We start from the raw sequence: 230,686 nt of genomic DNA on the forward strand, positions 1-230,686 counted from the left end.
AGATAATAAAGTTACTTATTTTCATATTAGTTTTTCCTCCATTCAAAACAAAAAGAATGTGCATTTAGGGAAAATTATTAGCTTCGCAGATGTAACGGAAAGAGTGTATATGCAAGAAATGCTCAAACAATTAGCAAGTATGGATGGTTTAACCCAAGTACTCAATCGCACATTCTTTATGAAAAAAGCGGAAATGATAATAGATGACCTTGCTACTACAGGTGGAAGTGTATCCGTTATTATGTTTGATATTGATCATTTTAAAATGGTCAATGATACATTTGGTCATGAGGCAGGGGATATTGTATTAGCTCATGTGACGAGCATAGCAAAAGAAACTATACGAGCGACTGATGTAATAGGACGATACGGCGGTGAGGAATTTATCTTATGTATGCCCAATACCTCTATACATGAGGCGTATGAAGTAGCTAACCTGCTAAAACAGAAAATATCCACAAACCATACGGCTATTAATGGGAAAGAAATTTATGTAACTTCTAGCTTTGGTCTTTCAAATGCGTTCATCGATGCGGAAGATAATAACTCATTATTGCAAGTGCTAATCAGACAAGCCGATCAAGCATTGTATGAAGCAAAAGAAAACGGCAGAAACTGTGTTCACATGTACAAACAAAAAGAATATTGTCTACCATTCAGTCAATGAAAATGCTTGATAGCGGAGTAAACCTCCACTATCAAGCATTTTTGTGTATACATCGAGCTTATATTACAGAATTGTTACTGGTGCCAGGCACCGGTAACATAATTGTAACAAATAGTTAGAATATTTTTTTTCGATCCCTTTCCTCTTTTAATATTTCTACGGATTCTCTAAAACGGAGTGAGTGGATGTTTTCTCTTTCTCTTAAAAACCTTAATGCATCTGTAACGCCAGGGTCGTCTGAAATATCTATTAACCATTGATAGGTTGCACGAGCTTTTTCTTCTGCTGCAATGTCTTCATAAAGATCCGCTATGGGATCTCCTTTGGATTGAATGTAGGTCGATGTAAACGGGACGCCTCCTGCATTTTCATAAAAAAGTGAATGTCCATGATTGACAAAATGTGCGCCGAGGCCGGCTTCTACTAATTGGTCAGGAGAGGCATCTTTTGTTAATTTGTAAATCATCGTGGCAAGCATTTCTAGATGAGAAAACTCTTCTGTCGAAATATCGGTTAAAACCCCAATGACTTTGTCTGGAACCGTATAACGTTGGTTCATATAGCGAAGAGCAGCAGCAAGTTCACCATCTGCACCACCATATTGTTCCATGAGGTACTTTGCAAGCATTGGATTACAAGTGGTGACTTCTACAGGATATAACAGTTTTTTTTCATAAACCCACATTGCTTTTCCCCTTTCTCATCTTTGCCATGGCCAAGGTGTGTTGCTCCAGCGCCATCCTACATCCAGTGCCTGTGTGGAAGGAACAGATAAAAGAGAAAGAGGACCAAATCTTGCTTCGTATTCCCTTCGAACCCTGGATGCTTCCTTTATAGCCTCTCGCCATTGTTTCAGCGCTTCAATGTCGTTAGGGTGAGTGTCTGTATACAAAGTTAGTTCTACTACTACAAAATCCGCTTGTTGCACCTTTTTTAACATATTCCATTCTTCTTCATTTGCATTCATGAAATTCCCTCCTCACGAGAAAATCCATCCACAAACTGTGGCCAAAGAGAACCTTGTCTTAAGGCTTCTTCTGGAGAATTTTGTGGAAGTCCAGGTTGTTGGAAATTCGTAAAGAGTTGAGGCGGTAAAACAAAAGTTTTCACTAAAATAGGTGGGCAAGGGTCTCGTGGTGAGACATAGGGTCTATAGGTTCCCCGAAATTGCGATTGATCCAACCTAAATCACTCCTTCAGGCTATCCTATGAAAGCTTTGATCATAATAACACTGAGGACAACTCATTTTCAGGAATTATGTCGAAAATTAATAAAAGCCTTCTTCGGGATAACGAAAGAAGACTCTGTAGATTATATTCCAAGGAAAAATAACACAAAAGGTATGGTAACAATACTAATAATTGTCGTAATAAAGGTTGTGAAGGATACGAGATCCGGTTCCGTGCCAAATTGAAGTGCAAGAAGGGTCGTGTTCGCTGCGGTCGGCATGGCTGCTTGTATGATAAATACAGTTTTGATCATATCATTTAAAGGCATAAAATAAACGACTAACGCTGCGATGACAGGAGAAGCAACCATTCGTATAATAGTTGCTACGGACACATAGCGATAAGCAACTTTCTTTCTTGAAATGACAGCTAGCTGCATACCAAGAACAAGCATAACCGTTGGGATAGACGCATCCGCAACTAGACCAACTCCATCCATGATCGCTTTAGGAATAGAAGCTCCAACTAACTGCAAAATGATTCCTAGGCTTGCCGCATAAATGAGTGGCATCCGTATGACCCTTTGCAAAGATTGACGCCAAGATGCCTTCTCCTCTCCACCTAACGAAGCAAAAAAGATCCCAAACGTATTTATGAACAATCCGTGTAAAACCATAATAATTACAGCATAATCAAAGCCGACAGCACCCAACGCAAAAAGAACAACTGGCGCACCATAGTTTCCGCTATTTGGAAAAGCCGCCCCAAGCATTAAAGCAGCAAATTGTGGACGAGTAGATTTCATCAAACGAGCAGTTATCCACACAATCAGGAAGAGTCCAAATATAAGCAAGACACAAGCTAACACCATATAAAAATAATCAATTGTTAGCGCATGTGTATAAAAGGTACGAAAAGCCAAAAAAGGAGACATTAGATATAGGGCAGCAGTCGAAATAGACTTAATATCAAACCCTATTAATCTCTGTCCCATAAAACCAATAAAAAAGATAATAAACACAGGTAAAATAATCAACAATAACTCCAAAAAAATCACCTCATCTAATATTACAATTATGTTACGGGTGCCTGGCACCTGTAACATAGCACTCGTAACAAAACACTTTTATGTATTAAATAACTATAACATTAATTGGTTATTCTTTTTAAATAATTTGAAAAATATGGTTGAATTTGTTGAACAGTGACACTATTTTTTTTATTTAGCATATACTTTTATAGTGTAAGAAGGGGGAATTCAACTGGCATTGTCATTTCAAGAATCTGCAATGTATGAACTGCATTTTTGGTTACAAGTTTTGGGGGATCATGGAAGATTTATTCATGATTCATTGGCTCCGAGTGAGAAAGAGAAAATTGAGATTGCAAGTTCCTTTATAAAAAGGTTTGATAAATTACTAGAAGCTTCCAAAAACTCATTAGATAATCAAGGAATTGTGGAGTTGGCGAAAAAAGCAAAAACGGCAAGTGAAAAAATACGGGCGTTTAAGTTATGGCTAATAAAAGACCACTTAGTTGGTGAAATAAAAATTTCCTTACCCCCATCGTTCATCAATCATATGGTAAATGAAGTAGAAGAGGCTATACGGGTATTTTCCTATTTAGAGAAAGGTCAAAACATACCAGCAGTCCATCCGCTACACCATGATTTGTTATGGCTAATCGATGCTGCTGGGCATGCTGGTGCGATAGATGCAGATTTAGATAGAGTCGAAAAGCAATTGAAAGAAAAAGGGCAACAATTTGTGAAAGAGTGGGAAGACTTTTATTTAAAAGCTGTAGAATTAGCAGGATACTTACGGGCGAATGTGGATAAATTCCCTGCATTAGACAAATTCCATGATGATATTGGTTTGGAAATGACGATTTTTAAAGGTTTCTTAAAGGAACTAGAAGAAATGAGAATAAAAAAAGAAGCGTTAGGAACCTTTACACCACTTATGGCAGATCATATGTTAAGGGAAGAAACATATTATTTAAAAAAGATTGAACTAGTTACTTAAAGAGTAAAACCTCTCAATTCGGAGAGGTTTTTTGTTGTTAATAGAAGGCCAATCAAGTGATGGACATACTTACATCTGTAAAAAACAATCCATATAGGAATAATAAAAATTGTGAGCTAATGAATTGACACTTTATATAGCTATGATTTATAGTCATTTTGAATTCAAAATATATCAGAGTGAGACATATTAATTCAAATTAAGGATGTTGATAAAGCAATGGGTTTTTTAGACAAAATATTTGGCAAAGCCAAACAGGGGGAAGAGACGATGACAGTAGAAAAGTTAAAAATTGGTATAGTAATCGGTAGTGTTCGTCAAGGTCGTAATGCAGAAGCGGTAGCTAACTGGATGTATAATTTTGCAGCAAAGCGCAATGATGCAGAGTACGAATTAGTAGATCTTGCAAACTATAAATTACCTTTCTTAGGAGAAGAACTTCCTGCCGAAAGACAAGAGGAAGCAAACAATGCTATTAAATCTTGGTCAGATAAAATGGCTTCATACGATGGTTATATTTTTGTAACACCAGAATATAACCATGCAATCGGCGGAGCTTTAAAAAATGCCTTAGATTACTTAAATCCAGAATTGAACAATAAAGCAGCTGGGTTCGTTGGTTATGGTAGTTTAGGTGGTACTCGCGCACATGAAAATATGCGTTTAATCTTAGGTGAACTTCAAGTAGCAGATGTTCGCACAGCGGTAACTTTTTCATTAATGTCTGATTTTGAAAACATGAGCGTTTTCAAACCAGCTGATTATCATGCTGGAAATGCTAACACAATGCTTGACCAAGTGCTTGCATGGAGCGGCGCTTTAAAAACAATTCGCTAATTAACTTAAAAAAGTCAAGATGAATGCTTTATTCATCTTGGCTTTTTTATCATTCATTTGACGCAATTTAAAATAAAAGTTATAATATCTTTAATTTGAGATAACTAAATTCAAATGAAAGTAGGGAGGGGTCCCAGTGGCAGAAAATCTATCTATAAAATCCTTCGTTGTATTGATGAAAGCTTCCAAAATAGTGCAAGAACAGACGAAGAAGGATATTAATAATTATAATATGCACATGTCTGAGTTTATGGTGTTGGAAGCGTTATACAGCAAAGGAAAACAAACAGTGCGCCAAATTTCAGATGCAGTTCTTATTAACTCTGGTTCTATTACTTACGTGATGGATAAATTAGAAACAAAAGGTTTGCTAGAAAGAATCGACTGCAAAGAAGATCGCCGGGTTGTGTATATTCAAATAACTGCAGAAGGAAAAAAATTAATGGATGAAATTTTTCCAAAGCATCAATTAGTAATTGAAGATATCTTCTCCTGCATTACAGATCAAGAAAAAGAAGTATTCATCGACTTATTAAAAAAAGTAGGAAAGAAGGAGTAAGCATTGACGGAGTTTATAAAATTAATAGAAGCACGTCGCTCGGCAAGTAACTTTTTAAAAGACAACCCAATTCCACCAAAAGATTTAAACGAAATATTCGAATTGGTGAAACTAGCTCCATCTGCATTCAATCTTCAACATTCTAAATATATAGTAGTAACGAACCCAGAAGTAAAGGAACAAATACGTACCGCTGCAAATGGACAATATAAAGTACATTCCGCTTCCGCAGTAATTATTGTACTTGGAGACAAATTAGCATATAAAAACACGGCGGCAATTAATGAAGGCTTGCTCATGCTCGGAATCATCAATAAACAAGAATATGATTTGATGGTAGAAGATACTGTTTCACTGTATGAAACAAGAGGGGATAGCTTCCAACGGGACGAAGCAATTCGAAACGCATCGCTTTCCGCAATGATGTTCATGCTTGCGGCAAAAGAAAAAGGTTGGGACACTTGTCCAATGATTGGCTTCGATCCAGACAAAGTGAAGGAAATTCTAAATATTAGTGACCAATATGAGCCAGCTCTAATGATTACGATAGGTAAAGAAAAGATAGAAAGTAGAAAACCAAGAGGCTACCGTAAACCAGTTAGTGAATTCGTATCTTTTATTTAGTTGGAAAATGAATGCGAGTAATCATTGGTGGAAAGGAAGCGAATGATGCATTGAATACATTAAATAAGATGGAATCCAATCCTACCTTAGAGGAATATTTATTAATCTGGGAAAATACAAATGATGCTATTTTTATTTTGCGAAAAGATGGAGCCATTGTACAAGCAAACCCTGCTTTTACCAAAATATTAGGTTGGTCTTTAGGTGATATACAAAACTTGTCTAATCCTCCTTTTTTTGAAGATGATTTTACTTCAGAAGACCATGAGAAACAGCTCAACCTGTTAAGAGATGGGGAAAGCATTCCCTATTTTGAAACGAAAAGAAAGCATAAGAATGGGGAAGTAAAAGATATTCTAGCATCCTACCGAGCGATAAATAAAAAGGATATTCTGGCTGTTGCTATGTATAAAGATATTACGGATGAAAAGAAAACGCAGCGCATGCTCCGATTAGCTGAAAATTGCTATCGAACATTAGTCGAATATTCGCCGGATGCCATTATCGTTCAAAGCAGGGGCGAAATAACCTTTGTTAACCCTGAAGCGCTTCATATAATAGGCGCTAAAAAAGACATGGATATAATCGGAACATCCTTATTGGATTACATAGATATAGAGGATAGCGAAAGTGAATTGATTCGATTATTTCGACAAGAAGAAATGGTTAAAATAGAACCGACGATTCAACGTTTAAATCGGATGGATGGGACAAACATTTGGGTTGAAATTATTGCGATTCCAGTAAAGTTTGAAGAAGAAATGGTCATCCAAGCGATAATTCGCGATGTCACTGTAAGAAAGTATTATGAAGACCAATTAACATATATGGCAACACATGATCCAATGACGGGTGTAGTGAATAGAAGTACATTCATGGAAGAGTTGGATAAAAGAATAGAAGAAGCGAAAGTGACAAACGAAATGCTCGCCTTACTATTTATTGATTTGGATAAGTTCAAAGAGGTGAATGATACTCTAGGTCACGGAATTGGGGATTCTCTACTTATCCAGTTTGCTAAACGGATGAAAGAAAATATTCGACTGGAAGATATGATTGGAAGAATCGGTGGGGATGAGTTTCTCATTTTATTAAAAGGTATTGATAAGAACAAGATTAATACAATTGTGAAGAGGATGCATACCAATTTTAGCGAGCCATATGTCATCGATGGGAAGGAAATTATCACCACATCCAGTATTGGCGTTGCAATGTATCCCGAAGATGCTATTAGTTCGGAAAAGTTAATGGGTTTTGCGGATGAAGCACTTTACAAAGCAAAAGAAAAACGTAATCATTTTCAATATTTTAACCAAAAGCCTCAGTAGCCCGAGTACATTTGTAATCAGGCTACTGAGGCTTTGTCGATTCTAATCAATTTGTTTCTATTTTTCTGCATGTCGCCATTCAATTTCTTCACCTGTTTTCGGAGAAGTTAGAAAAACATCGCCTTTAACTAAAGGCATTTCGTGTCCATTGGTATCTATATATGTTCCCGATTCTGGCACTACTTCTCCAGTTTTATGGACATGACCTTCCGCATGTTTCCAAAAAGTAGCTATTTCCGTTTGTGGACAAGAAGGGAATTTATCACCTTCATATAATTTTTTTGTAATGCCTTCTTCGCATGTATAATCTCCGGTTTCTTGAACAACGTCATCTGTTTGGTGTCTATACATATTTTCCAAATCGTATTCCTCCTTCACATATTAACGTACAGTAATTGTTTACCCCTCTGCCATTATTACAAACATGGAACTTAATCTATGATGGAAGGATTAAACGTAGAAAAATAGGGTAATAGAATAAAGTAGACAGAATTATTAGTTATAAATGTGTAGGTAGGAGGTGAAATAATGAATAAAAAATGGCTCGTATTTATTTTAGGGATAAGTTCTTTTATTATGTTGCCTACTTATACTCATGGAGAAGAGCAAACGAACGAAAAAAGAGGACTTCTTAGTGGAACAGTTACAGAACTAATTGAAAAGACAGAAAACATATCGGAAGAAGTCAATTCCACAGTGGACCATGCTTTACCAGTAAAACAAATCGAAGAAATAACTAAGGTCGCTGAACCCGTAGTTGAAATATTGGAGAAAGTCGAAGGGAAAACCACTCCTATAGTAGAAAAAGCGCTTATAGAAGTGCCACCCATCACGGAATCTATCGTTTCAGAAGTAGGCAGTATAGTAGAGGAAACAATAGAAGTAGTTCCAGAAGTGCCTACTGTTACGCCTGTTTTGACAGAGGTAAACGGTAGTGTAAAAAAGGTAACAAGTAAAGTGCAAGAGACAGTTGAAGAAGGTTCAAGTACAGTACAAGCGGTAATCGGCAAAAAAGAAACACCAATAGTCGAAGAAAAAAGGCCAGCCGCTGTAGAGCCACAAAAGCAAGCGGAAGATAAAGTGTCTCTTGTGGAAGAAAGTAACCTAGTGCAAGAGTCTACTAGTCTGATAGATCCACCTGAAGAAACAGTCTCAGTACCGGCTCCCGTTATAAAAGAACCTCCACAACAAAGTCAGCCTACTGTGGACGAAGAAATAACAATTATAAAAGAAGAGTCGTTTGAAGATTTACAAGCAAATCAGGAAAAAAAGATTATAGAAAAAGCGCATAAAAAAGAAATAAAAAAATCAACGAACAAAAGCTCGAGCATGTTACCTCCTATTCCCGATAGTGAACAGAAAAAGGTTGTGGTAACAACGGTTTCGACAACATCAACAAGCGCTCCAAGTTCTGCTTCTAATTTAGGGCCGGTTCAAAGTGGGGATACTTTATTTGCATTATTACCTTCACAGGAGCTGATGAAGGAATTGATGCGTAAAAAATGGTATCACAAAAACCATTATGCAATTATCCAATGGATTCATACGCCTTTAAGGAAGCCACCCGAAATGTCTCCTTTTTATACGTGATGTAAATCAAAATAAAAAGGAGAGAAACATAATGAAAACTATTAGCTTAAACTTTACTTGTACCGTCTTCGGTTTTTTGATGTTGTTATTACTAACACCTTTATTGGCGGAAGCAGCAGAAAACGATTCCAACTTGCCATCACAAATTGAGGTAAACGTATTGAATGATAACTCAGAGAAAGCTCCTATTTTGGACGTAGAAATAAATGATTTGCTTGGAATTGATAATATTGATGTAGAAATTCCAAACGCAAATGGTCTTCAAAATAGTAACGAAGAGGAAAAACTCGTAAATGTCTCCGTTGTAGATGAGGAAATTGGTAATTTGGAAGTCGATGTACTTTCTCAAACCGAATCGACTGCGTCAAGTGAACAAGCGGTAGTAGATATTACAGCGGAAGATTTAATTGTTGCCGATGATGTAAATGTTGAAGTATTAAAACAAGAAGAATCTTCAACTGAAACTTCTTATTCAAACAAAAGCGCAGTGGCAGATATAACAGCAGAAGATTTGGTGGTAACAAATGATGCAAATATTGAAGTACTAGGACAAGAAGAATTTTTAACGGAAACTGCCTCTTCAAAAGAAAGTGCAGTGGTAGATATTGCGTCACAAGATTTAGTAATTGCCGATGATGTAAATGTTGAAGTACTAAAACAAGAAGAATCTTCAACGGAAACATTCTCTTCAAACAAAAGTGCAGTGGCTGATTTAACAGCAGAAGATTTGGTGGTAACAGATGATGCAAATATTGAAGTACTAGGACAAGAAGAATCTTTAACTGAAACTGCCTATTCAAGTGAAGTGGCAGTTGTAGATGCAGAACTTGCTCCGAATATTATTGCTGACCAAATAGACCTTGAAGTGCTTGCAGATAAAGAATATGTAACGAAAGACAGTACAACCGAAGAAACGATGAACTTGGAAGAAGGCGTACATTTGAAAATTACAAATGTACCAGTTGTAGAAGCAATTCATGTAGGAGTTTTAGAAAGCCAAACATCAGCTTCTAATGAAGGTTTTGCAGAAACTTCAAGTCTTCTTAATGTAAAAACAGAGGATGAAAATCCTAACTTCTTATTGAATGATTTAGAACTAAATGTCTTGCCAATAAGTGATTCTAACGAAGGAGAATCAGAGCAAAGCAGCTCATCCGTTGCATCCCTTGAAACAGTAGATGGTTTATTAGGAGATTTATCAGCAGATGTGTTGTTATCGAGATGGACTAGTGATGAAAATACGAATATGTTTGATAGCGGATTAGTGGAATTGGTGAGCGATCAATTCCCAATTACGGATCAAATGCATATAGGAATATTAGATTATCACGAAATGAATGGGATAAATGAACAATATAGCAACGATGGTGTTTTACAGGTAGATATATTATCTGATCAATTAGATGAACTAACTGTCGATGTGCTAACAAACGATTATTATTCAAATAGCGAAGGTTCTTTTGAAAGCAATAATGGTATCTCTTTTGGAGTTAACAATGATTTATTGCAAAACACGAATGTACAAATTCTAGCAAGAGAAGAATTTGTAGCTGCTTTACCTATTAACAGTCCGAATAATTCAGGTGAATCGGAAGGTGGTTCTCCAGAAAATGGAGAAGAGAACACTCCTGTGGAAAATGAAGTCCCTGCTTTAGTAGATGAAGGGGCGGAGGAAGTGTATGCAGATGCTAGTGGAAACGACAATATGAACGAAGATACAAATTCCAATACAGATCCAAATGCAAGTATGAACACAAATGAAGAAGAAACTGCAGATGACAGTACAACTGAAACTGCAGCGAATAATGAGGAAGAGCAGGATGATGCAAGTTTGTTTGGTAATTTGAATGATATATCTTTCAATGGAAGTGAAATGCAAGATGGTTCTATGCTTCCAAGAACAGGTGGTTTTTTTGACGGTATGTTGCTGATGTTATTAGCCTTGAGTCTTCTTGCTAGTGGATTAACAATACGTAAATTTGCATAGAAGAGGAGGCATACGAGGATGAAAAAACGCATTGGAAATTTATTGATTTTGATAGCAATTTCCTTGTTAATCATTACTGGATATGGAATGTTCGAGAACAAACAGCATCAAGAACAATTAATAGAATCCTTTGCTGGTATAAAAACAGAGGCAGCAACTAATAAACCGATAGAAGTACCCCATGGATCAACCCAATTAATAGAGGGAACAAGAGGCGTAGAGGGCATATTAAATATCAATGCCATTGATTTGAAAGCACCTGTTGTAAGAGGAGCGGCACCAGAAAAATTGAATAAGGCACTGGGAAAAATTGATGGACTTGATGAATTCGGAACCCTAAACGGAACTTCTGCAATTGCTGGTCACCAATCCCATGTGTTTGGACAGTTTTTTAATCGCTTGGACGAGCTTCAAATTGGTGATCAATTTGAATTAGAAACAACAACGGACACTCTTCAATATGAGGTATTTGATATACAGGTCGTAAAACCTGAAAATGTGGATGTGTTAAAAAGGCAGAAAGGTATAACACTTCTATCCTTGGTAACATGTTATCCTGAAAGATCCAACAAGTTAAGGTTAGTCGTGCAAGCAAAGCAAATTTACGATTGATCTACTAAACAACTAAACGCAAGAAGAAAAGTAGACAACTTTTCTTCTTGCGTTTTTAATCGTTAAATTATTTCCAAGCATCTTCCGCAATACGTACAACATGGCGGATTTTTTCCCATTGTTCTTCTTCCGTTAGAATATTTCCTTCTTCTGTAGAAGAGAACCCACATTGTGGACTTAAGCAAAATTGCTCAAGTGGGGCATACTTAGTAGCTTCTTCAATTCTAGCTTTTACTTCATCTGCATTTTCTAATGCACCATGCTTAGAAGTGATCAATCCTAGGACAACATATAAATCTGGGCGGCTAATATGACGAAGTGGTTCAAAGTCACCCGAGCGTTCATCGTCAAACTCTAGAAATAAACCATCTACATCTAACCCGTTAAAAATGGTTTCCGACACAAGTTCATAACTTCCGCTAGTAATATAAGTAGAACGGAAATTCCCGCGACAAATATGCATTGTAATAAGCATATCATCCGGTCTTTTCGCAATCGATTCATTAATCGCACGTGCGGAAATTTTTAGCGCTTCCTCTACGCTATATCCTCTTTCTTTCAGTCCAGCAATGCCTTCATCTGAGAAAGAAGTAGCCCATGAAGTATCATCAATTTGTAAATAGCGACAGCCTTCATCGTACAGAGCTTGGATGAAACCTTGATAAGCAACGATTAAATCATCAAATAATTCCGCATCGCTACTATAAACCCCATCTTCAATTTTGGCTCTGTAATACAGCATATTAGGGCTCGGAATAGTAAACTTAGCAACAGCGTCACCAGCCACACTTTGCAAAAACTTAAAGTGATCGATCATATAGTGCGTACTGAATCCTATTTTTCCAGTTACTCTAATGCCATGTGCTTGGGTTTTTACGCCTTTAAATGATAGACCTTCTTCTGGTTCATAAAACTCGACTCCGTCTAGACCACCAAGAAAGTCAAAATGCCACCATTTACGACGGAATTCACCATCAGTTACTGATTGTAGACCTGCTTCTTTTTGTTTAGCAACAAGTTTCGTAATTTCTTCATCTTCAATTTGTTTTAATTGATTTGCAGTGATTTCATTATTTTCAAATTGCGCACGTGCTTCTTTTAAACGTGCTGGTCGTAAAAAGCTTCCTACGTGGTCTGCGCGAAAAGGTGCTTTTTGAATTAATTGTTTTGTCATGTTAAATTCCTACTTTCTGTTTTATGTTAGATGCGATTGTGAGTGCTTGGTCGAAGTCTGCGATTAAATCATCTATATGCTCCAGACCAACAGAGAACCTTAGAAGGCCATCTGTAATTCCTCTTTTTTCTCGTTCCTCTTTCGGTATTGCCGCATGAGACATAGTAGCAGGGTAGGAAAGAATCGATTCTACACCACCCAGACTTACTGCAAAAACGGGGATTTGTAAACTTTCTACAAAAGCTTTCGCAGTATCTCTGTTCGGAAGTTGGAATGATAATACTGCCCCCGGGCTTTTCGATTGTCTAGCATGAACCTCATATCCCGGATGGGTAGATAAGCCGGGGTACAACACTTCTTCTACTAAAGGGTGACTAGTTAAATAGGACGCAAGTTTTTGAGCGGATTCTGTTGATTGCGCTAAGCGTGCTCCCATTGTCTTAATGCCTTGAATTAATGAAAAAGAATCTTGTGCACCTAAAATTGCACCGAAAGAGTTTTGGATAAATCCTAGTTTATTTCCAAGATCTTCATCTTTCGTGACAGCTAGCCCAGCAATTATATCGCTATGACCAGATAAAAACTTCGTAGCACTATGTAACACGATATCTACACCTAGATCAAGCGGGCGTTGATAAAGGGGAGTCATAAAAGTATTGTCTAGAAAGGTCAAACAATCATTTGCTTTTGCAAGTGCAACAATTGCCTCGATATCTGTAATACCTAATCGTGGATTTGCAGGTGTTTCTATATAAATTACTTTCGTATTTGGACGGATTGCTTTTTCTACGGCTTCCGCATTTTTAAAATCAGCAAATGTATGCTCAATACCGAATCTCGGTAAAACTTCGGTGATGAAACGGTATGTTCCTCCATATACTTCTTCCGTGACAACGATATGATCCGCAGAAGAAAGGAGCATTAAAGCAGAGGAAATTGCCGCAATGCCGGAAGCAAAAGCGAAACCTCTTGTGCCACCTTCTAATTCTGCGATCGTTTTTTCAAGGGCATCCCTTGTCGGGTTGCCTGATCTACTATAGTCATATGGTCCAAAGCTATCAAAACTTTCTTGATGGTACGTGGAAGATAAATAGATTGGTACATTTACTACACCTGTTTTTTGTTCGAAATTCCCACGAGTGGAAGCAGTGATTAAACTTGTTTCTAAACTTTCTTTCACGTTACTCATGAATGAATCACCTCTCTTTCTAATTTTGCAAATACTTGTTTCAAATCTGCGATTAAATCTTCTGCTTCTTCCACACCAACTGAGAAGCGTAGCAAACTGTTATCCACACCTCTTGAAATACGCTCTTCTTCTGGGATTTCAGCGTGTGTTTGTGTGGCAGGGTATGTAATAAAGCTTTCGACGCCGCCTAAACTTTCTGCGAAAACGATTAATTGAAGGTTTTCTAAAAATGGTCCAACCCATTCGCTTTTTTGTAAGCGGAAAGAAAGCATGCCACCGAGCCCAGGGTACAGAACATCTTTTATAGCAGTTTCATTTCGCAAAAAATCCACGATTTTCTTTGCATTTGCATCATGCTGCTTCATACGTAAGTGAAGTGTTTTTAATCCGCGTATTAATAACCATGAATCGAAAGGGGAGAGAACTGCTCCTATTGCGTTATGATTTACAAGTAATTTTTCGCTAAGTGATTTCCCTTTCGTTACAACGAGCCCAGCCAGTACGTCATTATGCCCACCAATATATTTCGTTGCGCTGTGCATCACAATATCTGCGCCTAGCTCAATCGGGCGTCGTAAATAAGGAGTTAAGAACGTATTATCCACAATGAGTAGTAATTGATGTTTTTTGGCCAAGATACTGTACTGGGCAATATCTATATCCTGCATAAGTGGATTTGTAGGTGTTTCAATGAATATTGCTTTTGTATTCTTTGTTATTAATGCTTCTACTTCAGCGACGGCGTCAAATTTAGCGTAAGACGTGCAAATATTGTAAGAGTCGGCATATTGATCAAACAGGCGATATGTTCCTCCATAAAGGTCATCGGGCGCAATGATTTCATCCCCTGATCGAAAGAGCGATAAGATTAACTGGATTGCTGCCATACCCGAGCCACAGGCAAAGCCGGCATCTCCGCCTTCTAGTTTGGCAATTCCTTCTTCCAAAATTGCGCGCGTTGGATTTTTTGTACGTGTGTAGTCGTACCCAGTAGATTGCCCAAGCCCCGCATGTTTGTAAGCTGTTGATAAATGAATAGGTGTATTAACTGCACCTGTCCTTGGATCACTATGATTTCCTAATTGAACTAGTTCGGTTTCTAAAGACCTTTTTGTCATAAATAATCATCCTTTTCAAATAAAGTAAAATAAAAAGAGGATTCTCTAATAAGAAGAGAATCCTCAATAATATTGAAGTTAGTCTTCTTATCTTCTAGACGGAGTACGTCTATTGGAGTTAGCACCATACCTAAACTTGGCTGGTTGCTGAGACATCTTAGGGCCAATCCCTCCGTCTCTCTGGATAAGAAATAAAATATGAAATTTTCTAAATCTTGAATTTCCATAAGTTTAACATGGTGAGTATATAAATACAAGGTGATTTTTAACGTCCCTGTGCAGCGAACAATTCAGAATTGTTTGCTGCACAGGGACAAATTACATTTTCGGGATGGCAACCCAATGACCTTCTGATACTTCTACCAGTTCGGAGTTTTGCAATTGATACTTGTCTTTGTTGGTATCCTCTTCCAGAAGACTGCGTTTTTTCTTCGCTTCAACTTTCGGATCGGGTATTGGGATAGCTGACAATAATGACTTTGTATATGGATGCTGTGGGTTTGCGTATAATTCTTCACTCTCTGCAAGCTCTACTATTTTTCCGGCATACATCACTGCCACTCTATCACTTATATGCTTCACCATGGATAAATCATGCGCAATAAACAGATAGGTAAGTCCTAAACGATGTTGAAGATCTTCTAATAGCTCAACTATTTGCGACTGGATAGAAACATCTAGTGCGGAAAGGGGCTCATCACAAACGATAAAATCAGGTTCTACCGCAAGTGCACGGGCAATTCCGATTCTTTGTCGTTGACCACCAGAAAACTCATGTGGATAACGCATCGCATGACTTGGTTCTAATCCTACCATCACCAGTAATTCTTCTACTCTTTGTTTGCGTTCTTCCTTAGTTTTGCTTAAACGATGTATGTCTAATGCCTGCCCAATAATATCCAACACTTTAAAACGTGGATTAAGGGATGAATATGGGTCTTGGAAAATCATTTGCATATGGCGACGCATCGTTTTCAATTCATCTTTGTTAAGTCGGTTAATAGCCATCCCTTGATATAGTATGTCTCCATCGGTCGGTTCATGAAGACGTAATATAGCACGTCCTGTAGTCGACTTGCCAGAACCCGATTCACCTACTAAACCTAATGTTTCTCCAGGTTTTATAAAAAAGCTAATATTATCTACAGCCTTCAGTACATTGCCTTTTCCAACTTGGAAATGTTGTTTCAGTGATTTTACATCCAGTAATGGTTTTCCTTCTTCGATGTCGTGTGAACGTAAAGAAGGACGTTTTGGTTTTTTCTTTTCGTCTAAGCGAGGGAGAGCATTTAGCAATCTTTTCGTGTATGTATGTTTAGGACTTTCAAAAATTTCTTCCGTCGTTCCTGTTTCTACAATTTTTCCATCTTTCATGACAGCTACACGGTCACACATACCAGCGACAACACCTAGATCATGTGTAATAAGAATGATAGAAGTACCAAATCTTTTTTGCATATCTTTCATGAGATTTAATATTTGAGCTTGAATCGTTACATCAAGAGCGGTTGTCGGCTCATCAGCTATTAGAAGGGCAGGGCGACAAGCTAAAGCGATTGCAATCATAGCACGTTGGCGCATACCTCCCGAGAATTCATGCGGATACTGGTTGAAACGTTCTTCGCTGTTTTTTATACCAACGAGCTTCAATAGCTCGATTGTTTGTTTTTTCGCTTCTTTTTTGGAAAGTTTTTGGTGTTTTATTAAACTTTCAGCTATTTGTTTACCAATTCGAATAGTAGGATTAAGAGACGTCATTGGGTCTTGGAAAATCATACTAATATCACGTCCGCGAATATTCTCCATTTCTTTCTCCGTTTTGTGTACTAAACTTTCCCCTAGAAATTCAATATCTCCATTTTTCATATAGGAGGGAGGGGATGGTAAGAGACGCATGATCGATCTTGCAGTAACGCTTTTTCCACTTCCAGATTCTCCAACAATACCAAGCGTTTCCCCTTTTTTAACTTCAAAACTGACACCTTGTACTGCTTCAAATTCTTTGTCGCTCGTTAGAAATGAGACACTTAAATCATTTACCTTTAAAACCGTCTCCAACTAAAACACCTGCCTAATTATTTTATGTTATATATGGAAATGCCATTGACTTAATAAAAGTTCGAATCTATACTATACAATACCACTAGGATTAATACAATAAGGGGAAGGGGGAATATTTCCGTGGAAACAAAAAGCCAACCATCTTATAAATTAGGCTTTTCTGAAGTGCTTATCTATACATATGGAAAGATGATACAGCGAAATACTTTTAAATATTTATTGTTCATCCTAGGTTTTCCTGTGCATCTTATTACTCTTCTTTTCTATCGATCTAAACAGAAAAAAGATACATATTATGCAATCCTAGAAGAAGTAAAAGCATCTTTCATCGCATCAGGAATAGAACATGAATGGAGAAATGAATATAAGGAACAGTATATTCGGAAGCAGGCCTTCTTTAACAAACAAGTGAAAGAACAGGAAATGAATCAAGAAATAAATAAGCTTGTGGATGAACGGTTTACGAAGGAACTACTAGAAAAAACAAATGAAATAAGTGAACAAAAAGGGATTAGGCAACTGACATATCATACATATTTTCAAAGTTTGCTGGAAAAACCATTATTTTTGTTATTAACTTTCATCCCTGGAATCCTAATGTATTTATTCCTTGTGATCTATAGTAATGCGTATGTGCAATTTATTTTTGAACGATTAATTATGAGTGTCTTTGTTATAGCGGGCGTTTCTATTTTAGTGTTTACGATTTTGTATTTATCGCCATTTGATTCGGCTGCGAACTTGCTCGGTGAGGCTGCAACAAAAGAGCAAATTGCCGCATTCAATCAAATGCACGGATTGGATCTACCGTATTTGTCTCAACTTTGGAATGCGCTTAAAGGAATCGCTACGTTCAATTTGGGAGCTTCCTTTACAGGTAATGAAGATGTTGCAACAAGTATTGCGAATAAATTTCCAATAACATTGATCATTGCAGTGCTTTCCTTGTTAATGGCGGTAGTTATAGCAATCCCCGTTGGCATTATTTCGGCAACAAGACAGAATTCCTTTTTAGATTATTCGTTCATGTTTATCGCATTAATAGGATTATCGATCCCTAACTTTTGGCAAGGACTTATTTTTATTTTGAATTTCTCGATTAAGCTGCAATGGCTCCCAGCTACTTATAGTCCACAAAACTGGTTATCTATTATCATGCCAATTATTGTACTTGGTACTGGTCTTACTGCATCGGTCGCTAGAATGACGAGGTCCTCCATGTTAGAAATTATTAATGAAGACTATATTATTACGGCAAAAGCAAAAGGACTTAATGAGCGACAAGTACTTTGGAAGCATGCTGTAGGGAATGCAATGATCCCGATTATAACCGTTATCGGTTTGCTTTTCGGAGGAATGCTTGGAGGAGCGGCGGTAACTGAGAAGGTATTCAATATAAGCGGGATCGGAAGTTATATTGTTGATAAGCAATTTATCCCCGATATTCCGGCTATTATGGGCGGGGTTATATATATTGCTATAACGATATCTTTAGTAAATGTGCTCATCGACATTTTGTATGCGTTTTTTGATCCACGTATTCGATCCAAGATGAAGCAACTGTAAGGAAGAAGTAGGTGTAAAAATGATTTCTACAAAAAAGCATGCATTAAAGATGTCGAGGGAATACACGCAAGCAAACTTTGCATGGATTCTTTCTTCCATCGTAACAATTATTCTATTATGGAATAGTTTTAGTTTTAAAGAAGGAAATGTAAAAATAAATGTATTTTATGTCTTCCTTATTTATGCTGTTTTTACTAGCTTTCAACTGTTTCTTACTTGGAAAATGAAACGTGATTTAATGAAGTATGGTGAAATACAATCGACAACAAGAAGACTCGGGTTTATACAGCTTATTAGTATAGCAACTGCCAATATTTTCACGGCAGCTTTTGCCTTTAATCTAATAAAAAAGAAAAAAACACCTGAGTACGTGTTTGCAGTGTACATGGTATTGACCCAATTATTTATAGTTGCAATTTCGTCTTTCAATTTATTTAAACCATATGTAACAGACAGTTTTATACCAGCAATGGGGACGTTATTGCTAATACTGGTTTTCCAAATAATTATGTTAGTGCTCGTAGCGAAATATGTGCAAGCAACAGCAGCTCCTTCGTGGATGATAATACCAGCAATAATATTAATCATTACTTCACTGACAGGGAATCTATTTAACTTGTTGTTAGGTATAAGTTTAATCGTGAAAGTTCGAAGCCATGATCTTTCAAGAATTATAAAGTGGAATACGATGTGGGATAAAATTACAAGAAATTCCACAGCTATTCTAGGAATGTTTTTCATCATTCTTTTATTTTCCCTATCGGTTTGCAGTGTGTATACATTTGACTGTGATATGGCTGTTGAAAATAATTATGGTGCATTACTTCAAAAGCCAAGCTTGGAATATCCATTTGGAACAGATGATTTTGGTAGAGACTTATTTTCTCGAATTATTTTTGGGGCTAGAATTTCGCTTCTAGTGGGATTTGCATCGACTTTAATACCAGTAGTAATTGGAGGTTTTCTCGGAGCGTTAGCAGGATATTACAGTAAGCGAGCAGATAATGTTATTATGCGATTGCTCGATATTTTGTACGCAATACCAGGCATCCTACTTGCGATTGCCATTATTGCTGCGTTCGGTGCAAATACGATGAATTTAATACTTGCGCTAAGTGTAGGGGCTATTCCAACTTATGCTAGAACTATGCGTGCCAACGTTTTAATGGTATCTAATTATGAATTTGTTGAATCAGCTCGTGCACTTGGTTCATCGGATTGGTCGATTATTTTTAAACAAATTGTTCCGAATTCACTTGCGCCAATGATTGTAAAAGCGACGCTAACTATTGGTGGAGCAGTTATTGCAACAAGTAGCTTAAGTTTCTTAGGACTTGGGGTAGAACCACATATTCCAGAGTGGGGAAACATTTTGAAAATAGGTAGTACGTATCTAGAGTCTCACTCTTATCTTGCGATCATACCTGGTCTTGCTATTATGGGCCTAGTATTGTCATTCAACTTTTTAGGAGATGGGCTTCGAGATGCTTTAGATCCAAGAATGGATTAATTATAAATAATTAGTTGGGGGTAATGAAGAATGAAAAAAAGTTTACTAGCTATCCTGATTGCGGTTGTTTTAGTGTTAGCAGGATGCGTAAATACGAAGTCTGATGTTTCGGACAAAGCAAATGATAAAAATGATTCAAAAACAGCTCAAAGTGATGTAGTGATCGAGTTATTAGGCATGAGCACTGGCGAGGCTGATATGAACATCGTTCGAGATCAACTGATTAAAAATGGTTTTCAAGTGAAGCTTAATATTCAACCGGATTATGGTAGCTTTACAGCGCAAAAAGATGCGGGAAATTATGATTTAGCATTATCTAGCTGGACGACAGTTACAGGAAATCCTGACTACGCAGTACGTGCACTATTCAAAACAGATGGCGCAAATAGTATTATGTCGGATGAGCAAGTGGACAAATTAATTGACCAAGCAAGTACAGAAACGTCTGATCAGTTTACAGAGACATACAAACAATTGGAACAACGTCTTGTTCTTGATAAAGCTTATATTGCACCACTTTATAACTCTTTTAAAGCACAAGGTGTTAATAAAGAAGTATTAAATGTTGATACGGTAAGATTGGCAAAATCACGTGCAGTCGCATGGGAACCGATCGATTTTGTAGATACTTCTAAAAGAGATACTGAATCATTAATTATGCAACAAGCAATCGGAACATTAACATCTTTAGATCCGATTAAAGGAAATGATGGTTCGATTAACACATTAAATACGAATATGTATGTAAGACTTGTTAACTTAACGGATGATGATGTAGTCGTATCAGATGGATCATTATCACTTAACCATGCAATTGCAGATGGAAACAAAGATTATTATTTCCTTCTTCGAGATGACATTAACTTTGCTGCAATTACGGACGGAAAAGCAGTAGATTCAGGTGAGCGCGTTGGTGCGGATGATGTTGTGTTCTCATTAAACCGTGCAAAAGATAAAGATTCTGTACCTGATCACCGAACATACAGCTTACATGAAAGTATGCAAGAAATAGCAGTAGTAACAGACCTTTCAGAACTGGAAGTGAAGCAATCTGGTAGCGATGTAACAGTAAAAGAAGCACTGGAAAATGGTTTGGATGCAAAAATTACAGAATTAGTAGAAGATAAAACAACAGCTGATAATGCAGCAGGTAAATACCAAGTAGTGAAGATTACAACAGTAAATCCATTCCCACAAGTGTTGAATTACTTAGCTCACCAATCTGCAGGTATTGTTTCTAAAAAACAAGTAGAGAGCATTAATACGTATGATGTTGCAACATTTGATGTAAATAAAGATATTCCATACGGTGACCAAAACACAGTAACAGAAGGCGAGAAATATAACAATACATTATACGCAAGTGGCCCTTACATTTTGTCCCATAAAAATGACTATGAAGCGGTTTTCCTGAAAAATCCAGCATACATGCCGGGTACAGAAAATGAAGCAAAAATTGCTAATGTAACAGTACGCTTTATTCAAGACGCTGACAGTGCTCTTTCAGCACTTCGTAATGGGGAAATCCATATTTTCAATGGTGTGCCTGAAACAAAATATGATCTAGTAGAAAATGATAGCAAATTATTTTTACAAAAAAGTGATAGTAATGCTGTAACATATTTGCTATTCAATACAAAAAATCGAGAAGTTTCGAATAGCGAAGACTTAAGAAAAGCGGTACTATACTCGATTAACCAAGATGAAATCCTAAACTATTATCAAGGTAACAAGAAAAAAGCAGTTTCTACTGTTAGTCCACTTGTAAACACTGGAAATGAATTAGTTTCGGATTCGGCAAAAGTACAAGAATTCTTGGATGCTTATCAAGCAAACAAATAAAATTACAAAAAAGCTCGAAGAAGTGCGCATACACTTCACGAGCTTTTTTTCTATACTTCACTATTGGTTTCCATTATCACATCCAATTTTACCTTTTTAAATGAAGAACTAATTAATAAAATAAAACTTCCAAGTGCTATCCAAGTTAGCATTTGAACAGAATGACTCCAGCCAAATCCTGTTCCAAAGAAGAATAATTCACGAAGACCTTCAATCATTTGACGCATTGGTAGCCATGAATAAATCCAATTACGATAAAACGGTGATAAGAACTCTGGAGGCATCGCAAGAAGCGGTGCACCGAAAAAGAGCATGATGATGAAAATTGGCAAACCCTTAATACCTAACCACATGAGAACCGCTGAAATCATTAAAAAGAATGCAAAGTAAGTAAGAGATAAAAATAATCCCGTATCACTAAGTTTTGGAACTTCTAATCCGAGCATTGAATTCGCCAGAAAAGTTAACCCAAATCCTGCAATAAGAGCAAGAATTGCACCTACTAACGTTTGGATAGAAACTCCAATTAATTTGTCTTTACGAGTTCTAAATACAGTTTTTCTTAGTGACATGAATACAATAGCTGCGCCAGCAATACTACCCATCCAAAGTGGTTGGAACATTGTAACAGGTGCATTTCCATTTGCACTTTTCGTTCCTATCTCGTTGACATTAATAACCTTTTTTATAATTGGAGAGACAAGTAGAGCAGCTTGTTCCGTCGTAATTGTATTACCTTGCACTTCAAATCCTTCCAATATTTGAGTACGGACGTTTGTGTTGATACCATCGACCATTCCATTTAGTATTTGACTTGCCATATTGGCAGCAGTGGGGTTCATACCCTGGTTTACTAAAATTTGAATTTCTGGTGAGGTAGGTTGTGCTGTTTGGAGAGAAGCTTGATTTTTACTAAAGTCTTCCGGTATGACTAAAGCAGCATAATACTTCTTTTCATCCAATCCTTTTTGTACTTCGGATAAGCTATTCACTTCAATCCATTTGATTGGGGAATCTTGACCAGGTATGGCTTGTGAGCGGATGTTTTCGGAAAATGTGTTACCCATATTCAGTTCTGTATTATTCGGTAGCTTAGCTCCTAAGTCTTCATTGACTATTGCAATGGGCATATCCTTTGGAGCCGGACTAATAGATGGAATAAGCGTTAGCGAAAAAATGAATATAATACCAATTACGGCTATTGGTGAAATGAATGTTAACTTATTTTTAAGCAAATTCATTGTAAAAACCCCTTTCGATAATGAACAATGTGTTGATTAATGTTCTCCATGTATATTACGATGGAGTTATTAAAATAACAATAATCAATAATAGTGATTCCGTCCGTTACTTAACAAAACGGAATAATTTGTTCAATAAATAAGGAGGAAGTAGTGAATGGATGAAAAAAAGATTGATCGTCGAATTACTAGAACAAAGCGGATGATTAGAGATGCATTCACCCAATTGATGGAGGAAAAAGGATTTGAGGCAATTACCGTAAGTGATTTAACGGAAAAGGCTGATATCAATAGAGGTACATTTTATCTGCATTACAAAGATAAGTATGATTTACTGGAACAAAGTGAGGAAGAAGTGTTTGAAGAACTGGATAAAATTACGGAAGAGGCATGGAAAGCTATAAATCTAAAGGATAGAAACAATCTTGAAGGGGGAATGCCGCTTCCTTTTGTCATAAAACTATTTGAATACTTCGAAGAAAATGCTACTTTCATGAATGTTATTTTAGGACCAAATGGAGATCCATCTTTTCAGGTACGGCTAAAGGAAGTCATCAAAAAGAAAATGCTAGATAAGTTTTTTCTAATTACAGAGGAAGAAAAGAGGATGGTTCCTTTGGATTACTTAACCGCATATATAAGCTCTGCACATCTGGGAGTCATTCAGCATTGGTTGAAGGTCGGAATGGATAAATCCCCACATGAAATGGCAACTATGTTATCTCAAACGACTTTTTGGGGTCCAGCCAAAGTAGCTGGATTAACCTTTGATTAAATACGGAGTGAAACATATGCTTTTCACTAAAAAAGGCATGTGCGGAAATGCCTCCGTACATGCCACAATTTATATATCAATTCGTCTATTGCAACATCGGAAGAAAGAATGCAATTGCTCCAAGTACAATGGCAGACCAAGCTAGGAATTTTTGAGGGAATGTTAGACCGAGTAAGCCTAACACTACTGCAGCACCACCAAACCATAATGGATAATAGAAGAACCCCACGACTGCGAGCACGATTCCTATCCAGCCAATCCAACTACCTAAAGAAGCTTTCATCACAATCACCTCCTTTTTACTATTGGAAAGAACAATACAAGAACAAAAATCGACAGGATTGTTCTTTTTACTAGTATATGAGGGGAGGGCATATAAATAATAAACAATTTGGACGATAATTGTAGAATAATAGAGTTTTCTTTCTGCTAAGGAAAAAAGGGTATTTGATAACAACAAAAAAGGTACAAGCAGTTCAACTTGTACCTTCCTTTTTACTTAGGAAGCTATATAAAATTTAGAAATATGGATGCTTTTTTTCTTAACGCTATCCCATGCCAAGTTCCTAATTACTATAGGCGTTATAGCATTTGTTCTTTTATTATTTCCCACCTAAAAGGTTGAATAGTCCACCGGCGATACTTCCTTCTTCTCTTGAGCCACCGCCTGGAGTTTGAGGAGCAGCAGCGAATACACGGCTAGCTAGACGACTAAATGGTAGTGATTGAATCCAAACAGTACCTGGTCCGCGCAGAGTTGCGAAGAACAAACCTTCCCCACCGAATAATGCAGTTTTGACTCCTTTTACCATTTCGATATTATAGTCTACATCCGATGTCATCGCGACTAAACATCCTGTATCTACACGTAGTGTTTCGCCGACTTGTAAGCTTTTTCGGTGAATAGTACCACCAGCGTGAACGAATGCTAAACCGTCACCTTCAAGCTTTTGCATGATGAATCCTTCCCCACCGAAGAATCCAGCCCCTAGCTTGCGTTGAAATTCGATACCAACGGAAACTCCTTTCGCTGCAGCTAAAAAGGCATCTTTTTGACAAATAATTTTGCCGCGGTACTTGCTTAAATCCATCGGAATGATTTTTCCAGGATAAGGAGAAGCAAAATAAACATGTTTTTTTCCACTACCAACATTCGTAAACGTAGTCATAAATAAACTTTCACCTGTCAGCATTCGTTTTCCTGCACCCATTAGCTTTCCCATAATCCCGCTACTACTAGAAGAACTTGAACCATCTCCAAAAATAGTTTCCATCGAAATGCCATCTTCCATCATCATTAAGCTACCAGCTTCAGCAACTACAGTTTCTTGTGGATCTAATTCGATTTCTACAAATTGCATATCATCCCCATATAATTTGTAGTCAATTTCGTGATTGTTCATGCTTTATTTCCTCCTTTTTCTTAACTATTTAACTATACGAAAAAATGGGGCAAAGGTTTCAAAAGAGACATTCAGATTTTTCGGAAATTAATAAAGGGATTTAATGAGGATTATAGAATGTAATAAATAGAAGCATTTTAATGACCAGCATAGCAATTTTGCACGGCATGTAGTTGGATGATTAAGCATAAGTATGGTAAGAAGGAGTTAACCATCATGGTGGAGTTAGCAAACAAATAGACACAGAATACTGGAGGGTACTTACATGAAAGTTGCTGTATTAGGTGCAGGTTTAATGGGGAAAGAAGCAGCACGTGATTTAGTGAAAAGTCCTAATGTGGAACAAGTATTATTATGTGATTTAGATGTGGGACAAGCTAATATGTTCCGAGAAAGACTGCAAAACTCTAAGATTGAAGTTTGTAGACTGGATGCAAATGATGAGGATAGTATACGTCAAATTATGAGTAAGGCAGATGTTATTATCAATGCACTTTTTTATACATTTAATGAAAAAATCGCAACACTTGCTGTTGAAATGGGCGTGCATTCCATTGATTTAGGAGGGCATATCGGCGGAGCGACAGATGCAGTACTTTCACTTCATAAAAAAGCACAAGAAAAAGGGATTACCCTCATTCCTGATCTAGGGGTAGCACCAGGGATGATTAATATTCTTACAGGTTATGGAGCAAGTAAATTGGAAGAAGTAGAAGGAATTCATCTGTATGTAGGCGGAATCCCGCTAGAGCCGGAAGGAATTTTCGGATATAACATTGTCTTTTCGCTTGAGGGAGTATTTGATCATTATACGGATCCTTCGCATGTCATTCGAAATGGAAAGCTACAAGAAGTGAAATCGCTTTCAGAAGTTGAACCAATTTTCTTCAAAAATTACGGGGAGTTAGAAGCGTTTCATACTGCCGGTGGAACATCGACATTGAGCAAATCTTTCCCAAATGTTGATACATTGGAGTATAAAACGATTCGATATAAAGGACATGCAGAGAAATTCAAACTGCTAGTAGACCTAGGATTGACGAATAAAGACATGGTCGTCAACGTGAAAGGAAATATGATAAAAGTTCGCGACGTTTTAAAAGAAGTATTAACGCCGCAATTAATATTAGGAGATAAAGAGGACGCCGTTTTACTAAGAGTTATAGTGACGGGTATTAAAAATGGGGAGAATGTAACGTACAACTATGAATTGGCAACAAAAAAAGACCGAATATCCGGCACTACCGCAATGGCAAGAGCGACAGCCAATACAATTTCGGTTGTTGCACAAATGATTGGCAATAATGTCATAACGAAAAGAGGGGTTTATCCGCCAGAACTAATCGTACCTGGTGACTTATATATAAGAGAGATGGCTGCTCGCGATGTAAATATTGTCGAAACAGCAGTAAGAGGGGAACGGGTATGAATTTTGAATGCTCTGGAGAAGAACAGTTACTTCGTAAAACAATAAAGAGATGTGTAGATTAAGAAATCATTCATGAGATTTTGCAAATATAACAGCGGATGATGTATTGTAAATACCTGGTGCATTTGACTATTTAGGTGAGTATCCGGTGGAGAAATGATCATGCAATTAAAAAGCATCTGTCTCTATTCACTACGACGCTTTATCTTTACATTGCGGACCCAACATAGAACTATAAGCCAGCTTCTTTTAATTAAAAGGAATAAAGTGAATAAACAATAGTGGGGAAATTTTATAGTTTTCTAAGCGATAAAAAGGTTTTCTTGATGCGCTCAAGAAAACCTTTTTCCATACATGAATTGAAGTACTTTGAAGGGGATATTCGTATATTTTTATTTAAAAAAAGAAAAGTCCAATACTAATAACAATTCCACTTAATATAAGGACAAACAAACAGAAGCCCATAATGTCTTTTGCACGAAGGCCGGCAATTGCTAATGCTGGAAGTGCCCAAAATGGTTGAATCATGTTAGTCCAAGCATCACCCCACGCAATAGCCATAGCTGTTTTAGCATAGCTTAAATCTAAAGCGGAAGCTGCATCTAGCATAATTGGAGCTTGGACAGCCCATTGTCCGCCACCTGATGGGATAAAGAAGTTTACTATACCAGCAGCATAGAACGTGAATAAATAGAAAGTATGCTCATTGGAAATGTTTATGAATGCTTCGGATACCACTCCTGCTAGACCAGAAGCAACCATCATCCCCATAATGCCTGCGTAAAACGGGAATTGAATAACAATATCACCAACTGTTTTTGCTGCATTTTTAACGGCAACGAGGAAATTTTTGGGTGTTCCGTGACAAATAATACCAAGTGTAATGAATATTAGATTGACGATATTTAAGTTTAAGTCAAAACCTTTTGTGATGAAATGTTGGACAAGATACACTACTCCAAGTAAACCGATTAAAAAAGTTAAAACATAGCTACCTTCTAATCGTGAAGCTGGTGTTTTCTTTTCTTTTTCTTCTTGTTCAACCTCCGTACCTTCTTCTAGTAAGGAAGGATCAATGGAGAAAGTATCTTCTTTTCTAGGCATCATCCATCTATTTAATAGAGGGACCGAAATGAATAGTGCGATAACTATAACTAAGTTATATGTAGAAAATAATGTTTCGGTAGTTGGGATGACACCCATTTTTTCCGCGAAAGGATGCCCTTCTGTTGCAATGGAAAGTGGAACAGAACCCGCTAAACCTCCATGCCACACGATAAATCCAGAATAAGCACTTGCAATAAGTAATCGGTAATCGACATTTTTCACTTTACGTGCAATTTCTTTTGCAAACAAAGCACCAATGACTAAACCGAAGCCCCAGTTGATCCAACATCCGATTAAGGAAACGACAGTTACAAGAATAATAGCAGAACCAGGTGATTTTGCAGTACTAGCCATTGCGCTAAGTAGTTTTTTGAATATAGGACTACTAGCTAAAACATGTCCTGCTAAAAGAACGACAACCATTTGCATAGTGAAAGAAAGTAAACCCCAAAAACCGTCGCCCCAGTAAGTTACCATTTCAATTGGTGTTGAATCCGTTAATGTTACGCCAAGTAAAAATACTAATAATGTTAATATCGCCACAAAAATGTATGGATCAGGTAAGTACCTTTCCATTAATGCGTTCGAAAATCGTGTTAGTGTCTTCACATAAATCCCCTTTGTTTATTCATACATCCCCTTCCATTCAATGATAGCAGAATAATAGAAAACAAACTATTGTATTCATAATAATTTTGCTAATCAAATAATTTTGGTATTAGTGAAACTAAAAGCAAAAAATTCAGTCTAATGGATTAACAAGGAATTTCAGAAAGGAAGATTAATATGAAAAAGTGGCTTTTATCCACTATTGCTTTCGCTTTTATAATTGGCATCACAGGTGCATTTTATTTCTCTAAAATAGAGATAAGTGCACAGAACAATGTATCAACCAATCAGCCATTTAAAGAAAACAGTGAAATTCAAACCGTTCAATCCAAAGAACAATTAAAAGCTTATTTTGAAAAAGTAAAAGAACTACAATTAAACCAGCAAAATGGAGCAGCAGTAACTGAAGAATCTGCTAATACGATGGAAGCGAAAGATTCCTCCGGTGGTCAAGGTGGAGACTATTCTACTACAAATAACCAAGTAGAAGGTGTAGATGAAGCAGATACTGTAAAAACAAACGGTACGCATGTATTTTCGATTAGTGAAAATAATGTAGTAATTGTTAATGTAGCAAACCCAAAGGATATGAAAGAAGAAAAGAAAATCTCCTTTGCACAAGATTTTTATCCAACCCAACTACTATTATCTAATGACACTTTAATGGTTATCGGACAGAAAAATGTCTTTCGCACACTGGAAATGGAAAGTGCAAAAATGATGGATAGTATGTATTTACCTATGGATTCAATGACAACTGTTTATTTCTATGACATTTCCAATCCAGCATCACCGAAACAAACAAGGGAAATTGCAACAGAAGGATATATGAATGGGGCACGCCTAACAAATGATACTCTGTATTATGTAACTACTGTTTATCCAAAGTTCTGGATGATGGAAGAAGATGCAGATGCTGAGTTACGTCCATTTACGTATGATTCTAAATCGGATAAGGAAGCAAAACCGATGAGCTATGATAATATTGCAATCCTTCCTAGTTCTACGGGAGGTAACTATAGTATTATTTCGGCAATTGATGTATCTAATCCGGTAAAAAATGTACTAAAAACGAAAGGGTATCTTGGTGGTAGTGAACAATTATACATGTCAAAAGATAACCTATATTTAACCTCGACTATTTATGAAACGAACAATTCCAATGCGAAAAAAATGATTTGGAACCCAGGTGAGATGGATACAGAAGTTTTTAAATTTGCATTAAATGATGCATCCGTGCAATTCGTTGCGTCGAGTCGCTTAACTGGAACGATATTAAATCAGTTCTCGATGGATGAGCATAACGGTTATTTCCGAACAGTAACGACAAAAGGCAATAATTGGGATGAAAATAAAGTATCTGAAAATAATCTATTTATACTCGACGAACAGATGAAAACAGTCGGCCAAGTAACAGGTTTGGCAAAAGAGGAGCGAATCTATTCAGCAAGATTTATGGGAGATAAAGCATATATGGTGACGTTTAAAGAAACGGATCCATTATTCGTTATTGATGTAGCGGAACCAACCGCACCAAAAGTGTTAGGAGAACTAAAAATTCCGGGATTCAGTAACTATTTGCATCCATTAGATGAAAATCATTTAATTGGTTTTGGTTATGAAACAATCGTTGATACGCAATTTGGTAGTAAGCAACCCCTTATAATGACAGGCGGAATGAAAATTTCTCTTTTCGATGTAAGTGATTTTACGAAACCAAAAGAATTGGATACAGAAATAATTGGAGATCAAGGAACATATTCTCCGATTCAATATGATCACCATGCGCTGTTTGAGCACAAAGAAAAAGGATTATATGGATTCCCTATTTCCATTTATGGGAAAGGAAAAGAGTATGCAGAATTTAAACAAGCAGGAGCATTAGTGTATGAAATTACACCGAAAAATGGGATTGTTTTAAAAGGAAACTTATTAAACCCAGAAAATCCTGAGAAGGAATACGAAGATTGGGAGAGCAGTATTCAACGAATGATTTACGTGGAGGACTCTTTATATACAATTGCGATGAAAGAAATCAAAAGCTACAATTTAAACTCCTTTAAACAATTAAGTAAAATGTCATATTAAAATTTTTGTCCCTGTGCATCAAACAATTCTGAATTGTTTGATGCACAGGGACGTTTTATTTTTTCAACTCTGATACAGTTACAAATGAATAGCCTTCTTCTTGCAAGTAGGCAAGTACAGCGTCTAGACCTTCCGCTGTAGACATATGAATGTCATGCATTAAAATAGTAGAACCTTCCTTTACATGTTTTTTTACATGCTCAAGTAGGTGATTGGCATCACGGTATTTCCAATCGAGCGTATCCACATCCCATAAAACGACTGGTAGGGAAGTTTGAGCACGAACCGTATTATTGACAGCTCCGTATGGTGGGCGGAATACAGTTGGTTTACTGCCAGATGCTTGTTCAATGGCGTCACTGGTGTTATTAATCTCTAAAGCAATTTTTTCAGCAGAAGCTTTTGTTAAATCTATATGATTCCATGTATGGTTCCCTAGCTCATGTCCTGCTTCTTTCATTTCCTTTACAATTTCAGGATAGAAAGAGACGCGACTTCCAAGCATAAAAAACGTAGCTTTTGCATTATACTTCTTTAGTGTATCGAGAATTAGTTTAGTTGAATCTGGATTCGGACCATCATCAAATGTAAGGGCAACTACTTTTTCGGATGGAGTTACTACTGTGTCTTCCTGTTGTTTTCCCCCAGAAGGTTGTTCTTCTTTTTCCGATGATGCTTTAGGCGGCTGGATGGCTACCTCTGGAAGTTTGAAACTGTCTGCGATAATATCGTTTATATCTTCGAGCGGTATAGAAACAATTGGTGATCCCGCCGCACCAGCTGTAATTTCATAGTCGTCATAATAAAATTCAATCGAATCTTTCTTTAAAGAAAAATTGGAATAATTATCCCAAGTAGGCATTGTTTTTTCTGTGAATTCTTTTTGTAGTAAGTAGGTATTCAATTGTTCATCTGCTAAGATGGATTCTCTCACTTTTGTAGCAAGTTTTACAAGAGCTTTTTCATTGTTAGCGAGTAAATCATTTATGGTAAGCATATGTCCAGACTGATTATGTAAACGGAAAATTTTCGTTTCGGATAATCCGTTTGCTCCACCTGAATTCATGTAAGAATGAATGACAAATGAATAATATCCTGTTGTATGTTGAAAAACTTCAAACGATATATTCAGTTCTCCACTGCTATGTATATTCGATTCAGATAAAGAATCTGCTTCTTTTAAATATAATGTTTTTAAATTATTTGTATACGTCTTTACAAGGTTATTGAATTCTGGAACATTACTTTGTGGAAATTGAATTGCATACGGTGTTTTTTCATCATTAGACGTTTCCGTAATAATACGAATTCCTGGATATACCGAATCACTTTCGTTAATTTGTTCTTTCGGTTCAGTTGGAAAGTTGGCCGATACTACTTCTTTTTCTTTTTTTGCAGGATTGGGAAGCGTTAGAAGAAAAATCGTTAAACTACTCAATGCAAGAATAGTTATGATAAACGTAATATCAATCCAACGTCCTCTTTTTTTGGAACGTGGATGGGTGGACATGGTGATGATTCTCCTTTTCTAGTACTTATCTATTATATTAGATTAGACGGATGAATAGGGGATAAAGTTTTAGTTTTTATTGTTTTTATTTTCAACGTTCGATAAGATTATCGTAGTTGAATTTCACTATATAAAGGAAGGTGTTCAGATTGTCGCAAAACGCCGAATTAGCAGTAGAATGTTGTTTACTTGCAGGTCGTTTAATGATGGAGAGTGGGGCGGAGACGTATCGAGCAGAAGATACAATGGATCGAATGGCGCTTTCGCAGCAACTAACGCAATCCCAAAGTTTTGTCACTCCAACTGGCATCATCTTCGCAGGCAGTAATAGCCTTCCAACTAAACTAGTTAGGATCAGTAATAGATCGACCGATTTAGAACGAATAGCGCTTGTAAATAACGTTTCGAGAAAACTCGTCAATAAGGAGATAACTCTTCAAGAAGCGCATTCAGAGCTGGTTAGTATTGAAAAAGAACATAAAACACTCCCATTGTGGATACAAATAGTAGCTGCATCAATTGCATCTGCCGCATTTCTTTTGTTATATGGTGGTACATTTAAAGATGTTCCCACTGCTTTGTTAGCTGGTGGTGTAGGTTTTTCTGTTTCTACGTTGTTAGAGATGAAAACGAGAGTGAAATTTTTTGCTGAGTTTTTAGCGGCATTATTTATTTGTTTGATCGCTATATTTTCGGTTTCATGGGGATTAGGAAATGAAGTGGACGCAATCATTATTGGTTCTGTCATGCCACTTGTTCCGGGATTACTTATAACGAATGCCGTACGTGATTTAATGGCGGGTCATTTTGTTTCCGGTGTATCAAAAGGAGCAGAAGCGTTTTTGACGGCTTTTGCCATAGGTGCAGGGGTAGCATTAGGTTTGTCATTTTAAGGAGGGTTGCCTATGTCGTATTTCATGCAAGGGATTTTAAGTTTTGCAGCAGCAACAGGGTTTGGAATTATTTTTAATGCGCCAAAAAAATCACTTTTCTATTGTGGGATTGTTGGCATGACGGGCTGGCTTGTATATTCTTATGTCGACGATTTAAGTAATGATCCTGCAAAATCCTCATTCGCTGGTGCATTTACAGTTGCTTTTGTTGCCCATTTAATGGCTAAAAAGTTTAAGATGCCGATGATTATTTTTAGTGTAGCGGGCATTATCCCGTTAGTTCCAGGCGGATCTGCCTATAATGCAATGCGAAATGTAATAGAGAAGGATTATACCGTGGCAATGGAATATGCATCAGTTGCACTCATTATTTCTGGCTCCATTGCGATGGGTTTAGTTTTTGCAGAGATTATTACGCAATTATCGGTGAAAATAATAGGAAGACTAAAAGTAAAACCGTGAGAAAAAATTCTCACGGTTTTTTTTATCCTTATGGAAAGTATAAAGGTATGTCAGTATTTGGAGATAGTGCGTCGTAAAACTCTATTAGGTGGCCGCTAGGATTTTCGCTGCAGTCGTACGCTTTCCGCCGGGTAAGCGATGAGCCATCCCCGCCGCTTTTAGGCGTACGTTGGGATGTCTCATTTTGCTCACTTATCCGGCAGGAGTCGACGGCTGCAGCGAAAATCAAAGGAAATTGCTTAATTACTCAGTATCAACTCGCCAAAAACAAATTTCATTACAATTTTTGGACTGTGTGAATCCAATAAAAGGCTTAAAGCAACCAACCGGTCAGCGAAAGCAATTACTTCTACTTGGAAAGCAATCAAACCAGTACGAGAGCAACCAAATTGCCGGTGAAAGCAATCAATTCCCAAAATAACAAGTTTACTTGGATTGAGACACCAATAATTGTGACGCAAAGTATCAGTTGGGTTGGTTCTGTCCCGTTCACAGCATATTTACTTTCGCTCATCCATTGAGTGGGGCGGAAATCATAGCGGTCACTAGTTAGTCAATACACTACGACGCTTTATCCCTATACTCTACACTTCCACAGAGCCTAAAAAACAAGATAAATATAAAGTGCATTTCTTTATCGTAGCAGTGCTTCGACTTCATCTGCTGGGATTGGGCGACTGATATAGTATCCTTGAGCGGAATCGCATCCCATTTGTTTTAACAGGCCATATTGTTCACCTGTTTCTACACCTTCTGCAACAACATGCACATCCAAAGATTGCCCAAAATGGATAAGACCTTGGACAAGCTTTTGTAATTTTTCTTGCTGCATAAGGGAACTAACAAATGACTTATCAATTTTTAGCTTACTAATCGGTAGAAGTTGTAAGTACCTTAGTGACGCATAGCCAGTTCCAAAATCATCTAATACAAAAACAACACCATCTTGATGCAATGTTTGCATTTGTTGAATAATAGACTTTTCTGCTTCTGCTTCGAGTGCAAATTTTTCCGTAAACTCGATTTGTAAAAGCTCTGGTGGGCATTTGTATTTATTTAAAACATTGCGAACGGTTTTTACCATATTTTTATCACGGAACTCTCGAATGGATGAGTTGTAGCTTACTTTAATTGGTACTCCTTTTTGTTGCCACATAGCTGCTTGCTCACAAACCTTATCTAACATAAACGCACCAATTTCATTGATTAATCCAGTTTCTTCAGCTATTGGTATTAATTCTTCAGGAGAAACGATTCCTAGTACCTCATCTTCCCAACGTACAAGCGCTTCAACTGCTGTAATTTGATTGGTTAGTACATCTCTTTGTGGTAAATATAGAACATGAAGATTTTGGTGATTTAATGCTTCCAATAATCGTTTTTCTATTTGCGCACGACGAGCTAGCTTATGATGGTCAGATGAGGATAGGCTCGCAATCATGCCTCCACCTTCTAATTTCACTTGTTGGATTTTCAGATCATTTGCTTTTAATAGGTGCAAATAGGATTGTTGATCTTCTGGGTATCTTGTAATTGCTCCGCTGACTGTAATAGGAACAACTTTATTGTCTAGATAAATAGGATTTTGTTTTAAATAATGAACGAATCCTTGAATATACCATTCTCCTAAAGTTGTAAGGACAGTAAATTCATTTCTTCCAGCTCTTGCAATGATTGACTCTTCAAAATAGATTTTCAATCTTTTCGTCAATTCACTTAATAACTGAGATTCCGTTTGATCGTTGAATATTTCTTTTAATGTATAAAATTGATCAACACTAAGGGAAACAAAGGAAAAGTATTTGCTATCTTGAATATATTCATCCACCATTTCTTCTAAACGATATCTACTCAATAGACCAGTTTCTGTATCTACATACGCTATTTGTTCTAGGCGTGTTTGTATTAGTTTTTTTTCTGTAATTTCTTCTTCCAATAACAAATGGTATAGCGTATGATTTTCTGTATTAGTAATTGGGATTGCGATCAACTCTACCCAATAGCTTTCTCCATCTTTTGTCATTTTCTCGACGGTATCTTGGAAAACTTGCCCTTTTTGCAATGTGTTCATAATTTTATCGGCAATGGAAACATGTTGAGGGGTGTTAGGGAAAAGCTGCCAAAACGTTTTTCCGACAATTCGTTTCGGTGTCCAATTACTTCTTTTTAAGAACATGTCATTGGCGTGAAGGATTAATCCTTCTTTGTCTAAATAAGCAACCATAAATGACTTAGATAACCCTTTTTTTAATAATTGTAACTCTGAAAAAGAAGATTCTTCTGTATCTTGTATTGCGTTTGATTCGATTTGGAAAAAAACATAGTGGTCGTCATTCAGAAAAATTGATTTGACTACTATAGATGTTTTCGTGGAGTTTCTATCTTTTGAATAAAGGATAACAGGACTAAAGCGAATTGGATCATCTTGTTGTAGAATTGTTTCCCAATTAGCAGTTAAATGCCCATATGTATGTTCATTAAAGAGCGGGGCTTTAGGTCCTTGTAAATCTTCTAAATGGTATCCGAATTGTTTTTCGGCTTCCCTGCTCCACCAAATAATATGACCGTCCTTATTTGTCATAAAAGTCGGGAAAGGCAAATGATTAAAAACAGTGTTATTTAGATCAAATAAATCATCTTTTAGGTACATATGAACGGCTCCTTTGAATAATATACATTCATTATATAGAAAATACATAAAATAGTCTTTAAAATAGAACAATATATTCATTGAAAAATATTTACAAGGGATAAAGTACCAATTAGTTATGAGGAAAGAAAAGAGGGATAGGGAAAATGGCACGATGGAAAGGTATTGTGTACATTATATTAGGGGCTATGTTATGGGGCGCATCGGGGCCAATGATGGAGTGGGTATTAAAAGAAAGCAACTTATCCGTTCCTTTCTTTCTCACAGTTCGATTAATCGTAGCCGGTGTGTGCATACTAGCATTTTTAAGAATTAGTGGAAAGCCCATTTATACGATATGGAAAGAGCAAAGTTGGTTAAAGCAATTAATTGTGTTTAGTATTTTTGGGATGCTTTCTGTACAGTACACATTTGTTGCGGCAATTGAGGCTAGTAATGCGTCTATTGCAACATTACTGCAGTTTTTAGGGCCGATTTATATAGTGATATTTCTTTCGTGGAAAAGTAAGTTATTTCCTCCTAGATATCAGATTATCGGTATTATTGGAACGCTTGTTGGATTGTTTTTTTTATTGACAAATGCCAAATTCGATCAATTATTAATAAGTAAGGAAGCCCTTTTTTGGGGGTTAGCGCTCGGAGTTGCATTTTCGATTTATACGGTATATCCTGCAAGGCTTATGAAAGAGTGGGGAGTACTCATCGTCGTAGGATGGGGTATGTTGATAGGGGGCATAGTACTAGCCTTCGTCTCTCAAATTTGGCGTTCAAATGAGTGGATAGTCCTTGTAAGCTATCCATATAACATAATGACTTTTATCATTATTCTTATTGCAACAATTGCTTTTATACTTTTCTTAACAAGTATGAAGTACATATCACCTGTAGAAACAAGTATTCTATCAAGTATGGAACCACTCACAGCTATGGTTATTTCGGTTATTTGGTTAGGACAAGTTTTCGGAGCCTGGCAATATGTAGGAGTTGTCGTAATGCTTGTATTCGTTACATGGCTTTCGATTGCTGGTGAAATTAAATGGAAGCGAAAAGGAAAGATGGCTAATTGAGGCCATCTTTTTCTAATGCTATAGGAAATCATAAAACTTATGACAAATAACTTTCATCTAATAAGATAATTAGGTGATTTTTTGGGGAAAGTATGACGCAAGAAGCTCTATTATTTTTAGCTTATATGCATAATTTCATATATTTGCAGTGTTTGGAGGAGAGATTGTCCAGATTTGCGAAGAGATTGTCCAACTATCTGGATAGATCGTCCATCTTCGTGGAGAGATTTCACAACTTTTGCGCAAGCGTTCGGAATGGCTCAGAGTTCACTACGACGCATTTTCTCTATTTTGTGCCTTATGCCATTCATTTTTTCGTATGTGCTGACAGAGACCGGCAGGGTGGGGGTCTTGGTCATACTGTCGTTGCCAAATGTTTTTTATTTTGCAACGAGATTTACGCAAGAAGCACTACGCGGCGTGAACTTAGAATGTATTATTCTTGTACAGGAACTTGCGCTTTTCTCTATATGTTGTGTTTGTGTTATGGCATAATAGACTCTATATAGAAATAATTCGAGTAGCGAAGAATCTAGGGGTGTTGTATTTGTGAAGACGATTTTTTCTTATTTATCGCCATATAAGTGGCTTGTAGTGATTGCGTTATTACTTATGTTAGTGGAGCTTTCTGTTGAGCTAGTGCAACCTTTATTAATAGCAACGATTATCGATGATGGAATACTAGCAGGGGATCAGCAGACAATTATTTTCTGGGGACTTATTATGCTTGGGATTTCGGTGATTGCTTTTTTAGCGGGAGTCATAAATACATTCATCGCATCCCATGTCGTGCAAAGCTATGGATTTGATATTCGTCAGGCCTTATTTAAAAAGGTACAGTCCTTTACGATGGCAACTTTTTTAAGATTTCCTTCTTCTAGTTTAATAACGCGCTTAACGAATGATGTGACAATTACGCAAAACTTAATATTTATGGGCTTGCGTATAATGCTTCGAGCTCCATTATTAGTCATTGGAAGCATTATTATGTCCTTTTTTGTACATGCTTATCTAGCTATGTTCTTAGTAATGGGAGCACCGATTTTAATCATTTTCCTTTTTTTAATGAGCCGAAAAGGGCTGAAGCTTTTTGGAAAAGTACAAAGAAGTGTCGACCATGTGACACGTAAAGTACAGGAAAATTTGCAAGCGGTCCGTCTTATTAAAGCGTATTTACGTGGTAGTTTTGAATCGACTCGCTTTGCATCTGTTGCCAATACTTTAAAAATAGATAATGTGAAAGCATTCCGTATTATGGAGCTCATTTTACCTGTTCTTTTATTTATCATGAATGTGAGTTTAATGGCAGTGCTTTGGTTTGGTGCTAAAGAAATTCAAACAGGCGATACGAAGATGGGGGATCTTGTTGCTATCGTCAACTATGCAATGCGTATGACGGGGGCATTTTCGATGTTTTCTTTCATTATTATATTTTTCTCTAGAGCCAAAGCTTCCGCTGAACGAATGGAAGAGGTTTTAGTAGTGGAAGAAGGAATTGAAGAAATAAGTATAGACGCTGCGAATGCTGTCCCTAAAAAGGGAGAAATCGAGTTTCAGCATGTTACTTTTTATTATCCAACGACTGATATACCTGTTCTAAAAGATGTATCTTTTACTTTAGAACCGGGAACAAAGCTTGCGATAATGGGGTCAACAGGTTCCGGCAAATCGACGCTATTAAACTTAATACCTCGCTTTTTTGATGCGACGGAAGGTGAAATTCGGATTGATGGGGTGGAAGTAAAAGAATGGCCACTAAAAGAGCTAAGGCAAACAATTGGACTTGTACCACAACAATCCATTCTTTTTACAGGAAGTATTGAAGAAAACTTAGGATGGGGAGATGCAACTGCTTCTGGGGAAACGTTAAGAGAAGCGGCATTACAAGCGCAGATTCATCATTCTATTGAACATTTCCCAGATCAATATGATACGAGGGTTGGTCAAAAGGGAGTCAATTTATCCGGCGGTCAAAAACAACGATTATCCATTGCGCGTGCATTAGTACGAAAACCAGAAATTTTATTGTTGGATGATAGTACAAGTGCATTAGATGTGTCGACAGAAAATGCTTTATGGGAAGCTTTAGAACAAGAAAATGCAACAATGATTGTCGTTACGCAAAAAATTAGAACCGCAAAAGGGGCGGATCAAATTCTTTTGCTAGAAGAAGGGAAAGTTTCGGCATTTGGCACGCATGAACAGCTGATGGAAAGTTCCTCTTTATATAGGGAAATTGCAGAATCACAGCAGGAAGGCGGCGGACACGATGAACTTCATTCGTAAACCTTTTGGATATGAACCAATTGTAACTAAGGAAGATTTGAAGAAAGACTATAAGAAAAAGGTAGAAAAGCCATCTGATTGGAAAGGTGTTCTTCATCGGATATGGAAGTTTGTAGATGAGCAACGTTTTTTATTGATTATAGTACTTTTGTTAGTCGTAGCTAGTTCTGCCTTGGCTTTGTTTGGACCGTATTTAATCGGGATTATTATAGATGAATATATTGCTAAAAGTGTTTTTGAAGGCCTTGCCAATATGATTGGATTATTAATCATCGTATATGTATTTTTATCTGTCACGATGTATTTACAAAGTTACTGGATGATTGGTATTGCGCAGCAAACCATTTACAGGCTTAGAACAGGATTATTTGACCATTTACAAAAACTACCTGTATCGTTTTTTGATAAACGACAACATGGGGAAATAATGAGCAGGATGACCAATGATATAGAAAACGTCAGTCAAACGTTGAACTCTTCTTTTATCCAAGTATTTTCTAGTGTGTTAACTTTAGTGGGAACAACGGTTGTCATGCTTCTGTTAAGTCCATTGATGACCTTGATCACTCTAATTATTGTTCCGCTTATGTATTTTGCGATGCGTTGGATCACGAGACGCACATCAAAATTATTTAAAGAGCAGCAAAAAGCACTTGGAGAACTCAATGGCATGATTGAAGAAACTGTTTCTGGTCAACGAATCGTCAAAGCATTTTCCCAAGAAACTCGCATGCTAGAGGAATTTGCAGAGAAAAGCGAACGTTTAAAAAGAACCGGGTTTTGGGCACTTACTTATTCTGGATTTATCCCCAAAGTGATGAACTTGTTAAACAATATGAGTTTTACACTTGTAGCGGCAGCAGGGGGAATCCTTGCATTTTATGGGCATATATCGATTGGTGAAATCGTTATTTTCACCGAATATGCTCGACAGTTTACGCGACCTTTAAACGATTTAGCGAATCAGTTCAATACGGTGTTATCTGCGATTGCGGGTGCCGAGCGTGTGTTTGCAATTATCGACGAACCGCAAGAAATAGATGCAGCAACTGAATATCAAGATTATAAACTAAAAGGAAATGTCACTTTTGAGGACGTGACATTTTGGTACGATAAAAATGATGATCGCCCTACGATTGAGCATGTCTCTTTCCATGTAGAAGCGGGAAAGACGGCTGCTTTAGTAGGAGCTACTGGCGCAGGGAAAACGACTATCATGCAACTTCTTGCTCGTTTTTATGAAGTAACTGGTGGCAGCATTTTAATCGATGGTGTCAAGGTGGAAGACCTACCAAGACATACTTTAAGAAGCCAAACGGCATTTGTTTTGCAAGATCCTTTTCTTTTTGAAATGACTGTACGAGAAAATATACGATACGGGAAATTAAATGCCACAGATGAAGAGGTTGTAATAGCAGCTAGAGAAGCAAATGCACATGAATTTATTATGAAGTTGCCAAATGGATATGATACTATTTTAACGGCAGACGGCGGAGAGATTAGTCAAGGGCAAAAGCAATTATTATCCATTGCAAGAGCACTTGTTGCCGACCCTGCAATTTTACTATTAGACGAAGCTACATCGAGCATCGATACAGTAACGGAGTTGAAAATACAAGAAGCTCTGGAGCGATTGATGGAAGGTAGAACAAGCTTTGTTATTGCGCACCGTTTGAATACAGTACGTAAGGCAGATCTTATTTTTGTAATGGAGAATGGGAAACTAGTAGAGTCGGGACCGCAAGAACAGTTGCTCCAAAGACGGGGACGGTATTATAATATGCTAGCAGATACGAAGATTTAAGGAGGATTTATGAATATTTCTATAATGACAGTATCTAGTCCATTAGATAGCGATACAATGAATGAAATAAATGAGTTATTACAGGAACAGGCAGTAAACTACACATCCTTATTAAGTATTGATGAGTTCACAGATACTCATATAACAGGTTTTTGTGTACTTGCCTATGACGATGATTCAGATAAATTAGTTGGCGTGTTATCGGCTATCGACCGACTAGCTACTGGAGAATTCGAGTGGAGCACGGTTGTTTCACACGCTCTTTGCAGACAAGGAATAGGAACAAGACTTGTAGGGGAGTTAGACAGAAACCTGGTGCTTCGCGGAGCAATATCCGATCTAGCTTTAGTACCTGAGAAATCAGAATATGGACGACAATGGTTGAAGAAATTTGGCTATGAATATGATTTTTCCGAGAGGACAATGGTTGCTAAGGCAGAGGCAGCCTCGATTAATAGTGAAGTGGAAATCATTTCATACAGTTCAGAGGAATCCGAGTTAATAGACGTGCTCATGAGTGCTTTTGGGGACACAGTAGAAGAAGTGATGAATTTTATTGCATTTAATATGCAATCACCAAACCGTCGACTAATGGTCGCTACATTAGAAAGAAGTGTTGTAGGTACCGTTACGATTGTGGATGATTCAGATAAGCTATGGGTGACAGGGCTTGGTGTACATGAACATGCTCGTGGAAAAGGAATTGCAACTTCGATGTTAAACTGGGCGAAAAATGAAGCCCAACTTCTTGGGAAAGAAAGTATTTACTTAGACGTCGAAACAGATAATGATACAGCATTATCAATATACGAAAAAGCAGGATTTGAAACGATTCATCATACACATTTCTTTCAAAAAAGATGACCCGAATTGGGTCATCTTTTTTTGGAAACATAATCTTTAGCGATACTTACACCTAGATTCTAAAAGCTAACTTAACTAGCACTTACAAACGGAGGAAGTGCATCTTCTAATAAAGCCCAATCTGTTTTCATTTCTTCATTTGTTAACAAGCAAGCATCTAAAGCCGCTTCGATTTCTTCCCTTTCCATATCCATACCGATAAAAACAATTTCGGTTTGACGATCGCCGTATTCCTCATCCCATCTACTTGAAATGGTGTAATCTTCCTGAAAAATCTGTTGCTGCTGAATTTTAGGTAGTGTTGCAATCCAATATCCAGCTCCTTGAAATTGAATAGAGGAACCGGCTTGAGATAGTAAGCCAGCCATTTTGTTTCTCGATGCTAACCAAAAGAAGCCTTTTGAGCGAACGATTTCTTGTGGGAAGTCACTTAACCATTGCTCCCATCTTTTTGGATGGAATGGTCGTTTTCTTTTATAAACAAAAGAACTAATCCCATATTCCTCTGTTTCCGGGACATGTTCTTCATTCAATTCTTTTATCCAACCCGCACCGCTAGAAGCTTTTTCAAAATCAAATAAATGACGATCGAGTAGAATAGAAGTATCTATTACGCCGTTTTCAATTAGATGAATCTCCGCGTCTGGATTCATTTTTCGCAAGAACGATTGAAAGGCTGCCGCATATTCAGCTGATACTAAATCTATTTTGGATACTAATAAAATATCTGCAAACTCGATTTGATCGATTAATAAGTCCGAAACATCCCGTTGATCGTATTCATCATCGGTTTGTTTTCGCTCTAGTAATGTTTCGCCACTTTCATAATCAGTCCAAAAACGAAATGCATCCACTACCGTTATCATGGCATCCAACTTGCAGAATTGAGATAAGTCGATTCCCACTTCTTCATCGATATATGTAAATGTTTGAGCAACAGGTATTGGTTCAGAAATACCTGTCGATTCGATCACGATATAATCGATATCTCCTTGCTTTGCCAACTTTTCCACTTCAATCAACAAATCTTCTCTTAGTGTGCAGCATATGCATCCATTTGTAAGTTCGACGAGTTTTTCTTCCGTTCTAGAAAATCCGCCATCTTGGATAAGTTGGGAGTCGATATTAATTTCACTCATATCATTGACGATGACCGCAATTTTCTTTCCTTCTTTATTGGCAAGTAAATGATTGAGTACTGTAGTTTTTCCTGCTCCTAGATATCCACTTAATACTGTAACTGGAATTTGTGTTTGTATAGTCATTATATTCTCCTCTATAAATCGTAATAATTACGATTTAAATAATAAACGATGAAAAAGAAGAATGCAAGTAGAAAAGAGACAACTTTTTACAATCTCCTAACATAATTTCAATATGGACTACATAAACTTACGATAGGATGAATGGTGAAGAGAACGTTCAATCGAAAAGGAGAGATACTTATTGGGTTTGAATGAACGCAATGTGACAATGAAAGTTTCGAATAAACGGTTGAATACTTTACAATTTAGCTCTATTAGAAAGAAAGTACATACAAGTTTACAATGGTTCATCATGAAAAAAGCTAGACCTCCGCGACTTAAATATATTCAGCTTCCACCAAGGAAGTAAATAAATCAACGTCATCTCTCATCTGGAGATGGCGTTTTCCTTTTAGAAAAAAGTATAATGAGTGAAAAAGGGAGGAATAGGGTTTATGAAGATTTATGCACATAGAGGCTGCTCAGGAACATATCCGGAAAATACCATTGTTGCTTTTAAAGCAGCAGCACAATTGCCAATACATGGTGTGGAATTCGATGTACATCTAACAAAAGACGGGGAGTTAGTGGTTATTCATGATGAATCGATCAATCGTACCTCAAATGGGCAAGGTTTCGTAAAAGATCTAACACTTAAAGAATTAAAGGCATATGACTACGGAAAATGGTTTTCTCCCAATTTTAAAGGGGAAACGATTCCTACTTTAAGAGAGGCATTATATGTGTATAAAGACACTCATCACCATATAAATATTGAATTAAAATCAGATATTTTCCCTTATGAAGGGATGGAGCAGAAAGTATTAGAAATGTTGAAGGTATATCGACTGGAAGATAGGGTCGTTATTTCTTCTTTCAATCATGAAATGATTCAACATGTAAAAAAACTAGCGCCACATATTGAAACGGCTATTTTGTTTATGGAAGTAATGATTGCCCCGCATGAATACGCGAAAATGGTGAGCGCAGATGCACTTCATGCCTTTTTCCCAACTGCATTAAGGAAAATGGGAAAAGAAATTATTGAAAGTGGAAGTCAACTGCGGGTTTTTACAGTAAATGAAAAGCCTTATGCAGATATGCTTCAAGTTGCCGGAGTACATGCCATTTTTACGGATTTTCCGGAAAAAATGTATAACCATTTGAACAAGTAAAGTAAAAGGACTGCCTATAAACGATCATAAGGCAGTCCCATCTTCACTTATTTCTTTAACAATAAATACATAAAATAAGGACCGCCGATTAACGCAACCATTACCCCAGCTGGAAGTCCGCTTGGTTCCACAATATTTCGGCCAATTGTATCAGCAAATAGTAACAGCCAGCCACCGATTAAAATTGCAACAGGAATAAATAACTGATGTCTAGGACCGACTAGTGCTTTTGCGATATGAGGTGCCATCAACCCGATAAATGCAATCCCTCCTGTAACGGAAACCGCAGAAGCAGCAAGGGCAACTGCAGCAAGTAACAGTACGATTCGCTCTTTCTCGATGGATACCCCAACCCCAATCGCCACTGGTTGATTTAAACCGAGTATATTCAACTTATTCGCTTTATATAAAGTGAAAGGGACCAGAACGATTAACCATGGTAGTAAGGCTAAGATGAATGGCCAATCAGCTCCCCAAATATTGCCGGCTAACCATTTCGCGATAAAATCAACTTTTTCGCGGTCTGCCGATGAAATAATAACGATCATTAATCCAGACAAAGCCATTGAAAATCCTATACCTACAAGTACTAATCGTACAGGTTGTAAACCTACTTTTCGATTGTATGACATTATGTAAATAAAAAACGCTGTCAGTAAAGCCCCGATAAATGCTACAAAAGGAAGCATATATACAAAAGAACCAGGTTGAATAGGTGAAAATAAGAAGAATAAAGAAATTGCCACTCCTGCTCCAGCATTTATACCGATGATACCTGGGTCCGCTAAATCATTACGTGTAATTCCTTGTAAAATAGCACCAGACAATGCTAGTGCCATACCAGCAAGTATCGTAATAATAATTCGGGGTAAACGAATTGAAAATAAAACAAATTCTTCTTTGAATGTACCATGTCCAAATAGGGTAGGTAACAAGCGATCAAATGATAAAGAAGAGTACCCGATACTAGCACTAATAATAGCGGTAGTCAAAATTAAAAATGATAAAATGACAACTAATATTCGTTGTTTTTTGATGACCTCTTTTGGAATCATTGGAATGCGCCTCCTCCTTTACGGACAACAAGAAGAAAGAAAGGTAGTCCCATTATCGCGATAATTGCTGCAACTGGCGTTTCATAAGGAATGTTAATCGTTCTGCCAAGCGTATCGGCAACTAGCATAAGAATAGCTCCAACAATGACAGACATAGGAATAATAGAACGATAATCAGTTCCAACGATCGCTCGAACGATATGTGGAACCATTAAGCCGACAAATGCCATATTCCCTACTAGAGCCACAGACGCCCCTGCGAGTAATATGATGACGATAAATAGAATAGTTTTTATGAGAACAGTTTTTTGACCTAATCCCACTGCAACTTCTTCATTTAAACTTAAAATAGTTAGTTGTCGGGAAAGTAACAGAGCAATTAGAATTCCAATAAAAACAAAAGGTATTATAATATATAACTGGCTCCAATTCGTTCCGATAAGCCCTCCTGCTGTCCACATATTTACGCTTTTCGATATCTTGAAAAAAATACCGACTCCATCTGCGATAGCATATAAAAAAGCAGAAACGGCAGCCCCAGCAAGTACGATTCGAAGCGGAGAGAATCCTCCTTTTTTCATCGCTCCGATACTAAATACCATAATGGCACCTATTGCAGCTCCGATAAAGCAGGCAACTGTGATTCCAAAATAGTTTACCATCGGGAAAAATGCGAGTGTAACTGCGAGTGCGGCATTCGCTCCTGAGGTAAGTCCTAATAGTCCAGGATCAGCAAGAGGATTTCTCGTAATACCTTGCATAATAGCACCCGAAACAGCAAGTGCCGCACCTACAACGACAGCTCCTACTTCTCTAGGAAAACGAATTTCACGAAGTACATTTATTTGATCATTTTTCAGATTAGAAAATAAAGCATTCCACACATCTTGAATAGAGGTTTCAGCTGCGCCAAAAATCATTGCAACGATAAACATAACAAAAAGTATAGACAACCCGATTATGAATTTTATACTAAAACGAATAGAAGATTTCATCGTTCGTTTCCTTTCTATCTATCAATAAGAAAGGGAGGAATCCTCGACTCGAATTCCTCCTCGACTATTATTTACTATTTAAAAAGTGGTCTTGGAAGAATTCAAGTTGATATTCTAATGTAATTGGATCATTAAAATAAAACTCTTCCATTGGTGCTTCAAACACTCGATTATTTTTTACAGCAGGTATATTTTTATAAGTATCTGTATCTTGGAATGAGTTGTCTGTAGCAGTTGATTTGCTTAAAATCACATAATCTCCTGCAAATTCAGGAAGTACTTCTAAAGACAATGCATAGTAACCTGGTGCTAAAGCAGCTTCCTCTACTTTTTTAGGCATTTTTAAGCCCATTTCTTGATAAAGAATCTCTGTTCCTCGACCCCAGTTATTGCCGTATACATATAATTGTTTATCAAAGTTTTCAATTACCGACACAGTAGCATCTTCACCGATAGCAGCTTTGATTTCTTCTCCAGTAGACTTCGCGCGTTCTTTAAAATCATTAACCCAATCTTGTGCTTCTTTTTCTTTATTTAGTAGTTTTCCAATCTCTATTTCCTGTGTTAAATAATCTACATTTCCGTAAGTAAACGTTACAGTTGGTGCAATCTCTTTTAATTTATCTAAATTTTGTACAGTAGAGTACCCGATAATTAAATCTGGATCTAACTCAATAATTTTCTCTAAGTTTTCCTCAGATACTTCTTCCACATCTTTGAAATACTTATCATATCGTGGATTTTGTTTAGACCAAGGATCCACGCCAACTACATTTACGTCAAGCGCAGCAACGTGACCAGCATAAGCAAGCACCACTACACGTTGTGGATCAGCGGGAACTTCAATTGGACCTTCTTCAGAATTGTACGTAATAGTTGTTGGTTCGTCTTTTTCGTCATTCGTTTTTTTAGCACTGGACTCGTTATTACAAGCTCCTAAAATTAGAACAAGTAAAAGTAAACTTGGAAATAAAAATTTCTTCATGACGTTATTCTCCCTTAAGTAAGTTGTATGTAATACACATTGGTTTATTTGTCCTTGGATCTAATCCAATTTCCGCATCTATTTGGAACACATCTCTAAGTACTTCTTGTGTGATGACTTGCTCACAACTGCCAGCTTTCACAATTTGACCTGCCTTTAAGGCGATAATGTTGTCTGCAAAGCGTGCTGCCTGATTGAGATCATGTAATACCATGACGATTGTGCGTTTTTCTTCTTTGTTTAGTTTTTGTAGCAGTTCTAGCACTTCCAATTGATGTGCCATATCTAAATAAGTAGTCGGTTCATCTAAGAAAATAATTTCGGTTTCTTGAGCGAGTGCCATTGCAATCCAAACACGTTGGCGTTGTCCGCCGGATAAAGAATCCACAGGGAAATATTTGAAGTCAGACGTTCCAGTTACTTCGAGCGCCCACTCAATTACTTCGTAGTCTTTCGTTGTAAGTCGACCGAAACCAGATTGATAAGGAAATCTACCATAGGAAACAAGTTCTCCAACTGTAAGACCCGCGGCACTTTCAGGGGTTTGCGGTAAAATAGCCATTTTTTTGGCGAGTTGTTTCGTATTTTCTTTTGTCACACTTTTTCCATCTAACACAATCGAACCAGATTGATGAGAGATAATCCGCGTAATAGCTTTTAAAAGGGTAGATTTTCCACAGCCATTTGGCCCAATAATTGTTGTAATTTGTTGATCTGGAATTTGTACAGACAGCTCTTTTACAATTAAACGCTCACCGTAGCCAATAGATAGATCATCTGTGTATAAACGGACCATACCGAAACCTCCAAACTTAATGTTGCAAAAAATGGTGATAACGATTATCATTATCACAATAGCAACTATATTTAAAATAAGGCATAATGTCAACAATAAATTTTAGGAGACTAAAAAATGAATGATATATTTGATGTAACGATTATTGGCGGTGGACCAGCTGGACTATATTCTGCGTTTTATAGTGGGTTACGGGAATTGAAAACAAAAATAATTGAGTTCCAGCCACATTTAGGCGGAAAAATTCATGTGTATCCGGAGAAAATGATTTGGGATGTAGGGGGGCAACCTCCAATTTCAGGGGAGCGATTGATCGAGCAATTAGTACAACAAGGTCTTACGTTTGATCCAGAAGTTGTATTAAATGAGAAAGTGGAGTCCATCACAAGAGACGAACAACAAATTTTTTGTTTAAAAACGGCTTCTGGTCAAATGCATTATTCAAAAACGATTATTTTAGCTGTTGGTGGAGGAATCCTTAATCCTTTGAAGCTAGATATCGAAGGGGCAGAGCGATTCGAAGTAAGCAATTTAAATTACACGGTAAAGTCTATTCAACGATTTAAAGATAAAACCATTGTTATTTCCGGCGGTGGAAATTCAGCAGTGGACTGGGCAAATGAATTAGAACCTATTGCGAAGAAAGTATATGTGACATATCGAAAAGAAGCTTTAAACGGACATGAAGCACAAGTAAGCCAATTATTATCAAGTTCGGCGACAGTCTTTTTCAATACTTCTATTTCCAAGCTTATCGCTTCGCAAAGTCATGATGCAATTGAAAAGGTAGCGTTAACAAATCATGAAACTGGCGAACTGACTTTTTTAGAAATTGATGAAGTGATTATTAATCATGGATATGAAAGAGAAGCGGAACTTCTCAAAAATAGTGATGTGAATATTGCGATGGTAGAGGACTTCTATGTGGACGGCACAAGTATGAGCGAATCATCTGTGGAAGGTATCTATGCAGCTGGTGATATATTGGCACATCCGGGAAAATTACATCTAATAGCAGGAACTTTCCATGATGCAGCAAATGCAGTAAACAAAGCGAAACAATACCTACAACCAGATGCATATAAAATGGCGATGGTTTCTTCGCATAATGAAGTGTTTAAAGAAAAAAATAAAGAGCTGATCAAACAGCTAGTTTGATGAGAAGAAGGGGTTTCCAACTAAGGCTCCCATTTTTCCAACTAAAAAGAAAAAGTTGCCTACCCCTAGAAAAAACTAGGTAGGCAACTTTTCTTATTACCATTTCGCTTTTTGCTCTTCTATACAACCCAACATTTCGCGAATATGTAATGTTGGACCGTTTTCTAATTGGATTTTGCCATTATAGTAACCAATCATCTGTTGAATTTCAGAAGAAGCAAGTTTTATATCTGTTTTTGCAGTTCTATGGAAAAAAGGGGTAAATGTTAAATCTACTTCATTAGAAAATTTGGTTTTTACTTTCCAAGGTAACATGAAATTATTTGTATCATACGTAAACATTAAGTCTTCATGTATTTTCGTTAATTTACCGTCTAGTATAATCGCATTTTCAGTCATGCCTGTACCATCCGTCCATTTTCCACCAAGATTTAGCCCGATTCGGCGAGGACCTATACGTTGGGACGCAAATCCCCAATTCCGTTTCACTGATCGAGGCAGAACCCCTCTACTATAATCTAGTACGGCAAAGTTATCCTCCGCTTGAAAAATGTAACGAGCGTCTCCCATTTTTACAAATCCCGTAACAGGCATTATATGATGCTTAGCTGTAAATTGAAATTGCGTCCGATTCCAAGGAATCACCACGTTCAAAGATTCATCTTCTAAAGGATGGGATATATGTAAATCAGCATGCAAAAAATCTCCATCAAAATCAGGTATGGTAATCGTCATATGTGTTTCATTTTGTATATATAATAGCTGGATAGACATTTCTTTTGAATGGAGTTGCAGGCTTTCTAAAACGTTTGAAGGCATTTTTATTTTATTGCCAAAAGGGATTGTAACCGTTTTTTCGACAAACCGCTGTGTTTCATAATTTAAAAAATATACAGAGCAAACTGCTGCATAGTCTAAATGGCTAATGGTTGCAGAAAAGAGTATATCATCTCCAAAGATACACCAATAATTCCACTTTTTCTTCCGCATATAATGACCTTTTAAATTGCTCTCAATGATTGGCTTTTTGGCATATCCAATTGCCTTTGGATTCAAATTACCTTTGTCATCACATAGTAAAGTCGACTTGGTAATTTCTTTTTCTGCATGCTGTATCACTAGCCATCTTCCTTTCTGAAAAGTAGGGTGCCATAAAAAAATATTAAATTCATTGACTCAATACTAGCATATAATTCCGTTGAAATCATATAAACAAATAGAGGGAGGTCGAAAATTGGCAACTTATAACCGCGATGCCGCGGTAGCTTATGCCCAAAAGTGGTGGAATAGCTACAACCCCAAGTTTCCCGTCTTTGATGTGGATTGTACCAATTTTATTTCCCAATGCCTGTTTGCCGGTGGTGCCCCTATGAGAGGACAATTTAATAGAGAAAGAGGATGGTGGATAGGGAATAACACATGGAGCCTTAGTTGGAGTACACCTCATTCATTGCGATGGTATTTGGCAGGTTCTACAGTAGGTTTGCAGGCTACTCAAGTGGATTCTCCTAATAAGCTGATCCCGGGAGATCTAATCTTTTATGATTTTGAAGGGGATGGGAGATACGACCATTCGACGATTGTAACAAGTGTTCAAGATGGAATTCCTTATGTAAATGCGCATACGAATAATAGCCGTAACAGGCATTGGAACTATTCGGATTCCTATGCACATACACCCAACACGAAATACATCTTTTTTCATGTGAAAGATCAGTTTTAATAGAAAAAGGGAAACTAAATGATCGTACATTTAGTTTCCCTTTTTTTAAGCGTAATATAGGGAAAGTGTGTCATAAGAAAGCTCTATTAGTTTTAGCTGATATGCATGATTTCATATATTTGCAGTGTTTGGAGAAGAGATTGTCCAACTATTTAGCGGGATCGTCCAACTTTACATAGAGATTGTCCAATCTTACAATGATTGTCCAGTTTTCGATGGAGATTGACCAACTATCTGGATAGATTGTCCATTTTCGTGGACAGATTTCTCAACTTTCGCGTAAGCGTTGGGAATGGCTCAGAGTTCACTACGACGCATTATCTCTACAAAGTATACGATCAATATTACCAATAGAAGTTTTTTTATGGCACGTACCAAAGCACTGCTAGAGTGTCTTCGCCAGCATGAACTGCTAAAACAGTGCTGATTTCTCCAACTTCGATTTCGATTTCGGGTGCTTGTAGTAAAATTGCCTCTCTTAAACTCTCAGCTTTGTTTAGTGCATTAGCATGCATGATATACACTAATTTCGCACCTTCTTGTGCAACTGATTCTACTACTTTATCGATCAAGTATTGCATCGCTTTTTTCTCGGAGCGAACTTTATCCAGTTCCTGTAATGCACCTTTGTTATTGATCTGAATAATTGGTTTTATTTTCAATAAACTGCCTAAGTAAAACTGTGCACTACTCAATCTTCCACCTTTATATAACTGTGTTAAGTTTCCAATTAAAATATAGTTTCTAAATTTAGTAGCTTCTATTCGTAACAGAGAAGCGATATCTTTGAAGGGTAGACCTTGCGCTTGCATCTGGAGACCTTTTTCCACGAGACCTGTTATACCAGCAGACAATGAAAGCGAATCGACACATTCCATTTGTACTTCTGCAATCTCGGCACCACTTAAAGACGAAGAAATCGTTCCACTTAAACTATTTGAAACGTGGATTGCAACGATGGATTCATATTCTTTACTTAGTTTCGTATAAATTTCCGCAAATTCACCAGCAGATGGTTGAGACGTTTTTACTGGTTCTGTTCCATTTTGGATACGTTCATATAGCTGTGCGGAAGTTAAGTCTACACCATCTATAAATTGCTGTTGCCCAAAATGGATATTAAGCGGAATTTCATACACATCTGGATGATTTTTTAAAAGGGAATTTACATAAGCAGTACTATCTACTACCCAAGCAATTTTTTTCAAAGTCATGTTGGACATCCTATCTCATACATTATTTATTTTTTAGTAATTATAGCATATTTATTCGTTAACTACGCATGTGAACATTGGAAATTACTATTAAATAAATAATAATTACTTTATTGGTTTCCACCAGCGTGCTTTCCAAGATTCTAAAGCATCGAATCGATGACGATATAATATGAGTAAAATTGCAATAGAAAGTGGCCATACATGCGTGAATGTAGGGATGATCCAGCATAAAATGGCGTATATGCTAAAAGCAATGACCATACTTAAAGTGGCACTTCTTAATAGTCCAATAAAAAGAGCAAAACAAGCAGCCATTATTCCGAATAGTGATGGATTAAAAACAAGTGCGACTCCTATAAAAGTTGCAATTCCTTTTCCACCTTTAAATTGGAGCCAAAAAGGAAACATATGACCAACGATTCCCAAAAGCCCACCAATTGCAATAATCTCTAAAGAAAAATTATAATGAAAACCAATATACAGGATAAGTGTACCTTTAAGCGCATCTCCTAAAAAAGTCAATAGAAATGCTGATTTTCCAAGGACAGCACCGGCATTTCTAGCTCCTAAGTTCCCGCTACGCATTTTAGTTAAATCAGTTTTCTTCCATTTTCCAATCCACCAAGCAGTAAGAAAAGTACCGATAAAATAACTTGCTAACCAATAGAGAAACACATAATCACCTCGAATTATTTGAATGAAAAATAGTACCCTTTTAATATAACGTTTAACTTGGTATGATGTTAGTAATAATGGATGCTAAAGAAAAGGGAGTTTTTCATACAATGATGCAACAATCATTAACTATTCGTGATGCAATTATTCAAAGAAGATCCATCAAGGCATTTAATGGACAACCTGTCGAAAGAGATATTTTACTTTCTATTATGGAAGATTCTATTTGGGCGCCAAATCATCAAAATAGACAGCCGTGGCGATTTGTCGTTGCTTGCGGAAAAGAGCTTTTAGATCTATATGATGTACTAAAAGAATTTGCTATTCCAAAGTGGAAAGAGCTGACAGATGAAGAATTAGAAAAACAAATGAAAAAGTTTACAAACCCGGGGGGCTATGTTTTTGTCATTGTCCCGGAAGATGCACGTCAAAAAGAACGTTTAGAAGATTATGCTGCTGCAAGTATGCTTATTCAAAATATCCAATTGCTTGCTTGGGACCGTGGTATTGGTTCTTGCTGGAAAACACCAGGCTATTTGGATAATCCTAAATTCCGTGAAGCGCTTGGGGTTAAACAAGGGGAACGCATCATTAGTATGTTACAAGTAGGCTATTTTGACGAAATGCCAAAACCGAAAGAACGCAAACATGTAGATGAGTTAATTACGATATTTGGTAAATAAAAGAAGAGCTATCTCCTTATGAATGGGGGATAGCTCTATTTTTTGTGCTTATTATTTTTTAAGTTGCTCTTTTGATAGCTCTGCTAGTTCATAGTAATAATCACCAATTACTCGTAGACCTTGGTCAAAGTTTTCTAGATGGAAATGCTCATTTGGTGCATGGAAGTTTTCAGATGATAATCCGAAGCCCATTAATACAACTGGCAAGCCAAGAATTTCATCAAATGCTGCTACGATTGGGATAGAACCGCCACCACGTGTGTATGCTGTTGGTACATTGTATACTTTTTCATAGCTACGACCAGCTGCTTGAATTGCTGGGTGATCGAAAGGTGTGATAAAAGGTTTTCCTTTATCAAATTCCGTGACAGTAACTGTGACACCTGTAGGCTTATTTTTTTCGATATGCGCTTTTAATTTCGCTACTATTTCCTCCGGATCTTGGTCTGGAACTAAGCGGCAAGTAATTTTTGCACCGGCTTCACTCGGTAATACTGTTTTAATACCTTCTCCAGAGAAACCTCCAAATACCCCATTCACTTCAAGTGTTGGGCGAGCCCAAACACGCTCCAGATGAGAGAAACCTTTTTCACCGAATAGCTCGTCTACTCCAACTTCTTTTTTCAAATCTTCTTCATCAAAACCAAGTGCTTTATATGCTTCTCGTTCTTCATCAAGTAGAGGACGTACATTTTCATAAAATCCTTCTACTTGAATCGTACCTTCTGCATCACGGAAAGAATCTAAAACTGATACAAGAGCGTGAATAGAGTTTTGAACTCCGCCTCCGTATAGACCTGAGTGTAGGTCACCTTTAGCTCCTTTTACGTCAATTTGCACGCCACAAAGGCCGCGTAGTCCGTAACATACAGCAGGTTGACCTGGTCCTTGCATGCCAGTATCAGAAATGACGATGACGTCTGCAGCGAGCTTCGCTTTATTTTCTTCTATATAGGCTTCTAAGTTAGGACTACCAACTTCTTCTTCGCCTTCGATCAAAAACTTAACGTTCACAGGAAGTGACCCTTCTGTTTGAAGAAGTGCTTCTACTGCTTTCACATGCATGAACACTTGCCCTTTATCGTCACTTGCCCCGCGTGCAAATAATTTATTATCACGCACTTCTGGTTCAAAAGGCTCTGACTCCCAAAGGTTTAATGGATCAACAGGTTGTACATCATAATGACCATACACAAGAATAGTTGGTTTACCTTCTGCATGTAACCAATCCGCATATACGACAGGATGTCCATTAGTTTTATCAATGATTACATTTTCTAATCCAGCTTTTTGGCAGGACTCAGCCAGCCACTGGGCACCTTTTTGCATATCTTCTTTGTGTTCAGATAAAGAAGAGATACTTGGTATGCGCAAGAATTGTTTTAGCTCTTCTAAATGTGACTCTCGTTTTTCAGTAAAGTAATTATTTAAAGTAGTTAAATGGCTCATTTGAATCCCTCTTTTCATAAAGTTTCGTGAATAGAAATAGTATAGCATAAGAACTGTGACAACTAAAATCGCAGTGTGCTATAGTAATAAAAAGAAATATCGAACGATGTGATCATTTTAGGAGGATACAAACTTGTACATAGAATTTGTACTACTAGCATTTGCACTACTTGTTTCATTCTTTTTATCAGGAAGTGAAACAGCTTTAACAACAGTAAATAGGATGAAGGTCCGACTGCGGGCAGAGCAAGGGGACCGAGCGGCGGAAAAACTGCTTGTTCTTTTATTAAAGTCGGACCGAATGATTGTAACGATCTTAATCGGCAACACAATTGCCAATGTAGCAATGACTGTTTTAGTAATTCTCATCGCTGAAAATTACGCATGGAATATTGTTTGGTCCGTTATCGTGCTTACCGTAATCATTATTTTATTTGCGGAAGTACTTCCAAAAACAATCGCTGCAACTTTTTCGGAAAGAATCGTATATATCGTAGCTCCGCTGATTCGATTGTTAATCGGACTATTGAGACCTATAACTTTTTTAGTTTCTGAATTCATCAATATGTTGATCCGAATCGGTTCTAAAGGTGCTGTAAAGGAAACAATTATCACCAAAGAAGAACTTTTGAATATGGTAGATATAGCTTCGACAGATGGTACTTTTGAAGAAGAAGAATCCGAACGCATAAGAGGAATACTTGACTTTCCAAATAAAGACGTATCGGATGTATTATTTACGCATCGAACAGAAATGGTTGCTTTACCTATAGAATATACGTATGAAGAAGTGCGCGATACAATTCTGGAACACTCCTATACTAGATATCCTGTGTACGATGAAAACATAGACACAATTGTGGGTATGTTCTATTCGAAAAAGCTAATTGAATGGTCCATGGATCCATCACTTCCATTCGACACGCTTATCGATTTAGAACCACTGTTTGTTGTCCAAACATTAAGTGTAGAGAAAGTATTTGAATTGATGCTTACACATAAAAAACATATGGCAATTGTGTTGGATGAATATGGCGGTACACTTGGTATCGTCACCCATGAAGATTTGATAGAAGAAATGATTGGGCAAGAAATAGAAGATGAAACAGACCATGATGAAGAAATATTAATTCATGAAATGACTGAAAATCGACTGATCTGTGCAGGTCGTGTAGAAATAGAAGAAGTAAATCTATTGTTTAATCTATCTATTGTGAATGAAAATGAAACAATCGGAGGATTCGTACTAGACCAGCTAGGGCATGTTCCCGAAGAAGGGGAGCAATTTACATACGAAAACTTATTCATTGAAATTAATGAAATGGACCGTAGCCGAATTGTAACGTTAACAATTACGAAGAGAGAAGAACTAGAAGTAGATGAGGCGCAAGAGGAGTAGTATTTCCTTTTGCGCTTTTCTTTCTATTGTCTAGCTCCAGCGCCTTGCCCCTCGGGGTCAAATGGGAAAAAGCTGTGGTGGCTGGGGAGCTGCCTCCTCGCTTTTTCCCATTTGCCTGTCGGGGCAGACATAGGCGCTTGCGCTTTTCTTTCTTACACGATTGTAATTATATTGAAAGAGAATACGATGGAGGGTAAGGTTCGAGTTTGGCATTATAGAGATATAAGAAAAGCCGAGCGGAGGAATAAAGAATGCAAGTACAAATTGAAAATATTTACGAAGAATATAACCGATACATATATTACTTATGCCTGAAACTAACGAAAAATCAAATAGATGCAGAAGATTTAATGCAAGAAGTATGGATGAAAGTCGTGCGATATGAATCATATATGAAAGAAGTGGATCATGTAAAAGCATGGTTAACGACTATATGTATGAATACATTCCGTGACAGATACCGTAAACAAGTAAGACGTAGCAAGTACGTTGCAAATCAACCGGAGCAACTAGATATCTCTTTATTGGACTTAATAGCTGCAGACGTATTATCTGTAGAAGAGCAGTTGGAGAAAGAAGATGTCGGCGAAATTATTCGTTCGAAGGTTGCGGAATTAGATGGTATTTACCAAAAAACAGTCATGTATTTTTACGTACATCAGTTTTCATTGATCGAAATCGCAGAAGTGATGAAAGTTTCGATTGGTACTGTAAAATCGAGATTATTTAGAGCCAAGCAACGTTTAAAAGAGCTTATTATGAATGATGAAATTGCGAAAGACTCTTTAGTTTTAGCATAATGTGCAAGAGCTTCTCCCTGTCCGAAAGTGCTAGGGGGAAGCTCTTTTGTTTTTGGAGAAAGGGGAGGGAGCGAGCAATGAATATCGCCATCCGAGCAATCATCTCAGTTAACCGCGCATATATTAGTGCTAACCGAGCAATAGAGTAGGGATCGAGCAATGAGGATTGCCATCCGAGCAATCATCCCAGTTAACCGCGCATATACCCGCGCTAACCGAGCAATAGAGTAGGGATCGAGCAATGAGGATTGCCATCCGAGCAATCATCCCAGTTAACCGCGCATATACCCGCGCTAACCGAGCAATAAAGTAGGGAGCGAGCAATGAGCATCGCCATCCGAGCAATAAGTAGTGTCATTCGATCAATCATCTCGGTTACCCGCGCATATGCCGCTGTCACCCAAGCAATCTCCTCCAAAACTCACATAGTGCTAAGGACTACCTGTCCAGCATCATACTCAACTAAAAACCCCAAGCGAAATGCTTGGGGTTAACAAAAATCTATTCCTCTATAACCTCTTTACCAGTAGAAAACCACTCTTCGACATTCCATACTTTCGTTACTAAACCTTCGTAAAACTCAGGTTCATGACTAACGAGGACGATTGTGCCTTTAAATTCTTTCATCGCACGTTTCAATTCTTCTTTGGCGTGGATGTCTAAATGGTTTGTCGGCTCATCGAATATTAACCAGTTGCTTTCTTCCATCATGAGCTTACATAAACGAACTTTCGCTTGTTCGCCACCGCTTAAAGATGAAAGTGGGCGAGAGATGTGCTCACTTTTCAAGCCAGTACGAGCTAAGGCAGCACGAACTTGGTTTTGTTCCATACTAGGATAAGTTTCCCAGATGGATTCAATTGGTGTAATATTACCAGCTTTAACTTCTTGTTCAAAATAAGAAGGGTATAAGAAATCCCCGCGGATGACTTTTCCGCCTAGTGCAGGAATCTTACCTAAAATTGTTTTTAGTAAGGTCGATTTCCCGATTCCATTCATGCCGACAAGGGCAATTTTTTCTCCGCGCTCAATTGTAAATGTTAGTGGTGGGAGCAGGGGATTGTCATAACCAATTTGTAAATGCTCCGCTTCCACAACATAACGACCCGAACTACGAGATTCTTTAAAACCGAATTCTGGTTTAGCTGCAGTCTCTGGACGATCGATTCGTTCGATGCGATCCAATTGTTTTTGGCGAGATTTTGCACGACCGGTTGTAGAGTATCGTGCTTTATTTTTGGCGATAAAATCTTCTTGTTTTTTAATGAATTCTTGCTGCTTTTCATAAGCGTCGATATGCTGTCTTTTATTCAACTCGGCAAGCTCTAAAAACTTTTCATAAGACGCTGTGTAGCGCGTAAGCTTAGAGAATTCTAAGTGGAAAATAACATCTACAATGCCATTCATAAATTCTGTGTCATGCGAGATCAATAAAAATGCATATGGATAGTTCTTCAAATAATTGGATAACCAATTCACATGCTCTTCGTCTAAATAGTTAGTAGGCTCGTCCAATAAAAGAACTTTTGGTTTTTCTAATAATAGCTTAGCCAAAAGGACTTTTGTACGCTGACCGCCAGAAAGTGCTTCAACAGGTCGATCTAAACCAATTGCATCTAGTCCAAGCCCGCGTGCAACTTCTTCTACTTTCATATCCAACGAATAAAAATCGCCTGCATCTAACACATCTTGTATTTCCGCCATTTTTTCGAGTAATACTTCTAATTCTTCTGGCGTTGCATCCGCCATTTTAGCAATAATTTCATTTAATTCTTCCTCTTTCTTATAAAGAGGTAAGAATGCATCACGTAATGTATCGAACATTGAACGTCCTTGTTGTAGACGAGTATGCTGATCTAAATAACCGTAATGAGTACCGGGTAACCATTCCACACGGCCTTCATCGTAAATGATTTCCCCTGTTAAAATGTTCATCAATGTCGACTTTCCAACACCGTTTGCCCCAACAAGTCCAACGTGTTCACCTTCCACTAAGCGAAACGAAACTTCTTTAAAAAGCGTACGATCTCCGAATGCATGTCCCAAATTTTCTACATTTAATAAGCTCATGTATTATTTCCTCCAAAAAGAAAGCTCAACGGACTACAGTGCCGCGAGCTGTTTGTTTAGTTCTGCAAGGTCTTCTTCCATTTTGGCTAATCTACGTTCGGCGTTTTCTACTTGAGTGGGGTGGCCATTGGATTCTAGTTTTTCCATGTCACCTTGTAATCGGATGTAATCCATTTTTAACTCAGCAATTTCCGCTTGTAGTTGATCTTTTGTCATGAATAATCACCTTCAGCTTTTTGCCCTATTGTAGCATAAAAATGCGTTTAACGTGCGATTTCTTCTTCGGCTTTTTTATTTGCAATCGTTTGTTCGATTAGTTCTGCTACTTCTACTAAGTTAGCAGTAAAGTCAAAGTTTTTTTGCTTGTGAATATAAGCTTTTCTGCGATTATCATGTAAAATAATTTCCATCACCGCATTTTGCAAGTACGATTGTTTTATTTTGCGACCTAGTCCTAAATTTGCGAAGCCATGTCCTTCTTGTGGAAAGGCATAATTGACTTCTTCTTCATGTGCACAAAGAATAATACATGGAATTTGGAATTGTGCCACTAAGAAAGGCATATAAGAACCGGAAGTTATGACGATATCACTAGTAGTGATAATAGTAGTTGGTTCAGATGTGGAAATAATTTTAATCGATTTGCGAGTGAGTGCAAATCGTTTAAGATCCAGAATATCATGTTTGTAATGCTCATCTACTAAAACACTGATCTGTAAAGGAATATGAAGTTGGACAAGATGTCTTAACGTTCGATACGTTAAGTTTTCTGGATCCTCATGTGGAAAAGCGACAACAATATGTGGTGGATCTTGAGTCGTATTATTATTTTTAGGTAGAATGGTTTGGGATGGAATATATCCAGTTAGCCCATAAACGAAATGCTCTTTCGAAAGGTCTTTTGGATTTTCATATAAAGCTTGAAAAACAAGATCGGCTAAAGTACCACCGTCGCCGTGGTCATCAAAGTGAATAAGCGGACAATTTAATGATTTTATACGGCGAATTAAATCTTTTTCGGAATTTCCGCTGTCATGAATCATACAATCCGGATTAAATGATTTCAGTTCTTCTAGTAAATGTGCATTATTATTAAATGCACAAGTTTTCATATGGCGTTTCTCTAAATAGTTTAAAAGGCTTGTATTAGTACTAGGCACAAAAATTATATAATCGGAAGTTTTCAAAGCAGGTAATAGTGCATTCGCCCGGTCAGCAGGGTAGAGGCCACGGTGTGGAAATGTATTTAATAGATAAGCTAGTTTCATTTTTCATCTTCCTTTCTAAGTGCATATATTTAGTATTGTATGGAAATGGACGGGGGTATATGACAACAAGAAAAGCGAAAGCGCCTGTTAGAGGATTACAGTCTAAGTTCGCGACATCGTGTCGCAACGACTGCATGACCTGCTTCGTGCAGGCCTCCGACAGGCAAATGTTCTTCCACAAAAGAAGTTGAAATTTAACTTCGTTGTGGAAGGTTATTTGACCCGAGGGGCTAGGCGCTGTAGCTAGACAACTAGAAAAGCGAGGAGGGGTTGAGGTGGCAAAAAGAACGGCCATCGTCGTAGGGGCAACGGGCTTTACAGGGCAACACTTAGTCAAACAATTATGTGAAAGCCAAGAATATGTTGCAGTGACAATCATTGCTAGAAGAAATATTACATACACACATGCAAAATTAGATGTGAAAATTCGAGAATTCGATAAACTAGAAGAAAGAGATTTTGAAATCACGGATGATTTATTTTGCTGTTTAGGAACAACGATCAAAAAAGCAAAAACAAAAGTAAACTTTGAAAAAGTAGATTTAGAATTTCCTCTACGGATAGCTTCATTAGCTAAAAAACGAGGAATTCCTAATTTTCATGTCATTTCTGCAGCAGGATCTAATAGCAAATCTCCATTTTTCTATAGCCGTGTGAAAGGGAGAATGGAGGAAGGATTAATTGACTTAAAGTTACCTCACCTTTCTATTTTCCGACCATCACTATTAACGGGTGAGCGAGCAGAATTTCGATTGGGGGAGCGGTTAGCAGAAGGAATTTTTCAACTAATCAATCCGATATTGATCGGACCATTTAGAAGTCTGCGGGCAATTGAAGGGAAGCAACTCGCATTTGCTATGTATCATTATGCAGTGCATGGAAGAAAAAATAGTGTAAATACATATAAATCGCTCGACATTTTAAATGCAAGACCTATGGAAGAGAATGTGGAAAAACCGATTACTAGAGAAGAGTTATTCGATTGGAGTAAGCGAAAAGATATTTTTGTAGAAGCGGAAAAATTAGATGACGGTCTAAGTGAAAACACGTCTCCGACTAAAGAATGAACTTTGTTAGAAGTATGACAATTATCTCACAACTGAGCCACTTCTTTGATACAATGTAGTACGGGTAAAGGAGGTTCTACAACGATGAAAATTCTACTCGTAGACGGAACAATTATCGGCACGAAAACAAGTGTCATTCTTGAAAAAGTGAAAGACTATATAGAAGAGATCAGTACAGAACATACTTTAGAGATTATTCGATTTGCCAATTATGAGCACCAATTTGTAGATGGTCGTCCATTCGAAGGGTACAATGATGATATGAAGCTACTCGTTAGTAAGTTCGAGCAAGCGGATGGCTATATAATTGCCACACCAATTTTCCAAGGATCAATTCCAGGTGTTCTTAAAAACGCATTTGACTTTTTACATCCGAAAACAATGCGATATAAACCAGTGTCCATTGTTGCAAATGGTGGGACATATCAGCACCACTTAGTCATCGAAAACCAGCTAAAACCTATTTTGGACTACTTTAGATGTTTGGTGACACCAAATTATGTCTATACACACTCTAGCCATTTTGATACGAACAATGTAATCGTGGACGAAGACGTACATAATCGCCTACGTGAACTAGCTCGTGTATTCGTCCAATATGCGGAAATGAGTAAAGGTCTTTGCAAAGAGCCGATTGATACGCATTAAAAAAGTCAGAGGATATCCCATTTAGTTGGAGATATCCTTTTTTTATTTTAAAAATAAATGAACTTTTTCTATACTCAGATGTCTAATAGATAATAACAAGTGGAATGGGGTGACGGGGTGGACCAAGAGGAGCTTGAAAGGAAAGCGATAAAGCGTGATGAACAAGCATTTTTACAACTTATGAAGCTACATAAAACCGCTCTTTATCGGACAGCTATTGCATTTTTAAAAAATGAACATGATGCAATCGAAGCAATGCAGGAAGTAACATTTAGAGCTTATCAAAAAATACATACAGTAAAAGAGCCGGCGTATATGAAGACATGGCTTATTCGAATTATGATCAATTATTGCCAAGATCAGTTGAAAAAGAAGAAGCGATTTACTTCGGATGAAATGCTAGCTGAAATCGGAACATCCTCAGATGATTCGAAACTAGAAATAGAAGAAGCAATTGCCTCACTATCAAACGCGGAGCAGCAGCTTATCTTTCTGAAATACTACCAAAATACCAAAATTAAAGAAATAGCCGAACTCGAAAAAATACCAGAAGGCACGGTCAAATCAAGACTCCATAAAGCACTTAAGTCACTGCGAAATTTCCTGACCGAGAAAGGAGATGTAGATCATGTATGAAAAAGAAGAAAAGATGCTAAATGAATCAAAAGAGCAACTGGAACAACTAGCAATACCAGATCCGCAGATAGATTATGCCATTCAGCAAGGTTTTTACAAAGCTAATAGTAAAAGAAGCAAGCGTAAAAAGACACTCTGGACTATATCAGTCGCTGCCATATTGATGCTTACATTTATCACTTCCATTCGCGTGTCTCCTGCATTTGCAAACGCGGTTGCATCTATACCAGGTATGGAAAGATTTGTTGACTTAATACAATTGGATAAAGGATTAGAAGCTATTATAGAAAATGATTATTATGAGGCGGTAGGCGTCAGTCAGATGAAGGATAATATGACATTCACGATAGATGGAATTATATTAGATGAAACAGGTATGGAGATTTTTTATACGCTAGAAGCACCTTTTTCTATGGAAGATATTCAATATGGGAATCTAGAGGTATGGAATGATGGGAAAAACCTTAGTGAGGATTCAGCCTATTCGTTTGGACATTTGAGTGAAAAAACAAATCGAATAGTCGAACGTTTTAGCTTTACGTTTGGAAAAGTAAAGCAATTTACTTCTCAACAATTTGAATTGGTCTTTCAAATAGAAAATGATAAAGAAACGACTTTTAAAGTTCCATTTACTCTAAAAAATACAGTACAACAAGGAAAAGTATATAGCTTAAACGAAAAAGTAGAGATGGACGGTCAAAAAATGTTGGTAAAAGATATTACTGTACATCCCCTTCGTGTAGCGGTAAATATAGAATTTAACGAACAAAATGATATGGAAATTTTGCAATTTGAAGATATGCGTCTAGAAGATGAAAATGGGGAAGTATGGAGTTCCATTCAAAATGGAACAAGTGGCTTTGGTGGAGTAAAAAACAAAGAAAGAACTTATTTCTTACAAAGCAATTATTTTAAAGAACCGAAGAAACTTTACTTCAAATTTGATAAAGTGCAAGCATTGCCTAAAGCGGAGAGCTATTTACTGATTGACTTAGACAAGAAAGAGGTATTGAGTGAACCGACAGACGGCAAATTGGAAGTAATGAACATTAACGATCAGTCAGTTGAGGTGAAAGTGCAGCGAATAAGAGAAAATCATATGTATACACTTTTTGGAGATGTTGTAGATGCAAAAGGGGAAAGGATCGATACACCGTCCGAAAGCATGCATGGTGATGAACAATATAATTATTCAACTATTAGTTTGGATTCCAAAGATATAGTTAATCCAATTAAACTCAACCTTTATGCTTATCCGAATTACTTGGATGGATCTGTGTCCATTCAGATTAAATAGCTAGACAAGTGGAAGTGTCAAAACACCAAGGAAATCGTATTCCTTGGTGTTTTATGTTATACAATTATCGATTCTCTTCTTTATAAACGGCAATGAGTAAGATCGCATTGTCTTCTCCGATGTTTTTGACAAAGTGTGGTACGCTAGCGTTCCAGCTGAATGAATCACCTTCATGTGCGATGACTGAGTCTTCCCCTTGTTCTGCGAGCACAGTACCTTTAAGGACGACATGACTTTCTTCTCCTTCGTGTGCATTCGCTACTCCAGTCGAAGCACCAGGGACTAATTCTACATGCATCATTCGTAATCCACTTTGAGACGTAAGATGTTCTATTTTTATATTATTATGTGTCGTATATACCCGCTCAGATTTCCTGACTACTTTCATATGTTCTTCCTTTTCAAGCAATAAATAAGGCAATGGAACATCCAAATAGTTCGCGATTGTTTGTAGCGTATTAAGGGAAGGGGATGTATTATCATTTTCGATATTACTTATAAACCCTTTTGATAGCCCGATTTGTTCACTCATTTGTGCAATGGTAATCTTTTTACGTTTGCGTATATCCCGAATTTTAGAGCCGATTTCCATGTACTTCCCTCCCAAAATAGTTTTGTTTGATATATCGTAACACAAATTTATTGACGATATCTATATGTTGATGTTATCTTATAAGAAATTAATATTCATAATAGTGAACTTTAGTTGAGTGGGCCCAAATCATCTAGAAGGAATATTTTTTTATGCAATTTGTTTACTTATATGAATAAAATATATTTCAAGGAATAAAGGAGAGGGAAATAGAGATGGATAAATTAGGAGTTAGTACATTATTGTTAAGACTTGTGTTAGGAATCAGCTTTTTAATACACGGAATTGTAAAATTCAAAGGTGGTATCGCTAATACGGTAGGATGGTTTGATAGCATTGGAATTTTAGGTTTCTTTGCTTATGCAGTAGCTACATTGGAATTGGTTGGAGGAATTGCACTTATTTTAGGGATTGGAACACGAATATTTTCAGCACTTTTTGTCTTATTAATGGTAGGAGCAATAGTGAAAGTAAAATTTGCACTAGGATTTTTAGGAACACCTGAGATGGCAGGATATGAGCTGGATCTTGCATTTTTAGTAATTGCCTTATTTTTAGCGATTAATGGAAGTAAGTTCTTGTCTATTGACGAAGCTTTCTTTAAATAATATTAGTAGATGATGCACTGAAATAAAGAGGGTCTTTTGTCAAAATGACAAAAAGGCTCTTTTTTATTGTTTAGGAAACTAGAAACTTAGTGATGAATAAGAAGAATTCATCTAAATATGTTGACAATGAAAATCTTTATATGTTATTATTACTTTGAATTAAAGATATCTTAATTAAACGTAAATTAAATGGTAATATGGGGGAACGTTTTATACAAGTAAAGACTAGTGTAGAAACCTATAAATTTTTTTACGTATATATCTCGAATTCGAGAATTATCAACAAGAGGTAATTAAATAGATTGATTTTAACGAGAGCTCCATTTGATTATTTTAAAGAAGCAATGGAGACAGTAATGGTAATATGTCGAATTACGAGCATATTAAACATTGTAAAATGGCACTTACAAGGAGGTGAAAATAACAAGATGGGATTTTTAAGTAAATTATTTGGAACACAACAACAAGAGGAGGAAAAAATAATGACAAAATCAAATATAGGTATTATTTTAGGATCAACACGTGAAGGACGCGTAAGTCCACAAGTAGGGGCATGGGTAAAAGAATTAGCAGATAAACGCGGAGATGCAAACTACACGATTATCGACATCGTAGATTACAAATTACCACTTTTAGGTGAAGCAGGCGGAGACGCATCAGGTGCAGCAGCATGGTCAGAAATCATTGCAAAACAAGACGGTTTCGTATTCATCGTGCAAGAATACAATCACTCAATCACTGGAGCGCTAAAAAATGCTTTAGATTACTTGCGTGAAGAGTGGAACAACAAAGCAGCAGGAATCGTATCTTACGGTTCAGTAGGTGGAGCTCGTGCAACAGAACATTTACGTGGTATTTTAAGTGAATTACTTGTAGCTCATGTTCGTGTACATCCGGCATTATCACTATTTACAGACTTTGAAAACGGTACAGACTTTAAACCAGCTGCAGTTCAAGCAGATTCAGTAAACCAAATGCTAGACCAAGTTATCCCTTGGACAAATGCATTAAATACTGTACGTAAATAATTTTCATATCCCTACAAATCACAAAGTGTGCATTAAAGCATGTACATTTTGTGCTTTAAATTAATAAGTTTTGAGCAAAACGTTATCAAATAGATTGAAGGTTTTGCTCAGAGTTTATGCAAACAAAGAAGAGGAGGAAACAAGATGAACAAGATAGCAGGACATCATCATATTTCCATGATTACGAAAAATGGACGGAAAAATAATCAATTTTATGAAAAAGTACTTGGACTTCGTAGAGTGAAGAAAACAGTCAATCAAGATGATCCGAGCATGTATCACTTGTTCTATGGAGATTTGACGGGAAGTGCAGGTACAGAATTATCCTTCTTTGAAATTCCGATGGTAGGTAGAACGAGAAGAGGAACGAATGCCATTACACGTATTGGGCTACTAGTACCATCTTATGATAGTTTACAATATTGGAAGAGAAGATTTGAATTACTCGATGTACAACATGGGGACCTGACTACGTATGGAGGACGGGACGCGCTCCATTTCGAAGATTCCGAGGGCTTACGACTAGTCCTTTTAAATAATAATGGCGAAAAGGTGCCGCCATTTTGGCAGTCTTGGGATGATTCAATCGTTTTAGAGGAACATCGAATTCTTGGAATGGGCGCTGTAGAAATGACTGTGCAATCACTAGATAGCTTAGCCAATACATTAGAAAAATTGTTTGGCTATGAACTTGCTTCGCGATCAGCAAAAGAAGCTGTCTACCAATCAGTAAAGGGGCAAGCTTTTGGTGAAATTGTCATTGTCGAACAAGACGGTCCTAAAGAAAAACCTGGAAAAGGTAGTGTGCATCATATAGCTATTCGTGTGAAAGATGGAGAAGAATTACGGGCATGGGAACAGCGTATTCAAGATTATGGTTTTGAATTGATGAAAATAACAGACCGCTACTATTTTGAGAGTTTATATTTTAGAGAAGAAAATGGCATTTTGTTTGAGTTAGCGACAGACGGACCAGGTTTTACAATCGACTCATCCATTAAAAAGCTAGGTAAAGGGCTCGACTTACCACCATTTTTAGAAAGCAAGCGAGCTGAAATCGAGGCAAAATTAGAACCTATTGACTAAAACGGTAAAATTCCAACTAAGGAGGAAATAATAATGAAAAAACAAACGGCGGGTATTCATCATATTACTGCGATCGTCGGTCATCCACAGGAGAATATTGATTTTTATGCAGGTGTACTAGGTTTACGTTTAGTCAAACAAACAGTGAATTTCGATGATCCTGGCACTTATCATTTATACTTCGGAGATGGGGGAGGTAAACCAGGTACCATTATTACTTTTTTCCCTTGGGCAAATGCCTATCAAGGACAAATTGGAGACGGCCAAGTCGGAGTTACAACTTATGTAGTGCCAACAGGATCATTCCATTTTTGGGTCAACCGTCTAGCTACATTTGCAATTCCATTTAAAAAAGCAGAACGTTTTGGAGAACAAGTGATTCAGTTTGATGACCCACATGGTCTACATTTAGAGCTTGTTGAACGTGTAGAAGGCGAACAAAACAACTGGACATTTGGTGGAATAACTCCTGAAGTTGCCATTAAAGGTTTTGGTGGTGCAACACTTTACTCAAGCCGACCAGAGGAAACGGCTAAAACATTAACAGATGTAATGGGGTTAGAGTTAGTTGGGACAGAAGGTGATTATACACGATTCAAAGCTCCAGCTGATATTGGCAATGTTATCGACTTGAAAATGGTAACAGGTATACGGGGCTCGATGGGGGTTGGTACTGTTCACCATATTGCATGGCGTGCACAAGATGATGCAGATCATATAGAGTGGCAACAATATGCTATGAATCTTGGTCAGCATGTAACAGAAGTGAAAGACCGTAACTACTTTAACGCATTATACTTCCGTGAATCAGGTGAAATTCTATTTGAAATTGCAACAGACCCACCAGGATTTGCACATGATGAGACACCGAAAACAATGGGAACTCAGTTAATGTTACCTGCACAATACGAACAATTCCGTGAGCGATTAGTTAACTCACTTATTCCAATTCAAGTGCGTCCACTCGACTAATAAAGGGGCTGAACATATTGATTTCGATCGATCCTAAACAAACTAGTGAGCGAGATAATTATAAATTATTAATTGGTACAGTAATTCCAAGACCCATTGCCTTTGTCACGACACAATCGGAAGATGGCGTCGTGAATGGTGCGCCATTTAGCTATTTCAATATTGTTTCATCCAACCCACCAATGGTATCACTTGCTATTCAAAGAACTAATGGCTTGAAAGATACTGCGAGAAATATTTATAACAATCGAGAATTCGTTGTGCATATTGTGGATGATGAAAACGTGGAGAAAATCAATAAGACCGCAGCTTCATTACCTGCAACGGAAAGTGAAATTGAATTGGCAAATTTAACGCCAATACAAAGTGAAATCGTATCCGTACCGGGAATAAAGGAAGCGAAAGTTCGAATGGAATGCAAACTAGTACAGTCCATTCCTTTCGGAGGAGACGGACCTGGTAGTGATTTGTTTATTGGAGAGATTGTACGCTTCCATATTGATGAAACTATTTACAAAGATGGCCGAATTGACACGAGAAGCTTAAACGCTGTCAGTCGTTTAGCAGGTTCCAATTACGCGACAATCGGTAATATCTTTTCTATTGAAAGACCAAAGTAATAATAAAAGCTAATCGGTAGCCGAGCCGATTAGCTTTTTAAATTTGTATTTTTCCGACTCTATGATGTAATAAATGGCTTAGGGCAACTAATAGGTCATCGAAAGCAACCAATTTTATGCCGAAAGCTACCAAATCAGCGTGAGAGCGACTAAATTACCCGTGAAAGCAACTAATTCTTATAAGGGCAAGTTTACTTGAAGTGAGACAACGATGACTGTAACTCATTTTTCATAAACGTTGCGTAAATGGGCCTTAATGTTGCGCAAATGGGCCTTAATGTTGCGCGTTTGAAGGAGAACGTTGCGCATATACCTTCCAAAGTTGCGAGTCCGGCTTGCTAGGGTTTTGGACAAGCACTTTTATTCTTAATACGTATTTCCTCCCATCCTACATAACTGATTCTGAGCGAAACGTATGATATATTTATCATATGGATTTATGAAAGGATGTTTCGTATGGCAAAACGCTTAGTATTAGCAGAAAAACCATCAGTTGCACGCGATATTGCGCGTGTACTTAAATGTGATAAAAAAGGAAATGGCTATTTGGAAGGGAAGGACTATGTGGTGACTTGGGCGCTTGGTCACCTTGTAACATTAGCGGATCCAGAAAGCTATGATGTTAAATATAAAACGTGGAATTTAGAAGATTTACCGATGCTTCCGGAAAACCTGAAATTGTCTGTCATTAAACAATCAGGTAAGCAATTCAATGCGGTTAAATCCCAGCTTACTCGTGGGGATATTAATGAAATTATTATCGCAACCGATGCGGGGCGAGAAGGTGAGCTTGTTGCTCGCTGGATTATCGCAAAAGCAAAAGTAAATAAACCGATTAAGCGTTTGTGGATTTCATCTGTAACAGATAAAGCGATTAAAGATGGCTTTGCCAACTTAAAGCCTGGAAAAGCGTATGAAAACCTTTACGCATCTGCAGTAGCTCGTTCTGAGGCTGATTGGTATATAGGTCTTAACGCTAGCCGTGCATTATCCACAAAGTTCAATGCGCAGCTAAATTGTGGCCGGGTGCAAACACCGGTCGTTGCGATTATTGCGAAACGGGAAGATGAGATTAAGCATTTCAAAGCGCAAACTTACTATGGCATTGAAGCCCAAACAGTTGATAATTTAAAACTCACTTGGCAAGATGCAAAAGGAAATGGCCGTAGCTTTGACAAGGAAAAAATTGATGCAATCGTGAAAAAACTAGGTAAAGGGAACGCTACAGTAACGGAGATCGAGAAAAAGCCGAAGAAATCATTTGCGCCCGGTCTGTATGATTTAACAGAACTACAACGTGATGCAAATAAAATCTTTGGTTACTCTGCCAAAGAAACATTGAACATTATGCAAAAACTGTATGAGCAGCACAAAGTATTGACGTATCCTCGTACAGATTCCCGTTACATCTCGTCGGATATTGTAGGAACACTTCCAGAGCGACTTAAAGCTTGTGGGATTGGTGAATTCCGTCCTTTAGCAAACAAAGTCTTGAGTAAGCCTATAAAAACTTCTAAATCATTTGTAGATGACAGCAAGGTTTCGGATCACCATGCTATCATTCCAACTGAAGGTTACGTGAATTTCTCTGCCTTCAACGATAAAGAACGGAAAATTTATGACTTAGTCGTAAAACGTTTTTTGGCAGTTCTGTTCCCAGCATTCGAGTTCGAACAATTAACGCTGCGTGCGAAAATTGGGGATGAGCATTTTGTAGCTAGAGGAAAAACGATTTTAGTGAATGGTTGGAAAGAAGTATACCAAAATCACGTGGAAGATGACGATGCAACCGATGATCTAAAAGAACAGATTTTACCACGCATCGAAAAAGGCGATACATTAAATGTGAAGTTAATCGCTCAATCATCTGGTCAAACAAAGCCGCCCGCACGTTTTAACGAAGCAACATTATTGTCGGCAATGGAAAATCCTACGAAGTATATGGAAACACAAAATAAACAACTCGCGGACACGTTAAAATCGACTGGTGGATTGGGTACTGTAGCGACACGTGCTGATATTATCGACAAACTATTCAATTCATTCCTAATCGAAAAACGTGGTAAAGACATTCATATCACGTCAAAAGGTCGCCAGTTGCTTGAGTTAGTTCCGGAAGAATTAAAATCTCCTACATTAACTGGAGAATGGGAACAAAAGCTGGAAGCAATCGCAAACGGCAAACTGAAAAAAGAAGTTTTCATCTCGGAAATGAAGAAATACACGAAAGAAATCGTTTCTGAAATTAAAAGCAGCGATAAAAAATACAAACACGATAACATATCAACAAAATCTTGCCCAGATTGTGGGAAACCGATGCTTGAAGTAAACGGCAAAAAAGGTAAGATGCTTGTGTGCCAAGATCGTGCATGTGGTCACCGTAAAAATGTGGCGCGTGTGACCAATGCTCGCTGTCCACAATGTAAGAAAAAGTTAGAACTTCGTGGTGAAGGTGATGGTCAAATCTTTACTTGTAAATGTGGCTATCGTGAGAAATTATCTGCTTTTGAAGCTCGTCGCAAAAAAGAAGGCGGCGGTAAAGTAGATAAACGCTCTGTCCAAAAATATTTGAAACAGCAGGAAAAAGAGGAAGAACCGATTAATAATGCTTTTGCAGATTTATTAAAAGGGATGAAGTTTGATTAATAAATATAAAGAATGGGTTGTGTCACATTTGACCAACCCATTTTTTTTACCTACTTATAATTTCAAGCGTATTTCTTGAAGGATCTTGAACGATAATGGAACCTTCTTTTTCTTCAAAATGAAAATCTAAATCCGTAAGTCGAGCTTTTGCCTCGTCTAATTCTTCTTTAGAAAAAATAAGCTTGAAGTTTTTAAGTCCTCTAGAATTATCAGGTGGAGCAGGGATTCCAGTCCCAGACCAAGTGTTCAGAGCCACATGATGGTGATAATTATCTTTCGATAAAAATAAACTGCCATTGTCTTTACTCGTTATATTAAATCCAAGCCCATCTACATAAAACTTTTCCGTCATAGTTAGTTCAGTAGCTTGCAAATGCATATGTCCAATACGCGTATTTTCGGGAAGTCCGTTCCAAGTAGGGCTTGCGTCAGCCATTAATTTCTCAAAATCAATCGGGTATGATCCCCCTGCATAACCACCGTCTTTATCTCTTTCCCAAGTATCAGGTGGAAGATCTGCATAAATTTCTATTCCATTACCATCTGGATCAGCTAAATAAAGGGCATCACTATACTGATGATTGGCTGCCCCTTGCATTGGATACTCGGTTTCGGCTAAATGCAAGAGTATATTTCCTAAACTAGCATGATCTGGTACTAGGATGGCAAAATGATAGAGACCAGTCGTTCCAAATGGTCTTTCTACGGAATCATCTTGTTCTTCTAATACGAGTAGGGGATTACTCCCGTCAGCAGTAAGAGTGACACTATTAGAGTCGGAAGTTAACACTTTAAAGCCAATCACTTCTTCGTAAAAGGTAGTCAATTGTTCAACATTCGAAACAACTAAATGCACTTCACCAATTCTAGCAGGAGAGTCCGTATTGTAAGTTTCATAAGTAGTATTATCTTTTTTTAATAAAGCGAACAGTGAAATGAACACTATAACTAAGACGATAGCTACAATGATCAATCGTTTGTTTTTCATTGCATAATTCTCCTTTTTCATTTAAACTACAAAATGTAGTGTAACAAGAAACTTTCATTAAATATAGCTATTTAACTCACTACTCTATTTCAAGTAAAGTTAGTTGACCAGTAAAAACATTTAAACTACAATTTGTAATGTTAGGGGGTTAAGCTATGAAAATTCAAAAGTTTAAAATGAATGAAAGTGGATTGAATCGCTTTTTTGGACCTCTGGAAGCAAAAATTATGGACATCTTATGGAATGATGTAGAAATGACGATTAAAGATGTGCAACAAATGCTAGACAAGGAAAAAGTAACGAATTTTAACACAGTGATGACTGTCATGAATCGACTTGTTGAAAAAGGAATTTTGCAAAAGAGAACAGAAGGAAGATCATCTCTTTACAAACCACTTCAAACAAGGGACGAGTTTTTAAGTGCACAATCGAAAGAAATGACAAATGAGCTAATGGACGAATTTGGAAACGTCGTTGTCAGTCATATGTTAGATGCACTGGAAGACGTGGACGATGACCTCGTCGCTAAACTAGAACAAAAAATTAAAGAATTGAAAAAGGAACAGTAGCCTATGTCCAAACGTCAATCATTGTTTCTATTTTTGGCAGCGCTAGTTATTTCAGGTACCATATTTATTCAGATGGCGATATACGCAGTCTCCATGATAGGAGGTTGGAATGCCAAGTTTAACCTAGTGGTAGTATGCCATAGCTGGTTGAAGGCAGCTGGGTTATCGTCGCTAGAGTTTGCATTGGATGGTCTTGTAATCTTCACGCTAATCTTTACGATTTGGCATATTAGTTGGCAATTTATTCAGACTGCACGTATGAAAAAAAGATTAGAGCAATATAGAGAGAAAACGCTCACGAACAAGTTGAATCAAACATATGAAAGTGAAAAAGAAGATTTCATCATCATCTCGCATCCTGCACCAATGGCAATTACGATGGGGTTTGTGCAACCTAAAATCGTGATTTCAACAGGTTTGATCAACTTACTTACAGATGATGAACTTGAAGCAGTTATCGCACATGAAATGTATCATAAAGCAAATCGAGATCCACTGAAGCTATTCATTTTATCGCTTTGTGCGTCTGCAATTGGGTATATCCCAATTTTGAAATGGTTTAACCAGCAATATAGGATTATACAAGAAATATTGGCAGATGAATTTGCCATTAAGCAACAAAAAACTTCTATCCACTTAGGTAGTGCACTTTTGAAAATGATAAAAGTAGGAACAGCTAAAAAAATGCCTTTCGCATATGCATCCTTTGCGGACACATCTGTCAACTACCGGATTGAATATATTTTGAATCCAATAAAAAATATTCATATGCAGATTCCTTTTAAAGTAGCTTTAATATCATCCGCTATTTTTACTTTAATTTGCACTATTTTTATTTACGCATTAGCGTAAATTTTTTACCACATTACACTACATGATGTAGTTTGAATTAGGAGTGTTTAAATTGTCAAAAAAACTATTTTGGATCATTGGAATAATCGCGGTATGTATAATTGGAATCATCGTATTAACAGACGCGAAGCAAGAAGCGGTGGCAATAGATTATGCAGGGCAACCATTCATAGGAGAAGAATCCGCACCAGTTGAAATCATTGAATTTGGAGATTATAAATGCCCACATTGCGGAGATTTCAATAACACACTTTTACCTATGATTAACGAGCAATTTGTAGAAACAGGAAAAGCGAAATTTTACTTTATGAATTACTCATTCATCGCACCAGACTCGACAACCTCTGCGCAATTCGCAGAAACAGTATACAAAGAGCTTGGCAATGAGAAGTTTTGGGAATTCCATCACTTGTTATTTGCAAATCAAACAACAGAATCCGGACAAGCGAATTTAATGTCAGAAGAGTTTTTACAAGCAGTTTTAGCAGAAGTTGCAACTGCTGAAGAAGTGGAAAAGGTAAAGAGTGCATATAGCGAAAATGCAGGAAAAGAAGCATGGCAGACTGATATGAATGTAGCGAATAATCTTGGTGTAGCATCCACACCGACAATTTACATTGGAGGCAAGGAATTCACAGGAGCAACAATGGATGACTTTGCAAAAATGGTAGATGAGGCAGCCGATGGTCAATAAGCCACTTCTTCTAGCATGGGTCACTTCGATTATCGCAATGGGTGGTAGTTTGTTTTTCAGCGAGCGCATGGGTTTTATCCCATGTACGCTTTGCTGGTATCAACGGATTTTAATGTATCCGCTTGTTGTTTTTCTAGGCATTGCTTTTTATCGAAATGATCGAGAAATTTATAAATATATTTTGCCAATTTCCATCATAGGCATCCTTATGTCTAGCTATCATTATGCATTGCAAAAGATTCCTTCCATGCATGAATTCAGTAGCTGTACAAGTGGCGTTCCTTGTACGGGACAATATATTAACTGGTTTGGATTTGTGACGATTCCTTTCTTAGCGCTTATTGCTTTTATATTTATTACGATCATGATGTACATTCTTTGGAAACGTAAGTAAGAAAGGAGAATGGTAACAATGGAAAAAAAGAAAAAACGTTTTTACATACGCGCGAGTATTTTGAGTGTCCTAGTTGTGGCGATCGCTTTTACTATCTACTCCAACTTAACAAAAGAGAAAACAGCCGTATTGCAAGTAGGAGACAATGCACCGGATTTTGCACTGATTGATATGAACGGAGAAAAACATCAATTATCCGATTATAAAGGGCAAGGCGTCTTTTTAAACTTTTGGGGAACTTGGTGTAAGCCATGCGAAAGAGAATTCCCACTTATGGACAAACATTACCAAGATTATAAAGACCAAGGACTTCAAATTCTTGCGGTTAATATTGGAGAATCCAATTTTGCCGTTCAAAAATATGTAGATAGAAAAGGCTTAACATTTCCAGTATTAATCGATAGTAATAAAAGTGTTATGGAGACCTATAATATTAATCCATTACCAACAACGATGCTTGTAAACCCAGAAGGTAAAATAGAGAAAATCATTACTGGGGAAATGAGTGATGAGGCGATTAAAAATAATATGGAACAAATAATGCCTGACTAAACTAACGCCCATTCCTTCGAATGGGCGTTAGTTATGTAGGTGAAAGGAACTATTAAGAGGAAGATAGGGATTATATTGTCACAGCTTTTCTTGTATGAGATTGTATGACCTTCGTCGGTTTGATTATTCTGATAATGTGGTAAAATATTCTATACTACAATTTCATGGGAGAGGTGAATTATATGAGTATAGTGCGATCTACTGGGAACGGCATGCTTGGACGATGGGCAGAGTTTGAAGAAAGAAAACGTACTTTACAACGTCATAATGCTGGTGATGCCTACCGTAAGCAAGCAGAATATTTCCAACCAAAAGTACCAACCCTTTCGGAATTAGAAGAATTGTTGCTAGGCAATAAAGAAAAGCAACCTGAAACGTCAACCAATCAATCGACGAGTATGCTAGATATTAAAGGGCCAAGCATTCCAGTGCAAACAATCGGTGGACCAACTCTGGAAAAAACAGTGGAGCTATTAGAGAAAGTAAGAAGTACCGCGCTTGCTCCCGCACAGCCTACTCCTGAAGACCTACGTGTTGCTGCTAGTGCTTCTGCGAAAATTCAACGAGTAAATGCACAAATATCTTTGAATATGGAAGCAAATCGTCAAATTGATCAAGAAGTGAAGCAACAACTAGAAGATGAGGCAGCTATTTCTAATCGTTCTGTTCCATCCGATTATCCATCTCCTAAACAGTTACAAGAGGACTTAGAGAATATACAGAAGAAACGTTGGAAAGAACAAGCGATAGCAAAATATTCGTATCAAGTACATCTGAAGAGATATGGTTTTGCAGATCTTGAACCTAGTTTCTTCCGAATAGCATAGGAGTATTAGAAATGGCGAAAAAACAAAAAACGAATGCAGTTCGATTATTGGAACAGCAAAAAATAGATTTTGAACTAATTGAATATGAATTGTCTGGTGACAAAGTGGACGGGGTGACTGTAGCAAACAAAATTGGCTACCCCGTTTTTGTTGTATATAAAACACTACTCGTGACAGCTGGTACAGGGAAATATTATGTGTGCATTATCCCGGTTGACAATGAACTGAATTTAAAAGCAGCTGCTAAGGTGGTAGGAGAGAAAAAAGTAGAGTTGCTTCCCCTAAAGGATTTGCTTCCAACTACGGGATACATACGCGGTGGATGTTCCCCAATCGGGATGAAAAAACTATTCCCAACAGTAGTGGATGCAAGTGCAGAAAAGAATGATTTTATCATCGTGAGTGGTGGGAAAATAGGTCTGCAAGTGAAGTTAACATTAGTAGATTTACTGAAAATAACGAAAGGCAAAGTTGCGGAGATTAGTAGAGCGGAAAATGAGTAGCAGTATCATTACCATTACAGTCAGAATAGGGATGGTTCTTTAATTAGAGAGAAGGAAGCTTATGAGGAAAGAATTTGTTTGGCGGTGGACTTTTTTTATTTGTGGAATTTTTTTTATGTCTCTCGGTATTTCCATGACGATTAAAGGGCAACGTTTTGGGATAAGTCCATGGGATGTATTGCATGTTGGTCTTCATAAGCATTTAGGATTGTCGATTGGAACATGGTCTATTTTAATGGGAGTTATAATAGTTATTGCAACAATGATTGGCACAAAAAGTTGGCCACAATTAGGAACATGGCTGAATATAGTTGTCATTGGTTCATTTATTGATATATTCAATTGGCTTATCCCAGATATTACGAGCTTTGCCGGTCAGCTTATTATTTTTGTCGGAGGAGTACTTGTTATCGCAATTGGGGTTGGTGTGTATGTTTCGCCAAATGTAGGAGCGGGACCTCGTGATTCGCTGATGTTACTTATTATGAAAAAGGTAGGATGGAGCATTCGAACAGTTCGGACTGGTATTGAGTTATTTGTTGCAGTTGCTGGATGGTTACTCGGTGGTCCAGTCGGAATAGGTACGGTTGCACTAGCTCTATTTACTGGTTCTCTCATTCAATATACACTGCCATTATCTCAAAAACTGTTATTCAATATAAGCGGTTATTCATTTTTTTATACAAAAAGTACGGAAGATCAGGAATGATTTTTGGTGCTTTTTTTCATCTTTTTCAATTCGTTCGCATATAGTATCCATGGAACGAAGAGATTGAAAGGGTGATAATTTGGGCGGGACAGTTACGCATTATATGGGGAAATCATATACGGGCCAAGGTGTGAAAAACTTTTATAAAGAACTAATTCATGAAGCGAAAAAAGTATATTTCTTTAAAGGACCGACTTCTTATCGACTAACAGAAGTGTTGAAAGAAATAGGATATGCTGCGATTCGGAGAGGTAAAAATATGGAATGGTTTTATGATCCATTGCATGAAGAAGTGTTAGAAGCAGTATATATTACCGATTCGAAAACGCTTTATTTACACACAGATGCTGTTGACCCGATTTATTATGGGGCTGGTCATATATGGGTTCCGTATTATGAATCGTATGACGATAGGAAACTTCACGATTTAGCTCCTTTAATACGTGATAAACAAATTGCAAATGAAGTTTGGCTAACAAAAGGGCTACAAACATTATCAAGAGCAAAAGTTATCCATGATGAATGGGAACAACTGATACAACCAGCAATTAATTGGGATGGCATTAATGAGTTGTTAGAGACAACCAAAAAGAAATGCATTGGCAATGTGCAACTTCAAAAGAAGCCGGGTGTGACGCATCGCTTAATGGGATCTCTTACTCCAACAGGTGCTCAAGATACACTAAAATCCATTTCGAAAAACTTGAAATCTAGATTATATATAAAAGGATTACCTGGAAGTGGAAAATCTTCCTTTATGAAAAAGTTCGGGGAAGCGGTAAAGCAACAAGGGTTAGACATTCGTTTCATTTGGTGCGGGTTAGACGCAAATAGTGTGGATGGCATAGTCGTTCCAGAATTACAATTATGTATGATAGACGCAACAAGTCCACATATATATGACCCGGAACGCGAAGGAGACGAGATAGTCGATTTCTTACCGCATATCAATCAAGAATTACTAGACGAAGAAAAGATTGTAGAAGTGAGAAAACGTTATGCAAATGAAATGGAACTTGCCCAAGATTATATTTCTACGTATGCAGCTGAATCTAAAGTAATTAGAATGCTCTATGATTCTACAATAGATGAAGAGAAATGGACAACTTTCCAAAATGACATAATTGCAACAATTGAGTGAGCAGGGTTATCATCCTGCTTATTTTTTTGTCGTATTTTTCAGGGAACATGTTAAACTATAGAAGACTATTTCGCTTGAAAGGAAGATGACCTTGTCAAACGTATTAAATAACTTCTTAACAGAAAACTTAGATGCACTAAAAAATCAAGGCCTATACAATGAAATCGATTCAGTAGAAGGTCCGAACGGTGCGAAGATAAATGTTCGAGGCTCTGAGCTGATTAACTTATCTTCTAATAACTATTTAGGGCTTGCAACTAATCCGGCGCTTAAGCAAATTGCAAAAGACGCGGTGGACAAGTATGGTGTGGGAGCAGGAGCAGTTCGTACGATTAACGGAACGCTAGATCTTCACGATAAACTAGAGCAAAAACTAGCAGAATTTAAAGGAACAGAAGCTGCTATTTCTTATCAATCCGGCTTCAACTGTAATATGGCAGCAATCTCAGCGGTAATGGATAAAAACGATGCAATTTTATCGGACCAATTAAACCACGCTTCCATTATCGACGGTTGCCGACTTTCCAAAGCAAAAATCATTCCATTTAATCACTCCGATATGGAAGATTTACGCGCAAAAGCAAAACAAGCAACAGAATCGGGCCAATACAATAAAGTAATGGTTATCACAGACGGGGTATTCTCAATGGACGGTGACATTGCGAAACTTCCAGAAATCGTAGAAATCGCAAAGGAATTCGACCTTATTACGTATGTGGATGACGCACACGGTTCAGGTGTTACTGGTAAAGGAAAAGGAACAGTAAAACATTTTGGCCTAGAAAAAGAAATCGACTTCCAAATCGGAACATTATCGAAAGCAATCGGTGTCGTAGGTGGATACGTTGCCGGGAAAAAGAACTTAATCGACTGGCTAAAAGTTCGTTCACGTCCATTCTTATTCTCAACAGCACTACCACCAGGTGACGTAGCTGCTATTACAGCTGCCGTTCAAATGATCATTGACTCAACAGAGCTTCATGATAAACTTTGGGAAAATGGAGACTATTTGAAAGCTGGCTTATCAAAACTAGGTTTTGACATTGGTGCATCCGAAACACCAATCACTCCATGTATCATCGGAGACGAAAAACTAACACAAGAATTCTCCAAACGACTATTCGAAGAAGGCGTCTACGCAAAATCCATCGTCTTCCCAACCGTACCAAAAGGCACAGGTCGCGTTCGCAACATGCCAACAGCAGCTCATACGAAAGAAATGCTGGATGATGCACTTGCGATTTATGAAAAAGTTGGGAAAGAGCTTGGGGTAATTAAATAATATTTAAGGGCAACTCTTATGGGTTGCTCTTTATAATTTCTCTGTATTTTATTAAGAAGGATAATATTTCGTACTATCGAAAGATTAATAGAGTAAATTGTAGAGGTGGGAAGCGCTTGGACAAAGAAAGTATTATCAAAGAAAAAAGGAATTTAGTACATTGGGTTCTATCTTTAAAGAATATCTCAAATGACTTGTGGCTGGAACCATTTCGAGAAGGATCTTGGGCTATAGCAGATGTAATTTCCCATTTTATTTCATGGGACAAATTTATAATTAATAATAGGGTGTCATATTTACTGAGAGATGAATGTTTCCCAAACGTTACTGTAGATGTGGAGTTTATTAATAAAGAGGCATCAAAATATGCTAGATCGGGAATATTGAAAGATGATCTTATAAATGAGTTTATCTCTGTACGAGAAGAACTCCTGAGCCTCCTTGATATAATTCCGAAAGAAAAGTTCTATCAAGCTCTTCTAGGGAGAGGTAATACAACACTAAGTGAGTATTTTGAGGGATTGATAGAACATGATTTGAAACATAGAGAACAAATTGATTTGCATATAAGCAATTATTAATTATAGGATTAGTTTCTTATTTAGACGAAAAAAGCAGCCAAATATCGGCTGCTTTTCTTTACGAAAAATCTCTTTCTATATGTTGAAACGAATAAACAAGATTAAACTTCTGAATACCCTTCGCACTCTCTACACTAGCACCTGCTTCTCTCCGAAATGACTCCAAGTCTCCTTGTTCTTTTGCAATTATCGCTTCAATCGCATATGGCATCCAACCAGACGGTAAGGTCGCTTTTAATGTTCGCGCTTCATCATAATTCCCTTGCAAAGCTTCAGCGTATGCAATGTAATATGTGCGTAGTGGCTCTTTGCTAATTTGTCTAGCAAGTGTATCGAATAAAGAAACATCGTTTTCATATAGGGCCAAATTCGTTTTATACACTTCTTGCATATATGGTTGTTTGTATTTGCTCAAGATTTCATTAATTACTTGAATAATGATTTCACGATCGCCCGCTTTTATTGCAAGTGCATAAGCAAAAAGTGATTTCCTTTTATTTTCCTCTAAATAGCGTTCGATCCTTTTGAGATTATTGGATTTATACATAATATACATTTGGGGAACAACTAATAAAAGAATATACAAGACAACAATACTCAAATAAATAATCCAGAAGGATAATTCTAAAAAGCTCATCACAACTGTTAATGCCATACCTAGTAAAATAATCAAAACATAACGCAGAATTTTCATGGTTACCTCGTTTTCCTTTTATTATAGCAAATCCTTATATAAATCTCTTATTGTATTTTCTAAAAGAACAGCATATAATAGAAAAAAATAAACGCTATTAAAACAAGGTTCTTAAGTTAAAAGTGTTCTTTCCAAAAATACAATTGTTTTCGAGAGGGAGTAGACAGCATGAAGAAAATCATGGTCACCGGGGCTTTAGGCCAAATTGGTTCAGAATTAATAACGAAACTTCGCGCCGAATATGGTGCTGATAATGTACTGGCAACAGATATAAGAGAAGTGTCTTCGGAAGTAACGAAAGGCGGTCCTTTCCAAATTCTTGATGTAACGGACGGAGAGAAGATGCATCAAATCGCCAAGAACTTTGGAGCAGATACGATCATGCATATGGCTGCACTATTATCAGCAACAGCGGAAGCAAAACCGTTATTTGCATGGAATTTGAATATGGGTGGACTTATGAACGCGCTAGAAACTGCTCGTGATTTAAATATGCAATTTTTTACACCAAGCTCGATTGGAGCATTTGGACCTTCTACTCCTAAACAAAACACACCTCAAGACACACTTCAACGCCCGACGACTATGTACGGCGTAAACAAAGTGTCAGGAGAATTATTATGTGATTACTACTTCCATAAATTTGGATTAGATACTCGTGGTGTACGTTTCCCAGGTTTGATTTCAAACGAGACATTACCTGGTGGAGGAACGACTGATTATGCGGTTGATATTTATTACAAAGCGTTAGCAGAAGGGAAGTATACTTCGTATATTGCGGAAGGAACATACATGGATATGATGTATATGCCGGATGCGCTGCAAGCGATTGTGGACTTGATGGAAGCGGATGCTTCGAAGTTAATTCACCGCAATGCCTTTAATGTAACGGCAATGAGTTTTGAACCTGCGCAAATTGCTGCATCTATTAAAAAAGTGATTCCAACATTTACAATGGATTACGATGTGGATCCTGTCCGCCAAGCGATAGCAGATAGTTGGCCGGATGCTATTGATGCTACTGATGCCAAAAATGAGTGGGGCTTTACTTATAAATACGATCTAGATGCAATGACGAAAGATATGCTTGAAAAGCTAGCAACTAAAAAAACAGCGGACTCCTTATAAAAGGGTTCGCTGTTTTTATTTTATTAGAATAAAATATGTGCTGCTGCTGCGATAATTGGGAATGAAATAAGTGTACGCAGTAAGAAAATAACGACTAAATCTTTAAAATTAACCGGAATTTTCGAACCAAGTAACAGCCCACCAACTTCAGACATATAAATAAGCTGCGTTACAGACATAGTGGCGATAAAGAATAACGTAACCTCTGATTCAATGCCTCCAGTTAGCAGCGTAGGAAGGAACATATCCGCAAATCCTACAACCATTGTTTGAGCTGCTTCTGCTGCTTCTGGAATACCAAATAGCATTAATAATGGTTCAAATGGTTTTCCTAAAATAGTGAAAATAGGCGTGAACTCTGCAAGCATAAGTGCGACCGTACCAAATGCAAGTACAACTGGTGCAACACCGATATATAAGTCAATCACATTTTTAATGCCATCTGAGAAGAATTTCTTGATCGAGCGGTTGTCATTCGCTTTGACAAGAGCATTTTCTAAACCGTGTGTAAAAGCGTTATAGCCTTCAGGGAAATCTTCCGCTTTTAAGTCAAGTGGCCGACCATCTATATGCTCATCTGGCTTACCTTTCAATGGATAAATACGAGGCATGATGAACGCTAACACAAGACCGCAGAGTAAAACTGTAAAATAAAATGGCAAGAAATAATTGGAAAGACCAACCTCATCAAGCACAACAATACAAAATGTAATGGATACTACGGAAAAAGTAGAACCAATAATAGCCGCTTCTTTTTTCGTATAGTATCCTTCTTCATATTGTCTGGCTGTTAGTAAAACTCCGATTGTACCGTCACCAACCCAAGAAGTCAGTGCATCTACTGCAGAGCGTCCAGGTAACTTGAATAGTGGGCGCATTATTTTTACCGCCATTGTACCGAAAAACTCCAGTAATCCAAAGTTCAATAAAAACGGCAATAACAACCCGGCAAATAAGAAAATAGTGAATAGGAAGGATACTAAGCCGTCTGGGCTAAGTAACATTCCACCCGTATTTTCATTCCAAATCGCTTCAGGACCAACTTGGAAGATGATTAATACTGCAAACACAGCACCAACTACACGAGTAGTCGTCCAAAATAGTGATACTTTAAATAATTGGTTAATAAAGGTGTTTTGTCTTGGTAAAAACAGAAACACAATTGATCCAATTGCCGCGATCCAAATCATCACAAGTGCAATCCATTGAACGAATGGAGCGATTGCGGTAGATAATAGATTAGAAAATAGGGCAATAGGAATTTTAAAACCTTCCGAAGTAGGAAGGGGGATCATAAATAATATAACTCCCGCAATTGATGGAAGCAGGAATAAAAGCCATGTAGATAGCGAGAACTTTTTCAAGTTTATAGACCAACTTTCTATGAATGAATATTTATGCGTGGTTTCAAATCATTTATACATATTAATTCATTTACATAGATAAGTCTATACGATTGAGGGATGTTCTATTATTCGAAATCTTTGTTGAAATCGTACGTGTAGAAACGCTCGAAATGGAGCCAATTTTCTGCTTCTGGTTCACCATCAGCTAGGCGTTTATCCATTTCTTCTAGCATCCATGCAGTTTGCGATATATGTGCGCGCATCGAGCCCATTTTTTCTTCGCGTGATTCTTTAATATCATGAAGCACATCCGGCTCTCCAAGAACCGATTTAGAATCGTTGGAGAATGCGAGTGCGTAAATAGTAGGGCGAGCCTCTTCTGGCATGCGGCGAATGGCACGAATGACTGCGCGTCCAGTCGCATCATGGTCAGGGTGAACTGCGTAGTTCGGATAGAAAGTTATGACAAGGGATGGATTCGTATCAGCGATTAGGTTTTCCATCATTTCAATCATCTTTTCATCATCTTCGAATTCCACCGTTTTGTCACGCAGTCCCATCATTCGAAGATCCGTAACGCCCATTGCTTTAGCTGAAGCGAGTAATTCTTCTTTTCGAATTTGTGGAAGTGTTTCGCGTGTTGCAAAAGGAGGGTTTCCTAAGTTTCTTCCCATTTCGCCTAAAGTTAGGCACGCATATGTAACCGGAATTCCTTGTTTTACGTACGTTGCAATCGTACCGGAAACACCGAAAGCTTCGTCATCTGGGTGAGGGAATACAACAAGTACATGTCGTTCCATTGGTAAAGTCATTTGTTCGTCCTCCTTAATAAGTGAATGGTGTTTTACTAATTTGTAATGCTACTGCAAGTTTTCCGCTTTGGTCATGTCCTGCCATTAGTAAACGGTCATGTTCATCTAATTCGAAATGGGTAATGCCTTGTGCGTATACCCAACCATGCGGTAATTTCAGTCCAACACGATGTGGTGCTTCGCCCGCTACTTTTCCAAGTTCATATCGAAGCATCACATTGCGGATAAAAGCTCCTGCATTGAAAACTTTTTCATCGAAATGGGAAGCATATGCACCATTCGTCGTTTCTAGATGTATGTATACATCTTCATTTGCAAATTTATTCAAAAGTGCTTGTAATTGTTCGACATTAACAAGTTCCATTTTTGTTGCCTCCTAACATACTGTCTTTTATAAGTATAATGAAAATAAGTTTTGGAAGCGAATGATTGAGATGAAAAAACTCGTAAAGCCGGCGTGACTTTACGAGTAGAAGTTGTTTTAGACAGTTGTTGTTGTAATTTCTGGTGCACCAAACTTACCTTTTGCACCATGTAGTACAGGTCCTACATATTGGTTAAGTTTCCAACCATGTGCGATCGCAGCGGAAACGAATTCTTTTGCTTCGAGTACGGAATCTGCAACCGTCAATCCGTTTGCTAAGTTAGCAGTAATGGCAGCTGCGAAAGTACAGCCAGCCCCGTGATTATAAGTAGTATCTGTTTTATCTGTTTCTAGTAGCGTATGCGTTTTACCATCGTAGAAAAGGTCTACTGCTTTTTCATGCGCCAATTGTTTGCCACCTTTGATAACTACGTTTTTCGCACCAAGTTCATGAATCTTCTCAGCGGCTGCTTTCATATCTTCAATCGTTTTGAGTAGCCCTAAACCTGATAGTTGTCCCGCTTCAAAGAGATTTGGAGTAACAACTAAAGCGCGTGGAAGTAGATTTGTAATCATTGCATCCACTGTACCTGGATTTAATACTTCATCTTCGCCTTTACAAACCATTACAGGGTCGATTACAACACTTTCAACTCCTGACGCTTCAATAATACTTCCAGCTGTTTCGATAATTTCTTCTGTACTCAACATACCTGTTTTAATCGCATCGACATTTGTCGACAAAGCAGTTTTTGCTTGTCGTTTAATCTCATCTACTGGTAAAGAGAAGACACCGTGGCTCCAACCGTTATCGGGATCCATTGTAGCAACAACCGTTAGAACATTCATACCATATGTACCGTGCTCTTGGAATGTTTTCAAATCTGCTTGTATACCAGCTCCGCCTGAAGTGTCAGAACCTGCAATTGTTAGTGTTTTTTTAATCGACATTTTAGCGTTTCCCCTTTTGAAAAATAGTTAATTTTATTTATTATATCAGACAATAGTCGAAACTTACATTATGGAAGTTTGGGTGCAGTTGATAATTTAATTAGAATGAAAATGAAAACAGCAGTTACGACAAAGGTAATCACGGAACCGAATATAATATCATTGATAAATAATGAAATTGCTAAAAAGAGAAGAAAGCCAATAAATAGAAGCATGCCCAATGTAAAACAGCCGAGTCCAAAGTTTTTAGCAGAATTGGAAACTTCATTCGTACTAGCAGCTTTTTCAATTTTTTTTAGTTTCTCCCGATAATGTAAATCAGCCATACACATTTCCCCTTTTTTTTAGCTTAACAGATATAGAATAGTTGTGAAACGGGTAATTTTTTTGTACTGTTAACGTAGTAGATTAAGAGGAAAAGAGGGATGAAATGCGAAAAGATGACAAAATTCGAGAAATGGAAAAATTACTAGGAGAATTGAAAGCGCAAAAAAACGAAACAACTGCCACAATTGCAGAGTATCCTGCAAGAAGAGGATTTAGTTTTCGAAAACTAACACGACCTTTTTTCGGACTAAAAGCAAAAGTCCTTCTTGTAATTGGAATTATTCTTTTTCTATTAATAGCTGCACTACCATTTGCCGCCTACTGGGTCATTCAAGGTAGTACGTTTACAGAAAGCAAAGGTTCTTTTGTCGAACGAGTTCAGGCGTTAAATGAACTGTCGACTGCAGAAGCCTATACAAAAGTAATTATCGAAAGACAAGATAATCAATTATTCGGCAAAGAAATCGGCATAAACTTACCAGGGACCAAAAGACAGCTTCTCGTTGTTGTGCCAGGTACTGTTCGGGCTGGAATAGATTTTTCACAAGTGACCGAATCCGATATAAAAGTAGATGAAGAAAATAAGACAGCGACCCTTAGGTTACCAATGCCAGAATTTCTAGGTGAACCGGAAATTTTCTTCGACCAAGTAGAAGTATTTTCATATGAAGGATTATTTCGTGAAAAAGCGGATATAAAAGAAGGATATGAGATAGCAGAAACGGCAAAAAAAATGATGATCGAGGAAACAAGGGGACAAGGTATTTTGCAGTTAGCGGAAGAAAATGCGGCGAAATCAGTGAAAGAAATGTTTCAATTAGTAGATTACGATGTAAAAGTGGAGTTTAAGGAGTGACCTATAGTGCCGAACTGGAAAGAAATAATAAACGAAGAACGAGAAAAGCCATACTTTTTGGAGCTACAAGCTTTTTTGGATAAAGAATATGCTGAACAGACGATTTATCCTGCAAGACCGGATATAGGTAGTGCTTTTCGTGAAACGCCTTTTGACGAAGTGAAGGTAGTCATTTTAGGGCAAGATCCATATCACGGGGAAGGTCAAGCCCATGGAATGAGTTTTTCGGTGAAGCCAGGTGTTCGGGTGCCACCAAGTTTACGCAATATGTTGAAGGAGCTTGCCGATGATTTAGGTTGTCCAGTTCCTTCGAATGGTTATTTATTGAAATGGGCCAAGCAAGGGGTTTTATTGCTGAATACAGTGATGACCGTTCGAGCAGGGCAAGCTAATTCGCATAAAGGAATGGGCTGGGAAACGTTTACAGATGAAATGATCAAGCGATTATCTGAAAGAGAAAAGCCGATTATTTTTGTACTGTGGGGAAGACCTGCACAAATGAAGAAAAAGCTTATTGATACGAAGAAACACGTAATTTTAGAAGCCGTACATCCAAGTCCACTAAGTGCACATCGAGGATTTTGGGGCAGTAAACCATATTCGAAAATAAATGCGCAACTTGAAGCTTGGGGAGAGAAGCCAATCGATTTTTGCCTATAGCTATGCTATTATATGGAATGGGAAGAGGGTGAGTCCATTGGCTGTAAACTGTTTTAAATGCCGCCACTTTTTTACTACTTGGGATGCCCGTCATCCACGTGGATGCAGAGCATACGGATTTAAAACGAAAGAGCTCCCATCCGTATTAGTAAAGCGTACCTCTGGCATGGACTGCTTGAAATTTGAACGAAAGCAAGAAGAGGGGCAAAGATGATGATTTCGACTGAACATATTATTATGCAAATAGATAAACAACTCGGGCAAGCAAAAGGGACTGGCAATGAACAATCAAAAAGAGAAGCACTTGCTGCGATACGCGCATTATGCGATTTAGCTTTAGAATCAGTAGCAACATCGCAAACAGCCCCAGTTGTCCAAGCAGTATCTGTAGCACCGACTATACAACAGCCAGTCGCATTAAAAGAAGACGATGCAAACGGAGAGTCATTATTTGATTTCTAAATAGAAAGATAGAAAGTAGGAATGATTGTGAAATTATTTATCATTGCAGGGGCTATCAATGGGTTTCTGGCGGTAGCATTAGGAGCTTTCGGCGCACATGCTTTAAAAGAGAAGCTTTCTGAAAAGTATTTAGCCATTTGGGAAACAGCTGTTCAATATCAAATGTTTCATGCGCTTGCTTTAATAGCAGTGGGTATTTTGATGAGTAGCAAGTTATTGGGACCAGTTTCCACATTGAATACGGCTGGATCTTTAATTTTAGCGGGGATTATTTTATTTTCCGGAAGTTTGTATGTATTAAGTTTGACGGGTGTAGGTGTATTAGGGGCAATTACTCCAATTGGCGGCGTTGCATTTTTAGTCGGCTGGGTTATGATAATCATTGCCGCAGCGAAGTTTGCTAGTTAATAAACTGAATCGTAATAGTAACAACAAAGAGACTTATCCTCTAAACTCGGATAAGTCTCTTTGTTTATAAATTATAGTTAATTTCTTCATCGAACGTTACATAGTCCAGATAAATCATGAGCATTAAGTATCTTTTCCCGCTTGGATCACTAATGATGACGTGGTCGCGACCTGCTGCTTCTACATAGCCTTTAATCACTTTTGCATTCCATTCTTTGTTATTCTCAAATGTAAAATAGAATGTACCAAGTTTTCCTCTGTTCAACCTTAAAATATTTTCGATATAAGACTCTTCTTGACGTGGTGTAACTGGTAATTGCACATTAGGAGGGGTCATTTGTTGCTGTTGTTGTTGTGGAGGAAAAGCTCCAGGATACCAATAATATTGAACCATTCATACATCCTTTCTGGAAATGGAATTACACACTTGGGCAATCGGCAATGGTAGGAGAATAAAAACAATGTGCTTTAAAACGTCCTGTGTTCCACTGGTTATACCACTGAGGAGGACAATCGCCGCCAGGATCAAAAAACCATAATGAGCGTTCGCCGGGACTAAAACGTTCCCCATTAATAACGCGTCTTGCTAAATTTCTGTCAACATCGCGTGCTCTTTGATAAAAATACGATTTGGTTGTTGCCTCAAAACCACCTGGTCTTTGGAATACCATCTCCTCTAGATTACGTATATTACGAAAATCTAAGCAATCGGCAAGAACCCGGTTCACTCCAACATTCCCAACCAACAGCATGCCGAGTTGGCCATCACCCTCAGCTTCCGCACGCATTAGCCTTGCTAGTAAATCTAGTTGCTTTGAAGTGGACTTAACTACTGCCAATGCATCACCTCCTATATATACACTATGTTCGAGATCAAGAAATGATACATAGTGATATTCAGAATGTTACAGAATTGTTACTGGTGCCTGGCACCAGTAACAATTCTGTAACAAAAAAGTAGAGGATGGAAACTGTTATAGTTTCCGTCCTCTACTTGTAATGTTCTTCTTTATTTGACGTTCACACTTTATGAATTAGATATTGAAAAATTCTCCGCGTTTTTCACTTGCAAGGATTGTCCCGATGAAGAACGAACCGAATTCTGCATAGCGTGCGCTTACTTCGTCAAAGCGCATTTCATATACTAACTTTTTAAATTGAAGCACGTCATCTGAGAATAATGTTACGCCCCATTCGAAATCGTCGAATCCGACAGAGCCGGAAATGATTTGTTTTACTTTCCCAGCGTAGCCGCGCCCGATTTTTCCGTGGCTTGCCATAAGTGCACGACGGTCTTCCATCGATAGCATATACCAGTTATCATCGCCGTTACGACGCTTGTCCATTGGGTAGAAGCAAATGTATTGGGAACGTTGAAGTTCTGGATACAAACGAGCGCGTACATGTGGGTTTTGGTATGGATCTTCTGTCGATTCACCAGCTAAGTAGTTAGACAATTCTACAACGGATACGTAAGAATACGCAGGAATTGTAAAGTCTGCAATCGTTAATTTATTGAATTTCGCTTCAATTTCTTGAAGTTCATCTATTGTTGGACGTAAAGTCATTAGCATGAAATCTGCTTTTTGACCTACAATTGTGTAAAAAGCATGTGCGCCAGTTTTTGCGTCATCTGCTTGTTGAAGTTCGTCTAAAAATGCCACAAATTCATCTGTTGCTTGTTTGCGAAGTTCCGGGTCCACCTGTTTCCATGACGCCCAGTCCATTTGGCGAAAATCATGTAGAACGTACCATCCGTCTAATGTAATTGCTGCTTCATTCATTTTATCAGACACTCCTTTTATATAAGAAATTTGCATCTTAAGTGTATCACAAGAAATGATTCTAATCTCGTAATGACGTCGAAATGACATGACAATATGTGACAAAGTCGTGTATGCTTGAACTAATGAAAACAGTAGCGCAAGCGTGAGATTAAGGAGTAAGCAACATGTCACAAATAGAAACGTTATTACAGCAAAAAGTTTGGCGATTTTGGGATCAATCACTAAGTGGAAAAAGCCGCTCTGCATTGGAATCCTTTGCAGCGGACGATCTTCTTTGCCATTTAGTTGGACAAGGTTTGTCACCAGCAACTGTTCGAACATGGGTACATGACCAGACTGTCGTATTAGGCATTCAGGATCATCGGTTACCATTTGTAGAAGACGCGCAAGATTTTTTACGTACTCAAGGGTATATACCAATTGTACGTAATTCAGGAGGTCTGGCTGTTGTATTGGATGATGGGGTGCTAAATATTTCAATCGTTTTATCTGAAAAAGAGCAACCGGTTGATATTGACACAGGTTATGAAGTGATGCTTGCTTTTATCCAACTCCTATTTCCAGAAGCAGAAGGAAAAATAGAAGCTTATGAAATTGTCGGATCCTATTGTCCAGGTTCATATGATTTAAGTATAAATGGGAAGAAATTTGCGGGTATTTCACAGCGTAGACTTCGACAAGGGATTGCCGTGCAAGTGTACTTATGTGTAGAAGGTAGTGGAAGTGAACGCGCAGACTTGATACGCGAGTTTTATGAAATCGGCGTGCAAGGGGAAGAAACAAAATTCAACTACCCTGTCATAAAACCAGAAGTAATGGCTTCGTTAAATGAATTGCTGAATGCATCCTTTACAGTGCAGGATATCGTCATTCGAATCCAACAATTATTGCAACAGCTATCTACCAAAATAGCATCGCAAGCTGTTACGCAGGATGAAATGGAGCTATATCAGTTTTATTTATTGCGCGTTGTCGAACGAAACAAAAAGATGCTTACGAAAGAATAGAAAAAACCACCAACTTTAAATTGTTGGTGGCTCTTTTGAAACAAGGTTTCCGTTCTTTTCCATTTGGAAAACAGGTACTGCAGGTAATTCTTCATCATTCAATGTAACAAGGCGTCGTGCGCGGTTCATAATTTGTACAAACTGCTCGTAATCTTGTTTAATCGCGGCATTTTCTTTTTCCAATTTGGCAAGTTCACTTTCTAGTTTACGAATTTTCTCGTTTGATATAGAAGCTAAATGACGATATCTTGAAATATCTGAGTCGCTATGTTGTAATCGAACAAGATATGCAATAATAATATCAATAGATAAAGCAGAAACTGGAACGGATGCCGTACGTTCGCCTTCTTCTTGAGGTTTCGCAAGGTAAATGCCGTTTCCTCTTCTTCTATAATCTTTTCCTAAAATACGTAGCTTTTCTTTTCGTTCTTTTTTCGCTTCTTTTAATTCTGTTTCATACTGATGACGTACAACTGCGTTCCAGCGGAATCCACATGCAGCCGCAGTTCGGTTTAATTCGTCACCTGCTTCTTCAAATGCATTTAGTTGCGTACTTCCTTCTCGGACGTGTCGTAACACCATCTCTGCTAACATTTCATCATTTTCTGTCATCCATGCGTCTTGTCTTATTTTTACCATTTTGGTCCTCCTACCATCTTCATAGTTTCGTTACTCTATTAACATCATGGACAACATAGCGCTCTTTTATTCACGTAAAATACACTTGATAGCAATATATGTTTTAAGATACAATGGCCTGTAGACTATTATCATAAAGAGAAAGGGTTGTGGACAAATGGCAAACCATTTTCGAGTTTGCGATGAGTGTCAGGCCGTCAATTTAAAAACATTAATTCCAAAGTTAAAAACAATAGATCCAGAAGCAGAAATTGAAATTAAAGAATGTCAATCTTACTGCGGACCAGGACGTAAAAAGACATTCGCATTTGTCAATAATCGCCCAGTTGCTGCTTTAACAGAAGACGAATTAATGGAAAAAGTACGCGCCAAACTAGAAGACTAGACATCAACAAGCAGAACTTTTACCGCCTTACAATGAGCGGTTTTTTTCTTTATAATGTAAGGTAAATAACATCTAAGACACGGAGGTGGACAAATGAGCTATGCAACGCAGAAATTAGCAGAAGAGAAAGTGTTTAAAGACCCGGTTCATCGATATATCCATGTTCGAGATCAAGTAATTTGGGATGTCATCGGCTCGAAGGAATTTCAACGGCTTCGTCGCATTAAACAACTTGGAACTACATATCTAGTTTTTCATGGTGCAGAACATAGTCGTTTTAGTCACTCTCTAGGAGTTTATGAAATCGTTCGTCGCATTGTGGATGATAGTTTTGACGGTCGACCAGAGTGGGATGCTTCCGAAAGGCTATTAGTTTTATGTGCAGCACTATTACATGATTTAGGACATGGGCCATTTTCGCATGCATTTGAAAATGTGTTTAATCTAGATCATGAAGAATTTACGAGGAAAATATTACTTGGGGAAACTGAAGTAAATGAAATATTAAAAAGAGTAGGCAACGATTTCCCACAAAAAGTAGCGGATGTTATTGCAAAAACATATGTAAACAAACAAGTTGTTAGTTTAATATCTAGTCAGATTGACGCAGACCGCATGGATTATTTACAGCGAGATGCGTATTTTACAGGGGTAAGCTACGGTCATTTTGATATGGAGCGAATCCTACGTGTGATGCGCCCTCGTGAAGACCAAATTGTTATTAAATCGAGCGGCATGCATGCAGTGGAAGACTACATCATGAGTCGATATCAAATGTACTGGCAAGTGTATTTCCATCCCGTTTCGAGAAGTGCCGAAGTGATTTTAACGAAGATTTTACATCGAGCAAAAGCTTTAAGTAAAAACGGCTATGATTTTGCGCAGAAACCAACTCATTTCCAAGGATTTTTTGATGGCACGTTTACATTAAATGAGTATTTGGCTTTAGACGAAGGAGTTTTATTGACGTATTTCCAACTTTGGGTAACGGAGAAAGACCCTATTTTAGCTGATTTGAGTTACCGTTTTGTCAATCGTAAGCTATTTCAATATATCGAATTTGACTTAGCAAAAGATTATACAAAGATGAAAGAGTTGGAGTTGCTATTTAAAAAAGCGGGTATAGATCCAGAATACTATTTAGTGTTTGATTCGTCATCGGACTTACCTTACGATTTCTATCGACCTGGAGAAGAAGGAGAACGTATTCCTATCCATTTACAAATGCCTTCTGGTGAAATCAGAGAACTTTCCCGTGAATCGGAAGTAGTAGAAGCTATTTCAGGAAAACGTCGAACGGATCATAAATTATATTTTCCAGAAGACTTTTTAACAGAAGACGGCAAGAAAAAAGCATTGAAAAAACAAATATTAGATCTCTTGAAATAAAGGTGGGCTAAAATTGCTAGAAGAACATGCAAAAATTATACAATTTATCGGAGCAGCAGACGGCATAACTGGCAGAAAAAAGCTACAAAAAATGCTGTACATTGCTAAAAAGTTAGACTATCCATATAAAGAAAAATATGAGTTTCATGTATATGGTCCATATTCACATGAGCTCACATTGCGAGTGGAAGAGCTTTGCAATATGGGATTTTTACAGGAAGAGCGACAAGACAAAGGATCCTATGTGCAATACAAATATCAAATGACCAACGCAGGCGAGCATTTCACACAAATGGCGCAAGTAGAAGATGCTAGTCCAGCACTAGTGGAATGTATTGCCCAAATGAAAAACAAAAGTTCCCGCTTTCTGGAACTCGTTTCGACCCTATTATTTTTTGACCATCTTCCAAAAGAAGAACAAATCGAAAAACTGCATGCCGTAAAAGGAAAGTTAAATTTCACAGAAGAAGAAATAAACGAAGCATACGAATTTGTCATGAATTTAATGAACTTGAGGACTATCCACTAGGGTAGTTCTTTTTTGTAGAAGAATATTCCTAAAAGCGAGATAACACGCTGTGAACGCGACAAAACCGAAAAAAACACTTTGCCAAGGCAAAGTGCAATTTTCTTGATCTAATTATTTATCACTAAATAATTTCCCAGCAACACCATAATGATTTTTTGGCATGTCCTCGATAAACACGACAACATTTTCAACAGGTGCATTTACAGTTTCGGATACTGCAGCTGTTACTTTTTCAACTAAAGCTCTTTTTTGTTCTTCCGTACGACCTTCTAGCATTTTTACTGTTACGTATGGCATTTCGTTTCCTCCTTTAGTGAAATCTTCTGTATACTAGATATCATAACAGAACGGAGGGAATTTTCGAATGGCAAATGAAGAAAAACCAAAACAAAAAATAGGCTTCACCATTATAAAAAATGATCCAACTGATGGGCACAAAGGATTTGGGATCGGTTCACTATCACTAGAAAACGTGTCACCAGTTATTATCGACGTGGAAGAAGACATTGCAAGAATTGAAATTGGGGCGATGCATGCGAGAAGTGACACAGAAAGAGGCATCAAGTTTACGACGAACCGTGAAGATTCAGAAGGTGGAAAACCGTATTGGCTAGTTTGGGTGACAATTGATTATAAAGCAGAGGGACCATATTACGCAGGGGTTACAGCATGCGAAATGGTGGTCAATCGTGAAAAACGCCGCGGTTACAAATTACTTGCAGACCATGTAAATCGAATGGACAAATCAATGAAACGCCATATTATGGTAGATTTTATGGATGATCGTTCCAAAAATATTTTAAGCGATTTTTTACAAACGCATAACCGTGAAATGTGGGATCGTAGCGAGGAGCAGCTACATAATGACCTGCTTGTAACTTCCAATTAACAAGTCAATAATTTGGGATATTTACGTTATGAGGTTGAATTCAAACCGAAAAGACAGTACAATTTACTTAAAGCTTACTTCACAGTAATGCTAGGACACTTAGGAGTCGTAAGTAAGTTAAGAACATGCAATCATTGTGAAACCCAATCCTGTGAATGCATAATTTTGGCAGAACGCAACACTAAGAAAAAGCTTTCTGTTACCTTTTTTAGGTAATAGAAAGCTTTTTAATTTTGTTTTAATTGTCCTAAACTATCTTTTTTCACTCATTCACCAAAGAACGAAAACGGGAAAATGGACCATGGTGTTGTATCTTCACTATCAGATGCTTCAAAAGTTTGCTGTTTCAAAGTGGGATCTGTACATAATTTAGTTGGTACATCTTCCTCTTTTAAATAAACAAGTCTTTGTTTTTCACAAGCGGAAGTAGCAATACCACCTGTGTCAATATCTACAATAACTCCGCGCACGCCAGGAGGAGCGATAAATGGTTCGGATGGTAAACCTTGATGTGCTTTTTCCATAAATTCAATCCACACTTGCTTCGTTACTTGTCTTGCTTCTGCTTCACTCACATGCTTTCCTTGGTCATACCCGTTCCAAACACCTGCAGTCAATTGAGGGGAGAAGCCGATTAAATATTGATCGGAAATCGTCGTCCCTGATTTAGCTGCATATGGTCTCGTTTGTTTTGCACGTATACTAAGACCTGTTGCAGGAGAGTAATCATTAAAAGTAGGATCGAACATACCGGTTAATAAATGAGATAGCAAAAATGCATCTTGTTCAAGTAACACTTTCTTCTCTTTTCTTTTATCCTTCTCTAAATCATAAAGCACCTTGCCTTTATTATCCGTAATTTTCGTAATATAAGTTGGTTCTCTGAGGATTCCTTTTGCAGAAATCGCGTTATATGCTTTAGTCATGTCCAATAAAGAAGCTTCTGATGTTCCCAGCGCAGTTGCGGGTGTTTCATCGATGTCCATTTTAATATTAAAACGCTCGATCAGCTGTTCAAAAGGCTTATAGCCAATTTGTTCAAGCGTTTTTACAGCATATATATTATCGGAGATAGCAAGTGCTTGTGCCAGTGAAATAGGATGCTCGGCAAACTTATCATTGACATTTTTGGGCTCATATTCTTGCCGTCCATTGTCATAGGTAAAAATAGTTCGTTCACTTTTCATATAGGTGAGGGGAGTGAATCCATTTTCTAACGCTGAAGCAAATAGTAAAGGCTTGATAGTAGAACCTGGTTGTCTTTTTGCTTGCGTTACGCGATTAAATGGACTTTCACTAAAATTACGACCGCCGACCATTGCTGTTACATATCCAGTTTTTGGTTCAATGCTGACGAACCCAATTTGTAACTCATCTTCTGGCATCCACTTGTCAATGACCTCTTCTGCTGCTTGTTGATGACTTCTGTTCAAAGTGGTCTCGATGGTCCATCCACCTTCTTCGATTCTGCGTCCCTTTTTCTGAAGAATATTAGTTGCTTCTTTCCAAACTTCTTCTAAAAAGTAAGGAGCTACTTTTTTCTTCACAAGCGAATCTTCTGTTTTCAAAACATAATGCTCATCCACAGCCCGTTCTCGTTGATCGGCAGTGATAAATTGTTGGTTTTCCATTAATTTTAAAATAAGTTGTTGCCGGTTTACCGCTTTTTCTTCATCGACTAACGGGGAATAATAAGTTGGCCCTTTTGGAATACCCATCAATAGAGCCGATTCCGCAAGCGTTAAATCTTTTGCACTTTTTCCGAAATAATACCTGCTCGCCGCTTCCACACCATACATGCCATGGCCAAAATAAACCGTATTCAAAAATCCCTCGAGTAACTCATCTTTTTCATAAAAAATTTCCAACCGATAAGCATACAATGCTTCATTAATCTTCCGAGTCCAAGACTTTTCGAACGTTAAAAATAGATTTCTCGCATATTGTTGGGTAATCGTACTTGCCCCTTCTACTTTTCGCATTGCTTTAATATCCTTCAAAAGTGCAGAAGCAATTCGCGAATAATCAAACCCGTGATGCTCATAAAATTCCTGATCCTCTACTGCAATAATCGCCTGGGGAATAAATGGTGACATGTCTTCTAGTGAAACCCAGTAGCGCCTTTGATCTTCGAATCGATCCCCAATTACATTTCCTTGGTCATCTAGAAAGACAGAGGAAATAGGGACTTGAATAATAGGTGCACCAACGATTTGAGCATAAACTCGGAGGGTAACAAGTGCGCCAATTAAAGCAAAACTAGCCACGATACTTAATAAAAAAACTCTTTTCATGCGTTTAGATCGAGTGGCTTTTTTCCGATATTGTACACGCCCCATTAAATCTCCTCCGTCTCTTGTTGGATGTTTTTATTAGTATGAGAACAATAGATTCAAATTAAACGGAAAAAGAAAAAAGTATTGCACTTTTGTAAAAAAGCACTATACTTTCTTTGTATTATTTTTTTTGAGATAAAATATATACAAATAATATTGATAAGGGAGATAATTAGCGTTAAATTATAAATTATGAGGTATATTTAATATAGAAGTGAAAGAAATAAAGTATTATGAGGATGATGAAGTTGAAAAAGGCTTATAAAACAGAAATTCTCCTAGACTATAAACAAACTCAAAAAGTGAACCAAACAATTGGGGTTTGTCGTTATGTGTATAATCTTTATCTCTCCACTGCTCAGGAGCATTACGAAAAAACTGGTAAGCATCTTTCAGGTTATAATTTTTCAAAATGGTTGAATAATGTTCATACAATTCATAGGGACTTATGGATTAAAGACGTTTCAAGTAAAGCTGTAAAACAATCCATAATGAATGGGGACAGGGCATTTAAAAATTTTTTTAAAGGCTTAGCTAAGTTTCCACAATTTAGATCAAAGAAAAACCGTGATGTTAAAGCTTACTTTCCGAAAAATAACAAAACAGATTTAACTATTGAACGTCATCGGATTAAAATCCCAACAATTGGGTGGGTAAGATTAAAAGAATATGGTTATATTCCTACAGAATTAGATGTTTCCAGTTGTACGGTATCAAAAAAGGCTGGAAGATATTTTATTTCAGTCCTTGGAGAAATCGAGCAAAAAAATGAACATACTATAAACAATCACGATGGAATTGGAATTGATTTAGGAATAAAAGAATTTGCAACATGTAGTCATAATAAAACATTCCTAAATATTAACAAAGGACAAAATGTAAGGAAGCTAGAAAAGAGTTTAAAAAGACAACAAAAAAAGTTAAGTAGAAGTTATGAACAAAATAAAAATCGAAAGAGAGGTGAAATCTGCTATAAAAATAGGCAGAAGCAACTACTAGTTGTACAAAAACTGCGCGTTAGATTAGCGAATATTCGTAAGGAGTATATCCGATTTGTAGTTCAACAGTTGGTGAAAACCAAACCAACCTATATTGCTATTGAAAATTTATACATCAAAGGCATGATGAAAAATAGACATCTTTCAAAAGCGATTTCGCATCAGCTTTTCTATAATTTCAGAGAATGGCTTCTTAAAAAATGTATTCAACATAATATTGAATTACGTTTGGTAGATAGATGGTATCCATCTTCTAAATTGTGTTCTTCTTGTGGAACAAAGAAAACCCAACTGAGACTTTCAGAACGATTATTTAAGTGCGATTCTTGCCAACTGGAAATGGATAGAGATTTTAATGCTTGTATAAATATTAAATATGCAACGAATTATACAATATTAACTTAGTTAATCTATGTATATATAGGGTGGGCTACATCCGAATTTAAGCCTGTGAAGAACTAAAAAAACGATAGTAACGAGTAATTGGTGAATTCGGGTTCATTGAAGCAGGAAATTGTCTAGCGTAGTAAAATTATACATTTTACTATGTTTTTAGTAGCAGATAGATAGATGAGCGGATTTTGGTTTACAGAAAAACAAACCGAGAATTTTGGAATTACGATGAAGGTAAAACGTACACTTCATACGGAACAAACAGATTTTCAACTTTTAGAAATGGCAGAAACAGAAGAATGGGGTAATATGCTCTTTTTAGATGGCATGGTTATGACGTCTCAAAAAGATGAGTTCGTATACCACGAGATGGTTGCACATGTACCTTTGTTTACACATCCAAACCCTGAGAACGTATTAGTTGTTGGTGGAGGAGATGGCGGCGTAATTCGCGAAATTATGAAGCATCCAAAAGTAAAAAAAGCAACGCTTGTTGATATAGATGGAAAAGTTATCGAGTATTCGAAACAATATTTACCGGAAATTGCATGTGAATTAGAAAATCCACGTGTAGATGTACAAGTAGGCGACGGCTTTATGCATATTGCGGAGTCTGAAAACGAATACGATGTAATCATGGTAGATTCTACTGAGCCAGTAGGTCCTGCAGTAAACCTATTCACAAAAGGATTCTATGCTGGAATTTCAAAAGCTCTAAAAGAAGACGGGTTATTTGTTGCACAGTCGGACAACCCATGGTTCAAAGCGGATCTTATCCGACAAGTACAAAAAGACGTAAAAGAAATTTTCCCTATTACAAATATGTACTTAGCGAATATTCCTACGTACCCAAGTGGACTTTGGTGCTTTACGATTGGATCAAAAAAATACGATCCACTTCAAGTACCGGACGAGCAATTCCACGAAATCGACACAAAATATTACACAAAAGAGCTTCACAAAGCAGCATTCGTATTGCCTAAATTTGTGAAGGACTTAGCAGGAGAGTAAGCCAATGCGATTTGATGAAGCTTATTCAGGAAATGTATTTATTAAAAGCAAGCAAAATTACGAAGAAGCACAAGCCGTTATTTACGGCATGCCAATGGACTGGACAGTAAGCTATCGTCCAGGTTCCCGCTTCGGTCCGCAACGCATTCGTGAAGTTTCGATAGGTCTAGAGGAGTATAGTCCATATTTAGACCGCGAGCTTGATGAGGTAAATTATTTTGATGCAGGAGACATTCCGCTTCCTTTCGGAAATGCATCAAAAAGCTTAGATTTAATCGCAGGTTTCATTCGACAACTTATGCAAGACGGGAAAATTCCAGTCGGCATGGGCGGGGAGCATTTAGTGTCATGGCCGGTTATGAAAACAGTGGCGGACAACTATAAAGATCTAGCAATCATTCATATGGATGCGCATACGGATTTACGTGTGGAATATGAAGGGGAGCCACTTTCTCACTCGACACCTATTCGTAAAATTGCTGAATATATCGGTCCAAAAAACGTTTATTCATTTGGAATTCGTTCTGGCATGAAAGAAGAGTTCGATTGGGCAAAAGAAAATGGCATGCATATTTCGAAATTTGAAGTACTAGAACCATTAAAAGAAGTACTACCAACGCTTGAAGGCCGTCCAGTCTATGTAACAATTGACATAGACGTATTAGACCCTGCACATGCACCGGGTACAGGAACAGTAGATTGTGGCGGGATCACTAGCCGCGAGCTACTTGCTTCTATCCATGCGATTGCAAATTCGGGCGTGAATGTAGTTGGTTTCGATCTTGTAGAGGTTGCTCCGATTTATGATTCATCGGAACAAACTGCTAATACTGCATCGAAGTTACTACGTGAAATGATTTTAGGTTGGGTTAAATAATTCAGAAACGTGTTGTCCTTTATTGGGCATCACGTTTTTTTATGTTTAGTTGTCATTATCATGCTTTTAGCTTTATAATAAAAAGGTTACATTAAAAATGTGTTAAGGATGAACGCAATGTCTCAACCAATAAAAAAAACAGTAAATGTCCGCTTGCTATCTACGATAAAGCATCCTGATAGTGTGGCTGAAACTTTGGATATACAAACAACAGGTGAGCTGACGATAAAAGGGGAGCAGCCTTATTTAATTTACGAAGAACTGCAAAATGAAAAAGCGGTCAAAACTACCGTAAAGTTAAGTAGTGATTCTGCTTTAATTCTTCGAAATGGCGGCGTAAAAATGAGACTGCCATTTGTAAAAGGAGAGCTTCAAACAGGAAGCTATGATTCAGGATATGGCCCAATGATGATCACTACAAATACAGAACAACTACAATTTGAAGATGGTAAGTTCCGAGTGGAATATGAACTCTTGATAAATGAGGAAGTAGTTGGTACATATACATTAGAACTAATATATACGGAGGCGAATTAAATGAACGCAGTAGAACAAGTACAACAATCGATTAAAACCGCGTTGCAACAGGCAATTATAAAAGCAGAATTAGTAGCGGAAGAACAGATTCCAGCTATCCATTTGGAAACACCGAAAGACAAAGCAAATGGAGATTACGCAACAAATATTGCCATGCAATTAACGAAACTAGCGAAAAAAAATCCACGTCAAATTGCGGACGCTATCGTAGAAAACCTAGATATGTCCGGTACAATGATGGAAAAAATCGATATCGCTGGTCCAGGATTTATGAATATTACGGTGCGTAAAGATTATTTACAAGAAGTTGTAAAAGCTGTGCTTGCGGAACAAGACAATTATGGGCGTACTAAATCAGGTGCTGGAGAAAAAATTCAAGTCGAGTTCGTTTCAGCAAATCCAACTGGTGACTTACATTTAGGACATGCGCGTGGTGCATCTGTGGGAGATTCATTATGTAATGTGCTTGATTTTGCTGGATATGATGTTTCTCGTGAATATTATATTAATGACGCTGGAAATCAAATCCATAACTTAGCGGTGTCTATTGAAGTACGCTATTTTGAAGCATTAGGGTTAGAAAAAGAAATGCCAGAAGACGGATACCGTGGACAAGATATTATTGATATTGCAGCGGATCTAGTAAAAGAGCATGGCGATAAATTTGTTCAAATGTCTGACGAAGAGCGCTATAAAGCGTTCCGTGCACACGGTTTAAAAGTAGAACTTGCGAAGTTACAAAAAGACTTAGCGGACTTCCGTGTAGGATTCGATAATTGGTTCTCTGAGACTTCTTTATACACAGATGGAAAAATTGAAGTAGCATTAGATAAATTAAAAGCAAATGGTCATATTTTCGAAGAAGAAGGCGCTACATGGTTCCGTTCAACAACTTTTGGCGATGACAAAGATCGTGTATTGATCAAAAGTGATGGCTCTTTCACCTATTTATTACCAGACATCGCTTACCATGAAGACAAACTAGTACGTGGTTTCGACCAACTGATCAACATTTGGGGAGCAGACCACCACGGCTATATCCCACGTATGAAAGCGGCGATTGAAGCGCTTGGATACGAGCGTGAAAAACTAGAAGTTTCTGTTATTCAAATGGTTCAACTGTATAAAGACGGCGAGAAAATGAAAATGAGTAAACGTACTGGTAAAGCAGTTACCATGCGTGAACTAGTAGAAGAAGTAGGACTAGACGCAGTTCGTTATTTCTTCGGTATGCGTTCAGGCGACTCACATATGGACTTCGATTTAGACTTAGCAGTTTCTCAGTCAAATGAAAACCCAGTGTATTATGCACAATATGCACATGCACGTATTTGCTCGATTCTACGCGCAGCTGAAACACAAGAGCTAAAAGCATCAACAGACTCACTAGAATTATTGCAAAGCGAAAAAGAATTGGACTTATTGAAAAAAATCGGCGACTTCCCACAAGTTGTAGCAGATGCAGCAAAACTTCGTGCACCTCACCGCGTCGCAACTTATATCCAAGAGCTTGCAGCAACATTCCACAGCTTCTACAATGCGGATAAAGTACTTGATGCAGACAATGTCGCTCTAACTGGTGCTCGTCTAGCACTAGTAACATCAGCTCGCCAAACAATCGCGAACGCACTTCGCTTAATCGGCGTTGCCGCTCCAGAAAAAATGTAAAATGAAACACTTCGACCTCGGTCGGAGTGTTTTTTTTGATGGGGATAGCGTTTAGTTGGAAAAGTAACAGCTTACTAAAATTTGTGATATGTGTTTAATTTTGTGATAAAAAAGAACTAATAAAACAAGTGTCATTTATCCTTGTATGGTGGTAAATATATAGTACTATTAACTTAAAAATTCTAGAACGAATGAAATGTCGTGATATAATATTGGATGGAATATCCAAATCGAGAATTTTGTAAGAGAACAAAGTACCTGTATTAGAAATATAATATTCTATTCCAGAAAAAATAGTTGATGTACATGATATGTCCAAGTGAATGGTTATGATAAAGATATACCATTGATCTTGAAAAAAACGGGTAAGAGTGAAGGGGATATAGATGGATTCACAGCAGAATCAGACGAATCGAGTTTTATCCATGTATGATCGTTTATCAAAAGGGCATATGCTCACGAAAAAGACAGAAGCTGACTTATTTCATGTTAGCGAAAAAACGATCCAACGAGATTTTGACAGTATTCGTGATTTTATTGAAACTACCAAACCGAACGAATATCTTGAATATGATCGCAAAAAAAAGGTATACAAGTTAGAAACAAGTAACAATCCACATTTACAAAACGAAGAAATTCTAGCAATCGTAAAAGTATTGATTGAATCTCGTGCATTTCCAAAAAATGATATGGATCGGCTTATTAACAAGCTCACTGATCTCGCACAACAAGGGAACCAAGACTTCATTAAAAAATTGATGTCGAATGAAAAACATTTATATGTAGACTTGCAGCATAAGCAATCGCTATTTTCTACGTTGTGGGATTTGGCAACTGCTGTTCATACTAAACGCTTAATCACTATTCGCTACAAACGAGAATACGCCGAAGAAATTAAAGAAAGAACGCTGAAACCAGTAGGCTTGATTTTTTCAGAGTATTATTTCTATTTAATTGCCTATCAAACAACACGAGAACTCGATTTTCCGACTATTTACCGAGTAGATCGCATAACATGGGCTAAATTGAAAGAGGAGCATTTCAAGCTTCCATATAGCGATCGATTCCAAGAAGGAGAATTTCGCAAACGAATTCAATTCATGCATGCAGGGGAACTGCTGACGGTTAAATTCCGTTTCACTGGTCCGTCACCACAAGCTGTACTAGATCGACTTCCAACTGCGCGGATTGTTTCAGAAAGCGAGGATGGAATTGTGTTTGAGGCTGAAGTTTATGGTCATGGGATTAAAATGTGGTTGTTGAGTCAGGGAGAGAATGTAGAAGTTTTTGCGCCTGAGAATCTACGTTTGGAAATCGAGGAAAGTATCAAAAGGATTGCAGTTAATTATGAAAAAAACGAACATGATTTTCAGGTAAACATGATAGATGAAAATGAATATAAATAATAATTTGTTTTGTATATAAAATATTCAAATAACTTGAATGCTTTAAGAAAAAAATGGAGGACTAGGAAATGGCTAAAACAATAAAATTTAACTTGATTTGTGATGGTAAACCAGTAAGAACATTAGAAGATTTAAAGAATAACTTTTCGATTGAGGATATTATTACCTATTACAATAATAAGCTTCTTCAACGATGGCTTAACGTCCGTGGATATAAGGAAGAACTAGAAAAAGTAGAAATACTGCAAGAATTAGATACGTTGGAACTAATAAAAGAATTAATAGTTATATTTGAGATAGAGACTAATCCTATTGCTATTGAAGAAAATACATATATGTTGGAATATAAGCAGGAAATGGAATTCCTCGCAGAAGAATATAAAAAAATAAATTTTGAGATATCCACCATTATAGATGATTATCATGTGGGATATATACAATTGGTTGAAACAATTATTGAAAATAAAAATGATATAGCAAAGATCAAAGCTGTAATTAAAGAAATAGATAGAAGATACTTTGAATTATATGAATTGGATTATCATAATTTATTTTTTAAATTACACCATTCTGCTCCATTAGCTGTATTTGTAATGCTAATGAATAGTAATATGAGGAAAAAGTATTTGCCTATTCCTTCCAAAGAAGAAGACGGTACAATTATTGAAGATATATACAAAAATAGTTATAAGAAACAGATTTATTCAATGATTAGTGAATTAACTTCTAATCACAGTAAATTAAAAGAAGTATTAGGAGAAAATCTACAATCATTTGCTGGAATAACAGACGGTTATTGGAAAGACGTTGAAACAGGAGAGAAACAGTACATGATTTTAAAAATGGAGAGTGGGAATTATATAAGAAGTACAGGGATATCAGGTGGAGATTTAGGAAGTGCAGAAATTAAAAATACCTTTATTATACTAGATGGTATTGATTATAAGAGTAATAATGAAAATCACAAATTATTTTATATGGAGGTGTAATTTATGCGTAACGAAACTGAATCTTTAGCATCATATATTGATGCTTTGCACCCCATTATCTATATTAATCATTTTGATTTTAAAGTTATTGATGAAGCATTGACTAATGTAGCGCAAGGGGCAAAGGTTGTTGAATTTAACAATGCGTTAGGTGCAATAAATTTTTATACAAAGAGTCCGGTAATGGAATGTGAGTTAGAGCAGTTTTTAAAACTTTCTATGGATGATGGGTTTGAAAGTGATACAATTATTGTTTTGAAAGATATTCATGACCAATTAAGTAATCCTAAAGTAATTGCATTGTTAAAAAGAATTGCCGAGGATAACCTCTATCGTGATGAATATCACGCTACTATTTTCATTATATCCTCGAAAATTGTCATTCCGTGTGAATTAGAGAATTATATAACGGTTTTTGATATTCCGCTGCCTACCAATATTGAAATAATGGATATAATTCATGACTTTGTAAAAGATCTTGAAATGGAAGTGGATCAGGAAACAGTAAATGATATTACTCTTTCTTTTAAAGGGTTAAATGAATTTCAAATTAAACAAATTTTAAATCTTGCGTATCAAGACGGAGGTTATATTGATGCAGAGGACAAGCAGTTAATCTTAAAGGAAAAAGAGCAGTTTATTAAAAAGTCAGGCATGCTAGAGATTGTTAATTTTAAGGAAACAATTGAGGACATTGGTGGTCTTGAGAACCTAAAAGAATGGTTAGAGAAAAAGGCAAAGGTTTTCAATAACTTGGATAAAGCAATTAAATTTGGCGTAGATATTCCTAAGGGTATTATGATTATCGGTATGCCTGGATGTGGAAAAAGTCTTACTGCTAAAGCAACAGCTGGATTATTTGAAATTCCACTGGTTCGCCTTGATGTAGGTAGATTGTTAGGTAAATACGTTGGTGAATCCGAAGAAAACATGCGAAAAGCTCTCAAACTATCAGAAGCTATCAGCCCATGTGTGTTGTGGATTGATGAAATTGAAAAGGCCTTTTCAGGTGTCGGTGGCGATGGTGGTGGAAGTGATGTTACAACTCGTCTGTTTGGGCAGTTTCTTACATGGATGCAAGAAAAAGAGAACACAGTGTTTATTGTAGCAACAGCCAATGATATTTCAAAGATGCCACCAGAATTTTTAAGAAAAGGGCGGTTTGATGAATTATTTTTTGTCGATTTACCTAATGGAGAGGAGAGACGTAAGATTCTTGAGATTCATTTGAAAAAGCGTGGTAAATGGACAAAAGATATCGATTCTATTGCATTGATTAAAGAAACGGAAGGTTTTAATGGGGCAGATTTGGAGGCTGTGGTGAAAGACACTATTGAAAATGCCTTTATTGATGGGCGACAGACTGTAACTACGGCAGATATGCAAAAGTCAATTAAGGACACAAAATCTATTTCTAGCACACTAAAGGATAAAATTTCACAGATTAAAGAGACTATCAGCAAGATAGATATTAAACCTGCCAGCAAAGAAGAGATAAAAGCTATTAGTAAAATAAATATACATGAAGCTGCAAAGAAGGCTACAGGTTTTTTGGGGAGTCGTAATAGAAATTAATGTTCTAAATGAGGAAGGTAACTAAGGGGGACAAGGCATGTTGAAAGTAAAAGGCGATGAATTTCTATTAATAGATGATACGTTTGAACCTATTTTAAGAGAAAATGTTGCTGAAAATTTGAAACTTATTCAAAAGAAATTCATGGAAAGCTATATTACTCATAAAGATAGTATGTCTGTAGAGGAATGGCTGCCGATGGAATTGCACATTAATCTTCCCGAGAAATCAAGAGGAGAAATCCAAAAAATTAGCTCTGAAATCATTAGTACAATAACAGGGATCGAAGAAAAAAAGTTTTCATTGGAACAAGCAATTAATAATGGTCGCAGTAAGGAGTCGTGGTTTGCATCTGAGACGAAAAGGGCTTCTGCACATCTAAGTGTTCAGGAAACATCAAAATATCTTCAAAACTTGGATAATGCATTAGTTTCTGCAAATGATGCTTTATATGAGACAATCGTTACCCAAAATGGGATAGTAAATTTGAATCCGAGGCTAGATGGATTTATAGCTGAACAATATCATACCCAAACATTTAATCTGAACGCAGAGGCTACTGGTAGTGAGTACAGGGCAAAAGTTTTACAACCAGAAGGGAAGGGCTATACTAAAAATTCTGTAGATGTTGTAATTGTTGACAGTAACGGTAAAGTTGTAAAAAGATATCAATCAAAATATTGTAAAGATGCTGAAAGTACTTTAGATGCTTTTAAAAAGGGTGATTATAGAGGCCAGAGAAAACTAGTTCCAGATGGTCAAGAGACAGATATTAAAAATTCAACAAATGTGATAGAGGCACCAGATGGGACAAAAAGCAAACCATTGTCAAAAGAATCAGCGAAAAATCTACAAAAAGAAGCCCAAAGTGGGAAATGGAATGATCTGAATTGGAGCGAATATCAGGCTAAAGATTTAGCAATGGGAATCGGAAAGCAAGCTGGACAGGCTGCATTGATGGGTGCAACAATGGGAGTAGGGTTTAATGTTGCTCAAAAAGCTTGGAACGGAGAAAAGATTGATGGTGAAGAAATTATAGAAACTGCTTTGGTATCCGGTGCTGACTTTGGGATTAAGGCAGCGGCAGCAGGAGCTATAAAAGTAGGTGCAGAAAAAGGTCTTATTTCCGCTATTCCAAAAGGTACACCTGCAGGAACTATTGCAAATATTGCTCATGTAGCAGTTGAAAATGTAAAAGTTATTGGTAAAATGGCTACTGGTGAACTTACTATTAAAGAAGGAATAGATAAAATGGAACAGGTTACTGTTTCAACAGTTGCTGGAATTGCAGGTAGTGCTGAAGGTGCCGCAATTGGAGCGGCTATTGGAACTGTATTTGGTCCGATAGGTACTGCTGTTGGGGGCTTTATCGGTGGAACAGTGGGATACATGGCAGGGTCAAAAGTTGGGGAAACCGTCGTAAAGGGCGTTCAAAAGGTTCGTGAAGTTGCGAAGGATGCAATTCAATCTTTGGGAAGTACAGTTAAAACGGGTATAAGTAATGCTTGGAATGGAGTTAAAAGTCTATTAAGTTGGTAGCATTTAGGGTGCTACATCTCTATTTGTTTGGACCTAGGTTGGAGGTTTTTTTGCTGGAAGTATCGTTTAGTTGGAAAACGATATTTTCCTTTAATTCGTGGCTATAAAATCTCTGTCGACAACCATGCCATTTCATGTATAATTAAGTCGATGCATGCTAAATATTTTGAAAATAAAGGTGCTTGCTACTAACCTAGTAAGTTAAAAGGGAAGCTGGTTCAAATCCAGCACGGTCCCGCCACTGTAAATGATAGAACACTATCATGAGTCAGAAAACCTGCCTTTATGTGAAAACACTTTAGTGCCTACGAGGATAGGTGATGTGTGAGTCGGCTTGGCATTTAGTAAACCTAGCAGATTTATACCTATTCTATCTCTCGTTCATTGGACGAGAGATTTTTATTTGCACAAGAAAATGGGGGAGTAACAGATGAAGAAATTATGGAAATTATGGATGACATCCGCTTTAGCAGTATTGCTTTTGGTAGGATGTGGCCAAAAAGAAGAAACACCTGTTGAAACTAACGACAATGCACAACAACAAGAACAACCAGCAGCGGTAGAAGAAGCAGCATTCCCGATTACAATGACAGACGCAGTTGGCAATGAAATAACTTTAGAAGAAGCTCCAAAAACAATCGTTTCTATGATCCCAAGTAATACAGAAATTTTATTTGCTCTTGGGTTAAATGATGAAATCGTTGGTGTAAATGACTATGATAACTATCCAGAAGAAGCGCTAGAAAAAGAGAAAATTGGCGGACAGGAATTCAACGTAGAGAAAATCGTATCGATGAATCCAGATATCGTCTTTGCGCATGAGTCAGGTTTAGGCGTGGGTGAAGCTGGATTACAACAAATCCGCGACGCTGGTGTGAAAGTATTTGTTGTGAAAAATGCAGCAGATTTCAATGAAACATATACAACTATCGAACAAATTGGTCGTGCAACAGGTAAATTAGAAGAAGCACAAACAATTGTAGAAGATATGAAAGCAAAAGTAGAAGAAGTAAAAGAAAAAGTAGCAAAAGTAGAAACAAAGAAAACAGTATTTGTAGAAAATTCGGATGTTCCTGATATTTATACAGCTGGTAAAGGAACATTTATCCAAGAAATTTTAGACATGGTGAATGCAGAAAATATCGCAGCAGATCAAGAAGGCTGGTTTATAATGTCGCCAGAAGAAATAGTTAATCGTAACCCGGACGTAATCGTTATTATGTATAGCTATGTAGATGGAATTGTAGATAGCGTCAAAGCACGTGATGGTTTCGATACGGTTACTGCGGTTCAAAATGATGCTGTAGTACAAGTAGATGAAAACTTAACAAGTCGTACAGGTCCACGTCTTGCAGAAGGATTAGAAGAAATCGCGAAGGCAATTTACCCAGAGGTATTTAGTGAGTAAAGCCTTGATCGGCTACATCTTGTCGATTGCGGCGCTACTTGTTGCAATTTGGCTTGGTGTATCGGTCGGATCCGTTAAGGTACCGATCAGCACTTTATGGGATACGGGAGCAGATGCAATCGCGTCGAATATCGTTTGGAAAATTCGCATGCCGCGTGTTGTACTTGCGGGGTTAGTTGGTGCATCGCTAGCCATCGCAGGTGCTGCGTTTCAAGGGTTGTTAAAAAATCCGCTTGCCGATCCTTATACGTTAGGAGTGTCGTCCGGTGCCTCGGTAGGCGCCGTGACTACGCTCTTTTTCGGTATTTCGGTACCATTTTTAGGAATATTCACCTTGCCAGTTTTCAGTATGATTGGCGCATTGGTGACGATGCTTCTAGTCATTACTTTTGCAAAACTAGTGGATCGTGCGATGAAGATGGAAACAATCATATTAACTGGTATTATATTTAGTTCCTTTTTAGGCTCCGTGATTTCACTAATGATTGCACTCACTGGGGAAGAGCTACGCCAAATTATTAGCTGGCTTCTCGGTAGTGTATCGATGCGCGGGTGGAGTTTTGTCCAAATGGCTATCCCTTTTATACTTATTGGTACACTGTTATTGTGGTTAAATAGAAGAGAGTTAAATGCGATGCTGTTTGGAGAAGAACGAGCTCAGCATTTAGGAGTCAATGTAAAGAAACGTAAGATGATGATTTTAATTGGTGGCTCTATGCTTACCGGCACAGCCGTTGCAGTATCTGGGACAATTGGATTTGTAGGACTTGTCGTTCCCCATATGACGAGACTTTTATTTGGATCGGACAATCGCCATGTGTTGCCACTTAGCTTTATAAACGGAGCGGCCTTATTAATCATCTGTGATTTAGTATCTCGTACGATTATTGCACCAACGGAATTGCCAATCGGTGTCATTACGGCATTTATCGGGGCTCCTGTTTTTGCATTTATTTTCTTTAGACAACGAAAAAAAGGAGGCATTTAATATGTTAAAAGTGGAAAACGTTTCGGGTGGATATGATCGCCAATTGATCGTCAAAAATGTCTCCTTTCAAGTTGAAAAAGGTCAAATGCTAGGAATTTTAGGACCAAACGGGAGTGGCAAATCCACCTTGTTAAAAGTGATTAGTGGCATCCTACATAAGGAGTCCGGAGATGTGCTTATTGATGGGAAATCGTTAGCAGCGTACTCATCGAAAGAGTTGGCAAAAAAAATGGCAGTTCTCCCACAATTACATAGTCATGCCTTTTCTCATACCGTAAGAGATACAGTTGCACTCGGGCGTTATCCTCACCAAAGTGGCTTGTTTTCCTCGTGGTCGGATGAAGATGAAGCGGCTGTTGTAGAGGCGATGAAACAAATGGGCATAGAAAGATACGAGCATCAAGTGCTAGACCTATTGTCTGGAGGGGAGCAGCAGCGTGTGTTTGTAGCGCAAGCACTCGCACAGGCTGCACCAATACTACTACTTGATGAACCAACCAACCATTTAGATATTGCCCATCAAAAACAATTACTTGATACGATTAAAACGCAAGCAAATGAAAACGGCATAACAATAGTAAGTATATTTCACGATATAAATCTCGCATCGCTTTACTGTGACCGACTTCTATTAATGGATCAAGGCGAAGTGAAAATAATCGGAGAACCGCATGAAGTCGTAATGAAAGAACAAATCGAAACGGTTTATAAAGCGCGGATAAGTACAAATCCGCATCCAGAGCGTCCAAAACCGCAAATTACCATACTTCCAGATGTAAAAGAGAAGCTTGATGAGCAGCTTATCACAATAGAAAACTTCCAAGTAACAGACGAATTAGTTGTTTTCCAAGCAGAAAATCAATTAAAAACATGGTCCTCTGCAGTTATAAATGCTGGGAGTGGCTGGTATCGAACGTTCGTGAATCGAAGAGTAGATGCCCATTATAATATCGACAATGCGCAAATAGAAATGCAACAATATCTTGCAAACCGTGGATATTCTGAAACGGAAACAGTAGGAATGATGACAGCTGTTTATACGAAAGACGCAATCATTAAAGAATATGAAGCTGATTTTGGTTCAGTCGTCATTATGGTGACAGCCGGAGTTGGAAATGCCGTAGATGTGTCCAAAGCGCATGAAGTAGAGGCATTCCCGGCAATCGGCACGATTAATACTTGGATTATTGTAAATGGGGAACTAGCGGAAGAAGCCTTTATTCAAGCAGTCATTACTGCAACGGAAGCGAAAACAAAAGCTCTTGCATTTGAACAAGTGAAAGACCCACGCACCGGCACAATCGCTACAGGCACATCAACAGATAGTGTATTAATTGCAGCAACACAACAAGGGAAGTATATTCCATATGCAGGTCCAATCACAGAAATCGGGAAAAAAATCGGTCTTGGTGTTTACGAATGTACAGTCGAAGCGATTCAAATTTATAAAAAAGCAAAGGGCTGGGAATAACAATGGGTCCACATATAATTGCAATAGCGATAGGGCTTATCTTGGACCGTATTATCGGTGACCCGCCAAATTGGCCGCATCCCGTTCGATTTATTGGAACGCTTATTTCTAAGCTATCTAATTGGTTGAATAAAGGAAGAGCTCGCAAAGCGAAAGGATTTCTACTTGTTATAATAGTTGTAGGGATAACTTTCTCCGTCACAATTGCGCTTTTAGTAAGTGCGTATTCTATCCATATGTGGGTTGGGATTATAGTGGAAAGTCTTTTAATTGCCTCTGGGCTTGCACAAAAAAGTTTAAAAGAAGCAGCAATGGATGTGTATAAACCGTTAGTGGCAAATGATTTACCTGCTGCTAGACAGAAATTATCTTGGATCGTTGGTCGTGATACAGAAAACTTAAACGAGCAAGAGATCACAAGAGGTGTCGTCGAAACCGTATCGGAAAATATTAGTGATGGCATTACTGCACCGCTTTTTTATGCATTTGTTTTTGCCGGTGCGCCTGGTCTTTGGGTATATAAAGCCATTAATACGCTGGATTCGATGGTTGGTTATAAAAACGAGCAATACGAAGATTTTGGTTATGCCTCTGCCAAGCTGGACGATATTGCAAACTATATACCAAGCCGATTGACGGGCTACCTCATTATGCTATGGGGGAAAAAAGAAAGTGCCTTACCATTTAACAAACGTCTGAAGGGCTGGTGGCAGGATGCGAAGAAACATCCAAGCCCAAACAGCGGCTATTTAGAAGCGGCGACGGCTTATCAACTTGGTATTCAACTTGGAGGCATTAATACATATAAAGGAATTGTTTCGGACCGAGCACGTATGGGAATCGGAGAGGTTCCATTAGCAGCAAAGCATATTTTAAGTACCATCTCGCATTTGCATACAGCTGTCTTTCTATTTTGGCTTTGGATGATGGTTATTGGAGGGATTCTATATGGCATTACCTAATCATGGGGCGAATGCCCATCACGTATATGAGCGACTAGGGATAAACATGCCGGAAACGGTAATTGATTTTAGTGAAAATGTAAACCCGCTAGGTCCACCAGCATTTGTAAATGAAAGATGGTCGACCTATGCCGAGTTAATCACCAAATACCCAGATCCTAATGGTGAACCTTTTCGATCAGCAGCTGCAAATTATCATCATGTATCAGTAAATAACATCATTGTTGGAAACGGAGCGGCAGAACTCTTTGCTGTCCTTGCCAAACGATACGAGAACAAACGCGCAGTACTCATTCATCCTACTTTTTCTGAATACGAAGCGACATTAGCTCCTTACAATGTAAGAATAAGTGAGATTACTGCTGTCCAAGCAGTGCCTTTAGACGAAATATTCGATGCCGTAGAGTTTGCAGAAGTAATTTATATTTGTAGACCAAATAATCCGACTGGCTATTTAATTCCTTTAGAAACAATTAAGCAAATAGCGGAATATGCGAAAAGATATAAATGTGAAGTGATTTTAGACGAAGCATTTCTAGATTTTATCGATGAAAAAGAATCTTTTATCCCATATTTAGAAGATTTTCCAAACGTAATCGTCGTACGCTCGATGACGAAAATGTATGCGATTCCAGGTTTGCGACTTGGCTATGCAGTTGGAAGCAAAGTCTTCATAAAGGATATTCGTTCCCGAATGCCTCACTGGAATAGCAATGCACTTGCTGTGACGATTGGTGCTGATTGTTTGAAGGAAGAATCTTACCGTATGCAAGCAATTGCTTATGCAAGGGAAATACGTGAGGGATTTACCGATTTCCTAGAAAAGTGGAACTGTGTCGTACTACCATCTTCCACGAACTTTATTTGTTTCCAACTGTCAGATGCCAAACAATCAAAAGCATTCTTCGAGCATTTATTAGCAAAAGGATGCGTCCTTCGTCATACAGAAAACTTTAAAGGTTTGGACGGAAAATGGTTTCGTGTTGGCATGAAAGAAAAGGCTCAAATGGAGTATTTGCAAAAGGAGATGACCGGATGGTTCGAGGCAAACTTGTCTTTATAACAGGTGGTGTGCGAAGTGGGAAAAGTAGCTTTGCAGAAACATATGTTATGAATGAGCAAGCAAAACGAAATGTGTATGTCGCTTCCGGCATTGCAGTGGACGATGAAATGAGGGAGCGTATTAACAGGCATCAGATCGACCGTGAAAATTATACCGTCGATTGGGTGACGATCGAGCAGCCACGTCACTTTGAACAGGTTGTCCCGCAAATAAATGCAGGGGACGCCATCCTTTGGGATTGTGTCACGACTTGGCTTGCAAATGAGCTGTACGAAGGTCAAATGGAAGAAGTTGAAAAGCAATTATTTATGGCAATCGATCAGTTGTTAGAAAAAGCAAAAGTGCTCGTTATTGTTTCAAATGAAGTACTGGATGAAGCCTTATCCAAATATGAATATACCAGTCTATATCAACAGTGGATTGGGCGGCTCCACCAAAAGCTTGTAGCAAAAGCAGATCATGCCTTCGAAATGGAATACGGTGTGAGCCATCAGTGGAAATGAGGGATATAGATGAAAGGCTTAATGGTGCAAGGTACTGCTTCTAGCGTAGGGAAAAGTTTAGTTTGTACAGCGATTTGTCGACTTCTTGCAAATGAAGGGAAGCAAGTGGCGCCATTCAAATCCCAAAATATGTCGTCTTTAAGCTTACATACAGAAGATGGTTTAGAAATAAGTGTCTCCCAATCTTTGCAAGCAAGAGCAGCTAAAACCCCTTACAAAGCAGAAATGAACCCCATATTATTAAAACCGGTCGGAAATATGGAATCAGACATTATTATCCTTGGAAAAAAGCTAAGCAAAATGAATGGAATGCATTACCGAGAACAGTTTTTTGAGGAAGGTCAAAAGCTTATCGGTAACAGCTTAAGGCAACTTGCTTCATCGTTCGATTATTTAATATTAGAAGGTGCCGGTAGTCCTGTAGAAGTAAATTTACGAGACAGAGAATTAGTAAATATGCGCGTTGCAGACCTAGCGGATGTTCCGGTTATTTTGGTCGCAAATATCGAATATGGCGGAGTGTTTGCATCTATTGTTGGCACGCTTGCATTATTACCAGAGGCGCAAAGAGCTCGAGTCCAAGGAATTATTATTAATAAGTTTCGGGGAGACATCTCTTTATTTCAAGAGGGAATCGATTTTATCGAATCATACACTGGAATAGATGTAATAGGAGTTGTTCCTTATTTTGCGAACGAATTAGAGGAAGAAGACGGCGAAGCGAAAAATGAGCAAAACGCGTCGGATGAAGAGATAGAAGATTGGGCGAACCATTTTAAAAAGCATGTCAAATGGGGTAAAATCATCTCTATTTTAAACGGGGTGAAGCAGTGAAAAGCTTATTATTAGCGCTTCAATTTTTCACGATTATTCCTGTACATAAAAATTTACCGATGGAAAGACGTTCAATTACTGGAATGTATAGTATTTTTCCTTTTGTTGGTGTTGTTATTGGAGCAATCGCTTGTCTAATACTTTACTTTGAATGGAGTCCACTCATGTCTGGGTTTAGCATTGTATTACTTGGCATTTTACTCTCTGGTGGGCTACATATGGACGGGTTTATCGATACGTCGGATGCTTTTTTTTCGTATAAGGATCAATCAAAGCGATTCGAAATATTAGATGATCCTCGAGTTGGAGCATTTGGCGTAATGGCTGTTGTTTTATTAGTCATTGGGAAAATAATTATTGTATCAGAAGTGCTTGCTGCGTCGTCGTTTCATTGGATTTTTATTTTGCTTATTCCTTATTTTTCAAGAGTAATACTCATAACCTTATTTTCTTTGACAAGCAGTGCAAAAACGAGTGGGCTTGCTTATTTTTTCAAGCAAAAAATGAATGGGAATGTTGTCCTGATTGTGGCTGCCTGTCACTTTTTTATTGGTGTGGCTGCAGTAGGGTGGCTGACGGATTGGTTCATTGCTGTTACATTTGCGGTCGTGTTAGTTGTGTTTCTTTGTTTATTCCGAAGTTGGATTTTAAGGAATTTTGGCGGGGTTACTGGTGATTTACTTGGAGCGAGTGTGGAAGTTTCGGAGGTGGTATTCTGGCTAACCCTTTTACTATTACTCTCGTAAGGCATTTACCAACACAAGGCAATCTAGACAAAAAGTATATCGGCTGGACAGATGAACCGATCATCGGTGGGGTGCAAATAAAACAACAATCCTTACCTGTCAAGCAAGTAATCGGCAGCGATTTAATGCGTTGCAAACAAACAGCAGAGAAGATTTATAGTGGAGTTCCTTATACGGCAATTGCGAATTTTAGGGAATGCTCCTTTGGTGATTGGGAACAAAAAACATATAATGAATTAAAAGAAGATGCCTTCTATAGAAAATGGCTCGACAAACCGAGGGAAGTTACACCTCCAAACGGAGAATCACTGGAACAAATGGAAGCGCGAGTGCTGCAAGCATTTTATGAGACCGTGGACACAGTAGAGCAGCCAGTAATTATTACGCATGGAGGTCCTATTCGCGTTTTATTGACAAAGTTTGCGAATGCCGAAAAAGGTTTTTGGGATTGGCAAGTGCCACATGGTTGTCGTTACGAGTTACAATGGATGGAGAAAAAAGACGTACTGGAGGGAAAGCGATGCACGTCATTTTCGGTGGAGCATTTAATGGAAAACGAGCGTATGTAGAAGAAAGGGTTCAGGGACAAAACGTGCAATGGTTAAATGCCCAGGAGGATATTCCAGTACGATTGTCAAATACAGAAGTAGTCGTTGTTTTTGGGGTAGAGCATTTGCTAGAAAAAAAGCTGGAAGAATGGCTCGAACATTTGGAGCGATGGAACGAAGAAGTTGAAGTTGTTATCATCGCAACAGAAATTGGTCGCGGCATTGTACCGATGGAAGCAAGCATGCGCAAACTAAGAGATGACGTCGGACGATTTTATCAACGACTGTTTACAAAGGCGGAAAGTGTGACACGAATTTGGTATGGGATTGCACAAACAATAAAGGGAGATGTGTGGAGATGAAAATTTATACAAAAACAGGCGATAAAGGGAAAACTGGATTAATTGGAGGAAGAACAGACAAAGATAACGTACGTGTGGAGGCATACGGTACAATTGATGAGTTAAATTCATTTATTGGAAAAGCTGTAACAGAACTAGACCCAGCTATTTTTGCAGATATATTAGAGGACTTAGAAACGATTCAACATGAACTATTCGATTGTGGGGGAGATTTAGCAAATGTATCCAATCGCCGCGTCTACAAAATGACAGATGAACCGATCGAAGCAATGGAAAAACGAATTGATGTGCTAGTGGAAGAAGGGCCAGTGTTAGAACGATTCATCCTACCAGGTGGGACACCAGCTGCTGCAACACTTCATATCGCACGAACTATTACAAGACGTGCGGAGCGCCAAGTGGTTACATTAATAAAAACAGAAGAGGATGTTCCAGCGGTAGTGCAACGCTATTTGAACCGTTTATCTGATTATTTATTTGCAGCGGCAAGAGCAGTTAATGCACGTATGAAAGTGTCGGATGTAGAATACGTACGTAGTGCAAAAGTATTCAAGAATGTAGGAAGTGAGAAAAAAGAGGGGGAGTAAGGAAATTGAAGCTACGTTTACTTACACTTGCAGCAATGTTCGCGGCTCTTTCTGCAATAGGGGCATTCGTTAAAATTCCAGTTGGGATAGGGAGTGCGGCACTTGATACAGTGCCGGCACTTATATCTGCTGCATTTTTGCCACCAGTTTACGCGGGTGCCGCATCTTTAATCGGTCACTTATCTTCCTCTTTATATGCGGGGTTTCCTTTTGGACCACTGCATATAATTATCGCTGTTGAAATGTTTTTGATTTTATTTGTGTTCACGAAGTTACATCAAGCGGGACGAAATGTGTTGAAATGGGTGTTTTTCATCTTTGCGAATAGCATACTTGCAACACTACCTTTTTATTGGATCATATCGCCCGCATTTTTTGCAACTGCATTACCAGGAATTACAATTGCGACCGTTTTGAACGCTGGTATCGCGATGGTGGTTGGGCCAGTCATGGAGCGGATAATGGAAAGAGTGAAAACGCATGCGTAATGCGGTTTTATTGCCAAATGGTCTTGTATTAACAACCGATAACTCAGCTGCAATCGGTGAGAAAGAGGCAGATATTGTCCAAGTTCCAGATGAAGTCGTTGCTTATTTTGCAGGTAGAGTTGCACTCATGGAGCAGTGGGCGGCTGGTGCATATCCAGTTTCAATCGTACTACATAATTTTTCTGGCAATAAAAGCTGGGATAAGTATATAGAGGGTATGGAGAAATTATTTAGAGAAATTGATCAGCCCTGTCCAGAGCTTACTGGCAGCACAGAATCCAACATGGAAACGTTGCAATCGGCAATGGCTGTAACAATGATCGGCACTAAACAAATCACGAACGCCGAAAATTATAGGTGGTATGTGTACGGGAAGCCATGCGTTGGCAAAGAAGTAATGACAGTGTCTGAGAAAATCGCAAATATGAAAAAGATTTGGGACGGTCTAAACAATGGGATCGTTAAGCGCGTTTGGCCAGTTGGTTCGTCTGGTATTACAGGGGAATGCAAACGACTTGGTTTGTCTTGCCAATTGAAAGAATGGGACACAGAGAAATCGGCTGGTCCAGCAACTTCTGTGCTACTTGGAATAGCAAATGATCGAGTAGAGGAAGCAAAACTGCATTTTGGACAGTATTTGGAAGAAATAAGTTGATTGAAGAGGGCGATCTCACTTAGAGGTGGTCCTCTTTTTGGGCTTTAGTTGCTTTTGTTGTTAAATTGGTTGCTTTCACACAAATCTGCTTGCTTATCAAGAGAAAACGGTTGCTTTCGTGGCTAGGTTGGTTTCCCTTAGCCGTATTACAACAAATTATAGAAAATAATTCCAAATTAAAGGCCTAACAAATCTCCATACTTTTGAATAAAAAGAAAATTCAAAAATATTTTAATATATTACAATATAATTTTTCGGATAATACACATCCTTCATTTTTTAGAAAAGCCGATAAAATAACACCTTTCCTAATTTCGTTGCATTAATGCAACAAATAAAACTTTCCTAATATCATATACATAAACTTTTGCCGCAAACAAAGCGTAGATGATGCCCCAAGTGAAATTGATACCTAAAATTCTTTGTGCTACTGTTGTTGTAACACGACAATTGACATAATAATAAAAATATTTAATATACATATAACTAAAAATATGTTGCAAAACTGCAACAGTTGAAAGTAGGTGTAAAAATGGAAACATCCATTTCAATCCAAACAGTTGGTGTATACAAAACTACACTGCATTCACTCCATATGGTTGTGAAAGATTTTATGGAACAACAATATCAATACGGAATTGTTTTGAATCGACTAGGGAAAATAGAAGGTTTTTTCACGAGCACCGAGTTACTTAAACATTGCTATGAAATAGGATTTGACTATGTAGAAGATATGGAATCATTGATGACTTTGGCAAAAGTGCTCAATAAAAAATTCGACATCGTTGACGGCGAACCAAATACTATCATGGACATGCCGAACGAAATAGAGTTGTATATTTTACAAAAAGACAAAGAAATTGTTGGTGCTATAGACAGACAAGGCTATCTTTCATTCGTTGTGAAAAAGCAACAGTTTGAACTATACCACTTTAATACAATATTTAATGCGGTTCCTAGTGGTATTATGGCAGTCAATATTGAAGGCAATGTGACTATGATAAATCCAGCCGGAGAAAAAATTTCAGGTGTACCGAAGGAAAAAGCGATTGGTCAATTTATTACAGATATTGTGCCTCCTGAAGGTCTGTTGCAAGTATTGCAAGACGGGCAAGGACATGTGGAGAAATATAAAGTACGAAAAAGATGGTATATCTCGTACCGGGAACCTATTTTTGATGGAAAGCAACTAGTTGGTGCAGTAGGTGTTTTTGATGATATTTCAAAAATTGAGAAGTTATCATCGGAACTAGATACCGTGCGAGAACTTGTAAAGGAAAATGAGGCTTTGATGGGGAACAGCGAAAATGGTATCGCCATTGTAGATGTATCGGGTAATATTTTGAGGAAAAATAATCAATTCCAACAGCTATATTTGTCCATAATAAATGATAAAAACCAATTGGAAATCTTTTTTAGGACGATAAACGATGTAGTTCGGTTGAAGAAAATAAGGCACTACGAAGGAACGATAGGGCAAGGAGTAATATGTCACTTTCAATTTGAGCCTGTAGTAGAAGACGAAACTACTCAAAAAATCATTGTACGAGTAAGGAATATTACGGCTAAAAGAGTAGCTGAACAACAAATGATTCAGATGAAAAAAACGTTAAAGCATTTGCTATACATGGAGCAATCTATGGCCTATATACACCAAAGTAAAGAAATGAACGAAATAGCAAACGAAATTCAAAAAATAGCTAAAGTGAGTGCGCCAGTCCTTATTAAAGGAGATATTGGGTCAGGTCGTTCCAAGTTAGCAAAAGAAATTATGCGAAACAGCGATCGAAAAGAAGCTCTTTTTATAGAAATAGATTGCCGAGGAAAAAGCTATGCTGAATTGAAAAAGGTATTAGTAGGAGAACCACACCAGTTTTTGCGTTTATTACAAACAGTAGAAGGTGGCATTTTGTATATAAAAAATATGGATTATCTGCCTGTTACATTGCAAGATCAATTAGCAAATCTAATTATGCACCAATCAAAGGAACAGTCTGAATCAAAAGTAGATGTTAGGTTTATAGCTTCTGTAAGTAAAGAAATAACATTTGAAGGTCCGCATGCTTTTAGTGAACGATTGTATTATTTAGTAAATGCGATGACAGTTACCATTCCAACTTTAGAAACGAGAACAGATGATGTTAAGTTGATTGTGCACCAGTTTATAAGTCAATTACGAGAGAAATATAATCGGGAAATCATATTGACTGAAGATGCACTAGATTATATCGTTTCTACTAAATGGGAGCGTAATTTATTAGGTATTCAAGAATGTTTAGAGCAAGTTGTTGTCACTTGGCCAGAAGTAGTCCTTAATAAGGAACAATTAATGTATTACTTAAAGGATAAAGAGCAGGAATTACAAAAGGCGGTTGTGGTCAATAAAATCATTCCATTAAAACAAGCAGTGATGGAAGTGGAAAGAGAATTAATTCAACTGCTGAGTACACAACAGATTTCCTATAGAAAAATGGCGAAAATCTTAGAAGTCAATGCCTCCACTATTATCAGAAAAGTGAAAAATATAGAAAGTGATAACAAAGTTCATCAGTAAGAATAGGAGAGATTAGATGGTACAAAAAATTACAGTTGTAGGAGCGGGCATTATGGGTAGTGGTATTGCCTATACATGTGCATTAAATGGATTTTCAATCGTACTGCAAGATATTGCGGAAGCAAGTCTTCTGAAAGCAAAAAATGAAATTGAAAAGATAGCTTCGCATAGCGAAGAAAAAGGATTCATCACAACCCAGCAAAAAGAAAGCGCTTTAAAAAGGATATATTATGAATCGGATTTAGAAATCGCTGTGCAGGAATCGAACTTAGTCATTGAAGCAATTATAGAAAACATGGACATCAAAATAGAGCTCTTCCAGAAGCTAGATCGTCACTGTCACCCGGATACTATTTTAGCGACCAATACATCTTCCCTTAGTCCAACGGAAATCGGTGCACAAACGTCACGTCCGGATAAAGTAGTTGCGATGCATTTCTTCAATCCTGTACACAAAATGAAGTTGGTAGAGATCATTCGAGGGCTTGATACATCTGACGATACGGTGGCAGTGATTAAAGCGGTAACGGAACGATTGCAAAAAGAATCGGTTGAAGTAAATGAATTTCCTGGATTTGTCACATCACGAATGAATGTACTTATTGGCAATGAAGCAATGAATATGTTAATGGAAGGTGTTGCATCAGCGGAAGATATCGATAAAGCGATCAAGCTTGGTTTAAATCATCCGATGGGACCTTTTGAAATGGGTGATCTTGTAGGATTGGATACACGTTTGCGGACATTGGAATATTTATATAAAACATTGGGTGAAAAATATAGACCAAGTCCTCTTCTAGTGAAATATGTGAAGGCAGGTCGACTCGGTAAAAAAACTGGCAAAGGTGTTTACGATTACAGAGAGGAGTGATGGATATTGACCGCATTTGAAAATATTCAACTAGAAATTGAGCAACAGATTGCCTATATTACGCTCAATCGTCCGGAAGTTCGAAATGCATTAGATACCAAAATGCAACAAGAGTTAGAGAAAGCATTTAATTATGTAGAAAATCAGCAAGAAGTTCGTATTGTAGTCGTGCAAGGTGCAGGTGGAAAAGCATTTGCAGCGGGTGCGGATATTAAAGCTTTACATGAACGACTAACACTTGATGCACTTGTCCCAGGTATGCAAGGATTATATTCAAAAATCGAACAGTGTACGAAAGTGACAATCGCAGTTATTAACGGATATGCGCTTGGTGGTGGTTGTGAATTAGCGATGGCATGTGATTTAAGAATTGCTACAGAAAAGGCGAAATTTGGATTGCCAGAGTTAAATCTTGGCATTATCCCAGGTGCTGGCGGCACGCAGCGCTTACCAAGATTAATCGGAAAAGGACGTGCACTCGATTTAATCTTAACCGGTCGGATGATTGATGGCGAGGAAGCAGAGCGTATTGGGTTAGTGAACTATTATACGACAGAAGAAGAGTTAGATAAGACACTTGCTTCTGTTACAAACGCTATTTTGAAAAAAGGACCAGTTGCTTTGCAATTAGCAAAGGTTGCAGTTAATCGTGGAGCTGATGTAGATATGCAGACTGCGCAATGGATGGAGAAATTATCGACGGCGGTTTTATTTGGAACAGAAGATAAAGAAGAAGGTACTAGGGCTTTCATAGAAAAAAGGGATGCGGTATTTATAAACAAATAATAGGGGGGAAGCATGATGAATTTCCAATTTTCCGAGGAGATTGAGTCATTAAAAGAGATAGTAAGAAAGTTTGTAAAAGAAGAAGTAGAACCAGTTGCCAACCAAATTGAAGAGGAAAATGCGATTCCTCCTTATCTTGTATCGATGTCAAAGGAAATAGGGTTATTTGGTCTTAGCGTCCCAGAAGAATATGGCGGATTAGGTTTAAGTATGGTAGACAAATGCGCCATTCTGGAAGAACTTGCAAAAACACATAATGGCTACACAACATTAATATCTTGTCATATTGGCATTGGTTCTGTAGGACTTGTGGAATTCGGAAATGAAGCACAAAAAAAGAAATACTTGCCGAAAATGGCGACAGGAGAATGGATCGGTGCTTTTGCATTAACGGAGCCAGATGCAGGTTCCAATGCGGCTAATCTAAAAACAACTGCTGTAAGGCGTGGGGATAAATATATTTTAAATGGTTCTAAGCACTATATTACAAATGCACATGATGCGCATGTATTTACTGTAATGGCGGTGACGGACCCGACAAAAGGCGCGCGTGGAATTACTTCTTTTATCTTAGAAAAAGGAACACCTGGGTTTGCGATTGGTGCCCCAGAAAAAAAATTAGGTTTACGTGGATCCAATTCAGCGGAACTTTACTTTGAAAATGTAGAAATTCCAGCTGAAAATGTCCTTGGTACAGAAGGAGAAGGGTATATCAATGCACTAAAAATTTTAGCAAATGGACGTGCAGGTATGGCGGCGAGATGTTTGGGTTCATCTGTACGTTTGTTAGAGCATTCTATGGAACACGCTCTAGAACGTAAACAGTTTGACCAACCAATTTTTAACTTTCAAGCAGTTCAACATATGATTGCCGATATGGCATTGCAAATTGAATCATTGCGCTCGTTTACATATCGGGTTGCATGGATGGTGGATCAAGGGGAGCGAGTTGTGAAGGAAGCGGCTATGGTAAAACTTTACGGTTCAGAAGTATATAACAAAGTAGCTGACAGTGCGCTTCAAGTGCACGGTGGATTAGGTTATATGAAAGACTATCCAATTGAACGTTTTTTCCGGGACGCACGCATTACAAGAATTTATGAAGGAACATCTGAAATACAACGGAATATTATTGCATCTGAGCTAAATAGAGAATATGCGCCTAGGGGGTAAGTTGGATGAGAGATGTTTACATTGTAGAAGGGGTTCGCACAGCTATCGGAAAACTTGGTGGGGCTTATAAAGAAGTGCAAGCGGATTTACTAGCAGCCCATGTCATTGGAGGGCTATTACAGAAAACAAACCCATCTATTGAAGTGGATGAAGTTATCTTAGGACAAGCAAGACAAAGTGCTGATGCGGCAAATATTGCACGAGTTGCAGCGCTACATGCCAAGCTAGGAGAAGACGTTACGGGTTACACCGTACACCGCCAATGTGGCTCCGGCTTACAGGCCATTAATAACGCCGCGCAACAAATAGCGCTCGGTTTACAAGATGTTGTTATCGCAGGTGGTACGGAGAGTTTAAGCACCGCACCGTACTATTTACGAAATGCGCGATACGGATTTAATATAGGAAACGGTGTGTTATGTGACCCAAACACAGAGAGCCAAGTTCACTCGCAACCAATAGATCAATACGGCACATTTACAATGGGCTATACAGCTGAAAATCTAGCGGAAAAATATAATATTTCGAGAGAAGCACAAGACGAGTTTGCACTTCGTAGCCAGCAATTAGCATTACAAGCAATTGCGGAAGGTCGTTTTGAAGAAGAGATTATCCCATATGAGATAAAAACAAGAAAATCCACTGTGCAAGTCGCAGTAGATGAGCATCCACGTCAAACATCACTTGAATCGCTTCGAAATTTAAAGGCTGTTTTTAAAGAAGGTGGAACAGTAACAGCTGGTAACTCAAGTGGTAGAAATGACGGGGCTTCAGCTTTACTACTTATGACGAAAGAAAAGATGGAAGCATATGCTTTACAACCGAAATCGAAAATTATCGCCCAAGCAGTTGCAGGTGTTTCACCGGAACTAATGGGAATTGGACCAGTATTATCTACACAAAAAGCGTTAAAACAAGCCAACTTGACGCTCCAAGATATAGATGTCATTGAGTTGAATGAAGCATTTGCTGCTCAAGCTTTAGCCGTTATACAAGAAGCTGGTATGGAGCTAGAAAAAGTAAATGTCAACGGTGGAGCAATTGCGCTGGGACACCCAATAGGAGCAACAGGTGCAATTTTAATGACAAAACTTATAAATGAATTACAAAGAAAAAAAGCAAGATATGGATTAGTCACATTATGTATTGGCGGGGGACAAGGGATTACAACGATAATAGAAAACTGCCAGTATTTTAACTAAAATATATGGGCGAAAAAGGGGAATATCTGTATGCTAAATTTTGAATTTTCAGAAGAACAGGAGCAGTTCCGAAAGATTTTACGGGACTTTACTAAAGAGGAACTGCTTCCTCATTATACAAAATGGGATCGTGAAGGCATCACCCCTAGGCATCTATGGAAAAGACTTGGCGATTTAGGGGTAAATGGACTACGTATTCCAGAGGAGTATGGTGGTAGCGGAGCTGATTGCATCACAACAGGTATCGCAGCAGAAGAAATAGGGAGAGGCGATTTTAACTTAACGTATGCAGTCATGTTAAATGCCTTAATCGGTGAAATTATTGCAAAGTATGGAAGTGCAGATTTAAAAGGAGAATGGCTTCCTCAAATTGCTAGTGGGGACAAAATTGTCGGGATCGCAATTACAGAACCATCTGCTGGAACTGATGCTGGTGGAATCCAATCGACAGCAAAATTAGATGGGGATTATTACGTATTAAATGGAGAAAAATCCGGCATTAGCGTAGCCACTTGCGGCGATGCATTTATCATTTTTGCTAAAACAGATCCATCACTCGGCAATAAAGGAATTAGCGCATTTCTAGTACCAGCTGGGTTGGATGGACTAGAAACAAAAGGTTATGAAGATATGGGAAATATTCCGATAGGACGGGGCTCCCTTTATATGAATGACGTGAAAGTTCCGGTTTCCAACTTGATCGGAAGTGAAAACAAAGGATTTTCTCAAGTAATGAACGGTTTCGATTTAAGCCGCTTATTGATCGGCTTGCAATGTGTAGGAACGGCGATGCAAAGTATTGATGAGACCATTGAACATGTCAAAATTAGAAAATCATTTGGTCGTCCGTTAGCAACGTACCAAGCGGTGTCATTTTCCTTAGTGACGCATTTTACTCAGCTAGAACTTATTAAATGGCAAGCTTATCGAGGGTTATGGCTACGCGATAATAATTTGGAACATTCGAAGGAATCTTCTAGCGTAAAATGGCTTGGTCCCAAATATAGTGTAGAAGCAATTCATGAATGTTTATTGTTAAATGGTCACTATGCGTATACGAAAGAAATGCCTTTAGAGCAGCGTTTACGTGATGTGATTGGATTAGAGATTGGAGACGGTACTGCGCAAGCAAACCAAATGGTTATTGCAAAAAGTATTATTGGAAAAGAGTTCCGTACTTACTAAAAAACAAAGGGGATAGGAACAATGGAAACGACAAAAAACACAACCGAAAATACAGCGCAAATCGATTTGACGGATATTTTATATGAAAAGAAAGACGGTATTGCAAAAATTACGATTAACCGACCTGCCGTTTATAACGCATTTCGAGCACAGACGATTCAACAGCTAATTTGGGCTTTTCGCGATGCATGGGACGATTTGCGAATTGGAGCAGTAATTCTAACTGGTGCTGGTGAAAAAGCTTTTTGTGTTGGGGGTGACCAAAAAGAAAAAGGAAATGAAGGCGGTTATGATTATTCCGGTGGTTTAGGCGGTGGAATCGGTCTTGAAATAGAATCATTGCACCAAGTAATTCGCAATATTCCAAAGCCTGTTATTGCAGCTGTTAATGGGTTCGCTATTGGCGGAGGACATGTATTACATGTAATTTGTGATTTAACTATTGCTGCAGATACTGCGAAGTTTGGGCAAAGTGGACCAAAAGTCGGTAGCTATGATGCAGGTTTCGGTTCCGCTTACTTAGCACGTATTGTTGGGGAAAAGAAAGCTCGTGAAATTTGGTACTTATGTGAACAATATACTGCAGAAGAATGTAAAGAAATGGGACTTGTCAATAAAGTCGTACCTGCCAATGAATTGCAACAAGCAGCTCAAGAATGGGCGGAAAAGATTTTGCAAAAAAGTCCAACAGCTATTCAAATGCTTAAATACTCGTTCAATGCAGATAGTGCTAGCATACAAGGTATCTCTCAGCTTGCAATGGGGAGCTTAGCGATGTTTTATAACACAGCAGAATCGAACGAAGGAAAAGAAGCATTTTTAGAAAAACGACCAGTCAACTTCAATAAATTCCGTGGATAATGAAGGAGGAAAAGGATGAAACTCGAAACGTTATTAACTGCGAATCTGATAGATGGGTATCAATCTGTTTGGCCGTATAAAACGATTTTGAATTACTTGAACGATGCAATCGAAAAGTATCCACAAAAAGAAGCAATTATTGATAAAAATTCCCGTTATACATACGAGGAATTGGGCAAGATGGTCGACCGAGTAGCATTAGGTTTATTGGAATTAGGCATTGAAAAAGGCGATGTTGTATCTATACAACTGCCTAATTGGAACGAATTTATCATATTACACTACGCGATTACTAGAATTGGAGCTATTACAAATCCATTAATTCCAATTTATCGAGAACGCGAAATTTCCTATATGGTTGGTATGGTTGAATCGAAAGTACTTATTATTCCATCTAAGTTCCGTAATTATGATTACGTACAGATGGTACAAGCGATTCGACCAAAACTACCTTCGCTAAAGCATTTGTTTGTTATTGGCGATGATATTCCGAGTGATGCACAACCTTTAAGTTATTTATTTGATACCCCGTGGGAAACAAAGAGAGATCTCGCCATTTTAAATGACATTCAACACGATCCAAATGATGTCACTGAAATTATATTCACATCAGGCACGACGGGTAATCCGAAAGGGGTTATGCATACGCATAATACACTATGCGTGTCTACTAACTATTGGATTGAACGTTTGCGGTTAACGAGTGATGATGTCATGTTCATGGCTTCTACTTTCGCGCATCAGACAGGATTTGGATATGGCGTTCGCTTACCTACGCATATCGGTGGGACAGCTGTGTATCAAGATATCTGGAATCCGGAAGAGTTTTTACAACTAGTAGAAAAAGAAAAGATTACGTTCACAGCTGGTGCAACGCCATTTTTACAAGATACCATCCAATCATCGGATATAGGGAAATATAATTTAGAGTCATTGCGTGCATTTGTGGCACTTGGTGCACCAATACCACGTGCACTTATTCGAAAAGACGAGGATGTCGTACGCTTTTCCATCCTATCCGGGTGGGGGCAAACCGAAGATGGACTTGTGACGCTTACTAAGTTGAACGATTCGGAAGAAAAATTAACGAATACAGATGGGGTTGCGTTTCCGGGAATGGTCGTGAAAGTCGTGGATACTGATTTCAATGAACTACCCGCTAATGAAGAGGGTAGCTTGCTTTGTAAAGGTCCAGCGCTGTTTGTCGGTTATTTAAAACAGATGGAACAAACGCTTTCGGAATTCCATGATGGGTGGTTTATAACTGGTGACCGAGCAATTATGGATGAAGACGGATATATTCGAATATCTGGACGAAACAAAGACGTCATTATTCGCGGCGGAGAAAATATTCCAGTCGTGTATATTGAAAATATTTTGTATGAGCATCCAGATGTGGCAATCGCTCAAATTGTTGCAATGCCTGACTTACGCTTGCAAGAAAAAGCATGTGCTTTCATCCGCATGAAGCCAGATACAACACCGCTTACATTACCACTGCTTCAAGTTTTCTTAGAAGAAAAAGGGGTAGCAAAACAATATTGGCCAGAGCGATTAGAAATACTTGAAAATTTCCCGCAGACAGCCAGTGGGAAAATACAAAAATTTAAATTACGTGAACTGATTACAGAGGATGTTACAAACTAAGGTAAGGGGGAAATGAACATGACAAATAAAGTCGCTTTTATCACAGGTGCTGGACGAGGAATTGGTAGACAGATTGCATTGACATTAGCAGCTAAAAACATCACAACTATTGTGTCGGATGTGAATGACGCAAATGCAAATGAAACAGTATCACTCATAGAACGAGCCGGTGGAGAAGCTATTGCAGTGTATTGTGATGTAACCAAATTGAGCAGTGTTGAAGAAGCTGTGCAAGAAGCTGTAAGTAAACTAGGTCGTATCGATATACTTGTGAATAATGCTGGATGGGATAAAATTGAACCATTTTTAAAAAGTGAGCCTTCTACTTGGGAAACGATTTTAAATATTAACCTATTAGGTCAAATTCATACGTGTAAAACGATCCTTCCGCTCATGATTGAAAATGGATACGGAAAAATTGTCAACATTTCCTCTGACTCTGGACGTGTTGGTTCAAGTGGAGAAGCTGTTTATTCCGCGGCAAAGGGTGGTGTAATTGCTTTTACGAAAACATTAGCACGTGAAATGGCAAGACATAAAATCAATGTAAACAGTATTGCACCGGGTCCCGCGGATACGCCATTATTTAAAGAAATTGGCGAATACAATGCTGGCATCGCAGAAGCGCTTATTAAAGCCATTCCATTTAGACGACTCGCACAACCAGAAGACATAGCAAATGCTGTAGCTTTTCTATCTTCAGAAGAGGCAAACTATATAACTGGTCAAGTATTATCGGTCAATGGTGGATTGGCAATGGTGTAAAAAGTACAATCAACAGGAGCCAATTCTGCTCCTGTTTTTTTCTATCTAGAAAGGAAGTGTAGAAAATGGGTAACTCACTAAGTGGTCGTATAATTTTAGTAACAGGGGCAGCAAATCGAATTGGAAAGGCAATAGCTATTGCAGCGGCAAATGAAGGAGCAACTATTGCACTGCATTACAACCAATCTGCTGAACAAGCAGTGATAACAGCTAAAGAAATTGAATCGTTAGGAAGTAAAGTTGCTTGTTTCCAAGCAAATATCGCAAATTTGGAAGAGGTGCAAAGGATGAACAAAGCCATCCAAGAGCAGCTAGGACCAGTATTTGGTGTTATAAATAATGCAGGATATGGGCAAATGAAGTCTTTCTTTGACTATGAACCAAATGAATGGAAAAAAGAAATCGATGTTTGTTTAAATGGGGTATTAAACTTAGCTTACACATTCGTGCCTTCTATGAAAGAAAGAGAGGAAGGTAAGTTTATTACAATTGTTGGGGATTCAGCGCGCACTGGTGATCGAAAACTCATCGTATCCGCAGCAGCAAGAAATGGAGTTATAAGTTTCATGAAGTCTTTGGCTCAAGAAGTAGGTCGACAACAAATTCAATGTAATACTGTCTCACTCGGTTTAATCGATCAAGATGACTTGCAAATGGGAGAGGACATGTATCGTAAAATTGTAAAAGGGTATCCTCTTCAACGTTTAGGCAAACCGGGAGATATTACAGGAATGATGCAGTTTTTACTAAGTGAGCAGTCTGATTGGATCACAGGCCAAGTGTTTTCTATTAACGGTGGTCATAGTATGTTAGGCTAATGATGAAAAACAGTAGAGTGAATTTAGACTATTCTTGAAAATAACTGTTGACTGAATGCTCATTCAGTTTTAATATTAAATTAATTCTTTATTAATCTATTAGCCTAATGGTATTCTATGCATAACATCATTTTACGTCTTTAAGGGGGAGAGGATAAGATGAATCCATTGTTAATCGCTAACTGGGTGTTGTTTATTGCAGTTACTTTGTACGCAATTGGTTTGTTCGCATATTTGTTAAAAACAAGGTATGCATATATTAAACTTGGGAAAAAAGTAGAGTTTGAAGACAATGTGAAAGAAAGACTCCATAAAATTTGGGTGTATGTGTTTGGACAAAAGAAACTGTTAAAAGATAAGAAAAGTGGAGCAATCCATGTAATGTTCTTCTACGGGTTTTTACTTGTTCAATTTGGAGCAATTGATTTCATTTGGAAAGGTTTAGCGCCTGGCTCGCATTTACCATTAGGTCCATTGTATCCAGCCTTTACGTTTTTCCAAGAAATAGTAACTTTTGTTATTTTAATAGCAGTTGTGTGGGCATTCTACCGACGCTATATTGAAAAATTAGTTCGTTTAAAAAGAGGATGGAAAAGTGGACTAGTACTCATTTTCATCGGGGGACTAATGGTTTCCGTTTTAGTTGGTAACGGTATGGGCATGATTTGGCATGATCACGCAGCAACTTGGTCGGAGCCGATTGCATCATCTGTAGCAATAATTTTTGGAATATTGCCAACCGCGGCTGCTACAACGATTTTTTATATCATGTGGTGGGCACATCTATTATTCTTACTAACATTCTTAGTATACGTTCCACAATCGAAGCATTTCCATTTAATTACTGGTCCTGCAAACGTTTACTTCCATCGTTTAGACAATGTAGGGAAACTACGTCCGATTAATTTCGAAGAGGAAGAAGACGAAGAAGCTGATGAAGAAGCGATGCCATCATTTGGTGTCGGTAATATACATGAATTTACGCAAGCACAAATGATCGACTTCTACGCATGTGTAGAGTGTGGTCGTTGTACGAATATGTGTCCGGCAACAGGAACAGGTAAAATGCTGTCTCCGATGGACTTAATCACCAAACTTCGTGATCACCTAACGTTCACAGGAGCAGTAGAAACAAAGGCAAAACCTTGGGTACCAGCACTTGCTTTCCAAGGAACAAAAGGGAACCAACTGGCAATGGCTGCTGGAGCAGAAGGGGCAATCATCGAAGACATTTATAGCCCATCCCTAATTGGCGATGTTATTACAGAAGAAGAAATCTGGGCTTGTACTACTTGCCGTAACTGTGAAGACCAATGTCCAGTAATGAATGAACATGTCGACAAAATTATCGACCTTCGTCGCTACTTAGTCATGACAGAAGGAAAAATGGACCCGGATGCACAACGCGCAATGACGAATATTGAGCGTCAAGGAAATCCATGGGGCTTAAACCGTAAAGAAAAAGAAAACTGGAGAGATGCTCGACCAGAAATTCATATTCCAACAGTGAAAGAAGTTTCAAAAGCTGGAGAAGAATTTGAATATCTATTCTGGGTAGGTTCGATGGGATCATTCGATAATCGCTCGCAAAAAATTGCCTTAGCATTTGCTCACTTGATGAACGAAGCTGGAGTGAAATTCGCTATTCTTGGCAATAAAGAAAAGAACTCTGGAGACACGCCGCGCAGATTAGGAAATGAGTTTTTATTCCAAGAGTTAGCAACATCGAATATTTCTGAATTTGAAAAAGCTGGCGTAACAAAAATCGTCACAATTGATCCACATGCATATAATATCTTTAAAAACGAATATAGTGATTTTGGCTGGAACGGGGAAGTACTGCATCACACGGAAATGCTTTACGACTTAGTACAAGAGGGTCGCTTGAAACCACAATATGCAGTAGAAGAAACGATTACATTCCATGATTCTTGTTATTTAGGTCGATACAACGATGTATACGACGCACCACGAGAAGTATTGAAAGCAATTCCTGGTGTGAAATTAGTGGAAATGGATCGTAACCGTGAAACGGGTATGTGTTGTGGAGCAGGTGGCGGACTAATGTGGATGGAAGAACATGTAGGAAATCGCATAAACGTAGCTCGAACAGAACAAGCGTTAGAAGTAAATCCAACGATTATTTCATCTGGTTGTCCATACTGTTTAACCATGCTTTCGGATGGTACTAAAGCAAAAGAAGTAGAAGAAACTGTAGGAACATACGATATTGCTGAATTACTGGAGAAATCTATTTTCGGGGAATTCACACCAACGTCCGAAGAGGAAGAAAAAGAAGAAGCAATTGTTTGATAAATATATTGCAAATAGTTTAACAGTTTCGTAAACTAGAAGTAACAGCAAAGGGAGTAGTCGATACTCCCTTTTTCTAACAAGTCAAATTGAGCGAGCGTTCAGTCAACTTGTTATTTATTTTACAGGTGATGAAAGCGCATACAAAAAGGGGTGGCTATGTTGACAAAAACAGTGATTTTAGATGGGGCGCGTACAGCTTTTGGTAAGTTTGGTGGAGCACTTAGTAGTTTGACAGCTTCGGATCTTGGGGGAATTGCCATAAAAGAAGCGTTGACTCGCGCCGGTGTTGGCGCAGTAGAAGTCGATGAAGTAATTATGGGAACGGTTTTACAGGCAGGGCAAGGGCAAATTCCTTCTAGACAAGCGGCAACAAAAGCAGGAATTCCTTGGTCAGTGAAAACAGAAACGATCAATAAAGTTTGTGCTTCTGGTATGAGAAGTGTTAGTTTAGCAGATCAATTGATTCGACTTGGGGATGAAGAAATAATCGTTGCAGGTGGAATGGAATCGATGTCGGGTGCTCCTTATTATTTACCAAAAGGACGATTTGGTCTTCGTATGGGAGATGGCCAAATAGTAGATGGCATGATCTATGACGGGCTTTCGTGTTCATTCCATCCGAAAAAAGTGCATATGGGAACATACGGAAACTCCACTGCGCAGGAGTTTGAGTTATCACGTGAGAAACAGGATGAATGGTCCTTTAGAAGTCATGATCTGGCTTTAAAAGCAATCGACAATGGAGTTTTAGCAGAAGAAATTGTTGCAGTGGAAATACCTCAGCGAAAAGGCGATCCAGTCATCGTAAAAGAAGACGAAGCACCACGACGTGATACATCCATCGAATCGCTTGCTAAATTGAAACCAGCATTTGGAAGCGATGGAACGATTACAGCTGGAAATGCACCAGGAGTCAATGACGGGGCATGTGCAATCGTCTTAACAAATGAAGAAAAAGCAAAAGAGCTTGGAAAAGAGCCACTTGCATATGTAATCGGACATGCTGAAATTGCTATTGAGCCTGAAAACTTCCCGCAAACACCAGGAATCGTCATTAATAAATTGCTTGATCGAACTGGAAAAAAATTAGCGGATATCGACTTATTTGAAATAAATGAAGCGTTCGCAGCAGTAGCACTAGTTAGCAGTCAAATTGCAGGGTTAGACGAAGAAAAAGTAAATGTAAACGGTGGTGCAGTCGCACTTGGGCATCCAATTGGAGCATCCGGAGCACGCATTATCTTAACACTTGCCTATGAGTTAAAACGCCGTGGTGGTGGAATTGGTGTTGCAGCCATTTGTTCAGGTGGCGGGCAAGGGGACGCAATAATGATCGAAGTTCCAAAAACAGGGGGAAGTAAGGCATGACAATCCAAAAAGTAATGGTAATCGGTGCAGGGCAAATGGGGGCAGGAATAGCACAAGTCTGTGCACAAGCGGGATTTGAAGTAAAGCTAAATGATCGAGAAGAACAATATTACGAGCGCGGGCTTCAAACAATTACAAAAAATCTTTCACGCAATGTGGAAAAAGGTCGCATGACAGAAGATGAAAAACAAGCAGTACTAAACAATATAACGAAATCACTTTCCATCGAAGACGCGAAAGACGTAGATATCGTCATAGAAGCAGCAGTAGAAAATATGGAAATCAAGCAATCTATTTTCAAACAACTAGATGAAATTACACCAAAGCACACCATTTTAGCAACCAATACTTCATCGTTACCAATTACCGAAATTGCGGCGGTGACGAATCGTCCAGAACAAGTAATTGGCATGCATTTTATGAACCCAGTTCCTGTCATGAAGCTTGTAGAAATTATTCGTGGTCTTGCAACATCGGATGAAGTATACACAGCTATTGAAGAAATGACGAAAAAACTAAGCAAAGTACCAGTCGAAGTAAATGACTTTCCAGGTTTCGTCTCCAATCGCATTTTAATGCCGATGATCAACGAAGCCATTTATACACTGTATGAAGGCGTTGCATCAAAAGAAGCGATTGATGATGTGATGAAACTAGGGATGAATCATCCAATGGGTCCCCTTCAACTGGCAGACTTTATCGGCTTAGATACTTGTTTATACATTATGGAAATTTTACATGAAGGATTCGGAGATAGTAAATATCGCCCATGTCCATTACTTAGAAAATACGTAAAAGCTGGTTGGTTAGGGAAAAAATCTGGTAGAGGTTTCTACATTTACGAATAATAAAGGGGAAATTTAGATGGAGCTAAAGTTTACTGAAGAACAACTTATGATGCGCAACATGGTCAGGGATTTTGCTAAAACAGAAATTGAACCTTTTATCGAACGCATGGAACAAGGGGAGTTTCCGCGTGAAATAATACGGAAAATGGGAGAACTCGGATTAATGGGAATTACTGTCCCAGAGGAATACGGCGGCTCCGGAATGGATTTCACAAGCTATGTGATCGCGGTTAATGAACTTTCCAAAGTAAGTGCTGTAGTCGGAGTAATTCTTTCTGTCCACACTTCTGTTGGTACAAATCCAATTCTTTACTTTGGTAATGAAGAACAAAAAAATAAATACATTCCCAAACTAGCAAGTGGAGAATATTTAGGAGCATTTTGCCTAACGGAGCCATCTGCTGGATCCGATGCGGGTGCCTTGAAAACAAAAGCTGTAAAAAAAGATGACCACTATGTATTGAATGGTTCTAAAGTATTTATTACCAATGGGGGAGAAGCAGATGTGAATATCGTTTTTGCTTCTACTGATCCTTCGCAAGGCTCCAAAGGAATCACAGCATTTATTGTAGAAAAAGATACACCAGGTTTTATCGTCGGAAAAGATGAAGAGAAGATGGGCTTGCACGGTTCTAGAACAGTGCAGCTAACATTTGAAGATATGAAAATTCCTGTAGCCAATCGACTCGGCGAAGAAGGGGAAGGATTTAAAATCGCCATGGCGAATTTAAATACAGGTCGAATCGGAATTGCGACACAAGCACTTGGTATTGCGGAAGCCGCGTTTGAAGCCGCGGTAGGATATGCAAAAGAGCGTGTGCAATTCGGCAAGCCAATAGCTGCCAACCAAGGGGTAGGCTTTAAACTAGCCGATATGGGCACAGCAGTAGAAGCAGCAAGACTACTTGTCTACCGAGCAGCAAGCCTTCGTGACCAAGGACTTCCTTGTGGAAAAGAAGCATCGATGGCGAAACTATTTACAACAAAAACAGCAGTAGATGTAGCAATCGAAGCAGTGCAAGTATTCGGTGGATACGGCTATACAGAAGACTATCCAGTAGAGCGCTATTTCCGAGACGCAAAAGTAACCGAAATCTACGAAGGCACAAGCGAAATCCAAAGAATAGTTATTAGTAAACATCTAATAAATTAAATAAATTTACTGTAAATGGGTAAGGGCAACCAACTCATGCAGAAGAGCAACTAATCTATCAGCGAGATCAACCAAGGAACGCTCGAAAGCAACCAAATCATATAGAAGAGCAACTAAACTAAGCAAAACTACCAAAAAGGCGGGAATGACAATGAATTTTCAACTTTCAGAAGAACATGAAATGATTCGTAAAATGGTACGTGATTTTGCAGAAAACGAAGTGGCACCAACAGCAGCAGAGCGCGACGAAGAAGAACGTTTTGACCGTGAAATCTTCGACAAAATGGCGGAGCTTGGATTAACGGGAATCCCTTGGCCAGAAGAATACGGTGGAATCGGTTCTGATTACCTTGCATACTGTATCGCAGTAGAAGAACTATCTCGTGTTTGTGCTTCAACAGGGGTAACACTTTCTGCACATACTTCACTTGCTGGATGGCCAATCTTCAAATATGGCAATGAAGAGCAAAAACAAAAATACCTTCGTCCTATGGCAGAAGGCTCTAAAATTGGCGGCTACGGTTTAACAGAAGCAGGCTCTGGTTCAGATGCTGGTGGCATGAAAACGACAGCCAAATTAGATGGCGACGACTATGTATTAAACGGCTCTAAAATTTTTATTACTAATGGCGGCATTGCAGATATATATGTCGTATTTGCAGTAACAGATCCAGAATCCAAACATAAAGGAACGAGCGCATTTATCGTAGAAGCAGATTTCCCAGGATTCTCTGTAGGGAAAAAAGAAAAGAAACTAGGCATTCGCTCTTCTCCTACAACAGAAATTGTTTTTGATAATTGCCGTGTACCAAAAGAAAACCTTCTTGGGGAAGAAGGAGAAGGCTTCATCATCGCGATGAAAACTTTGGATGGCGGTCGTAACGGAATTGCCGCTCAAGCAGTAGGAATTGCACAAGGAGCACTAGATGCAGCAGTAGGATATGCAAAAGAACGTGTACAATTCGGTAAACCAATCGTTGCAAACCAAGGGGTATCCTTCAAGCTAGCAGACATGGCGACAGCAACAGAAGCTTCACGATTACTAACATATCAAGCTGCATGGCTAGAATCTAACGGGCTTCCGTACGGTAAAGAATCGGCAATGGCAAAGCTAATGGCTGGAGACACAGCGATGAAAGTTACGACAGAAGCAGTGCAAGTTTTCGGGGGATATGGCTACACGAAAGATTATCCAGTGGAACGTTATATGCGCGATGCGAAAATCACACAAATATACGAGGGAACACAAGAAATTCAACGCCTTGTTATTTCTCGTATGTTAACGAAGTAATAGATGCCTATGGATAAAAAGCATGAAGTAATAACATCTATAAAAGATGAAAGCCTCATCGAAAAAAGGCGTCTTCAGATGATCCGTGCGGGAGTTACATTATTTAAACAAAAAGGCTTTCACCGAACAACAACGAGAGAAATTGCAAAAGAAGCTGGATTTAGTATTGGAACGCTGTACGAATATATTCGGACAAAGGAAGATGTACTATATTTAGTTTGCGATAGTATTTACCATGAAGTGCATAACAAACTATCGCAAATTTCACTTCAAAATGGTACAACACAAGGCTTAAAAACGGCTATCCGCCACTATTACGGGGTTATTGATGATATGCAAGATGAGTTCGTTGTTATGTATCAAGAAACAAAGTCTTTACCAAAAAGCGCATTGCAATACGTACTCACGAAGGAATTAGAAATGGTCGAGATTTTTCAAAAGATTCTGGTTGGCTGCAAACAAGCAGGGGAACTTGAGCTAACAGATGAACAAATCAATCTGTATGCCCATACACTTGTCGTTCAAGGGCAAATGTGGGCATTTAGAAGATGGGCACTCGGCAAAGAATATTCGCTCGAACAATTTACTGAAATACAAATACAATTTGTACTGAAGGGGATGGGACAGTAAATGGTTACTAAACAAAGGGGGAGCAACATGTCTACTGGGGAAGTATATCGTCCAAAAAATCACGTTCGTTTTGTCACAGCATCTAGTCTTTTTGACGGGCATGACGCATCGATTAATATTATGCGCCGTATTTTACAGGGAAGCGGAGCAGAAGTTATTCACTTAGGTCATAACCGGTCCGTTGAAGAAGTAGTAAATGCTGCTATTCAAGAAGACGTACAAGGGATTGCGATTTCTTCCTACCAGGGAGGACATGTAGAGTATTTTAAATATATGAAGGATTTACTCGTGGAACGTGGTGCGCCTCATATTCAAATATTTGGTGGCGGCGGTGGAGTAATCATTCCAAAAGAAATAAAAGAACTACAAGCATATGGAATATCCGGTATTTTCTCACCAGAAGATGGTCGAAAACTTGGTCTCCAAGGAATGATCAATCAAATCCTCCAATCATGTGATGTACCTACGAAAGCAACGGGTGCTATCGAGGAAATTGAAGCAGTTTCAACGGAGAAACCAGAATTGCTGGCACATTTAATCACGATTGCTGAGGAAGCACACCAAACCGGAGATGCTGAAGCGAAAGCCATGATTGAGCACGCAAAAAGCATTTCGAAAAATACACCGGTGCTTGGTATTACAGGGACTGGAGGGGCAGGAAAAAGTTCCTTAACAGACGAATTAATTCGCAGATTCCTGCACGATTTACCTGATAAAAAAATTGCGGTGCTTTCTATTGATCCGACGAAACAAAAAACAGGTGGCGCATTACTCGGTGACCGTATCCGTATGAATGCCATTTTCAATAAACGTGTGTTCATGCGAAGTCTAGCAACACGAGGATCTCGCACAGAATTATCGGGAGCACTCAATGATGTACTGGATGTTGTGAAAGTTGCAGGGTTCGATTTAATCATTGTAGAAACAAGTGGTATTGGGCAAGGAGACGCTGAAATTGCAAACGTATCGGATGTATCGATGTATGTTATGACAAGCGAGTTCGGTGCACCAACTCAACTTGAAAAAATCGATATGATTGACTATGCCGATTTAATCGTTATCAATAAATTCGAACGAAAAGGTTCAGAAGATGCGCTTCGCCAAGTGCAAAAGCAATATCAACGTAGCCATGAGTTATGGCATGATGATTTAGATACGATGCCTGTTTATGGCACAATTGCCAGCCAATTTAATGATAAAGGAACGAATTCATTATTTGCAGCATTAATCGGTGCATTAAATGATAAAGTTGGCACTGACTGGGAAACATCGTACGAGCAATTTGTGAAAACGCAAAAACAAAACGTTATCATTCCAAATGATCGTCGCTACTATCTTCGTGAAATTACGGATACTGTTCGTGGTTATCATAAAAAGTCGGAAGAACAAGTAGCTTTTGCACGAAGATTGTTCCAATTAGAAGGTGCCATCGAAGCAGTGAAAGAAAAAGCAGCAGATGATGCACTAGTACAATCTTTGGAATCACTTGCCAAAGGTGTTCGCGACGAATTAACAGCAGAATCCAAACGAATACTAGAAAACTGGGCTAGGTTAAAAGAAGCTTACGCTGGTGACGAATTCATCACAAAAGTTCGGGATAAAGAAATTCGGACAATTCTTCGTACAGAAAGCTTATCTGGTCTTAAAATACCAAAAGTAGTGCTACCAAACTTCGTCGATTACGGCGAGATTTTACGATGGGTATATAAAGAAAATGTACCAGGATCATTCCCATACACGGCAGGAGTTTTCCCGTTTAAAAGAGAAGGAGAAGATCCGAAACGTCAATTTGCGGGAGAAGGGACGCCAGATCGTACGAATCGTCGTTTCCACTATTTATCCAAAGATGATGATGCCAAACGCCTATCTACAGCATTTGACTCCGTAACTTTATACGGGGAAGATCCAGATCATCGTCCAGATATTTTTGGGAAAGTAGGGGAATCCGGCGTAAGCGTTTGTACGTTAGAAGATATGAAAAAGCTATATGATGGCTTTGATTTATGTGCACCGTCAACATCTGTATCGATGACGATTAATGGGCCAGCACCAATCATTTTAGCTATGTTCATGAACACGGCAATCGACCAGCAAGTGCGTATTCGAGAAGAAGAACTTGGACGCACACTAACGGTAGAAGAATTTACAGAAGTGAAAACAAAGACTTTGGAAGTAGTTCGTGGAACAGTGCAAGCAGATATTTTAAAAGAAGACCAAGGACAGAATACTTGTATTTTCTCTACAGAATTTGCACTTCGCATGATGGGCGATATTCAACAATATTTTATTGACCAAAAGGTTCGTAATTATTATTCGGTATCGATTTCCGGATATCATATTGCAGAGGCTGGTGCCAATCCGATTTCGCAGCTTGCATTTACGCTTTCCAATGGTTTCACGTATGTAGAATACTATTTAAGTCGCGGGATGCATATAGATGATTTTGCACCAAACTTATCGTTCTTTTTCTCGAACGGCTTAGATCCAGAATATACGGTAATCGGTCGGGTCGCTCGTCGTATTTGGGCAGTCGTAATGAGAGACAAATACGGTGCAAATGAACGAAGTCAAAAACTGAAGTACCATGTACAAACTTCTGGTCGAAGCTTGCATGCGCAAGAAATCGATTTTAATGATATTCGTACGACGCTTCAGGCATTGATGGCATTGCAAGATAACTGTAATTCGCTTCATACAAATGCATATGACGAAGCGATTACTACACCAACAGAAGAATCGGTTCGACGTGCCATGGCTATTCAAATGATTATTACAAAAGAACATGGACTATCCAAAAACGAAAATCCATTACAAGGTGCTTTCATCATCGAAGAGCTGACAGACATAGTAGAAGAAGCCGTACTTTCTGAGTTTGACCGCATTAACGACCGCGGGGGAGTGCTCGGTGCGATGGAAACACAATATCAACGCGGTAAAATCCAAGAAGAATCAATGTACTACGAGATGAAAAAACATACTGGTGATCTTCCGATTATCGGTGTGAACACATATCTAAATCCGAACCCTGCAACAGCAGAGGACATTGACAATATGGAAATTGCCCGTGCAACTACAGAAGAAAAAGAATCACAAATTACAAATCTTCGTAAATTCCAAGAAAAACATGCAACAGAAGCAAGCATTGCTCTAGCACAATTGAAACAAGTGGCTGTAACAGGTGGTAACATCTTTGAAGAACTTATGTCTACAGTCCAAAAAGCAAGTTTAGGACAAATCACCAACGCCCTTTACGAAGTCGGCGGGCAATATAGACGGAATATGTAAAAACTCGTCTAATGATTTTTACAGAAAAGTGTAATAAGAACTTTATATTGCATTTATATGTTCCAGGTAGGCTATTTTGTAAAGGTAATGTTGGTAATATGACGATGCTGTATAGAAAATGGTCATTTCCTTCCAATTGAGAAGGGCAGAGCAGCCAAAATTGCATCTTTGGCTGCTTTTAGCTAAATAGGAAGGTAGCAATTCTTTCTTTCCCATAAGCTTTAGCACTTTAAACTTCTGTGTTTACTGGGTGTGACGGACGAATAATTACTACACTTTAAAAAAACAAGTAATGTTGTAAAACTTATTCAGTCCAAATCAACCCAAAAGGACCTATATTTAAAGTATTTAGAGTATGAATTTATTCATCTTGGTAAACCAACACTTGTTAGGAAAAAAGTTTTGTGTCTCGATGTATTATCGGGACACTTTTTTGTATAATGATAGAAGATTGACTACTGAGTAGAGGAGAATAGGCGTGAAAAGACCGATTCATATAATGATGATTATAATATTCCTACTACTCACAATTTTTCTGTATAATAGAAGACTCGCATCTATTCCATTGCTCTTGCTCTCTCTTTATTTATTTTTATTGGCAGGAGCAAAGTTTTCCCTTTTCAAAAAGAATAAATGACGGTAGCATATAACATAATGGTTTGTATATAATGGGAAGTATGCAAACGGACATAGAAAGGACGTGCACGATTTGAAATTTCGTGAAATGACAACAGCACAACTACAAGAAGAATCGCTAATAGATTTAGGATTTGCGATTTTAGAAGATAAGAAAAATGCATTAACATTAACAGACCTATTCGATGAAATCCAAAAACTAAATGGATTCACGGATGAAGAAATGGCTGCTCGTAAACCACAATTCTACACAGATATGAATATTGACGGCCGCTTTTTAGCAATTGCCGAAAACCAATGGGGGCTTAGAGAATGGTACCCAGTGGAGCAAATTGAAGAAGAAACAGCACCTACTGTTAAAGTACGTAAAAAGAAAGCAAAAGCAGTAGAAGACGACGATTTAGAAGATCTAGATGAAGACGAAATCATTTTCGAAGAAGAATTCGACGAGTTCATTGAAGATGAAGACGAAGAAGAAGATGAGGAAGTTGTAGTGGACTTTGACGAAGATATCGATGAAGAGATTGAAGAAGATCTAATCGACGAAGACGAAGAAGAATTCGACATTATCGATGACGAAGAATTAGATGAAGAAGAGGAAGACGAAGAATAATTCTTGACATCTTATTCTAATCGCTATAAGATTCTATTGGGCTCTTTTTAAAGAGACATAACTCATGTGCATATGCGCTCCCCTGCCAAAATAGCAGGCGGGGCGCTTTTTTTTGTTATTGTAGAACTAATTATTACTCGAGGAGGAACAAATTTTGACTAAATTTATTTTTGTTACTGGTGGGGTTGTATCTTCATTAGGTAAAGGAATCACGGCGGCATCACTTGGTCGTTTATTGAAAAACAGAGGATTGAATGTAACGGTACAAAAGTTTGATCCATATATTAACCTGGATCCAGGGACGATGAGTCCGTATCAGCACGGGGAAGTTTTCGTTACAGATGATGGAGCAGAAACAGATTTAGACTTAGGTCATTACGAGCGTTTTATGGATATTAATTTAAATAAATATTCCAATATTACAACTGGGAAAGTATACTCTTCCGTATTAAGAAAAGAGCGTCGCGGTGATTATAACGGTGCGACTGTACAAGTAATCCCACATATTACAAATGAAATTAAACAACGTCTATTTTTAGCTGCAAAAGAAACGCAAGCAGATATCGTTATTACAGAAATCGGTGGAACGGTTGGAGATATTGAATCCCTTCCATTCCTAGAAACAATCCGTCAAATGAAACGTGACGTAGGTAGCAATAATGTGATGTATATTCACTGTACATTAGTACCATTTATTAAAGCTGCTGGTGAGATGAAAACAAAACCAACACAACATAGTGTAAAAGAATTACGTAGCCTTGGTATTCAACCAAATGTAATTGTACTTCGTTCAGAAGCGCCAGTTCCTCAAGATATGAAAGACAAAATCGGTCTTTTCTGTGATATCAAACCAGAGGAAGTAATTGAATGTATCGATGCCGATTCTCTATATGAAATCCCTTTGAACCTTCAAGCACAACATTTAGATCAAATTGTTGTAGATCATTTCCAACTTACTACGAAAGACGCAGATATGACAGATTGGAAAGCGTTAGTAGACGAAGTGAAATCTTTATCGAAAAAAGTGCGTATTGGCCTAGTTGGTAAATACGTTGAACTTCAAGATGCTTACATTTCTGTTGTAGAAGCGATGAAACACGCAGGATATAAATTTGATGCAGACGTAGAAGTAAAATGGGTCAATGCGGAAGAAGTAAATGATGCAAATGTAGCAGAATTTCTGTCTGATGTAGACGGTATTCTTGTTCCAGGTGGATTCGGAGACCGCGGTGTAGAAGGAAAAATCTCTGCAACTAAATTTGCTCGTGAAAACAATGTACCTTTCCTAGGTATTTGTTTAGGAATGCAACTAGCAACTGTAGAATTTGCTCGTACTATTTTAGAATTACAAGATGCTCATTCTTCTGAGTTAGATCCTAATACGACTCATCCAATCATCGATTTATTGCCAGAACAAAAAGATGTAGAAGACTTAGGTGGAACGCTTCGTCTTGGATTATACCCATGTAAATTAACACCTGGTTCAAAAGCACACCAAGCTTATGGAGAGGAACTTGTATACGAACGTCACCGTCACCGTTATGAATTCAATAACGAATACCGTGAACAATTCGAAGCAGCAGGATTTGTGTTCTCTGGTACAAGCCCAGATGGTCGTCTAATCGAAATCATCGAGCTTCCAGAACACCCATTCTTCGTAGCTTCTCAGTTCCATCCGGAATTTGTGTCTCGTCCACGACGTCCACAACCACTATTCCGTGAATTCATCAAAGCATCTGTAGGAGAATAATATTAAAAAGCAGTTCGACCATTGTCGAGCTGCTTTTTTTATGGATATAGGAATTTATTGGCTAAGGGCAACTAAAACTAAGTAGAGAGCAACTAGTTTGGCAATGAAAGCAACCAAATCTCCCTTGAAAGCAACTAATTGGAACCTGAGAGCAACTAACTCACAGGAAACAAAGGGAATTTCAACAGAGCTTTCAAAAAGGAAGCTGTGAAAAGGGATTAATTGGCTAAGGGCACTCAACTCCGGGTCCAAAGCAACTAAATTGGCATTGAAAGCAACTAAGTCTCCTGCGAAAGCAACTAAATGAAACCTGAGAGCCACTAACTCACAGGAAACAAAGGGAATTTCAACAGAGCTTTCAAAAAGAGAGCTGTGAAAAGGGATTAATTGTCTAAGGGCACCCAACACCAAGTCCAAAGCAACTAAATTGGCATTGAGAGCAACTATTCAAACAACGAGAGCAACTAAATCTCCAACAAAAGCAACCAAACAAAAACACCCAAAGAAATCTCTTTGGGCATTTCAAACAAAATTATTCTCCTAAAAGCATCTCATCTAGCTTCATCTTCACAGCTTCGTACACGAACATGGCACCTAGCGCATAAGGCAATACAATGCGAGAACCATCCTCTGCAGGAAGCAAACCTTTCGTTAACTTCAATGAAATATATGTATAGGCCAGATTCGCTAACTTGTTTTCTTCACTTGCAGGTTCAGCAGCAAGCACGCTGAATGGAATAAATAATTCACTTAAACGTTCGGCAAGCGCTATTGCTTCTTCATTTTCGGCAGAACGAACGATAATCCATACCCGGTCCGCGCTAGATAGCTCCATATTTGGTGTCCAACTTTGCATACTTGGAAAAGGCTCAGCAGCTAATTGTGCGTTAACTGCAATGCTATTCATTTCTCCAAACGTAGCAAAATAGATGCTTCCTTCTCTTGCGGCAGCTTGTGCTAATAGCCGAGCAGTTTCTTCTATATTCTCTTCCTCTGAAGTTGCAATGCGTTGAAGAAGCCCAGTGAGTTGTGTAGTTAACATTTTCATCCTGTATTCACCTCCTTGTCATTATATCTGAAAAGCAAAAAAACGTCTCCTTTACTCCTATTAAATGAAAAATAGAAAAAAAATTAGGAATAAAGGAGGGATAGGAAGGAAAGTATCGAATAGTAGTATAAAAGTGGGAAATTCAAAAAAGGGGTTTGTTCATCATGAAACACATTTTAATTGTAGACGATCAACTAGGTATACGAATGCTCTTGAAAGAAGTTTTTTCACAAGTTGAGTACAAAATAAGTCTAGCTGCAAACGGTTTCGAAGCGCTAGAAATTGCGGATGCCGAGGAAATTGACGGTGTCTTATTAGACATGAAAATTCCGGGAATGGATGGTATTCAGATTTTAACAAAACTGAAAGAAAAATGGCCTGGATTACCTGTCATGATGATGACTGCTTATGGGGAACTAAATTTAATACAAGAAGCAATGGATTTAGGTGCCTCTCTCTATTTTACAAAGCCATTTGATATATTCGAAGTACGAGATGCTGTAACTAATTTACTGAAATAAAAAGCCGGTTGAGCAGGCAGTGGAAAACATCGCCTTTTTTTGATATGATGAAAAGGATATATGGCAAAAACAAAGTATGAAAAAGCAAATAGAGGAGGCCCATTTAAATGGCTTTAGTATCGATGAAAGAAATGCTTGAAAAAGGGAAAAAAGAAGGCTACGCAGTAGGTCAATTCAATATTAACAATTTAGAATTTACACAAGCTATTTTACAAGCTGCTGAAGAAGAAAAGTCTCCAGTTATTTTAGGCGTTTCCGAAGGTGCAGCGAAATATATGGGTGGTTTTACTACTGTAGTGCATATGGTAAAAGGATTGATGGAAGACTATCAAACAACAGTGCCAGTAGCTATTCACTTAGATCATGGCTCAAGCTTTGAAAAATGTAAAGCGGCAATTGACGCAGGATTTACATCCGTTATGATAGATGCATCTCACCACCCTTTTGAAGAAAATGTAGAAATTACATCTAAAGTGGTAGAGTACGCACATGCACACAACGTTTCTGTAGAAGCAGAACTTGGCACAGTTGGAGGTCAAGAAGATGACGTAGTGGCTGATGGTGTTATCTATGCGGATCCAGCAGAATGTGCAGAGCTTGTAAAACGTACGGCAATTGACTGTTTAGCACCAGCATTAGGTTCTGTTCACGGACCATACAAAGGAGAACCTAACTTAGGGTTCAAAGAAATGGAAGAAATCTCACAACTTGCAGAACTTCCATTAGTATTGCATGGTGGAACAGGAATTCCGACACATGATATTACTCGCGCTATTTCACTTGGAACAGCGAAGATTAATGTGAATACGGAAAACCAAATTGCTGCTACAAAAGCAATTCGTGCATACTTAGCAGAAAATGAAGCGCAATATGACCCACGTAAATATTTGATTCCAGCGCGAGATGCGATTAAAACAACAGTCATCGGCAAAATGCGTGAATTTGGAAGCTCAAACAAAGCGTAAGCAAGTCAACATACACAACTATAAGGGAGAAGCGTTCATCTAAAGGACCTTCTCCTATTTGTCCATCATGAGGAGGAAATAATAATATGAAATTTTTTATCGATACAGCTAATTTTGACGAAATAAAAGAAGCACACGCTTGGGGTATTTTATCCGGCGTTACAACAAACCCATCACTTGTTGCAAAAGAAAATATTTCTTTTCATGATCGACTTCGTGAAATCACCGCACTTGTAGACGGTTCAGTTAGTGCAGAAGTAATTGCACTAGATGCAGAAGGGATGATCAAAGAAGGTAGAGAACTTGCTGCTATTGCACCGAATATTACAGTAAAGCTACCGATGACTCCAGAAGGATTAAAAGCTTGTGCAGTATTTACAAAAGAAAATATTAAAACAAACGTAACGCTTATTTTTAGTGCGAACCAAGCACTACTTGCAGCTCGTGCTGGTGCAACGTATGTTTCTCCATTTTTAGGGCGTTTAGATGATATTGGACATGATGGAATGGAGTTAATCGCGAAAATCGCACAAATCTTCGAAATTCATCAAATCGATACAGAAATTATTGCAGCTTCTATTAGACATCCCCAGCATATTACTGATGCTGCGTTGAATGGCGCACATATTTCTACCACTCCATTTAAAGTATTAAAGCAATTATTTAACCATCCTTTAACGGATAAAGGGATTGAAGGGTTTCTAGCGGATTGGAACAATCGTAAAAGCGAGTAACAAGTCGAAGGAGAAACGTATGGAAGTTTATAAAATAAAAGGCGGAAATCGCCTAAAAGGTACGATTAAAGTAAACGGAGCAAAAAATAGTGCAGTCGCATTAATTCCTGCTTCTTTACTTGCAAATTCACCAGTTACTATTGAAGGCTTACCAGAAATTTTAGATGTTTGGACGTTAAAAGAATTACTAGAAGAACTCGGAGCGCAAGTAACATTTGAAAACGGTACAATGACAATCGATCCAAGAAATGTGGTTGATATACCGCTTCCAAATGGCAATATTAAAAAATTGCGTGCTTCTTATTATTTAATGGGTGTCCTACTTGGAAAATTTAAAAAAGCAGCAATTGGATTGCCGGGAGGATGCCATCTTGGTCCTCGTCCAATTGATCAGCATATTAAAGGTTTTGAAGCTTTAGGGGCAACTGTTTCCAATGAACACGGGGCTATTTACTTGCGTACAGAAGAGTTAATAGGCTCTAAAATTTATTTAGACGTTGTAAGTGTGGGAGCAACGATTAATATTATGCTTGCTGCCGTACTTGCAAAAGGAAGAACGATTATTGAAAATGCAGCAAAAGAACCTGAAATCATTGATGTAGCAACCTTATTATCCAATATGGGCGCAAAAATCAAAGGTGCAGGGACAAATGTCATCCGTATTGATGGTGTCGAGGAATTACACGGCACGAAACATACCATTATTCCAGACCGCATTGAAGCAGGGACATTTATGATTATGGCTGCAGTTGCGGGAGACGGTGTCACAATCGATAATGTCATCCCATTCCACGTAGAAGCATTAACGGCTAAACTTCGGGAAATGGGTGTAAAAGTAGAGGAATACGAAGAGAAGATTTACATTCCAAAGTCAACGAACTTGCAGGCAGTGGATGTGAAAACACTTGTTTATCCGGGTTTTCCGACCGATTTACAACAACCATTCTCGGTATTAATGACACAAGCTGCTGGAACATCGGTTATAACGGATAGTATTTATTCTGCGCGTTTTAAACAAATCGATGAACTACGCCGGATGAATGCAGTTGGTCGTGTGGATGGTAGAACGGCTATCATAACAGGACCTGTAAAGCTTGAAGCGGCTATGGTACGTGCTAGTGATTTGCGAGCTGGAGCGGCACTCGTTATTGCTGGACTCTTAGCAGAAGGCGAAACAGAAATTCAAGATATTTTCCATATCGAACGCGGATACAGCTCCATCATCGAGAAACTTCAAGGGCTTGGCGCAGACATTCGTCGAGTCACCATAAAAGAAGTAGAAGTAAACAATGAGTGAACCAACCTCCGAGCATAGAACATAGGTGCTTCCGTTTTTCTCATAAAATATGCTACAATGATACAGGAAGAAACTTAAGATCGGATTTTATTTACCGTAAAACGGGAGGCATATATTAGATGGAACGTAGTTTATCGATGGAACTAGTCCGAGTAACAGAGGCAGCCGCAATCGCATCTGCACGATGGATGGGACGCGGATTAAAAAATGAAGCAGATGACGCAGCAACTACTGCAATGCGTACGGTTTTTGACACAATCCCAATGGAAGGTGTCGTTGTAATTGGGGAAGGGGAAATGGACGAAGCACCGATGTTATATATCGGGGAAAAGCTTGGTCATGGAACTGGAGGTCCTCAAGTAGACGTAGCAGTTGATCCTCTAGAAGGTACAAATATTGTAGCTTCTGGTGGCTGGAATGCATTAGCAGTACTTGCAATTGCTGATCGCGGAAATCTACTTCATGCTCCGGATATGTATATGGACAAACTAGCTGTTGGTCCTGAAGCTGTAGGTCAAGTGGATATCAATGCACCAGTAATTGATAACTTAAGAGCAGTAGCACGCGCAAAAAACAAAGATATCGAAGACGTAGTGGCAACGATTTTAGGTCGTCCACGTCATCAAAAAATTATCGATGAAATTAGAGCAGCAGGCGCACGTATTAAGTTGATCAACGATGGTGATGTAGCAGGGGCTATTAATACTGCATTTGATAACACAGGTGTCGATATTTTATTTGGCATGGGTGGAGCTCCAGAAGGAGTAATCTCTGCTGTAGGATTAAAATGTTTAGGCGGGGAAATTCAAGGGAAACTTGTACCGCAAGATGAAGCAGAACTAGAACGTTGTATTAAAATGGGTCTCGATGTAAACAAAATTTTACGTATGGAAGACTTAGTAAAAGGCGACGATGCCATTTTTGCGGCAACAGGAGTAACAGATGGAGAACTTCTTCGTGGCGTACAATTTAAAGGTGCTTTTGGTTCGACACATTCAATCGTAATGCGTGCAAAATCAGGCACAATTCGTTTTGTAGAAGGACGCCATAGCTTAAACAAAAAACCGAATTTAGTTCTATAAGTGAAACTTCTCTTATGTATACCCGGTCAATTTGCACCGGGTATCCTCATAATAAAGTGAAACTTCCATTAGTGGGGGTTTTCTTTATCCCCAACTGATGGTTAGTTGAACCAATCAGGGATTTACAGGCTGTTTCTCCCTCTATTTTTCTCGATTTTCTCTCATAAAAGTTGAGGAGGGCGAATTTACAGCGTGTTAAACCGGGGTAAACTTCATTCCTATTAAATCCGAAAAAAGACTTCACAACAAAATATTATAAAGAGTGGTGCGTTGCCGATGACACAAACGACGATAAATGAATTAGAAAATATGACGCTAAAGGAACTCTATACCCTTGCGCGTAAATACAAAGTGGCTGCTTATAGCAAACTAACAAAAAAAGAACTGATTTTTGCTATATTAAAATCTCGTGCTGAACAAGAAGGCTTCTTCTTTATGGAAGGCGTTTTAGAAATTATTCAGCAAGAAGGTTTCGGATTCTTACGGCCGATCAACTATTCTCCTAGTTCCGAGGATATTTATATTTCTGCTTCTCAAATTAGAAGATTTGATCTTCGTAATGGAGACAAAGTAACAGGAAAAGTACGACCTCCAAAAGAAAGTGAGCGTTATTACGGCCTATTACATGTAGAACTAGTAAATGGAGAAGATCCAGAAATTGCAAAAGAACGTGTGCATTTTCCAGGGCTTACACCGCTATACCCAGATCGTCATATTACATTAGAAACGGTTCCTGAAAAGCTATCAACTCGAATCATGGATTTAGTAGCACCGGTTGGATACGGTCAACGTGGATTAATTGTTGCCCCTCCTAAAGCAGGGAAAACATTACTTATAAAAGAAATTGCAAATGCGATTACGACTAATCACCCAAATGCAGAACTAATCGTACTATTAATAGACGAGCGTCCAGAAGAAGTAACAGATATCGAGCGCTCTGTAAAAGCAGATGTAGTAAGTTCTACATTTGATGAAGTGCCAGAAAACCACGTAAAAGTGGCTGAACTAGTGTTAGAAAGAGCGATGCGCTTAGTAGAACATAAACGTGATGTAATTATCCTAATGGATTCAATTACACGACTTGCTCGTGCATATAACTTAGTTATTCCACCAAGTGGTCGTACATTATCAGGTGGTATTGACCCTGCTGCATTCCACCGTCCGAAGCGATTTTTCGGTGCAGCACGTAATATTGAAGAAGGTGGAAGTTTAACGATTCTTGCTACCGCTTTAGTAGACACAGGTTCACGTATGGATGAAGTAATCTATGAGGAATTTAAAGGTACAGGTAACTTAGAATTACACTTAGATAGAAGCCTTGCAGAACGTAGAATTTTCCCGGCTATTGATATTCGTAGATCCGGAACAAGAAAAGAAGAGTTACTGATTCCGAAAGACCAGCTCGACAAACTTTGGGCAATCCGCAAAACATTTTCCGATTCATCCGATTTTGCAGAACGTTTCTTGAAGAAACTGCGTCAAACGAAAACAAACGAAGCATTTTTTGAACAATTAGCAGAAGAAATGAAAGCACATCGAAGTGGGAAAGTAACGCTATAAAATAAAACTACAATCAGTGGGGGTTTTCTTCATCCCCCACTGATTGTTAGTTGAACCAAGCGGGCTTTTACGGGCTGTTGATCTCCCACTTATCTTTTCGCTTTTCTTAAATCTTGAAGTGGGAGTCTTACAGCCCGTTAATGCGGGATAAAATAAAATAGTTGCAAGTACACAGTAAAGATGGTACTATATTTAACGTAACATCATACATTTCTGCTACATATGCGATTGACATCAATCGGATCGTGTAAGGTATCAGTTTTCATAACCAACTCTGTTCCAGATGGTTCAGGGCGAGAGGAGAGATAGAGATGAAAGCAGGAATTCATCCCGATTACAAAGAAGCAACAGTAACATGTTCATGTGGTAACACATTTACAACAGGTTCTGTAAAATCTGACATTAAAGTCGAGTTCTGTAACGAATGTCACCCATTCTATACTGGACGTCAAAAATTCGCAGCAGCGGATGGCCGTGTGGATCGCTTCAACAAAAAATACGGTATCAAAGAAGAAGCTCAAAACTAAGTACCAAATACCTGCAAAACACACCGTGTTTTGCAGGTATTTTTATTTGTATGATACATATCCTCGTTTAACTTTTTTCTAGGACAATGCGGAAGTGAAAAATGAAAATATTTTTTTAAATCTAGATGCACAGTAGAGTATGTTATAACTAGATAGGGAAAAAAATCATAAACCAACTTTAGTAAAATTGAAGTGCATGGAAATAGATTTCTCTTAGCACATTTTCATAATAAATAAAAGACAAGATTTTTAATTTGTTTTTCGGTATGATGAGTAAAGACTGTTTGAAAGGGAGTATTGAAATGTTTATTACATCCCAAATGGGCTGGATAGAAGTAATATGTGGAAGCATGTTCTCTGGTAAATCAGAAGAGCTAATTCGTCGTATTAGACGTGTACAATTTGCAAAACAGAAAATTGCCGTGTTTAAGCCGATGATTGATAATAGGTATAGTGAAGAGGCAGTAGTGAGCCACGATGGAACATCAACAATTGCGATTCCGATTCAACATTCGGAGGAAATATGGCAACATATTTCAGATGAAATCGATGTAATAGCTGTAGATGAAACGCAATTTTTCGATGAAGGAATAGTGGATGTTGTCACAAAACTTGCAGATCACGGCTACCGTGTAATTGTAGCAGGTCTTGACCAAGATTTTCGTGGCAAGCCATTCGGACCAATGGCAGCTATTTTATGTATGGCAGAGGACGTAACGAAACTCCATGCAGTTTGCGCAGTTTGTGGATCAGAGGCAAGTAGAACGCAAAGGCTAATTAATGGACAACCTGCCGGTGCAGATGATCCGATTATTCTAGTTGGAGCATCTGAAGCGTACGAACCTAGATGCCGCCACCACCATGAAGTACCTGTAGGAACAACAACAATACAGCAATAACATTCAAAAAGAGCAGCCCAAACTGCTTTTTTTTTATTGCAGTTTTATTAATGATGCTTGTTTTTGTTACTGGTGCCAGGCACCAGTAACAAAACTGTAATAAATCTATGGTAGAAAAAGTAGCGGGAACGATGTTTTTTCTTTATAATAGGAATGATATAGACTTAAACGAACGAGGTGAGGTCGATGTTTGATCGATTACAATCGGTGGAAGATCGTTATGATAAATTAAATGAGTTGCTCAGTGACCCGGATGTCGTCAATGACACGAGCAAGTTGAGACAATATTCGAAGGAACAATCGGACCTTCAAGATACAGTAGATGCATACCGTGAATACAAAGAAGTAAAAAGCCAGCTTCAAGATGCTAAGCTTATGCTAGAGGATAAGCTAGACGCGGATATGCGCGACATGGTAAAAGAAGAAGTAAACGAATTGGAATCACAAATCGAAGCATTGGAAGAGCGACTACGTGTTTTATTGATCCCGAAAGACCCAAATGATGACAAGAACGTTATTATGGAGATTCGCGGTGCTGCAGGTGGAGATGAGGCTGCATTATTTGCAGGAAATCTATTCCGTATGTATAGTCGCTATGCAGAATCTCAAAACTGGAAAATCGATGTAATGGATTCTTCTCCGACTGGACTTGGCGGATATAAAGAAATTATTTTCATGATTAATGGAAACAATGCCTATTCGAAGATGAAATACGAAAATGGAGCGCATCGTGTGCAACGTGTCCCAGAAACAGAATCTGGCGGTCGTATTCACACTTCAACAGCAACGGTCGCTGTACTTCCGGAAGTAGAGGAAGTAGATGTAGATATTCATGAAAAAGATATCCGTGTGGATACATTTGCATCATCTGGTGCCGGTGGACAATCCGTTAATACGACGATGTCTGCTGTTCGTATGACCCATTTACCAACTGGAATCACGGTATCGATGCAAGATGAAAAATCGCAAATCAAAAACAGAGAAAAAGCGATGAAAATACTTCGTGCACGTGTTGCCGATAAATTCTTACAAGAAGCACAAGCAGAATATGATGCAGTTCGTAAATCAGCAGTAGGTACTGGTGACCGGTCAGAACGAATTCGCACATACAATTATCCACAAAACCGTGTGACGGACCATCGTATTGGATTAACCATTCAAAAATTGGACCAAATTTTAGAGGGCAAAATGGATGAAATCGTCAATGCATTGATTGTAGAAGATCAAGCAGAAAAACTGGAAAGAATGAATGATACGAATGTGTAATACAAATTATGAGGCCCTTACCCGGGCTTCTTCTTTTTTAGAAGCGAAAAACCGGGAGCAAGGAATCGCTCGTTTTTTATTGCAACATGTCCTAGGAAAAAGTTATTCACAGTTAATGCAAGACTTATATGAAGACATATCCACAGAAGACTTTCACACATTTTGGTCATACGTGGAAGAAAGTGCAACAGGTCGACCATTTCAATATATTATCGGGCAAGAAACCTTTTACGACCGGGACTTTTTAGTGAATGAACATGTCTTAATACCTCGCCCTGAAACGGAAGAGTTAATAGAAGAAGTAAAAAAGCGAACGAAAAACCTATTTGGTGCACAAGCTGCTCCGAAATTGGCTGATATTGGAACTGGTAGCGGTGCAATTGCTATTACAATCAAAAAAGAAATACCAAATGCAAGCGTCACGGCAACGGATATTTCACCAGAAGCACTGGATGTAGCCAAACAAAATGCACAAAGACTAGAAGCGGAAATAGTATTTAAACAAGGGGACTTACTGGCCCCTATTGCAAATGAAAAATGGGATATCGTCTTATCAAATCCACCTTATATAGGAAATGAAGAAGCGGAAGCCATGTCCGACACGGTACTAGATTATGAACCACATCTTGCTTTATTTGCCGAAGAAAATGGATTGCAATTGTACCGAAAAATGGCCGAACAGCTTCCCAAAATAATTAATATTCCTAGTTTCATAGGTTTTGAAATAGGATATGTCCAAGGACCTGCAGTACAAAAAATGCTTCAAACTGCATTTCCGAAAGCCCGAGTAGAAATTGTAAAAGATATCAATCAAAAAAATAGATTTGTTTTTTGCACAATTGATGTATAAGTTATGAATCTACTGGTAACAATGTTCCTAAGGGAGGAATGTTACATGTTACCAGATTACGAGATAAAAAAAGCACCGAAACTCGGCGGACAAATAGATGCAATTATTTTCTTTGTTTGGATGTTATTAGTTATTCAATTTTGTTTATTTTTTCTTTTCCAATCCGGAGAAGAAGCAGAAGGTATGCGTTTTAGATTAATTGCCAATAGTAATACAGTCCAAGATCAACAAATAAAAGAAGAAGTAAAAAGTGCAATCGAACCGATTTTACTGAACTATACGCAAAATCAGAAACAAACATATAGCGAGCTAGAACAAGCTGTGGATAAGTTGTCAGAAAAGTTAAATCAAGAGATTAATATATCCACAGGAATGGCACTATTTCCACCGAAAGTATGGAATAATGGGATTACTTCTCAAACAAATGTCGAATCAATTGTCATTTCGATTGGGCACGGACGTGGAGATAACTGGTGGTGTTCCTTGTTTCCAAAGGTTTGTTACAAAGAAGAAGTAGAAAAAGAAGAAAAGCCTAAGTTTTGGGTGTGGGAATGGTTAAAAAAGAAGTTTTCCACATAACTATCCACAAAATTCAGAAATTTATCAACAATATGTGGACAATTTAGGGAGAAAGGAGAAAAAACGACATGAAAACAGAAATTGCGAGTGTGGATAACTTATTGGACAAAGAAAAAAGTTATGCACAAGCTGTTGATTTGTTAAGTGAAGGAGAAACAGTTGCGTTTCCGACTGAAACTGTTTATGGGTTAGGGGCGGTTGCAACGAGTGAAGCGGCGGTTTCTAAAATTTTTGAAGCAAAAGGTAGACCACAAGATAATCCGCTTATCGTGCATATCGGGTCTAAGGAAGAATTAGATACATTTACACAAAATGTTCCGAGTTTAGCTAAAACATGTATGGATGTATTTTGGCCAGGAGCGCTTACGCTAGTATTACCGATTAAAAACAATTCACTTGCTGAAAATGTGACAGCTGGATTAAATACAGTAGGCGTTCGTATGCCGGATCATCCAGTGGCACTCGAATTACTGAGACGTTTAAAACAACCGGTCGCTGCTCCAAGTGCAAATAAAAGTGGAAAACCAAGTCCAACAAAAGCACTGCATGTATATCACGATTTAAATGGTAAAATCCCGTTAATTTTAGATGGTGGGGCTACAGGAATTGGATTAGAGTCAACCGTTTTAGATTTCACAACAGAAGTGCCAACAATCTTACGCCCAGGTGGAGTAACGAAAGAGATGCTAGAAAAAGTAATCGGACAAGTAAATGAAGCCAAATTGACAGATGAAGCAGAAGCACCACGCGCACCAGGTATGAAGTATGCGCATTATGCACCCGACGCTCCTGTCTATTTAATCGAAGCTTCTACCGGGAAAGTCGGCCAAGCAATTGAACAAATACATAATGATCAGCAAAAAGTGGCCCTAATCGCAACAGAAAATTATCGACAATCGAAAGCCGACTACTATTTTTCATTGGGACATGAACACCAACTAGAAGATGCTGCTCACTTACTTTACGAAGCACTTAGAAGCTGTGATGAAACAGACGCCAATATAATATTAGTACCTGTATTTTCGAAAAAAGGTGTCGGAACGGCTATCATGAATAGACTGGAAAAAGCATCTAATGGAAAATGGTTTGAAAGTTAATTACTGTAGTAACTTAAGAGGTACTTTTTGTACTGGTACTTTTGGAAAGCTTTGAACGGAACAAGTACTACAAAATTACCGAGATTTCTTGATGTGTAGGGAAGCGACAAAGTCGCATCCCTACACATCTTTTTCGGTAATCATGTGGTAGTTGTTTGTCCATCGCTCCCCCAAAAAAATTCGGTAATGATATAACAAGAAATCTGTCCGAAGTCCTCTGAAACTGATAGAAACAATAAAGTACCCCTCTGTGCTTTTCTAATCTAGGTGTATTCTCTTCCATTCTTTTGCATACATTTAATTATGCAAATAGACGGGGGAGATTTTTTTGTGGCGTGAAATAATGGCAGGTGCATTAATGTCGGTAGATGTACTCATCTTGTTTTCGCTCGTACTATATCGAAAGCAAATTTTTACATTGGCAGCGTGGGTAGCATCTTTACATATGCTTTTTCCGTTAATCGGTTATTATGCAGGAGCAATCGTACAAAATTATTTGCAATATGCAAGTCCATATTTATCAGGGTTTTTGCTTATGCTTGTTGGATTACAAATGATTTTAGCGAGGTCTCCTAAACAAGTGCCGCTGCTGTCGCCTTATCTACTAGCAGTCGTTGCGAGCATTGACACCTTTTCAGTAAGTATTTCATTTGGTATGCTTAAAGTAGAAATGTTTCTATTCATATTAAGTTCAGGTATATTTTCCTATTTGTCCGTCTTTATTGCACAGAAAGTAATTTTTAAACACGCTTTTCTAAATAGAGGGCTTATCATGAAACTGGCAGGAATCGGTATTTTAATATTAGGAATTATAACTTTACGAAATATTTAACAATTTACAAAAATATTTGTAGCTAAATAATATATACTAGAGATGAGGAATTGTAACGATGAATATTTTGTTTGTTTGTACTGGAAATACATGTAGAAGTCCAATGGCTGAGGCGATTTTAAAGGCTCGGAAGATAGAAAATATAGATGTCCGTTCCGCAGGCATTTATGCGGTTGATGGAGAAGAAATGTCTCGTAATGGGCAAAAAGTATTAGATAAAGAAGGCGTACCTTTTACTCATGCGTCTGCTGCGATGAATGAATCATTGATCGACTGGGCAGATCTCGTACTCACCATGACTGCATCCCATAAACAAGCAATTATTTTTGCATTTCCACAAGCTATATCCAAAGTATATATGTATAAAGAATTTGCGACACCTGAACATGTACAAGATGTGTCCGATCCGTATGGAGGCGATTTACGTACATATGAGCACACGTTTCAAGAACTGCACACACTTACTGATGAACTAGTGAAAAAACTCCAGGGGGATTAGGATGAAAACAGAAAAAAAGCGGTACTCATTTGGAATTCAAAAAAAGATTGTTTTATTTGTTACGGTACTGGCAGTAGTAACTTACACAACAAGTGCGGTGTTCATCAATTTTATACAACCGCTAATATTTGAAGGTGCAACAAAATCGCTTAGCTTCGAAATCGGCATGTATGCATTAGGGATTATTTGGTCCGGAATACTTGCATACTTTTTCAGTGGACTCATTATTAAGCCGTTATTTAATTTGGAAAAAGTAGCAACTCTTGCTTCAGAGGGAAAAATTGGTGTAGATGTGGAAGTGCCGAAATCGAAAGATGAAATCCAATCTGTTTCGATCGCATTTCAATCAATGCTTGTCAATTTAAGAGAAATGGTTCAAAGCATTGAAGATAACTTTGAAAAAACAAATAATACGGTGCAACAATTATCGCAACAATCTTCTGTTGCTTCCGAACAGGCAGAAGCGATTGCGCAAACGATCGCACAAATTTCGGAGGGTGCTGAACACTCAGCTATCGCTGTCCAAGAAACAGTGGAATCGGTGGAAGATGTTCGGGTACTAGCTTCCGAAGTAAATATGCGTGCAGAAAAATCAAACGTACAGTCAGGGGATATGATCCGTGGTTTAGCCCAAACAACGGAAGTCATTCAATCGCTTGTAAATGGTATACAACAAGTTGCTTCTGGAAGTGAAGCGGCTTTAGTAAATGTAAAACAGTTAGAAGTTAACGCCGGGAAAGTAGAAAATATTATTCAATTAGTAGGCGATATCGCAGCTCAAACGAATTTACTTGCATTAAACGCATCCATCGAAGCTGCTCGTGCTGGGGAACATGGGAAAGGCTTTGCGGTCGTAGCAGAAGAAGTGCGTAAATTAGCAGATGAAAGTGGCAAAGCTGTGCAAGGCATCTCGGAATTAATCATCGCTATTCAAACAGATGTCCAAACAGTTGTTCATCAAATGACCACTCAAGTAAATTTCGCTGTAGGGGAAGCGAAACGTGTTTCTGAAACGAATGAGGCTGTAGAGGGAATGTCCCATAAAATCCATGAAATGGCGGAATCGGTTGTAGAAATTTCTTCCTTAGTGGAAAATCAATTAACGAATATCGAAAACACTGCACGTCAATCACAAGAAGTAGCAGCCATTGCGGAAGAAACATCTGCAGGGGCAGAAGAAGTAAGAAGTGCAACAGATGAACAAGCACGATCAATCGAACAAATTGATCGCTTATCGTTCGGATTAAAGCAGCAATCAGAAGAATTATTTAAAGTTATTTCGCAATTTGACAGAAATTCGTCAAAATAATGCTTTTAAATGCAATTCACTTTACGTGAATTGTATTTTTTTTTGCGGATAAATGGTATGATGAATAGGATTACTAAAACAGAAAAGAGGGAACAAATTGAAAATTGCAATTTCTTCTGATCACGGCGGAAATAATCTTCGCAAGGAAATTATACAACAACTAGAAGAGCTCGGACTTTCTTATGAGGATTTTGGTCCAACGAGTGACGATTCTGTTGATTATCCTGACTATGCAATGCCAGTTACAGAAGGTGTAGTAAGTGGGAAGTTTGATCGTGGTATTTTAATTTGCGGTACAGGCATTGGCATGTCGATTGCGGCAAACAAAGTAAAAGGGATTAGATGTGCATTAGTACATGATGTATTTTCTGCAAAAGCAACTAGATGTCATAATGATTCAAACGTTCTAGCAATGGGAGAACGAGTAGTAGGTCCCGGACTTGCAAGAGAAATCGTTGCAACATGGCTTGCACAAGATTTCGAAGGCGGACGTCACACACGCCGTATCGAAAAAATTACTGCTTTAGAAAATTGATCGTAAAAGGGGATTTTCAGATGGAAGCACAACATTTGTGGAAAGAACAAATAGAACAGCTTCTCCTGGAAGTGGAGCAGCAAATCGACTTACATGAAGATGATCTTTTTGTCATCGGCTGTTCAACCTCAGAAATTATAGGTGAAAAAATTGGTACCGCCGGTGGTTTGGAAGTGGCTGAAATTTTATTTGGACCATTACAATCATTTGCCGTGCGCAATAAAGTGCATTTAGCTTTTCAAGGATGTGAGCATATAAATCGCGCCCTTACCATGGAAAGAAAAACGCAAAAGCTGTATCGGTACCCGGAAGTTTCAGTTATTCCGGTTGTTCGCGCAGGTGGCTCCATGTCCGCTCATGCGTACACGCAATTCCAAGACCCAGTCGTAGTCGAGCATGTCAAAGCGCGTGCCGGCATTGATATAGGACAAACCCTTATTGGAATGCAGCTGCAACCTGTAGCTGTTCCAATTCGCGTGTCCACAAAACAAATTGGGGAAGCAATTGTAACGATTGCAAACACACGTCCGAAGCTAATTGGTGGAGAACGTGCATTTTACGGTTGATATTAGAGGAGGAAATGAGAAATGGAGAAAATTTTAGCACAAGATCCAGCAGTATACGAAGCAATGCTTGCAGAGAAAAAACGTCAACAATCAAATATCGAGTTAATCGCATCTGAAAACTTTGTATCTGAAGCAGTGATGGAAGCACAAGGTTCCGTACTGACGAATAAATATGCAGAAGGCTATCCTGGTAAACGCTACTATGGTGGGTGTGAGCATGTAGACGTTGTAGAAAATATTGCTCGTGATCGTCTAAAAGAAATTTTCGGAGCAGAGCATGCAAACGTGCAACCCCATTCAGGTTCACAAGCGAATATGGCAGTTTATATGACTGCTTTACAACCTGGTGACACGATTTTAGGAATGAACTTGTCTCATGGTGGACACTTAACGCATGGTTCTCCTGTAAACTTCAGTGGAATCCAATACAACTTTATCGAGTACGGCGTAGATAAAGAAAATGAAACAATCGACTATGAAGAAGTTCGTGCAATTGCATTAGAACATAAACCAAAAATGATCGTTGCTGGAGCAAGTGCTTACTCACGTACAATTGACTTCGCTAAATTCCGTGAAATTGCAGATGAAATTGGTGCTTACCTATTTGTGGATATGGCGCATATTGCAGGTTTAGTTGCTGCAGGTCTTCATCCAAACCCAGTACCACATGCACATTTCGTTACGTCCACTACTCATAAAACGTTGCGTGGACCACGTGGTGGATTGATATTAACTACGGAAGAATTCGCAAAGAAAATTGACAAAACAATTTTCCCAGGAATTCAAGGTGGACCGTTAATGCATGTTATCGCTGCAAAAGCAGTTGCATTCGGGGAAGCACAACAACCCGAATTCAAGGAATACCAAGCACAAGTGATCGCTAACGCTAAAACACTAGCTGATAGTTTAGTAGCAGAAGGTCTTCGTATCGTATCTGGTGGTACGGACAACCACGTAATGCTTGTAGACGTTTCAGCGATCAATCTAACAGGTAAAGTGGCTGAACATGTATTAGACGAAGTTGGCATTACAGTGAATAAAAATACAATACCATACGAAACACAAAGTCCATTTATCACTTCTGGCGTTCGACTAGGAACACCAGCAGTAACTTCACGTGGATTTAAAGAAGAAGAAATGAAAGAAATCGCTGCTATCATCGCAAAACTTCTGAAAAACCACGAAGATGCAGAAGTTATCCAAGAAGCAAAAGAACGCGTTGCAGCTCTAACGAATAAATTACCTTTGTATAGCTAATTAAAATTTGAAAGTAAGCTACCTTCTGATAAATAGAAAGGTAGCTTATTTTTTTGCATCGCAAGTGAGATAGGGATAATGTATTGCAATCATTATCGTCCCTCTCCGAGTAAACTTGCTTTTGTGGGAATTAGTTGCTTCCACATGCAATTTAGTTGCCTTCGCTGCTGAATTGATTGCTTTCAGTTCAGATTTAGTTGCTTTCAATGCCCAGTTAGTTGCTCTAAGCCATTTACTGGATCCTTGCGATTGAATAACTGGAGAAAATTTATCTTGTTAGCGAATTCTCACTGCTGGCGGTGATGACTCATCTCTTGCCCGGCGGACCCCAATCGAACTATATAATTTCGGTTCCGCGGTCAAGGAATTCTTTTTTACAAACCAATGTCACTCCTGGAATAGACGCAATATTAAAACATGCTATTAGTAGTATGTTTCCTGCATTATTTGTTATAATTAATAGAATTTCAAATAAAACCACGAAGGAGATAAAAATATGCCGAAAGTATTCGTATTTGATCACCCACTTATTCAACACAAACTCACATATATCCGTAACATTGAGACGGGAACAAAAGAATTCCGTGAACTGGTGGATGAAGTGGCTACACTAATGGCCTTTGAAATCACACGTGATTTGCCATTAGAAGAAACAGAAGTGGAAACGCCAGTACAAGTAACTAAATCTAAAGTGTTAGCTGGAAAGAAAATTGGAATCGTACCAATACTACGTGCCGGAATTGGGATGGTAGACGGTATTTTAAAATTAATTCCCGCAGCAAAAGTTGGACATGTTGGACTATACAGAGATCCAAAAACGTTACAACCTGTCGAATATTACGTGAAACTTCCAGCAGATGTAGCAGAACGTGACTTCATTCTAGTGGATCCAATGCTTGCAACTGGGGGATCTGCAATAGAGGCAGTTAATTCTCTTAAAACCCGTGGTGCAACGAGCATTAAGTTTATGTGTTTAATTGCAGCTCCAGAAGGTGTAGAAGCATTACAAAAAGCGCATCCAGATGTAGATATTTATATCGCTGCGTTAGATGAAAAGTTAAATGATCATGGTTATATCGTACCAGGATTAGGTGACGCTGGTGACCGATTATTCGGTACGAAATAATAACCTATTCTTTAATAGATGAAAATAAAAACATAAAAATGAGCATTTGACAAGTAAAGAATAATTTATTTCTTCTTAAATTTGTCAATATGATGTCAAAAAAAATCTATTTGTGAAGTTTCTCACTAATACCAATTGACATCAAATTGCCCCTATTGTATGCTTACAAAGGATATAAATGATAGGGGTTTCATGCTCGAAACACCTGTCGTATCAACTTTCTACTAGATTCACAGTTTTTACTTTACCAAGGAAAACGTGGGGATTCTTTTATGCGTCAAACAAGGCGTCCGTTACAAGGGATAGCATTATATTCTGCGATTCTCTCACAGCTTGTAGGTTCTATATTAATAGGTATATTCACAGGAATGTGGATCGATAAAACATATGGAACCACTCCACTTTTTTTAGTAATATGCTTACTACTAGGTCTTATGGCCGGTATATTAGCGCTTCTTACTACCATTCGAAAATATGATTCAGGAGACTAAAGAATAATGCTAGAAATGCAACGTATTTTTACGAAGCAGAAGAAATACATATTTTTTTTGCTCGCAGTATATGCGCTTGGTTGGGGCTTCACCCCATATTCGACAATTTTTGCAGGCTTAGCAATAGGTTCATTATTTGGTCTGTATAATTTCTGGATTCTAACCCGTAGAATGGAGAAATTTGATCGTGTGTTATCTGGTGAAAAAGGACGAGCAGGTTTAGGTACAGCATTCCGATTTGCATCAGGAATTGCAGCCGTAGCAATTGCACTTGCCCTTCCAGAATATATTCATCTTATTAGCACAGTTATCGGTTTAATGATTCCCTATGTTCTGCTTATTGTAGAACGTATTATGTTTCATGCAAGAAATCAATAATGAGTATGTGAAAGAGAGGTGAATGAATCGTGGAACATAAAAATCCAGAATTTGTGTTTCTTGGGATGCACGGTAACTGGTCCAACATTTTAATGCTTGCAGTTACTACACTCATCGTATTTTTGATCGCATACATAGCGACAAGAAACTTGAAACTGAAGCCAACTGGTATGCAAAACTTCATGGAGTGGATTATGGACTTTGTGAAAGGCATTATTAAAAGTAACTTCGACTGGCAAACTGGTGGACGATTCCATATTCTTGGAATTACATTAATCATGTTTATTGCTGTAGCGAACGTTCTAGGTCTTCCGTTTTCCATTTCGTATGACGGAGTACTCTGGTGGAAATCCCCAACAGCAGATCCAACAGTAACAATGACATTAGCAGTTATGATTCTTCTATTAACGCACTATTATGGTATTAAAATGAAGGGATTATCGGAATATGGAAAAGACTTTTTAAAACCGCTTCCATTCCTATTACCTTTAAAAATTATTGAAGAATTCGCAAACACGTTGACACTCGGTCTTCGTCTTTACGGAAACATCTATGCAGGGGAAGTTCTACTAGGACTACTTGCAGGTTTAGCAACATCAAGCATTTTCGGCTTTGTTGGAGCAATTCTTCCAGCAATGGCATGGCAAGGTTTCTCTCTATTTATAGGTGGAATCCAAGCGTTCATTTTCGTCATGTTAACGATGGTTTATATGTCGCACAAAGTGTCGACAGACCATTAATATAACTGCTTAAATTTTAAGCAGAAATAAAAACAAACAACATTCCAAGGAGGAAATTAAACAATGGTAGGTTCAGTTGGTCTTTTAGCAGCAGCTATAGCAATCGGTTTAGGTGCACTTGGTGCAGGTATTGGTAACGGATTAATCGTTTCAAAAACAGTAGAAGGTATCGCTCGTCAACCAGAAGCACGTGGAGCTTTACAAACAGTTATGTTCATCGGGGTAGCTTTAGTTGAGGCGATTCCAATCATCGCAGCAGTTATCGCATTCATCGTATTAAACAAATAATAAACATAGACAAGTATATAATGGCGGAAACTTATCCGCCATTCTCTTTATGAATTAGAAAACAATAATGAAATATTTACATTATAAAAGCAAGATCTCTTAATAGCGTTTGAAAGGAGTGAAACAATCGTGTCTTTTGATTACCTTATCCTTGGTGCTAGTGGTGCCGGGTTAAACATTTGGGATATCATCGCTACACTATTCTTCTTCTTATTACTTATGGCTCTTTTGAAGAAAGTAGCATGGGGTCCACTTATGGGGATTATGACTCAACGTGAAGAGTTGATCGCAAGTGAAATCGAAGCAGCTGAAAACAGCCGCCAGGAATCACAGCGTTTACTTGAAGAACAACGTGACTTACTAAAAGAAGCACGTACGGAAGCATTAGCGATTGTCGAAAATGCGAAGAAGCAAGGAGAAGCATCTCGTGAAGAAATTATCACGACTGCACGATCTGAAGCTGCGCGTTTGAAAGAATCTGCTATCCGTGAAATCGATACAGAAAAAGAAAGAGCGATTGCAGCAGTACGACAAGAAGTAGTTTCACTTTCTGTACTTGCAGCGTCGAAAGTTCTTGAAAAAGAAGTTTCGGAAGAAGATAATCGTGCGCTAATCGAGGCAACGATTGCGAAGGCAGGCGAAGTTAATTGAGTAATTCAACTGCAGCAAAACGATACGCAATCGCTTTATTCGAACTAGCACAACAAAAAAACGAACTTCCATCTGTAGAAAATGATTTACGTGAACTGAAACTTGTTTGGAACGGCAACAAAGACGTGAAGACATTATTCACTTCTCCAAAGCTGTCACTAGATAAGAAAAAAGCTTTAATCCGTGACATTTTCAAAGATGCTAATCCAATTGTCATCAATACACTTCTTGTGTTGATCGATAAGAAAAGATTAGGCGAAGTATCAGACATTATTACTGAATTTATGGCACTTTCCAATGCAGCACAAGGTATTGCAGACGCGAAAGTATATACAACTCGTGAGTTAACAGAAGAAGAGCGTGGAAACGTTTCAAATGTATTCGCGAAAAATGTTGGAAAACATTCTTTACGTATTCAAAACATTGTAGATCCATCTATCATTGGTGGAATGCGTGTTCAAATCGGAAACCGCATTTACGACAGCAGTCTTAGCACGAAGCTAGATCGTTTAAAACGTAATTTGATCGGTTAATATTATGAATTTTGAGAGGTGACATACATGAGCATCAAAGCTGAAGAAATCAGTGTCTTGATTAAACAGCAGATTGAGAACTATGAATCTGAGATGAAAGTTAGCGATGTTGGTACAGTTATCAAAATTGGTGACGGTATTGCCCTTGCTCATGGCCTCGACAACGTCATGGCTGGAGAACTTTTAGAATTCTCAACTGGTGTTTTAGGTATGGCACAAAACTTGGAAGCGAACAACGTTGGTATCGTTATCCTTGGACCATACACTGACATCAAAGAAGGCGATGAAGTACGTCGAACTGGCCGTATTATGGAAGTTCCTGTAGGGAAAGAATTGATTGGTCGCGTTGTAAACCCACTTGGCCAACCAGTTGATGGACTAGGTCCTATCGCAACTACAAAAACTCGTCCAATCGAAAGTCCTGCACAAGGGGTTATGGCACGTAAATCTGTTCATGAACCACTTCAAACAGGTATTAAAGCGATTGACGCACTTGTTCCAATCGGACGTGGTCAACGTGAGTTAATCATCGGTGACCGTCAAACGGGTAAAACAACTGTAGCAATCGATACAATCCTTAACCAAGCAGACCAAAATATGATCTGTGTTTATGTTGCAATCGGTCAAAAAGAATCGACTGTACGTAACGTAGTTGAAACACTACGTAAAAAAGGTGCTTTAGAATACACAATCGTAGTTACTGCATCTGCATCACAACCTGCTCCATTATTATACTTAGCACCTTATGCTGGTGTAACGATGGCAGAAGAATTTATGTTTGAAGGCAAGCACGTATTAATCGTTTATGATGATTTATCTAAACAAGCTGCTGCTTACCGTGAACTTTCATTACTTCTTCGTCGTCCTCCAGGTCGTGAAGCATATCCAGGGGATGTATTCTACTTACACAGCCGTCTACTAGAGCGTGCTGCGAAGTTAAATGAAACACTAGGTGCAGGTTCAATCACTGCATTACCGTTCGTTGAAACACAAGCTGGAGATATCTCTGCTTACATTCCGACAAACGTTATTTCTATTACAGATGGTCAAATCTTCTTACAATCTGACCTATTCTTCTCGGGCGTACGTCCAGCTATCAACGCTGGTTTATCTGTATCTCGTGTAGGTGGTTCAGCTCAAATTAAGGCAATGAAAAAAGTTGCGGGTACACTACGTCTAGACTTAGCTGCATACCGTGAACTAGAAGCATTCTCTCAATTTGGATCAGATCTTGACGCTGCAACTCAAGCAAAACTTAACCGTGGTATGCGTACAGTAGAAGTATTGAAACAAGACTTGAATAACCCGATCAAAGTGGAAAAACAAGTTATGATTTTATACGCTCTAACTCGTGGCCATTTAGATGATATTCCAGTAAAAGATGTTACTCGTTTCGAAACGGAACTTAATAGCTGGTTAGATTCAAACCACACAAACGTTTTAGATCATATTCGTACGACTAAAGACCTTCCTTCAGATGAAGATATGTCAAATGCAATTAATGCATTTAAAAAGACTTTCGCTAAATCTGAGTAATTCTAAAGTCTAAGTGAAAAAAAACGATAAGGTGGTGAAATACCAGTGGCATCATTACGCGATATTAAAGGTAAAATTACGTCAACAAAGAAAACAAGTCAGATTACGAAAGCTATGCAAATGGTTTCAGCTTCTAAATTGAATCGTGCGGAGGAAAATGCGAAAGCATACGTTCCTTACATGACGAAAATTCAAGAAGTAGTAGGTGCAATTGCAACAGGAACAAGCGACGGAGCGCATCCAATGCTAACTTCTCGTCCTGTGAAAAAGACTGCATATCTTGTTATTACGGCGGATCGTGGCTTAGCTGGTGCGTATAATAGTAATATTATTCGTGCAGCATCTAATGCAATAGCGGAGCGACATTCTTCCAAGGATGAATATGTTATCTTTGCAATTGGTCGTATGGGACGTGACTTCTTCGTGAAACGTGGTTCGAATGTAATCGGAGATGTAATAGGTTTACCAGACCAACCTGCTTTTTCTGATATTAAAGAAATAGCGCGCAGAGCTGTTGGTATGTTCACGGATGGTACATATGATGAACTTTATATGTACTATAACCACTTTGTCAGTGCCATCTCTAGTGAGGTTACAGAGAAAAAGGTACTGCCACTTACGGATCTTGCAGTAGAAACAGGCACAACTGCTTCTTATGAATTCGATCCTTCAGCTGAAGCGATTCTAGAAGTGTTACTTCCACAATATGCGGAAAGCCTAATTTTTGGTGCATTACTCGATGGTAAAGCAAGTGAACATGCTATGCGTATGTCCGCAATGAAATCTGCAACAGACAACGCAGCTGACTTAATTGGTAACTTAACATTAGTTTATAACCGAGCACGACAAGCAGCAATTACGCAAGAAATTACGGAAATTGTCGGCGGTGCAGCGGCTCTTGAATAGTCAATGAAAGAAAAGTAAGACAGGAGGGAACAGTAGTGAACAAAGGACAAGTACTACAAGTAATGGGTCCAGTTGTTGACGTTAAGTTTGACAACGGACAATTACCAGCTATCTATAACGCTTTAACTGTAGCGATTGAACGTCCAAACGAAGCGCCTACTACGTTAACGTTAGAAGTAGCTTTACACTTAGGGGATGACGCTGTTCGTACTATTGCAATGGCATCAACTGATGGTCTTAAGCGCGGTACGGAAGTAATTGACGCTGGTACAGCGATTTCTGTTCCTGTTGGTGATGTAACACTAGGACGTGTATTCAACGTGTTAGGTGAAGTTATCGACTTAGGAGAAGAAATTTCAGTGAATGATCGTCGTGATCCAATTCACCGCCCAGCTCCAACATTTGAAAATCTTTCAACAGAAGTTGAAATTCTTGAAACAGGTATAAAAGTAGTAGACCTACTTGCTCCATATATTAAAGGTGGTAAAATCGGTCTATTCGGTGGTGCCGGAGTAGGGAAAACAGTTCTTATCCAAGAACTGATCAACAATATCGCACAAGAACACGGTGGTATTTCGGTATTCGCTGGTGTTGGTGAGCGTACACGTGAAGGAAACGACTTATTCCATGAGATGAGCGATTCTGGCGTTATTAAGAAAACAGCAATGGTATTCGGTCAAATGAACGAGCCACCTGGCGCGCGTATGCGTGTTGCCTTAACTGGTCTTACAATGGCTGAATATTTCCGTGATGAACAAGGTGCAGACGTACTATTATTCATCGACAACATTTTCCGTTTTACACAAGCTGGTTCGGAAGTATCCGCACTATTAGGTCGTATGCCTTCTGCTGCTGGTTACCAACCAACACTTGCAACGGAAATGGGTCAATTACAAGAGCGTATCACGTCTACTAATACTGGTTCGGTTACATCTATCCAAGCGATCTATGTACCAGCCGATGACTATACGGATCCAGCTCCAGCAACAACATTTGCTCACTTAGATGCAACAACAAACCTAGAGCGTAAATTATCTGAGATGGGTATCTACCCAGCGGTGGATCCTCTAGCTTCTTCTTCTCGTGCGCTTTCACCAGAAATCGTAGGACAAGAGCATTATGAAGTAGCACGTCAAGTGCAATATACTTTACAACGCTATAGAGAGCTTCAAGATATCATTGCAATCTTAGGTATGGATGAATTAGGGGACGATGACAAATTAACGGTTAACCGTGCGCGTCGTATTCAGTTCTACCTATCTCAAAACTTCCACGTTGCGGAACAATTTACTGGTCAAAAAGGTTCATACGTTCCAGTTAAAGAAACAGTACAAGGATTTAAACAAATTCTTGAGGGACAATATGACCACCTTCCAGAAGATGCTTTCCGTTTAGTTGGACGCATTGAAGAAGTAGTGGAAAAAGCGAAAAGCATGGGCGTAGAAGTATAATAAATCGGACCAGGAGGTAAAAATATGAAGACACTTACAGTCAATATTGTCACTCCCGACGGCCCGGTATACGATTCTCAAGTCGACATGATCATCGCTAAAACAGCATCCGGTGAAATCGGTATTTTACCTGGGCATATTCCAACAGTAGCGCCACTAGTTATAGGTGCCGTTAAACTGAAAAAAGATGGGAAATCCGAGTACGTAGCAGTAAATGGCGGCTTTGTAGAAGTTCGTCCTGAAAAGGTTTCGATTCTAACACAATCAGCTGAAGTTGCTTCCAATATCGATGTAGCTCGTGCTAAAGAAGCGATGAAACGTGCAGAACAACGTCTTCAAGGAAAAGCAGATGAAATCGACTTTAGTCGTGCTGAACTATCTTTGAAACGTGCGATGAATCGTATCAACGTTTATGAGGGTAACATTTAACTATAATTTCGTAATAAGGAACGGGCAGATCAAGTTCTGCCCGTTTTTTTCTTGAGTAGATAAAAATGGAGGACGATGAAAATGGATTTATTAAATGGCGAACAAGCAGTAATAGCGATTTTAGCAAATATTTTTTTTATCGGAATTTCTTTTTATGCATTACAGGCACTCATGCTGGACAGAATAATTAAAAAGAATCATGTGTTTCAAGCACAACTTTTATTCATCTTGGCTAGCATTACAATTGGGTCAACAGTTGCAAACTTTTTCTTGAGTCTCACTGCCTGGTCGGATCAACTACAATTTTTATTTAATTGAACTAAAACAGATCCTATATGCTCATGCAAATATTGGACAAGTTTGTATGAGCATGTAGAATCTGCTCGTATTTCCTGGGAAATATTTTGTCGAATAGGTTTTGTACAATGTTGTGAGGGGTACTTACAAATTATCTACACGAAAAGCCTGGGTATTACGTATAATAGAACAAGAAAATATACTGAAATAGACATTGAAAATAGTGTTTTTGATGCTTGTATATAGTCGAATTACGTTGTATGATGAATATTGTTTTGAATACCTAAATATGACATCATACATATTTCTTTTATATAAAGCAAATGAGGATAAGAACGCGGAGGGAACGAAGTGGATAAAATCATTGTTAAAGGTGGCCAAACGTTAAACGGGAGAGTTCGAGTAGAAGGCGCAAAGAATGCAGTCTTACCAGTACTTGCAGCAGCATTACTCGCAACAAAAGGGAAAAACGTTATTAAAGATGTGCCGACACTTGCAGATGTTTTGACAATAAACGAGGTTTTAAAAAGTTTAAATACAGAAGTAGTATATAGTCCTGAAAAAAATGAAGTGATTATTGATTCACAAAAAAGACTTTCAAGTGAAGCTCAATTTGAGTATGTGCGTAAAATGCGTGCTTCTATTCTTGTGATGGGGCCAATTTTAGCGCGCAATGGTTTTGCACGCGTTGCATTACCTGGTGGTTGTGCGATAGGATCACGTCCAATTGACCAACATTTAAAAGGTTTTGAAGCAATGGGTGCTGAAATTTCTTTCGGTAATGGTTTTGTGGAAGCAAAAACAAATGGCCGTTTACAAGGTGCTAAAATTTACCTCGATGTACCGAGCGTAGGTGCAACGGAAAACATTATGACAGCCGCTGCTCTTGCAGAAGGCACGACAGTTATCGAAAACGCTGCAAAAGAACCAGAAATTGTTGATTTAGCTAACTTCATTAATGAGATGGGTGGAAAAGTAAAAGGTGCTGGTACGGATACAATCCGTATCGAAGGTGTAAGAGAACTTTTTGGTACCGAACATCATATCATCCCAGATCGTATTGAAGCCGGCACATTCATGGTTGCAGCAGCAATCACGAGAGGTAATGTAGTTATAGAAAATGCTGTACCTGAACATATGACTGCGCTTATTTCCAAAATGCAAGAAATGGGTGTGGAAATCACAGAAGAGGAACAAGGTCTTCGTGTAAAAGCAAAAGGCGATCTAAAATCTGTAGATATTAAAACAATGCCACATCCAGGTTTCCCAACGGATATGCAATCACAAATGATGGCATTAATGATGACCGCACATGGCACTGGCATTATTACAGAAACTGTTTTTGAAAATCGTTTCATGCATGTGGAAGAATTCCGCCGCATGAATGGCAATATGAAAATCGAAGGACGCTCCGTTATTATGGAGTCACCATCTAACCTACAAGGTGCAGAAGTTGGTGCCACAGACTTACGTGCTGCTGCAGCATTAATCATCGCTGGCTTAGTCGCAGAAGGCATCACACGCGTCACTGAACTATATCACTTAGATCGTGGTTACGTGGACTTCGACAAAAAGCTCGCAGCACTAGGCGCAGACATCGAGCGCATCGGAACCGAAAGCGAAGAAAAAGCAATTCAACTCGTATAATATAATATGTAAAGCACTATGCATGTATTCGTGTATAGTGCTTTTTGTATTTGGTGGCTGTTAAGGGTGAACTGGTTGCTTTCGACGAAGAAATAATTGCTCTCAGCTGTGATTTAGTTGCTTTCACAGTCGGTTTAGTCGCCCTTTGCCAATTATTAGTTGGAGATAGCCTTGATTTAGGAAATATAGCAAAATTGGACTCGTTATTTGTCGTTAGTTGCTCTTATTGGCTAATTGGTCGCTTTCGCTAAGGAACTGGTTGCTTTCGGCTATGATTTAGTTGCTTTCACGGTCGATTTGATTGCTCTTTGCCAATTATTAGTCGAAGAGAGCACTGGTTTCGGAGGTTTTTCGACGTACATACTATTTATCAAATTTCATACTATATTTTGTACTTCTGGATTGCCCTGTTTTGATTAGCATGGGGTTGTTTAATATTTTGGTTGCTTCATACTTATTGTTCAGCTGTAAAAATTGTTGACATTCCTGATTTGATATCGTGCTTTTGTAGACGAGAAAATAATCTCTTAGAGCGGATTCATGTGCATGACGATGAAAGGATTTGCATATTGGGCAATACCAATTTCGAATTACTTTTTTCATTCCAATTAATCCGCAGTGGAAGCATTCAACACCTTTTCTAAGTGAGTTGGGATCAATATCAAAATGATTTGTCAATGGGAATGGTTGAAAATCCATATTCTCTTTTAGTAGAAAACACTTTAAGCTTTCTAACTGTTCGTGCGAGAGGATGCAATGATTAGCTGGGATATTTCGTATATATGGTTTGATGCCTCTTCGGAATAATATAGTTTTATTTTTAGGTGGCAATTTAATAATGCTAGAGGGAAAGGCAAAAGCGACTGCACTAAAGATAGGTAGTGCAATATGATTTGCTTGAAATAACCATTTCAATTGCTTTTCATATTCTTCTAATTGAAGGAATGGGTTGTCAAAAGCATGAATTTCGTTTGTTGCTAGCGTTCTAATCATTTGTTGGTCTGTAAATGTAATTTCACCTTTAATATTTTTTACTTCTAAAATTAACGCATAGTACTGAGTAATAATCAGTATATCTATTTGAAAAAGAGTTTCGGAGTACAATAAAACATTATGAAAAGTGTAGAATTTATAAGGCAAATCCAACTGATCAATTACTTTCATCACAGCTTCTTCTCCGATATCACCGGCCGCTTTTTGGTGGTATTCGTCTTGTATCTTAGAAAATTTCAAATGGTTTTTAGGCATTCTTTTATATAGTGCGTGCAATGCCTCTACATATAGAGAAGCCGAATATTTTTTGGCTATCATCATATCACCTCGCAAATAGCTTAGCATAGTCTACATGAAAACTAGAAATGACAGAAATAGCGTTTTAAGCTTGTTTATTGCTAGGAGATTAAGTAAAAATTGCATTTTAGCATAAAATAAACCACCAAAAATCAATTTTGCTACAAATTTTTAATTTGGTTGCTTTCAAGCGTAATCTAGTTGCTTTAGCAGGAGAATTGATTGCTTTCACGCATGCAATAGTTGCTTTCACAACTAAGTTGGTTTCCCTTAGCTATATTTCGTTAAATAATAGATAATAATTCCAGACACCTCACAGCTGTTCCGAAAAAATCCACTCATGAGAACCTCCTTTCCAGCATATAGTTGTCCCATGAAACAAAATATCCTACTACTAATCCTTTTCATCGGTCTTTTGTTATTACCCTTTTTATTAATCAAAGAAAAGCATGACGCAAAACCTGCACCAGAAGTCGAAAAAGTACAAGATGTAGACTGCCCAATACTAATAGAAGTGGAAGGGGTTAAGGAAAAAATACCTCTTGAAACATACGTACTAGGAGTTGTAGCTGCGGAAATGCCTGTTTCCTTCCATGAAGAAGCGTTAAAGGCGCAATCGATTGCGGCAAGGACGTATGTGTTAAGAGAAACAAACTATGGGAAAAAGTCGATCGGCAAAACGGTGCAAAAACAAGTATACGTAACGGAAGAAGAGCGCAAGAGAAAATGGGGGGCTTCCTTTGAAGCATATGAGGACAAGCTTCATAAGGTTATCGCGGCAACAGCGGGAGAAATTATTGTTTACAAAGACCAGCTAATCACAGCGATGTTCTTTTCTTCAAGCAATGGCCAAACAGAAAGTGCGGAAAATTACAGCGGGTATGCGATTCCCTATTTAGTTTCGGTGCCGAGTGAGGCAGAAGAACAATATGCTCCGAATGTAAAAAAACAATTTGAGTTCACCAATCAACAATGGGCAAAAGCTTTTGGTATAAAGTGGTCTTCTAACATAGCAACTAGTTTTCAAGTTACGAAGACGGATACAAATCGAATAGAATCCATTCAAATGAACGGCAAAACATGGACAGGCAGAGAAGTTCGCGCATTACTAGGACTACCTTCTACCGATTTCACGGTCAATTTTCAGAATGATAAAGTGGTAGTAAATACTGTGGGATACGGGCACGGGGTAGGGATGAGCCAGTACGGAGCAGAGGTGCTTGCCAATGATCATGTAAGCGCTCATGATATTTTATTGCACTATTATAAAGGAACTGAAATAAAAAGTTTTTCGGCATGTTTAAAATCTCCTTGATTTGCCAACAATGCAATTGAGGTGATGAAAATGAGAGAAGAACAATCAAACAAGACTTCTCAGAAGAAGAAAAACAATCCGAAAAAGCCGTGGTTTTGGCCACTAGTGTATACAGGTTTTTCGGTAGCATTTGTAGGTATGATTTGGGGGTACAATGTCTATGTGAGCAATGATTCAGCAGAAGATGCTGAATGGGTGAAAAATGGTAGTGAGCCCGATAAAGTAACAATCGAAACGAACGCGCAAGCAGAAAACATGAAATATCCTTTCGCAGAAGCACTTTTTGACAAAATCCAGGTTGTACAACATTATTACGACATGGAAGCAGATGAAACGACACGTGAAAAGTCCTTGCTTGTATTCAATCAAACTTACAGAACAAGCACAGGCGTATCTTTATCTATGAATAGCGAACCTTTCGAAGTAGTAGCTGCACTTAGTGGTAAAGTAGAAGAAGTAAATTTAGACCCATTTGAAGGTGATGAAATTGTCTTATCACATGCTAATGGTATGCAAACGAAATATCGCTCTGTCACTGGTATTCTAGTAAAAGTTGGAGACGAAGTAGAACAAGGTCAAGCCATGGCAACTTCAACAGAAAATGAATGGAATCCAACAGCAGGCGTCCATTTGCAATTTGAAGTACTCGAGAACGGCGTACTTGTTAATCCGGAATCATATCTAGCTTTTTAATTCATAATAACTTATACGTATGCATAAAGTGATGAAAAGTGTTCCTTTACTAACGAAAGGAAGAGTTGGTGCACGAAACGATTCGTCATAGATGTATACGTTTAGGTGAAATGGTCATTGAAACGAAAAAAACTGTCCGTGCCATCGCGAGCACAACCGGTCATTCCAAAAGTACAGTTCATAAGGACTTAACGGAAAGACTTCATTTAGTAGATCCGCAGCTAGCAAAAGAAGTGAAAGAAATTCTTGCGTATCATAAATCGGTCAGGCATTTGCGAGGTGGAGAAGCTACGAAAAGAAAGTGGAAATCCAAAAAGGAAGATAGGAAAGGTCGTGATTTGTAAAATCACGGCTTTTTCTTGCGTACTTGAGTGTATCTGCGGTTGACGGTACCTATCTTGCGGTTAGCGGTACCCATCTTGCGATCCCAAGAACCCATCTTGCACTTAACAGCATATACCCCGGCACTATCAATCCCAACCTTATCATTCCCCACAAATTCTACATAATACGTTTCTAAAAAAAGTGTAATTCTGACAAAACTATGATAAAATTATAAGTTAGAGACATATCGAAAAATACATATAAAAAGGTTCTAGCAAGGAAGGAGAAACACTGTTAATGTTTGCTAAGGATATTGGGATAGATTTAGGTACTGCGAACGTATTAATTCATGTTAAAGGAAAAGGGATTGTATTAAACGAACCTTCCGTTGTAGCAATAGATAAAAACACTAAAAAAGTGCTTGCAGTAGGCGAGGAGGCTCGTCAAATGGTCGGGAGAACTCCAGGTAACATTGTAGCGATTAGACCCCTTAAAGACGGTGTAATTGCCGATTTTGATATAACGGAAGCCATGCTTAAGTATTTTATTAATTCATTGAACGTAAAAGGATTTTTGTCCAAGCCACGCATTTTAATTTGTTGTCCAACAAACATTACAAGTGTAGAACAAAAAGCAATCCGGGAAGCTGCAGAGAAATCTGGTGGCAAAAAGATATACTTAGAAGAAGAACCAAAAGTAGCTGCAATCGGTGCTGGTATGGACATATTCCAACCGAGTGGGAATATGGTTGTGGATATCGGGGGAGGTACGACTGATGTGGCCGTGCTATCGATGGGGGATATTGTAACTTCTGAATCCATTAAAATTGCTGGAGATATTTTTGATAATGATATTCTTCAATACATTAAAAAAGAGTACAAACTATTAATCGGTGAACGTACTGCGGAAAATATTAAAATAACGATTGGAACGGTTTTCCCAGACGGTCGCAAGGAAGAAATGGATATTCGTGGACGGGATATGGTCACAGGACTTCCAAGAACGATTACGATTCACTCAGAAGAAATAGAAAAAGCATTACGTGAATCCGTTTCTGTTATTGTACAAGCTGCTAAAAACGTGTTGGAAAAAACACCACCTGAATTATCCGCTGATATCATCGATAGAGGTGTCATTATAACGGGCGGAGGAGCACTTTTACATGGCATGGATCATTTACTGATGGAAGAATTGAAAGTACCAGTTCTTATTGCAGAAGCGCCAATGGATTGTGTAGCAATTGGAACGGGAATTATGTTAGATAATATAGACAAAATAACTAGACATTAGTTAGAAAAGTGGAGGCGCCTATCTCTGCCACGACGGGCAAATGGGGAAAAGCGAGGAGGCAGCTCCTCAGCCACCACAGCTTTTTCACATTTGTCCCCGAGGGGCAAGGCGCTGCAACTAGACATTAGAATTAAACAAATTAGAGTGGAGGCTTTCTCATGTTTCGTGGATTTCATACAGTCGCTTCAGGAATGATTGCTCAACAGCGTAGAACAGAGTTGCTGACAAATAATATGGCAAATGCTAATACACCAGGATATAAAGCCGATCAATCGACGATTCGTTCTTTCCCAGACATGCTCATGTCTCGACTTGGACCTACTAAAATACCAACCGAAGATGCTATACACGGAAAATATGCCGCAGAAATTGGCGGTCTTGGAACAGGTGTATATATGCAAGAAACGATTGCCCTATTAACGCAAGGACAATTACAACAAACCGAGTTAAATACGGATGTTGCCTTGATCGATGGAGAACTTCCAGTAGACGCCGAAACGGGTCAAACAGGTGCTGTTTTTTACCGTTTACAGCATCCAGTAGAAGGCGAAGCATACACTCGAAATGGTAATTTTACGCTTGATCCAGCAGGCTTTTTAACGAATGCACAAGGCTTATATGTACTTGATAATAACGGAGAGCGGATTCAACTGCAAAATGACGATTTTCGATTGGCTGCTGATGGGCAAATTTTTGTAAATGATGCTTCCGTCGCTCAAATCGGTGTTTCATTTGCAGCACAACCAGATACGTTAATCAAACAAGATAACGGCCTATTTCAAACAGCAGACGGCGCAAACTTACCATCTGCTTACAATACAGCGAACGTAAGCTTCTCTATGCAACAAGGGTATATTGAACGTTCAAACGTAGATTCCGCAAGAACGATGACGGACCTTTTAACCGCATATCGCGCATTTGAAGCAAACCAAAAAGTTCTGCAAGCATATGACCAAAGCATGCAAAAAGCAGTAAACGAAGTAGGGCGCGTAAACTAATAAAGAAAGGAGGTCCACACTTACATGTTACGCACAATGATTACAGCAACAAACACGATGTCACAGCTGCAAAGCCAATTAGATATTATCGGAAATAATCTTTCCAACTCTAATACACATGGCTACAAAACAAAAGACGTAAAGTTCCAAGAGCTACTTTATCAGCAATATAATAACGATAAATTAGATACAGCCGAAAGACAATCTCCTACAGGAATTCGTTATGGAGTAGGTGCTTCTCTAGCTCAAGCGCAGATGAATTGGAAACAAGGAAGCTTGCAATCTACTGATCGTGACTTAGATTTTGCATTTCAAGAACCGAAGCAATACTTTAATGTCCTAATGCCAGATGGTGAAAACGGTCAACAAACGGCTTACACTCGCCAAGGAGCGTTTTATGTATCACCACTTGAAAATGGGCAGTTAATGCTCGTAAATGGCGATGGCTATCCAGTAGCAGATAGTGCAGGTCAAGCAATTACGATTCCAGAAAATGTTTCTAGGTTTTCAGTTAATGAAACAGGTATCCTAACTGCTACATATCCAGATGGTGCAACTGTTCAGCGTGAACTAGCGGTATCTGTCTTGCAAAAACCACAGCTAATGGAACAAATTTCTTCGACATATATTGGGATGCCTACTAATTTAGCGGAACTAGGTGTAGGTGTTCAAGACGTAATGACGGATCTCCAAGGAGCGAATCGCGGCGAGATTGCTTTAGCAAACCAAATGCTTGAAATGTCCAATGTAGATATATCAAAGGAAATGACTGATTTAATGACAGCGCAAAGATCATATCAATTCAATGCGCGCTCCATTACAATAGCAGACCAGATGATGGGTCTCATCAATGGGATAAGATAATCATTTCCGTAAGGAGTTAAGCTTATGACAGAAGAAGTAAAAATCTCTGGCAGACGACAGCGAAGATTAGAAAAAGAACAAGAGCAAGCAACTGAATCTAAAAAAACATATTGGGTACAAATTCGTATGTTCCCTATTTGGCTGCGTATACTATTATGTATCGCACTTTTCATTGGAGCTGCCGCAGCAGGACTAATGGTAGGATACGGTGTTTTAGGTGACGGTACGCCGACAGATGCACTTAAATGGGAAACATACCAACATATTTTAGATATAAAAGATGGGAAATAGGAGGACGTTTCTATGTTAACAACAGAGCAAGTACAAGCACTTTTACCTCATCGTTATCCATTTTTAATGATTGACCGTATTTTGGAAGTAGAAGAAGGAAAACGTGCAGTAGGATTGAAAAATGTAACGATCAACGAACAATTTTTTAATGGTCATTTCCCTGGTTATCCAGTAATGCCAGGTGTACTAATCGTTGAAGCACTTGCACAAGTTGGAGCGGTAGCAGTGCTACAAATTCCTGAAAATAAAGGAAGACTTGCTTTCTTTACAGGTATTGATAATTGCCGCTTTAAACGTCAAGTGAAGCCAGGCGATCAATTGAAATTAGAAGTAGAACTGACTAAATTACGTGGTGCAATGGGTAAAGGACACGGCATTGCGACAGTAGACGGTGAGCTAGTTTGTGAAGCGGACATCCTGTTTGCATTAGGTCCAGTAGTAGAAAACGCTTAATCATAGTATTCCTTTATTCGCTTAAAAATACAGTTGGCAAACATGTAAAAACAGGCAAGTTTGCCATGGCATAGTTCCTTCTTTCCTTGGACAACCTATCGTAAGTCACAAAAATGTGATGAAGAAAATCCAGAGAGGAGGAATTTTTGTATGCTAAAAAAAGCAGTGCCAGTAGTGGCTATGTGTTCTGTTTTGTTAGTTGGTTGTAATACGAACAATGCGGTTCCAAATAATAACGAAACTCCGATGGAAGAGGTTCGTGACGATGTAGAAAACATTGTGCCAGAACCAGGTGTGAATACACCTTCACCTACGCATGAAAGAGGTCTCAACGACAATAACGATCATCTCAATGGCGACATGAACAATGGTGTAAATGATGTAAACCCAAACGTGAATAATGGAACCGTACCAAATGCCAACAATGATTTAGTAACACCTAATGCTAATGAAACAATTCAACAACCAAATACGGTTGATGAAGACATCAAGGTTAAAGAAGACATTAAAAAATAAAAAAAGCTGATTCCAAGCAATTTGACTTGGAATCAGCTTTTTAGTTATTTCGATCATTTTTTAAAGTTGGCCTTGTTTTCATATCATGTTCAAATTTAGTTAGGAGCGCTTCGCCAGTCAACCCTTCCTCGATTAAATCTGCAAGCAGCGACTCCGCGTATTTTCTACGCGCACGTTTCAAGGTACCACGCAATAACACCGATAAATTATCCCCGATTTGCTTCACCGAATAAGTGACCACTTCAAAATGTGCTGGTTCATTTTCTGGATACGAAATAACAACCTTTGCATGGAACAATTCACCTGACGTTTTTAATGCATTAAAAAAATCTTCATGCTTTTGATCGATAAATAATTCTAAAATCCATGACCGACTCGTATTTTCTTGGTTGATGACAATGCCATCTTCCAATGTAATCGGCATTTCTTGACTATCACGAATGAGATCAACGGAAATCATTTTGAATGTTTTCATGAGCAATCCACCTTCACAGGACTAATTACTACCCATTATAGCATAGCAATCTATCCGTTAAAAAAATAATTACAAATATGCCAAAATTGCATTTTTGATTTTTCGTATTTCCGGTTTTATTAGCTTCAGAAAGAATCTAAACATATAAAATTTCATTTATACCAATAAAAACACACCAAAATGAAATTGTCAGCTTTTGCTAACAATTTCGTATGCCAGTATGATAATGCCAATGAGACAAAAGGAGGTGAAAAAGTGAACTCAGTTTCAATAATCGGACGAATGACAAAAGCTCCACAACTCAAATATTTAACGGAAGGAAGGGTACAAACAAGTTTTGTTCTTGCTGTAAATAAGGGATATAAAAGCGATGATGCGGACTTTGTGCTATGCACGATTTGGGGAAAGCTCGCGGAAACAACGGTCAAGTATTGTGGGAAAGGCTCGCTTGTTGGGATATCAGGTAGGCTTAATACGAGATCATATGAAAAAGGTGATGGGACAAGGGTATTTGTAACAGAAGTAGTTGTGGAGGATATCCGATTTTTAGTAACTAAAAAAAGAGAAGAGGAACAACAAAACACTCCGACGAATGCTGCACACGAACAACCGAAAAATGATGAAACCGACTTTGAATTTCCTTCAACACCATCCAATCAACTTCCAGTATAAAAAGTGAAGACCGCAAAGCTTTGCTTATACAAGAGAGGAAAACCTGACCGAAAGAAGCACGGTCAGGTTTTTAAAAAAACAATATTAGATGGACAGCGTTAACAAATCTTTAATATCTGCATCAGACATTTCCGTAATCCACTGACTAGAATGTATTAGCTCCTCGGATAAAGCTTGTTTTTCGACGAGCAATTTATCAATTTTTTCTTCAATCGTTCCAATTGTAATAAATTTATGCACATGCACAAAATTAGTCTGACCAATACGATATGCACGATCCGTCGCCTGATTTTCAACAGCGGGATTCCACCACCGGTCAGCATGTAATACATGGTTTGCGGCGGTTAAATTTAGACCAGTACCACCAGCTTTTAACGATAAAAGGAAAACAGGGAATTCCTTCGCTTGAAAAGCCTCTACTAAATGGTCACGCTGGTTTTTCGGCATACTGCCGGTTAAAAACGGTGCGTCTACATCGTATAGTTCCGTTAAGCAATGCTGCAATAAATGTCCCATACCAATATATTGGGTGAAAATAAGACATTGTTCGCCACGAGCTGCAATTTCCCCTGCAAGTGTGACGATCTGTGCCAACTTTTCAGAACGTTCGAGCATGTCTTCCGCATCATCAAATGGTTCTTTCAAATAGAGCGCAGGGTGATTACAAAGTTGTTTTAGCTTACTAAGCATTTTTAGTATAAGTCCTTTTTTCTCAAAACCAGAAAGTGTGTCCAACTTGCTCACCGTTTCTTGAATAAGCGATTCATATAGCGCTGCTTGCTCGGTCGTCAACGCACAATATTCCCGTTGTTCCAGTTTTTCAGGTAAGTTCAGCAGTAATTCTGGATCTTGTTTCGTTCTTCTTAATAAGAACGGCTGAATCTTGATGCGTAACTTATGCTTAGTAGCATCGGAATTATCCCGTTCAATTGGGGCTATATAGTTTTCCTGGAATTTGCCGAATGATCCTAAATACCCTTTATGGATAAAATCGAAAATGGACCATAACTCAGATAATCTGTTTTCAACAGGTGTACCAGTTAAGGCAATATGATGTGCACCTCTTAGTTTTCGAATAGCACGCGACTGTTTCGTATGCATATTTTTAATGTTTTGCGCCTCATCTAGTGTGATACTAGACCATACAACTTCTTCTAACGATTCGACATCTTGCATAGCAGTACCAAATGTTGTAATGACAACATCTGCGGTCATATCTATTTCCTTCGTACGAGCAGACCCATAATGCGTTTGAACTTTTAAGGAAGGTGCAAACTTTGCCAGCTCTTTTTGCCAGTTTCCTAAAACGGAAGTCGGACAAATAATGAGCGAAGGCGTTTCTCGTTTTTCATTTTCATGCACATGCAATAAATAGGATATTAACTGAACCGTTTTTCCAAGTCCCATATCATCCGCTAAACAAGCACCAAATTGTTCATTTCGCATGAACACAAGCCATTCTAGCCCGAGTTGCTGATAAGGGCGAAGCGTCGTCAATAAATTAGACGAAACATCGACTGCAGGAAATCCTTTTTTCTCTGAAAGTTGTTCCATCAGGGTTTGAAGTGATTTTTGCATTTCAAATTGGAATAATGGATCCTCATTCGACTCTTCGTCATCGTCTAGCATAAGTGCCATTTCTTCAGGAATCTCTCGGAACAATAGCTCTTTTACCGTCCAATTTTCATCTTCTGATTTCTTCATTAATTCACGAATTTCATGCATCCAAGCGGCATCTATGCGAAACCATTCATTTCCTGCTTGAATATACGAGCGGTTTTCATTTACCATTTGTTGAAAAGCTTCTGCAGAAATTTCTTGTCCATTTAAAGAGAAACTCCAGTTAAATTGCAATATTTCATTGAGACCAGCAGTAGTTTTATACGCATTGGCCGTTTTGGCAATCGTTTTGACACGCATTTTCGTCTCTTTTACTGCCTTTAGCCATGCAGGAAGGACTATTTCAAATCCAAGCGCTTGTAATTTTACTAAATCATCTCGCAAGAATATACGCACTTCTTCATCCGATAAAGTGGAAGAGAAGAATATATCTGAATTTTGACTATCAATGGACGAAATGAGTGAAAACATTTTCGTTTGTACTTCTTCTATAAAATTGCTGTATTCACTCCATTTATCCGGTAATGCCTCTTTGATAGGTAGTGACTTTTTTCGGAATGCAGGTGTCCAGTAAACACTGCTTTTCTTCCCTCGAACGACTGTTTCAAGTAACCATGTATCATCGAGTGCTTCCGGTTCAGACAAACGCAATGCGACGAGTATATTCGGATGGGTAGTTTGCGATTTGATCGGCCAACCACCTTGCTGAAAAAATGGGATAAGGGCAGGTATATCTTCCATCGCAAGGCCAGCTTGATAAAGCTTTTGTGTCACCGCATTCGATATAAGAGCTTTCGCTTTTTCATCAATTGGTGCTTTTACTTCGAATATATTATCTTCTAGTTGGAGCTGGTCCCATAAATTCGGGCTAGCCCAAACATTCGCAGCTTCTTTAAATGTTTGCAGCCAATTGGTAGAATCCTCATTTCCACCTGAAAAAGTGACGAAAGGATGGGTTTTACCGGAAAAAAGTTCCACCAATTCAACAGGCGAAGCTATTAGTGCATTTTCTTCCAATTGCGCGGTTAGACCAAAAAAACTTTCCCGATGGTCTATATATAAGTAGGGTACCCATTGGTCGGCTGGAGCGGTGTGCGTCGTTAAATGGAAATATCCGTTTTCAGTAGCGCTAATTTTAAGCGAAAAATCTTTTGTAATAGATAAAGGCTGGGTCATAATGGCAAGTTTCCTTTCTCTATTTCTTGTTGTAATGCACGAAGACGTCTGTATTTTTCACGTATGTTTTCTACATATGCATTCCAGTAATCTGTTTCATTTGATTTCTTTGCAACTTGTTTCATCTTTTTCCAAATTCGAACGGCTTGTTTGTAGCTATAGCGGTTTTTTTCTTGGATAAAGCGCATCGCATAATGATGGTAGAGGGGAAGCAATACTTCAGGAGCTTCTTCTTTCACAACAGATAGCCCGCAAGCCTCTGCATATTCAAGCGATGAATTTGCCGACTGATGTAGCGCCATCCAATCACGATAGCGCTTCTCTTTTAACAACAAAGTCGAATAAGACTGTATGCCATACAGTCCAAATGATTGGTATAGTCCTTCAAGTTCTTCTGCTTCTAACTGAATCGAAGCAAATAACAATTCTAATCGGCGTATAAGCATGACTCGAGATGGATTTGTGACAACTTCATTCAAATAGTAGGAAATGTGGGGCAATAATTTTCTTGCCAGATTATTCACCATATCTTTATTGGTCAGATGAAGTGCTTTTTCGCACACTTCTAACCATTCTAATAGTTGCTCTGTTTCCATTTTTTCTGCCGCGGCAAGCAACTCATCTGTCATCGATAATGTCAGATAAAAATACGGCAACACGATATTTAAAGGGATATCCTCATCAGTTTTATCTAGTTGCTCTAAGTACTTCACTTCTTCGATACGCTTCGCTTTATCCGTGACTAATGCATCCCAAAATGCTAAATACACATGTTTTCGGAAACGAAAAAGGGATTCTGTTTCGAAATAGAAGGAGCGTACTTTTGCCATCATATCATCGTAAAAAGGATCTGCTGCAAACATTCTCGGTTTGGAAGCAAATTGTGCTAAATAATCATCCATTTCTTCCACGTACTCATGTAAAAAATGAAAAACACGATTGCGCATATTTGAATCCGCAAAAGGCTCTAAGTAAGGCCAAATTTTAACTAATATCGATAGATTGACATACACATCATAGATCGGCTGCCATTCTCTTTCAAAAGGACGAGACTTTCGAATTTGCGCTTTCAAATCATGTACAGCAAACTCTAACAAGTAAAAACTCGTAGGCGGATATTGGGAAATGAACTTTCGGAAAAAGTTTTCTACGATAAGCTCCCAGTTTCTAGGACTACGTTCATCTTTTAACAAAGTTAACTGCGTCAGATCATCATTAGAACGCCAATCTGAAATCCATGTCGACAAGGAATCATTTTGTTGATACAAATAAAAAACAGCTGCCACAATATGCCGACAAGGCTTTTGCATCGGACAAGGGCAGTTAAAACGATCTTGTAAAAGGTTATAAGAGACTTCAATATTGCTCACATCACGAATAGTGAAATCCACTTTATGTTCTTGAGGATAATAATTAGATATAGAAACTGCTCCGTTACGCACAAAAAAAGCGGCACGTCGAACAAGCTCCTCATCCTCTAAAATAGCAGGATGGAGTTTCTTTTCAATCGTAACCATTGATTGGTTAATATACTTTTTATAATGCGCGGCAAGTTTTTGGTAAGAAGTAAGGGTCAAGGGAATCTCTCCTAAGAAAAAAGGCTTTCCTTCCATTATACGGTCAATCGTACCAGAATAAAAGCCGCACCATCTATTTTTCACAAAAGAAAAGATTTAATAATTTTTACGTATTTTTTGAAGGAAACGTCTTCGTTCTTTTTCATCTGTTGAAACAGTTACGATATCCATCATTAATTCTCGAAATTCTTTCAGTGGCATAAGCGGAGAGACGTATTCCTCTTGAAAGGACTCAAGATAGCGTTCTCTACTTTCCCTAGCTTCCAGTCCAGGATTTTTTCTTTTGGATTTTGTACCAACTAGCATTTCTAAAAAATCTTTTTCTGGTATACCGTATTCGATGATAAATTTATGTAATAACTCGATTGGGATGGAAAGATCGCCTCGCTCATATTTCGACAAGACAGAATGGTCAATACCTAGTCTTCTAGAGGCTTCGATTTGTGTAATTTCAAGTTGTTCCCGATACTCGCGAATGCGCTCAAAAAAGGCCATACAATTCCCTCCTATACAATGAAACAAGAATATCGAAATAAGAGGGAAGATCAGTAAAAATCGCCAAAATGGAGATTTTAATACATCAAATTAACTTTTATAGTATATAGGTATTAGGATAATACTACATTGATGAGAAAATTAGGGATTAAAGTGATAGAAAGGAAGTGTGAAAAATAAAGAAAATAAAGTTACATATACCAGATTTATTGGGGCTTCACAATTACCAACCGACGAGAGAACAAGAAAAAATCCAATTAGTTGGTGCGAAAACTAGCAATTTAAAGTATATGATTAGTGATCCCGATAAAGTAAAAACAAGTATTAAACAAATTGTAGCAGAAGATTTTACAGTTTATAATTTGGAGTTTGATTTTGAAGCAGGAACTTTTTCGTTCTGTTTAGAATGCAATGGGCTACAAAACGAATCAGAAATATTACAACAAGTTTTCCAAACATTCGCAGTCCGATGTGGACCGAGAAAGGTCGGTTTTTTTCACTATCCGAAAGGAAGAAATGAATCAACTTCTTTAGTAATAAAATAATGCATTGTCAAAAAGCAAATGCCAGAAACATTTGCTTTTTGATGTGTAAAAGCCGCAAAAACAAACAGATGCACTACACGAAAAATGAAAAATATGATAAACTAATAATAATCAGAAAATTCTAAAACAAGGAGAGGATGACATGCTACTCGTACAATTGATGAAGCCATTTTACACAAAGCTAGAAGGTAATCGAATAAAGTTAGTTTTCGCGTACCAATACTTCTCCATCCGAAAAGATGACGAATTGTTCCATTTCATACCGGTAGAAGGGAAGGAAATTATAGTACATGCGGAAACGTTACAAGTAGAAAATCTATCCGAAATATTTGTATTTCAAAAAGGAAATCGTTTTATCCGATTACCACTGTATCAACTATTACTAGTCTCAGATATTCACATGCATTTACAAACAATCATCGAAACAAATGTGCATAGTGATTTGAGTTCTTCCTCATTAGAAAATGCCGCCCAAGTGATTCAAGAACTAGAACAACAAAACTATGAACGTATGATTGACTATGCATTACTGAATAGAGACGTTAGCCTATTCAACAAACTACAACAATTCAAAGAACATAACGGAGGTTTCCCAATTGAATAATCCGAACACATAAAAACACCTAACGAAAAAAGACGATAGGTGTTTTTATGATTAATAAAACGGTGTAAAAAAGTACAAAAATAATACAAATCCACTCGATCCAAGTACACCAAACAATATATCCCCCCAGCTGATTCCGATCCATTTGTCGATTTTCATATCCTTCGACTCCTTTCTACGTAAATTTCCCGGGAAATATCTCGATTCAACGTATAAGTCGAATAAACAACTCAAAAGTTACACACATTATTCCCTAAAACCCAACAAGCCATACATTCAGGCTATGAGAGTGTAGCTGCCTTGAGTGTTACAGGTGCCAGGCACCTGTAACACTCTCGTAACAAAACTTTAGGCAATAATCTTTCGTCTCAAAAACTTAGAAAATATGTCGATATAAAAAGAAATGCTGGAGTGGAGGTGCGGATAAGATGCTTGGTAAATGGAATGCGTCAGGTTTGTCGATTATCAGAAATATGAATACACAGTGGGCGATCGCGAATAAGTCGATGGAGCGAATTTCAACAGGCTATCGAATTAATCGCGCTGCAGATGATCCAGCAGGACTGGCTATTTCAGAAAAAATGCGTGCACAAATTCGTGGTCTTGGTCAAGCGGCTCGCAACATCCAAGATGGCATTTCACTCCTTCAAACGGCAGAAGGCGCACTCAACGAAACACACTCCATCCTACAGCGAATGAGAGAACTAAGCGTACAATCTGCAAACGACACATTAACAGATAATGATAGAAGTCAGTTAGCAATTGAATTTGATGAATTAAAAAAAGAAATTTCACGAATTGCAAGCGATACTGAATTTAATACAAAAACACTACTCGATGGCTCTCAAAGTTCTTTGAAAATTCAAGCAGGTGCAAATGCAGGACAACAGATAGAGCTGACAATAGGCAACATGGGGGCATCCGCAATCGGGGGCGATTCCCTATCCATTTCTACTAGAGATGGAGCCAATAATGCAATCGGTCAATTGGACAAAGCAATCACTAAAGTATCAAATGAACGATCCCGAATGGGGACGTATACAAATAGATTAGAGCATGCATACAATAATGCGGTGAACATGGAAGAAAATTTAACCGCTGCGGAATCACGAATACGAGATGCAGACATTGCAAAAGAAATAATGGCCATGACAAAAGCAAATATATTAATGCAGGCCGGACAATATGTACTAAGCATGCATATGCAACAAGCACAATCCATATTGCAATTACTAAAATAATCGTTATATTTCCACACACAATCGCGAATGCAACTCTTCGCGATTGTTTTACGTTAACCGAGAGCTTGAGATTGTTACCGGTGCCAGGCACCCGTAACAATCACGTAACAAATCTGTCCATATGGTAGGTTTTAGGGTAATATAGGTTTAGAGAGTTTAAAAGGGGGAATTGGGATGAAGAGGATTTCCGCATTTGCGACCATGACCATATTGATTACCATTGGTTTAGTGTTTGCTCCGATTTCTGCAATGGCAGCACCGATTGACGAAGTAAAAAAACTAGTTAACGAGCATTATATGGGAGAAATTCCGACCAATTTACAAACTATGTCTTCGATTGAGGATATTACTTTGAAATTAGATCCGTATTCCACCTATTTTACGAAAGAAGAATTTGAAAATTACACGAGCTCTATTAATAATACGACGACAGGTATTGGCGTCATCATTGAGGAACATGAAAAAGGGATTCAAATAGTAAGCACGTTTGAAGGTGCTGCTGCCTCACTTGCTGGGCTGGAGCCTGGCGATATTATTGTTGCGGTGGACGGAGTGATGACGAAAGAAATGTCGATTCAACAGGCATCTTCGCTCATTACCGGCAAAGCAGGAACAACCGTAAAACTAGAAGTGCTAAAAGCTACGAATGTAACAAAAACGTACAACATCACACGAAGTAAATTTACGGTTCCCGCTGTGACAAAGCAACTTTTATATGGAAATGTTGGATATATCGCTCTGAATACATTTTCAGATGACGGTGCAACACTCGTACAACAGGCAAAAGATGCACTTCAAAAGCAAGGAGCTACTTCATTTATCGTGGACTTACGAAATAATGGCGGTGGCTTTGTACATACGGCGGAGGAGCTAGTTGGTTTATTTCCAAAAAGCCCTTATGCATATGGGCTTCAAACAAGGGAACAAGATGGACTGGTAAAATCTGTGCAGCAGTCATCTCTATTTCCAACAAATACAAAAGTACTCGTAAATGGGTATAGCGCAAGTGCTTCTGAAATGGTCGCTGGAGCGCTACTTGACCAACAATCTGCCACACTTTACGGCCAATCGACATATGGCAAAGGCTCGATGCAATCGTTTTACAACTTATCTGATGGTTCCTACTTAAAACTGACGGTAGCAAACTTCACGGGACCAAAAGGGACGACTATCCACAAAACCGGTGTCAAACCACAAATTGCGACAGCAGTAGGGAAAGAGCTAGAAAAAGCCCATTCAGATGCGATTATCGAAGCGAATAAAACATACAAAAAAATGTCAGCACTTCAAAATGTGCCAACAACGAAAGAATTTACGATTATATTTTCTAACACAGTAGTATCAAACAAACAGCAAAAAATAGAACTGATCAAATTGGGAACTGCGAACAATGTACCAGTCAACATCAAGCAAAAATCACATAACCAGTTCGTGGTAACACCAACAGCACCACTAGAAAAAGGAGCAGCCTACTTACTACTCATTCATCCAACATTCCAAGCAAAAACGGGAGAGTTGATGAAAACTGGTGCTTACGCAGAAGTAACTGTTCAGCCATAAGAGGGGGAACAAAGGAATGTTTTTTGAATTTCGATTTTGGAAATACCTATTTAACAAAAACGAATTAATTGGGTCACTAAAAGATACAAAGATGCACGGCTTTGAAAAGCGTGTCTGGCTAGTCGCATTACTTGGGGTCGTCTTGTTTGCACTTCGCGATATATGGGGAATGCACACAGAAGAGCTTACCTCTATATTCGTAGGTGGCTTTGAAGATACATTCGTAATCGCAAGAGCGACTTCCTTAATAGGGTCCATCATTTGGTCTATCCTATATATGGCGTTTCATTTTTTCGGAATCGCCTTTCTTTTACATAAGATAACGAATATGGAACTGTCGAAAGTGGCGGTAATACAGCTATTCGTAGTGGCACTACTTTTAATGGAAAAAGCATTTGTCTTTTTATTGTACGTAGTCGTTGGCTATACAACAGACTTTTCCATTTTATCATTTGGACCACTCGCTGCTACATTTTTAGATAGTGATTTCTTTACTTATTTTTTTAATGAATTATCGATCATCACAGGACTAGTAATTGCTATCCAGTTTCGTTTTTTACGAGCATTTACGGAAATGTCTGCTCGTAATCTATTAATTATTTTAATAGTGATTCAGGTCATCCTTGCTTTATTCATTGCGGGAATCCAAGTACTTCCATTAGAAGCATGGTTCGAAGGGGGGCAAGCCGTATGAACAAAATGGTAACAATCTCTATTGCCATTGTCGTATCTACATTCATTGCGTCCAATGCAATTCTATTATTTTCCAATAAAAGTGAAATCGCAAGATCGTATTATATACATGAATATGACCGCGTACATGAAAGTACATATGCAAAAGAACTGGAAAAAGAATCAGTCGTTGTCCCTGCAAATGAAGTGATGGTCACAATAGATGTTGATGCGGTTGACGACATAGCAGTGTTAGAAGGAGACATCGTACAAGAAGGAACGGAGCTTGCATTATTAAATACTCAGTCTGCTGACACACAGCGAGCGAACTGGGAAACTGAGCAACAGGCGTACATGGAAGAACAATCACGACTTAATGACATTATAGAAAATTTAGAATCGGAGCGTTACGGAGCAGGCTCCAATTCGACGAGTAATCATTCTGCAGGAGACGGTGAAACAGACGTGAATGTGCAAGTCGACGTGAATGTTTCACCAGAAGGAAACTACGCTCAAGCAATAGCAGAAACCGAACTAAAAATTGCCGAGATAGACCGCAAGTTACAAATCATCAGCAATCAGCTCAATCAAGAATCGGGTACAACGGCGCTACTAAGCCCAATAGAAGGTAACATCGCCGCAATCGAAGAACGAAGCGGAACGTATTTTATCACGATTTATGCGAATGAAAAATCAGTCATCACATATGCAAAAGAAGACGAATGGCACCAAATAAACGAAGGCCAACGAGTGAATAACTACTCTGCCCACCGAGAAGGCGTAGTAGAGGGGAACGTATCGGTCAAAGCCCAAGTACCAGCAAACGAATCCAAATGGCGAAAAGCATATGAACAATTTGGTGAAAAAACGAAAGAACCCGTATATGAAGTGCAAATCGAAGTAGATGAACAACTAGAAACATTGCCATTTGCCGCCAACATAAACTCGGTCATCATAACAAAAGAAGCTGAAAATGCAATTCGCGTAAAAGCAGACTGGCTCCTTAATCGTTCAGAAGAAACAGCCGAAGTATACACACTTTCAGACGACGGGAAAATCATACGAACGCAAGTAAACGTACCATTCGACTTAAAACAATACGCCATTCTATCAGAAGGCATACAAAGTGAAAGCATCCTACTAAACGCAGACACAAAAACCGACGAAGCACCAGCTTTCCTGCCATTCCCACGCGATCTTCCATCCTGGAACAGCATCAAAGCAATCGGCTGGAAAGACTACGTCAAATACCTAACATACAAATAAGCATACAAAAAGATATACAAAGAAATAGACGAAGAAACATCCATAAAAATATACACAGAAAAAGTCCAGAAGTTGCCCTCGCAACATCTGGACTTTTTGTTACTCTTGCCTAATGTTACAAGTATGTTACTGGTGCCAGGCACCAGTAACATACTTGTAACAATCGATTTATCCACCGCCTTGATCGAAATCTCCCCTTAACAACTGAAAGTAACTTCGTTATACTAATGTAATGATATAAAAGTAGTAAGTGAATATTGATGAATTCAGGAACAAAGCGTACAGTAATCTATATAACATACAAACTACTGTATGGTCCGTTATCTTCTTATTCCTTTCGTACTGTCGTCAATCAAACAAATTTCATTTTTAACAAGGAGGCCCTTAAGTGAAAGAATGGAAAATTTACGCCATGCTCGTGTTCGTCATGTTCAGTTGGGGTGCCAACCTTCCTATACTAAAATATTTAGTTACAGTAGTGCCACCCGTCACATTAACAGCATTTCGAATACTGTGTGCCAGCATAGCAGTGTTTGTTATTTTATGGAAAATGAAACTTCTTCGTAAGCCGACGAAGCAAGAATGGAAATTTATATTACTAGGCTCACTCACCAATGTCGTCCTACATCACTATTTCCTAAACATCGGCTTATCCATCACAAGTGGAACACACGGAGGGCTCATATTAGGAACAGGTCCAATGCTAACAGCCATTTCAGCGGCATTAATATTAAAATTCTTTCCTACTAAAATTCAATGGCTTGGTTTAGTATTTGGGCTTGCCGGAGTGAGCGTCTCCATTTTAGTTGGCGGCGGAGAATCAAACGGTGCGAATATCGGAGACTTCTACGTATTTCTAGCTATTTTAGCGCAAGTACTAAGCTATATGGTTGTAAGTAAAGCCGCAGCAACGCTTGATCCGAGATTGCTCACTGCATATATGATGCTAATCGGTGCAGTCGTGCTCTCCATCATTAGCTTTATTCAAGAACCAGGCGGCATTACCGCATTTGGAGAAACAAATGGATTCTTTTGGACGATATTTCTAGTATCTGCACTTATTTGCACAGCCGTAGGTCATATGATGTATAACTATGCGGTAGGTAAAGCAGGTGCAACGAAATCAGCGATCTTCATGAACCTTAATCCACTGTTCTCACTGATTCTATCCGCCATTTTCCTAGGCGAGATACTTACAGGACGCCACTTTATCGGTCTATTCCTGATCATTATAGGAGTTATGCTCGGGTCCGGAGCAGCCGAAGACATGTGGAAAAAGCATAAAGAAAAAAGAGTAGTCGAATAAAGTTTAGTAAGAGGACGGAGGAATATTGAAAATGACAATTGTCAGCTTCCTACTAATTGCTTGGATTTTAAGCTGGTTTAAATTTGAACAACTTTTCATCCAAGCAATTAAAGAACTTTTCAAAAAAGAAGTGTCCAAAGCAACGTACTACTTCGTCTTTTTCTGTATAGGAGTAGTTGGCGACATCACCCTACTCTTAAATGGAACATTTTACGATTACCTATAAAAATTGTTACAAGTGCCTGGCACTCGTAACAATTTTTTTTATTTTCATCATGACCCCCTTAAACGAAAAAGCTCGTACGAATAATAGAGTGTTCGAACAAAGTAACATGGACAAATTCTATTTGAGGTGATTGGAATATGCAGATGAAATGGAAGAAAACTGGAGCAGCTCTATTAGTTGCAACCCTAACAGTAACAGGTAGTGGATATGCGTGGGCAAATGAAAACTTGTTCGATACAGTAGATTTGAACAAAGTGATAAAAACAAGTGAGCAGACAACGGAAACTGCTACAAAAACAACAGAAGATTCCAAGAGTGACGTAGTAAACGCAGAAGTGACAACTGGAGACACTGTAGGAATTGACATTGAAATTCCCGAAGGATACACAGCTGGGAATCTAGAAGCACTCTCAAAAGCATATGACAATGCCGGGAATGAAACTGCTAAAGCGGCAATCAAACGAAATGCAGAACGTGCTATTGAAAAATTCGAAGCATCACAAAAAGTTGAACCAGAAGCTCCGGAAAGCGAAGAGCCTAAAGTTGAACACCAAAAAGTGGAACAACCAGTAGTGGAAGCGCCAAAAATTGAAACACCAAAAGTAGAACAACCAAAAGTCGAAGAGCCTACTAAGGAAGAACCTACTAAAGAAGTTCCAGCTAAAAAAGTAGAAAAAGAAGAACGCAAAGCGCTTCAAGCTGAACAAAAAGCAGAGCGTAAAGCACTTCAAGAAAAACAAAAAGAAGAACGCAAAGCATTACAAGCAGAACACAAAGCTGAAAAACAAGAAAACAAAAAGAACAAAAAAGACGAAGATAAAAACGAAGATTAATCATTTCACAAAATAACCGCTTTTCATTTACCGAACAGCCCTTTACAATAAAAGGGAATCGGTCAAAGTGAGAACGGAGGGTATGTATGCTTTTGTCCATTATTCAAGGGTTATTCAAAACAAAAACAAAACAAACAACAAATGAGCTTGCTCAAAAGGCGAAAGCAGGCGATGAGGAGGTTCTTAGTGACCTCCTTTTCGCCTTTACCCCATTTATTAAAAAAACAGCATCCTTTATTTGCAAAAGACCGATTGACGAGCATGATGAAGAATTCAGTGTAGCAATAAATGGATTTCATGAAGCGGTAATGGCTTTTGATCCATCAAAAGATGCCTCTATCCAAACATTTGCCCATTTAATCATCAAAAGACGCATGGTCGATTTCATTCGAAAAGAAGCCACGAGAAACGAGAAAGTGTTATTAATGCAGGCTTCCGAAGAAGAGGCAGCTACATCGGAACAACATTTTCTATTAGATAAACAATCTATAAATACATACATAGAAGAACAGCGAACCGCTACTAGAAGAGAAGAACTGGTCCTTTACAGAAAATTATTAGCACTATTTAATTTAACATTTGATGAGCTTACAAAAGTAGCACCAAGACATGCGGATGCAAGAAAAACGGCTTTTCAAATAGCGCAAATTATTGCCGAAACTGAAGAATTCTATAATCATTTAATGAAAACCAAACAACTACCATTGAAAGAAATCGAAGCAATCGTCGAGGTATCTCGAAAAACATTGGAACGGCACCGCAAATATATAATCGCCGTTGTCTTACTGTTAAACAGTGACTTCGTTTATATAAAAGAGTATGTAAAAGGAGAAATCATATGATGCGCACATACAAGGGCATTGTTTGCGAGAAGAAAAGTAAATACTCGGTATTCCTAACGAAAGAAGGCAAGTTTCTACGTGGCATTCCGACCAATCCAAATCCGGAAATTGGGGAAGAAGCAGAGTTTCATTTAGTAGCAGCCCCCCAGCGCCGAAAGCGAATGAAACCTTTTCTCATTGGACCAGCTCTTGTCGCAGCAGTGTTACTTGTATTTTTAGTGGCATCTTTAATTCCCCAAACGAGTAGTGCGTTAGCGGCTTATGTACAGTTGGAAGGTGAAACAGCACTAGAACTTGGATTAAATGAGGAAGGCAACGTCATGTCTCTAAAGTCCTTGGATGATAAACCGACACCACGTATAGATGAATGGGAAGGACTTCCATTAACGATAGTCTTAGATAAAGTGGTAAGCCAGATGAATTCCGAAGTAGAAGAAGTAGAAATAATCATGGTTTATGAAAATGAAGAACAAGCGGATACAAAGAAAATCGTAGAAGAAGCAGTCCGCACCATACAAAACGAGCACACTCACCGGACTTGGAACGTCTCAGAAAGCACAGAAGAAGAACGAATAAAAGCAAACCAAAACAATCAAACAATCAATCAATTGAGAAAAACGGAACAAGCAACAGAACCAACAAAAAAGAAAGAACTACTTCCGATACCAGTACAACCGCCTGTCCATGAAAATAAGCAAGAGCAGCAAGCACCACCTAAAGAAAACAAACAGCCTAAAGTAGAAAAACAAGAAATAAAACAACAAGAAAAATTACAAAAGCAAACCGAAAAAGCAGAACAAAAGTTAGAAAAGAAAAACAACAACAGCAATCAGGGAAGCAAAAATCATGATAACCAAGGTAAACAAAACAACAACAATAATCAGGGAAATAAAAATAACCATAATAATAATCAAGGAAACCAGAATAACAGCAATCAAGGAAATAAAAATAAAGAAGGGAACAATAACAAAGAAGGAAACAATAACGACAAATAATAACGCACCAAAAAAGAGAGCGACTCCCTAGCGAATCGCTCTCTTTTTTTAGTAACTAGTTTATTGTTACAGAGATGTTACTGGTGCCTGGCACCAGTAACATCCCTGTAACATCTCAAAAACTACGAATTTCGAAATATATAAAAATACAATTGACTTTATAATTATGCAGAAGTATACTGATTTTAATATAAACGAAGAGGTGAACGAAATGAAAGTTGGTATTATTGGTGCAACGGGTTATGGAGGGCTAGAGCTCATTCGGCTTCTTCACAGCCACCAAGAAGTTGAAAACATTGATTTGTTCACTTCTTCGGAAGAGGGAATTCAGTTTTCGAATAAATATACACATTTATTGAATATTTACGATCAGAAATTACTGAAAATCGAAAATGATAAACTAGCAAACTACGACGTTATTTTTACGAGCACACCATCAGGAGTCTCCACAGAACTTTTACCTCCATTAATCGGAGCGGGACCAAAACTCATCGATCTGTCAGGTGACTTCCGTTTAAAAAATGCAACCGAATACGAGCAGTGGTACAAAAAAACACCAGCGCCACCGGAAGCAGTCGCGCAAAGTGTATACGGTCTAACGGAATGGAACGAAGAAGCAATTCAGCAAGCGCAATTAATCGCAAATCCGGGTTGCTACCCGACTGCTGTCTTACTCTCTGTACTTCCACTTATCAAAGAAAACCTTATCGATCCATCACAGCTAGTAATCGATGCGAAAAGTGGCATTTCCGGTGCAGGCAACAAGCCGAACCAAATGACCCACTACAGCGAAACGAACGAAAACACAGCGATTTACAAAATTCATGAACACCAACATATACCGGAAATCGAGCAAGCAATCACTAACTTTGCAGGTAAAACAGCGCCGGTCACATTTACAACTCATCTAGTACCAATGACGAGAGGGATTATCTCCACTAGTTATGCACCGGTAACGTCAGGGGTAACAGAACAACAACTCACAAACGCACTAGAAGAAACATACGCCAACCACCCATTTGTCCGAATCATCAAAGAAACGAACAAATTCGGCACGAACCAAGTGTACGGCTCAAACTTCTGTGATGTACACGTGAGACTGGACCCCAGAACGAACCGAGCGACTATCGTTTCGGTGATCGATAACTTAGTAAAAGGAGCAGCCGGGCAAGCGATTCAAAACATGAACGTCCAGTTCGGTTTAGATCAAACGTCAGGCCTTCAGCAAGTCCCACTTTTCATTTAAAACTAGGAGGAATTCATTTGACAACAGTAACTACAATGAAATCAATTTCATATAAAAATATTGCATCACCAAAAGGCTTCAAAGCGACCGGCATCCACTGCGGACTAAAGCATAAGAAAAAAGACTTAGCACTATTAGTCAGCGAAGTCCCTGCAAGTGTTGCAGGAGTATTCACGACGAACGTTTTTCAAGCAGCACCACTACTCGTAACAAAAGAAGTCGTGCAAAACACTGGTAAAATGCAAGCAATCATCGTCAACTCAGGAAACGCAAACTCCTGCACTGGTAAACAAGGGATGACTGATGCCTACACAATGCAACAAAAAACAGCAGAAAAACTAGGCATCAACCCAAACTTAGTAGGCGTTGCTTCCACTGGGGTAATTGGTGAAATCATGAAAATGGAGCCGCTGTTAGAAGGTATCCAAAAATTACACCCGATCGACGAACTGGAAGGTGCGATGGGTTTCGCACAAGCAATCATGACAACAGATACTGTTACAAAAAACACGTCATACAAAACAACAATCGACGGGAAAGAAGTAATCTTTGCCGGAACTGCAAAAGGTTCTGGAATGATCGAACCGAATATGTCGACGATGCTAGGATTTATCACAACTGATGCGAACATCGAATCGAACCATCTGCAAGCAGCGCTTAAATCCATCACCGACGTAACGTTCAACTCCATTACAGTGGATGGTGACACGTCGACAAATGATATGGTTGTCGTAATGGCAAATGGTCTAGCGGAAAACAACACACTTACACCGGAACATCCGGAGTGGGATTGCTTTGTCCAAACGCTCCATGCAGTATCCCAAGATTTAGCGAAAATGATTGCTAAAGACGGGGAAGGTGCAACAAAACTAATCGAAGTGGAAGTGCAAGGAGCAGCGACAGATGAAGAAGCGCGCAAAATCGCAAAAACCGTAGTTGGCTCGCCACTTGTTAAAACGGCTATTTTTGGAAGCGACGCAAACTGGGGGAGAATCATTGCTGCGGTTGGTCGTAGCGGTGCTCAAATTGACCCAAACGCTATCAAAATCAAAATCGGAGACGCTGATGTAGTCGATAAAGGCGAACCAGTACCTTTCTCAGAGGACGATTTATTTAATTATTTAAAACTGCATGAAGTGAAAATTACCGTCGAACTAAATAGTGGCGACGGCCAAGGAATAGCATGGGGGTGCGATCTTACGTATGACTATGTCCAAATCAACGCAACCTACCGCTCCTAAACGCATCGTCGTCAAGCTTGGCGGAAGCATGCTCGAAAGGTTAAATGAAACCCATATCGCGAATTTCAGAAACATGAAACAACAAGGCACCGACCTCATCATCGTCCACGGTGGAGGTCCAGCTATCAATAGGCAACTAGAAAAAAACGGCGTTACCTCTACAACTGTAGGGGGAATCCGCATAACATCCGAAGAAGCAGTAGAAATCGTCCAGTCCACTCTAATCGGTCAAGTAAACCCAACCCTCGTTCACCAGCTGAATAAAGGCGGGATCACTGCAATCGGACTGAGCGGCTATGACAAATTACTAACTTGCACATTTCTAAACAAAGACATATACGGCTTTGTTGGAGAAATAAAAGAAGTGAATGCAAAACTGCTCGATACGCTATTAGCAAACGACATCACACCAGTCATTTCATGCTTCGGCTGCGCCAATGACGGCACACCCCTCAACATAAACGGCGATACGGTAGCGAGCAAGATTGCATTAGCAATAAAAGCAGAAAGCTTGCTACTAGTAACGGACACACCAGGTATTAAAATTGACGGGGAGGTGCAACAGTCTACAACTGCTAAAGCAATAAACGACTGGATCGAATCCGAAGACATATACGGAGGAATGATTCCAAAAGTAACAGCGGCCCTAGATTGTCTAGCGGAAGGCATCCCGTCCGTCCAAATCGTCGGCGAAACACTACAAGGAACGACCATTTTACAGCAGGAGGTATTCGCATGAGCGCATTATTTCAAAACTACGCACGCCGACCAGTCCATATCGTGCAAGGGAAAGGCACGGTTGTTACAGACGAAACCGGAAAACAATATCTCGATTTCACAAGTGGTATCGCCGTCTTAAGTCTCGGCCATGCGCACCCTGCAATAGTAGAAGCTATTCAACAACAAAGTGAAAAACTCTGGCACACTTCAAATTTATTCGAAAGTCCAGAACAAGAAAAACTAGCCGCAACGCTAGTAGAAGATACGCATCTCGCACATGCATTTTTCTGTAACAGCGGAGCAGAGGCAAACGAAGCTGCAATCAAGATGGCACGAAAACACACTGGCAAAAACGTTATCATCACTTTCGAAAAATCATTCCATGGTAGAACATTCGGAGCAATGTCCGCAACCGGTCAAGATAAAGTGCGACAAGGCTTTGGACCATTACTCGAAACATTTCGCACCATCCCGTTCAATGACATATCGGCATTAGAAGCTGCAATCGACGATGAAGTAGCTGCAATTATGCTCGAAGTCATCCAGGGGGAAGGTGGCGTAAACCAAGTCACACCAGAATTCGCACAAGCAATTGCAGACATTTGCGAATCAAAAGGCATTTTGCTCGTTATCGACGAAGTACAAACTGGCATAGTACGCACCGGCACTCGCTACGCATACGAGCAAACCGTCCTAAAACCAGACATTATGACGCTCGCAAAAGGGCTTGGTGGCGGCTTTCCAATCGGCGCTATGCTAGGCACTAGTGCTATATACGACACCTTTAGCCCGGGTACGCACGGCACAACTTTCGGTGGAAACCCACTAGCAGTAGCTGTTGCACAAACCGTCCTAGACAATGCGTTTCAGACCGAATTTATAAATTCAGTAAATGAAAAATCTGATTACTTTTTGGGCAAATTAAAAGAAGCACTTCCAAATCATAAAATAGTCGGCTCAGGACTACTACTAGGAATTGCTTGCGAAGAAGAAGTCGCACCATTCATCGACCAAGCAGAAAAAACCGGCCTATTACTAGTTTCAGCAGGTCCAAATGTCATCCGACTCCTGCCACCACTAACCGTCACAACCGATGAAATCGACCAAGCCGTGGACATACTTTCTTCTATATTAATATAACAAACAATAACTTGAATTAAAGCGCTCAGAGAATCGCTATTCATACCTAGGACCGCCCGATCAATAGGACGGTCTTTTTCCGGTTTTCAAATAAACCTCCGAGCCCAAAAACAACCATTGCAATCACCCATTAATATGGTACACTTTAGAAAAATTGACCAACTATTACCTATAAAAAGGAGCGCACACATGCTAACTTGGCACAAAGAAATCACCATCCCCGTACCAATCGAAACAATATGGAACCTATTTGACCTCGACAACATCCAAAGAGTCATGCCAAACATAGTAGAACACAAACCACTAGAAATAAAAGAAGGTGTCGTCGGCTCCACCTATGAGCAAACCTACAAAGAAGGTAAAAGAACCCAAACGTATATCGTGACAGACATCGAATACGAAAATACCACACATAAAAAACACAACAAAATAGAATTCACCTTAGCGAACTTATTTAAAATTCAAGCTGGATTCACCCTAATTAAAATAGACGATAATTCCACTAGATTTATATACACCGGCCAAAACGAAGGTGTCAATTTCATAGGTCGCATTTTATCTAAGATGGGCAGCAAAAAACAAAACGAAAAAGTAGTAAATGACTTTGTTGAACTAGTACGCACGGAAGCACTAAAAGATCTATAAAACAAAAGCTCTTCGCCAAGGCAAAGAGCTTTTCTATACATAATCACCTCTAAAAATTAGAGGTCATCGTCCAAACCGCCACCGCATCCTCCTTGCCAATATTAAAAAAACGATGGGGCTGCGAACTATCGAAGTAAATACTATCTCCCTGACAAAGTGTATGACACTCTCCTTCTAACTCTATACGCAGACAACCAGACAAAATCATGCCACATTCCTCGCCGCCGTGAAACAAAAAAGGCGTGTCCAAATCCTCTCCAGGCGCGACAATCATCTTAAAAAAACTCATCTGTTTCCCAGTGCTAGGCGACAACAACTCATAACTTACATTCGATCGTACCCGCTTTACCACATTGGCTTCCCCTGCCCGTGTAATGGATACCGCCGTTGCTATATCTGTATCGAAAAAAGAAAAGATCTGCACTTTCAAACTATGACTCAAATTCCAAAGTGTCTCCAAAGAAGGAGAAACCAATCCCCGCTCTATTTGGGAAATCATACTTTGGCTCACACCCGCTGACCTAGCCAGCTCCTCTGACGTCAACCCTTGCAACCTACGCAAATACCGCACTCGTTTACCTATCTCACCTTTTGGAAATTCCAACAAATCCACCCCTTTTGAATAAAAATACAAATGACAGAATAATGAAACATATAATAAAGCACAAATGATATTCATATAATATAGTGTTATTTCTATTTTGCACCTTTTTGCAAATAGAATCAATAATAATAATATTATAACTATTTATTTATTATGTAGACAGTTGAATAATAATAATTTATACTACTAATAATTCACTAGTTTCAGAAGGGGAACTGAATTAATTCTAAAAAAATGGGGGAAAAAACATGAAGAAATGGTTAGCGGCAGTATTAATGATTACCATGTTAATCATTGCAGGGTGTAGCAATGATTCGGGTGGGGGAGTATCCACAGAAAACTCAACCATTCAAAAAGCACTAAAAAACAAAAAGTTAGTCATCGGGATGTCGACAGGATATTTCCCGTTTGATATGAAAAATCCAAACGGTGATTTCGTTGGATATGACGCAGACACTGCAGAAGCACTTGCGGCTGCACTTGGGGTGGAAATTGAGTACAAACAATTTACTTTTGACGGTCTTATTCCTGCACTACAAACTGGGGAAGTAGATATGGTATTCGCTGGTATGACGATTCGCGGAGACCGTGCACTTGCAGTAAGCTTTGCCGATCCATACTTCCAAACTGGTCAAGCAGTAATGCTTCCAGGATCAGATACAGCGACTAAAACATGGCAAGACCTAGATGTAGCAGGCAAGAAAATTGCAGTAGGTATCGGAACTACTGGTGCATTGCTTGCAAAAGATGTATTTAAAAACGCAGAAGTAATGGACTTCGAAAACTTCCCAGATGCAGCAGCAGCTCTAGCAGCAGGAAAAGCGGATGGGATCGTTTATGACGAGCCGGCAATCGCGGTTTGGAAATTACAAAATGGAGACAAAGTAAGACAATTAGAAGGTTTAATCTCAACTGAAAACCTAGGAATCGCACTGAAGAAAAATGATTTTGAAACAATCCAATGGGTAAACTCATTCTTAAACAGTTACCTAGGAAGCCCAGCAGAACTTGCATCTCGCGAAAAATGGTTTGAAACTTCTGACTGGTTAGGTGAAGTAGTAGAAGAGTAGGACACTCTGGCAATCTAGAGGAGGTACAACGATGACATACGACTGGAGTGTTATCCCGCGTAATATGGACGTCTTTATTGACGGGGCCTTAAAAACATTAGAAATTTCTTTATTAGCCATTCTTATTGCTATCCCAATAGGCGTTATCTTTGGAATGGGGCGTATTTCGAAAAACAAGATTTTCAGATTGATATCTTCTATTTATGTAGAAATCATTCGCGGTGTTCCACTGCTTGTTTTACTTATTTGGATTTATTTTGTACTTGGACAATTCTTAAAGCTTGGTTCCTATTGGGGAGCGATTTGGGGACTTGCAATATTTGCAGGTGCATTCATTGCAGAAATCGTTCGTGCAGGTATTCAAGCTGTACCAAAAGGACAGATGGAAGCGGCACGATCACTTGGCATGTCTCATGCAAAGGCAATGACGCATATTATTTTGCCACAAGCATTTAGACGAGTATTGCCACCACTTGCATCACAATTTATTATGCTAATAAAAGACTCGTCTCTTGTATCAGTAATTGCAGCGACTGAGTTAACACTAAACGCAAAAAACCTAGTAGCAACATCGTTCCGCTCAATCGAAGTATGGACATTCGTTGCACTAATCTATTTCATCATGACATTCAGCTTATCACTAATCATTCGATACTTCGAAAAACGATTACTGAAAAGCGAAACATAACGGCAAGGAGGGTGTACCCAAATGATCTCTATTAAAAATGTCAATAAAAGCTTCGGTGCCCACCACGTCCTAACCGACGTTTCGCTCGAAGTACCAAAATCGAATGTAGTAGCACTAATCGGACCAAGTGGCGCAGGAAAATCAACCGTCATCCGAACGATCAATGCACTAGAGCCAATCGACAACGGAGAAATCATCGTCGATGGAATATCCATCCACGATAAAAAAACGGACATCAACAAAGCGCGACTAAACATCGGCTTCGTATTCCAAAGCTTCAACCTGTTTCCGTTTCTAACAGCACTAGAAAACGTCACAATTTCACCGATGAAAGTAAAAGGGCTTTCCAAACAAGAAGCAGAAAAAAGAGGGAAAGAACTACTAACATCACTCGGTCTAGGAGACAAATTCGACTCGTATCCAAGCAGACTCTCAGGTGGCCAACAACAACGTGTAGCCATCGCACGAGCACTCGCAATGGACCCGCAAGTCATGCTATTTGACGAACCAACATCCGCACTCGACCCAGAAATGGTAACCGAAGTGCTCGATGCCATCCGCAAATTAGCAAAAGACGGCATGACCATGGTCGTCGTAACACACGAAATGGGCTTCGCCAAAGAAATCTGCGACGAAATAGTCTTCATGGCAGACGGCAAAATAGTCGAGCGCGCAGCACCAAACAAATTCTTTTCTAACCCAGACACGCAACGCGCCCAAGACTTCTTATCCAAAGTACTAAACCACTAGACTCGTCTAGTGGTTTTTCTTTGGATAAAACATATAAGGATTGAGTACCACATAATCCATCTGGAGTACCACATAACTTAACCCGAGTACCACATAATCTACCTTGAGCACCACATAACCAGACCCAACCGCCACATACATCAATCAAACAATTGCCTTCCGCCTAACAATCTGCTAACCTATACCCATATCGATAGAAAGGAGCAATTACAATAGAAATCATTAGACCAGAATCCGCTGACCATCAAGCACTAGCCCGACTAAAAGCCCGCCTACCAAAAGACCACGAAAAATACCCGACCATTCTAGAAAAAATAGACCAAATAAACGCCGGCTATTACGGGGAATTACGCGTAGACAAATTCATTGAAGAAGTACAATTTCCACACCGAGTGTACATCATTCCAGACCTACACATCCGCCTCCACGCGACAAGATACATCCAGATTGACACCCTAATCCTAACGCAATCCTATATCCTAATTACCGAAGTCAAAAACATAACAGGTATCCTTCTATTCAAAGGATATCCAAACAAACTATTGCGAATCAAAGACAACAAAGAAGAAAAACCACTCGATTGTCCCATCGTCCAACTAGACAGAAACTCCGATGGAATCAGCATAATCTTAACGAAAGTTAACCTAATGCTACCTATTCACCAAGCACTCGTTTTCCCATCCAGAAACACAATAATCGAAAATGCTCCTAAAAATCGAAATATCTTTTTCGTAAAACAATTCCCTTTGTTTATCCAAAACCTAAACAAATTACCACCAGTTCTAACCGAAGAACAACTCTCCTTTTTTGCAAACAAACTAATAAGTTTAAATAAGAACTTTCCATCAAAACCGCTATGCGAACGATTCAACATAAATCCCCAGAACTTGAAGAAAGGAGTCCTATGCAAACATTGCGATGCTACACTACTAAGAAAATCCCTACGAACTTGGATATGCAACACCTGTAAAACTAAAGACACCAATCCGCTTCCGAGAAATATAGAAGACCTATTTATGCTAATCAAACCCAACATATCAGTAAAAGACTGTATGTACTACTTGCAAATAAACTCCAGATACACAATCTATAACAGCCTACAAAAAATGCACTTACAAAAAAGCGGTCATAAAAAATCAACCCAATATACCAAAATTACACAACCGACTATTCAAAAATAAAAAGGAAGCCAATCAAACACGTTGGCTTCCTTTTTCCATCCAAAACTCACGACCACCGCATAACTTGTTGCGAGTGCCACATAAACCAGCTGGACTACCACATAAATCAAATTGACTACCACATAAACAAGCCTGACCACCACATAGCACACTCCGGACGAGACTCATAAAAGAATGGACTATAATAACCTAGGATTACACAACAGCAAAATCAAACAAGTATTCATCAAATCTGCTAACTTACTGTTTTGATGGTCTGCACTACGCGTATTTAGTGAGTCCGCGTTTATACATGGTGCCTAACTAAGCAATAAAGTTTACCATTTCGATTTGGCATTTTCCTCTATACGTCAGGTATTAGCCCCTATTCTAACAACGAGACACCTACTTTGCCTCAAATACACTTCAAAACAACAAAATCTTACTTCAATAATTAAAATTCTAAAACTTAACTTATGAGTATTGAGTTGTCTAGTCCTAATTTAAGTTATTTCATAAAAGTAAACCTCTAAGGGGAACATTTGTTCTGCGCACCAAACGTTTAAACGGCACCTGGTCTATTCTAAAATGTGATGATTAATCGAACAATTAGTTAATCAAATACTCTAAAGTTTTATTTTTTTCTGAAAACATGTTGATTTATAAGTTATGAAATTATATAATTCAAATTATAAGAAAATTCGAAACACTGTTCCGATAATCGGAACACTAATGGATGGGGTGCATATAATATCGGAGAGTTAAAATCGTTAGTTAATGCAATACAAGTTTTAGAATTGTTTAAGAAAAAGAGTAGTTGGGGTGTACGGGAGATTTCGCGGGAAGTAAATCTGGGGACTACAGTGGTGCACAGGATTCTCTCTACTTTTGAAACAATGGGCTATTTAGTGGTAAATGAAGTAACGAAGCAGTATGAGGTTGGATTTAAGATGTATGAGTTTAGTTGGATGTTCAAGGAAAGTATTTCATTTGTTGATATTGTTAGACCTTACATGAAGGACTTAAGCAATAAAGTTGGAGAAACAACTTTTTTAACTTGGAGAGATGATTTATACGGAACATCGATAGCAGTAGAGGAAAGTAAAGTTCAAAGTATTCGATTTATCTTTGATATAGGCTCGAAAAGACTTTTACATGCAGGTGCTTCCAATCTGGTCATTTTAGCTTTCGTTCCAGAAGAAGACTTGGCTAGGTTACTCGATGAGCAATTGGTTAAGTTCACAGATTATACACCAATGACAAAAGAGGAAATTCTTCAACGCTTGACAATTATTCGAGAGCAAGGATGGTATTGTACGTTTGGGGAAGCTACGAAAGATGTAACTGGTATCGCGGTGCCTATATTCGATTGTCGCAATGAAGTGATGGGTTCATTTACAATTGCGGGACCAACATATCGTTTACATGAAGGGACTATTCAAGAAAACGTAGCTAGTCTGTTAGAAATGAAAGAAGTGGTTCAGAGATATATCATAGACTTCAAAATTACTAGACAAAATATTAATCAATATACTTAGGGGGATATTTATGAAAAGAAAATTATTATTAACTATAACAATGATAGTTTCGCTATTAGTAATGGTTGCTTGTAGTGGCGAAAGCTCGACTGCTGGGACTAGTAGTTCGACCGCTAAAAAAGATAGACCTTTTGTTTATGTGGCACAACAAGTAGTGGGGACGGTTGACCCAGCTAAGCATACAGATGAAACAGAGCTAATTGCGATATTGAATACTTATGATCCATTAGTTTATCCGAAAATAGAAGAAGGTGTAATGGATCCAGGTCCTCACATTGCAACAGATTGGACAACTTCAGAGGATGGAAAAGTTTACACGATCAACATTCGTGATGATGTGAAATTTCAAAGCGGTAATGCATTAACTGCAAACGATGTAGTGTATTCGATTCAACGAATGATGGAGATTAACCAAGGTTTTTCATGGTTATGGACAGGTATTTTAGAGGCTGAAAATGTAGTTGCATTAAATGATACACAAATTCAATTTACACTAAATAGTGCATACGCACCTTTCATCTCAACTTTGACACAGTTATTCATTGTCGATAGCAAATTACTTCAAGAAAACCAAAAAACAGGTGAATACGGAGACAATGGTGACTACGGTTTAGCTTATTTAGAAAATACAACAGCTGGATCAGGTCCATATACTTTAAAAGAATGGGATCGTGGAGCACAGTTAACATTTGCTAAGAGCGACTCATACTGGAAAGGTTGGTCTGAGAATCAACTGGAAGAAATTCAAATGAAAATTATTACTGAACAAGCTACTGTAAAAACAATGTTAAATTCTGGCGATGCTGATATGGTTCACCAATGGTTAACTGTAGACACGTATGAAGAATTTAAAAAAGCATCAGGTATTGTAGTCCAAGAAGATCCAAGTGTTCAATTACAACACTTACCGATCAATACGCAAAAAGCACCTACAGATGATATAAATGTGCGCAAAGCAATTCTATATGCATTCGACTATGAAACTGCTAATAATCAAATATTAAATAAGGCAACACAAGCTGTTGGTCCAGTGCCAATTCTTGTACCTGGACACAATGATGATTTAGTTTCATATCAACGTGACGTGGAAAAAGCAAAAGAATATTTAGCGAAGTCTAAATATGCAGGTCAAGATTTAGAAATAGAATTTATGTATTTGGCGGATACACCATCTCAACGACAATTAGCACAATTATTACAAAGTAACTTAGCCGAGATTGGCATTACTGTTAAATTAAACGGTGGACCATGGACAGCTGTAACAGAGGCTACAGCAAATGTCGAGACAACTCCACATTTAGTAGCTATTTCAGATACTTTAAAATACCCGCACGTAGATAGCCATACGTACGGAATTTATCATCCAAGTGCTCATGGAAGCTATCGTTCATCCAGCTGGTATGATGATAAAGCTACAACAGAAGTATTAGAAGCTGCACGTAAATCAACTTCTGAAGAGGAACAAATGTCATTGTATAAACAAGCGCAAGAACTCATAAATGAAAATGCACCTTCCATTTACATTGCAAATCCTAACCATAGAATTGCTTTCCGAGATTATGTAGAAAACTATAAATACGTTGGAATCTTAGGATATGATTTAGGTTTCTATTACTTGCGAGTGAAATAAAAACTTGGAGAGGGGGAGGTATTATTGAATACCTTCCTTTTTCATAAAATGAATAGGAAGTGGACTGATGAAAGAATTTTTAATCAAACGTATTTTGCAAATGATCCCTGTCTTATTAGGCCTTTCCATCCTGATTTTCGCTCTATCGCGTGTTATGCCGGGGGATTCTATTCGTTTAAAACTAGGTCCCGAAGCTACCATTGAACAAATAGAAGCGATGGAAGAATCAATGGGCTTAAACGATCCAATTTACGTTCAGTATTTTAATTATATTAAAGGTGTTTTTAAAGGGGATATGGGGATTTCCCTTCAATCTGATCGAAATGTAGCGGTAGATATTTTTGAAACCTTTCCCGCGACATTTGAATTAATGATAATTGCGATGCTTATCGCCATCGTAGTTGGTGTTCCTCTAGGAGTCATTTCTGCGGTGAAGAAGGATAAATGGCAAGACCATTTTACACGGATTATTTCGTTGTCGGGTGTAGCTCTACCAAAGTTTTGGATTGCGATTATGCTTCAAATTGTTTTTGCCTACTGGTTCTCTTTATTGCCGGTCGTAGGAAGAGGAAATATTGTGCCAGAGAATATTACGGGTATGCGCCTATTCGATAGCATACTTACATTGAACTTTCCGGCCTTTATTGATTCTTTAAAACATATTATCTTGCCTTCCATTGCACTATCCATTGCAACGACCGCGCAAATTATGCGTTTAACAAGATCGAATATGCTTGAGCAATTAAAGAAAGATTATATTTTAGCATCAACCTCTTATGGCCTACCAAAAGTCATGATTGTATATAAATATATGCTTAAAAACGCATTTGCTTCAACTTTAACGATTATCGGACTATCCTTCGGTGCTTTACTCGGAAATGCCTTTTTAGTAGAAGCAGTTTTCGGATGGCCAGGAATGGCACAGTATGGTGTACAAGGTGTTATTTATAAAGATTATAACGCCATTGTAGGGGTGACCTTAGTCATTGGTGCTGTGTTTGCAATTACCAATTTAATAGTTGATATTTTGTATGGCTTGATAGATCCACGTATTAAATATAATGCTTAGGCGGTGAGAAAAAATGAATGCAGAAAACTCTTCAAACATACCAGTAACGCCTGCTTTTAATAGTAGAAAAGAAGAATGGAAACGCTCTTGGTACAAAATGAAAAAAAGTAAATTAAGCATGCTAGGGCTAATCATGGTTATCGGAATTATTCTAATTGCCATATTTGCACCGGTAATAGCACCTTATCCAGGGGATGCAGTAGGTAATACGATTGCGTTCGATAAAATGAATCAGCCGCCAAGTTTAGAGCATTTCTTTGGAACAGACGAAGTAGGAAGAGATATCTTAAGTCGTATTATTTATGGGGCTAGAATTTCTTTAGTACTAGGAATTACTGTATTAGCGATTGCAATCGGCATTGGTGTACCACTTGGTCTAATTGCAGGCTTCTGGGGTGGAAAAGTAAATGCTGTTATCATGCGCATAACAGATATATTTTTAGCGATTCCTTCATTAGTATTAGCTTTGGCTGTTGCAGCTATTTTGGAACCAACGTTAATGAATATTATGATTGCCATTTCTTTTGGCTGGTGGCCATGGTTTACTCGTTTAGTACAGGGTGAGGTACTTAGCTTAAAGTCAGAACAATTTGTACTAGCAGCTGAAGGGCTTGGAGCAAGTAAATGGCGAATTGCCTTTACGGAAATTTTACCAAACTGTACATCAACAATCATTGTAAAAGCAACATTAGACATGGGCTTCGTTATTTTAACAGGTGCGAGTCTAGGATTCTTGGGTCTTGGAGCTCAACCTCCGATTCCGGAATGGGGAACAATGATTGCAGAGGGACGTGTCTATTTACCTGAAATGTGGTGGCAAGCTACTTTCCCTGGTCTTGCGATTTTATTTACTGTTTTAGGATTCAACTTATTAGGTGACGGCTTACGCGATGTATTTGATGTTCAGGTAGACGGGGAGTGAATATAAATGGCAGAAGCTTTATTAGAAATTGAAAATTTAAAAGTTAATTTCTCGTCTTATGAGGGAGTTTCCCAAGTCATTAATGGGGTGAGCATAAAGGTAAATAAGGGAGAAGTTATCTCTTTGGTAGGAGAATCTGGCTGTGGGAAATCTGTTACAGTGCGCTCGATTTTAGGTCTTGTACCGACTCCTCCTGCTCAATATGTTGAAGGCGATATAAAATATGAAAATAAAAGTCTGTTAGAACTTAATCAAAAAGAATGGCAAGAGCTTAGAGGCAGCGGAATTTCAATGATTTTTCAGGATCCAATGACTGCTTTAAATCCAGTTTTTACTATCGGTGAACAACTGATGGATGTATATATGTGGAAAGGGAAGAGTCGGAATCTGTTCAATGGAGTGTTTGTTAGTAAAAGCCTCAAGCAGGAAGCATACAAACGAGCTATTGAAGTATTGAACAAAATGCGGATTCCAGATCCCGAAGCCATTATGAAAAGATATCCAGTCGAACTGAGTGGCGGTATGCGTCAACGAATTGTCATTGCTTTAGCACTAATGCATACACCAAAGCTACTAATTGCCGATGAACCAGGAACTGCACTGGATGTATCGGTTCAAGACCAAATTTTATTGGAGTTAAAGCGTCTTGTGAAAGAAGAAGGAATTTCGATGATTTTCATAACGCATAATTTGGGTGTAGCCCGTATTATTAGTGACCGTGTGTATGTTATGTATGCGGGGGAAGTAATCGAACAGGGAAATTCAAATATACTATTTGAACAATCCTACCATCCTTATACAAAAGGATTATTGTCATCCATACCAAAGTTGAATGGAGAAATGGGTGATGGAATCGATGGGAAAATTCCCAACTTCTTAGACCCGCCAAAAGGTTGCCGATTCTATGATCGTTGCGAGGTTCGTAAACCTATATGTGAATACACTCGCCCAAACTTAATAAGGGTGGAAGAGAATAGAGAGGTAGCTTGTCATCTTTATAGAGAGGAGGCTTAACTATGGCGCAAGATACCGTTTTAGAAATAAATCAGTTAAAAAAATACTTTCCTATTACGAAAGGTTTCTTTAAGAAGAAAGTGGGCGATGTGAAGGCTGTCGATGATATTTCCTTAAATTTAAAGCGAGGAAGTACATTAGCCATCGTTGGTGAATCAGGCTCTGGTAAAACAACTTTCGCAAAATCAATTATGCGATTTTATGACGTCACAGAAGGTTCCATTATATTTGACGGTCGTGATATTACGAACTTAACGGCAAATGAATTAAAAAAATTGAAGCAAGAAATGCAAATGGTTCACCAGGACCCATCTACATCCTTAAATCCAAGAAAAAAAATAAAAGACATTTTGGAAGCTCCTTTAAAAATTCATAATATCGGTGACGCAAAATCACGAGAGGCTCGTGTGAAAGAGCTTATTAGATTAGTAGAGTTGCCAGAAGAATTTTTAAACCGGTATCCACATTCTTTAAGTGGTGGACAAAAGCAACGTATAGGAATTGCCCGTGCATTAGCTTTAAATCCTAAATTATTATTATTGGATGAGCCTACTTCAGCGCTTGACGTTTCGGTTCAAGCGAAAATTATTACATTATTGCGCGACTTGCAGGAACGACTTAACCTAACATATCTATTCATTACCCATGATTTAAGTTTAGTTCGTAATTTTGCGGATAACGTAGCTGTAATGTACTTAGGTAGTGTCGTGGAATATAGCGATGTGGAAACTTTGTATAAACATCCACAAAACCCGTACACGCAATCTTTACTTTCATCTATACCAGTAGTAAATGAAAATGAACAATCAATGCTTCCTCACAAAATTCCGTTGGACGGTGAAATCCCTAGTCCAACGAAAATGCCTTCGGGTTGCAAATTTCATACACGTTGTCCATATGCCACTGAAAAGTGTCTAGAAAGACCTGCTTTTACGAAAACAAAATATAACACATATACAAGTTGTCATTACGCGGAAGAAATAGATAGCGGAAAGGTGAAGTTGCATGTATAAAGTAGAAAAGTTAACGAAAGACCATATTGAACCTTTAGTAATCGGTGGTTGTATTTTAGGTGGCGGTGGTGGTGGTTCCCGCCAGTCCGGACAACAATTAGCGGAGCTTGCCTTTGAACTAGGAGAGCCGGAAATCCGTCAAATCGACACGTTTTCGGATAATGACATCATTTTGACTGTCTCAGGTGTTGGGGCCCCAGCTGCTAAAAACCAATATTTAAAACCAACCGATTATATGCAAGCGGTTGACATGATTGTGGATAGTATGCCGAGTAAGCCTGTAGCATTAATGACCAATGAAAACGGAGGAGCAGCAACAGTAAACGGTCTATTGCAATCGGCAATTATGGGTATACCAGTTGTCGATGCAGCATGTAATGGTCGTGCACATCCTACAGGGATTATGGGCTCAATGGGCCTTCCCTTTTTAGAAGATTATGAATCTATCCAAGCGGGTGTAGGAGGAAAAAAAGGAACGAATTATAGAGTAGAAGTTCTGACGAAGGGGCATCTAGATACTTGTTCCAAACTTATCCGACAAGGAGCAGTGCAAGCAGGGGGAGTTGTCGCAGTGGCACGTAACCCAGTAAATGTCCAGTATGTAAAAGAAAATGGGGCGCTGAATGCTATCTCTCATGCTATTGAAGTTGGCACAGCCAATTTATCTGGAAAAACACCTTTCGAAAAAGTCGAAAATTCTTTGAAGGTGCTTGGGGGGGAAGTTTTTGCAAAAGGAAGTGTAGAAAACTTCGAATTAAAAACGATAGATGGTTTTGATGTAGGATTCCTCCATATTAAGACAGCAGATGCAAAATTTAGCTTAACATTCTGGAATGAGTATATGACAGTCACAGGGGAAGATGGAACTCGTTTTTCAACATTCCCAGATTTAATCATGACTTTCTCTGCAGAAACAGGGTTACCAGTCACATCAGCTGAACTGGTTGAAAACCAAGAAGTATTTATAGGTACAGCACCATATGAAAACCTTCGCTTAGGCAGAGGAATGTATATTGAAGAAAACTATGACATTATCGAACAAGTATTAGATATCGAACTAAAACCTTATTTAACGAAACTATTTCAATAGAAGAAAAGGGGAAATTAATATGGCACTTAAACAAACAATGCAAGTAATGGATATTATAGATAGTCCAAATGTAGGGGGACAACAGATCGTTGATTTATTTAAAGGATTTAAACATGTAGAAGTAGATTACACAACTGTTAACGGGGAGCAAGGCTCTACTGATTTTGTGAAAATTATAGTTGCTGGTACTAATGGTAAAAGAGCAGGTGGAACAGCACGAACACTTGGTGTTGTAGGTCGTTTAGGCGGAGTAGGGGCACGACCAGCACGTATTGGAATGGTATCGGATGCTGATGGAGCAGTTGCAGCTGTATCGACGGCACTAAAATTGGCTGAAATGTCTGAGAGAGGTGATCGTTTACTTGGTGATGTAGCAATTACGACACATATTTGTCCGAATGCACCTACTGAACCTCATGAGCCAGTAGATTTTATGGGCTCGCCAGTAGACATTTTAACGATGAACCAACATGAAGTATTAGATGAGGTAGATGCAATCATTTCTATTGATACTACAAGAGGTAATCAGGTGATCAACCATAAAGGAATTGCACTTTCACCGACTGTTAAAGAGGGCTATATTTTAAAATTCAGTGATGACCTGTTACGTATAATGACGATGACTACAGGAGAGCATCCTATTACATTTGCGATTACAACTCAAGATATTACACCATATGGTAACGACGTATATCATATTAATAGTATATTACAACCGGCCGTTGCGACGGATGTTCCAGTAGTAGGATTAGCACTTACTGCACAATCAGCGGTACCAGGTTGTGGGACTGGAGCTAGTCATGAAGTGGATATAGCACAAGCCGTACGTTTTTCTATAGAAGTAGCAAAAGAATTTACAGGAAATATAACGGAATTTTATTCGGAAAAAGAATTTGCTCATTTACAAAAACTATATGGTTCGATGAAAGTGCTACAAACACTAGGTGCTACAGTTGAAAGCTAAAAAGAAAATAGGGGTGATTACGATTGGACAATCTCCTCGCATCGATTTAATACCAGAAATCACACCCTATTTTGATACGAACTGTGAAATTATAGAAGCCGGAGCATTGGATAATCTTACGCAGGCTGAAATCGATCAATTATTCCCAAAGGATGACGAGGTGTCGTATGTATCGCGTTTAAGAAATGGATCCTTTGCTACAATGTCTAAAAAACAAATTGTTCCACTCATTCAGCAACGAATTGATGATTTTGAACAAACGATGGACTCTATTATTTTGTTATGTACAGGTACTTTCAATGATTTGAAGTGTAATAAAACTCTGCTTTTCCCTGATAGGATGTTATCAGGTCTAGTATCTGGAGTAGTAACAAATGAAAAAATCGGTGTAATAATTCCGATTGATGAACAAATGGACAGTGTTGGGGAGAAATGGAATGGGTATCAAGTAGAATTTGCAGTAGCCAACCCATACGTAAATGACACTGATTTTGTTCAAGCAGCGAACCAATTGAAAAATTCAGGAGCAAAATATATTATAATGGATTGCATGGGATACACCCAAAAGCATAAGGAAATTGTACTAAGTGAAACAGGTATCCCAGTAATACTTGCTAGAAGTGTAGTTGCAAGAGTTGCATCGGAATTATCATGAATGGGAGCTGGACGATCGATGAGTGAATTTGAACAAACAGTAAAAGGAATATTACGCAATAACTTTGCATTTGAACCAACTGCTAAAATGTTAGTGTTGGGTGATACCAGTACTAGCATTTTAGCAAAAAGATTCGTAGAAGCATTGAAAAATGATGAACGGTTAGCTGATTATATGGAAATGTTAGATCGTAGTCGATCTGGTGAGGAACCTCCTCAAGAAATATCAGATACGTGGTTAAAGTACGATGTAGTATTCTGTCTAACAAAACATTCATTAACGCATACAGTTGCTAGAAAAAATGCGAATGCGAATGGTGTAAGTGTTATTACGATGCCAGGCATTACCGAAGACATGTTCATAAACGGAGCTATGAAAGCGGACTATTCTTTAGTAGAAAAAGAAACAATTGAAATGGCAGAAAAGTTAACGCAAGCCAAAAGTTTGTCTGTAACAACAGGAGCGAACGGTGAGTATACATTATTTATGCCACTTGAGAAACGTCCGGGGATTGCCTCTACCGGTGTTTTTAAAGAGAAAGTTGCTTCGGGCAATTTACCTTCTGGAGAAGCATATATAGCTCCAATTGAATATGAGGCAGAAGGTCAAATAGAAATTACAGGGTCTATTGCAGGAATCGGATTATTGTCTGAACCAGTTGTGCTAACAATTGAAAAAGGTAGGCTAATAGAAGCAACTGGAGAAATCGGAAAAAGACTTTTCAGTATACTAGGTAGCGGGGACGGCCGTTTACTATGTGAATTGGGAATTGGAACGAATTATGAGGCTAGAGTAACTGGCCTTATACTAGAAGATGAAAAAGCTTACAACACCATCCATGTAGCATTTGGTTCAAATCATACATTTGGCGGAGTTATTAATACAGATGTACATATTGATTGTGTAACGATTGGACCAATATTGAAGTGGGAATAGTATCTGAACAATTGTCTTGCTAAGAGACACCTTTTGGTAAGCTGGGATTTAGTTATTATTTTTAAGACAATAAAAGAGGCTGGGACAAACCCAGCTTGAAAATGAATAGCCCTGGAAGTTTTACTTATTAGTAAAATTTCCAGGGTTACATTTTTAAGGAGAAAAAAGTACATCTTCTGACAAAATTTATGTTCTGCTACAAAACTTATACAGCAAGAAAAGTCCTGATGTATAAAGGTCAAAACATACATCGATTAAGTTTACCTTTATATTTAGCAGTTAAATTACAAGGTAATGATATTTTGTTTTCTATCCACTATTTAGTGGATAGTATTCTACACTACGCGTTTAATTCCTTCGTACGATACACTGGCTGTTCTGCTTCTTTCTTCTGTAAAATCAGTTCCCTAAAGCAACAAGTGAATCCACTCATATATCCAAAGTTCCTAAAAACTCATTTAGTTGCCAAACCCATCCTCCTTCTCAAAAAAACTCTTTCAAATTTCTGATTATTTGTTATTATTAAATAAAAACAAAAACAAACAAAGGAGAAACCACAAAATGCTCAAAAATATTCCAAAATGTCTTTCACCTGATCTCCTAAAAGTATTAATGGAGATGGGGCATGGTGATGAAATTGTCATTGCTGATGGAAATTTCCCGGCGGCATCACATGCACGAAATCTTATTCGCTTAGATGGTCTCCATATTCCTGAAGTACTGGAAGCGATATTACTCCTTATGCCGCTAGACACTTATGCCAGTTCTTCTATCTTTTATATGATGCACGGACCGGAAGCAAGCACTCCTCCAATATGGTCAGAGTACAACAATATTCTTAAACAAACCGGAAACAGCAATATCATTCCAACAAAAGTAGAACGATTCCAATTTTATGAGCAAGCGAAACAAGCCTATGCGGTCATTGCCACAAGTGAACAGGCGCTATATGCCAATATAATTCTAAAAAAAGGCGTTATCACTTAATGAAAGGGGAAATCTAATATGCTAGTACCAGAAAGACATAAAAAAATCATCACGATTGTAAACAAAAACAAAACAGCTCGGGTCTCAGAGTTGAGTAAAGTTCTAAAAGTATCAGAAGAAACAATACGACGTGATTTAGAAAAACTGGAAACGGAAGGAAAACTCACACGCACGCACGGTGGCGCATTTTCCACGCAAGAAGAAGAGGGGGACATTCCATATTTTCAACGAGAAGTAATGAATCAGGAAGAAAAAATGGCAGTCGCTAGAGAGGCAATCAAACTTATTAAAGATGATGACATTATTTTTCTGGATGCCAGCTCAACTGCACTTTATCTCGCAAAACTATTAACAAATCATAAAATAACCGTCTTAACAAATTCCATCCGTGTGACAATGGAACTTGCCGGTCTACCGAATGTCCAGGTTGTCGTAGTTGGCGGAAATCTATCTCCAACGTCGCTGTCACTTGTAGGTCCTTTAACGGTCAACACACTAGAGCGCTACCATGTAAATAAAGTATTTTTCTCATGCAAAGGGTTGCATAAACAATGGGGAATTAGTGATTCTAATGAGCAGCAGGCAATCGTTAAACGTAAAATGATAGAAATGGCGGATGAAAAAATACTCTTATTGGATCACACGAAACTGGAGAAAAAAGCGTTTGCCCATATTGAAAAAGAAGATATGCTGGATACGATTATTATTGATAGCCAAGCAAATAAAACATATTTACAGTATTTCGAAGAAAAAAACATAGCCATTTTATATGCATAAATGGGTTGAAGCCCATTTATGTGGCATATAGTAAACAAAACAAAAATAATATTCAGAAATTATTAAATATTCTATTGATTTTATAAAAAAATTCATTTATAATCAACAAAAACACAGATAAACAAAAATAAAACCAAATAGGAGGGGTGTTGATGGAGCCTCTATTAAAAATGGAAAATATCTCAAAGTCTTTCCCAGGTGTAAAAGCACTATCCAATGTCCAACTTGATCTTCACAATGGAGAGGTTTTAGCACTTGTAGGTGAAAATGGGGCAGGAAAGTCCACACTTATGAAAATACTAACGGGCATTCATCAAAAAGACGAGGGAACCATCACATTACAAGGAAACGAGATTAACGTCACCTCACCGAAACAAGCACAAGAACTAGGGATTTCTATTATCCACCAGGAACTCAATTTGATGAAAGATCTCTCTATCGCTGAAAATATTTTCATAGGTAGAGAGCCAAAAGGAGCTCTCAATTTTTTAGTGAATGACAAACAACTCAACAAACAAGCAACGGAACTTTTCGAAAAACTCAACTTAGACTTAGACCCCAAAACAAAAGTGCAAGATTTAACTGTAGCCAAGCAACAAATGGTCGAAATAGCAAAAGCACTTTCTTTCAACTCAAAAATTCTTATCATGGACGAACCAACAACCGCACTAACCGAAACGGAAATCGAAACCCTCTTTGAAATTATTAATAACTTACGAGCAAAAGGCGTTGGAATCATTTACATCTCGCACAGAATGGATGAGCTAAAGCGAATTTCTGACCGAATAACAGTGATGCGGGACGGTACGTACGTCGATACACTAACCACCATCGAAACCGAAATGAGTAAAGTCATCCAACTGATGGTAGGTCGACATGTGTACATAGAATCGAAGCCAAACATCACGGAAGGGCAAAAGGAAACAGTTCTCCAAGTGAACAACATTTCCACCAAGACCTTATTAAAAGATATTTCATTCGAATTAAAAAAAGGAGAAATACTCGGATTTGCCGGACTAATGGGTGCTGGTCGTACCGAAGTCGCCCGCGTTCTATTTGGCGCTGACCCGACAACAAAAGGAACCATCACACTACATGGCAATGAAGTGAAAATAAAATCTCCGGCAGATGCAGTAAAACAAGGGATCGGTTATCTATCCGAAGATCGCAAACAGTTTGGATTACTAGTCAATATGGATGTGAAGTCCAATATTGCGCTTGCAACAATTAAAGAATATCAATCTAGTTCATTATTTGTAAGCGGTTCCAAAATTAAAGAAACAGCAGTCAAATATGTTGAACAATTAAAAATTAAAACACCATCCGTAGATCAAGAAATTAGACTCCTTTCAGGAGGAAATCAGCAAAAAGTTGTTATCGCAAAGTGGCTTCGAAGAGATTGCGACATACTCATTTTCGATGAACCGACGAGAGGAATCGATGTCGGTGCAAAAGGAGAAATTTATAAACTACTCGATGAACTGGCATCGAGCGGCAAATCCATCATTATGATTTCATCTGAATTACCAGAAATATTACGAATGAGTCACCGGATTGTCGTCATGTCAGAAGGGAAAATTACAGGGGTCCTTTCATCAGAAGAAGCGACCCAAGAAAAAATAATGGAGTTCGCAACACAGCTCCACTAACAATAGGGGTGAAGTAAATGAATGTCGAGACACTAATGGAAAAAGAGGCAACAAAGAAAAAAATAATACCACCCGGAGCAATACAACAAACACTCGCCTTCGGAAGCTTAATCGTACTAGTTATCTTCTTCTCTTTTGCATCAGGCAACTTTCTACAATGGAGCAATATAATTGGAATATTATTGTCAACTGCAGTAATCGGAATACTAGCACTCGGAGCCACATTTGTCATCATTACAGGAGGAATTGACCTATCAGTAGGTACTGTGATGACACTGTCTTCCGTATTGACGGGAGTAATCATCGTTAATGCTGGATTACCAATTATTGCAGGGATTTTTGCGGGAATTGCAACTGGGGCATTTTGTGGATTCCTTTGTGGGATTGCGATTACGAAGCTGAAAATTCCTCCCTTTATTGCGACGCTTGCCATGATGATGATCGCTAAAGGGTTGGCGCTTGTTATTTCGGGAGCAGCACCGATTTATTTCACAGATTTTAAATCATTCACGAAAATAGCACTTGGCACTTTTATTCCTGGAATTCCAAATGCGGTTCTAATATTTTTTATTGCAGCAATCATAGGTGCTGTGATTCTTTCTAAAACCATTTTAGGTCGCTATAATTTTGCAATCGGAAGCAATGAAGAAGCGACGAAGCTTTCGGGAGTAAATGTCGACTTTTGGAAAGTGACAATTTATTCATTAGCTGGTGCTTTCACTGGGATTGCCGGTGTTATCATGGCATCGCGATTAAACTCCGCACAACCTGCACTCGGTCAAGGGTATGAATTGGAAGCGATTGCTGCAGTAGTTATTGGCGGAACCTCCCTTAGCGGTGGAAAAGGAACGATTGTCGGTACGGTCATCGGGGCGCTCATTATGAGTGTTCTTACAAATGGTCTACGTATCATGTCCATCCCGCAAGAATGGCAAACAGTCGTAGTCGGATTAGTTATTATTCTAGCAGTATATATGGATATTCTCAGAAGACGAAAGGAATAAGCCTAGTATTTAGTCCAAGTGACTGAAATATAAAAAAAGGGAATGGGGAGTAATAAATGAAGAAAAGATCTTGGTTTTTAGGAAGTATGTTAGCCGTATCTATGCTTTTAGGTGCATGTAATTCAGACGACACAGAAGCTGGCGCCTCATCCGCAGGCTCTAGTGGCGACAAGCCCTATGTAGCAATCGTATCAAAAGGTTTCCAACATCAATTCTGGCAAGCTGTTAAACAAGGGGCGGAACAAGCTGCGGACGAATTCGATGTGAAAATTACATTTGAAGGTCCAGAAAGCGAATCACAAGTAGACAAACAAATCGAAATGCTTCGAGCAGCACTAGACAAAAAGCCAGATGCTCTAGGATTTGCGGCACTTGACTCACAAGCGGCAACTCCATTACTCGAAGAAGCGAATAATAATAAAATACCAATTGTCGCATTTGACTCAGGAGTAGATAGCGATATTCCATTAGCAACTGCATCAACAGATAACAAAGCGGCTGCGGCACTTGCAGCAGATAAAATGGCTGAATTTATCGGCGAAGAAGGAAAAATTGCCTTAATCGTGCATGACCAAACATCAGTAACTGGTGTACAACGCCGTGATGGCTTCAAAGAGCAAATCGAATCCAAATATCCAAACATCGAAATCGTCGACATCCAATATGGTGGTGGGGATCACTTAAAATCGACTGACCTTGCAAAAGCAATTATCGCTGCACATAGCGACCTAAAAGGAATCTTCGGTTCCAACGAAGGATCCGCGATCGGTGTAGTAAACGCAGTACAAGAACTAAACAAATCAGGTGACTTAGTAGTTGTCGGCTTCGACTCCGGTAAACAACAAATCGACGCCATCAAAAGCGGATTAATGGCAGGAGCAGTTACACAAAACCCAGTAGGCATCGGCTACGAAACAGTCAAAGCAGCAGTAGACGCAATGAACGGCAAAACAGTAGAAAAAACAATCGACACTGGCTTCTTCTGGTACGACAAAGACAACATCGATAGCGACGAAATCAAAGCCGCAATCTACGAATAACATAACAAAAGTGTTACTGGTGCCCGGATTGTTACGGGTGCCAGGCACCTGTAACACCAGGCACCTGTAACAATCCTGTAACAATTCACCCTTATAACCAAAAGGAGGAAAGCACAGATGAAAAAGATCCGTTGGGGTATCATCGGCGCAGCAAACATCGCAAAACAACAGGTTATTCCGGCGATTCAACAAACATCTAACGCCGAAATCATCGCAATCGCAAGCCAAAGTGGAAAAGCTCAAGCACTTGCAACGCAATTCAATATTCCAAAGACATATGACACATACGAAAAGCTACTCGAATCATCCGACATAGATGCAGTGTACATAGCGCTTCCGAACACGCATCACAAAACATGGGCACTTGCAGCAATCCAAGCGAAAAAACATGTGCTGTGCGAAAAACCAATTGTGCTTCACGCAACCGACCTGATCGAACTACAAAAAGCAAGTAAACGACACAACGTCATCTTAATGGAAGCATTCATGTACCGTTTCCATCCACAAATGGCAAAAGCAAAAGAACTACTAGGTCAAGGAGTAATTGGCGATATCCTAACCATCCGCTCCCGATTCCATTTCACCATCAAGGATTGGCAAAATGATATCCGTCTTAACCCGAATCTTGGAGGAGGCGTCCTAAACGACATCGGTTGCTACCCACTCAATGCGATTCACTATTTAATAGAAGAAAGTCCGAAAACGGTCCAAGCCATCCAAGGCATATCAAACCACCAAGTCGACACACATGTCGCGGTGCAAATTAGCTACCCATTGGGAATTTTAGCCCAAATCGACGCAAGCTTCCACGGACCGATGACACAAAAAATAGATATTATGGGCACAAAAGGAACGATGCAGCTGCCTTACGCATTTCGCACTGATCTAAACAATCACGAAGGCTTTATTCAATACGAAACAAACAACGAAAATAAAACAATAACCGTAACAGCAAACGCATACGTCGAACAAATAAAAGCATTCCAGCAAGCAATCGAAAATAACGAACAACCAACCTATACAGAAGCACAAATGCTACAACAAACAACCGAACTCGAAAAGATCAACCAAGTAATAAAAACAGCTATCCCAACCTAAAACACTAGAAAGGAAGTGACCAAATGTCCAAAGTCATCGAAGAACTAACAAAATACGCCCATAAATTAGTAGACCAAGGCCTAGTAGTAGGAGCGGGCGGAAACTTAAGCATGCGTGACCAAGACCATATGTACATCTCCCCAAGCGGCTTCGATTTGAAAGAAATCGAACCACATCAATGGGTCAAAGTGAACATCGCAACAGGGGAAGTAGAGGGGACACTCCGACCATCATCCGAAGTACTCATGCATTTAGAATGCTTTCGCAAAAATGATGCAATTCTAGCGGTGCTTCATGCGCACCCGACATACTCAGTAGGCGTGTCATCCGCTGGCAAAGACATTCCGCCGCTCTTTCCGGATTTTCCAGCAATGGTGAAAAGCGTCGGCTACATCGATTACATTATTCCGACCACCCATTTACTTGCAGAAAAAGTGGCGGAGCTCGTTACAAACGATGTCATCATCATGCGAAATCACGGCGTGCTCACTTTAGGCAAGACGATGAAAGAAGCTTTTTTCTTCATGCAGCTGACGGAGGAATCTGCGAAAGTGTACACGATCAGCTCCATTTTCGGCGGCCCACGAATTTTAACCAACGAAGAATGCGATGATCTTCGTAACCTATCTGCGGAAAGATATCGTTCGAAATTGCTCAAAGAATAGGAGTCAAAGGTTATGAAAACAGTTCTTGCCTACGATTTAGGCGCGTCCAGTGGTCGGCTCGTTGCCCAAAACTTTAATGGAAATACACTCAATATGAAGGAAATTCATCGCTTCACCAACAAGCCAATTGCCCAAAACAATCACTATTACTGGGATTATGATCACTTATTACACGAACTTAATATAGGTTTAAACAAAGTGGATTTTCCGGCTGAATCACTCGGCATCGACACATGGGGCGTCGATTTTGGTCTACTGGGTAAAAACGGTGATCTCGTAACAAAGCCGTTTTCATATAGAGACACTCACTCCGTCCCATACGTAAAACAAGCGACAAACAAGATACCAGCTCAAAAACTATTCCAACAAACAGGCAACGAAATCTCACCGATCAACACATTATTTCAATTGATGGCTATACAAGACCAGTACCCGCACTATTTATCAGAAACATACAACATACTCATGACACCAAATTTGCTTATGCACGCACTATCCGGCAGCACAATAAATGAATTCACCATCGCGACTACATCCCAACTAGTAAACGCAACCAAAACATGGGACGAAGACATTCAACACACTTTTTTCAATCAAACACTACCATTTGCACCAATCGAAATGCCGCACCAAATAGTCGGCAGGTTAACAAACCACCCGAACATCCAAATGGCATTAGTACCAGGACACGACACAGCATGTGCACTATCCGCACTGCCGATTCAAACAACAAACGCTGTTTTCATTAGCATCGGGACATGGGGACTTATCGGAAAAGAAGTAAATACACCAATTACCACAATGGAAGCTTTTCAAAAAGGTTTTACAAACGAAGGAACGAGCGAAGGGCATTACCGATTCCAAAAAAACGCCATGGGATTTTGGATTCTACAAAAATGGAGAGAAGAGTGGAAGCAACAAGGAATCCACTTCACATATGAACAAGAAATTCAGGCATTACAAGCAGCTCAACCCTTTCAAACAATCATCGACCCGGACGACGAGCTTTTTTTCAACCCAACATCGATGACAGAAGCAATTAAAAAATACTGCATGAAAACAAATCAGCAAGTCCCATTAACACCAGGGGCACATATACGCTGTTTCGTTGAAAGTTTAGCACTAAAGTATGCAGATACAATTCACCAAATAGAACAAATCACCAATACCAAAACAACCGCCATATACATCGGCGGTGGAGGAACGCAAAATAAAAACCTATGCCAATTTATCGCAAACGCAACGAAAAAGCCCGTTCATATCGGTCCAACTGAAGCAAGCTCTTTAGGCAATGGACTATCCCAGCTCAGAGCGCTAGGAGAAATCCGCACAATCGAAGAAGGACGGCAACTCGTCGCAAACTCATTCGAGATGACTCAGTATGAACCGCAAAACGAAGCAGAATGGCAAGAAGCAACCGAAAAATTTCAACAACTATTACATATTTAACGGAGGGATCTTAACATGACAAAAGAACGTTATATCGGAACACTACCAAAAATCGGCATACGCCCAGCTATTGATGGACGGCGAAAAGGAGTTCGTGAATCGCTCGAAGAAACAACGATGAACATGGCAACAAATGTCGCAGCATTCTTATCGGAAAACCTTCGATACTATAACGGTGAATCTGTAGAATGTGTCATCGCAGACACTTGTATCGGCGGTGTAGCAGAAGCGGCGCAAGCGGCAGAGAAATTCAAAAAAGAAGGTGTCGGCGTATCAATCACCGTGACTCTATGTTGGTGCTATGGAAGCGAAACGATGGATATGGATCCGCATCTGCCAAAAGCGGTTTGGGGCTTCAACGGAACCGAACGCCCTGGAGCTGTCTACCTTGCAGCAGTTTTGGCTGGATATAACCAAAAAGGGCTTCCCGCTTTCGGGATTTATGGGCATGACGTACAAGATGCAGGAGATCCAACTATCCCGCAAGATGTGCAAGAAAAATTACTGCGCTTTGCAAAAGCGGGTCTTGCTGCAGCAATGTTCAAAGGAAAATCATATCTGGCAATGGGATCTGTTTCCATGGGGATTGCCGGAAGCATTGTAAAAGACGATTTCTTCCAAGAATATTTAGGCATGCGCAACGAATACATCGATATGAGTGAATTTGTTCGTCGTATGGATCTAGAAATTTATGATACAGAAGAATATGAAAAAGCCCTTGCATGGGCAAACGAAAACTTAACGCGTGGAGAAGATATTAACAAAGAACAATTCAAACGAACAGACGAAGAAAAGCAAAGTGACTGGGAACGTTCTATTAAAATGACCCTTATTGCACGAGATTTAATGGTAGGCAATGAAAAGCTTACAAAAATGGGCTTTGAAGAAGAAGCAAATGGCCGAAATGCACTTATCGCAGGCTTCCAAGGGCAGCGCCAATGGACGGACTATTTCCCAAATGGCGACTTTATGGAAACACTATTAAATTCATCATTCGATTGGAACGGTAAGCGGGCTCCGTATTTATTAGCAACCGAAAACGACAGTTTAAACGGTGTCACAATGGCAATGGGGCACTTGCTCACAAACACTGCACAAGTTTTTGCGGATGTACGAACGTACTGGAGCCCAGATGCAGTAAAACGAGTAACAGGAAAAGAACCCACAGGTAAAGCAGAAAACGGATTCATCCATCTTATCAATTCAGGGTCGGCAGCCCTTGACGGAACAGGTCGTCAAACAAAAGATGGCAAACCAGTCATGAAACCGTTCTGGGAAATTACAGACGAAGAAGTCGAAGAAACACTCAAAAATGTACAATTCCGTCCAGCATCGACCGAATACTTTAGGGGCGGCGGATACTCCAGCGATTTCACGACAAAAGGCGATATGCCGGTAACAATTGCTCGTCTTAACTACGTAAAGGGTCTTGGTCCAGTTCTTCAAATTGCAGAAGGGCACACAATCGAACTTGATGACGACATGCATGACACACTCGATCTTCGAACAGATCCAACATGGCCAACAACTTGGTTTGTACCGAACTTGACTGGCGACGGTCCCTTCACAGACGTTTACTCTGTCATGAATAATTGGGGAGCGAATCACTGTGTGGTCAGTTACGGACATATCGGTGCGGACTTGATAACACTCGCATCCATCTTGCGCATTCCAGTAAATATGCATAACGTTGCGCCATCCCGCATTTTCAGACCGAGTGCGTGGAGTATGTTTGGGACAGAACAAAGCGAGGCAGCCGACTTCCGTGCGTGTCAAAATTTCGGTCCTCTGTATAAATGAATGAGGTGAAAGCCATGAAATACACGATTGGCATTGATTACGGAACCGAATCGGGCCGTGTAATTTTAGTGAATATCGAAAATGGCGATATCGTCGCTACTAGTGTGACGCCCTACCCCCATGGCGTCATTACTGGGTACCTTAAAAACAAAGCCTTGGGGAAAGAAACCGCACTTCAAGTACCGCAAGACTATTTAGATGTACTAACGAAGTCCATTCCAGAAGTAATAAAAAACATAAATCCAGTCGACGTCATAGGTATTGGCCTAGACTTCACATCATGCACCATCTTACCGGTAAATGAAGAGCTAAAACCGCTATGTACAATAAAAAAATACGAAACCAATCCACACGCATACGTCAAACTGTGGAAACACCATGAAGCAGAAGACGAAGCCAAGCAATTAAACAACAACATGCAACACGAAAAATGGCTTTCCCGATACGGAGGTCGCATCTCCTCGGAGTGGATGCTTCCTAAAATAATGGAAATCGCAAACGACGACCCAGCTCTATTCGATGAAATTGATCTATTCTTAGAAGCTGGAGACTGGGTTGTATCCATATTAACCGGTAGTCTTACTCGAAACAGCTGTTCTGCCGGCTACAAAGGAACTTGGCATAAAGAAACAGGCTATTTACCAAATGAAACACTCCAAAAGATCCATCCAAAACTAGAAAATATATATGAAACAAAACTCGCTGGTGCAGTCAAATCCACCGGCACATTAGCGGGTAACCTGACAAAAGAAATGAGCGAACAATTAGGATTAAACGAAGGAACGCCAGTAGCGGTGGGTATTATCGATGCACACGCAGCGCTCCCTGGTGTAGGCGTAAGCGAACCTGGAACACTCGTCATGGTCATGGGCACGTCCACTTGTCACCTATTATTAAGTGACAAAGAAGTGCTCGTCCCGGGTATCAGCGGCGTCGTTGAAGACGGAATTCTACCTGGCTATTACGCATATGAAGCAGGGCAAGCCGCAGTAGGCGATCTATTTGCACACTTTGTAAAAAAATATAATACCGATTTCGAAACGCTTGCGAATGAAGCAAAAACACTTAAACCAGGAGAAAGTGGGCTAATAGCGCTCGATTGGCATAACGGTTGCCGAACGCCATACGTAGATTCAGCTCTTTCTGGTGTCCTAATCGGAGAAAAACTTTCCACAAAAACGTACGAAATTTACCGAGCAATACTAGAAGCAACTGCTTTCGGCACTCGCGTAATCATCGAGCTTTTCGAAAGCAACGGCATCCCGATCACCCAAGTCGTCGCAACTGGTGGAATACCAAAGAAAAACACATTACTGATGCAAATTTACGCAGACATCCTGCAAAAAGAAATTACCGTCGTAGAAAACGACCAAGCACCCGCACTCGGAGCTGCCATCCTAGGAGCAGTAGCAGCAAATGCATACGCAACATTTCCAGATGCAATCGAAAAAATGGCAACCAAACAATCGATTACCTATAAACCAAACAAACAAAATGAACAAACGTACACCCAACTATTCAATATTTATCAAAACTTAAGCAAGTACTTTGTTCATGACACAACCATCATGCACGACTTACACAACCTGAAAGGGGAGAACTCACAATGATCCAAAACCTTTGGGCATCATCCAATAAATCAATAGAACCGGATACACTAGAAGAACTCACATTTCGTTCCAATTTAATCGGTGCAGATCGTCGCGTTTGCAACTGGGGAGGAGGAAACACTTCTTTCAAAACAACTGCCCTCGACTTCAAAGGAGAAGAAGTAGATATCATGTGGGTAAAAGGAAGCGGCTCTGACCTTGCAACGATGAAAGAAGCAAATTTCACTGCACTTCAACTAGAACATATTCTCCCACTTCAAGAAAGAGAAGATATGTCTGACGAAGAGATGGTCGATTACTTAGCTCACTGCATGCAAAACAAATCGCATCCGCGCGCATCTATTGAAACACTCTTACATGCGTTCCTTCCGTTCAAGCACGTCGATCACACACACCCAGATAGCATTATTAGCGTTTGCTGTGCGCCAAACGGAAAGGAAATCGCAAAAGAAATCTTCGGGAACCGATTCGTATGGGTGCCATACATACGCCCCGGATTTTTATTGTCCAAAATGATTGCAGAAGGCGTAAAAAACAATCCAGATGCAGAACTCGTCCTCATGGAAAAGCATGGTTTAGTCGTTTGGGGAGATACAGCGCGTGAAAGCTACGATAAAACGATACAAGTAATCAACGAAGCAAAAGCATATATAGATAATGAATTAAAGAAAAAATCCGCTTTCGGTGGTCAATCAAAAGAAGGATTTCCACCAGCCAAACGCGAACAACTAGTAAACGAGATTCTTCCATATCTTCGTGGACTAGTATCAAAAGAGCAAAGTCAAATCATTACTTACGATGATACAGAAGACGTACTCGAATTCGTCAATAGCGAGCGAGCTGTGCAACTCTCTCAAGTTGGAGCAGCCTGCCCCGATCATCTAGTACACACAAAACGCATCCCGCTTTTCATCAACTGGGACGGCAATCTAGAAACAATCAGAACAAGCATCGAAAACTACCAAATTGCATATAAAAAGTACTTTGAAGACCATGCTTCAGCCGAAGACAAAATGTTTAACCCATCACCACGTGTCATTCTAATTCCGGGTATCGGCATGATCAACACAGGAAAAGACAAAGCATCTGCCCTTATTAGCGGAGCCCTATACCGCCGTGC

At 38.6% G+C, this 230,686-nt stretch carries 231 protein-coding genes and 2 riboswitches (2 of these 233 cut by a window edge); of the genes, 182 read left to right on the plus strand and 49 right to left on the minus strand.

The genetic code is table 11. The features are described from left to right. Positions 1–667: the final stretch of a histidine kinase N-terminal 7TM domain-containing diguanylate cyclase gene (locus ACIQ38_RS01145; RefSeq protein WP_402816995.1), read on the plus strand. Its footprint begins 896 nt before the window's first position; 667 of the gene's 1,563 nt are visible here — the last part of the coding sequence; its start codon lies beyond the left edge, outside the window; it ends in the stop codon at positions 665–667. Between the two features lie 115 nt (positions 668–782). Here the strand turns inward: ACIQ38_RS01145 and ACIQ38_RS01150 are convergent, their stop codons facing one another. The 4 genes from ACIQ38_RS01150 to ACIQ38_RS01165 form a co-directional block, all read right to left on the minus strand. Beyond that, positions 783–1,352, minus strand: a complete 570-nt coding sequence (locus ACIQ38_RS01150) for a manganese catalase family protein (protein ID WP_402816997.1) — start codon at positions 1,350–1,352, stop codon at positions 783–785. A 15-nt stretch (positions 1,353–1,367) separates the two neighbouring features. Then, positions 1,368–1,634 carry a spore coat protein CotJB gene (locus ACIQ38_RS01155; RefSeq protein ID WP_402816999.1) on the minus strand — a complete coding sequence of 89 codons (267 nt, stop codon included), beginning with the start codon at positions 1,632–1,634 and terminating at the stop codon, positions 1,368–1,370. Continuing rightward, positions 1,631–1,849, minus strand: a complete 219-nt coding sequence (locus ACIQ38_RS01160) for a spore coat associated protein CotJA (protein ID WP_402817001.1) — start codon at positions 1,847–1,849, stop codon at positions 1,631–1,633. Before ACIQ38_RS01160 ends, ACIQ38_RS01155 begins: the two co-directional genes overlap by 4 nt. Before the next feature lie 130 nt (positions 1,850–1,979). Next, the gene (locus ACIQ38_RS01165) at positions 1,980–2,885 is read right to left on the minus strand and encodes an AEC family transporter (protein WP_402817003.1); all 906 of its coding nucleotides are present in this window, start codon (positions 2,883–2,885) and stop codon (positions 1,980–1,982) included. Positions 2,886–3,105: 220 nt separating this feature from the next. Between ACIQ38_RS01165 and ACIQ38_RS01170 the strand changes: the two genes are divergently transcribed. The 5 genes from ACIQ38_RS01170 to ACIQ38_RS01190 all read left to right on the plus strand — a co-directional run bounded on the left by ACIQ38_RS01170 (position 3,106) and on the right by ACIQ38_RS01190 (position 7,209). Beyond that, positions 3,106–3,861 carry a DUF2935 domain-containing protein gene (locus ACIQ38_RS01170; RefSeq protein ID WP_402817005.1) on the plus strand — a complete coding sequence of 252 codons (756 nt, stop codon included), beginning with the start codon at positions 3,106–3,108 and terminating at the stop codon, positions 3,859–3,861. Between the two features lie 270 nt (positions 3,862–4,131). After that, positions 4,132–4,698, plus strand: coding sequence for an NADPH-dependent FMN reductase (locus tag ACIQ38_RS01175; protein WP_402817007.1), 567 nt, complete (start codon positions 4,132–4,134; stop codon positions 4,696–4,698). 136 nt (positions 4,699–4,834) lie between these two features. Further along, positions 4,835–5,257 carry a MarR family winged helix-turn-helix transcriptional regulator gene (locus ACIQ38_RS01180; protein WP_402817009.1) on the plus strand — a complete coding sequence of 141 codons (423 nt, stop codon included), beginning with the start codon at positions 4,835–4,837 and terminating at the stop codon, positions 5,255–5,257. Positions 5,258–5,260: 3 nt separating this feature from the next. Continuing rightward, the gene (locus ACIQ38_RS01185) at positions 5,261–5,881 is read left to right on the plus strand and encodes a nitroreductase family protein (RefSeq protein ID WP_402817011.1); all 621 of its coding nucleotides are present in this window, start codon (positions 5,261–5,263) and stop codon (positions 5,879–5,881) included. An 11-nt stretch (positions 5,882–5,892) separates the two neighbouring features. Next, the gene (locus ACIQ38_RS01190; RefSeq protein ID WP_402817012.1) at positions 5,893–7,209 is read left to right on the plus strand and encodes a diguanylate cyclase domain-containing protein; all 1,317 of its coding nucleotides are present in this window, start codon (positions 5,893–5,895) and stop codon (positions 7,207–7,209) included. Positions 7,210–7,266: 57 nt separating this feature from the next. On the opposite strand, the gene ACIQ38_RS01195 is transcribed toward ACIQ38_RS01190, so the two are convergent. Beyond that, positions 7,267–7,569, minus strand: coding sequence for a hypothetical protein (locus ACIQ38_RS01195; protein ID WP_402817014.1), 303 nt, complete (start codon positions 7,567–7,569; stop codon positions 7,267–7,269). A gap of 168 nt (positions 7,570–7,737) precedes the next feature. Between ACIQ38_RS01195 and ACIQ38_RS01200 the strand changes: the two genes are divergently transcribed. The 3 genes from ACIQ38_RS01200 to ACIQ38_RS01210 are packed head-to-tail and all read left to right on the plus strand — an operon-like array spanning position 7,738 to position 11,398. Then, positions 7,738–8,799: a hypothetical protein gene (locus ACIQ38_RS01200; RefSeq protein WP_402817015.1), complete on the plus strand. Its 1,062-nt coding sequence runs from the start codon at positions 7,738–7,740 to the stop codon at positions 8,797–8,799. Positions 8,800–8,830: 31 nt separating this feature from the next. Next, positions 8,831–10,786 carry a hypothetical protein gene (locus ACIQ38_RS01205; RefSeq protein WP_402817017.1) on the plus strand — a complete coding sequence of 652 codons (1,956 nt, stop codon included), beginning with the start codon at positions 8,831–8,833 and terminating at the stop codon, positions 10,784–10,786. 18 nt (positions 10,787–10,804) lie between these two features. Continuing rightward, positions 10,805–11,398: a class D sortase gene (locus ACIQ38_RS01210; protein ID WP_402817019.1), complete on the plus strand. Its 594-nt coding sequence runs from the start codon at positions 10,805–10,807 to the stop codon at positions 11,396–11,398. A gap of 67 nt (positions 11,399–11,465) precedes the next feature. On the opposite strand, the gene ACIQ38_RS01215 is transcribed toward ACIQ38_RS01210, so the two are convergent. The 4 genes from ACIQ38_RS01215 to ACIQ38_RS01230 form a co-directional block, all read right to left on the minus strand. Then, positions 11,466–12,572 carry a 5-methyltetrahydropteroyltriglutamate--homocysteine S-methyltransferase gene (locus ACIQ38_RS01215; protein ID WP_402817021.1) on the minus strand — a complete coding sequence of 369 codons (1,107 nt, stop codon included), beginning with the start codon at positions 12,570–12,572 and terminating at the stop codon, positions 11,466–11,468. Position 12,573: 1 nt separating this feature from the next. Continuing rightward, the gene (gene metC / locus ACIQ38_RS01220) at positions 12,574–13,761 is read right to left on the minus strand and encodes a cystathionine beta-lyase (RefSeq protein WP_402817023.1); all 1,188 of its coding nucleotides are present in this window, start codon (positions 13,759–13,761) and stop codon (positions 12,574–12,576) included. Further along, positions 13,758–14,879, minus strand: coding sequence for a methionine biosynthesis PLP-dependent protein (locus ACIQ38_RS01225; protein ID WP_402817025.1), 1,122 nt, complete (start codon positions 14,877–14,879; stop codon positions 13,758–13,760). The genes metC and ACIQ38_RS01225 overlap by 4 nt, the downstream gene beginning before the upstream one ends. Before the next feature lie 84 nt (positions 14,880–14,963). Next, positions 14,964–15,070, minus strand: a riboswitch (SAM riboswitch). Between the two features lie 127 nt (positions 15,071–15,197). Then, a complete protein-coding gene (locus ACIQ38_RS01230; protein WP_402817027.1) occupies positions 15,198–16,937 on the minus strand; it encodes an ABC transporter ATP-binding protein in 1,740 nt (579 codons plus the stop codon). Between the two features lie 192 nt (positions 16,938–17,129). Between ACIQ38_RS01230 and ACIQ38_RS01235 the strand changes: the two genes are divergently transcribed. The 3 genes from ACIQ38_RS01235 to ACIQ38_RS01245 are packed head-to-tail and all read left to right on the plus strand — an operon-like array spanning position 17,130 to position 21,858. Beyond that, positions 17,130–18,506, plus strand: a complete 1,377-nt coding sequence (locus ACIQ38_RS01235) for an ABC transporter permease subunit (RefSeq protein WP_402819525.1) — start codon at positions 17,130–17,132, stop codon at positions 18,504–18,506. Between the two features lie 19 nt (positions 18,507–18,525). After that, positions 18,526–20,016: an ABC transporter permease gene (locus ACIQ38_RS01240; RefSeq protein WP_402817028.1), complete on the plus strand. Its 1,491-nt coding sequence runs from the start codon at positions 18,526–18,528 to the stop codon at positions 20,014–20,016. Between the two features lie 30 nt (positions 20,017–20,046). After that, positions 20,047–21,858 carry an ABC transporter substrate-binding protein gene (locus ACIQ38_RS01245; protein WP_402817030.1) on the plus strand — a complete coding sequence of 604 codons (1,812 nt, stop codon included), beginning with the start codon at positions 20,047–20,049 and terminating at the stop codon, positions 21,856–21,858. 50 nt (positions 21,859–21,908) lie between these two features. Here the strand turns inward: ACIQ38_RS01245 and ACIQ38_RS01250 are convergent, their stop codons facing one another. Next, on the minus strand, positions 21,909–23,093 hold the full coding sequence (locus ACIQ38_RS01250) for a YhgE/Pip domain-containing protein (RefSeq protein ID WP_402819528.1): 1,185 nt from the start codon (positions 23,091–23,093) through the stop codon (positions 21,909–21,911). A gap of 163 nt (positions 23,094–23,256) precedes the next feature. Here ACIQ38_RS01250 and ACIQ38_RS01255 point away from each other — a divergent pair, with 163 nt between their 5' ends. Further along, complete coding sequence (locus ACIQ38_RS01255) at positions 23,257–23,874, plus strand: TetR/AcrR family transcriptional regulator (RefSeq protein WP_402817032.1); 618 nt, start codon at positions 23,257–23,259, stop codon at positions 23,872–23,874. An 85-nt stretch (positions 23,875–23,959) separates the two neighbouring features. Here the strand turns inward: ACIQ38_RS01255 and ACIQ38_RS01260 are convergent, their stop codons facing one another. Together ACIQ38_RS01260 and ACIQ38_RS01265 are read right to left on the minus strand one after the other, a co-directional pair. Next, positions 23,960–24,157, minus strand: a complete 198-nt coding sequence (locus tag ACIQ38_RS01260; protein WP_402817034.1) for a hypothetical protein — start codon at positions 24,155–24,157, stop codon at positions 23,960–23,962. A gap of 319 nt (positions 24,158–24,476) precedes the next feature. Then, complete coding sequence (locus ACIQ38_RS01265) at positions 24,477–25,277, minus strand: TIGR00266 family protein (protein WP_402817036.1); 801 nt, start codon at positions 25,275–25,277, stop codon at positions 24,477–24,479. 265 nt (positions 25,278–25,542) lie between these two features. Between ACIQ38_RS01265 and ACIQ38_RS01270 the strand changes: the two genes are divergently transcribed. Then, positions 25,543–26,706 carry a saccharopine dehydrogenase family protein gene (locus ACIQ38_RS01270; protein ID WP_402817038.1) on the plus strand — a complete coding sequence of 388 codons (1,164 nt, stop codon included), beginning with the start codon at positions 25,543–25,545 and terminating at the stop codon, positions 26,704–26,706. Positions 26,707–27,102: 396 nt separating this feature from the next. Here the strand turns inward: ACIQ38_RS01270 and ACIQ38_RS01275 are convergent, their stop codons facing one another. Beyond that, the gene (locus tag ACIQ38_RS01275) at positions 27,103–28,422 is read right to left on the minus strand and encodes a short-chain fatty acid transporter (RefSeq protein ID WP_402817040.1); all 1,320 of its coding nucleotides are present in this window, start codon (positions 28,420–28,422) and stop codon (positions 27,103–27,105) included. A 177-nt stretch (positions 28,423–28,599) separates the two neighbouring features. On the opposite strand from ACIQ38_RS01275, the gene ACIQ38_RS01280 reads away from it, so the two are divergent. Further along, a complete protein-coding gene (locus tag ACIQ38_RS01280; protein ID WP_402817042.1) occupies positions 28,600–30,510 on the plus strand; it encodes a beta-propeller domain-containing protein in 1,911 nt (636 codons plus the stop codon). Positions 30,511–30,565: 55 nt separating this feature from the next. Here ACIQ38_RS01280 and ACIQ38_RS01285 read toward each other — a convergent pair whose 3' ends face one another. Next, a complete protein-coding gene (locus ACIQ38_RS01285) occupies positions 30,566–32,020 on the minus strand; it encodes a polysaccharide deacetylase family protein (RefSeq protein ID WP_402817044.1) in 1,455 nt (484 codons plus the stop codon). Between the two features lie 149 nt (positions 32,021–32,169). On the opposite strand from ACIQ38_RS01285, the gene ACIQ38_RS01290 reads away from it, so the two are divergent. Together ACIQ38_RS01290 and ACIQ38_RS01295 are read left to right on the plus strand one after the other, a co-directional pair. Beyond that, complete coding sequence (locus ACIQ38_RS01290; RefSeq protein WP_402817046.1) at positions 32,170–32,913, plus strand: threonine/serine exporter family protein; 744 nt, start codon at positions 32,170–32,172, stop codon at positions 32,911–32,913. 12 nt (positions 32,914–32,925) lie between these two features. Continuing rightward, positions 32,926–33,375: a threonine/serine exporter family protein gene (locus ACIQ38_RS01295; RefSeq protein WP_402817048.1), complete on the plus strand. Its 450-nt coding sequence runs from the start codon at positions 32,926–32,928 to the stop codon at positions 33,373–33,375. Positions 33,376–34,009: 634 nt separating this feature from the next. Here ACIQ38_RS01295 and ACIQ38_RS01300 read toward each other — a convergent pair. Then, positions 34,010–36,025: an EAL domain-containing protein gene (locus ACIQ38_RS01300; protein WP_402817050.1), complete on the minus strand. Its 2,016-nt coding sequence runs from the start codon at positions 36,023–36,025 to the stop codon at positions 34,010–34,012. Positions 36,026–36,171: 146 nt separating this feature from the next. Between ACIQ38_RS01300 and ACIQ38_RS01305 the strand changes: the two genes are divergently transcribed. The 4 genes from ACIQ38_RS01305 to ACIQ38_RS01320 all read left to right on the plus strand — a co-directional run bounded on the left by ACIQ38_RS01305 (position 36,172) and on the right by ACIQ38_RS01320 (position 42,046). Next, a complete protein-coding gene (locus tag ACIQ38_RS01305) occupies positions 36,172–37,092 on the plus strand; it encodes a DMT family transporter (RefSeq protein ID WP_402817052.1) in 921 nt (306 codons plus the stop codon). Between the two features lie 549 nt (positions 37,093–37,641). After that, on the plus strand, positions 37,642–39,378 hold the full coding sequence (locus ACIQ38_RS01310) for an ABC transporter ATP-binding protein (protein WP_402817054.1): 1,737 nt from the start codon (positions 37,642–37,644) through the stop codon (positions 39,376–39,378). After that, positions 39,362–41,182 (plus strand): ABC transporter ATP-binding protein, encoded by a 1,821-nt coding sequence (locus ACIQ38_RS01315; protein ID WP_402817056.1) that lies wholly within the window; start codon positions 39,362–39,364, stop codon positions 41,180–41,182. Before ACIQ38_RS01310 ends, ACIQ38_RS01315 begins: the two co-directional genes overlap by 17 nt. A 9-nt stretch (positions 41,183–41,191) precedes the next feature. Then, entirely contained in the window at positions 41,192–42,046 is an 855-nt protein-coding gene (locus ACIQ38_RS01320; RefSeq protein ID WP_402817058.1) for a GNAT family N-acetyltransferase, read from the plus strand. A 71-nt stretch (positions 42,047–42,117) separates the two neighbouring features. Here the strand turns inward: ACIQ38_RS01320 and ACIQ38_RS01325 are convergent, their stop codons facing one another. Then, a complete protein-coding gene (locus ACIQ38_RS01325; protein WP_402819531.1) occupies positions 42,118–43,305 on the minus strand; it encodes a GTP-binding protein in 1,188 nt (395 codons plus the stop codon). A gap of 440 nt (positions 43,306–43,745) precedes the next feature. Here ACIQ38_RS01325 and ACIQ38_RS01330 point away from each other — a divergent pair, with 440 nt between their 5' ends. Continuing rightward, on the plus strand, positions 43,746–44,465 hold the full coding sequence (locus ACIQ38_RS01330) for a glycerophosphodiester phosphodiesterase (RefSeq protein WP_402817060.1): 720 nt from the start codon (positions 43,746–43,748) through the stop codon (positions 44,463–44,465). Positions 44,466–44,512: 47 nt separating this feature from the next. On the opposite strand, the gene ACIQ38_RS01335 is transcribed toward ACIQ38_RS01330, so the two are convergent. The 4 genes from ACIQ38_RS01335 to ACIQ38_RS01350 form a co-directional block, all read right to left on the minus strand. Continuing rightward, positions 44,513–45,520, minus strand: coding sequence for a FecCD family ABC transporter permease (locus ACIQ38_RS01335; RefSeq protein ID WP_402817062.1), 1,008 nt, complete (start codon positions 45,518–45,520; stop codon positions 44,513–44,515). After that, positions 45,517–46,515, minus strand: coding sequence for a FecCD family ABC transporter permease (locus ACIQ38_RS01340; protein WP_402817064.1), 999 nt, complete (start codon positions 46,513–46,515; stop codon positions 45,517–45,519). The genes ACIQ38_RS01335 and ACIQ38_RS01340 overlap by 4 nt, the downstream gene beginning before the upstream one ends. A gap of 67 nt (positions 46,516–46,582) precedes the next feature. Then, positions 46,583–47,500, minus strand: coding sequence for an iron-hydroxamate ABC transporter substrate-binding protein (locus tag ACIQ38_RS01345; protein WP_402817066.1), 918 nt, complete (start codon positions 47,498–47,500; stop codon positions 46,583–46,585). A gap of 4 nt (positions 47,501–47,504) precedes the next feature. Beyond that, positions 47,505–48,296 (minus strand): ABC transporter ATP-binding protein, encoded by a 792-nt coding sequence (locus ACIQ38_RS01350; RefSeq protein WP_402817068.1) that lies wholly within the window; start codon positions 48,294–48,296, stop codon positions 47,505–47,507. Positions 48,297–48,413: 117 nt separating this feature from the next. Here ACIQ38_RS01350 and ACIQ38_RS01355 point away from each other — a divergent pair, with 117 nt between their 5' ends. Continuing rightward, positions 48,414–49,454 (plus strand): NAD(P)/FAD-dependent oxidoreductase, encoded by a 1,041-nt coding sequence (locus tag ACIQ38_RS01355; RefSeq protein ID WP_402817070.1) that lies wholly within the window; start codon positions 48,414–48,416, stop codon positions 49,452–49,454. A gap of 96 nt (positions 49,455–49,550) precedes the next feature. Here ACIQ38_RS01355 and ACIQ38_RS01360 read toward each other — a convergent pair whose 3' ends face one another. After that, positions 49,551–50,573 (minus strand): DUF2804 domain-containing protein, encoded by a 1,023-nt coding sequence (locus ACIQ38_RS01360; protein ID WP_402817072.1) that lies wholly within the window; start codon positions 50,571–50,573, stop codon positions 49,551–49,553. A 115-nt stretch (positions 50,574–50,688) separates the two neighbouring features. Between ACIQ38_RS01360 and ACIQ38_RS01365 the strand changes: the two genes are divergently transcribed. Next, on the plus strand, positions 50,689–51,177 hold the full coding sequence (locus tag ACIQ38_RS01365) for an amidase domain-containing protein (protein ID WP_402817074.1): 489 nt from the start codon (positions 50,689–50,691) through the stop codon (positions 51,175–51,177). 362 nt (positions 51,178–51,539) lie between these two features. Here ACIQ38_RS01365 and ACIQ38_RS01370 read toward each other — a convergent pair whose 3' ends face one another. Beyond that, the gene (locus ACIQ38_RS01370) at positions 51,540–52,391 is read right to left on the minus strand and encodes a DegV family protein (RefSeq protein ID WP_402817076.1); all 852 of its coding nucleotides are present in this window, start codon (positions 52,389–52,391) and stop codon (positions 51,540–51,542) included. A gap of 105 nt (positions 52,392–52,496) precedes the next feature. Beyond that, positions 52,497–53,069 carry a glycerol-3-phosphate acyltransferase gene (locus tag ACIQ38_RS01375; RefSeq protein ID WP_402817078.1) on the minus strand — a complete coding sequence of 191 codons (573 nt, stop codon included), beginning with the start codon at positions 53,067–53,069 and terminating at the stop codon, positions 52,497–52,499. Between the two features lie 110 nt (positions 53,070–53,179). Between ACIQ38_RS01375 and ACIQ38_RS01380 the strand changes: the two genes are divergently transcribed. Further along, a complete protein-coding gene (locus ACIQ38_RS01380; RefSeq protein ID WP_402817080.1) occupies positions 53,180–53,752 on the plus strand; it encodes a nitroreductase family protein in 573 nt (190 codons plus the stop codon). 51 nt (positions 53,753–53,803) lie between these two features. On the opposite strand, the gene ACIQ38_RS01385 is transcribed toward ACIQ38_RS01380, so the two are convergent. After that, positions 53,804–55,201, minus strand: coding sequence for a dipeptidase (locus tag ACIQ38_RS01385; RefSeq protein WP_402817082.1), 1,398 nt, complete (start codon positions 55,199–55,201; stop codon positions 53,804–53,806). Between the two features lie 133 nt (positions 55,202–55,334). On the opposite strand from ACIQ38_RS01385, the gene ACIQ38_RS01390 reads away from it, so the two are divergent. Next, positions 55,335–56,600, plus strand: coding sequence for a hemolysin family protein (locus ACIQ38_RS01390; RefSeq protein WP_402817084.1), 1,266 nt, complete (start codon positions 55,335–55,337; stop codon positions 56,598–56,600). Positions 56,601–56,851: 251 nt separating this feature from the next. Next, positions 56,852–57,400, plus strand: coding sequence for an RNA polymerase sigma factor (locus ACIQ38_RS01395; RefSeq protein WP_402817086.1), 549 nt, complete (start codon positions 56,852–56,854; stop codon positions 57,398–57,400). A gap of 501 nt (positions 57,401–57,901) precedes the next feature. On the opposite strand, the gene ACIQ38_RS01400 is transcribed toward ACIQ38_RS01395, so the two are convergent. Genes ACIQ38_RS01400 through ACIQ38_RS01410 form a run of 3 tightly spaced genes read right to left on the minus strand, consistent with a single transcriptional unit; the run spans position 57,902 to position 60,738 of the window. Then, complete coding sequence (locus tag ACIQ38_RS01400; RefSeq protein WP_402817088.1) at positions 57,902–59,470, minus strand: ABC-F family ATP-binding cassette domain-containing protein; 1,569 nt, start codon at positions 59,468–59,470, stop codon at positions 57,902–57,904. 33 nt (positions 59,471–59,503) lie between these two features. Further along, positions 59,504–59,686 (minus strand): SE1832 family protein, encoded by a 183-nt coding sequence (locus ACIQ38_RS01405; RefSeq protein ID WP_142538030.1) that lies wholly within the window; start codon positions 59,684–59,686, stop codon positions 59,504–59,506. 47 nt (positions 59,687–59,733) lie between these two features. Then, on the minus strand, positions 59,734–60,738 hold the full coding sequence (locus ACIQ38_RS01410) for a hypothetical protein (RefSeq protein WP_402817090.1): 1,005 nt from the start codon (positions 60,736–60,738) through the stop codon (positions 59,734–59,736). A gap of 275 nt (positions 60,739–61,013) precedes the next feature. Between ACIQ38_RS01410 and ACIQ38_RS01415 the strand changes: the two genes are divergently transcribed. The 4 genes from ACIQ38_RS01415 to ACIQ38_RS01430 all read left to right on the plus strand — a co-directional run bounded on the left by ACIQ38_RS01415 (position 61,014) and on the right by ACIQ38_RS01430 (position 64,386). Further along, a complete protein-coding gene (locus tag ACIQ38_RS01415) occupies positions 61,014–61,805 on the plus strand; it encodes an NAD(P)H-binding protein (protein ID WP_402817092.1) in 792 nt (263 codons plus the stop codon). 84 nt (positions 61,806–61,889) lie between these two features. Further along, the gene (locus ACIQ38_RS01420) at positions 61,890–62,453 is read left to right on the plus strand and encodes an NADPH-dependent FMN reductase (RefSeq protein WP_402817094.1); all 564 of its coding nucleotides are present in this window, start codon (positions 61,890–61,892) and stop codon (positions 62,451–62,453) included. 117 nt (positions 62,454–62,570) lie between these two features. Then, complete coding sequence (locus ACIQ38_RS01425) at positions 62,571–63,089, plus strand: sigma-70 family RNA polymerase sigma factor (protein WP_402817096.1); 519 nt, start codon at positions 62,571–62,573, stop codon at positions 63,087–63,089. Continuing rightward, the gene (locus ACIQ38_RS01430; RefSeq protein ID WP_402817099.1) at positions 63,082–64,386 is read left to right on the plus strand and encodes a DUF4179 domain-containing protein; all 1,305 of its coding nucleotides are present in this window, start codon (positions 63,082–63,084) and stop codon (positions 64,384–64,386) included. The genes ACIQ38_RS01425 and ACIQ38_RS01430 overlap by 8 nt, the downstream gene beginning before the upstream one ends. Positions 64,387–64,450: 64 nt before the next feature. Here the strand turns inward: ACIQ38_RS01430 and ACIQ38_RS01435 are convergent, their stop codons facing one another. Then, a complete protein-coding gene (locus ACIQ38_RS01435; protein ID WP_402817101.1) occupies positions 64,451–64,978 on the minus strand; it encodes a helix-turn-helix domain-containing protein in 528 nt (175 codons plus the stop codon). Between the two features lie 215 nt (positions 64,979–65,193). Between ACIQ38_RS01435 and ACIQ38_RS01440 the strand changes: the two genes are divergently transcribed. The 6 genes from ACIQ38_RS01440 (at position 65,194) to ACIQ38_RS01465 (ending at position 71,938) form a co-directional block, all read left to right on the plus strand. Beyond that, complete coding sequence (locus ACIQ38_RS01440; protein WP_402817103.1) at positions 65,194–65,586, plus strand: DoxX family protein; 393 nt, start codon at positions 65,194–65,196, stop codon at positions 65,584–65,586. 428 nt (positions 65,587–66,014) lie between these two features. Next, positions 66,015–66,614, plus strand: coding sequence for an NADPH-dependent FMN reductase (locus ACIQ38_RS01445; RefSeq protein WP_402819534.1), 600 nt, complete (start codon positions 66,015–66,017; stop codon positions 66,612–66,614). Between the two features lie 144 nt (positions 66,615–66,758). Further along, the gene (locus ACIQ38_RS01450) at positions 66,759–67,700 is read left to right on the plus strand and encodes a ring-cleaving dioxygenase (protein ID WP_402817105.1); all 942 of its coding nucleotides are present in this window, start codon (positions 66,759–66,761) and stop codon (positions 67,698–67,700) included. 33 nt (positions 67,701–67,733) lie between these two features. Next, the gene (locus ACIQ38_RS01455) at positions 67,734–68,672 is read left to right on the plus strand and encodes a ring-cleaving dioxygenase (RefSeq protein ID WP_402817107.1); all 939 of its coding nucleotides are present in this window, start codon (positions 67,734–67,736) and stop codon (positions 68,670–68,672) included. A gap of 17 nt (positions 68,673–68,689) precedes the next feature. After that, positions 68,690–69,292, plus strand: coding sequence for a flavin reductase family protein (locus tag ACIQ38_RS01460; protein WP_402817109.1), 603 nt, complete (start codon positions 68,690–68,692; stop codon positions 69,290–69,292). Positions 69,293–69,748: 456 nt separating this feature from the next. Then, the gene (locus ACIQ38_RS01465; RefSeq protein WP_402817111.1) at positions 69,749–71,938 is read left to right on the plus strand and encodes a DNA topoisomerase III; all 2,190 of its coding nucleotides are present in this window, start codon (positions 69,749–69,751) and stop codon (positions 71,936–71,938) included. Positions 71,939–71,984: 46 nt separating this feature from the next. Here ACIQ38_RS01465 and ACIQ38_RS01470 read toward each other — a convergent pair whose 3' ends face one another. After that, positions 71,985–72,926, minus strand: coding sequence for a VOC family protein (locus ACIQ38_RS01470; RefSeq protein ID WP_402817113.1), 942 nt, complete (start codon positions 72,924–72,926; stop codon positions 71,985–71,987). 155 nt (positions 72,927–73,081) lie between these two features. On the opposite strand from ACIQ38_RS01470, the gene ACIQ38_RS01475 reads away from it, so the two are divergent. The 11 genes from ACIQ38_RS01475 (at position 73,082) to ACIQ38_RS01525 (ending at position 81,030) form a co-directional block, all read left to right on the plus strand. Then, positions 73,082–73,495, plus strand: a complete 414-nt coding sequence (locus tag ACIQ38_RS01475) for a BlaI/MecI/CopY family transcriptional regulator (RefSeq protein WP_402817115.1) — start codon at positions 73,082–73,084, stop codon at positions 73,493–73,495. 3 nt (positions 73,496–73,498) lie between these two features. Beyond that, the gene (locus ACIQ38_RS01480) at positions 73,499–74,347 is read left to right on the plus strand and encodes a M56 family metallopeptidase (RefSeq protein ID WP_402817117.1); all 849 of its coding nucleotides are present in this window, start codon (positions 73,499–73,501) and stop codon (positions 74,345–74,347) included. Between the two features lie 43 nt (positions 74,348–74,390). Continuing rightward, positions 74,391–75,041: a DsbA family protein gene (locus ACIQ38_RS01485; RefSeq protein ID WP_402817119.1), complete on the plus strand. Its 651-nt coding sequence runs from the start codon at positions 74,391–74,393 to the stop codon at positions 75,039–75,041. Beyond that, positions 75,031–75,435, plus strand: coding sequence for a disulfide oxidoreductase (locus ACIQ38_RS01490; RefSeq protein ID WP_402817121.1), 405 nt, complete (start codon positions 75,031–75,033; stop codon positions 75,433–75,435). The genes ACIQ38_RS01485 and ACIQ38_RS01490 overlap by 11 nt, the downstream gene beginning before the upstream one ends. A gap of 18 nt (positions 75,436–75,453) precedes the next feature. Continuing rightward, positions 75,454–75,987, plus strand: coding sequence for a thiol-disulfide oxidoreductase ResA (gene resA / locus ACIQ38_RS01495; RefSeq protein ID WP_402817123.1), 534 nt, complete (start codon positions 75,454–75,456; stop codon positions 75,985–75,987). A gap of 182 nt (positions 75,988–76,169) precedes the next feature. Then, positions 76,170–76,814 carry a hypothetical protein gene (locus tag ACIQ38_RS01500; RefSeq protein WP_402817125.1) on the plus strand — a complete coding sequence of 215 codons (645 nt, stop codon included), beginning with the start codon at positions 76,170–76,172 and terminating at the stop codon, positions 76,812–76,814. Between the two features lie 11 nt (positions 76,815–76,825). Next, positions 76,826–77,317 (plus strand): Cys-tRNA(Pro) deacylase, encoded by a 492-nt coding sequence (ybaK, locus tag ACIQ38_RS01505; RefSeq protein WP_402817127.1) that lies wholly within the window; start codon positions 76,826–76,828, stop codon positions 77,315–77,317. Between the two features lie 61 nt (positions 77,318–77,378). Further along, entirely contained in the window at positions 77,379–78,026 is a 648-nt protein-coding gene (locus ACIQ38_RS01510) for a YczE/YyaS/YitT family protein (RefSeq protein ID WP_402817129.1), read from the plus strand. 79 nt (positions 78,027–78,105) lie between these two features. Beyond that, positions 78,106–79,167 carry a hypothetical protein gene (locus ACIQ38_RS01515; protein ID WP_402817131.1) on the plus strand — a complete coding sequence of 354 codons (1,062 nt, stop codon included), beginning with the start codon at positions 78,106–78,108 and terminating at the stop codon, positions 79,165–79,167. 85 nt (positions 79,168–79,252) lie between these two features. Beyond that, positions 79,253–80,449 carry a glycine C-acetyltransferase gene (locus ACIQ38_RS01520; RefSeq protein ID WP_402817133.1) on the plus strand — a complete coding sequence of 399 codons (1,197 nt, stop codon included), beginning with the start codon at positions 79,253–79,255 and terminating at the stop codon, positions 80,447–80,449. A gap of 116 nt (positions 80,450–80,565) precedes the next feature. Continuing rightward, positions 80,566–81,030, plus strand: coding sequence for a DinB family protein (locus tag ACIQ38_RS01525; protein WP_402817135.1), 465 nt, complete (start codon positions 80,566–80,568; stop codon positions 81,028–81,030). A 58-nt stretch (positions 81,031–81,088) separates the two neighbouring features. Here ACIQ38_RS01525 and ACIQ38_RS01530 read toward each other — a convergent pair whose 3' ends face one another. Next, positions 81,089–81,724, minus strand: coding sequence for a hypothetical protein (locus tag ACIQ38_RS01530; RefSeq protein WP_402817137.1), 636 nt, complete (start codon positions 81,722–81,724; stop codon positions 81,089–81,091). Positions 81,725–81,892: 168 nt separating this feature from the next. Here ACIQ38_RS01530 and ACIQ38_RS01535 point away from each other — a divergent pair, with 168 nt between their 5' ends. Continuing rightward, positions 81,893–82,852 carry an L-threonine 3-dehydrogenase gene (locus ACIQ38_RS01535; protein WP_402817139.1) on the plus strand — a complete coding sequence of 320 codons (960 nt, stop codon included), beginning with the start codon at positions 81,893–81,895 and terminating at the stop codon, positions 82,850–82,852. A 23-nt stretch (positions 82,853–82,875) separates the two neighbouring features. Here ACIQ38_RS01535 and ACIQ38_RS01540 read toward each other — a convergent pair whose 3' ends face one another. The 5 genes from ACIQ38_RS01540 to ACIQ38_RS01560 all read right to left on the minus strand — a co-directional run bounded on the left by ACIQ38_RS01540 (position 82,876) and on the right by ACIQ38_RS01560 (position 86,651). Beyond that, on the minus strand, positions 82,876–84,216 hold the full coding sequence (locus ACIQ38_RS01540) for a YjiH family protein (RefSeq protein WP_402817141.1): 1,341 nt from the start codon (positions 84,214–84,216) through the stop codon (positions 82,876–82,878). Between the two features lie 107 nt (positions 84,217–84,323). Further along, the gene (bshB2, locus tag ACIQ38_RS01545; protein ID WP_402817143.1) at positions 84,324–85,010 is read right to left on the minus strand and encodes a bacillithiol biosynthesis deacetylase BshB2; all 687 of its coding nucleotides are present in this window, start codon (positions 85,008–85,010) and stop codon (positions 84,324–84,326) included. A gap of 13 nt (positions 85,011–85,023) precedes the next feature. Beyond that, a complete protein-coding gene (locus ACIQ38_RS01550) occupies positions 85,024–85,374 on the minus strand; it encodes a YojF family protein (protein ID WP_402817145.1) in 351 nt (116 codons plus the stop codon). A gap of 117 nt (positions 85,375–85,491) precedes the next feature. After that, complete coding sequence (gene thiD, locus ACIQ38_RS01555; protein ID WP_402817147.1) at positions 85,492–86,325, minus strand: bifunctional hydroxymethylpyrimidine kinase/phosphomethylpyrimidine kinase; 834 nt, start codon at positions 86,323–86,325, stop codon at positions 85,492–85,494. Between the two features lie 68 nt (positions 86,326–86,393). After that, a complete protein-coding gene (locus ACIQ38_RS01560) occupies positions 86,394–86,651 on the minus strand; it encodes a hypothetical protein (protein WP_402817149.1) in 258 nt (85 codons plus the stop codon). A gap of 104 nt (positions 86,652–86,755) precedes the next feature. Here ACIQ38_RS01560 and ACIQ38_RS01565 point away from each other — a divergent pair, with 104 nt between their 5' ends. From ACIQ38_RS01565 to ACIQ38_RS01580, 4 genes are all read left to right on the plus strand, one after another. Further along, positions 86,756–87,508, plus strand: a complete 753-nt coding sequence (locus tag ACIQ38_RS01565) for a DUF4230 domain-containing protein (RefSeq protein WP_402817151.1) — start codon at positions 86,756–86,758, stop codon at positions 87,506–87,508. Positions 87,509–87,511: 3 nt separating this feature from the next. Beyond that, on the plus strand, positions 87,512–88,168 hold the full coding sequence (locus ACIQ38_RS01570) for a uracil-DNA glycosylase (protein WP_402819537.1): 657 nt from the start codon (positions 87,512–87,514) through the stop codon (positions 88,166–88,168). 210 nt (positions 88,169–88,378) lie between these two features. Then, on the plus strand, positions 88,379–88,630 hold the full coding sequence (locus tag ACIQ38_RS01575) for a YwdI family protein (protein WP_402817153.1): 252 nt from the start codon (positions 88,379–88,381) through the stop codon (positions 88,628–88,630). 27 nt (positions 88,631–88,657) lie between these two features. Next, positions 88,658–89,038, plus strand: coding sequence for a DUF423 domain-containing protein (locus ACIQ38_RS01580; protein ID WP_402817155.1), 381 nt, complete (start codon positions 88,658–88,660; stop codon positions 89,036–89,038). 64 nt (positions 89,039–89,102) lie between these two features. On the opposite strand, the gene gerQ is transcribed toward ACIQ38_RS01580, so the two are convergent. The 3 genes from gerQ to hemQ form a co-directional block, all read right to left on the minus strand. After that, entirely contained in the window at positions 89,103–89,432 is a 330-nt protein-coding gene (gerQ, locus tag ACIQ38_RS01585) for a spore coat protein GerQ (protein WP_402817156.1), read from the minus strand. Positions 89,433–89,457: 25 nt separating this feature from the next. Further along, positions 89,458–89,877 (minus strand): cell wall hydrolase, encoded by a 420-nt coding sequence (locus ACIQ38_RS01590; protein ID WP_402817158.1) that lies wholly within the window; start codon positions 89,875–89,877, stop codon positions 89,458–89,460. Between the two features lie 195 nt (positions 89,878–90,072). Further along, positions 90,073–90,822 (minus strand): hydrogen peroxide-dependent heme synthase, encoded by a 750-nt coding sequence (hemQ, locus tag ACIQ38_RS01595; protein ID WP_402817160.1) that lies wholly within the window; start codon positions 90,820–90,822, stop codon positions 90,073–90,075. 167 nt (positions 90,823–90,989) lie between these two features. On the opposite strand from hemQ, the gene lipL reads away from it, so the two are divergent. Then, positions 90,990–91,832, plus strand: coding sequence for an octanoyl-[GcvH]:protein N-octanoyltransferase (lipL, locus tag ACIQ38_RS01600; protein ID WP_402817162.1), 843 nt, complete (start codon positions 90,990–90,992; stop codon positions 91,830–91,832). 15 nt (positions 91,833–91,847) lie between these two features. On the opposite strand, the gene ACIQ38_RS01605 is transcribed toward lipL, so the two are convergent. Next, on the minus strand, positions 91,848–92,471 hold the full coding sequence (locus tag ACIQ38_RS01605; protein ID WP_402817164.1) for an RsfA family transcriptional regulator: 624 nt from the start codon (positions 92,469–92,471) through the stop codon (positions 91,848–91,850). A gap of 157 nt (positions 92,472–92,628) precedes the next feature. Between ACIQ38_RS01605 and ACIQ38_RS01610 the strand changes: the two genes are divergently transcribed. From ACIQ38_RS01610 to ACIQ38_RS01620, 3 genes are all read left to right on the plus strand, one after another. Beyond that, complete coding sequence (locus tag ACIQ38_RS01610; RefSeq protein ID WP_282243032.1) at positions 92,629–92,856, plus strand: YuzB family protein; 228 nt, start codon at positions 92,629–92,631, stop codon at positions 92,854–92,856. 93 nt (positions 92,857–92,949) lie between these two features. Continuing rightward, positions 92,950–94,245: an HD domain-containing protein gene (locus ACIQ38_RS01615; protein WP_402817167.1), complete on the plus strand. Its 1,296-nt coding sequence runs from the start codon at positions 92,950–92,952 to the stop codon at positions 94,243–94,245. A 13-nt stretch (positions 94,246–94,258) separates the two neighbouring features. After that, the gene (locus ACIQ38_RS01620; RefSeq protein ID WP_402817169.1) at positions 94,259–94,774 is read left to right on the plus strand and encodes a YwgA family protein; all 516 of its coding nucleotides are present in this window, start codon (positions 94,259–94,261) and stop codon (positions 94,772–94,774) included. Between the two features lie 111 nt (positions 94,775–94,885). Here the strand turns inward: ACIQ38_RS01620 and ACIQ38_RS01625 are convergent, their stop codons facing one another. After that, entirely contained in the window at positions 94,886–95,071 is a 186-nt protein-coding gene (locus ACIQ38_RS01625; RefSeq protein WP_093267743.1) for a 2-hydroxymuconate tautomerase, read from the minus strand. 67 nt (positions 95,072–95,138) lie between these two features. Between ACIQ38_RS01625 and ACIQ38_RS01630 the strand changes: the two genes are divergently transcribed. After that, on the plus strand, positions 95,139–95,663 hold the full coding sequence (locus tag ACIQ38_RS01630; protein WP_402817172.1) for a YwhD family protein: 525 nt from the start codon (positions 95,139–95,141) through the stop codon (positions 95,661–95,663). Between the two features lie 266 nt (positions 95,664–95,929). Here the strand turns inward: ACIQ38_RS01630 and ACIQ38_RS01635 are convergent, their stop codons facing one another. Then, on the minus strand, positions 95,930–98,002 hold the full coding sequence (locus tag ACIQ38_RS01635; protein ID WP_402817174.1) for a transglycosylase domain-containing protein: 2,073 nt from the start codon (positions 98,000–98,002) through the stop codon (positions 95,930–95,932). 245 nt (positions 98,003–98,247) lie between these two features. On the opposite strand from ACIQ38_RS01635, the gene ACIQ38_RS01640 reads away from it, so the two are divergent. From ACIQ38_RS01640 to ACIQ38_RS01745, 22 genes are all read left to right on the plus strand, one after another. Next, positions 98,248–99,402 (plus strand): RNA-guided endonuclease InsQ/TnpB family protein, encoded by a 1,155-nt coding sequence (locus ACIQ38_RS01640; RefSeq protein ID WP_402817176.1) that lies wholly within the window; start codon positions 98,248–98,250, stop codon positions 99,400–99,402. 165 nt (positions 99,403–99,567) lie between these two features. Beyond that, positions 99,568–100,401 carry a spermidine synthase gene (gene speE, locus ACIQ38_RS01645; RefSeq protein WP_402817178.1) on the plus strand — a complete coding sequence of 278 codons (834 nt, stop codon included), beginning with the start codon at positions 99,568–99,570 and terminating at the stop codon, positions 100,399–100,401. Between the two features lie 4 nt (positions 100,402–100,405). After that, the gene (speB, locus tag ACIQ38_RS01650; protein ID WP_402817180.1) at positions 100,406–101,278 is read left to right on the plus strand and encodes an agmatinase; all 873 of its coding nucleotides are present in this window, start codon (positions 100,406–100,408) and stop codon (positions 101,276–101,278) included. 117 nt (positions 101,279–101,395) lie between these two features. Then, complete coding sequence (locus ACIQ38_RS01655; protein WP_402817182.1) at positions 101,396–101,815, plus strand: YwiB family protein; 420 nt, start codon at positions 101,396–101,398, stop codon at positions 101,813–101,815. Next, positions 101,816–103,483, plus strand: coding sequence for an arginine--tRNA ligase (gene argS / locus ACIQ38_RS01660; RefSeq protein WP_402817184.1), 1,668 nt, complete (start codon positions 101,816–101,818; stop codon positions 103,481–103,483). A 386-nt stretch (positions 103,484–103,869) separates the two neighbouring features. Continuing rightward, positions 103,870–104,889 carry a helix-turn-helix transcriptional regulator gene (locus ACIQ38_RS01665; RefSeq protein WP_402817186.1) on the plus strand — a complete coding sequence of 340 codons (1,020 nt, stop codon included), beginning with the start codon at positions 103,870–103,872 and terminating at the stop codon, positions 104,887–104,889. A gap of 68 nt (positions 104,890–104,957) precedes the next feature. Beyond that, positions 104,958–105,878 carry a hypothetical protein gene (locus ACIQ38_RS01670; RefSeq protein ID WP_402817188.1) on the plus strand — a complete coding sequence of 307 codons (921 nt, stop codon included), beginning with the start codon at positions 104,958–104,960 and terminating at the stop codon, positions 105,876–105,878. A 3-nt stretch (positions 105,879–105,881) separates the two neighbouring features. Then, entirely contained in the window at positions 105,882–107,453 is a 1,572-nt protein-coding gene (locus ACIQ38_RS01675; RefSeq protein WP_402817190.1) for an AAA family ATPase, read from the plus strand. A gap of 37 nt (positions 107,454–107,490) precedes the next feature. Continuing rightward, entirely contained in the window at positions 107,491–108,990 is a 1,500-nt protein-coding gene (locus ACIQ38_RS01680) for a hypothetical protein (protein WP_402817192.1), read from the plus strand. Between the two features lie 159 nt (positions 108,991–109,149). After that, positions 109,150–109,289, plus strand: a riboswitch (cobalamin riboswitch). A gap of 131 nt (positions 109,290–109,420) precedes the next feature. Then, the gene (locus tag ACIQ38_RS01685; RefSeq protein WP_402817194.1) at positions 109,421–110,398 is read left to right on the plus strand and encodes an ABC transporter substrate-binding protein; all 978 of its coding nucleotides are present in this window, start codon (positions 109,421–109,423) and stop codon (positions 110,396–110,398) included. Positions 110,399–110,402: 4 nt separating this feature from the next. Next, the gene (locus ACIQ38_RS01690; protein WP_402819540.1) at positions 110,403–111,386 is read left to right on the plus strand and encodes a FecCD family ABC transporter permease; all 984 of its coding nucleotides are present in this window, start codon (positions 110,403–110,405) and stop codon (positions 111,384–111,386) included. Between the two features lies 1 nt (position 111,387). Further along, positions 111,388–112,857 carry an adenosylcobinamide amidohydrolase gene (locus ACIQ38_RS01695; RefSeq protein WP_402817196.1) on the plus strand — a complete coding sequence of 490 codons (1,470 nt, stop codon included), beginning with the start codon at positions 111,388–111,390 and terminating at the stop codon, positions 112,855–112,857. Between the two features lie 2 nt (positions 112,858–112,859). Next, positions 112,860–113,819, plus strand: coding sequence for an adenosylcobinamide-phosphate synthase CbiB (gene cbiB / locus ACIQ38_RS01700; protein ID WP_402817198.1), 960 nt, complete (start codon positions 112,860–112,862; stop codon positions 113,817–113,819). Next, positions 113,806–114,882, plus strand: a complete 1,077-nt coding sequence (locus tag ACIQ38_RS01705; RefSeq protein ID WP_402817200.1) for a pyridoxal phosphate-dependent aminotransferase — start codon at positions 113,806–113,808, stop codon at positions 114,880–114,882. Before cbiB ends, ACIQ38_RS01705 begins: the two co-directional genes overlap by 14 nt. Further along, positions 114,855–115,385, plus strand: coding sequence for a bifunctional adenosylcobinamide kinase/adenosylcobinamide-phosphate guanylyltransferase (locus ACIQ38_RS01710; protein WP_402817201.1), 531 nt, complete (start codon positions 114,855–114,857; stop codon positions 115,383–115,385). Before ACIQ38_RS01705 ends, ACIQ38_RS01710 begins: the two co-directional genes overlap by 28 nt. Before the next feature lie 9 nt (positions 115,386–115,394). Continuing rightward, entirely contained in the window at positions 115,395–116,219 is an 825-nt protein-coding gene (locus ACIQ38_RS01715) for a cobyric acid synthase (RefSeq protein ID WP_402817203.1), read from the plus strand. Then, the gene (gene cobS, locus ACIQ38_RS01720) at positions 116,216–116,965 is read left to right on the plus strand and encodes an adenosylcobinamide-GDP ribazoletransferase (protein WP_402817205.1); all 750 of its coding nucleotides are present in this window, start codon (positions 116,216–116,218) and stop codon (positions 116,963–116,965) included. Before ACIQ38_RS01715 ends, cobS begins: the two co-directional genes overlap by 4 nt. 38 nt (positions 116,966–117,003) lie before the next feature. Then, positions 117,004–117,534 (plus strand): histidine phosphatase family protein, encoded by a 531-nt coding sequence (locus tag ACIQ38_RS01725; protein ID WP_402819543.1) that lies wholly within the window; start codon positions 117,004–117,006, stop codon positions 117,532–117,534. Beyond that, on the plus strand, positions 117,486–117,875 hold the full coding sequence (locus tag ACIQ38_RS01730; protein ID WP_402817207.1) for a bifunctional adenosylcobinamide kinase/adenosylcobinamide-phosphate guanylyltransferase: 390 nt from the start codon (positions 117,486–117,488) through the stop codon (positions 117,873–117,875). The genes ACIQ38_RS01725 and ACIQ38_RS01730 overlap by 49 nt, the downstream gene beginning before the upstream one ends. After that, the gene (locus ACIQ38_RS01735) at positions 117,872–118,462 is read left to right on the plus strand and encodes a cob(I)yrinic acid a,c-diamide adenosyltransferase (protein WP_402817209.1); all 591 of its coding nucleotides are present in this window, start codon (positions 117,872–117,874) and stop codon (positions 118,460–118,462) included. Before ACIQ38_RS01730 ends, ACIQ38_RS01735 begins: the two co-directional genes overlap by 4 nt. A 5-nt stretch (positions 118,463–118,467) precedes the next feature. Next, complete coding sequence (locus ACIQ38_RS01740) at positions 118,468–118,950, plus strand: ECF transporter S component (protein WP_402817211.1); 483 nt, start codon at positions 118,468–118,470, stop codon at positions 118,948–118,950. Beyond that, the gene (locus tag ACIQ38_RS01745) at positions 118,943–119,605 is read left to right on the plus strand and encodes a hypothetical protein (RefSeq protein WP_402817213.1); all 663 of its coding nucleotides are present in this window, start codon (positions 118,943–118,945) and stop codon (positions 119,603–119,605) included. The genes ACIQ38_RS01740 and ACIQ38_RS01745 overlap by 8 nt, the downstream gene beginning before the upstream one ends. A 308-nt stretch (positions 119,606–119,913) precedes the next feature. On the opposite strand, the gene ACIQ38_RS01750 is transcribed toward ACIQ38_RS01745, so the two are convergent. Then, positions 119,914–120,147: a hypothetical protein gene (locus tag ACIQ38_RS01750; RefSeq protein ID WP_402817215.1), complete on the minus strand. Its 234-nt coding sequence runs from the start codon at positions 120,145–120,147 to the stop codon at positions 119,914–119,916. Between ACIQ38_RS01750 and ACIQ38_RS01755 the strand changes: the two genes are divergently transcribed. From ACIQ38_RS01755 to ACIQ38_RS01850, 20 genes are all read left to right on the plus strand, one after another. Then, the gene (locus ACIQ38_RS01755; protein WP_402817217.1) at positions 120,138–122,159 is read left to right on the plus strand and encodes a sigma 54-interacting transcriptional regulator; all 2,022 of its coding nucleotides are present in this window, start codon (positions 120,138–120,140) and stop codon (positions 122,157–122,159) included. The genes ACIQ38_RS01750 and ACIQ38_RS01755 overlap by 10 nt on opposite strands. Positions 122,160–122,175: 16 nt before the next feature. After that, positions 122,176–123,030: a 3-hydroxyacyl-CoA dehydrogenase gene (locus ACIQ38_RS01760; protein ID WP_402817219.1), complete on the plus strand. Its 855-nt coding sequence runs from the start codon at positions 122,176–122,178 to the stop codon at positions 123,028–123,030. A 6-nt stretch (positions 123,031–123,036) separates the two neighbouring features. After that, positions 123,037–123,816, plus strand: coding sequence for an enoyl-CoA hydratase/isomerase family protein (locus ACIQ38_RS01765; protein WP_402817221.1), 780 nt, complete (start codon positions 123,037–123,039; stop codon positions 123,814–123,816). Between the two features lie 15 nt (positions 123,817–123,831). Next, the gene (locus ACIQ38_RS01770) at positions 123,832–124,989 is read left to right on the plus strand and encodes an acyl-CoA dehydrogenase family protein (protein WP_402817223.1); all 1,158 of its coding nucleotides are present in this window, start codon (positions 123,832–123,834) and stop codon (positions 124,987–124,989) included. Positions 124,990–124,994: 5 nt separating this feature from the next. After that, positions 124,995–126,191, plus strand: a complete 1,197-nt coding sequence (locus ACIQ38_RS01775; protein WP_402817225.1) for a thiolase family protein — start codon at positions 124,995–124,997, stop codon at positions 126,189–126,191. A gap of 30 nt (positions 126,192–126,221) precedes the next feature. Continuing rightward, the gene (locus ACIQ38_RS01780) at positions 126,222–127,376 is read left to right on the plus strand and encodes an acyl-CoA dehydrogenase family protein (protein ID WP_402817227.1); all 1,155 of its coding nucleotides are present in this window, start codon (positions 126,222–126,224) and stop codon (positions 127,374–127,376) included. Between the two features lie 21 nt (positions 127,377–127,397). After that, entirely contained in the window at positions 127,398–128,237 is an 840-nt protein-coding gene (gene menB / locus ACIQ38_RS01785; protein ID WP_402817229.1) for a 1,4-dihydroxy-2-naphthoyl-CoA synthase, read from the plus strand. Positions 128,238–128,252: 15 nt separating this feature from the next. Next, positions 128,253–129,884, plus strand: coding sequence for an AMP-binding protein (locus ACIQ38_RS01790; protein WP_402817231.1), 1,632 nt, complete (start codon positions 128,253–128,255; stop codon positions 129,882–129,884). 18 nt (positions 129,885–129,902) lie between these two features. Beyond that, a complete protein-coding gene (locus ACIQ38_RS01795) occupies positions 129,903–130,649 on the plus strand; it encodes an SDR family NAD(P)-dependent oxidoreductase (RefSeq protein ID WP_402817233.1) in 747 nt (248 codons plus the stop codon). Between the two features lie 65 nt (positions 130,650–130,714). Beyond that, positions 130,715–131,467 carry an SDR family NAD(P)-dependent oxidoreductase gene (locus ACIQ38_RS01800; RefSeq protein WP_402817235.1) on the plus strand — a complete coding sequence of 251 codons (753 nt, stop codon included), beginning with the start codon at positions 130,715–130,717 and terminating at the stop codon, positions 131,465–131,467. Between the two features lie 159 nt (positions 131,468–131,626). Next, entirely contained in the window at positions 131,627–133,780 is a 2,154-nt protein-coding gene (locus ACIQ38_RS01805; protein ID WP_402817237.1) for a heterodisulfide reductase-related iron-sulfur binding cluster, read from the plus strand. Between the two features lie 162 nt (positions 133,781–133,942). After that, a complete protein-coding gene (locus tag ACIQ38_RS01810; RefSeq protein WP_402817239.1) occupies positions 133,943–135,151 on the plus strand; it encodes an acetyl-CoA C-acetyltransferase in 1,209 nt (402 codons plus the stop codon). Beyond that, positions 135,148–135,999, plus strand: coding sequence for a 3-hydroxybutyryl-CoA dehydrogenase (locus tag ACIQ38_RS01815; protein ID WP_402817241.1), 852 nt, complete (start codon positions 135,148–135,150; stop codon positions 135,997–135,999). Before ACIQ38_RS01810 ends, ACIQ38_RS01815 begins: the two co-directional genes overlap by 4 nt. Before the next feature lie 16 nt (positions 136,000–136,015). Next, positions 136,016–137,152, plus strand: coding sequence for an acyl-CoA dehydrogenase (locus ACIQ38_RS01820; protein WP_402817243.1), 1,137 nt, complete (start codon positions 136,016–136,018; stop codon positions 137,150–137,152). A gap of 151 nt (positions 137,153–137,303) precedes the next feature. After that, complete coding sequence (locus ACIQ38_RS01825; RefSeq protein WP_402817245.1) at positions 137,304–138,443, plus strand: acyl-CoA dehydrogenase; 1,140 nt, start codon at positions 137,304–137,306, stop codon at positions 138,441–138,443. Between the two features lie 9 nt (positions 138,444–138,452). Further along, positions 138,453–139,073 (plus strand): TetR/AcrR family transcriptional regulator, encoded by a 621-nt coding sequence (locus tag ACIQ38_RS01830; RefSeq protein ID WP_402819546.1) that lies wholly within the window; start codon positions 138,453–138,455, stop codon positions 139,071–139,073. A gap of 27 nt (positions 139,074–139,100) precedes the next feature. Beyond that, complete coding sequence (gene icmF / locus ACIQ38_RS01835) at positions 139,101–142,358, plus strand: fused isobutyryl-CoA mutase/GTPase IcmF (protein ID WP_402817247.1); 3,258 nt, start codon at positions 139,101–139,103, stop codon at positions 142,356–142,358. Positions 142,359–142,391: 33 nt separating this feature from the next. After that, the gene (locus tag ACIQ38_RS01840; protein WP_402819549.1) at positions 142,392–142,460 is read left to right on the plus strand and encodes a hypothetical protein; all 69 of its coding nucleotides are present in this window, start codon (positions 142,392–142,394) and stop codon (positions 142,458–142,460) included. Between the two features lie 607 nt (positions 142,461–143,067). Continuing rightward, entirely contained in the window at positions 143,068–143,607 is a 540-nt protein-coding gene (gene rpoE / locus ACIQ38_RS01845; protein ID WP_402817249.1) for a DNA-directed RNA polymerase subunit delta, read from the plus strand. 154 nt (positions 143,608–143,761) lie between these two features. After that, positions 143,762–145,357 carry a CTP synthase gene (locus tag ACIQ38_RS01850; RefSeq protein WP_402817251.1) on the plus strand — a complete coding sequence of 532 codons (1,596 nt, stop codon included), beginning with the start codon at positions 143,762–143,764 and terminating at the stop codon, positions 145,355–145,357. Positions 145,358–145,889: 532 nt separating this feature from the next. Here the strand turns inward: ACIQ38_RS01850 and ACIQ38_RS01855 are convergent. After that, positions 145,890–146,405 carry a DUF2529 family protein gene (locus tag ACIQ38_RS01855; protein WP_402817253.1) on the minus strand — a complete coding sequence of 172 codons (516 nt, stop codon included), beginning with the start codon at positions 146,403–146,405 and terminating at the stop codon, positions 145,890–145,892. Positions 146,406–146,569: 164 nt separating this feature from the next. Here ACIQ38_RS01855 and ACIQ38_RS01860 point away from each other — a divergent pair, with 164 nt between their 5' ends. The 31 genes from ACIQ38_RS01860 (at position 146,570) to murA (ending at position 173,253) form a co-directional block, all read left to right on the plus strand. After that, entirely contained in the window at positions 146,570–146,926 is a 357-nt protein-coding gene (locus ACIQ38_RS01860; protein ID WP_402817255.1) for a response regulator, read from the plus strand. A 107-nt stretch (positions 146,927–147,033) separates the two neighbouring features. Next, a complete protein-coding gene (locus ACIQ38_RS01865; RefSeq protein ID WP_402817257.1) occupies positions 147,034–147,891 on the plus strand; it encodes a class II fructose-bisphosphate aldolase in 858 nt (285 codons plus the stop codon). Between the two features lie 86 nt (positions 147,892–147,977). Further along, entirely contained in the window at positions 147,978–148,625 is a 648-nt protein-coding gene (gene fsa / locus ACIQ38_RS01870) for a fructose-6-phosphate aldolase (protein WP_402817259.1), read from the plus strand. 19 nt (positions 148,626–148,644) lie between these two features. Then, the gene (locus ACIQ38_RS01875) at positions 148,645–149,922 is read left to right on the plus strand and encodes a UDP-N-acetylglucosamine 1-carboxyvinyltransferase (protein ID WP_402817261.1); all 1,278 of its coding nucleotides are present in this window, start codon (positions 148,645–148,647) and stop codon (positions 149,920–149,922) included. A gap of 119 nt (positions 149,923–150,041) precedes the next feature. After that, on the plus strand, positions 150,042–151,004 hold the full coding sequence (gene glpX / locus ACIQ38_RS01880; protein ID WP_402817263.1) for a class II fructose-bisphosphatase: 963 nt from the start codon (positions 150,042–150,044) through the stop codon (positions 151,002–151,004). 276 nt (positions 151,005–151,280) lie between these two features. Continuing rightward, complete coding sequence (gene rho, locus ACIQ38_RS01885) at positions 151,281–152,564, plus strand: transcription termination factor Rho (protein WP_402817265.1); 1,284 nt, start codon at positions 151,281–151,283, stop codon at positions 152,562–152,564. Between the two features lie 311 nt (positions 152,565–152,875). Beyond that, positions 152,876–153,091 carry a 50S ribosomal protein L31 gene (gene rpmE, locus ACIQ38_RS01890; protein WP_402817267.1) on the plus strand — a complete coding sequence of 72 codons (216 nt, stop codon included), beginning with the start codon at positions 152,876–152,878 and terminating at the stop codon, positions 153,089–153,091. Between the two features lie 302 nt (positions 153,092–153,393). After that, complete coding sequence (locus ACIQ38_RS01895) at positions 153,394–153,990, plus strand: thymidine kinase (protein ID WP_402817269.1); 597 nt, start codon at positions 153,394–153,396, stop codon at positions 153,988–153,990. A gap of 186 nt (positions 153,991–154,176) precedes the next feature. Then, positions 154,177–155,256 carry a peptide chain release factor 1 gene (prfA, locus tag ACIQ38_RS01900; RefSeq protein WP_402817271.1) on the plus strand — a complete coding sequence of 360 codons (1,080 nt, stop codon included), beginning with the start codon at positions 154,177–154,179 and terminating at the stop codon, positions 155,254–155,256. Next, complete coding sequence (gene prmC, locus ACIQ38_RS01905; RefSeq protein WP_402817273.1) at positions 155,240–156,106, plus strand: peptide chain release factor N(5)-glutamine methyltransferase; 867 nt, start codon at positions 155,240–155,242, stop codon at positions 156,104–156,106. Before prfA ends, prmC begins: the two co-directional genes overlap by 17 nt. Before the next feature lie 45 nt (positions 156,107–156,151). Beyond that, entirely contained in the window at positions 156,152–156,685 is a 534-nt protein-coding gene (locus ACIQ38_RS01910; protein WP_402817275.1) for a stage II sporulation protein R, read from the plus strand. A gap of 68 nt (positions 156,686–156,753) precedes the next feature. Next, positions 156,754–157,782 carry an L-threonylcarbamoyladenylate synthase gene (locus tag ACIQ38_RS01915; RefSeq protein WP_402817277.1) on the plus strand — a complete coding sequence of 343 codons (1,029 nt, stop codon included), beginning with the start codon at positions 156,754–156,756 and terminating at the stop codon, positions 157,780–157,782. A gap of 328 nt (positions 157,783–158,110) precedes the next feature. Next, positions 158,111–158,614 carry a manganese efflux pump gene (locus ACIQ38_RS01920; protein ID WP_402817279.1) on the plus strand — a complete coding sequence of 168 codons (504 nt, stop codon included), beginning with the start codon at positions 158,111–158,113 and terminating at the stop codon, positions 158,612–158,614. A gap of 58 nt (positions 158,615–158,672) precedes the next feature. Next, a complete protein-coding gene (locus tag ACIQ38_RS01925) occupies positions 158,673–159,113 on the plus strand; it encodes a low molecular weight protein arginine phosphatase (RefSeq protein ID WP_402817281.1) in 441 nt (146 codons plus the stop codon). 1 nt (position 159,114) lies between these two features. Beyond that, positions 159,115–160,422, plus strand: a complete 1,308-nt coding sequence (locus ACIQ38_RS01930) for a methyl-accepting chemotaxis protein (RefSeq protein ID WP_402817283.1) — start codon at positions 159,115–159,117, stop codon at positions 160,420–160,422. Between the two features lie 97 nt (positions 160,423–160,519). Then, complete coding sequence (rpiB, locus tag ACIQ38_RS01935; RefSeq protein WP_402817285.1) at positions 160,520–160,957, plus strand: ribose 5-phosphate isomerase B; 438 nt, start codon at positions 160,520–160,522, stop codon at positions 160,955–160,957. A gap of 20 nt (positions 160,958–160,977) precedes the next feature. Next, positions 160,978–161,523, plus strand: coding sequence for a TIGR01440 family protein (locus ACIQ38_RS01940; RefSeq protein ID WP_402817287.1), 546 nt, complete (start codon positions 160,978–160,980; stop codon positions 161,521–161,523). A gap of 21 nt (positions 161,524–161,544) precedes the next feature. Continuing rightward, positions 161,545–162,780, plus strand: coding sequence for a serine hydroxymethyltransferase (gene glyA, locus ACIQ38_RS01945; protein ID WP_402817289.1), 1,236 nt, complete (start codon positions 161,545–161,547; stop codon positions 162,778–162,780). Positions 162,781–163,276: 496 nt separating this feature from the next. Next, positions 163,277–163,906, plus strand: a complete 630-nt coding sequence (gene upp, locus ACIQ38_RS01950) for a uracil phosphoribosyltransferase (RefSeq protein ID WP_402817291.1) — start codon at positions 163,277–163,279, stop codon at positions 163,904–163,906. A gap of 272 nt (positions 163,907–164,178) precedes the next feature. Then, positions 164,179–164,397: an AtpZ/AtpI family protein gene (locus ACIQ38_RS01955; RefSeq protein WP_402817293.1), complete on the plus strand. Its 219-nt coding sequence runs from the start codon at positions 164,179–164,181 to the stop codon at positions 164,395–164,397. 6 nt (positions 164,398–164,403) lie between these two features. Beyond that, on the plus strand, positions 164,404–164,775 hold the full coding sequence (locus ACIQ38_RS01960; RefSeq protein ID WP_402817295.1) for an ATP synthase subunit I: 372 nt from the start codon (positions 164,404–164,406) through the stop codon (positions 164,773–164,775). Positions 164,776–164,804: 29 nt separating this feature from the next. Beyond that, on the plus strand, positions 164,805–165,515 hold the full coding sequence (gene atpB / locus ACIQ38_RS01965) for a F0F1 ATP synthase subunit A (RefSeq protein ID WP_402817297.1): 711 nt from the start codon (positions 164,805–164,807) through the stop codon (positions 165,513–165,515). A 63-nt stretch (positions 165,516–165,578) separates the two neighbouring features. Further along, positions 165,579–165,803, plus strand: coding sequence for a F0F1 ATP synthase subunit C (gene atpE, locus ACIQ38_RS01970; RefSeq protein ID WP_053590520.1), 225 nt, complete (start codon positions 165,579–165,581; stop codon positions 165,801–165,803). A 129-nt stretch (positions 165,804–165,932) separates the two neighbouring features. Further along, the gene (gene atpF / locus ACIQ38_RS01975) at positions 165,933–166,454 is read left to right on the plus strand and encodes a F0F1 ATP synthase subunit B (RefSeq protein ID WP_402817302.1); all 522 of its coding nucleotides are present in this window, start codon (positions 165,933–165,935) and stop codon (positions 166,452–166,454) included. Continuing rightward, positions 166,451–166,987 (plus strand): F0F1 ATP synthase subunit delta, encoded by a 537-nt coding sequence (locus ACIQ38_RS01980; protein ID WP_402817304.1) that lies wholly within the window; start codon positions 166,451–166,453, stop codon positions 166,985–166,987. The genes atpF and ACIQ38_RS01980 overlap by 4 nt, the downstream gene beginning before the upstream one ends. A gap of 27 nt (positions 166,988–167,014) precedes the next feature. Beyond that, positions 167,015–168,523: a F0F1 ATP synthase subunit alpha gene (atpA, locus tag ACIQ38_RS01985; protein ID WP_402817306.1), complete on the plus strand. Its 1,509-nt coding sequence runs from the start codon at positions 167,015–167,017 to the stop codon at positions 168,521–168,523. A gap of 45 nt (positions 168,524–168,568) precedes the next feature. Next, on the plus strand, positions 168,569–169,429 hold the full coding sequence (gene atpG, locus ACIQ38_RS01990) for an ATP synthase F1 subunit gamma (RefSeq protein WP_402817308.1): 861 nt from the start codon (positions 168,569–168,571) through the stop codon (positions 169,427–169,429). 35 nt (positions 169,430–169,464) lie between these two features. Beyond that, on the plus strand, positions 169,465–170,880 hold the full coding sequence (gene atpD / locus ACIQ38_RS01995) for a F0F1 ATP synthase subunit beta (RefSeq protein WP_402817310.1): 1,416 nt from the start codon (positions 169,465–169,467) through the stop codon (positions 170,878–170,880). A 24-nt stretch (positions 170,881–170,904) separates the two neighbouring features. Further along, positions 170,905–171,309: a F0F1 ATP synthase subunit epsilon gene (locus ACIQ38_RS02000; RefSeq protein WP_402817312.1), complete on the plus strand. Its 405-nt coding sequence runs from the start codon at positions 170,905–170,907 to the stop codon at positions 171,307–171,309. 81 nt (positions 171,310–171,390) lie between these two features. Continuing rightward, complete coding sequence (locus tag ACIQ38_RS02005) at positions 171,391–171,627, plus strand: DUF1146 family protein (protein ID WP_402817314.1); 237 nt, start codon at positions 171,391–171,393, stop codon at positions 171,625–171,627. Between the two features lie 330 nt (positions 171,628–171,957). Next, positions 171,958–173,253 (plus strand): UDP-N-acetylglucosamine 1-carboxyvinyltransferase, encoded by a 1,296-nt coding sequence (gene murA, locus ACIQ38_RS02010; RefSeq protein ID WP_402817316.1) that lies wholly within the window; start codon positions 171,958–171,960, stop codon positions 173,251–173,253. Between the two features lie 363 nt (positions 173,254–173,616). Here murA and ACIQ38_RS02015 read toward each other — a convergent pair whose 3' ends face one another. Next, positions 173,617–174,564, minus strand: a complete 948-nt coding sequence (locus ACIQ38_RS02015) for a nuclease-related domain-containing protein (RefSeq protein ID WP_402817318.1) — start codon at positions 174,562–174,564, stop codon at positions 173,617–173,619. Between the two features lie 352 nt (positions 174,565–174,916). Between ACIQ38_RS02015 and spoIID the strand changes: the two genes are divergently transcribed. The 9 genes from spoIID (at position 174,917) to ACIQ38_RS02060 (ending at position 181,287) form a co-directional block, all read left to right on the plus strand. Further along, complete coding sequence (spoIID, locus tag ACIQ38_RS02020; RefSeq protein WP_402817320.1) at positions 174,917–175,858, plus strand: stage II sporulation protein D; 942 nt, start codon at positions 174,917–174,919, stop codon at positions 175,856–175,858. 30 nt (positions 175,859–175,888) lie between these two features. Then, entirely contained in the window at positions 175,889–176,551 is a 663-nt protein-coding gene (locus ACIQ38_RS02025; protein WP_402817322.1) for a peptidoglycan DD-metalloendopeptidase family protein, read from the plus strand. 68 nt (positions 176,552–176,619) lie between these two features. Further along, on the plus strand, positions 176,620–176,895 hold the full coding sequence (locus ACIQ38_RS02030; protein ID WP_142537915.1) for a sporulation transcriptional regulator SpoIIID: 276 nt from the start codon (positions 176,620–176,622) through the stop codon (positions 176,893–176,895). 277 nt (positions 176,896–177,172) lie between these two features. Beyond that, on the plus strand, positions 177,173–178,165 hold the full coding sequence (mreB, locus tag ACIQ38_RS02035; protein ID WP_402817324.1) for a rod shape-determining protein: 993 nt from the start codon (positions 177,173–177,175) through the stop codon (positions 178,163–178,165). Between the two features lie 158 nt (positions 178,166–178,323). Further along, on the plus strand, positions 178,324–179,163 hold the full coding sequence (locus ACIQ38_RS02040) for a flagellar hook-basal body protein (RefSeq protein WP_402817326.1): 840 nt from the start codon (positions 178,324–178,326) through the stop codon (positions 179,161–179,163). 24 nt (positions 179,164–179,187) lie between these two features. Continuing rightward, positions 179,188–180,027 (plus strand): flagellar hook-basal body protein, encoded by an 840-nt coding sequence (locus ACIQ38_RS02045; protein ID WP_402817328.1) that lies wholly within the window; start codon positions 179,188–179,190, stop codon positions 180,025–180,027. Positions 180,028–180,051: 24 nt separating this feature from the next. Further along, positions 180,052–180,318, plus strand: coding sequence for a DNA-directed RNA polymerase subunit beta (locus ACIQ38_RS02050; protein WP_402817330.1), 267 nt, complete (start codon positions 180,052–180,054; stop codon positions 180,316–180,318). 12 nt (positions 180,319–180,330) lie between these two features. Further along, the gene (gene fabZ, locus ACIQ38_RS02055; RefSeq protein ID WP_402817332.1) at positions 180,331–180,771 is read left to right on the plus strand and encodes a 3-hydroxyacyl-ACP dehydratase FabZ; all 441 of its coding nucleotides are present in this window, start codon (positions 180,331–180,333) and stop codon (positions 180,769–180,771) included. 150 nt (positions 180,772–180,921) lie between these two features. Beyond that, the gene (locus tag ACIQ38_RS02060; protein WP_402817334.1) at positions 180,922–181,287 is read left to right on the plus strand and encodes a hypothetical protein; all 366 of its coding nucleotides are present in this window, start codon (positions 180,922–180,924) and stop codon (positions 181,285–181,287) included. Between the two features lie 40 nt (positions 181,288–181,327). Here the strand turns inward: ACIQ38_RS02060 and ACIQ38_RS02065 are convergent, their stop codons facing one another. Next, positions 181,328–181,762, minus strand: a complete 435-nt coding sequence (locus ACIQ38_RS02065) for a YwpF family protein (RefSeq protein ID WP_402817336.1) — start codon at positions 181,760–181,762, stop codon at positions 181,328–181,330. 255 nt (positions 181,763–182,017) lie between these two features. Between ACIQ38_RS02065 and ACIQ38_RS02070 the strand changes: the two genes are divergently transcribed. Beyond that, positions 182,018–182,434, plus strand: coding sequence for a single-stranded DNA-binding protein (locus ACIQ38_RS02070; RefSeq protein ID WP_402817338.1), 417 nt, complete (start codon positions 182,018–182,020; stop codon positions 182,432–182,434). Positions 182,435–182,518: 84 nt separating this feature from the next. Here ACIQ38_RS02070 and ACIQ38_RS02075 read toward each other — a convergent pair whose 3' ends face one another. The 3 genes from ACIQ38_RS02075 to ACIQ38_RS02085 form a co-directional block, all read right to left on the minus strand. Then, positions 182,519–185,230 (minus strand): DEAD/DEAH box helicase, encoded by a 2,712-nt coding sequence (locus tag ACIQ38_RS02075; protein WP_402817340.1) that lies wholly within the window; start codon positions 185,228–185,230, stop codon positions 182,519–182,521. Beyond that, positions 185,227–186,807, minus strand: coding sequence for a hypothetical protein (locus ACIQ38_RS02080; protein ID WP_402817342.1), 1,581 nt, complete (start codon positions 186,805–186,807; stop codon positions 185,227–185,229). The genes ACIQ38_RS02075 and ACIQ38_RS02080 overlap by 4 nt, the downstream gene beginning before the upstream one ends. Before the next feature lie 96 nt (positions 186,808–186,903). Next, positions 186,904–187,302 (minus strand): helix-turn-helix domain-containing protein, encoded by a 399-nt coding sequence (locus tag ACIQ38_RS02085; protein ID WP_402817344.1) that lies wholly within the window; start codon positions 187,300–187,302, stop codon positions 186,904–186,906. 209 nt (positions 187,303–187,511) lie between these two features. On the opposite strand from ACIQ38_RS02085, the gene ACIQ38_RS02090 reads away from it, so the two are divergent. The 16 genes from ACIQ38_RS02090 to ACIQ38_RS02165 all read left to right on the plus strand — a co-directional run bounded on the left by ACIQ38_RS02090 (position 187,512) and on the right by ACIQ38_RS02165 (position 202,384). Continuing rightward, entirely contained in the window at positions 187,512–187,847 is a 336-nt protein-coding gene (locus ACIQ38_RS02090) for a hypothetical protein (protein WP_402817346.1), read from the plus strand. 142 nt (positions 187,848–187,989) lie between these two features. Further along, complete coding sequence (locus ACIQ38_RS02095) at positions 187,990–188,451, plus strand: transcriptional regulator (RefSeq protein WP_402817348.1); 462 nt, start codon at positions 187,990–187,992, stop codon at positions 188,449–188,451. 428 nt (positions 188,452–188,879) lie between these two features. Further along, entirely contained in the window at positions 188,880–189,692 is an 813-nt protein-coding gene (locus tag ACIQ38_RS02100) for a flagellin N-terminal helical domain-containing protein (RefSeq protein WP_402817350.1), read from the plus strand. Positions 189,693–189,866: 174 nt separating this feature from the next. After that, positions 189,867–191,252, plus strand: a complete 1,386-nt coding sequence (locus tag ACIQ38_RS02105; RefSeq protein WP_402817352.1) for a S41 family peptidase — start codon at positions 189,867–189,869, stop codon at positions 191,250–191,252. Between the two features lie 16 nt (positions 191,253–191,268). Then, positions 191,269–191,946, plus strand: a complete 678-nt coding sequence (locus tag ACIQ38_RS02110) for a hypothetical protein (RefSeq protein ID WP_402817354.1) — start codon at positions 191,269–191,271, stop codon at positions 191,944–191,946. After that, positions 191,943–193,190, plus strand: coding sequence for an efflux RND transporter periplasmic adaptor subunit (locus tag ACIQ38_RS02115; RefSeq protein WP_402817356.1), 1,248 nt, complete (start codon positions 191,943–191,945; stop codon positions 193,188–193,190). The genes ACIQ38_RS02110 and ACIQ38_RS02115 overlap by 4 nt, the downstream gene beginning before the upstream one ends. A gap of 388 nt (positions 193,191–193,578) precedes the next feature. Then, on the plus strand, positions 193,579–194,496 hold the full coding sequence (locus ACIQ38_RS02120) for a DMT family transporter (RefSeq protein ID WP_402817358.1): 918 nt from the start codon (positions 193,579–193,581) through the stop codon (positions 194,494–194,496). 25 nt (positions 194,497–194,521) lie between these two features. Beyond that, complete coding sequence (locus ACIQ38_RS02125) at positions 194,522–194,722, plus strand: hypothetical protein (RefSeq protein WP_402817360.1); 201 nt, start codon at positions 194,522–194,524, stop codon at positions 194,720–194,722. 137 nt (positions 194,723–194,859) lie between these two features. After that, the gene (locus tag ACIQ38_RS02130; protein WP_402817362.1) at positions 194,860–195,555 is read left to right on the plus strand and encodes a hypothetical protein; all 696 of its coding nucleotides are present in this window, start codon (positions 194,860–194,862) and stop codon (positions 195,553–195,555) included. A gap of 86 nt (positions 195,556–195,641) precedes the next feature. Then, positions 195,642–196,397 (plus strand): RNA polymerase sigma-I factor, encoded by a 756-nt coding sequence (gene sigI / locus ACIQ38_RS02135; RefSeq protein WP_402817364.1) that lies wholly within the window; start codon positions 195,642–195,644, stop codon positions 196,395–196,397. Then, positions 196,397–197,392 (plus strand): anti-sigma factor domain-containing protein, encoded by a 996-nt coding sequence (locus ACIQ38_RS02140; RefSeq protein WP_402817366.1) that lies wholly within the window; start codon positions 196,397–196,399, stop codon positions 197,390–197,392. Before sigI ends, ACIQ38_RS02140 begins: the two co-directional genes overlap by 1 nt. 211 nt (positions 197,393–197,603) lie before the next feature. Beyond that, the gene (gene argC, locus ACIQ38_RS02145; protein ID WP_402817368.1) at positions 197,604–198,638 is read left to right on the plus strand and encodes an N-acetyl-gamma-glutamyl-phosphate reductase; all 1,035 of its coding nucleotides are present in this window, start codon (positions 197,604–197,606) and stop codon (positions 198,636–198,638) included. 35 nt (positions 198,639–198,673) lie between these two features. Further along, positions 198,674–199,879 carry a bifunctional ornithine acetyltransferase/N-acetylglutamate synthase gene (gene argJ, locus ACIQ38_RS02150; protein ID WP_402819552.1) on the plus strand — a complete coding sequence of 402 codons (1,206 nt, stop codon included), beginning with the start codon at positions 198,674–198,676 and terminating at the stop codon, positions 199,877–199,879. Beyond that, entirely contained in the window at positions 199,842–200,618 is a 777-nt protein-coding gene (gene argB / locus ACIQ38_RS02155; RefSeq protein WP_402817370.1) for an acetylglutamate kinase, read from the plus strand. Before argJ ends, argB begins: the two co-directional genes overlap by 38 nt. Continuing rightward, on the plus strand, positions 200,615–201,739 hold the full coding sequence (locus ACIQ38_RS02160; protein WP_402817372.1) for an acetylornithine transaminase: 1,125 nt from the start codon (positions 200,615–200,617) through the stop codon (positions 201,737–201,739). Before argB ends, ACIQ38_RS02160 begins: the two co-directional genes overlap by 4 nt. Before the next feature lie 189 nt (positions 201,740–201,928). Next, positions 201,929–202,384, plus strand: a complete 456-nt coding sequence (locus ACIQ38_RS02165) for an SRPBCC family protein (protein ID WP_402817374.1) — start codon at positions 201,929–201,931, stop codon at positions 202,382–202,384. A gap of 49 nt (positions 202,385–202,433) precedes the next feature. On the opposite strand, the gene ACIQ38_RS02170 is transcribed toward ACIQ38_RS02165, so the two are convergent. Further along, positions 202,434–202,997, minus strand: coding sequence for a helix-turn-helix domain-containing protein (locus ACIQ38_RS02170; protein WP_402819555.1), 564 nt, complete (start codon positions 202,995–202,997; stop codon positions 202,434–202,436). Positions 202,998–203,236: 239 nt separating this feature from the next. Here ACIQ38_RS02170 and ACIQ38_RS02175 point away from each other — a divergent pair, with 239 nt between their 5' ends. The 25 genes from ACIQ38_RS02175 to ACIQ38_RS02295 all read left to right on the plus strand — a co-directional run. After that, on the plus strand, positions 203,237–204,058 hold the full coding sequence (locus ACIQ38_RS02175) for a transporter substrate-binding domain-containing protein (protein ID WP_402817376.1): 822 nt from the start codon (positions 203,237–203,239) through the stop codon (positions 204,056–204,058). Between the two features lie 31 nt (positions 204,059–204,089). Then, a complete protein-coding gene (locus tag ACIQ38_RS02180) occupies positions 204,090–204,746 on the plus strand; it encodes an amino acid ABC transporter permease (RefSeq protein WP_402817378.1) in 657 nt (218 codons plus the stop codon). A gap of 21 nt (positions 204,747–204,767) precedes the next feature. Continuing rightward, on the plus strand, positions 204,768–205,496 hold the full coding sequence (locus ACIQ38_RS02185; RefSeq protein ID WP_402817380.1) for an amino acid ABC transporter ATP-binding protein: 729 nt from the start codon (positions 204,768–204,770) through the stop codon (positions 205,494–205,496). Between the two features lie 323 nt (positions 205,497–205,819). Then, positions 205,820–206,677, plus strand: coding sequence for a nuclease-related domain-containing protein (locus ACIQ38_RS02190; RefSeq protein WP_402819558.1), 858 nt, complete (start codon positions 205,820–205,822; stop codon positions 206,675–206,677). 731 nt (positions 206,678–207,408) lie between these two features. Further along, entirely contained in the window at positions 207,409–208,194 is a 786-nt protein-coding gene (locus ACIQ38_RS02195; RefSeq protein ID WP_402819561.1) for an IclR family transcriptional regulator, read from the plus strand. 10 nt (positions 208,195–208,204) lie between these two features. Continuing rightward, entirely contained in the window at positions 208,205–209,824 is a 1,620-nt protein-coding gene (locus tag ACIQ38_RS02200; RefSeq protein WP_402817382.1) for an ABC transporter substrate-binding protein, read from the plus strand. A 67-nt stretch (positions 209,825–209,891) separates the two neighbouring features. Continuing rightward, entirely contained in the window at positions 209,892–210,893 is a 1,002-nt protein-coding gene (locus ACIQ38_RS02205; protein WP_402817384.1) for an ABC transporter permease, read from the plus strand. Positions 210,894–210,906: 13 nt separating this feature from the next. Continuing rightward, entirely contained in the window at positions 210,907–211,815 is a 909-nt protein-coding gene (locus ACIQ38_RS02210) for an ABC transporter permease (RefSeq protein WP_402817386.1), read from the plus strand. A 6-nt stretch (positions 211,816–211,821) separates the two neighbouring features. Next, positions 211,822–212,829 carry an ABC transporter ATP-binding protein gene (locus ACIQ38_RS02215; RefSeq protein WP_402817388.1) on the plus strand — a complete coding sequence of 336 codons (1,008 nt, stop codon included), beginning with the start codon at positions 211,822–211,824 and terminating at the stop codon, positions 212,827–212,829. A gap of 2 nt (positions 212,830–212,831) precedes the next feature. Then, complete coding sequence (locus ACIQ38_RS02220; protein WP_402817390.1) at positions 212,832–213,842, plus strand: ABC transporter ATP-binding protein; 1,011 nt, start codon at positions 212,832–212,834, stop codon at positions 213,840–213,842. Next, entirely contained in the window at positions 213,835–214,932 is a 1,098-nt protein-coding gene (locus ACIQ38_RS02225; protein ID WP_402817392.1) for an S-methyl thiohydantoin desulfurase domain-containing protein, read from the plus strand. The genes ACIQ38_RS02220 and ACIQ38_RS02225 overlap by 8 nt, the downstream gene beginning before the upstream one ends. 19 nt (positions 214,933–214,951) lie before the next feature. Next, on the plus strand, positions 214,952–215,896 hold the full coding sequence (locus ACIQ38_RS02230) for a DUF1177 domain-containing protein (RefSeq protein ID WP_402817394.1): 945 nt from the start codon (positions 214,952–214,954) through the stop codon (positions 215,894–215,896). Then, entirely contained in the window at positions 215,886–216,551 is a 666-nt protein-coding gene (locus tag ACIQ38_RS02235; protein ID WP_402817396.1) for an AroM family protein, read from the plus strand. Before ACIQ38_RS02230 ends, ACIQ38_RS02235 begins: the two co-directional genes overlap by 11 nt. Before the next feature lie 18 nt (positions 216,552–216,569). Continuing rightward, on the plus strand, positions 216,570–217,487 hold the full coding sequence (locus ACIQ38_RS02240) for an aminopeptidase (RefSeq protein ID WP_402817398.1): 918 nt from the start codon (positions 216,570–216,572) through the stop codon (positions 217,485–217,487). A 561-nt stretch (positions 217,488–218,048) separates the two neighbouring features. After that, positions 218,049–218,474 (plus strand): RbsD/FucU family protein, encoded by a 426-nt coding sequence (locus ACIQ38_RS02245; RefSeq protein WP_402817400.1) that lies wholly within the window; start codon positions 218,049–218,051, stop codon positions 218,472–218,474. Positions 218,475–218,492: 18 nt separating this feature from the next. Then, positions 218,493–219,251 (plus strand): DeoR/GlpR family DNA-binding transcription regulator, encoded by a 759-nt coding sequence (locus ACIQ38_RS02250; RefSeq protein WP_402817402.1) that lies wholly within the window; start codon positions 218,493–218,495, stop codon positions 219,249–219,251. Between the two features lie 149 nt (positions 219,252–219,400). Next, entirely contained in the window at positions 219,401–220,900 is a 1,500-nt protein-coding gene (locus tag ACIQ38_RS02255; RefSeq protein WP_402817404.1) for a sugar ABC transporter ATP-binding protein, read from the plus strand. 17 nt (positions 220,901–220,917) lie between these two features. After that, entirely contained in the window at positions 220,918–221,904 is a 987-nt protein-coding gene (locus tag ACIQ38_RS02260) for an ABC transporter permease (protein WP_402817406.1), read from the plus strand. 56 nt (positions 221,905–221,960) lie between these two features. Beyond that, positions 221,961–222,944: an ABC transporter substrate-binding protein gene (locus ACIQ38_RS02265; protein ID WP_402817408.1), complete on the plus strand. Its 984-nt coding sequence runs from the start codon at positions 221,961–221,963 to the stop codon at positions 222,942–222,944. Positions 222,945–223,061: 117 nt separating this feature from the next. After that, entirely contained in the window at positions 223,062–224,042 is a 981-nt protein-coding gene (locus ACIQ38_RS02270) for a Gfo/Idh/MocA family protein (protein ID WP_402817410.1), read from the plus strand. A 23-nt stretch (positions 224,043–224,065) separates the two neighbouring features. Then, positions 224,066–224,707 (plus strand): class II aldolase/adducin family protein, encoded by a 642-nt coding sequence (locus ACIQ38_RS02275; protein WP_402817411.1) that lies wholly within the window; start codon positions 224,066–224,068, stop codon positions 224,705–224,707. Positions 224,708–224,719: 12 nt separating this feature from the next. Next, on the plus strand, positions 224,720–226,156 hold the full coding sequence (locus ACIQ38_RS02280) for a rhamnulokinase (protein WP_402817413.1): 1,437 nt from the start codon (positions 224,720–224,722) through the stop codon (positions 226,154–226,156). A gap of 15 nt (positions 226,157–226,171) precedes the next feature. Further along, positions 226,172–227,956, plus strand: a complete 1,785-nt coding sequence (locus ACIQ38_RS02285) for an L-fucose isomerase (RefSeq protein ID WP_402817415.1) — start codon at positions 226,172–226,174, stop codon at positions 227,954–227,956. A gap of 14 nt (positions 227,957–227,970) precedes the next feature. Next, on the plus strand, positions 227,971–229,566 hold the full coding sequence (locus ACIQ38_RS02290) for a ribulokinase (RefSeq protein ID WP_402817417.1): 1,596 nt from the start codon (positions 227,971–227,973) through the stop codon (positions 229,564–229,566). Next, positions 229,563–230,686 carry the 5' portion of a bifunctional aldolase/short-chain dehydrogenase gene (locus tag ACIQ38_RS02295; RefSeq protein ID WP_402817419.1) on the plus strand. Its footprint extends 925 nt past the window's final position, so only the first 1,124 of its 2,049 coding nucleotides appear in the window; its start codon is at positions 229,563–229,565; the stop codon falls past the right edge of the window. Before ACIQ38_RS02290 ends, ACIQ38_RS02295 begins: the two co-directional genes overlap by 4 nt.

Source organism: Psychrobacillus sp. NPDC096389 (assembly GCF_044762855.1).
Taxonomy (GTDB): Bacteria; Bacillota; Bacilli; order Bacillales_A; family Planococcaceae; genus Psychrobacillus.

Excerpts from the sequence above, each read along its gene's own strand:
- ACIQ38_RS01775 (WP_402817225.1), top strand. The coding sequence starts at position 124,995 with ATGAGAGATGTTTACATTGTAGAAGGGGTTCGCACAGCTATCGGAAAA.
- ACIQ38_RS01670 (WP_402817188.1), top strand. The coding sequence starts at position 104,958 with ATGGCTAAAACAATAAAATTTAACTTGATTTGTGATGGTAAACCAGTA.
- ACIQ38_RS01820 (WP_402817243.1), top strand. The coding sequence starts at position 136,016 with ATGGAGCTAAAGTTTACTGAAGAACAACTTATGATGCGCAACATGGTC.
- glyA (WP_402817289.1), top strand. The coding sequence starts at position 161,545 with ATGGAGAAAATTTTAGCACAAGATCCAGCAGTATACGAAGCAATGCTT.
- ACIQ38_RS01530 (WP_402817137.1), bottom strand. The coding sequence starts at position 81,724 with ATGAAAATTCTGCGTTATGTTTTGATTATTTTACTAGGTATGGCATTA.
- ACIQ38_RS01520 (WP_402817133.1), top strand. The coding sequence starts at position 79,253 with ATGACCTTGTCAAACGTATTAAATAACTTCTTAACAGAAAACTTAGAT.
- ACIQ38_RS01535 (WP_402817139.1), top strand. The coding sequence starts at position 81,893 with ATGAAGAAAATCATGGTCACCGGGGCTTTAGGCCAAATTGGTTCAGAA.
- ACIQ38_RS01455 (WP_402817107.1), top strand. The coding sequence starts at position 67,734 with ATGAAAAAACAAACGGCGGGTATTCATCATATTACTGCGATCGTCGGT.
- ACIQ38_RS01405 (WP_142538030.1), bottom strand. The coding sequence starts at position 59,686 with ATGACAAAAGATCAACTACAAGCGGAAATTGCTGAGTTAAAAATGGAT.
- ACIQ38_RS01625 (WP_093267743.1), bottom strand. The coding sequence starts at position 95,071 with ATGCCATACGTAACAGTAAAAATGCTAGAAGGTCGTACGGAAGAACAA.
- ACIQ38_RS02290 (WP_402817417.1), top strand. The coding sequence starts at position 227,971 with ATGAAATACACGATTGGCATTGATTACGGAACCGAATCGGGCCGTGTA.
- ACIQ38_RS01745 (WP_402817213.1), top strand. The coding sequence starts at position 118,943 with ATGCGTAATGCGGTTTTATTGCCAAATGGTCTTGTATTAACAACCGAT.
- ACIQ38_RS02260 (WP_402817406.1), top strand. The coding sequence starts at position 220,918 with ATGAATGTCGAGACACTAATGGAAAAAGAGGCAACAAAGAAAAAAATA.
- ACIQ38_RS01340 (WP_402817064.1), bottom strand. The coding sequence starts at position 46,515 with ATGAAATCTTCTATTCGTTTTAGTATAAAATTCATAATCGGGTTGTCT.
- ACIQ38_RS01200 (WP_402817015.1), top strand. The coding sequence starts at position 7,738 with ATGAATAAAAAATGGCTCGTATTTATTTTAGGGATAAGTTCTTTTATT.
- ACIQ38_RS01860 (WP_402817255.1), top strand. The coding sequence starts at position 146,570 with ATGAAACACATTTTAATTGTAGACGATCAACTAGGTATACGAATGCTC.
- thiD (WP_402817147.1), bottom strand. The coding sequence starts at position 86,325 with ATGTCGATTAAAAAAACACTAACAATTGCAGGTTCTGACACTTCAGGC.
- ACIQ38_RS01730 (WP_402817207.1), top strand. The coding sequence starts at position 117,486 with ATGCACGTCATTTTCGGTGGAGCATTTAATGGAAAACGAGCGTATGTA.
- ACIQ38_RS01750 (WP_402817215.1), bottom strand. The coding sequence starts at position 120,147 with ATGTTTCCATTTTTACACCTACTTTCAACTGTTGCAGTTTTGCAACAT.
- ACIQ38_RS01245 (WP_402817030.1), top strand. The coding sequence starts at position 20,047 with ATGAAAAAAAGTTTACTAGCTATCCTGATTGCGGTTGTTTTAGTGTTA.
- spoIID (WP_402817320.1), top strand. The coding sequence starts at position 174,917 with ATGAAACAAAATATCCTACTACTAATCCTTTTCATCGGTCTTTTGTTA.
- ACIQ38_RS01865 (WP_402817257.1), top strand. The coding sequence starts at position 147,034 with ATGGCTTTAGTATCGATGAAAGAAATGCTTGAAAAAGGGAAAAAAGAA.
- ACIQ38_RS01410 (WP_402817090.1), bottom strand. The coding sequence starts at position 60,738 with ATGAAACTAGCTTATCTATTAAATACATTTCCACACCGTGGCCTCTAC.
- atpE (WP_053590520.1), top strand. The coding sequence starts at position 165,579 with ATGGTAGGTTCAGTTGGTCTTTTAGCAGCAGCTATAGCAATCGGTTTA.
- argJ (WP_402819552.1), top strand. The coding sequence starts at position 198,674 with ATGAAATCAATTTCATATAAAAATATTGCATCACCAAAAGGCTTCAAA.
- ACIQ38_RS02040 (WP_402817326.1), top strand. The coding sequence starts at position 178,324 with ATGTTTCGTGGATTTCATACAGTCGCTTCAGGAATGATTGCTCAACAG.
- ACIQ38_RS02175 (WP_402817376.1), top strand. The coding sequence starts at position 203,237 with ATGAAGAAATGGTTAGCGGCAGTATTAATGATTACCATGTTAATCATT.
- ACIQ38_RS01205 (WP_402817017.1), top strand. The coding sequence starts at position 8,831 with ATGAAAACTATTAGCTTAAACTTTACTTGTACCGTCTTCGGTTTTTTG.
- ACIQ38_RS02105 (WP_402817352.1), top strand. The coding sequence starts at position 189,867 with ATGAAGAGGATTTCCGCATTTGCGACCATGACCATATTGATTACCATT.
- ACIQ38_RS02050 (WP_402817330.1), top strand. The coding sequence starts at position 180,052 with ATGACAGAAGAAGTAAAAATCTCTGGCAGACGACAGCGAAGATTAGAA.
- ACIQ38_RS01930 (WP_402817283.1), top strand. The coding sequence starts at position 159,115 with ATGAAAACAGAAAAAAAGCGGTACTCATTTGGAATTCAAAAAAAGATT.
- ACIQ38_RS01805 (WP_402817237.1), top strand. The coding sequence starts at position 131,627 with ATGAATCCATTGTTAATCGCTAACTGGGTGTTGTTTATTGCAGTTACT.
- ACIQ38_RS01300 (WP_402817050.1), bottom strand. The coding sequence starts at position 36,025 with ATGTACCTAAAAGATGATTTATTTGATCTAAATAACACTGTTTTTAAT.
- ACIQ38_RS01500 (WP_402817125.1), top strand. The coding sequence starts at position 76,170 with ATGAGTATAGTGCGATCTACTGGGAACGGCATGCTTGGACGATGGGCA.
- ACIQ38_RS01305 (WP_402817052.1), top strand. The coding sequence starts at position 36,172 with ATGGCACGATGGAAAGGTATTGTGTACATTATATTAGGGGCTATGTTA.
- ACIQ38_RS01940 (WP_402817287.1), top strand. The coding sequence starts at position 160,978 with ATGGAAGCACAACATTTGTGGAAAGAACAAATAGAACAGCTTCTCCTG.
- ACIQ38_RS02095 (WP_402817348.1), top strand. The coding sequence starts at position 187,990 with ATGCTACTCGTACAATTGATGAAGCCATTTTACACAAAGCTAGAAGGT.
- ACIQ38_RS02200 (WP_402817382.1), top strand. The coding sequence starts at position 208,205 with ATGAAAAGAAAATTATTATTAACTATAACAATGATAGTTTCGCTATTA.
- glpX (WP_402817263.1), top strand. The coding sequence starts at position 150,042 with ATGGAACGTAGTTTATCGATGGAACTAGTCCGAGTAACAGAGGCAGCC.
- rho (WP_402817265.1), top strand. The coding sequence starts at position 151,281 with ATGACACAAACGACGATAAATGAATTAGAAAATATGACGCTAAAGGAA.
- speE (WP_402817178.1), top strand. The coding sequence starts at position 99,568 with ATGAGCGGATTTTGGTTTACAGAAAAACAAACCGAGAATTTTGGAATT.
- metC (WP_402817023.1), bottom strand. The coding sequence starts at position 13,761 with ATGAGTAACGTGAAAGAAAGTTTAGAAACAAGTTTAATCACTGCTTCC.
- ACIQ38_RS01400 (WP_402817088.1), bottom strand. The coding sequence starts at position 59,470 with ATGAGCTTATTAAATGTAGAAAATTTGGGACATGCATTCGGAGATCGT.
- ACIQ38_RS01855 (WP_402817253.1), bottom strand. The coding sequence starts at position 146,405 with ATGAAAATGTTAACTACACAACTCACTGGGCTTCTTCAACGCATTGCA.
- ACIQ38_RS01210 (WP_402817019.1), top strand. The coding sequence starts at position 10,805 with ATGAAAAAACGCATTGGAAATTTATTGATTTTGATAGCAATTTCCTTG.
- ACIQ38_RS01465 (WP_402817111.1), top strand. The coding sequence starts at position 69,749 with ATGGCAAAACGCTTAGTATTAGCAGAAAAACCATCAGTTGCACGCGAT.
- resA (WP_402817123.1), top strand. The coding sequence starts at position 75,454 with ATGGAAAAAAAGAAAAAACGTTTTTACATACGCGCGAGTATTTTGAGT.
- ACIQ38_RS01610 (WP_282243032.1), top strand. The coding sequence starts at position 92,629 with ATGGCAAACCATTTTCGAGTTTGCGATGAGTGTCAGGCCGTCAATTTA.
- ACIQ38_RS01190 (WP_402817012.1), top strand. The coding sequence starts at position 5,893 with ATGCGAGTAATCATTGGTGGAAAGGAAGCGAATGATGCATTGAATACA.
- ACIQ38_RS02005 (WP_402817314.1), top strand. The coding sequence starts at position 171,391 with ATGGATTTATTAAATGGCGAACAAGCAGTAATAGCGATTTTAGCAAAT.
- ACIQ38_RS01155 (WP_402816999.1), bottom strand. The coding sequence starts at position 1,634 with ATGAATGCAAATGAAGAAGAATGGAATATGTTAAAAAAGGTGCAACAA.
- ACIQ38_RS01790 (WP_402817231.1), top strand. The coding sequence starts at position 128,253 with ATGAAACTCGAAACGTTATTAACTGCGAATCTGATAGATGGGTATCAA.
- ACIQ38_RS02025 (WP_402817322.1), top strand. The coding sequence starts at position 175,889 with ATGAGAGAAGAACAATCAAACAAGACTTCTCAGAAGAAGAAAAACAAT.
- ACIQ38_RS02250 (WP_402817402.1), top strand. The coding sequence starts at position 218,493 with ATGCTAGTACCAGAAAGACATAAAAAAATCATCACGATTGTAAACAAA.
- ACIQ38_RS01685 (WP_402817194.1), top strand. The coding sequence starts at position 109,421 with ATGAAGAAATTATGGAAATTATGGATGACATCCGCTTTAGCAGTATTG.
- ACIQ38_RS02015 (WP_402817318.1), bottom strand. The coding sequence starts at position 174,564 with ATGATAGCCAAAAAATATTCGGCTTCTCTATATGTAGAGGCATTGCAC.
- ACIQ38_RS01955 (WP_402817293.1), top strand. The coding sequence starts at position 164,179 with ATGCGTCAAACAAGGCGTCCGTTACAAGGGATAGCATTATATTCTGCG.
- ACIQ38_RS02045 (WP_402817328.1), top strand. The coding sequence starts at position 179,188 with ATGTTACGCACAATGATTACAGCAACAAACACGATGTCACAGCTGCAA.
- icmF (WP_402817247.1), top strand. The coding sequence starts at position 139,101 with ATGTCTACTGGGGAAGTATATCGTCCAAAAAATCACGTTCGTTTTGTC.
- ACIQ38_RS01215 (WP_402817021.1), bottom strand. The coding sequence starts at position 12,572 with ATGACAAAACAATTAATTCAAAAAGCACCTTTTCGCGCAGACCACGTA.
- ACIQ38_RS01490 (WP_402817121.1), top strand. The coding sequence starts at position 75,031 with ATGGTCAATAAGCCACTTCTTCTAGCATGGGTCACTTCGATTATCGCA.
- ACIQ38_RS02265 (WP_402817408.1), top strand. The coding sequence starts at position 221,961 with ATGAAGAAAAGATCTTGGTTTTTAGGAAGTATGTTAGCCGTATCTATG.
- ACIQ38_RS01330 (WP_402817060.1), top strand. The coding sequence starts at position 43,746 with ATGAAGATTTATGCACATAGAGGCTGCTCAGGAACATATCCGGAAAAT.
- ACIQ38_RS01470 (WP_402817113.1), bottom strand. The coding sequence starts at position 72,926 with ATGAAAAACAAACGATTGATCATTGTAGCTATCGTCTTAGTTATAGTG.
- argS (WP_402817184.1), top strand. The coding sequence starts at position 101,816 with ATGAACGCAGTAGAACAAGTACAACAATCGATTAAAACCGCGTTGCAA.
- upp (WP_402817291.1), top strand. The coding sequence starts at position 163,277 with ATGCCGAAAGTATTCGTATTTGATCACCCACTTATTCAACACAAACTC.
- ACIQ38_RS02285 (WP_402817415.1), top strand. The coding sequence starts at position 226,172 with ATGACAAAAGAACGTTATATCGGAACACTACCAAAAATCGGCATACGC.
- ACIQ38_RS01875 (WP_402817261.1), top strand. The coding sequence starts at position 148,645 with ATGGAAGTTTATAAAATAAAAGGCGGAAATCGCCTAAAAGGTACGATT.
- ACIQ38_RS01440 (WP_402817103.1), top strand. The coding sequence starts at position 65,194 with ATGGATAAATTAGGAGTTAGTACATTATTGTTAAGACTTGTGTTAGGA.
- ACIQ38_RS01655 (WP_402817182.1), top strand. The coding sequence starts at position 101,396 with ATGTCTCAACCAATAAAAAAAACAGTAAATGTCCGCTTGCTATCTACG.
- ACIQ38_RS01780 (WP_402817227.1), top strand. The coding sequence starts at position 126,222 with ATGCTAAATTTTGAATTTTCAGAAGAACAGGAGCAGTTCCGAAAGATT.
- ACIQ38_RS01280 (WP_402817042.1), top strand. The coding sequence starts at position 28,600 with ATGAAAAAGTGGCTTTTATCCACTATTGCTTTCGCTTTTATAATTGGC.
- ACIQ38_RS01755 (WP_402817217.1), top strand. The coding sequence starts at position 120,138 with ATGGAAACATCCATTTCAATCCAAACAGTTGGTGTATACAAAACTACA.
- ACIQ38_RS02275 (WP_402817411.1), top strand. The coding sequence starts at position 224,066 with ATGTCCAAAGTCATCGAAGAACTAACAAAATACGCCCATAAATTAGTA.
- ACIQ38_RS02110 (WP_402817354.1), top strand. The coding sequence starts at position 191,269 with ATGTTTTTTGAATTTCGATTTTGGAAATACCTATTTAACAAAAACGAA.
- ACIQ38_RS02140 (WP_402817366.1), top strand. The coding sequence starts at position 196,397 with ATGCGCACATACAAGGGCATTGTTTGCGAGAAGAAAAGTAAATACTCG.
- ACIQ38_RS02075 (WP_402817340.1), bottom strand. The coding sequence starts at position 185,230 with ATGACCCAGCCTTTATCTATTACAAAAGATTTTTCGCTTAAAATTAGC.
- ACIQ38_RS02225 (WP_402817392.1), top strand. The coding sequence starts at position 213,835 with ATGTATAAAGTAGAAAAGTTAACGAAAGACCATATTGAACCTTTAGTA.
- cbiB (WP_402817198.1), top strand. The coding sequence starts at position 112,860 with ATGGGTCCACATATAATTGCAATAGCGATAGGGCTTATCTTGGACCGT.
- ACIQ38_RS02085 (WP_402817344.1), bottom strand. The coding sequence starts at position 187,302 with ATGGCCTTTTTTGAGCGCATTCGCGAGTATCGGGAACAACTTGAAATT.
- ACIQ38_RS01225 (WP_402817025.1), bottom strand. The coding sequence starts at position 14,879 with ATGACAAAAAGGTCTTTAGAAACCGAACTAGTTCAATTAGGAAATCAT.
- ACIQ38_RS02245 (WP_402817400.1), top strand. The coding sequence starts at position 218,049 with ATGCTCAAAAATATTCCAAAATGTCTTTCACCTGATCTCCTAAAAGTA.
- ACIQ38_RS01270 (WP_402817038.1), top strand. The coding sequence starts at position 25,543 with ATGAAAGTTGCTGTATTAGGTGCAGGTTTAATGGGGAAAGAAGCAGCA.
- ACIQ38_RS01480 (WP_402817117.1), top strand. The coding sequence starts at position 73,499 with ATGTCCAAACGTCAATCATTGTTTCTATTTTTGGCAGCGCTAGTTATT.
- ACIQ38_RS01825 (WP_402817245.1), top strand. The coding sequence starts at position 137,304 with ATGAATTTTCAACTTTCAGAAGAACATGAAATGATTCGTAAAATGGTA.
- ACIQ38_RS01550 (WP_402817145.1), bottom strand. The coding sequence starts at position 85,374 with ATGGAACTTGTTAATGTCGAACAATTACAAGCACTTTTGAATAAATTT.
- ACIQ38_RS01770 (WP_402817223.1), top strand. The coding sequence starts at position 123,832 with ATGAATTTCCAATTTTCCGAGGAGATTGAGTCATTAAAAGAGATAGTA.
- ACIQ38_RS02165 (WP_402817374.1), top strand. The coding sequence starts at position 201,929 with ATGCTAACTTGGCACAAAGAAATCACCATCCCCGTACCAATCGAAACA.
- ACIQ38_RS01420 (WP_402817094.1), top strand. The coding sequence starts at position 61,890 with ATGAAAATTCTACTCGTAGACGGAACAATTATCGGCACGAAAACAAGT.
- mreB (WP_402817324.1), top strand. The coding sequence starts at position 177,173 with ATGTTTGCTAAGGATATTGGGATAGATTTAGGTACTGCGAACGTATTA.
- ACIQ38_RS01910 (WP_402817275.1), top strand. The coding sequence starts at position 156,152 with ATGTTACCAGATTACGAGATAAAAAAAGCACCGAAACTCGGCGGACAA.
- ACIQ38_RS01665 (WP_402817186.1), top strand. The coding sequence starts at position 103,870 with ATGGATTCACAGCAGAATCAGACGAATCGAGTTTTATCCATGTATGAT.
- ACIQ38_RS01675 (WP_402817190.1), top strand. The coding sequence starts at position 105,882 with ATGCGTAACGAAACTGAATCTTTAGCATCATATATTGATGCTTTGCAC.
- ACIQ38_RS01710 (WP_402817201.1), top strand. The coding sequence starts at position 114,855 with ATGGTTCGAGGCAAACTTGTCTTTATAACAGGTGGTGTGCGAAGTGGG.
- ACIQ38_RS02270 (WP_402817410.1), top strand. The coding sequence starts at position 223,062 with ATGAAAAAGATCCGTTGGGGTATCATCGGCGCAGCAAACATCGCAAAA.
- ACIQ38_RS01315 (WP_402817056.1), top strand. The coding sequence starts at position 39,362 with ATGAACTTCATTCGTAAACCTTTTGGATATGAACCAATTGTAACTAAG.
- ACIQ38_RS02060 (WP_402817334.1), top strand. The coding sequence starts at position 180,922 with ATGCTAAAAAAAGCAGTGCCAGTAGTGGCTATGTGTTCTGTTTTGTTA.
- ACIQ38_RS01475 (WP_402817115.1), top strand. The coding sequence starts at position 73,082 with ATGAAAATTCAAAAGTTTAAAATGAATGAAAGTGGATTGAATCGCTTT.
- ACIQ38_RS01925 (WP_402817281.1), top strand. The coding sequence starts at position 158,673 with ATGAATATTTTGTTTGTTTGTACTGGAAATACATGTAGAAGTCCAATG.
- ACIQ38_RS02180 (WP_402817378.1), top strand. The coding sequence starts at position 204,090 with ATGACATACGACTGGAGTGTTATCCCGCGTAATATGGACGTCTTTATT.
- gerQ (WP_402817156.1), bottom strand. The coding sequence starts at position 89,432 with ATGGTTCAATATTATTGGTATCCTGGAGCTTTTCCTCCACAACAACAA.
- ACIQ38_RS01445 (WP_402819534.1), top strand. The coding sequence starts at position 66,015 with ATGGGATTTTTAAGTAAATTATTTGGAACACAACAACAAGAGGAGGAA.
- ACIQ38_RS02230 (WP_402817394.1), top strand. The coding sequence starts at position 214,952 with ATGGCACTTAAACAAACAATGCAAGTAATGGATATTATAGATAGTCCA.
- ACIQ38_RS01630 (WP_402817172.1), top strand. The coding sequence starts at position 95,139 with ATGGCAAATGAAGAAAAACCAAAACAAAAAATAGGCTTCACCATTATA.
- atpA (WP_402817306.1), top strand. The coding sequence starts at position 167,015 with ATGAGCATCAAAGCTGAAGAAATCAGTGTCTTGATTAAACAGCAGATT.
- ACIQ38_RS02210 (WP_402817386.1), top strand. The coding sequence starts at position 210,907 with ATGAATGCAGAAAACTCTTCAAACATACCAGTAACGCCTGCTTTTAAT.
- ACIQ38_RS01800 (WP_402817235.1), top strand. The coding sequence starts at position 130,715 with ATGGGTAACTCACTAAGTGGTCGTATAATTTTAGTAACAGGGGCAGCA.
- ACIQ38_RS01380 (WP_402817080.1), top strand. The coding sequence starts at position 53,180 with ATGATGCAACAATCATTAACTATTCGTGATGCAATTATTCAAAGAAGA.
- ACIQ38_RS01565 (WP_402817151.1), top strand. The coding sequence starts at position 86,756 with ATGCGAAAAGATGACAAAATTCGAGAAATGGAAAAATTACTAGGAGAA.
- ACIQ38_RS02130 (WP_402817362.1), top strand. The coding sequence starts at position 194,860 with ATGCAGATGAAATGGAAGAAAACTGGAGCAGCTCTATTAGTTGCAACC.
- menB (WP_402817229.1), top strand. The coding sequence starts at position 127,398 with ATGGAAACGACAAAAAACACAACCGAAAATACAGCGCAAATCGATTTG.
- ACIQ38_RS01395 (WP_402817086.1), top strand. The coding sequence starts at position 56,852 with ATGCAAGTACAAATTGAAAATATTTACGAAGAATATAACCGATACATA.
- argB (WP_402817370.1), top strand. The coding sequence starts at position 199,842 with ATGACTATGTCCAAATCAACGCAACCTACCGCTCCTAAACGCATCGTC.
- ACIQ38_RS01735 (WP_402817209.1), top strand. The coding sequence starts at position 117,872 with ATGAAAATTTATACAAAAACAGGCGATAAAGGGAAAACTGGATTAATT.
- ACIQ38_RS01435 (WP_402817101.1), bottom strand. The coding sequence starts at position 64,978 with ATGGAAATCGGCTCTAAAATTCGGGATATACGCAAACGTAAAAAGATT.
- ACIQ38_RS01355 (WP_402817070.1), top strand. The coding sequence starts at position 48,414 with ATGAATGATATATTTGATGTAACGATTATTGGCGGTGGACCAGCTGGA.
- ACIQ38_RS02220 (WP_402817390.1), top strand. The coding sequence starts at position 212,832 with ATGGCGCAAGATACCGTTTTAGAAATAAATCAGTTAAAAAAATACTTT.
- ACIQ38_RS01830 (WP_402819546.1), top strand. The coding sequence starts at position 138,453 with ATGGATAAAAAGCATGAAGTAATAACATCTATAAAAGATGAAAGCCTC.
- ACIQ38_RS01430 (WP_402817099.1), top strand. The coding sequence starts at position 63,082 with ATGTATGAAAAAGAAGAAAAGATGCTAAATGAATCAAAAGAGCAACTG.
- fabZ (WP_402817332.1), top strand. The coding sequence starts at position 180,331 with ATGTTAACAACAGAGCAAGTACAAGCACTTTTACCTCATCGTTATCCA.
- rpmE (WP_402817267.1), top strand. The coding sequence starts at position 152,876 with ATGAAAGCAGGAATTCATCCCGATTACAAAGAAGCAACAGTAACATGT.
- ACIQ38_RS01615 (WP_402817167.1), top strand. The coding sequence starts at position 92,950 with ATGAGCTATGCAACGCAGAAATTAGCAGAAGAGAAAGTGTTTAAAGAC.
- ACIQ38_RS01335 (WP_402817062.1), bottom strand. The coding sequence starts at position 45,520 with ATGATTCCAAAAGAGGTCATCAAAAAACAACGAATATTAGTTGTCATT.
- prmC (WP_402817273.1), top strand. The coding sequence starts at position 155,240 with ATGATACGAATGTGTAATACAAATTATGAGGCCCTTACCCGGGCTTCT.
- ybaK (WP_402817127.1), top strand. The coding sequence starts at position 76,826 with ATGGCGAAAAAACAAAAAACGAATGCAGTTCGATTATTGGAACAGCAA.
- ACIQ38_RS01960 (WP_402817295.1), top strand. The coding sequence starts at position 164,404 with ATGCTAGAAATGCAACGTATTTTTACGAAGCAGAAGAAATACATATTT.
- ACIQ38_RS02205 (WP_402817384.1), top strand. The coding sequence starts at position 209,892 with ATGAAAGAATTTTTAATCAAACGTATTTTGCAAATGATCCCTGTCTTA.
- ACIQ38_RS01350 (WP_402817068.1), bottom strand. The coding sequence starts at position 48,296 with ATGGTCCGTTTATACACAGATGATCTATCTATTGGCTACGGTGAGCGT.
- ACIQ38_RS01605 (WP_402817164.1), bottom strand. The coding sequence starts at position 92,471 with ATGGTAAAAATAAGACAAGACGCATGGATGACAGAAAATGATGAAATG.
- ACIQ38_RS01150 (WP_402816997.1), bottom strand. The coding sequence starts at position 1,352 with ATGTGGGTTTATGAAAAAAAACTGTTATATCCTGTAGAAGTCACCACT.
- ACIQ38_RS02240 (WP_402817398.1), top strand. The coding sequence starts at position 216,570 with ATGAGTGAATTTGAACAAACAGTAAAAGGAATATTACGCAATAACTTT.
- ACIQ38_RS01295 (WP_402817048.1), top strand. The coding sequence starts at position 32,926 with ATGTCGTATTTCATGCAAGGGATTTTAAGTTTTGCAGCAGCAACAGGG.
- ACIQ38_RS01705 (WP_402817200.1), top strand. The coding sequence starts at position 113,806 with ATGGCATTACCTAATCATGGGGCGAATGCCCATCACGTATATGAGCGA.
- ACIQ38_RS01895 (WP_402817269.1), top strand. The coding sequence starts at position 153,394 with ATGTTTATTACATCCCAAATGGGCTGGATAGAAGTAATATGTGGAAGC.
- ACIQ38_RS02280 (WP_402817413.1), top strand. The coding sequence starts at position 224,720 with ATGAAAACAGTTCTTGCCTACGATTTAGGCGCGTCCAGTGGTCGGCTC.
- hemQ (WP_402817160.1), bottom strand. The coding sequence starts at position 90,822 with ATGAATGAAGCAGCAATTACATTAGACGGATGGTACGTTCTACATGAT.
- ACIQ38_RS01235 (WP_402819525.1), top strand. The coding sequence starts at position 17,130 with ATGATACAGCGAAATACTTTTAAATATTTATTGTTCATCCTAGGTTTT.
- ACIQ38_RS01680 (WP_402817192.1), top strand. The coding sequence starts at position 107,491 with ATGTTGAAAGTAAAAGGCGATGAATTTCTATTAATAGATGATACGTTT.
- lipL (WP_402817162.1), top strand. The coding sequence starts at position 90,990 with ATGTCACAAATAGAAACGTTATTACAGCAAAAAGTTTGGCGATTTTGG.
- ACIQ38_RS01240 (WP_402817028.1), top strand. The coding sequence starts at position 18,526 with ATGATTTCTACAAAAAAGCATGCATTAAAGATGTCGAGGGAATACACG.
- ACIQ38_RS01260 (WP_402817034.1), bottom strand. The coding sequence starts at position 24,157 with ATGAAAGCTTCTTTAGGTAGTTGGATTGGCTGGATAGGAATCGTGCTC.
- ACIQ38_RS01320 (WP_402817058.1), top strand. The coding sequence starts at position 41,192 with ATGAATATTTCTATAATGACAGTATCTAGTCCATTAGATAGCGATACA.
- ACIQ38_RS02100 (WP_402817350.1), top strand. The coding sequence starts at position 188,880 with ATGCTTGGTAAATGGAATGCGTCAGGTTTGTCGATTATCAGAAATATG.
- ACIQ38_RS01285 (WP_402817044.1), bottom strand. The coding sequence starts at position 32,020 with ATGTCCACCCATCCACGTTCCAAAAAAAGAGGACGTTGGATTGATATT.
- ACIQ38_RS01695 (WP_402817196.1), top strand. The coding sequence starts at position 111,388 with ATGTTAAAAGTGGAAAACGTTTCGGGTGGATATGATCGCCAATTGATC.
- ACIQ38_RS01265 (WP_402817036.1), bottom strand. The coding sequence starts at position 25,277 with ATGAACAATCACGAAATTGACTACAAATTATATGGGGATGATATGCAA.
- ACIQ38_RS01255 (WP_402817032.1), top strand. The coding sequence starts at position 23,257 with ATGGATGAAAAAAAGATTGATCGTCGAATTACTAGAACAAAGCGGATG.
- ACIQ38_RS01915 (WP_402817277.1), top strand. The coding sequence starts at position 156,754 with ATGAAAACAGAAATTGCGAGTGTGGATAACTTATTGGACAAAGAAAAA.
- ACIQ38_RS01715 (WP_402817203.1), top strand. The coding sequence starts at position 115,395 with ATGAAAGGCTTAATGGTGCAAGGTACTGCTTCTAGCGTAGGGAAAAGT.
- bshB2 (WP_402817143.1), bottom strand. The coding sequence starts at position 85,010 with ATGACTTTACCAATGGAACGACATGTACTTGTTGTATTCCCTCACCCA.
- ACIQ38_RS01795 (WP_402817233.1), top strand. The coding sequence starts at position 129,903 with ATGACAAATAAAGTCGCTTTTATCACAGGTGCTGGACGAGGAATTGGT.
- ACIQ38_RS02115 (WP_402817356.1), top strand. The coding sequence starts at position 191,943 with ATGAACAAAATGGTAACAATCTCTATTGCCATTGTCGTATCTACATTC.
- ACIQ38_RS01345 (WP_402817066.1), bottom strand. The coding sequence starts at position 47,500 with ATGAAGAAATTTTTATTTCCAAGTTTACTTTTACTTGTTCTAATTTTA.
- ACIQ38_RS02065 (WP_402817336.1), bottom strand. The coding sequence starts at position 181,762 with ATGAAAACATTCAAAATGATTTCCGTTGATCTCATTCGTGATAGTCAA.
- ACIQ38_RS02215 (WP_402817388.1), top strand. The coding sequence starts at position 211,822 with ATGGCAGAAGCTTTATTAGAAATTGAAAATTTAAAAGTTAATTTCTCG.
- ACIQ38_RS01175 (WP_402817007.1), top strand. The coding sequence starts at position 4,132 with ATGACAGTAGAAAAGTTAAAAATTGGTATAGTAATCGGTAGTGTTCGT.
- ACIQ38_RS01450 (WP_402817105.1), top strand. The coding sequence starts at position 66,759 with ATGAACAAGATAGCAGGACATCATCATATTTCCATGATTACGAAAAAT.
- prfA (WP_402817271.1), top strand. The coding sequence starts at position 154,177 with ATGTTTGATCGATTACAATCGGTGGAAGATCGTTATGATAAATTAAAT.
- ACIQ38_RS01560 (WP_402817149.1), bottom strand. The coding sequence starts at position 86,651 with ATGGCTGATTTACATTATCGGGAGAAACTAAAAAAAATTGAAAAAGCT.
- ACIQ38_RS01635 (WP_402817174.1), bottom strand. The coding sequence starts at position 98,002 with ATGGGGCGTGTACAATATCGGAAAAAAGCCACTCGATCTAAACGCATG.
- argC (WP_402817368.1), top strand. The coding sequence starts at position 197,604 with ATGAAAGTTGGTATTATTGGTGCAACGGGTTATGGAGGGCTAGAGCTC.
- ACIQ38_RS01815 (WP_402817241.1), top strand. The coding sequence starts at position 135,148 with ATGACAATCCAAAAAGTAATGGTAATCGGTGCAGGGCAAATGGGGGCA.
- ACIQ38_RS01370 (WP_402817076.1), bottom strand. The coding sequence starts at position 52,391 with ATGACTTTGAAAAAAATTGCTTGGGTAGTAGATAGTACTGCTTATGTA.
- ACIQ38_RS01385 (WP_402817082.1), bottom strand. The coding sequence starts at position 55,201 with ATGAGCCATTTAACTACTTTAAATAATTACTTTACTGAAAAACGAGAG.
- ACIQ38_RS02185 (WP_402817380.1), top strand. The coding sequence starts at position 204,768 with ATGATCTCTATTAAAAATGTCAATAAAAGCTTCGGTGCCCACCACGTC.
- ACIQ38_RS01510 (WP_402817129.1), top strand. The coding sequence starts at position 77,379 with ATGAGGAAAGAATTTGTTTGGCGGTGGACTTTTTTTATTTGTGGAATT.
- speB (WP_402817180.1), top strand. The coding sequence starts at position 100,406 with ATGCGATTTGATGAAGCTTATTCAGGAAATGTATTTATTAAAAGCAAG.
- ACIQ38_RS01760 (WP_402817219.1), top strand. The coding sequence starts at position 122,176 with ATGGTACAAAAAATTACAGTTGTAGGAGCGGGCATTATGGGTAGTGGT.
- fsa (WP_402817259.1), top strand. The coding sequence starts at position 147,978 with ATGAAATTTTTTATCGATACAGCTAATTTTGACGAAATAAAAGAAGCA.
- ACIQ38_RS01575 (WP_402817153.1), top strand. The coding sequence starts at position 88,379 with ATGATGATTTCGACTGAACATATTATTATGCAAATAGATAAACAACTC.
- sigI (WP_402817364.1), top strand. The coding sequence starts at position 195,642 with ATGCTTTTGTCCATTATTCAAGGGTTATTCAAAACAAAAACAAAACAA.
- ACIQ38_RS02160 (WP_402817372.1), top strand. The coding sequence starts at position 200,615 with ATGAGCGCATTATTTCAAAACTACGCACGCCGACCAGTCCATATCGTG.
- ACIQ38_RS02000 (WP_402817312.1), top strand. The coding sequence starts at position 170,905 with ATGAAGACACTTACAGTCAATATTGTCACTCCCGACGGCCCGGTATAC.